This is a genomic window from Micromonospora globbae (genome assembly GCF_036184225.1).
Classification (GTDB): Bacteria; Actinomycetota; Actinomycetes; order Mycobacteriales; family Micromonosporaceae; genus Micromonospora; species Micromonospora globbae.
In genome coordinates this window covers 5,380,866-5,611,551 of sequence record NZ_CP108084.1, presented here as the reverse complement: position 1 = coordinate 5,611,551, position 230,686 = coordinate 5,380,866, and the positions used below count along the sequence as shown (strand labels likewise).

Genomic DNA, 230,686 nt, shown 5'->3' with positions numbered 1-230,686 from the left:
ATGCGGCGGGTCGCCCGCCGGGTGGTGGTGTTCACGCACGACACCAGCGACGCCGGATGGCTCCACCGCTTCTGGCTCACACGCGACTACCTCCCCGAGGTCGGTGACCTCCGGGTCGGCCGGCCGTCGCTGACCGACCTGGCCGGCGCGATCGGCGCCCGCGTGGAGCCGGTGCTCATCCCGTGGGACTGCGTGGACGGCTTCTTCGAGGCCCACTGGCGCCGGCCCGAGGCGTACCTGGACGAGAACGTCCGGCGCGGGGTGTCGGTCTGGTCCAGGGTCGGGGCGGACGCCGAGCAGCGGGCGGTACGCGACCTGCGTGACGACCTCGCCTCGGGCCGGTGGGCGGAACGCAACCGCGACCTCGTCGACCTCGACGCGGCGGAACTGGGCCTTCGCCTGCTCGTCGCCTGAACCCGGCACCGCAGGTCAAGGGGCGTTCGCGCCGCCCGTGGGGAGCGGAGGGTGTGGGATTCGAACCCACGAAGAGCTTGCGCCCTTACCGGTTTTCAAGACCAGCGCCATCGGCCACTAGGCGAACCCTCCCGGGCCGCGTTCCGAGAACGTACGCGGCCGTGCCTAGTCTGCCATGCCGGGCGGCCGGACGAGCGGGGGCGGCAGCGCCGGCGGGCGCGCGGCGGAGGCGTTTCCGACCCGACGCAGACCCACGGCCCCCGGGGTGGACGCCGGTCGGGTAAGACTGGACCATGCACGCGATCACCGTTCCGTCACCCGGTGGACCCGAGGCACTCGTCTGGGCCGAGGTGCCCGATCCCGAACCCGGCCCGGGCGAGGTGGTCGTGGACGTGCGGGCGAGCGCCGTCAACCGGGCGGACCTGCTGCAACGGCAGGGGCACTACCCGCCGCCGCCGGGTGCGCCCGCGTACCTCGGGTTGGAGTGCTCCGGTGTGATCAGTGCCGTCGGTCCGGACGTGACCGACTGGCGGGTGGGCCAGGAGGTCTGCGCGCTGCTGGCCGGCGGCGGGTACGCCGAGCGGGTGGCCGTTCCGGCCGGCCAGGTGCTGCCGGTGCCGGCCGGCGTCGACCTGGTCGACGCCGCGGCGCTGCCCGAGGTGGCCTGCACGGTCTGGTCCAACGTGGTGCGGCTGGCCGGGCTGCGTGCCGGCGAGACGCTGCTGGTGCACGGCGGCGGCAGCGGGATCGGCACGTTCGCGATCCAGCTCGGCGTGGCGCTCGGCGCCACCGTGCTGGTGACCGCCCGCGCGGCGAAGCACGAGCGTCTGCGCGAGCTGGGGGCCGCGCACACGATCGACTACGCCGGGCAGGACTTCGTCGAGGAGGTGCGCCGGGTCACCGACGGCCGGGGGGCGGACGTCGTCCTGGACATCATGGGCGCGAGCTACCTGCGGCAGAACGTGGCCGCGCTCGCGACCGGCGGACGGCTCATGGTCATCGGCCTCCAGGGCGGGCGCAAGGGCGAGCTGGACCTCAACGCCCTCATGGCCAAGCGGGCCACGATCGGGGCCACGACGCTGCGGGCCCGGCCGGCGGCGGAGAAGGCGGCGATCGTCCGGGGCGTACGCGACGAGGTGTGGCCGCTCGTCGAGGCCGGCCGGATCCGGCCGGTCGTGGACCGCCGGATGCCGATGGCGGAGGCCGCCGAGGCGCACCGGAGGGTGGAGAACAGCGACCACCTCGGCAAGGTGCTGCTCACGACGGGGTGACGCCGGCCTCCGGTTCCACGGCCTGCGCGGGCAGGACCAGCCGGGCGCCCGGCCCCTCGCCGGCCAGCCGGTCGCCGGGGTTGTAGAGGGCGCAGCGCTGCAACGACAGGCAGCCGCAGCCGATGCAGCTGTCCAGGTCGTCGCGGAGCTTGGTCATCAGCCGGATCCGCTCGTTGAGGCGTTCCCGCCAGACGCTCGACAGGCGGGCCCAGTCCGACGCGCTCGGGGTCCGGGACGCGGGCAGCGAGTCCAGCGCCGCCCGGATCTCCTCCAGCGAGATGCCGACCTGCTGCGAGATCCGGATGAACGCCACCCGGCGCAGCTCGGAGCGGGCGTACCGGCGCTGGTTGCCGCCGGTGCGCTCGGCGCGGATCAGACCGAGCCGCTCGTAGTAGCGCAGCGCGGAGGGTGCCACGCCGCTGCGGGCCGAGAGCTGACCGATTGTGAGGGACTCGTGCATCCTGTCGCCTTGAGTTGAAGTGCGCTTCAACTTGCAGGCTAGCGGCATGACCATGACAACTGCCAACACGCCCCGCCCGACGGGCGGGGCCACGCCCCCCGGACCGGCGCCGGCACTGCCGACCGTGCCCGGCCCGCCCGCCGTACCCGGCCCGGTCGCCGGGCCATTGGAGCGGCTGCGCGCCGGCCGGGAGTTCGGCGCCAACGTGTACTCGACGATCGACGTGCTCTGGGTGCTCTACGACCGGATCCTGCGGATCACGCCGGAGACGACCGACGACCCGGACCGGGACCGGTTCCTGCTCTCCAAGGGGCACGCGGTGGCCGGCTACTACGCCGTGCTCGCCGCGAAGGGCTTCATCCCGCCGGACTGGCTGGACGACCAGGGCGGGCCGGACAGCCGGCTCGGCGACCACCCCGACCGGACCCTGGTGCCCGGCGTGGAGATCGGTTCCGGATCGCTCGGCCACGGGCTCGGCCTCGGCGTCGGCACCGCGCTCGGGCTGCGCGCGCAGGGCCTGCTCACCCCCCGGGTGTACGTGCTGCTCGGCGACGCGGAACTGGACGAGGGCTCCAACCACGAGGCGATCGCGTACGCCGGGGCCACCGGCCTGGCCAGCCTGACCGCCGTGGTCGTCGACAACCACTCGGCCACCCACGGCTGGCCCGGCGGGGCGGCCACCCGGTTCACGGCGAACGGCTGGACCGCGGTGACCGTCGACGGGCGCGACCACGACGCCCTGCACCACGCCCTGACCGGGCACGACAACCACCGACCGCACGTCGTCGTCGCGGTCGTCGGAGGGGAGTGACCCGTGCGACAGACCTTCGTCGACACCATGACCGACCTGCTGGCCGAGGACCCCCGGACCGCCCTCGTGCTCGCCGACATCTCCGCGGCCGCCTTCACGCCGGCCGCCGCCCGGCATCCCGAGCGCGTCCTGAACGTCGGCATCCGGGAGCAGCTCATGATGGGCGTCGCGGGTGGGCTGGCGCTCACCGGGCTGCGGCCGGTCGTGCACAGCTACGCGCCCTTCCTCGTGGAGCGGGCGTACGAGCAGATCAAACTCGACCTGGACCACCAGGCCGTGAGCGCGGTGCTGGTGAGCGTCGGCGCCTCGTACGACCGGGCGGCCGCCGGCCGTACCCACCTCTCCCCGGCCGACGTCTCACTCATCGACACGCTGCACGGCTGGACCGTGCACGTACCCGGGCATCCCGGTGAGGTGTCGGCGCTGCTGCGCGACGCGGTGGCCGGGGACGGTTCGGCGTACCTGCGGCTCTCGATCCTGCACAACGACCGGCCGCACGGCACGGACGGCGCCCTCACCGTGGTCCGCGACGCCGGCCCGGGAGCGCCGCTGCTCGTGGCGGTCGGCCCGGTGCTCGACGCCGCCCTGGACGCGGTCGCCGACCTGGGCGTGACCGTGGCGTACACCAACCGGCCCCGGCCGTTCGACACGGCGGGTCTGCGGAAACTGGCGGGCACCGAGGTGATCCTGGTCGAGCCCTACCTGGCGGGTACGTCGAGCCGGGTCGTGTCGGACGCGCTGGCGGACCGCCCGCACCGGCTGCTGGCCCTCGGAGTGGGGCACGCCGACCTACGTCGGTACGGCTCCGCGGAGGACCACACCCGGTGGCACGGACTGGACGCGGCCGGCCTGCGCCGGTCGATCACCCGCTTCCTGGAGGCGGCGCTGCAACCGGCGCGCTGAGCGGCGGAACGACCTGGCGAGGGGCGGACCTCAGCGGTCCGCGTCGACCGGACGGCGGCGGGTGCGCTCCCGGCCGAGGATCCAGAGCGCCTCGACGCCGTCCCGCCAGGTGATCTTCTTGCCCTCCTCGCGCCCCCGGGCCCGGTAGCTGATCGGCACCTCGTAGGGGCGGATGCGCCGGCGCAGCAGCTTGCCGGTCACCTCGGCCTCCATGCCGAAGCCACGGGAGCGGATGTTCAGCGAGCGGTAGAGCGATACCGGCATCAGCTTGAAGCAGGTCTCAAGGTCGCCGATGTAGGAGTTGAACAGGATGTTCGCCGCCATCGTGACGCCCTTGTTGCCGATCACGTACCAGAAGCTGTACGCGCTGTGGCTGCCGAAGGTGCGGTTGCCGTAGACGACGGTGGCGCGGCCGTCGAGCACGGGGTCGAGGAGCTTCGGGATGTCCTGCGGGTCGTACTCGAGGTCGGCGTCGAGGATGACCATGTACTCACCCTCGGCGTTGTCGACGGCCGTCTTGATGGCCGCGCCCTTGCCCGCGTTCCGCTGGTGGGTGATGACGCGAACCCGCTGATCGTCGGTGCGGCCCAGGATCTCACCCGTGCCGTCCCGGCTGCCGTCGTCGACCACGACCAGCTCGATTTCACAGGGATAGTCGACCGCCAATGCCTGCTTGAGGGCATCCGCGATGCGCTCTTCCTCGTTGTAGACCGGCATAAGGATCGAGAGCTTCACGGAAATCTCCATGGTGGGACGACCTGTCGAGGCCTAGCGTAGCCTGGCTGGTCAGCGCAACGCCGCCCCCCATCATCGGACATCCGGCGTGGCGGACGAGACGGATGGTGTTTACTTCCCGCCATGTCGGCAGCCGGCTACCTGCTCACGGCGGCACCCGTCGTCGCCATGGCCCTGCTCGCCGCCGCGACACGGCCGATGGCGCGGACCGCGGCGCCTCGTCGACTCGCGACGGTCCGTGCCGCCCTGATCACGGGTGGTTACGCCGTACTCACGGTCGAGGTGCTCGGCGTCCTGCACGCGTTGACCCCCCTGACCGTGACCGCCGCCTGGCTGCTCTTCCTCGCGGCGGCCGGGGTGGCCGCCGGGTGGCGCCGACGCCGCGACGCCGTGCGGGGCGGGGAGGCCGTCGCCGCCGCGCCACAGCCGGCGTTGGTCGGTGCACCGGCCGGCCCGCCGGCGGCGCCGGGCACCGCTGAAGCCGGCCCGGCCGGGGTTCCGCCCGACGCCCGCCCGACCCGTGACGGCTGGCGGACCCGGCTGGCCGAGCGCTGGCGTACGGCCAGCCGGGGCGAACGGCTGCTCGCCGGCACGACGGCCGGGCTGCTCCTGGCGGAACTGGTCGTCGCGCTCCTCGCCGAGCCCAACAACTTCGACTCGCAGACCTACCACCTGCCCAAGGTCGAGCGCTGGGTAGCCCAGGCGGACCTCGACTTCTGGGCGACCGCCATCCACCGGCAGGTGACCATCCCGCCGGGCGCCGAGTACCTGCTGCTGCACCTGCGGCTGCTCACCGGCGGTGACCGGCTGCACAACCTGGTGCAGTGGGCTGCCGGCGTGGGCTGCCTGCTGGTGGCCGCCCGGATCGTCGCGCAGCTCGGCGGTGGCCGTCGGGCTCAGCTCCTGACCGCGTTCGTCCTGGCGACCACGCCCATGGTGGCGTTGCAGGCGACCAGCACCCAGACCGACCTGGTGGTCGCCGCCTGGGTCGGCTGCGCCGCGACGCTGGTGCTCGACGAGCTGCGGCGGCGTACCGGGCTGGGCACGCTGCTCGGGCTCGGGGCGGCCGCCGGGCTGACCGCCGTGACCAAGACCAACGGGCTCATCGCGGTCGGCCCGCTGCTGGTGCTCTGGGGACTGGCCCAGCTCCGGCTCGCCCGCGCCGGTTCCGCGACGGCAGACGGCAGCGACGCGGCGGGCGAGAGGGGTGCGGCCGGCGCGGGCGGCCCGGGCGGGGCAGACGGCCGGGGCGGCGCGCGCGGCGAACCCGGCGCGGGCGGGGCGGGGCCCCGGATCGCCCGGACGGTCGGCGGCGCGGTGCTGGTCGTGGTGGTGGCGGCGGCCGTGGTCGGTCCCTTCGTGGCGCGGGTCACGGCGGAGTTCGGGCATCCCCTCGGGCCACCCCGGCTGCGGGAGTCGATTCCCATGGAGCGGCACGACCCGCTGTCGGTCCTGGTCAACGCGGCCCGGATCGGGCACACCGCGTTCGACACCCCGTTCGCGCCGCTACGCCACGCCGCCGCCGAGGCGATCATCCAGGGCGCCGAGGCGATCGGCGTCGACCCGCAGGACCGGGAGATCACGTTCGGACGGGAGATCTTCCCGGAGCCGTCCTGGTACCCGGACGAGGACCGCGTGGCGTTCCCGCTCACCGGGGCGCTCGCGCTGCTGGGAACGGCTGTCGCGCTGGCCCGACCGCGGCGGCTCGCCCCGCCGGACGTGGGGGCGCTGCGGGCGTACGCGGCGCTCGTGGTGCTCGTCGTGGTGCTGCACACCGCGATGATCAAGTGGCAGCCGTGGGGCAACCGGCTGCTGCTGTACGTGCTGACGCTCGCCGTACCCCTGGCCGGGCTCTGGCTCGACGCGCTGTTCCGCCGCCGTGCGAGCACGCCCACGCTCGCCGTACCCGCCACACCGGTCGCGGGCCGGCGGTCGATCGCCGCGCTGGCGGCCACGGTCGTCCTGGCCACCTCCGCGCTGGCCGGCGTGCTCGCGGTGTCGTACGGCTTCCCGCGCCGGCTGGTCGGTGCGGGATCGGTCTTCACCGCGTCGGAGTGGGAGACCCGGTTCCTGCGCCGGCCACAGTGGGCCGACGAGTTCCGGTGGGCGGCCGCGGCGGTACGCGACAGCGGCGCCCGCCGGATCGGCCTCGTGGAGCAGAACGACAACTGGGAGTACCCCTGGTGGCTGCTCCTGCGCGACGCCGACGGGCGGCCACCGGAACTGCTGGCGCTCCGGTCGGTGCTTCCGGACCGGCCACCGGCCGAGCCGTCCTCGGTGGACGCCATCGTCTGCACCGGGCCCCGGACGGCGTGCGTCCGGCTCGTGCCGCCCGGCTGGCGGGTCGAGTACCGGACGTACGTCGGCTACGCCCTGCCTCCGCCCGGCTGATCCGTCCGGGCGGACCGTCCGGGCGGACCGTCCGGGGTGAGCGGGCCGATCAGGGGTGCCCGCCCGGGGGGCGGCGTCCGGATCGCCCGAAGGGCACCGTTCGGCAGTCCGCGCAAGGATTACGAGACGCATTCACATGTGCCGATCCGCACGTTACCGTCTGGTAACTCAATCGACATCCTGCGATTGAGCGGAAAGGAGTGCGTCGATGCCTGTCACCTCCGCCAGGCGCGAACGGACCACCCGGCGGCGCATCGCCGTCGCGGCCGTCGCCGCCGCTCTCGCCCTGCCGATGTTCGCCGGCCCGGCCGCCCCCGCCGTCGCCGCCGACCGGCCGGCCATCCAGCCCCTCCCGGCGAACCTCGAGGCCATCCGCGCCGCCGAGGCCACCGCCCTCTACGGCACACCGGACATCCGGCCCATCGAGCAGCGCCGCACGGCGCTCATCACCATGGGCGACAGCGAGATCTCGGGTGAGGGGGTGGGCAACTACGTCCCCGGCACCCACGAGCCCGGGAACTGGTGCGACCGCTCGTACGACCAGGCGGTGTTCCGCACCGGCATCGCCGCGGACGAGAGGTACAACATCGCCTGCTCGGGTGCCACCCCGTGGAACCTCATCCGGGGCGGGCCCACCCAGCACAACGAGCTGAACCAGGGCGACCACCTGGCGATCAAGGCGCGGAACACGCACATCAGGCTGATCTGGGTGGTGGTCGGCGCGAATGGTGACGGGACCATCCAGTTCGGCCCGGTGGCCACGGACTGCGCCCTGCGCCGCGTGCTGTTCCAGGGCCCGTGCTACCCCACCTACACCGACGAGTGGACGGTCCGCACGGACGGCAGCCGCCAGGCCGTCGAGGCGGCGCTCACGGACATCCGCAACACCATGACCGGCGCCGGCTACCTGCGCTCGGACTACGAGCTGGTGCTCATGTCGTACCCGAGCCCGGGCAGCCCCGACGTCGAGGACAACCCGGACTTCCCCGGCTGGTACGCGGGCGGCTGCCTGCTCTACCTGGCCGACGCCGCGTTCGCCCGGAACAAGGCGGTGCCGCTCTTCGAGTCGGCGCTGCGCGCGGCCGCCGCCAACACCGGCACCCGCTACCTGGACGCCAGCCGCCTCTTCCACGGCCACGAGGTCTGCACCGACAGCACGTCGGTACGCGGCCTCTACATCGAACTCGGCATCTGGGATGAGAACGCGGCCCGCCAGTCGTTCCACCCGAACTACCGCGGGCACGGCATGTTCGCCCAGTGCATCACCCAGTTCTGGAACTCGGGGCAGCAGCGGGCCACCTGCGTCGACCCGGCCAGCACGGGCACGGGCGTGCTCTACGACGGGCTGCTCGAGTTCCGCCAGCTGCGCAACCAGGCCACCGGCACCTGCCTGGACGGCAAGGGGTACGACTCGCGCAACGGCACGCCGCAGCAGTCGTACGGCTGCCACGGCGGACGCAACCAGGGCTTCTGGTACGACGCGACCCGGCAGTCGCTGCACTCCGAGCTCTCCCACGACCGCTGCCTCGACGTCGCCAACGGGTCACTGACCTCGGGGACGGCCGTGAACATCTACGACTGCCACGGCGGGGCGAACCAGAAGTTCGTGTTCGTGGGCAGCCAGATCAAGCCGGCCGGCAACAACAACCTCTGCCTGGCCTTCGACAACCCGCTACTCGGCACGCCGCGGCTGCGGCTGGCCACCTGCTCGACGAGCAGCCGCCAGAAGTGGTCCTTCGAGTCCCGCAACTTCCCGAACCCGGTCGGCTACGGCCACGACGACTTCATCGGCTCCCGGGTGTACTGACCCTGACCGCCCCTCCACCCCCGCGATCTTGCACTTTCCGCCCCGACAAAAGCCACACACCACCACGAACCAGGGGCACAAACTGCAAGATCGCGGGGAGTGGGCGGGGGCGCGCGGGCTCGGGGGGTTAGCGGACGGGGGTGGGGTGGGGGGACGTTTTGGGGCGGGCGGTTGCCGTGGGCTCACCGATGGTCGCGACGATCCGCTCCCGTGCGGCCCGCAGGCGGGTACGGAAGGCGTGGTTGAGCAGCGTGTCGAGCTGCCACACCTGCTTCGGGTGCCCGGTACGGATCAGGAACCGCTCGCGGACCCCGTCGATCGCCGTGGCGGCCAGCTCGACGGAGTGCGTACGCGGGTCGGGGCTCCACGTGACGTTGCTGAGTTCCCGCAGTTCGGTGTTGAGGTGCAGGCGGAGCCGGTGCAGCACCCGGGTCTGCTGGGTGACGACGAGTCGTCGGTGGGTGAGCAGGAGCAGGTACTCGCCGCCGACCGGACGGTCGGGACGGCTGCACCGGGTCACCAGGATGGTGGCGTCGCCCGAGCCGACGCAGCGGCGGAAGACGGGCATGTGCCGGCTGACGGTCTGCAGCGCCAGGCCGGCCTCGGCGGCGGCCGGAAGGAACGTTCGGGAGAAGACGTCCATGCTCTGCCCAACGACACGCGTGCGGCAGTGACATGGGTCACGCGCAATTTGCAGAAGTTCCACGGGCCACGGTCGCACCGCCTGTCCGACATCCGGCCCTGAGCCCGGTGGGACATGCGGGCGTGGGATTCCCGCTGTCGTGAGCCCGCTCAGACTTCGTCCGGCGTCAGCAATTCGGCGAGCCAGCCTGGCACCGCCTCGGCGTACTCGGCCCGGGCCGGGTCGGCCGTGTCGAGCGACCGACGCCAGGAGAGCGCCCGGCTCACCGTGGTGACGTTCACGGCCAGGCGGGCCGCCTCCACGAGCGTGGCCCTGTCGTACGCGTCCGTCCACGGCTCCAGGTAGGCGTCGCGCAGCCGGGTCAGGACGGGATCGCCCGGTTCCCGCTCGGACGCGTACCGGATCGAACGGAGGGTCACGAGCAGGGTGCCGAACGGGTGCGCCACCGACGCGTCGCCCCAGTCGAAGAAGCGGTAGCCGCCGGCGGGCGTGGCGAAGATGTTGCCGTCGTGCAGGTCGTCGTGCTGGATCGTGGCGGGGACACCGATCTCGGCGAGCCGCCGGCACCGGTCGGCGTACGCCGGCAGCTCGGCCCGCAGCCGGTCGTACGTCTCCGTGCTCAGTCCGCCGTCCGCGCCGATCCGCAGCGACTCCCAGTCGTCGAGCAGATCGGACAGCAACGCGGGCAGGCGCTCGGGCCGGTGGTCGGGGACACCGAGGGCGAGCAGCCCCTCGACCCGTTGCGCGACGGCGCGCTGGAGCGCGGCGTACGCGGTCAGTGCGTGCTCCCAGTGGTCCAGATCGGGCTGCCCGCCGACCAGCTCGCGCAGCGACGCGCCGCCGTCGGGCAGGAGCGACCAGCCCCGGGCGGCGTCCACGGCGATGGGCGCGAGCAGGTGGTCGGGCGCCAGCTCGGCCAGCACCGCGAGCAGCCCGGCCTCGTGAACGGTGCCCGGGTTGTTCGCCTTGAACCAGACGGGGCCGGCGTCGGTGGGCACCCGCCAGACGAGCGACCACGGCCGTACGCGCGCCTCGACCGGGCCGGTCACCCGCCGGCCGGCCGCAGCGAGCCTCCCGACGAGCCAGTCGCGGGCCTCGTCCTGTCGCTGCGCGTCGGCCCAGCCCCGCCGTCCGTCGGTGGTCACGGCACCGCAGGCTAGGCGGGGTCGCCGGCCCGGGGCCACCGGATTTGGCGGCCGGCGCACGATCCGGCCGGAGCAGCTTCGCGACCGGCACGCCGCCCGGCCGGAGCAGCTCGACGACGCGCGCGCCGCTCGGTCAGAGCAATTCGACGATCGTGGCGTTGGCCATGCCGCCGCCCTCGCACATGGTCTGGAGCCCGTAACGGATCCCGTTGTCCCGCATGTGCTGGAGCATCGTCGTCATGATCCGCGCTCCGGAGGCGCCGAGCGGGTGGCCGAGGGCGATCGCCCCGCCCCGCGGGTTGAGCCGCTCCGGGTCCGCCTCCGTCTCGGCCAGCCACGCCAGGGGTACCGGGGCGAACGCCTCGTTCACCTCGTACACCCCGATCTCCTCGATGCCCAGGCCCGCGCGGCGCAGCGCCTTCGCGGTGGCCGGGATCGGCGCGGTGAGCATGGTGACCGGGTCGTCGGCGGCGACGACCGCGGTGTGGATCCGGGCCAGCGGGCGCAGCCCGTGCCGGCTGGCCCACTCACTCGTCGTGACCGCGAGGGCGGCCGCGCCGTCGGAGATCTGGGACGCGGACCCGGCCGTCACCACGCCGTCCTCCCGGAACGGTGTGGCCAGCTCCCCCAGCTTCTCCAGCGAGGTGTCCCGGCGGATGCCCTCGTCGGCGGCGAACTTGCCGCCGTCGGCCAGCGCCACGGGGGCCAGCTCCGGGTCGAACGCGCCGGCGTCCTGCGCGGCGGCCGCCTTCTCGTGGCTGGCCAGGGCGAACTCGTCGAGCTGCGTACGCGAGAAGCGCCACCGCTGGGCGATCAGCTCGGCGCCGACGCCCTGGTTGAAGGGGAGCGGGGAGTCCTCGGCGACGCCCTCGACGCCGCGGTAGCGCTGCCGCACCGCGTCGCTGAACGGCGTTCCGCCGGCCACGCTGGAGCCCATCGGCACCCGGGTCATCGACTCGACCCCGCCGGCGACCACGAGGTCGGCCTGCCCGGAGAGCACCGTCGCGGCGGCGAAGTGCAGGGCCTGCTGGCTCGATCCGCACTGCCGGTCCAGGGTGGTGCCGGGCACCGACTCCGGCCAGCCGGCGGCCAGCACGCCGTTGCGGGCGATGTTCCACGACTGCTCCCCCACCTGGGAGACGCAGCCCCAGAACACGTCGTCGACCTGCGCGGGGTCGATGCCGGTGCGCTCGGCCAGCGCGCGCAGCACGTGGGCCGACAGGTCGACCGGGTGCACCCCGGCGAGGCTGCCCTTACGCCGCCCCACGGGGGTGCGTACGGCGCCGACGATAACCGCGTCACTCATGTCTACTCCCCGGTAACCTGGGCTGCCCCGATCCTACGTCCTCGACTGGCCGGATGCCCCACCCCGCGGCGCGCCGTCGGACGACACCACCGGCCCCCGTCCGCTGGCATGCTGGGCGGGTGGAGGAGACGTTCCCGGTACGGGAGTGGCGGGTGCCCGCGAACCTGCCCGCCGCGAAGATCGCCGGCGCGGTCCTGCTGGTCTCGCTCGGCCTGCTGTTCGCCGACGGCGACGTGGTCCGTCTGGCGCTCGCCTGCGTGGCGGCCGCCGCACTCGCCGTGTGGGGAGCCCGCGACCTGCTGGCACCCGTCCGCCTGGCGGCCGACGACGCGGGGGTCACCGTGATCCAGGGGTTCGCCGGGCGGCGGCACCTGCCCTGGCCGGCGGTCGAGGCGATCACCGTGGACCGCCGGTCCCGGCTGGGCCTCTCCACCGAGACCCTCGAGATCGATGCCGGGGACTCGCTGCACCTGTTCAGCCGGTACGACCTCGGCGCCGAGCCCGGGGAGGTGGCCCGGCTGCTGCGCGTGGCGCGGACGGCCGCCGTGCCGGAGTCGACGCGACCGCCGCGACGGCCGGACCACCCCTGAGCCGCGGGTCACCGGACCACCCCTGAGCCGCGGGTCAGCCGGCCGGGACCTCCGGATCGCGGCCCGGGTCTCAGCCCGCCAGGAGCTGGGCCGTCCGGAACAGGGCCAGCGCCAAAAGGATCAACACGATGATCGCGCCGCCCGCGAACTGCACCAGCGTGCGGCGGGAGCGGGGCGCGTACGCGAGCACGAGGGCCATCAGGCCGCCGACCACCAGGCCGCCCAGGTGCCCGGCGATCGAGATGCTCGGCACGGTGAACGTGAAGATCAGGTTGATGACGAGGATCGGCAGGATCGCCGAGGTGTCCCGCCCGAGCCGCCGCATGATGACGAAGATCCCGGCGAACAGACCGAAGACGGCCGTGGACGCGCCGGCGGTGGCCGCGTTCTGGGCGCTGAACAGGTAGGCCGCGACGTTCCCGCCGAAACCGGCGATCAGGTAGAGGGCCAGGAAGCGCAGCGGCCCGAGGGTGGCCTCCAACGACCGGCCGAGCACCCAGAGCGCCCACATGTTCAGCAGCAGGTGCAGGACGCCGTAGTGCAGGAACATCGCGGTGACGAGCCGGTACCACTCGCCGTCGGCGACGCCGCCCACCGTGCCGTCGGGGAAGACGGCGAGCCCGAGCACGGCGCCCCAGTCGGTCAGCGGCGTGCTGCCGCCGAGCAGTCCGCCGAAGCCGCGCCCGCCCACGGCCGCGTCACCGCCCCGGTCGGAGGCGATGGAGAGGAGCATCAGCAGGACGTTGACCGCGATCAGCGCCTTGGTGACGTAGCCGTGCCGGCCGGCGGCACCGCCCCCGAAGGCGGTACGCGCCGGCCGGACGCTACGGCGCCCCTCGTTGACGCACTCCGGGCACTGGTGGCCCACCGACGCCGCGCGCATGCAGTCCGGGCAGATCGGCCGGTCGCAGCGGGTGCACCGGACGTACGTCTCCCGGCCGGGGTGTCGGTAGCAGACCGGGGTGGTCGGCGGCGACTCGCTCACCGTGTCCACCCTCCGGAGCGCTCAGTCATGCGAGCAAAGGTACCTCGCGCGCGCCTCAGGCAGCGTTCCGCTCGATCTCGACCCGCTCGATGACGACGTCCTGCAGCGGACGGTCGCTCGGGCCGGTCGGGGTGTTGGCGATCGAGTCGACCACCTTCGCCGACTGCTCGTCGGCCACCTGCCCGAAGATCGTGTGCCGGTTGTTCAGGTGCGGCGTCGGGGCGACGGTGATGAAGAACTGCGAGCCGTTGGTGCCCGGCCCGGCGTTCGCCATCGCCAGCAGGTACGGCCGGTCGAAGCGCAGCTCCGGGTGGAACTCGTCGGCGAACTTGTAGCCGGGGCCGCCACGGCCGGTGCCGGTCGGGTCACCCATCTGGATCATGAAGCCGGCGATCACCCGGTGGGAGATGGTGCCGTCGTAGTACGGACCCTTGCCCGGCTGGCCGGTGCGCGGGTCGATGTATTCGCGCGTCCCCTCCGCCAGCTCGACGAAGTTGCGGACGGTCTTCGGGGCGTGGTTCGGGAAGAGCTCCAGCCGGATCGGCCCGGCGTTGGTGTGCAGGGTGGCGTAGATGGACTCGGCCACGGGTACTCCTCACTCGTTGGTCAGTTCCATGCGGATCCTCCCATGTGCCCGATCTGGCATCACGGAGGCATCCGAAGGTGGAGGATGACGGAGGAACAACTCCCAGGAGGTGGGACCGTGTTTGGAATGGGGCGGCGGAAGTCCCAGAGGCAACTCGCGAGGGCCGAGCTGAACCAGGGCATCAGTCACCTGATGCAGGCAGCCACGTACGCCGCCAAGGGCGCTGGCGCGACGGTCGGACCGCGCGTCCAGGCGGCCCGGGACCATGTCGGACCGACGGCGGCGAGACTGCGTGACCGCGCCGCGACCGGCTGGGGGACCACGCTCACCTCGCTCGCACCGCTCGCCGCGGCCGCCCGCGACGGCGCCGTGCAGGCGGGTTCGATGACCAGGAAGGCGAAGTCGAGGAACATGCGGATGACCGGGAAGAAGAAGCAGCCGCGCCGCCGCGGCCGGATGATGACGGGCCTGCTGGCCGCCGGCGCGATCGCCGGCGTGGCCGGGATGATGGCCGCGCGGCGCCGCCGGGAACAGCAGGAGTGGGCGGAGTACGACCCCACCCGCACGCTGGAGCCGATGCGGGACGAGGTCGACACGATCGAGGTGCAGACCCGGTCGACGCCGGCCGGCGCGAAGATGGCCGACGCGACGACCTCCCGTACGTCCGCTGTGGGCGGTGGCCCGACCGGGGCGGGCAGCTCGGCGGTGGCCGGTGGCGACAGCGCCTCCACCACCTCGACGGGCACCCGCGCGAAGGTCCAGCCGACCGACAAGGTTCCCTCGGTGGCCGACGGCGCCACGGACGTCTCCGGCCGGCCGGCGGACGACCTCACGAAGGCGATGGGCAAGGACACCGCCCGCACCAACGGGCGTCGCTGACCGCGGACGCGGTGGAGGAGCGCCGGCGAGGCGGGGGCATCCCGCTACGCCGGCGCCTCCGCGTCCGGGACGCCGGCGTGCGACGGGGCGCCGGCCGTGCGGGGCGGGGCGCCGGGTCGCCGCTCGCGGTCAGAGCCAGCCGTTGCGGCGGAACCAGCGGTACAGCATGTACGAGCAGGCCACCATGACGGCCCAGATGAACGGGTAGCTGTACTTCCACTCCAGCTCCGGCATGTACCGGAAGTTCATGCCGTAGATGCCGGCGATGGCCGTCCAGACCGCCGCGATGGCCGCCCACGCCGCGATCTTGCGCATGTCGTTGTTCTGGTCGACCGTGACCTGGGCGAGCCGCGCCTGGAGGATCGAGTTGAGCAGGTCGTCGTACGAGTTCACCTGCTCGACCGTGCGGCTGAGGTGGTCCTGCACGTCGCGGAAGTAGCGCCGGATCTCCTTCGGCACGTCCCGGTTGACGTCCGACGTCAGCCGCAGCAGGGGGCGTTGCAGCGGCACCACGGCCCGCTTGAACTCCACCAGCTCGCGCTTCATCTGGTAGATCTTCTGGATCCGGCCGCTGCCGTTCCGGTCGAACACCTGCGCCTCGAGCAGGTCCAGGTCGTCCTCGAGCTGGTCGGCGACCTCCAGGTAGAGGTCCACGACCCGGTCGGTGATGGCGTACGCGACGGCCCACGGCCCGTGGAGCAGCAGCTCCTGCTTGGTCTCCAGGTCGGCCCGGACCGGCGCGAGCCGGCACGCGTCGCCGTGCCGGACGCTGATGAGGAAGTTCGGGCCGATGAAGAGCATCACCTGCCCGGTCTCCACCACCTCGGACGACTCGGTCAGCTCGCCGTGTTCGCAGTACCGGGCCGTCCGCAGCACGAGGAAGCTGACGTCGCCGAACTGCTCCAGCTTCGGGCGCTGCGCCGCCTTCACCGCGTCCTCGACGGCCAGCTCGTGCAGCCCGTACGTGGCCGCGATGGCGGTCATCTGCTCCAGTTCCGGCTGGTGGAGCCCCAGCCAGACGAAGGCGTGCTCCTCCCGGCGGGCGGCGGCCAGCGCCTCGGCGTACGTCCAGTCGCCCGGCTGCCGCCTGCCGTCGACGTAGAGCGCGCAGTCGACCACCGCGTCCCGACCGGGGCGGGAGGGCTCGGGGACGCGCGGTGCGCCGTCGGTGCTCAGGATGCGTGTCATCGCCCGCACCGGAGCCGCCCAGGCTCGCGGTCGCGGCAGCCGCCCCCCGTTCGGCGAGGAGATCCGGCCTCGTTGCTCCCGATCCGTCATCGTGCCCCCTCTCCACGCTCCGCCGCCCGGCGAGTCGCGCCGGTCGGCCTCGATGGCCGGATTGCAGGGTACGCCCGATCGGTCCGTCACCGCCTGTGACGGCTCGGTACGTGAAGCGGGGCCGGGCGGGCCGGGTCGCATCGGGGGGTGAGGGGACGACGCGGCCCACCCGGCGCCCTGTGGGGGCGGGGGTTGTGCTGGTCACGCCACTTCCGACCGGGGCGACGAGGGTCGGGCCCGCTCGTTGCCGGCTCGACCGGCGACGAGGATCGGAGGACGCCCTCGGCTACACGTCGTGAGTGACGCTCGCAGCATTGTGGGCCCGCCGGCCGCCCGGGCGGGAGTCCCGGGGCGGCCGGCAACGCCATTCTGTCGGGAATCCGACAGAAACTCACCCGCGAACCGCTTCCACCGCTTCTGCGAGCCGGCGTACACCCTCGTCGATCCGGTCGGCGGTCACCGCGGAGAAGGCGAGCCGCAGGGCGTGCTGCCCGCCGTCGACCATGAAGTCGCTGCCCTTCACCACGGCCACGCCGCGCTCGGCCGCCGCCGGGGCGAGCCGGTCCACCAGGACGTCCTCGGGGAACTCCACCCAGAGGAAGTAGCCGCCGTCGGGCTCCACGAAGCGAACCTGCGGCAGGTGCCGGCGCAGCGACTCGGCCAGGACGCGGGCGCGCTCACCGAGCGCGGCCCGCACGGTCTCGATCGAGCGGTCGATCTCACCGGACACGCAGAACTGGTGCACGATCGCCTCGGAGACCATGCCCGGCGAGATGTAGAGGCTCGTCGCCTTCTTCGCGATGTCCGCGATCAGGTCGGCCGGCCCGACCAGGTAGCCGACCCGGACGCCGGGGCAGACCGTCTTCGTGAAGCTGGAGGCGTGGACCACGACGTCACGCGTGTCCAGCGAAAGCATCGACGGCAGCGGCTCGCCCCGGAACCGGATGTCCGCGTACGGGTCGTCCTCGAAGATCGTGAACTCGTACTCGGCGGCCAGGTCGAGCAGCTCCCGCCGCTTCTCCAGCGAGAGCGTCACACCGGCCGGGTTCTGGTAGTTCGGGATGATGTGCGCCAGCCGGGGGCGCACCCCCGACTCCAGCAGCTTGCGCAGCTCGGCGGTGTCCAGGCCGTCCGGCTGGATGGTGACGCCGTGCAACTCGCTGCCCATCCGCTTGAGGTTGAGCAGGGTCCGGTCGTACGTGGGCCGCTCCACCACCACCGCGTCGCCGGGGCGGACCAGGTGGTCGAAGAGGAAGGCGTCGGCCTGGAGCGAACCGTTCGTGATGAGCACCTGCTCCGGCGCCACCCCGTGCTTCTCGGCGATCCACCTGCGCAGGGGCGGGTAGCCGACGGAGGTGCCGTACGCCGTGACCCCGGCGGGGTCGGCGTCGAACGCGCGGACGGCGGCGGCCTTGAGCCCCTCGACATCGACGATGTCCAGCGAGGGCGCACCACGGGCGAAGGAGATCAGCTGCTCGGCGGTCATGGCTGTTGAGCGTACGGGCGGCCACCGGGCGTACGCCGACGGCACGGCGATGTCCGCATCCTGAGCCACCGGGTCGGGTGACCTCGGCCGAACCCGCGGTGCGGCAAGTCGGACCGGAAGGGCGAGCGGGTCGTGCTGCGCCCGCCGGCCGGCGCGTTCCGTGGGCCGGGCCTCGCCCCGGAGTGCCGTCCCCGGGCGCGCCGGTTGCGGTCAGGACGCCGGCACCATCCGGCTCGCCGCCCAGACCCGCATGATGTCCCGCACCGAGATGACGCCGGCCACCTCGCGGCCGTCGAGCACCACGAGGTGCCGGAACCCGCCCCGGGCCATGGCCGCGGCGGCCTCCTCCAGCGTCCAGTCCGGGCCGGCGTAGACGACGTCCCACGTCAGGTGGGCGCCCGTGCGCTCGACGTCGCAGTCCAGCCCCGCGCCGATGGCGTTGAGCACGTCCCGCTCGGTCATGATGCCGACGCCCTCGGAGTCCGGGTCGATCACCACCGCCGATCCGACCCCGCGGGCGGACATCATCCGGGCCGCCTGGCGGAGCGTGTGCTCCGGGCCGACCACGAGGACCTGGCTCGACATCGCTTCCCGTACCTGCATCACGCATCACCCCTGTGGGACGGTGGCATCCGGTACGGACATGGTGAGCCGTCGATGTTACGGGAACAAGACCGGCGTCGCCGACACGCCGTGCGGCTCGCTAGGGTCGGGGCGTGTCCACCGAGCCCCTGCGCTGCGCCGGCGCCCTCATCGTCGACGACGAGGGCCGCCTCTTCTTCCAACGCCGGTCCCCCGACCGGCGCCTCTTCCCCAACTGCTGGGACGTGGTCGGTGGCCACCTCGAACCCGGCGAGGACGTGGAGGCCGCGCTGCGGCGCGAGGTGACCGAGGAGACCGGCTGGACGCTCTCGCGGCTGCTCGCGCCCGTCGGCGAGTACCGCTACGTGGGCGACGACGGCCTGGAGCGCGTCGAGAGCGACTGGCTCGTGCAGGTCGAGGGCGACCTGGACCGGCCCCGGCTGGAGGCGGGCAAGCACACGGAGTACCGCTGGCTCGCCGAGGAGGATCTGGCCCTGCTCGACGAGCACCGGGACGTCAACGACGGCCTGATCCGCCGGATCGCGGAGGAGGCCTTCGCCGCCCTGCGTGCGGCAGGTCGGTGAACCACACCGTCGAGCTGGCGCCGCACCGGTTCGCCGGGCTGGTGGCCCCGGCGGTCGACCGGGCCTTCGACGCCGGCATGCGCGCCGGCCGGGAGCGGGGCGGCGCCGAGGTGAGCCAGCGGTACGGCGGGCCGGCGGCGACGGGCTTCCTGGTGGAGTTCCGCACCCGCCTGGCGGAGCCCGGTGGCGTGGTCGACGGCCCCGGGTTCGCGGCGGCCACCCGGTACCGGGACCCGGCCGAGTGCCGGCGGGCGCTGGACAAGCAGGTGGCGTACGGGATGCTGCACCGCCGGCCGGACGGCGGGGTGGCCGCCACCGAGCGGGGGCTCGCGTTCCTCGGCGAGCTGTGGCAGTTGCACGCCGAGGTGACCGCGGAGCTGTGGGCCGGGCACGAGCAGCGGGTGCTCCGGCTCGTCGAGGCGCTCGGGCGGATGCTCGCGTACGCGCTCGTGCTCGGGGCGGAGCAGCCCGGATCGGCGGGGGCGGCGTTCGCCGCGATGGCGCCGCCGTACGAGCCGGACGGCACACCGCCCGCGCTGCTGCTGCTCAACCGGCTCGGCACGCTCCGCTACCACCGGGACGACGCGTACGCCGCGGCCTGGGCCGCCGCCGGGCACACCACGCAGAGCGTGACGGCCCTGCCGCCCGGCCCGGAGCGGCTGGCCATCGAGCAGGAGACGGACCGCCGGGCGGCGGGCCCGTACACGGTGCTGACCGCCGACGAGCGGTTGACGATGCTCGCCGACCTCGCGGCGCTGCCGGGCTGAGCGGCGGGGGTGAACCCCGGTTGACCGGAGGCACCCGGGCCACCGGCGCTATCCTCCACCGGTGACCGGAGTCGTACGAGGGAGGATGCCGGCATGATCGGGATGGTGCTCGCGGCCGGGGCGGGACGCCGGCTGCGCCCGTACACCGACACCCTGCCCAAGGCGCTCGTGCCGGTGGACGGTGACGTCACCATCCTCGACATCGCGTTGCGGAACCTCGCCGAGGTCGGGCTCACCGACATCGTGATCGTCGTCGGCTACGCGGCCGACGCGGTGCGGGAGCGGCAGGCCGACCTGGAGAAGCGGTACGGCGTCAGGCTGACCCTCGTGCACAACGACAAGGCCGAGGAGTGGAACAACGCCTACTCGCTCTGGCTGGCCCGGGAGTACTTCGCCCAGGGCGTGCTCCTGGTCAACGGCGACACCGTGCACCCGGTGAGCGTGGAGAAGACCCTCCTGGCCGAGCGGGGGCCGGGCATCCTGCTGGCCGTGGACACCCTCAAGCCGCTCGCCGAGGAGGAGATGAAGACCACCTTCGACGCGGCCGGCCAGCTCACCCGGATCACGAAGATGATGGACCCCGGTGAGGCGTACGGGGAGTACATCGGCGCGACGCTCATCGAGCCGCAGGTGGCCGACGCCCTCGCCGACGCGCTGGAGACGACCTGGCGGCGCGACCCCAACCTCTACTACGAGGACGGCTACCAGGAGTTCGCCGACCGGGGCGGCGAGGTGCGGGCGGCGCCGATCGGCGACGTCTCCTGGGTGGAGGTCGACAACCACGCCGACCTGGCGCGGGCCCGGGAGATCGCGTGCCGCTACTAGCCCGGAGCGTCCTGACCCCGCTGCACATCGACGTGCGGCGGGGCGCGGTGGCCGACCTGGCGGCGATCCTGGCCGACGGGCGCATCTCCTCCGGGGGCGACGTCGCCGTGGTGGTCGGCCCCGGCCAGGGGGAGCGGATCGCCGAGTTGATCAAGCCCTCGCTCGGCTCGGCCGACGTGTTCACGGCCGCGGGCGGCACCCTGGAGGCCGCCGACGACCTGGGCGGAAAGCTGCGCGCCCGCTCGTACGACGCGGTGGTCGGCATCGGCGGCGGCAAGACCATCGACGTGGCCAAGTACGCGGCCACCCGTCGCGGCCTGCCGATGGTCTCGGTCGCCACGAGTCTGGCCAACGACGGGATCGCCTCCCCGGTGGCCAGCCTCATCACCGACGGGATCAAGGGCTCCTACGGGGTGCACATCCCGATCGCGGTGATCGTCGACCTGGACTTCGTGGAGAGCGGCTCGGAGCGGCACAACCGGGCCGGCATCGGCGACGTGGTGAGCAACATCAGCGCGCTGGCCGACTGGGAGCTGGCCCGGCAGGTGCGCGGCGAGCCGGTCGACGGGCTCGCCGCCTCGCTGGCCCGGATGGCCGCCGAGTCGGTGCTCAGCCACCCCGGCGACATGGGCGACGACGCCTTCGTGACGGTGCTCGCCGAGGCGCTGATCGCCAGCGGCCTGGCCATGGCCGTCTGCGGCACCAGCCGCCCGTCCAGCGGCGGCTGCCACGAGATCATGCACGCCGTCGACGCGCTGTTCCCCGGCACGGCGTCGCACGGCGAGCTGGCCGGCCTGGGCGCGCTCTTCTGCACCTTCCTGCGCGGCGACACGCAGCGACTCGGGCAGATGGCGTCCTGCCTGACCCGGCACCGCCTGCCGGTCACGCCGGCCGAGGTCGGGCTGACCGACGACCAGTTCGTCGACGCGGTGATCTTCGCCCCGCGTACCCGGCCGGACCGATACACCATCCTCGAACACCTGGCGATGTCGCCTTCCGACGTTCGGGCGCGGCTGGCAGACTACGCCGGTGCGATCCGCGACCACCTCGGCTGAGCCGTCCCGTCCCACCGTCGCCGACTTCCACCGCACGAACCGGGGCGGCGGCCTGTTCAGCGAATCGATCAGCCAATGGCTCGGCGCCGCGTTCGCGGTCGCCGCGCACCGCCTGGGGCTGCGCCCGACCGCTCTGACGATCACGAACCTCGTGCTGGGGCTCGCCACGTCGGTCACGGTGGTGGCGCTGGCCGGCCGGGTGGCCGACGGCGACGTCCCGGCCTGGGTGGTCGGGCTGCTCGCGCTGGTCGGCTGGCAGGTGGCGTACGCCCTGGACTGCGCGGACGGCCAGCTCGCCCGGGTGACCGGGCAGGGCAGCCCGGCGGGCGCCCGGGTCGACGTGCTCTGTGACGTGGCGGCCCAGATCGCCCTGGTGGCGGCGCTCGGCGCGACCGCCGTGGCGCAGCACCCGTCGACCCCGCCCTGGCTCGTGGCGGCGTTCGCCGGCACGTGGATGGTCAACCTGGTCACCTCGGTGATGCAGGCCGGCCCGAACGCGGCGAGCATGGTCACGTCGACCTCGCTGCCCGTACGCCTCGTGAAGCTGGTCCGCGACTACGGCGCGGTGATCTTCGTGGCCGCGCTGGTGCTGCTGCTCGCCCCCGCCCTGGCGCTCTGGGTCGTGGTGGCGTTCACCGTCGTCAACGGCGGCTTCCTGCTGGCGAGCATCGCGTTCAGCGCCCGCGCCTCCCTCCGCTGACCCGCACCGACCCGGCTCCCGCCGACTGGTGTGGGGCCGGTCAGGGCGTGGCCGGGGTCTTGGCGCGCATCAGGCCGGCGTACACGTCGACGAGCTGCCCGGTGACCACGTCGGGGTGGAAGGTCCGCTCGTAGCGGGCGCGGGCCGCCGCCGACAGCGTCGCGGCGCCCGCCCGCGCGAGCGGCAGGGCGGCGGCCAGGGCGGCCGGCTCCGGCGGCACCACCCAGCCCGCCTCGCCCGTCACCGCCCCCGTCGGCAGGGTGGCCCTCCCGTCGCCGGGTACGGCGGAGGCGACCCGCGCCGGGCCGGTGCCCGCGGGCTCCCGGGGAGTGTCGGCCCCGACCAGGTACGGGATGCCGCCGAGCGCCGTGCCGAGCACCGGGCGGCCGCTGGCCAGCGCCTCGATGATCACGGTGGGCAGCACGTCGTGCCACGTGGAGGTGGCCAGCACCACGGCGCTCGCCTCGAGGGCGGCGCGGACGCCGGCCCGGTCGAGCGGGCCGAGGAACGTGACGTCGCCGCGCTCCGCGGCGGCCGCCTCGGCCAGCGGACGCAGCTCGCCGTCGCCGGCGATCCGCAGCGGCCCGAGGGCGCCGTCGGGGTGCCGGCGCCAGGCGTCCAGCAGCAGGTCCAGGCCCTTCTCGGGGGAGAGCCGGCCGAGGAAGAGGAACCCGTCGCCCAGCGGGGCGGGCCGGCCCGGGTCCGGGATGCCGTTCGGCTTCACGACGATCCGCTCGTCGGGGATCCCGTAGTCCCGCAGGTGGTCGGCCACCGCCGAGGTGAGCGCCACGAACCGGTCCACCGAGCGCCAGGTCGGCCGGTGCACGGCCAGGGTGGTGGCCATGAGCGCGCTCTGGGCCCGGGAACCCCGGTAGCAGCGGTGCACGATGGCCGGCACGCCCAGCGCCCGTCCCCGGCAGTCCTGGCAGATCACCCCGTCCCGGAAGTAGAGCCCGGAGGAGCAGACCTGCCGGTAGTTGTGCACCGTCTGCACCACCGGCACGCCGTGCCGGTGTGCGGTGCGCACCACCCAGGGCGAGAGCAGGGGGTACGGGTTGTGCAGGTGCAGCACGTCCGGCCGGTGCTCCTCGATCAACCGGCTCAGCTGCTGCTGCGCCCGCGGCGCGTAGATGGGTGAGACGGGCAGCAGGGCCTTGGCCGTACGCGGCATCGTGGGGATCTCGTCCGAGCTGCGCAGGAACGGCAGCACCTCGACGCCGGCCGCGGTCAGCTGGGCGATCTCCGCGTCGACGATCGTGTTCTCCCCGGACGGCTGGGCTTCCCGGTACCGGTTGTGCGCCACCACGATTCTCACGGGAAAGAAGGCTACCGTTGGCTGATGCCCGAACTACCGGAGGTTGAGGCGCTCGCGGGCTACCTGCGCCAGCGGGCGGTGGGCCGTCGGGTCGACCGGCTGGAGGTCGCCGCGATCAGCGCCCTGAAGACGTACGACCCGCCGCCGAGCGCGGCGACGGGGCGATCGGTGGTGGACGCGCGCCGGCACGGCAAGTTCCTGGACGTGGTCCTCGACGGCGACCTGCACCTCGTGGTCCACCTGGCCCGGGCGGGCTGGCTGCACTACCGGGAGGCGTTCCCCGGCGGGGCGCCGCTGCGCCCCGGGAAGGGCCCGATCGCGCTGCGGGTACGCCTCGACGACGGCTCGGGCTTCGACCTCACCGAGGCCGGCACCCAGAAGAAGCTCGCCGCGTACCTGGTGACCGACCCGGCCACCGTGCCGGGGGTGGCCAAGCTCGGCCCCGACGCGCTGACGGCCGACCTGCCCACCTTCACCGAGCGGATACGCAGCCGGCGCGGCCAGGTGAAGGGGGTGCTCACCGACCAGGCGGTGCTGGCCGGGGTGGGCAACGCGTACTCCGACGAGATCCTCCACGCGGCCCGGCTCTCCCCGTTCGCGCTCACCGACCGGCTGACCGACGAGCAACTGGCCGCCCTCCACGCCGCCACCCGGCAGGTGCTCGGTGACGCCGTGACCCGGTCGCTCGGCCAGCGGGCGGCGGAGCTGAAGGCCGAGAAGCGCTCGGGCCTGCGGGTGCACGCCCGCACCGGGCTGCCCTGCCCGGTGTGCGGGGACACGGTCCGGGAGGTCTCGTTCGCCGACTCGAGCCTCCAGTACTGCCCGACCTGTCAGACCGGAGGCAAGCCGCTCGCTGACCGTCGGCTGTCCCGGCTCGTACGGTGAGTAACGACACTGCCGGTTACGGAGCGGAATCGGCCGGGGATGCGCCAGTGTCCCGCTCGGCGGTTCTACCAACGGGGTCATCCATCGGTATAGTGGCCCGGTCCCCGGCTTCTGATGAGCAGTGGAGCCGGCCAGATCCCGCCGGCACCACCGGGCGCGAAATGTCCTTCGGGTCCGGCGGCCGATCGGGCCCACGTGGGAGACTGGGACGGTGGGCGACCCGTGCCCCTCACGGCGAGTGAGCGGCGCGCGTCATGCGGGAGGACATGGGTGAGGTGACGGCAAGCCTCCAGCGCCCGGTAACCAACACAGGCCGGAGCAGACTCGTGCGGCACGTCGACAGCTTCGAGATCCAGCCGCCGACTCCGCCGTCGCACAACGGCGTACCCCGGTCGGCATGGGCCCGGGCTCGCCGGCGGGTCTCCCGCTGGCATCGTCCCTACACGGCCATCCTGCTGTTCCTCGACTTCGCGGCGGCCGTGTTCGCGAGCTTCACGGCGATCCACACCTTCGACCAGGCCCGCGCCGGCTTCTACAACGCCAAGAACGACCCCACCTGGTTCTTCACGGTGGCGTTCGTGCTGCTCCCGCTGGGCTGGGTGGTCATCCTCTGGGGCAACCGGGCGTACGACCGGCGCTACCTCGGGCTCGGCCCGGACGAGTTCAAGCGGGTGATCCGGGCCGGCGTCGCGGTCGCGGCGACGGTCTCCTTCCTGGCGTTCGCCACCAAGACCGACCTGTCCCGTTACACGGTCGGCACCGCGCTGCTCGGTGCGCTGCTGCTGATCCTGCTCGGCCGCATCCTCGCCCGCTTCGTGCTGCACGTGATCCGCCGCAACATCGGCCAGGGCGGCCACCGGATGGTGCTGGTCGGCACCCTGCCCGAGTGCCTGGAGGTCTACACGGCGGTCACCCGCAACCCCGCCGCCGGGCTGGTCCCGGTCGCCATCCACCTCACCGACGGCTACGCGGCGTCCCGCGGCATCCGGACGCCCGTGCCCGTGTACGCGGGGCGCGACGTGCTCGCCCTCGTGCGGGAGGTCGGCGGGGACACCATCGCGGTGTGCGGCTCGGCGAGCGCCGAACCGGGCGAGCTGCGCCGGCTGGCCTGGCAGCTGGAGGGCTCCGGCGTCGACCTGGTGGTGGCGCCGCAGCTCACCGACATCGCCGGTCCCCGGGTGCACATCCGCCCCATCGAGGGCCTGCCGCTGCTGCACGTCGAGGAGCCGACGCTGTCGGGTCCGGCGCTGCTGGCCAAGAACCTCATGGACCGGGTCGCCGCGGCCCTCGGGCTGCTGCTGCTGATCCCCGTGTTCGTGGCCATCGCGATCGCCATCAAGATCTCCGACCCCGGGCCGGTGTTCTTCCGCCAGCCGCGGGTGGGGCACGAGGGGCGCACGTTCCGGGTGTGGAAGTTCCGCACCATGTACGTCGACGCCGAGGAACGGCTGGCCAGCCTGGTCGACCAGAACGAGACCGACGGCATGCTGTTCAAGATCAAGCAGGATCCGCGGGTCTTCCCCGTGGGCCGCTTCCTGCGGGCCTCCTCGCTCGACGAGCTGCCGCAGCTGATCAACGTGCTGCGCGGGGAGATGTCGCTGGTCGGGCCCCGCCCGCTGCCGGCGGACGACGGCGACTTCCTCGGGGACGTGCGCCGGCGGCTGCTGGTGCGTCCCGGCATGACGGGGCTCTGGCAGGTCTCCGGCCGCTCCGACCTCTCCTGGGACGAGGCGGTCCGCCTGGACCTCTACTACGTCGACAACTGGTCCCTCGCGTACGACCTCAGCATCCTCTGGCGGACGGTCGGCGTGGTGCTCGCCCGCAAGGGCGCGTACTGACGGCGTCTGGCGCCGCCGCCCGCCAACCGCCAGGATTCCAGGCGTGGGTGGCAACCTCTCGGCGGTTCTCGGTGTCGTCTCCCTCGTCAGCGCGCTCGCCGCGGCCCTGTACGCGGTCGGCCGGCTACGCGCCCGCCGGGGCATCGCCACCGCCACCCAGCGGGCCACGTACGAGGTGCTGCACACCGCCGGGCTGGCCGCCGAGCCGCTGCGGGCGGGGCTGAGCGAGGCGGGCGCGGCGAAGGCCGTACGCCATCTGCGGGCCCTCGTGGGCGCGCCCGGCCTGGCGCTCACCGACCGGGAGAGGTTGCTCGCGCTCGACGGACGCGGCACCCACCACGGCGAGCAGCTGCTGGCCGCGGCCCAGCGGGCGGTGGCGGCCGGGCGCTCGACGGTGCTGGGCGAGTCGGAGCTGTGGTGCGACCGGGTCGACTGCCCGGTCCGGGGCGCGGTGGTCGCCCCGCTCACCGGTGCGGACGGGCGGGTGGCGGGCGCCCTGGTCGCGGTCGCCGACGGCCCGCCGGCGCCGGGTCTCGTGCAGGCGACGCTGGAGACCGCGCACTGGGCGGGCAACCAGCTCGCCCTGGCCGAGTTGGACTCGTCCCGCGAACGGCTGGCGCGCGCCGAGATCCGCGCCCTGCGGGCCCAGATCAGCCCCCACTTCATCTACAACGCGCTGACCGCGATCGGCTCGTTCGTGCGGACCGACCCGGAGCGGGCCCGCGAGCTGATCCTGGAGTTCGCCGAGTTCACCCGGTACTCGTTCCGGGCGCACGGCGAGTTCACGACGCTCGCCGAGGAGCTGCGGTCCATCGACCGCTACCTGACGATCGAACGCGCCCGGTTCGGTGACCGCCTCCAGGTGCGCCTGCAGATCGCCCCCGAGGTGCTGCCGGTGACGCTGCCGTTCCTCTGCCTCCAGCCGTTGGTCGAGAACGCGGTCCGCCACGGGTTGTCCCGCAAGCCGGGCACGGGCATGGTGAGCATCGAGGCGCGGGACGCCGGCGCCGAGTGCCACATCACGGTGGAGGACGACGGGGTGGGGATGGATCCGACGACGCTGACGGCCGGCATCGCGGAGCTGGCGCGCAGCGCCGGCGACCCGGGGGAGGACTCCGGGCAGCACGTCGGCCTCTCCAACGTCGACGAGCGGCTCCGGTCGGTCTTCGGGGACGGCTTCGGCCTGGTCGTGGAGACCGGGCTCGGCTCGGGCACGAAGGTGAGCATGCGGGTGCCGAAGTTCCATCCGGGCGTACGGGCGGGTTCGTGAACGAACGCAGCGGGCGACCGACGGGGGTGAACGCCGTGAACGCGTCCGGTTTCCTGAGGGTGCTGGCGGTCGACGACGAGCCGCCGGCGCTGGACGAGCTGGCGTACCACCTGCGGGCCGACCCGCGCGTGGCCCGGCTGCACACCGCCGGGGACGCCACCGAGGCGCTGCGGCTGCTCCGCGACGGCGACGTCGACGTGGTCTTCCTGGACATCCGGATGCCCGGCCTGGACGGGATGGAGCTGGCGCGGGTGCTGCGCCGGTTCGCCCGACCGCCGGCGATCGTGTTCGTGACGGCGTACGACGACGGCGCGGTCGACGCGTTCGACCTGGGCGCCACGGACTACGTGCGCAAGCCCGTCCGCGCCGACCGGCTCGCCGAGTCGCTGCGCCGGGTGATCGGCTCTCGGGTGGTGCCATCGCACCCGGCCGCGCTGGCCCGGGCCGAGGAGGATCCGACCATCCCCATCGAGCTGGCCGGCACCACCCGGATGCTGCCCCGCTCGGCGGTCCGCTGGGTCGAGGCGCAGGGCGACTACGCGCGGCTGCACACGGCGGACGGCTCGCACCTCGTCCGGGTCTCGCTGGCCACGCTGGCGGAACGCTGGGCGGACGCGGGCTTCGTCCGGATCCACCGGTCGTACCTCGTGCAGTTGAAGCTGATCGCCGAACTGCGGCTGGTCAACTCGGGCTACGTGGTGGTCATCGACGGCACGGAGCTGCCGGTGAGCCGGCGGCACACCCGGGAGCTGAAGGACAAGCTGGTGCGCGCCGCGAAACAGGACTGGAACCGGCGGGAATAGGAGCGCTTGGTCGTACGCTGTACGGTAGGCCGTACGATATCGAAGGAGCCGCCGTGACAGTGACCGACGCCCCGTACGATGCCGCGACCGAGTTCGACCGCCAGGTGGCGCGCCTGGTGGAGCTGGGCTACCCGAAGCTGGCCGGGATGACCGAGGACGACTTCCGGACCCTCGTCCACCCGCTGCGCGCCGTGGCCGTCACCGGCGCGGCCGGGCTCCCCGCCCCGACCGAGGCGCGGGTGCCGTTCCTGCTGGTCATCACCCGTGACCTCGTGCCGGTCGAGGACCGGCTCGCGCTCACCACGCTGGCGGGCAAGCGCAAGCAGGGCTTCCTCGACCGGCACTACGCCGAGGGCGACCTGGCCCGCTTCGACCCGATCAAGGAACTGGAGGTGCCCGAGGGGCCCGCGTACCTGCTCTTCGACGTCGACCGCGGTGAAGAGACCCTGAACCTCGCCCCGTCGGCCGCCATGGAGGTCATCACCGGTCAGGACCGGCTGCCGATCACCATCGACGAGGGGCTCGCCTTCGTCACGCTCCACCCCGAGGCGCTCGCGAAGAACAAGTGCTTCTCGCTGGTCGGCTCCCGCTGCGGCGACAAGCGGGTGCCGGCGCTCTGGATCAGCCAGGGCGCGCCGAAGCTCGGCTGGTGCTGGTACGGCAACCCGCACACCTGGCTCGGCTCGGCGTCCGCGCGCCCGGAGCGGATCGGCCTGAGCTGATCCCCACGGACCCCGTGGGCGCGCGTACGCGGGCGCGGGGGGTGGGCCGGTACCGTCGGCCCGCCCTCCGCCCGGCGTTTCCACCGGGTTATCCACAGGGGTGACGCGTTCTCCACAGGTTATTCACAACGCGCCCCACCGATCTCCACGCCGGCTCCCTACAGTCGTGACCCATGAGGGAACGCCGGATCCTGGTCGTCGAGGACGAGCGGACCATCGCCGACGCCGTCGCCGCCCGGCTCCGCGCCGAGGGATTCACCGTGGACGTCGCCGGGGACGGCCCCGGCGGCGTCGCCACGTTCGAGGCGCGGCAACCCGACCTCGTCGTCCTGGACGTGATGCTCCCCGGCTTCGACGGCCTGGAGGTGTGCCGGCGGATCCAGGCCGAACGGCCGGTGCCCGTGCTGATGCTCACCGCCCGCGACGACGAGACCGACCTGCTGGTGGGGCTCGCCGTCGGGGCGGACGACTACCTCACGAAGCCCTTCTCGATGCGCGAGCTGGCCGCCCGGGTGCACGTGCTGCTGCGCCGCGTGGAGCGGGCCGCCGGAAACACCGCCCCACCCACCCTGCGGCTCGGCGAGGTCGAGATCCGCCAGTCGGAGCGGCGCGTCCGTCGGGGCGACGCCGAGGTGCACCTGACGCCGACCGAGTTCGACCTGCTCGTGTACCTCGCCGGCCGGCCCCGGACCGTCCTGCCCCGGGAACGCCTCCTCGCCGAGGTCTGGGGCTGGGCCGAGGGCTCCGGCACCCGTACCGTCGACAGCCACGTCAAGGCCCTGCGCCGCAAGCTCGGCGCGGACCTGATCCGCACGGTCCACGGTGTCGGGTACGCGCTGGAGGTCCCGGCGTGACCAGTGGCACCCTGCGGGTGCGGGTGCGCCAGGCCCTGGATCTGCTACCCCGCCCGCTCGACCCGGTCCGTTCGATCAAGGTGAAGCTCGGCGTCCTGCTCGTCGCCTCGGGCGCCGCCGGGGTCGGCTACTTCTGGTACGGCATCGGCTGGCTCCCGCCCCGCACGGCGGCGACGGCCATCTGCCTCGCGCTGGTCACCTCGCAGGTGCTGGCGCACGGCATGACCTCACCGCTGCGGGAGATGACGGCCGCCGCCGGGGCGATGGCCCGGGGCGACTACACCCGGCGGGTCCGCGCCACCTCCCGGGACGAGGTCGGCCAGCTGGCCGATGCGTTCAACAAGATGGCCGAGGACCTGCACGCCGCCGACCAGCGCCGCCGCGAGCTGATAGCCAACGTCTCGCACGAGCTGCGTACGCCCATCACCGCGCTCCAGGGCGTGCTGGAGAACATGGTCGACGGCGTCGCCGAGCCGGAACCCGCCGCCCTGCGGGCCGCGCTCGCGCAGACCGAACGGCTCGGTCACCTCGTGGCCGACCTGCTCGACCTCTCGCGCCTGGACGCGGGCGTCGTGCCGCTGCGCCGCGTACGGATCGACGTGGCCGACTTCCTCGACGAGGTGGTCGAGAACGCCACGGCGACGGCCGCCGGCGCGGGCCGGGACGTCACCTTCCGTCCGCCCGACCTGCCGGAGCCGCTGAGCGTCCACGGCGACCCGTGGCGGTTGCACCAGCTCTTCGCGAACCTGCTGGACAACGCCGCCCGGCACAGCCCCGCCGGGGGCATCGTGCGGGTGTCCGCGGAGGCGGGTCCGGGCGAGATCCGCTTCGAGGTGAGCGACGAGGGTGAGGGCATCCCGCCGGCCGAGCGTTCCCGGGTCTTCGAACGGTTCACCCGCGGCGACCGGGCCGCCGGCGGCGGGACGGGGCTCGGCCTGGCGATCGCCCGGTGGGTGGTGGAGCTGCACGGCGGTCGCATCCAGGTGCTCGACCCCGCCACCGGCACCGGCTGCCGCATCCAGGTGTCGCTACCCGCCCCAGGAACGATCCGAGGAGAGGCCGCATGACCACCCCGCCCGACCCGACGCCGGCCGACAGGTCAGCGGGCGGGACCGACCCGTCCGGACCGACCGACGGTCCGCCGGCTCCGCCACCCCCGGGTCCGGTCCACGCCGGAGCGACCGCCGGCCCGGTCCACGCCGGAGCGACCGCCACCGGCCCGGTCCATGCCGGAGCGGTCACTGGGGGCCCGGTCCATGCCGGAGCCACCGCCACCGGCTCGTTCCATGCCGGGGTCATGGCCGCCGGCTCGTTCCATGCCGGGGTCACGGCCGCCGGCCCGGCTCCCGTCGCCCACCCACCGGCCTGGCCGGGCCGTCCCGGCTGGCCGCCGCTCGACCCGTACGGGCGGCCCGCGGCCTGGCCGCCCGCGCCGCCGGCACCGCCCTCGGCGCTGGCGCGCCGCTGGCCCGCTCTCGACCGCGCACCCCACCCGGTGCTGCTCGGCGCGGTCGGCGCCGCAGCCGCCGTCGCCGCCTCCACCGTTCCCCTCGACGGGCCGGGGCTGGGCTGGACGATCGCCACCCTGGCCGCCGTCGGCGCACTCGCCGCCACCGCCACGACCCGCGCCCGCACCGCCTCGGCCCCGGCCACGGCACCGCCCGGGCCGGCGGCGGATCCACGGCCGGCCGGGCCGGGCCGGAGCGGACCCACCACATTCACCGAACCGCTCCGGGAGGAGCGTCCGCCCGCTCCCGGACCGGCCACCACCGGACCCACCGACTCCGCCGCCGAGCCGCCAACCGCCGAGGCCGCCGCCGAGCGGCCGACCGCCGAGGCCGCCCAAGAGCCGCCGACCGCCGAGGCCGCCCAGGCGCTGCCATCCGCCGCTTCCGTCGAGGGCCCGCCACCGGCCGGCTCCACCGCGCCGGCTCCCGACCGGCGACCTCCGGGATCCACCCGGGACCAGCCGTCGGGCCCCGCGGTCCCGGCCGAGGACCGGCCGCCCGCCGGGCCGGCCGCGCTCGCGCGGGACCGGTCGCCCGGGGGCGACGAACCGGCAACGGAGCCCGATGAGGCGGCTGCCCGCCCCGGTGCCACGGGGGCACCGGGTCGGGCGGCCCGGCTGGTCTGGGCCGCCGCCACCGTCGCCCTGGTCGGCGTCGGGACGATGCGGGCCGCCGGTTGGCTCTTCGCCCTCTGCCTGCTCGCCGCGATCATGACCGGAACGCTCGCGCTCACCGGTGCCCGTACGCCGCTGGGGATGCTGCTGTCCGTGGTGTTCCCGCCCTCGGCGGCGCTCCGGGCGCTGCCGTGGGCGGCGCGGGGACTGCACCGTGCCCGCCCGGGCGGGATCGGCCGCGGGCTGGCTACCCTCGCCGTGTCGATCGCCCTGCTCGTGCTCTTCGGCCTGCTGTTCGCGTCCGCCGACGCCATCTTCGCCAGCCTGGTGGCGGACCTGCTGCCGGACGTCTCGCCGTCCGGGGTGGTCCCCTGGGTGCTGCGCTTCGCGCTCGCCGGCGCGGTGCTGCTCGGCGCCGCGTACCTGCTGGCCCGGCCCCCCGACCTGGACGTGCGCCCGGCACCGGCCCGGCCGGTCCGCCGGCTGGAGTGGGCGGCGCCCCTCGTCGTCCTCGACGCCCTGTTCGCCGCCTTCGTGCTCGTCCAGCTCACCGTGCTCTTCGGTGGCTCGGCGCACGTGCTGCGCACCGCCGGCCTCACCTACGCCGAGTACGCCCGCAGCGGCTTCTGGCAGTTGCTCGTGATCGCCGGGCTGACCCTGCTGGTGATCGCCGGGGCGGCCCGCTGGGCTCCCCGCGCCACCCGGGCCGACCGGCTGCTGATCCGTGCCCTGCTCGGCACGCTCACCCTGCTCAGCCTCGTCGTGGTGGCGTCCGCGCTCTACCGGATGCACGTGTACGCCGAGGCGTACGGCGCGACCCGGCTGCGGCTGGTGGTGGCCGCCGTCGAGATCTGGCTCGGGCTGCTCTTCGTGCTCGTCGGGGTCGCCACGGTCCGGTTGCGGGCACGGTGGCTGCCGCAGCTCGTGCTGGGCACCGCCGTGCTGGCGCTGCTCGGACTGGCCGCGGTCAACCCGGACCACCTGATCGCCGACCGCAACGTCGACCGGTACCGGCAGACCGGACGGCTCGACGTGCGCTACCTGGCCTCGCTCTCGGCCGACGCGGCACCGGCACTGGCCCGGCTCCCGGAGCCGCTGCGTTCCTGCGCGTTGCGGGACATCGCCGTCGAGCTCGACGAGGACGACCTCCGCTCGGCCAACCTGGGCCGGGCGCGGGCCCGGCGGCTGCTGGCCGACCAGCCGGTACGGCCACCGGACGCCTCGTGCCTGATCGTCCCCCGCTGGTGACCGCCGCACCCTTGACATTCCCATCGATCCGGCGAGACTGCCGGGGTGGCCGCCGACGATCACAGGCCGGTGCCCGGAGCCGCCGAGCGGCCCGGGGCGCCGGACCCGGCGCGTCCCGAGCACGGCGGGCGGCCGCCGGTGCCGCAGCCACGGGCACGGATCGTGCTGGCCGAGGTGTCGCGCCGCGAGGACCGGGCCGACCGTACGCGGACGGAACTGGCCCAGCAGACCCGCGTCGGTGAGGCGCTCGTCCGGGGGCTCGTCCGGGCGCAGCTCGCCCTGGCGCTGCGACTCTCACTCGTCGTGATGATCGCGCTCGGCGGGCTGCCCTGGCTGTTCGCCATCGCCCCCTCGGTCAGCGAGGTCACCGTCCTCGGGGTGAAGCTGCCCTGGCTGCTGCTCGGCGTGGTCAGCTTCCCGTTCCTCATCGGCGTCGGCTGGTCGTACGTGCGGCTGGCCGAGCGCAACGAGCAGGACTTCACCGACCTGGTCCAGCGGCCGGAGCGCTGAGGTGGGTAACGCCCTCGTCATCCCGGCCATCGTCGCGGTCACCCTGCTCACCGTCGGCATCGGCTTCTACGGCCTGCGGCTGGCCCGGACCACCTCGGACTTCCTCGTGGCCTCCCGGGTGGTCAGCCCCACCTGGAACGCGGCCGCGATCGGCGGGGAGTACCTGTCGGCCGCGTCGTTCCTCGGCATCGCCGGGCTGATCCTCAAGTACGGCGTCGACGTGCTCTGGTACCCGGTCGGTTTCGCCGCCGGCTACCTCGCGCTGCTGCTCTTCGTGGCCGCGCCGCTGCGCCGCTCCGGCGCGTTCACCCTGCCCGACTTCTGCGAGCTGCGGCTCGGCTCGCGGCGGCTGCGCATCCTGGCGACCGCATTCGTGATCTTCATCGGGTGGCTCTACCTGGTGCCGCAGTTGCAGGGCGCCGGGCTGACCCTCTCGACGGTCACCGGGTCGGCGTACCCGGTGGGCGCCGTGCTGGTGGCCGTGGTGGTCACGGCGAACGTGGCGCTGGGCGGTATGCGGGCCATCACGTTCGTCCAGGCGTTCCAGTACTGGCTGAAGCTCACCGCGCTCGCCGTACCGGCGGTCTTCCTGGCCCTCCAGTGGCAGGCCGACGCGCGTCCCGCCGTGACCCCGCCGGACGGGCCGATCTTCCGGACGGCGACCGCCGTCGTGGTCGAGCACCCCGCGACGCTCACCTTCCCCGACGGCGAGGTCCGTGAGGTACGCGCCGGGGAGACGCTGTCCTTCGCGCCGGGCGACCCGGTGCCGGAGGTGAGCGGGGTGGCCACCGACGCCTCCGACTGGCTGCTGCCGAGCACGGCCGGCGACGACGACCGGGGGCTGTTCGCCACGTACTCGCTGATCCTCGCCACGTTCCTCGGCACCATGGGGCTGCCGCACGTGCTCGTGCGCTTCTACACGAACCCGAACGGCGCGGCGGCCAGACGTACGACCCTCGTCGTGCTGGCGCTGGTCGGCGTCTTCTACCTCCTCCCCACCATCTACGGGGTGCTCGGCCGGATCTACACCCCGCAACTGCTCGTCACCGGCCAGACCGACGCGGTCGTGGTGCTGCTCCCGGAGGCGGCCCTCGGGAGCGGGACGACCGGCCGGCTGCTCGCCGCGCTCGTCGCGGCCGGGGCGTTCGCGGCGTTCCTCTCCACCTCGTCGGGCCTGCTCACCAGCGTGGCCGGGGTGATCTCGACGGACGTGCTCGGCCGCGGGTCGGTGCGCGGGTTCCGGCTGGCCACGGTGATCGCCGGAGCGGTGCCGGCGGTCCTCGCGCTGAACGTCTCCGGGCTGGACGTCTCGCAGGTGGTCGGGCTCGCCTTCGCCGTCGCCGCGTCCAGCTTCTGCCCGCTGCTCGTGCTCGGCATCTGGTGGCGCGGCCTGACGGACCTCGGCGCCGCGGCCGGCGTGCTGGTCGGCGGCGGGGCCGCCGTCGCGGCGGTGCTCGTGACCGTGGTCGGCCCGCCGCTCACCGGCTGGCCGGCGGTGCTGTTCGCACAGCCGGCCGCGTGGACGGTGCCGCTGGCCTTCACGGTGACCGTGCTGGTGTCGATCGCCTCCCGCCGCCGGGTGCCGGCCGACATCGGCGCCACGATGCTCCGCCTGCACGCGCCCGACGCGCTGCGTCTGTAGGGACGGGACCGGGGTCGAGCACGGCCCCTCATTACCCGGCGCGGCCGTACGTCTCGCGGATGACCGGGGGTCATCCTGGGGCCGGACCACAGTGCGGTGCCGGCCGGATACGGTCGGGTCCATGACTGGTGCGCATCCGGCGATGTCCCTTCGTGGCCTGGCCAAGGCGTTCGACGGCAAGGTCGCGGTGGCCGGCGTCGACCTGGACGTGCCGGCCGGCTCCTTCTACGGCCTGCTCGGGCCGAACGGCGCCGGCAAGACCACCACGCTGTCCATGGCGGTCGGGCTGCTCCGCCCGGACGCCGGCGTGGCGCGCGTGCTCGGCCACGACGTGTGGCGCGATCCGGTCCAGGCGAAGCGGCTGCTCGGTGTCATGCCCGACGGCGTACGCCTCTTCGACCGGCTCAACGGCGCCGAACTGCTGGCGTACAACGGCCTGCTGCGCGGCATGGACCCGGCCGTTGTCGACCAGCGGGCGGCCGAACTGCTCGACGTGCTGGCGCTCGGCGACGCCGGCCGCACCCTCGTGGTCGACTACTCCGCCGGCATGAAGAAGAAGATCGGTCTCGCCTGCGCGCTGCTGCACGGCCCGCGGCTGCTCGTGCTCGACGAGCCGTTCGAGGCGGTCGACCCGGTCTCCGCGGCGCTGATCCGGGACATCCTCCAGCGGTACGTGGGAAGTGGCGGGACCGTGGTCTTCTCCAGCCACGTCATGGAGGTCGTCGAGCGGCTCTGCTCGCACGTGGCGATCCTCGCCGAGGGTGCGATCAAGCGTGCCGGCACCATCGAGGAGGTACGCGGGAAGCGTTCGCTCGAAGAGGTCTTCGTCGAGGTGGTCGGCGGGCGGACGGCGACCGGCGAGGAGCTGGCGTGGCTGTCGAACTGACCGCGCCGGCCGCGCCGGCCCGACGGGTCTCGGCGCGGCACTTCGTCCGCCTGAAGCTGCGGGTGATGGGCAACAACTTCCGCGGCCAGGGCTGGCGGATCGCGCTCTTCGTGGTCGGTGTGGTCGTCGGGCTCTGGCTGGCCGCCACCGGTTTCTTCCTGTTCGCCGCTCCCGGCCTGGCCGACGAGGGCCGGTACGCCTCGATGGTCGCCGCGTTCGGCGGTGGGCTCATGGTGCTCGGCTGGCTGCTGCTGCCGCTGGTCTTCTTCGGCGTGGACGAGACCCTCGACCCGGCCCGCTTCGCCCTGCTGCCGCTGCCGCGCCGGACGCTGGTCACCGGGCTGCTCGCCGCCGCCGCGGTGAGCGTGCCGACGGTCGCGGTGCTGCTGGCGCTCTGCGGACTGGTGCTCACCGCCGCCGTTCTGGGCGGCTGGGTGGCGGCCGTCGTGGAGGTGGTCGGGATCCTCGCCGGTCTTCTGCTCTGCGTCGCCGCCGCCCGGGCGGTCACCAGCGCGTTCGCCTCCATGCTGCGCTCACGCCGGGTCCGTGACCTCGCGGCCGTGCTGCTCGCGGTCGCCGCCGCGCTGCTCGGCCCACTCCAGCTGATCGGCATCTCGGCGTTGCAGGAGACGGACTGGAGCCGGCTCACCGGGGTGGCCGAGGTGGTCGGCTGGACTCCGCTGGGCGCGCCGTGGACGGTCGGCATCGACGTGGCCGAGGGCCGGGCCTGGGCGGCTCCGGTCAAGCTGCTGATCACCGCTCTCACGCTGGTGGTGCTGCTGGTGTGGTGGTCCCGGTCGCTGGAGTCGGCGATGACCGGCGCGGCGAGCACCGGGCGGGCCCCGGCGAAGGCCGGCCCGACCGGCGGCGCCGTGGCCCAGCTCTTCCCGCGCGCGGCCGGCTGGGCGGCGCGGGACCGGTTCGGCGCGATGGTGGCCCGGGACGCCCGCTACTGGTGGCGGGACGCGCGGCGGCGGGCGAACCTGATCACCGTCGCGGTCGTCGGCCTCTTCGTGCCCGTCCTGGTCAACCTGGGCGGCGCGGGTTTCGCGATGGACGCGGAGCAGGGCTTCGCGCCGGCCGGGAGCGCGTCGTCGCCGCTGCTGGTCAGCCTCTCGATGGTCTTCGTGGGCGTGCTCGCCGCGGTGACGCTGGCCAACCAGTTCGGGTTCGACGGCAGCGCGTACGCGGCGCACGTCGTGGCCGCGGTGCCGGGGCAGCAGGAGCTGCGGGCACGGATGACGGCGTTCTCGATCTACGTGGTGCCGATGCTGGCGGTGGTCGCCGTGGTGATCGCCGTGGTGCTGGGTCGGCCCGCCTGGCTCGGGGTGATCGCCGGCAGCCTCATCGCCACGTACGGCGCCGGGCTCGCGGTGAACAGCTTCGTCTCCGTGCTCGGGGCGTACGCGCTGCCCGAGACGAGCAACCCGTTCGCGCTGAACACCGGCGCCGGGGTGGCCAAGAGCTTCCTCACCCTCCTGGCCATGCTCGGCACGGGCGCCGCCGCGGTGCCGATGGTGGTCGCCGCCGCCCTGCTCGGCGACATCTGGCTCTGGCTCGCCCTGCCGGTCGGCGTCGCGTACGGCGTGGGTGCCGCCCTGCTCGGCGCGTACCTGGCCGGGGACGTGCTGGACCGCCGCCAGCCGGAACTGCTGGCCGCCGTCACCCCGCGGCGCTGACGCGCGTCCGCCCAGGGGTGCGGATCGGTGCGCACCGGGCACCGTCCGGGCGGCATGATGTTTCACGTGAATCATCAGCCGGGCGCCGAGATCCACCACACCGACCCGTTCGCCGTGCCGGCCGGCCAGCGCTCCCCCGCGCGCCGGCTGCGGGGTCGGCTGGCGTCGCCCGTGACGCTCTGGACGGCGCCCGGCCCGGCCGGACTCACCGTGTCCTCGACGCTCGTCGCCGAGGGCGAGCCGGACCGCCTGCTCGGGCTCATCGACGCCGAGTCGGACCTGTGGGCGGCTGCCGAGTCCGCCGGCCGCTTCGCGGTGGCGCCGCTGACCCCGGCGCACCGCCGGCTCGCGGACCGGTTCGCGGGCCTGTTCCCGTCCCCCGGCGGGCTCTTCGCCACCGGGGAGTGGACCGACACGCCCTACGGCCCGGTGCCGGCCGACGCCGGCGGGTGGGCCGGTTGCCGCCTCGACACCGCCCGGGAGTACGGCTGGGCGCTGCTCGTCGAGGCGACGATCGAGACGGTCGAACTGGCCGAGGAGGCCGAGCCGCTGCTGCACCACCGGGGCCGCTACCGCGAGCTGAACTGATCACCACCGACCGCTCAACGGAGTGACCTGAGTCACTCGGCGCAGCCAACCCGCCGTTCGGCGCAACCGCCGACCGACGCCGATCTCGGCCTTCCCCGCCGGGGAGCGCGCTTTCTACCGTGCGCGCAAATCCCCGACGCCTGTGAAGGTGGTGATCCACAGATGTCCACGGACACACCCGCGCCGGCCGCGTCCACGCCGGACCGGTACCTCGCCGTACAACGGTCGGACGAGTTCGCCGGGTTGCGTCGCGCCCTGCGCGGCTTCGTCTTTCCGATGACCGTCGCGTTCTTCCTGTGGTACGCGCTCTACGTGATCCTGTCCGCGTACGCCCGGGACTTCATGGGCACGAAGCTCGTCGGCAACATCAACGTGGCCCTCGTGTTCGGGCTGCTCCAGTTCGTTTCCACGTTCCTCATCGCCTGGCTGTACTCCCGCCACGCCGAGCGGAAGATCGACCCGGTCGCCGACCGGATCCGCGCCGAGATCGGGGAGGTGACGCATGAGGACGGTCCTCGCGGCTGAGGCGGGCGACACCACCGCACGGAACCTCACCATCACGCTCTTCCTGATCTTCGTGGCGATCACGCTGGCCATCACGGTGTGGGCCAGCCGGCAGACGAAGACGGCCACCGACTTCTACGCGGGCGGCCGGTCGTTCTCCGGTTTCCAGAACGGCATGGCCATCGGCGGCGACTACATGTCGGCAGCGTCGTTCCTCGGCATCGCCGGCCTCATCGCCCTCTACGGCTACGACGGCTTCCTCTACTCGATCGGCTTCCTGGTCGCCTGGCTGGTGGCCCTGCTGCTCGTGGCCGAACTGCTGCGCAACTCGGGCCGGTACACGATGGCGGACGTGCTGGCGTTCCGGATGCGCCAGCGTCCGGTGCGTACGGCGGCGGCCGTCTCGACCATCACCGTGTCGATCTTCTACCTGCTGGCCCAGATGGTCGGCGCGGGCGCCCTGGTCGCGCTCCTGCTCGGCATCCGCCCCGGTACGACGTTCCTCGGCATGGACGCCGACGCCGCGAAGATCGCCACCATCATCCTGGTCGGCGCCCTGATGATCATCTACGTCACGGTCGGCGGCATGAAGGGCACGACCTACGTGCAGATCGTCAAGGCGTTCCTGCTCATGGGCGGCGCCGTGATCATGACGCTGCTCGTGCTGGCCAAGTACAAGTTCAACCTCTCCTCGCTGCTCGGGGACGCGGCGGCGTCCTCCGGCAAGGGCAGCAACTTCCTCGAACCCGGGTTGCGCTACGGCGTCGAGGTGGCCGGCAACGCGACGCAGACCTTCTACAACAAGATGGACCTGCTCTCGCTCGGCATCGCCCTGGTGCTCGGCACGGCCGGCCTGCCGCACATCCTGATCCGCTTCTACACCGTCCCGACCGCGAAGGCGGCCCGCAAGAGCGTGCTCTGGGCGATCGGCATCATCGGCACCTTCTACCTGCTCACCCTGGCGCTCGGCTTCGGCGCGGCGGCCCTGGTGGGCGGCGAGGCGATCACCGCACAGGACCGCGCCGGCAACACCGCGGCACCGCAACTGGCGCAGGTGCTCGGCGTGGACTTCCTCGGAGGCGACCTGGGCGGGGCCACCCTGCTCGCGGTCATCGCCGCGGTCGCGTTCGCCACCATCCTGGCCGTGGTCGCCGGCTTGACCCTTGCCTCGTCGTCGAGCCTCGCGCACGACTTCTACGCCAACGTCCTCAAGGACGGGACGGCCTCGGAGCGCCAGGAGGTGAACGTCGCGCGGATCTCGGCACTGGTGATCGGCGCGATCTCCATCGCGCTCTCGATCTTCGCGCAGAACCTGAACGTGGCGTTCCTGGTGGCGCTCGCGTTCGCGGTGGCCGCGTCGGGCAACCTGCCGGCGATCCTCTACAGCCTGTTCTGGAAGAGGTTCAACACCTCGGGCGCGGTCTGGGCCATCTACGGCGGCCTGCTCGCGGCCGTGGTCCTGGTGTTCTTCTCGCCGGTGGTCTCCGGCGCGCCGACCGCCATGTTCCCCGACCACGACTGGCAGTGGTTCCCGCTGTCGAACCCGGGTCTCATCTCGATCCCGTTCGGCTTCCTCTGCGGCTGGATCGGCACGGTCATCTCGAAGGAGCGTGACGAGGAGAAGTACGCGGAACTGGAGGTGCGCGCCCTCACCGGCGCCGGCGCCCACTAGGGCGACGGCGGGGCGGCACGGACCGTCCGACCCGAAGGTCCCCTCCGGCGCGGGAGGGGACCTTCGCGGCCGTGGTGACGGCCGGCGCGCCGCCCCGCCCCCGACCCGGACGACGGTGACGCTGGGTAGGCTGACCGGTATGAAGGTTGCTCCCCGCTTCGGCCAAGGTCACCGCGTCCTCGTCACGGGCGGCGCCGGCTTCGTGCCGTCACACCTGGTGGACGCCCTGATCGCGCGGGGCTGCTCCGTGGTCGCGCTGGACAACTTCGTCACCGGGTCGAAGGAGAACCTCGCGCACCTGCTGGACACCCCGACCTTCACCCTCGTCGAGGGCGACGTCTCCGACGGGCTGCCGCCGCACCCGGCGCTCGTCGAGCGGTTCGACGCGATCCTGCACATGGCCTCCCCGGCCAGCCCGACCGACTTCGAAAAGCTGCCCGTGGAGATCCTGCGGGTCGGCTCGGTGGCCACCCTGCACCTGCTGGACCGCGCGCTCGCCGACGGCGCCCGGTTCCTGATGGCCTCCACCTCCGAGGCGTACGGGGACCCGAAGGAGCACCCGCAGCGCGAGACCTACTGGGGCAACGTCAACCCGATCGGGATCCGCAGCGTCTACGACGAGGCCAAGCGGTTCTCCGAGGCGGCGACCATGGCGTACCACCGCAGCCGGGGCCTGGACGCCGCGATCGTCCGGATCTTCAACACGTACGGCCCGCGGATGCGGCCGGACGACGGACGCGCCATCCCCACCTTCATCTCCCAGGCGCTGCGCGGCGATCCGATCACCGTGCACGGCACCGGCGAGCAGACGCGCTCGATCTGCTACGTCGAGGATCTGGTCCGGGGCATCCTGCTGCTGCTCGACTCGACCGAGACCGGCCCGATCAACTGCGGGACGGAACACGAGATGAGCATGCGGCAGCTCGCCGAGACCATCGTGTCGCTCGCCGGCAGCACCTCCGAGGTGACGTACGTCACGCGCAGCGCGGACGACCCGGAGATGCGCCGCCCCGACCTGACGCTCGCCCGCGAACTCCTCGGCTACGAACCGGTCGTTGCGCCCGAGGATGGCCTCCGGCGCACCATCGACTACTTCCGCAGCCGGCTCTGACGGCCCCCGTCGCGGCTCTGACGGCTCCCGTCGCGGCTCTGGCGGCTCTCCGTCGCGGCACGCCCGTCGGAACCTGGGTGTCGCCTGAGGGCGACTCTGGCCGACGCTACGTACCCTGAGTTACATGTCAGCCACCTGGTCCGCCCCGCTCCCGCACCTGCACCGCAGCGCCGGGCGCGCATCGGTGCCCGGCACCGCGCGCGGCGTCTCCGGGCGCGCCCGGCCGTCGGACGCACGCTGGAACCCGTCGTACGACGAGGAGCCGCAGGGCGGCGGGCCGGGCGGCCCGGGCGGACCCGGCGGGCCGGGCGGTCCGCACGGGCCCGGTGGCGGCGACCGGCCCCGCCGGCGGGGCCCGCGGCCCCGGTGGGGGCGCATCGGCCTGGTGGCCGGGGTGGCGGTGCTGGTGCTCGCGCTGCTCGGCGGGCTCGGCGCCTGGCTCTACGTGCGCAACCTCGACGACGACCTGGCCCGCACCGACCCGTTCGCCGAGATCACCGAGGGCCGGCCGGCGAAGCCCGTGGAGGGTGCGCTCAACATCCTGCTGGTGGGCAGCGACTCCCGCGACCCGGACGCCCCGGTCGACCAGGCCGGCAAGTGGCGGGCCGACACGATCATCGTGATGCACATCCCGTCCGACCACCGGCAGGCCTACCTGGTCTCCATCCCGCGCGACCTGTACGTGCCGATCCCGGAGAGCGCGAACGCCGACTGCGGCTCGGGCCAACGGGCGAAGATCAACGCGGCGTTCGCGTTCGGCGGCCTGCCGCTCGCGGTACGCACCGTCGAGTGCTTCACCGACGTCCGGCTCGACCACGTGGTGGCCATCGACTTCGCCGGCTTCAAGCAGGTCACCGACGCGCTCGGCGGGGTGGACCTGAACGTCGAGCGGACCGTCACGTCGATCCACAAGCCGTACCGCACGTTCACCAAGGGCATGAACCACATGAACGGCGCGGAGGCGCTGGACTGGATCCGGCAGCGCAAGCAGTTCCCGGACGGCGACTTCGCGCGGATGCGGCACCAGCAGGAGTTCCTGCGCGCCCTGCTGGACAAGGCGGCGAGCACCGGCACGCTCAGCAACCCGAAGAAGCTGAACGCCTTCCTCCAGTCCGTGACCGATGCCGTCACCGTGGACAAGGACTTCTCGTTGGTCGACATGGCGGTGCAGTTCCGCAACCTGCGAGGTGAGAACCTGACGTTCGTGACCAGCCCGAACTCCGGCAGCGACATGGTCGACGGAGAGTCGGTGGTGGTTTCCGACCGGGAGAAGGCGCTGGCGATGTACCGCGCGATGTCGGCCGACACGATGGCCGACTGGGTGAAGGCCAACCAGCCGCAGAAGGGCACCGACGGCGGCTGAACGGTCACTCTCCGGGCGTGACGTCCCGGGCGGCGGTGAAGAAGTTTCCAGTTCGTGAAAGGCCGCCCATCACCGGTCGCCATCGATCCGGGCGATCGGTCAGAATGCCCGTGCCCCCGGGTGCACGGCTATTTGCCGCCTGACGAACTCGCCAGGATCGCAAAGTGTCCGTACAGTGATCCCGCCCCCTGACAACGCGAGCTGGAGCACGCATGCCGGTTCAGACCAGCCGTCGCCCTCCGTCGCTGGATGACCACCGATCGCCCATGGGCGGTGGCCCCACCATCCCCACCCAACCGCGGCGGGGTGCCGACGCGACCCCCCCGAGGAAGCGGCCGCGTCGCAAGGACCCGCTCTGGGCCCGGCTCACGGTGGTCTTCGGCGCGGTGCTGATGCTGACGAGCGGCGTCGCGATCGTCGGCAGCAAGGCGCTGATCAGCCAGGCGACCGGCAACATCGCCCAGCGGAACCTGCTGGGCGACGCGGGCAAGACCGACGCCGAGGGCGGCGCGAGCCTGGACGGCGCGATCGACATGCTGCTGCTCGGCGTGGACGCGCGGGAGCGGTGGGCGGCGGACGACGTCCGGTCGGACTCGATCATCGTCCTGCACATCCCGGCCAGCCACGACCAGGCGTACCTGATCTCCATCCCCCGCGACACCGAGGCGCACATCCCGCAGTGGGAGAAGGGCAACTGGGCGGGCGGCACCGAGAAGATCAACGCCGCGTTCCAGATCGGCGCCCGCAACGGTGGCGGCTGGGAGGGTGGCGCCCAGTTGATGGCGAGGACCATCAAGCAGCTCACCGGGGTCAGCTTCGACGGCGCCGCGATCATCAACTTCGGCGGCTTCAAGAACATCATCGAGGCCCTCGGCACCGTGCGGATCTGCGTGAAGCAGGAAGTCAAGTCGATCCACATGTCGTACGTCGACGGCAAGCCGATGTGGAACGCGGACGCCAAGAAGACCGGCAAGCCCATGACCCCGGTGGTGCACAAGAAGGGCTGCCAGGAGATGGAGGGCTGGGCCGCGCTCGACTACTCCCGTCAGCGCAAGACCCTCAAGAACGGCGACTACGACCGGCAGCAGAACCAGCAGCAGCTGATCAAGGCGATGGCCCGCAAGGCCACCGAGCAGGGCACGCTCACCAACCCCATCAAGATCCAGCAGCTCATCAAGGCCGCCGGCAAGGCGCTGGTCCTGGACACGAGCGGCGTGCCGATCGCGGACTTCATCTTCACCCTGCGCGGCATCACCGCGAACGAGCTCACCATGCTCAAGACGAACAACGGCACCTTCAACGGCAACGGCGCCGGCCGGGAGGTGCTCAGCGCCGAGACGCTGGAGATGTTCAAGGCGGTCAAGCAGGACAAGCTGGCCGAGTACGTCTTCTACCACCCCGAGGTCGTCTCCAACCGGCAGTGACCTCCATCCGGCGACCAGCGGCCGGCGCCGCGTGATCGGCCGCTGGGAAAGTCCGCGAACCGGGCCAGCCGGCACGGCGCCGCCCGTAGCCTGACGTGAGCAGCACTCACGTACTGGCGACGGGGAGGGGCCACGTCCAGGTCGGGCCAGGACGACGGGGAGCGGACCGGGGCGGACGCCGGGACCGTCCGGCCGCGTCGCGCCCGCTGGCCGCGCGTCCTGCTCGGGACGGGCCTCGCGCTGGTGCTGCTCGCCGGGCTCGCCGTGTTCGGGCTCCAGGCGCTGACCGACCGGTACGACCGCACCGTGCTCAAGGAGCAACTGCTCGCCCCGGACGCGCGCAACGCGCGGACCGACCTGTCCGGTCCGCTGAACTACCTGCTCATCGGCACCGATCGGCGGCCCGGGGACACCAACCCGGAGCAGCGCGCCGACACCATCCTCATCGTGCACGTGCCGGCCGGGCTACGGCAGGCGTACCTGGTCTCCATCCCCCGCGACCTGCTCGTCGCCATCCCGGCCGCCAACGGCTACGCCGGCGGCCAGGACAAGATCAACGCGGCGTACGAGCACGGCGGCGGCGGCGAGTCGGGCGCCCAACTGCTGTCGGCCACGCTGGCCCGGCTGACCGGGCTCCGCTTCGACGGCGCCGCGCTGGTCGACTTCTCCGGCATCCGGCAGGTGGTGGACCTGCTCGGCGGGGTACGCATGTGCGTCGACCGCGAGGTCCGGTCGATCCACACCAACCGCGTCTTCAGCCCCGGCTGCCGGCAGATGAACGGCGCCGAGGCGCTGGACTACGTCCGACAGCGCTACGACCTGCCCGGCGGCGACTACGACCGCCAACGCCACCAGCAGCAACTGCTCCGGGCGATGCTGGACCGCGCCGGCGAGACCCGGCTGCGGACGAACCCGGTCAAGCTCGACCAGGTGATCCGGGCGGTCGGCGACTCGCTGACCGTGGACACCAACGGGGTGGCCCTGGAGGACCTGCTCTTCGCCCTCCGCGGGCTGCCACCCGACGCCCTCAAGGGCGTGCAGGTGCCGTCGTATCCGCAGGTCATCGACGAGGTGTCGTACGTGGTGCTGGACAACGGCGGCAACGGGCTCTTCGACGCCGTCCGCGGCACCCGGATGCCGGACTGGGCGCAGGCGAACCCGCGCTGGGTCGTCCGGTTGTGACGGCGCCGACGGCCGGGTCCCCGGCGATCGGCACGACGAGGATCTAGGCTTGGTAGCCGTGTTCGGACCCCAGGTTCCCACCATGTCCGTGACCGAGGTCGCGGACGACACGTACCTGCTCGACGTGCGCGAGGACGACGAGTGGGCGGCCGGCCACGCGCCCGGCGCACACCACCTTCCGATGATGGAGCTGCCGGCCCGGCTGGCCGAGGTGCCCACCGACCGGGACGTCGCCGTCATCTGCCGCTCCGGCGGTCGCTCCGCCCAGGTCGTCGCCTACCTCGTGCGCAACGGCTGGGAGCAGGTGCGCAACGTCGAGGGCGGCATGGGTGAGTGGGCCGCCGCCGGGCGACCCGTGGTCGGCGAGGACGGGCAGCCCGGCCGGGTGCTCTAGGACGCCGCCATGGGCGACCAACCCCTGGTGTTCGCGCACCGCGGCGCCTCGTACGACCTCCCCGAGCACACCCTCGCGGCGTACCTGCGCGCCCTCGCGGAGGGAGCCGACGGGCTGGAGTGCGACGTCCGGCTGACCCGCGACGGGCATCTCGTCTGCGTGCACGACCGCCGGCTGGACCGCACCAGCAACGGGCGCGGCCTCGTGAGCGCCCGTACGCTCGCCGAACTGGAGATGCTCGACTTCGGCTCCTGGCACCCGGGGTGCGCCCCCGCGGACGGGGACGAACCGCCGGACGAGTCGCACACCCGGCTGCTCACCCTCGAACGCCTGCTCGACGCCGTGCTGGACGCCGGCCGGCCGGTCCGGCTGCTGGTCGAGACCAAGCACCCGTCCCGGTACGGCGCCGACGTCGAACGGCGCCTGGTCCGGATGCTGCGCCGGTACGGCCTGGCCGAGCCGCGACCGGACGACCCGGTCCAGGTGACCGTCATGTCGTTCTCCCCGCTGGCCGTGCGCCGGATCCGGGAACTGGCACCGACGCTGCCCACCGTGCTGCTGCTGGAGGTGCTGCCGCGCTGGCTGCGCCTGGGCCGGCTGCCCTTCGGCACCCGGATCGCCGGGCCGGGGATCGGTCTGGTCCGGGCCCGCCCGCAGCTGCTGCCGGCCCTGCGCGCGGCCGGCAACGAGGTGTACGTCTGGACGGTCAACGAACCGGAGGACCTCGACCTCGTCCTCACCGCCGGGATCGACGGGATCATCACCGACCGCCCCGCCCAGACGCTCGCCCGCCTCGGACGCTGACCCGGCGCGGGGTACGGGGCCGGTCGGGCGGCGTCCGCGGGACGCGCGGGGGTGCCCAAAATCCGGTCGGCGGGGCACACTTTCGGACATGCCGGAGCGCATCGACTTCGCCGCTCTCATCACCGGCCACACCGTGGTGATCGAAATGATCAACTCCGGTGACGCCGGGCTTCCCGTCCTCACCCAGCTGCTCCGGGTCGCCCAGCCGGCGCTCGGCGCGACCGCCATGGCGTTCGTCGAGTTCGGCCCCACCGGGGGTCGGGTGATCTCCGCGACCGGCGCGGCCGAGTGGACCCTCGGCCGGCCGTTCGCCCCCGACGATCCGGCCACCGTCTACCTGCTCAGCGGTCCCCGGGTACAGCAGGTCCGCCTCGACCAGCTCAACGGCAGGCTGTCCGGCGAACTGGTCGAACGGGGCCTGCGCCGGATGGTCGTCTCGCGCGCGGAGATCGGTGGGCACCCGGTCGGCAGCCTGCACGCCTTCTACTCGGACGGCGAGGACGAGCCGGACGCCGAGCAGCACGGCGTCGTCGCGTACCTCGCCTCCTGCATCGCCCACATGTACGGCGACCAGACCGGGTTGCCGGTGCACGGCGACGGCCCGGTCGTCGCGGCGCTCGCCGACGGGCTCGCCGTGGTCGACCGCGACGGTCGGGTGCGGCTGTGGAACCCGGCGGCGGCCCAGGTGACCGGTCAGGCCGCGGCCCAGGCGCTCAGCCGGCCGCTGCCGTTCCCCATCCCCCCTCCCGGGCAGGTGCTCGACCACCGGCTGCCCGACGGCCGCTGGCTGCGGATCACCTCCGGCGAGCTGCCCGGTCCCGGTTCCCTGCGGGTGGTGACCTTCCGGGACATCACCGACCAGCAGCGCCGCGACCACGAGCGGGACCTCTTCGTCGCGGTGACCAGCCACGAGCTGCGCACGCCGGTCACGGTGATCAAGGGGTACGCGGACACCCTTACCGACCACTGGGAGTCGCTGACCGACGCGGACCGGCGCCAGGCGGCCCGGATCATCGGCCAGCGGGCGAACGAGCTGGCCCGGCTGGTCGACCGACTGCTCTCCTCGGCGGCCGAGTCGGGCCCGGGGGACGAGCCACCGACCCCCTTCGACCTCGGCGACACCCTGCGCGCCGCCGTCGCCGACCTTCCGGCGGAACTGCGCCGCCGGGTCACCGTCGACCTGCCCGTCGACCTGCCCAAGGCCCTCGGTCACCGGCCGAGCCTGGCCACCGTGCTCACCGAGCTGGTCACCAACGCGGGCAAGTACTCGACGGCGGGCACACCCATCGAGGTCAGCGCCGGGTCGGACACGCAGATGGTGTCGTTCCGCGTGAGCGACCGGGGCATCGGCATCCGGCCTGAGCACGTCGAGCGGGCCTTCGACCGGTTCTGGCAGGGCGAGTCCGGTGACCGCCGGGGCTACCCGGGCGCCGGACTCGGTCTCTATCTCGTCCGCCGGATCGTTGAACAGCAGAATGGATGGGTATCCCTCCGTCCGAGGACCGGTGGCGGTACGGTCGCAGAGGTGCGGCTACCGCGCGGGTGACGGGCCGTGGTGGGGGCGTGAAGGGGCGACGGTGGCGACGGGAACGGGTGAACGAGCCTGGTGCGTGGTGGTTCCCCACCACGCCAGTGGAGCGCGGCTGGCTCGGCACCGGCTGGCCGCCGAACTGACCGATCTGGTGCCGCCGACCCTCCTCGCCGACCTGGTCGCGGTCCTGGCCGAGCTCGTGGGCAACGCCGTCCGGCACGCCCGCCCGCTGCCCGGCGGGGTGGTCCGGGTGGCGTGGCGGCTGAGCGGCCCGGCCGACGCGCCCCGCGTCCAGCTCCGGGTCACCGACGGCGGCGCCGCCGAGGAGCCGCGGATGCGGGCGCCCAGCCTCGACGCGGCCGACGGCCGGGGGCTGCACATCGTCGCCGGGCTGGCCGACCGGTGGGGCGTCGAGCGGGACGGGCTCGGGCAGAGCGTCTGGGCCGACTTCGAGCCCGCCGGGTCCGTCCGCCCCGATCTCGCCGTCGCCGGCTGACCCCGCGTGGCCCACGCCGAGCCGCCCGTCGCACCGGTGAAACGGGAGGCCCCCGCCCGGGTCCTCCCCACACACGTCGGCCCGGGCCTCTAGGCTGTCTCGCCGTGAGCAAGCGTCGAAAGAGCCAGCGGGCCGCCGAGACCACCCCCAAGCGGGAGAAGGTGCGCGACATCTTCGTCCCGCGCCCGTTCGAGGGGCTCGTCGACGAGCCCGAGTGGATCGCGTTGCGGGAACTCGTCCCGGCCGCGTCCGCGCCGCTGCGGCTCGCCCCCGCCCTCGTGGAGGAGTTCGGCGAGCGTCCGGTGACCCTCGCCACGGTGCTGCCGATGGCCGCCCCCGCCATGACGAAGCCGGACGGCCGCGTGCTCATCGGGCTCCAGCGGCACATCCAGTCCGGCGACGTCTCCCGGGATCTCGCCGAGGCGCTGCTCTGCGCGCTGCGGACCGAGCCGGGCAGCCCCGTCGCGGTGCCGCCGCTGCCCGGGCCCGGGCCCCGGCTGCAGGACGTCCTCGTCGACGGGCCGCTGGAGATCACCATGCACGACGGGTTCGAGTTCTGGCTCGACCCGGGCGCCACCGACGACCCGAACGTGCAGGCGTCCCTGGAGCGGGCGAACGCCGCCATCTACCCGACGGTGCGGCTCACCGCCGCGAAGGCCGCGTACTGGTGCCAGGTGCCGGAGAAGGCGCACGTGCGCTGGGTGCTCCCGGAGGACGAGGACACCGCGCTCGACGCGCTGGCCCGCCTCGGCGCCGCCGGCACCCTGACCTTGGGCGACGACACCCGCTTCGCCGGCATGTTCCGCGCGCACGGGCGCCTCGTGCCGGTGTGGGACCTGCCCGAGCACACGCCCGCCGGCGAGTGGGAGGCCCCGGTGGCCGAGTTCGCCAAGCGGTACGCCGAGGCGCTCGCCGACACCGCACCCCTGGACGCCGCCGCACGCCGCTCCCGCCAGGGCCTGCTAGGCCGCCAACTAACCCTGCGCTAATACGCCCCCTACCCCCCTCGCCCCCCGCGCCCCGGCCTCTTCCCGCGATCTTGCACTTTGGGCCCTCGGTTCGTGCCACTGTGTGGCTTTTGTCGGGGCACAAAGTGCAAGATCGCGGGGAAGAGGGGGTCAGAGCGGCTCGCGTACCAGGGGGCAGGACATGCAGCGGGGGCCGCCCCGGCCGGAGCCGAGTTCCGAGCCGGCGATCGGGATCACCTCGATGCCCGCCCGTTCCAGCTGCGCGTTGGTCTCGACGTTGCGCTCGTACCCCACGCAGAGCCGCGGCGCGATGGCGAGGGTGTTGTTGCCGTCGTCCCACTGCTCGCGCTCGGCGGTGACCGGGTCGAGGCCGGTGTCGATGACGCGGAGCTGGTCGAGGTCCATGGCGTCCGCGGCGGCCCGCAGGAAGGGGGCCGGCCCGTCCACCCGGGGGTCGCCGCCGTCCGCGCCGGCGATCACGGTGTACGCCGACAGCGTGTCGGCGACGTTCGGGTACATGAGGACGGCATCGACGTCGACCATCGTGCAGACCGTGTCCAGGTGCATGGTGGCCCGCTCCTGCGCGATCGGCACCACGAGGATGGTGTGCGCCAGCCCGGCGGCGAAGACCTGCCGCCCGAGCCGCTCGGCGCCGGCGGGCGTGGTCCGCTCGCCCACCCCCACCGCGATCACACCGGGCGCCAGCAGCAGGACGTCGCCGCCCTCCAGGTGCTCCAGTCCCGGGTGGTAGACGAACTCGGTGCCGGCGAAGCGCGGGTGGTGACGGTAGATGGCGTTGGTCAGCGTGCTCTCCCGCCGCCGCGCCTGCATGGCGAGGCTGGTGACACCGACCCGGTCCCGGATCCACAGTGACGAGTCCCGGGTGAAGAGCAGGTTGGGCAGCGGGTCGATGACGAAGTCGTGCCGGTCCATCAGCGTGTAGACGAGCCCGCCCGGGCGTTCCGGGCTGATCCGCAGCTCCTCGTGGGCGAGACCGGCGATGAGCACGTCGGCGAGCGCGGCCGGGTCGAGGTACGCGAGGTGGTCGGCGACCCGCGCGCGCAGCGTGTCCCCCAGCCGGGGCGAGCTGAGCACCTGCTCGGTCAGCTCGGCCCGGGCGTCGGCGACGCCCAGCGTCTCGGCGAGCAGGTCGGCCAGGTAGAGCACCTCCACCCCACGCTCGCGCAGCGCCGCGGCGAAGGCGTCGTGCTCCTCCTGCGCGCGTCCCACCCACGGGATGGCGTCGAAGAGGAGGGAGTCGTTGTTGCGAGGGGTCAGGCGGGCGAGTTCCGGGCCGGGACGGTGCAGGAGGACCGTCCCGAGCCGGCCGACTTCGCTGTCCACATAGTGGGTCACCCTGGCAGCGTAGGGCAGGGTTTGGCGGCATCCGGGAAAAGAAGTGTGGATGAATATGGCATTCATCCACAGTCACTCCGGCGCTCCACCTTGCCGACCACCCCGACTGGCAACGTAGGGTAGTGGGGACATAACTTCGAGGGACCTTTTGCCGGAGGTCGCGATGACTGTCTTCCCCGCCCGCCGAGCCGTACCGACCAGCCGCGGCCTGCCGCGTGTGGCGGTGCCACACCCCCGCGTGGAGTCGCCGGGGGCCCTCGAGCCGGTCCGTCCGACCCCTCTCGAGTGGGCCCGCCGTCGGCGGGCGGAGCGCGGCGCACGACGACTGGAGGCGGCCGGCGCGCGGGCCCTCGGCCAGCTCGACCACCTCGGGCCGGCGTGGCACGTCATCGAGTGGCCCCGCACCGACCCGGCCGACCTCCTTCTGGACCGGCCGCACGAGGAACGCGCCGGGTTCCTCGCCATCGGGCCGAGCGGTCTCTTCGCGGTCACCATCGTCGACCACGGCCGGGCCCGGGTGCTCGTGGCCGGCGACGTCGTCCAGATCAACGGCAAGCGCCCGCCGTACGTGACCGAGGCGCGCCGCGACGCCAAGCGGGCCAGCAAGGCGTTGTCGGACGCCGTGGGCCTGCCGATCCCGGTGACGCCGGTGCTGACGTTCGTCGGCTCCGGCGTCATCAGCGTCTACGGCCTGCCCAAGGACTGCCTCATGGCCACGCACCGGGAGCTGGACCGCCTGCTCGTCGCCGGCGGAAACCGGATCACCCCGGCGACCGCCGAGAAGCTGTCCCGGGTGGCACAGCATCCGAACACCTGGCTGAACGGCACCTACCGTCCGGCCGCCGACTACCGGTGGTACGAGGACGGCCGAACGGCCGCTGACAAGCCGGCCAACCGCCGGTAACGTCATCGGGGACGTCACGTGGGCCGGCCGCCGCCGGCGCCACAGGTCCGCGCCGTCGCCGGCCGTCCGGTCCGGTAGCCGCTCGCGCAGCGGTGGTCCGGCGGTCGCGGTGCGGTCGCCGACCGTCTGGACAACCGGCTAGCGTGGACAGTCCGTCGGTGTACATAGGAGGCTCGGTGGCCCACGTCGAACTCTCGCTCTCGGAAGTGTTCGTGCCGGCGGCGCGGGCCTCGACAGAGCCGGAGTTCGACAACGTGGGCCGCTGGTCCTCGACGGTGTCGGAGGCCGACGAGCCCTGCCTGCTCATCGATGCCGAGACCCGGGTGGTGGCGATCTCGGCCGCGGGGTGCGAGCTGCTCTGCCTCGGCGAGCCGCGGACGGTGATCGGGCTGCCCCTGCTCGACGGCGGGCTGCGCCTGCTCGACTTCACCGCCAACCGCGGCGAGCTGACCGAGCAGGAGATCGACAAGATCCCGCCCCTGCTGGCGCTCTCCTCCGGCCGGCTCGCCCGGGGCCTGCTCCGCGTACAGGCGGCGACCGAGGGAGCCCCGGACTCGACGGTGGACGCGATCTCCACACCGGTGCTCACCGACGGCGTCGTGGCCGGCTCGCTGACGTTCTTCTCCGGCGTCTGACCTGCGGCGATGTGTGGCGTTCGCCGCACGCGGCGAAGCCGGGAGGGGTCGGGCCGAGGCCGTAGGGTGCCCTCATGCTCGATATCGCGCTGCTGCCGGGGGAGTACGCCGTGTGCCGGATGGCCGCCGGCTCCGCCCTGCCGCCCGCGTTGTCGAGCGGGCTCGGCGCCGCCGACGTGGTGACGGTGAGCTGGACCGCTGACGGCATCTCGGTGATCTGTCCGATGGACCGGGCCCCCGAGCACGCCGTGGTGGAGACGGCGTGGCGCTGCCTGCGGGTGGCCGGCCCGGACGGCGTGGCCGTCACCGGCACCCTGGCCGCCCTGGTCGACCCGCTCACGGCGGCCCGCGTGAGCGCGGTGGCGTTCTCCACGTTCGACACCGACTACCTGCTGGTCCCGAGCGTACGGCTCGGCGAGGCGACCGCCGCGCTCGAGCGCGCCGGGCACCGCGTGCTCGGCTGACCTTCACCCGCGCTGCGGATCCTCCTACGATGGGCACGGCCACCCCCGGCCCACCGTCCCCGCCCCCTCAGGATCGGCCGTGCCGCCCACCCCGCCCCGCCGTACCGCGCTCCGCCGCTCCGCCGGCCGGCCGTCGACGCCGCCCGGCGCACACCCGACGCCGCCCGGTGCCCCGGGTGCGGCCGGCACGCCGCGGACGCCCCACCGGTGGCGCCGTCCGGCGGTGGCCGTCGTGGCCGCGCTGGCACTGGCCGGCTGCGGGGCCCCACCCGACCTTCGCCAGCCGGCGTCGGCCGCCTCACCGACCGCACCGCCGCCACCGACCTCGGTGCCCACCCCGGCGGTCCCGCCGGCCACCGGTCTCCCGTCGGGTTTCCCGGAGGCGTCGGCCACGCCGACCGACGCCGGTCTGGTGGCGACACCCTGCCGGAGCGGGCCGACCGGCGAGCGGATCGTCCGGCTGCTGCGTGGCCCCGCCGGGGTGCTCCCCGACGACGTCCGCGTCCAGGTCCGCACCGGGCCGCAGTGCGCCGCGGACTGGCAGTACACGGTGCTCCAGGTGACCGGCTACGAGGAACTCCTGGTGGTCACCCGGGGCCGGGCGACCGCCCCGGAGCTGGTGACGGCCGGCACCGACGTCTGCACCGCCGAGGTGCGGGTGCTCGCCCCGCCCGGCATCCGGACCTTGGCCTGCGACGGCGGCACGGTGGGCGTACCGGGTGCGTAGGCTGGTCGGCATGCCGGGTACGCCGCCGACGCGCTTCGTCTACCTCGGGCCCGAGGGCACCTTCGCCGAGCAGGCGCTGCGCACGATCCCCGCCGCCGAACGCGGCAGCCGTACGCCCGCCCGCAGCGTCGGGGAGGCGCTGGAGAACGTCCGGGCCGGCGACGCCGACGCGGCCCTGGTGCCGCTGGAGAACTCGATCGGCGGGGCGGTCGGGGTGACGCTGGACGAGTTGGCCGAGGGCGAGCCCCTGGTGATCACCCGCGAGGTGATCCTGCCCGTGGAGTTCGTGCTCGGCGCGCGGTCCGGCACCGAGCTGGCCGCGGTCCGTACGGTGGCCGCGCACCCGCAGGCGTCCACCCAGTGCCGGAACTGGCTCCGGGTCCACCTGCCCGACGCCGTCGTGGTCGACGTCCTCTCCAACGGCGCCGCCGCCGCGGGTGCCGCCGCCGGCGAGTACGACGCCGCCATCTGCGCGCCCATCGGCGCGACGCGGCACCGGCTGGCGGTGCTCGCCGACAAGATCGCCGACCATCCGGACGCGGTGACGCGGTTCGCGCTGCTCTCCCGTCCCGGCCCGCCCCCGCCACCGACCGGGGACGACGTGACCTCGCTGGCCGTCTACATCGCCCACGACCGGGTGGGCGCGCTGCTGGCGGTGCTCATGGAGCTGGCCGTACGCGGGGTCAACCTGACCCGCATCGAGTCCCGGCCCACGGGCGAGGCGCTGGGCCGCTACGTCTTCTTCCTCGACTGCACGGGGCACGTGGCGGACGTCCGGCTCGGCGAGGCGTTGCAGGGGCTGCGCCGGGTCTGCGCCGACGTACGCTTCCTCGGCTCGTACCCCCGCCACCGCTGGGCGGAGGCGGCGGGCGAGCGGCCCGTCCCGCCGCCGCCCGGCCTCTCGGACGCCGACTACGCCGACGCGGCGGCCTGGCTGGCCCGACTGCGTGCCGGCGAACTCAGCTGACCGCCGCCCGACCGCGACACACGACCGAGTGCCCCGACCGGGACGCACGACCACCCGACCGGGACGCACGACCACGTGGCCCGAGCGACGCCCACGCCCCCGAACCGGGACGCGGAGCTGAGCCGCCGGCGCCCGGGCCCGGCCGGCAGGCAGCCGGCCGAGGCGCCGGGGAGCGTTCAGCTCAGCAGGCCGCCGAGCAGGCCGCCCTGCTGCTCCTGCGCGCCGCTGCCCATGACCGGCGGCTCCTCCGACGGCTGCACCACCACGAACCCCTGCCCGGCGAAGCTCATGGTGAACGCCTCGCCGGTGCGCCGACCGAGCAGCGTGCCGAGGCCGAGCTGCTCGGCCCGGTGGTAGCCCGTCTGGAGGTTCGCCGACCAGCACACCGCCGCCTGCGGGTCGACGTACGTCGGCTGGTCGACGTTGAGCACGACCGGGGTGCCCTTCGTGGTGATCGCGATCCGGCCGTAGCCGGTGAACACGCAGTTGAACAGGCCGGACGAGGAGGCCATGCCAGCGCCGCCGACCATCTTGATGTCGTACTGGAGGGTGGAGTCGAAGGCCAGCACGCTGGAGCCGTTGATCGAGAGCGCGTCGCCCGGCTCCAGGTCGATGATGTGGACGTCCTTGGCCAGCTCGGCGAGGAAGACGTCGCCCTGACCGCTGACCCGCATGAGCGGCACGCCCTCGCCGGTGAGCTTCTGCTTGAGGAACTTGCCCAGGCCGCCGGAGCCCAGCGCCTGGAACTGCACGTTCCCCTGGTAGGCGACCATCGACCCGACCCGGGCCATCGCCTCGCCGTTGAGCTCGATCTTCAACATCTTGGAGTTCTGCAGCCGCATGCCGGGCTGCGCGGACTCCTGCTCCAGGTTCTCGGCCGAGAACAGCGAGCTGCGCATGGGTGCCTCCTGAGTCACGATGCCTGCCACGACGACGGTAGGTGACCGTGACAACGGTGGGCATCGGTCACGCGGCGTGGCCGCCGGCGCGGATCGGCGGCGTCGGGGCGGACGACCGGCGGGTCAGGCCCAGCCCAGCTCGTGCAGCCGCTCGTCGTCGATGCCGAAGTGGTGGGCGATCTCGTGCACCACGGTGATCGCGACCTCGTCGACGACGTCGTCCTCCGTGTCGCAGATGCGCAGGATGGGGTGGCGGTAGATGAAGATCCGGTCCGGCAACACCCCGGAGTAGTCCCAGCCCCGCTCGGTCAGGGCGTGCCCCTCATAGAGGCCGAGCAGGTCGTCCTCGCCCGGCGGCGGGTCGTCCTCGACGAGGATCACCACGTTGTTCATGAGGCCGAGCAGTTCCTCGGGCACCTCGTCGAGAGCGTCGGCGACCAGCTCCTCGAAGCGCTCGCGGCTCATCTCCATCGGCACCACGCCATTCTGCCCGACGCCGCCCGTACGCGGCCCCACCAAGATCCCTACCCGCCCACGGAGAGAGCGGCCGTCGCCCGGACGGGGGCCCTCTCCGTGAGCGTGCGGTCGACGGGGGTCAGGAGGCGAGGCGGGCGGTGAGGGTGATCTCGGCGCCCGGCGAGAGCAGGCGGGAGATCGGGCAGTTCGCCTTGGCCGCCTCGGCGAGCTTCTGGAACTCGCCCTCGTCGAGGCCCGGCACCTGCCCGACGGTCTCCAGGTCGATCCGGGTCACGCTGAACCCGGCGTCGGTCTTCTCGAAGTGGACCTTGGCGGTGGTCTCCACGGAGGTGGGCGTCGCACCAGCGTCGGCGAGCGCCTTCGAGAAGGCCATCGAGAAGCAGCCGGCGTGCGCGGCGCCGATCAGCTCCTCGGGGTTGGTGCCCTCCCCCTCCTCGAAGCGCGACTTGAACGAGTAGTTCCCCTCGAGCCCGCCCTTGCCGGTGCGGAGCGTGCCGGACCCCTCGGTGAGGTTGCCCTGCCAACGTGCGGAAGCGGTACGGATAGGCATGGTGCCGACGCTATCGGAAAGCGACACCACCTGCGACGGGCTCCCGCGACGCCCGCGCTGCGATCCCCGTCACCGCCGTCCCCTGTGCCATCATTCGACCAGGCCCGTGACCGGCGGAAGGATGGCGATGTCCCGAGAGCTTCCCATCCCGCGTCAGGACGACCGCTCCGACGGCACGGCCGTCATCGAGTGGGGCGAGGTCGAGTCCGGGGCGCCGGAGCGCCGGCATCCGCTCGCCGCGCTCGGCCGGGACGGGCTGCTGCCACCGCTGCTCGCGGGGCTGGGAGCGGTGGCCGGCGTCGGTTCGCTGTTCGGCGAGTGGGTGGTGATGACCCTGCCCGACAGTGGCCGCGACGACCAGCCGCTCGAGGTGCCCGCCGGGGTCGCCGAGATCGGCGGCCTCGGGATCGGCTACCTGGTGGGGCTGCTCGCCCTGGTCTGCGCCGTGGCTCTCGCGCTGCGGGGCACACCGGGTGTCCGGCCCAACGCCCGGGTCGCCGGATTCGCCCTGGCCGGGTCGCTGCTGGCGGTGCTCGCCGTCGCCGCGGTCCAACTGGACGACCCGGTGCGGCGCGGGATCCTCTACTCCCCCCAGGACGGCTTCCGCATCGAGTACGGCCGAGGCCTCGTGATGGCCTTCGTGGCCTGCGCGCTGCTCGGCGCGGCGCTGCGGCTCGCGCCGTACGCCGCCGTGCCGGACGGGACCGAGCCGTCCGGGCCCGTGCTCCCGCGGCGGCGCCGGGCGGTGCGGGAGGAGCCCGACGACGTGCCGCCGGCGCCGGCCGACCTGACCGTCCAGCCGACCGTGCCGTTCGCCCGCCCGGAACCGCCGATCTGAGTCCCGGCCGCCGCGCCGTCAGGGCGACGGACGCGGCGAGGCTCCGTGCCGGCCGCCCGGCCGCCGGTTCGCTCCTGGCTCACGGACCGGCCGCCAGCACGGCAACCGCCCCGCGGACCCGCCGCCGGCAGGGCTCCGCACTCACGGACCGACCCAGCGCACCTCGCCGTCGACCAGCGCGTCGGTGGCGCGCAGGCCGAGCCGCTCGGCCACCCGCGCCGACGCGCGGTGGTCGGGGTGCACGTGGGCGATCAGCGCGGCGATGCCGTGCCGGTCGAGCCAGCCGACCATGGCGGTGGCGGCCTCGGCGGCGTAGCCGCGGCCCTGCTGCGGCGCGACGACGACCCAGGCCAGCTCGGCCACCGTACGGGCGCCGTCGAGCCGGATCGTGGCCTGTACGGTGCCCACCGCGTCGCCGGTCTCCCGGTGCCGCACGATCCAGTTCAGCCAGCCCTCGGCGCCGTCCGGCGAGTGCCCGGCGGCCTGGCGGGCGTACCGGTACCGCAGTTCCTGAAGCGTTGCCGGCCGGCCGCCGATGAACTCGTGCAGGCGCTCGTCGCGCAGGAGCGGGGCCATCTCGTCCGCGTGCTCGACCCGCAGCGGCTCCAGCACGAGCCGCTCGGTCTCGATGGGCTCCGCCGCCGGCCAGTCGCGCACCACACCCCTCACCGTACGACGACGGGCCGGGCGGGAACGCCGACAACCAGGGTCCGCCGCGGGTTGGCATCCGATTCGCCTGGAAGCCATGGTTGTGACCGGTCGGGCGAGGTACGGTTGCTGCCCGCCGTCACTCCGGGTCGACGATCGACCACTGAAACGGCTGGTTGCGACGGCGGCGGGCGAAGGAGGAACGATGACCCGCCCGGGACTGCCCAAGCTGATCGCCACCGACCTCGACGGGACGCTCGTCCGCAGCGACGACACCGTGTCGGCGTACACCCACGAGGTGCTCGACCGGGTGCGGGCCGCCGGGATTCCGGTGGTGGGCGCCACCGGCCGCGGCCCCCGGCTGACCGAGCTGACCCGCAACGACATCCGCGCGGCCGACTTCCTGGTGATGGCCGGCGGCGGGCGCGTGGTCGACCAGAGCGATCCGGCCGGCCCGGTGGTGCTCCGGGACGAGCGGCTCCCCGCCGAGGTGCTCGCCCGGATCCTCGCCGACCTGGAGGCCGAGGTCGGCCCCCTGACCGTGATGGTGGAGGCGTCCGACGAGCACGACGCCCCGCTCTGGGGTGACCACGACCCGAGCTGGCCCTACCAGGACCGGTTCGAGCCGCGTACCCGGGCGGAGTGCCTCTCCAGCGACGTGATCAAGGCGTTCGCGCGCACGGCGGACCACCACGTCGACGAACTGCTCGACGTGGCCCGCCGGATCGTGCCGCCGGAGGTGGCCACGCTCACCCAGGCGGGGCTCGGGTTCGTGGAGATCTGCCCGCCCGGGGTCGACAAGGCCACCGGGCTGGCCGTCGTGGCGCAGACCCTCGGCGTCGACCCGGGCGACGTGCTGGTCTTCGGTGACATGCCGAACGACCTGCCGATGTTCGCGTGGGCGGGCTGGTCCCGGGTGGCCGTCTCCAACGCGCACCCGGCCGTGCGGGCGGCCGCCGACGAGGTGACCCTGCGCAACGACGACGACGGGGTGGCGGTCTACCTGGACCGACTACTCTCCCGGTGATGGGAGAGACACCTCGACTGGTCGCCACCGACATCGACGGGACGCTGCTCCGGGACGACCGGACCGTCAGCCCGCGCACCGCCGAGGTGCTGGCCCGGATCAGCGCGCGGGGCACGCCGGTCGTGCTGGTCACGGGACGCCCGATCCGCTGGATGAAGCTGGTGTACGAGCAGCTGGCCGAGCCGCTGCCCGCGATCTGCGCGAACGGCGCCGTCGTGTACGACCCGGTCGGTGACGAGGTGCTGCGGGCCGATCCGCTGGCCCCCGAGCTGCTCGCGGAGGTGGCGCGGCGGCTGCGGGCCGAGGTGCCCGGGGTGAGCTTCGCCGTCGAGGTGACCGACAGCCGGCAGATGCGGCACGAGGCGCACTACCCGATGCGCTGGGACGCCGACCACGACGCGATCCGCGCCGTGGAGTCGCCCGAGGAGCTGCTGGAGGCGCCCGCGGTGAAGCTGCTGGCCCGCGCCGGCGAACAGGACCCGGACGCGTTCGTGGAGCTGGTGGCGGCGGCCCTGGAAGGGCTGGCGGAGGCGACCCACTCGTCGTACTCGGGGCTCGTCGAGATCTCCGCGGCCGGGGTGACGAAGGCGGCGGGGCTGGCCTGGTACTGCGGGCGGCTCGGCATCGACGCGGCCGACGTGCTGGCCTTCGGCGACATGCCGAACGACGTGCCGATGCTCACCTGGGCCGGCCGGGCCGTCGCGGTGGCGAACGCGCACCGGGCCGTCCTGGAGATCGCGCACGAGGTCGCGCCCGCCAACGACGAGGACGGCGTGGCGGCCCACCTGGAGAAGGTCTTCGGCGTGGGGTGAGCGCCGGCCGGGGCGGGACGCCCACGGCCGGCGCGGTTCCCCGAGGGCCGCTACCCGGTCGGCCGCGCCGTCGCACGCGGCCGGCGGGATCAGAGGTACTGGCCGGTGCTGTGCCCCTCGCCGCCCTGCGACTGCCCCATGCCCGGCATCCCGGGCGCCATCCCGCCGGGGCCGCTGGGCAGCGCCCGTCCGGATCGCATCTGCTCGAGCTGCACCCGGGCGGCCATCTGCTGGGCGACCAGCGCCGCCTGGATGCCGTGGAAGAGACCCTCCAGCCAGCCGACCAGCTGGGCGTGCGCGATGCGCAGCTCGCTCTCGCTCGGCGCGCCCTCCTCGGTGAAGGGCAGCGAGATGCGCTCCAGTTCCTCGCGCAGCTCGGGGGCGAGACCCTCCTTGAGCTCGACGATCGACCGCTCGTGGATCTCCCGCATCCGGTGCCGGCTGGCGTCGTCCAGCGGTGCGGCCTTGACCTCCTCCAGCAACTGCTTGATCATGCTGCCGATCCGCATCACCTTCGCGGGCTGCTCGACGAGGCGGGTCGGGTCCTCCCCCTGCCCGTCGTCGGTCTGCACGGTGCCGACGGGCCGGCCGTCAGGGCCGACCACCACCACCGTGCCGGAGTGACCGGTGCCCTCGTGGCCCGGCTCGTCGTTCTGTCCAGCGGAGCGCGCTTCGGTCATGGGAACCATCTTTACCCAGCGCCCGGTCCCGACGCTCGCCGGGACCGACTCCCTCACCCCGGCGCCGTCCGGCGGTCGCGCTACCGTCACGCCATGTCCGCCGATCCGCGCGCCGTCCTGACCCGGCCCGCACCGGAGCCCGACCACACGGTGGCGTACGGCGACCATCCCGATCACGTCGCCGACCTCCGCGAGCCGGCCGTGAGCGAGCCGGGTGGGGACGGGCCGGCCCGCCCGCTCGTCGTCGTGGTGCACGGCGGCTTCTGGCGGTCCGAGTACGACCGGCGGCACACCGGCCCGATGGCCGCGGCCCTGGCCGCGCTCGGGTACCCCGTGGCGCAGGTGGAGTACCGGCGTACCGGGCAGCCGGGCGGCGGCTGGCCGAACACCCTCACCGACGTCCTCGCGGGCGTGACCGCACTGCCCCGGCTGGCCGCGTCGGCGATGCCGGGCCGGGTCCCCGACGCCCCACCGATCCTTCTCGGCCACTCGGCGGGCGGCCACCTCGCGCTCTACGTGGCCGCCACGGCCCCGGCGGCGGTCGGTGGCGTGCTCGCCCTCGCCCCGGTGGCCGACCTCGGGGAGGCGTACCGGCGGGACCTGGACTCCGGCGCGGTCGCGGCGCTGCTCGGCGGCGGCCCGGACGAGGTGCCGGACCGGTACGCGGCGGCCGATCCGCAGGCGTTGGTACCGATTCGGCCACGGACAGTAGTCGTCCACGGGGAGCGTGACCGGCAGGTGCCGGTGGCGATGAGCCGGGGATTCGTGGCGGCAGCCCGTGCCGCCGGTTCCGATATGACCCTCGTTGAGCTACAAGAATGCGAGCATTTCGGGCTAATCGACCCCGAGTCGGCCGCCTGGCCGGCCGTGGTGGACGCGTTGCGATCCCTGCACGAAGATCATCGGCGGATTGACGCAGCGTCGCGGAGCAGGTAGAACGCCGGAGGGGCGACCGGCCCCCACCCCTGTTGGAAGGACTCGGTGTCGCAGATGAACCGCAGACGGGCGCTCCAAATCCTGGCCGCGCTCGGTACCACCGGACTCCTCACGGCGTGCGGCGACGACGCCGCCGACGGCGGGTCGACCGACACCAAGAGCCCCATCAAGATCGGCCTGATCGCACCGCAGGCGGGCGGCCTCAAGGCCATCGGCGACGAGATCACCAACGGCTTCCAGCTCTTCCTCGACCTGCACGACCAGCGGCTCGGCGGGCACCCGGTCACGCTGCTCACCGCCGACGAGGGCGAGACCGTCAACTCCGGCAAGGCCGCGGTCGACAAGCTGCTGCAGCAGGGCGTCCTCGCCCTGACCGGCGTGGTCAACTCCGCCGTCATGCTCGGCATCCGCGACACCGTGGAGCAGGCCCGGGTGCCCCTCGTCGGCTCGAACGCGTCGCCGAGCACGCTCGCCAGCGTGGTCTACATCTGGCGTACGTCGTACGTGCTCGACGAGGCGGGGAAGGCGCTCGCGGGCTACCTCAAGGAGAAGCTCCGCCCCGACGACAAGCTGGCGATCATCGTCCCGGACAGCGTCGGCGGCGACGACGTGGTGCGCGGCTTCCGGCAGGAGTTCGGCGCCTCCGACCCCCGCATCGCGGGCGCGGTCATCAAGACCACCGCCGCCGCCAACCCCGGCAAGACGGCGTACGTGCAGGACATCCGGCGGGCGCTCAACCGCAAGCCCACCGCCGTGCTCTGCTTCTACACGGCCGAGGCCGGCGTCGAGTTCATCCGCCAGCTCCGCAACGAGGGCTACAAGGGACCGGTGTACGCACCCGGTTTCCTCACCGAGGGCACGGCGCTGGAGAACATGAAGGGCGACGCCGCCAACATCGAGACCGCCCTCAACTACTCGGCCGACCTCAGCAACACGGCGAACCGGGTGTTCGCCTCGGCGTACCGGAAGAAGCACAACACCTCGCCCACCACGTACGCCATGGCCTCCTACGACGCGGCGCAGGTGCTCGACCAGGCCATCGACCTGGCCGGCGAGAACCCGAACCCGCAGCAGGTCAACCTCGCTCTCGGCAAGCTCGGGCAGATCGACAGCCCGCGCGGCATCTGGCAGTTCAACCAGCCGCGTACGCCGCAGCAGAAGTGGTACCTGCGCCGGGTGCAGAACGACGGCCAGGTGCTGTCCAACGTCCTGATCACCGAGCTGGCCACGCTCGGCTGAGCCCGGAGGCACCGGGGCCGTCCCCCCGCGCGGGAGGACGGCCCCGGTGCGACGTGCCCGTCGCGGCGGTCAGTGCCGCAGCTCGGCGATGCAGCACTTCACGCTGCCGCCGCCCTTCTTCAGTTCGGTCAGCTCGACCGGGACCGGGTGGTAGCCCGCCGCCTCGAGCTTCTCGGCGAGCCCGACCGCCTCGCTGTTGAGCACCACGTTGCGGCCGTCGCTCACCAGGTTGAGCCCGAAGGCGATGGCATCGGCGTCGTCCGCGACCACGGCGTCCGGGAAGAGCTGCGCGAGGACCCGCTGGCTGGCCGTCGAGAACGCGCCCGGGAAGTAGACGATGTTGGCGTCGTCGACGGCGGCGAGCGCCACGTCGAGGTGGTAGAAGCGGGGGTCGACGAGCCGCAGCGACACCACGGGCCGACCGAGGGCCTCCTGCGCCTCGGCGTGCGCCGGAAGCTCCGTCCGGAACCCGTGGCCGGCGAGGATCAGCCCGCCGTGCGCCTCCGGGACGTACGCGAAGTCGCCCTCGCCCTCGTTGGTCTCGTTCGGCGCGATGAACCGCCAGCCCTGCGCCTCGTAGAACGCCCGGTGCGCGGCGGCCTCGGCGGCCCGCTGCTCGTGCTTGAACCGGGCGCCGTAGACGGTCCCGTCCACCACGAACGCGCCGTTGGCGGCGTACACCATGTCGGGCAGGCCCGGCTCGGGCGCGAGCAGGTGCACCTCGTGGCCGAGGCCCACGAGGGTCTCCCGCAGCCGGTCCCACTGCTTCACAGCCAGTTCGCGGTCGACCGGGGTGGTGAGGTCCATCCACGGGTTAATCGCGTACTCGACCGCGAAGTGCTCGGGGGAGCACATGAGATATGTCCGCTTTCGCGGCACTCGCTGGTGGTTCACGGTCACCAAGGGTAGGTATCCTCCAACTTTGGTAACAGCCACAACCATTGCTTCCCAGAGGCGGAACGTTGCAGATCGACGCCGTTGACCAGCGGATCATTGCGTTGCTCGTCGCCGACGCCCGGGCGTCGTATGCCGACATCGGCAACCGGGTGTCACTCTCCGCCCCGGCCGTCAAGCGACGGGTCGACCGGCTGCGCGCCGCGGGGGTCATCCGGGGGTTCACGGCCGTCGTCGACCCGGCCGCCGTCGGGTGGACCACCGAGGCCTTCGTCGAGCTGTTCTGCGCCGGCCGGACGACGCCCGCGCAGATCGGCGCGGCGGCCCGACGGCACCCCGAGGTGGTCGGCGCGTACACCGTCTCCGGGGAGGCCGACGCGCTGGTGCACCTGCGCGCCGCCGACATCGCCCACCTGGAGGCGGCGCTCGAACGGCTGCGGGCCGAGCCGTTCGTGACGTCCACCCGCAGCACCATCGTGCTGTCCCGGCTGGTCGAGTCACCCGGCGTCGGCCCCTCCGCCGGTTGATCCGGATCGTTCGCACCAGCCGGGAACCACGGCCCACGATGTCCCGTCGAACCGGCCATGACACGGGGAGTCCCGATCGCCGCGGTCGGCACGCTGGCCGCGCTCACGCTGCTCGCCGGCAGCGGCGTCCCGCCCACCGCCGGGGCGACCACGCCCACCACACCCACCGCACCCGCCGGTCCGATGCGGCTGGTCGCCTACGACTCCTGCGCCGAGGCGCTGGCCGACCTGCGCGCGGCCGCCGGCGCGGCGGTCGGGCCGTGGGGTCTCGGCGGGGACGAGATCGTCCCGGCCGTGGCGAAGGCGGGCGGCGGCGACCGGTACGCCGCGGAGTCCGCTCCGGAACACTCGACCACGAACGTCCACGAGATCGGGGCGGACGAGCCGGACCTGGTCAAGACCGACGGCCGCCGCATCGTGACGATCGGTGACGGCGTGCTGCGCGTTATCGACCCGGCGACCCGGCGCACGACCGGACGTCTCGATCTCGGGGCGGGCCCACTGCCCGACCGCCACCGGGAGCGCAACCTGCTGTTGCTCGGTGACCGGGCGTTGGTGCTCGGCGGGCCGGCCCGGGTGACGTTCCGGCCGGCCGACGACACGGCCACGGGCGGGGCCACCCTGCTCACCCTGGTGGACCTCGCGGCGGCGACGCCCACCGTGCTCGCCACCTACTCGATCGACGGTGTCCTGCTCGACGCCCGGCAGACCGGCGACACGGCCCGGGTCGTGGTCCGCTCCCATCCCCGGCTCGACTTCCCGTTCCGACGGGACGCCAGCGACGCCGAACGGATCGCCGCCAACCGGGCCGTGATCGCGGAGACCGGTCTGGACGCCTGGCTGCCCGCGTACGAGTGGACCGGCGGCGGGCAGCGGCACGCCGCCCGTGTGGGCTGCGACCGGCTGAGCCGTCCGGCCGACGCCACCGGCACCTCCCTGCTGACCGTGCTCAGTTTCGACCTCACGGCCGACCGGCTGGGCGACGGCGACCCGGTGAGCGTCGCGGCCGACGCCGACGTCGTGTACGGCACGGCGACGAGCCTCTGGCTGGCCGGTGACCGGACCGTGGAGCGGTCACGCCCGAGCTGGTGGGGCCGGCAGCGGTCGGAGGTGAGCACGGTCCTCCACCAGTTCGACACGGCCGGCCCCGGGCGCCCGCGCTACCTCGCCAGCGGGGCGGTGCCCGGATGGCTCGTCAACCAGTACGCGCTGTCCGAGTGGCGGGGTGACCTGCGCGTCGCGACGACCGTCGACGCCCGCGCGGGACGCCCAGGCTCCTCGGAGTCGGCGGTGTACGTGCTGCGCCGGCAGGGCGGCACGCTGGAGCGGGTCGGCGCCGTCACGGGCCTGGGCCGGGGCGAGCGGATCCACTCGGTGCGCTTCCTCGGCGGCACCGGCCACGTGGTGACCTTCCGCCAGACGGACCCGCTCTACACGCTGGACCTGACCGATCCGGCCGCGCCCCGGGTCACGGGCGAGCTGAAGATCACCGGCTACTCGGCCTACCTGCACCCGCTGCCGGACGGGCGGCTGCTCGGCGTGGGCCAGGAGGCCGACGCGCGGGGCCGGACGCAGGGCCTCCAGGTCTCCCTCTTCGACGTGCGCGACCCGACCCGACCGGCGCGGCTCGACCGGTACCACGTGCCCGGCGCCTGGTCGGCGGTGGAGTTCGATCCGCACGCCTTCCTGTACCACCCGGGGACCGGCCTGGTCGCGCTGCCCGTCGACGACGGCGTACGGCTCCTGCGGGTCACCGGCGACGGCATCAGCGAGATCGGACGGGTGACCCACCCGGACGGCAACGGGCGCGGCGTGGACCGGTCGTTGCTCGTCGGCGACACGCTGTGGACGGTCTCGGCAGCCGGTCTGCGCGCCAGCGACCCGCGTACGGGACGGAGCCTCGACTGGCTGCCCTCGACCTGAATCTCCCTCCCCCGGCGGGTGGGGCCCGGATTGTCGGGGATCCGGGCCCCACCCGCCCTTGACCTGAAGTCGGGTTCACGGTGTCGACTGGTCACCGGGAACCGGACGGAGCGGGCGGGGAGAGTGTCGTGCGAGCGGTGTGGTTGCGGGAGTTCGGCGGGCCGGAGGTGCTCGCGGTCGGTCCGGCGCCGGATCCGGTGCCCGGGCCGGGCCAGGTGCTCATCGACGTGGCGCACGTCAACATCACGTTCGTGGAGACGCAGTTCCGCGCCGGCCGGCCCGGTCCCTTCGGCGGCACACCGCCGCTGATCCCCGGCAACGGCGTGGGCGGCGTGATCGCCGCGGTCGGCGCCGGCGTCGACCCGGCCTCGATCGGCCGCCGCGTGGTGAGCGGCACCGGTGGCTCCGGCGCGTACGCCGAGCGGGTCGCCGTGGACGCCGCGCTGCCCATCGAGGTGCCCGACGGGCTGTCCCTCGACGCGGCGGTGGCGCTGCTCGCCGACGGGCGTACGGCCGCCATGCTCGTCGACACGGTCGACCTGCGGCCCGGCGAGCGGGTCCTCGTGGAGGCGGCCGCGGGCGGGGTGGGAAGCCTGCTGGTCCAGCTCGCCGCCGCCACGGGCGCGCGCGTCGTGGGGCTCGCCGGCGGGCGGCGCAAGGTGTCACTGCTGCCCGCGTTCGGCGCGGAGGTGGCGGTGGACTACCTCCGGCCCGACTGGGCCGACCAGGTCCGCGCCGCCACGGACGGGGTCGACGTCGTGTTCGACGGGGTGGGGGGCGAGGTCGGCCGGACCGCGTTCACGCTGCTCGGGCCGGGCGGCCGCATGGTCAGCTTCGGCCTGGCCAGCGGCGAGTGGGCCGGGGTGCCCGCCGAGGACGCCGCCGAGCGGGGCGTACGCCTGGTGCGGCCGGACGTGCCGCCGGCGCGGCTGCGGGCGTACGCCGAACGGGCGCTGGCGGAGGCCGCGGCCGGGCGGCTGCGGCCGGTGATCGGCCAGCGGTTCCCGCTGGAGCGGGCCGCCGACGCGCACGCGGCCATCGAGTCGCGGGCCACGGTGGGCAAGACGCTGCTGGACGTCCGCTGACGGGACCTCAGAGGTACATGCCGGTGCGGTGCTCCCCCTCGTCGCGGCGGACCGCCTTGTCGCCCTCGCCGAAGAACCGCTTGCCGCCGAACTCGCCGTGCAGCCGGTCGTCCAGCTCGTCGGCGAGGCCGGTCATCACCTGCACGGCCAGCATGAGGTGGGTGGGCTGGAAGTTCCTGCCGAACACCGGGATGGACGCCCACACCGTGTCGTCGGCGCAGTAGAGGCGGCCGATGGGCATCCGGTTGGTCAGCTCGGAGAGCTTCACGTAGAGCCGCTCGGTGGGCCGGACCTCGGTGAGCACCGGGGAGAAGACGTCGACCAGGGGCGGATTGTCCCGGACCCGGACGAACACCATGGCCGAGCCGGCCCGGATGTTGATGTCGCCGTCCGAGTCCACCTGGAGGCGGTCGGAGTCGGACTTCAGCATGGTGGAGACGACCGTCCGGACGCGCTCCTCCAGCGCCAGCACGTCGTTCTGCTCCGTCTGGGCGGCGACGGCCTCGACCAGCGCCTCGTCCAGGTCGGCCTCGGCCACGCGGCCCGGCCCGAACTCGCTGCGCGCCGTGCCCAGCGGCGCCCCCGGCAGTGGCTCCCCCTCCGCGTCGTGGATCAGGTAGACGAGGAACGCGGGGTGCGGGGCGCCGTAGACGTCGCGCAGCGTGCGGGAGAGCAGCGCGGCGATCCGGTTGGCGTCGGCCGTCGTGCCCTCCAGCCCGAAGTACTCGCCGGAGCCCTCGACGACACCGGGCGGCGACCAGCCGAGCGCGATCATGTCCGCCACCGCCATCCGGTCCAGCCGGTAGCCGTCCGGCAGGCTGGCGTTGCCGACCGCCCGCGCGGAGAGCCGGCCCTCCGCGCCCACGTCGACACCGATCGAGTAGACGGCGTCACCCGTTCCGGAGGCGGTGGGATCGAGGGTCAGCTCGACGTGCGCGCCCTCGGGGAGCGCCGGCAGCCGTTCGGCGAGCGACCGCGCGAACTCCTGCCACGCCTGGGTCACCTTCGCGCGCAGGTCGGCCGTGCTCGGCTCGTCGAGCAGGATCGACTCGGGGTGCTCCGCCTGCGCCGGGGTGCCCGGCTGCCCGGGTGCGGTGCCGGGCGGTTCACCGGGCGGCGTCGAGGGGTGGTCTGCCGTCATGATCGCCTCCGTCCGTCACGGTCACCCTACCCACGGGCCCCGCAGGCCGAATCAGGGCCGACCGTGATCGGACACCGGCCCCGCGGCGATGGGCCGCACCGGCGTTCGGGAACGACGAAACACCTGGTCGAGGCGGGTGCCGGGTGGGGCGTCGCGGGCGCCGGCGGCGCGTCGCGGGCATCCGCCATGCGTCGCGGGCGCGGGCGGAGCCGGAGGCTCGGCGGTGCCGGCGGGTCAGGAGGAGGCGTCGGCGCGGTCCGCGCCGAGTTCGACCGGCCAGCCGGCGGCCAACGCGCGCAGCCGCTCGGCCGCGTCGGCCGGGTCGGCCCCGCGCCCCACGGCCAGCCCGAGGAGGTACGCGGACACCGGCGCGCCCGGGCGCAGCACCTGGTGGGCGACGTCCTTCGCGAGGCCCAGCACGGCCGGCACCGGCACCTGGCCGGGATCGAGACCCAACTCGGCACAGGCCGCCGTGACCCAGTCGTCCATCACCGTCATCGTGCCCACTCCTCCGCCCGGCGTACGTCCTCGTCAGTGTCGCAGTCGAACCACGGTGGGGGGCCGTCACCGGCCCAGGCCACCTCGCGTACGGCGAGCCCGGCCAGCAGGGCACGGACCGGGGCCCCGGCGACGCTGCCACCCCGCTCCGCGGCGAGCCGGTCCAGCGCACCCCGCAGCGCCGGCACCCGCCACACCCCGCAGAGCATCTGCCGCCGGCCGTCGGCGTCGACGTAGCAGGCGCCGTCGGCCTCGACGCGCCCGCCCGCCGGGTCGGCCAGTGCGCGCAGCAGGAGCGCGACCGCGTCCCGGGTGAGCAGTGGCAGGTCGGCGGCGAGCAGGGCGACGACGGACGTGCCGGCATCGAGGAGCGCGAGCCCGGCCGCGGTGGCCGCCACCGGCCCGCCCCCGGGTGGCCGCTCGCGCGTCACCCGTACGCCGGCGGGCGGCGTGTCGGCCGGGCCGACCAGGATCCGCGGCGAGGCGTCGGCGATCGCGGACAGCACCCGGTCACGCATCGACCGGCCGCCGACCGGCAGCGCGGGCTTGTCCACCCCGCCCATCCGGCGGGCCGCGCCACCCGCGAGCACCACCGCCGCGTACGCCCCCACGCGGCCCACGGTAGCCGTGCGGGCGCCCGGCCGGGCGGTGCAGGATGGCGGGATGGGACGCGCAGCTGACCGACGGGGCGTACTCCGGATCGACCTCGACGCGGCGGACGGCCGCACCTCCGTCCGGCGGCCGGACACGCTCGCGGTGGAGGAGCCGCTGGAGATCAGGGTCGGGCCCGCGGGGCCGGGCCGGCGCAGGCCGCTCGCCGTGACCATGCGTACGCCGGGCGACGACCTCGACCTGGCGATCGGCTTCCTGATGACCGAGGGGCTGATCCGGTCGACCGACGACGTGCACACCGCCCAGTTGTGTGCCGGGGCGGAGACCCCCAACACGTACAACGTGGTGGACGTGGTGCTCGCGCCCGGCGTGCCGGAGCCGGCGACCGACTCGGCCCGCAACTTCTACACCACCAGCTCCTGCGGCGTGTGCGGCAAGGCGAGCATCGACGCCGTCCGGACCCGGTCGCTCTTCCCGGTCGCCGGCGACCCGGTCACCGTGCCGGCGAAGGTGCTGGCCGAGCTGCCGGACCGGCTGCGGGCCGCGCAGCGCGGCTTCGAGCGGACCGGCGGGCTGCACGCGGCGGGACTCTTCACGGCCGACGGGTCGCTGGTCGTGCTCCGCGAGGACGTGGGCCGGCACAACGCCGTCGACAAGGTGATCGGCTGGGCCGTGCGGGAGCGGCGGCTGCCGCTGGCCGGGCACGTGCTGATGGTCTCCGGCCGGGCGAGCTTCGAGCTGACCCAGAAGGCGTGGATGGCCGGGGTGCCGCTGCTCGCGGCCGTCTCCGCGCCGAGCACCCTCGCCACCGACCTGGCCGAGGAGGCCGGAATGACCCTGGTCGGCTTCCTGCGGGGTCGGACGATGAACGTCTACGCCGGGCCTCAGCGGGTGCTCGTGAGCTGACGCCGGCTCTCAAGAGGAGCGGCCGGTGATCCCGGCGGCGGCTGGCTTGTCCCGGGCCGGTGGATCCCGGAGCGCGGGAGGTTGATCCGGTGGCCGGTTGATCCCGGAGGCCGGTTGATTCCGGAGGCCCCGTTGATTCCGGAGCGAGGTCGGTTGGTCCCGCGGGTCGGCGGTCGACCGGCGGTGGCCGCGGCGGTCAGCGGTTGAGCAGGTTGATGTCGATCTCCCCGCTCAGCAGGCCGAGGCGGAACGCGGCGTCGCGGGCGATCAGGAAGCCGGCGATGCCGAGGACCCAGCCCAGCGCGCTGCCCGCCTTCTTCTCGATCCACGTGTTGAGCCGCCCGAGCAGCCGCTCGATGGGTGCGGGGAAGGCCAGCCGGGCGCCCAGCAGCAGCAGCGCGGGCACCACCATGACGACGCAGTAGCCGGCCAGCACGGCCACCACGACCGGACCGGAGAGGTCGGTCGTCGACAGGAGGGTCACCGCACCGAGGTACGGCAGCATGGTCGCCACCTCGGCCAGCGCGGCGAGCAGCGCCAGCCCGACCAGCCAGCGGGCCGAGGAGTCACCGGAGGTGACGCGGTCACGCCAGCGCAGCACACCCCCCGAGCGGCGCTGCCGCTTGCCGTCGTAGCGGAAGCTCAGCACGAAGAGCCCGACCCCGAGCGCGAGCTGCGCCCAGAGCACCGGCCGGTGGTCCAGCGCACCGCCCAGGGTGTCGGCCAGTCGCGTGCCACCCCAGACGAGCAGCAGCCCGACCCCGAGGTAGAAGCCGGCGATCGTGCCGAGGTAGGTCAGGATCCGTCCCACCCGGACCCGGCCCGGCGTGAGCAGCAGCCAGACCGGGATGAAGAGGGTACCGATGCTGGTGCTGTCGATCAGCGCCAGACCGGCGAGCGTCAGGAGCAGGCCGACGCTCATCGGATCGTCGTCGAGGGGAGAACGGGCACGTACCGATTCTCCGGGCCGTGTGACCCGGCCGAGTCGGCCACGGGAACGAACGGGTCGTACATCGTTCGACGGACCGGCCGCGGTCACCGGCGTGCCAGCGGTGGGGCACGCCACGGCGGGGCCTGCGCGCCCGTCCCGTCACCGGCGGGAGCCTCGCCGCCCGCGTCGCCGCACCACACCGGGCAGCCCGACCGCCGGCCAGCCGTCCAGGTCCGAGGGTGGTACGCCCCGGCGCAGCAGGTCGTCCAGGAGCACCGCCAGCGAGTAGTCCGGGTGCCGGGCCAACGCCCGTTCCAGTGCGACCGCGGCCAGCGCGCCCTGGCCCGCCCGCCAGGCGGCGAAGGCCAGCAGGCTCGCCGGGGCGGCGATCAGTTCCGGCTCGGCGCGGCGCAGCACGTCGCTCCAGAAGGCGATGTCGCCGTCGCGCCCGTCGGTGCGTTCCCAGGCGTGGTCGCGTACGGGAATCTGGGTCAGGAGCAGCGTCAACCAGGCCACCTCGTCGTCGCCGAGGCGTTCGCCCCGGCGGTGCCGGCGCAGCGCGTCGCGTACGGCGGCCACACCGGCGGCCCGTACGGAGCGCGCGCCCAGCAGATCCTCGGCGGGCGCCTCCTCGACGAGGCGCGTGAGCCGTCGTTCGGCCTTCGCGACGGCCTCGCGCATCGCCGCCCGGGCGGGACCGCTCACCGGCGCCACCTGTGCCGCGAGCGCGGCCCGGTCGGGGAGCGCGACCTGCCCGGCGAACACGGCCGACGCGGTGACCTGGCTGCTGCCTGGGTCGTACGGCCGGCCCTCCGGTGGGCAGCAACGGGCCTCGCCGCACAGGTACGACCACCAGCGGCCGTCGGTCACGCGCAGCGCGTCGAGCAGCACGAGCCCCTCCTCGTCGAGCGCGTCCCGGACCGCGTCCACGGCCGGCGTCACCCGGTGCGCGGGCCCGTAGCCGACCACGGTGGCGGCGTCCACGCGCTGCCGGCGGACCACGCCGACGAGATGCCGGGCCCGGTCCGCCGGGGCCTCGGCCGGATCGGGCAGGTCGGCGCGGGCGGCGAACACGACCCGCCGACCACGCATCGCCACGACGACCACGCTGTCGGCGGGATGGAAGCCGAGCAGGTACGGCACGGCGGCGAGCAGGTCGGCGGGAGAGCGTACGGCGAGGCGGTGAACGTCGGTCGAGGTCATGCGGGCAGCCTGCGACCGGGTGCCCCCGCCGCGCCGCCCCTGTGGACGACACACCCGTCATCCACAGTCACGCAGGGTATTCCCGCAGGTCAGTCGCGACCACGACCGCGTACGTGACGACAGGCCGGCCGCGCCGGGTTACCGTGCGCAGATGGACCTCGCGTACCTGCGGGCGCATCCGACCCAGCTGCCGACCTTCCTCACCCATCAACGGATCCGGGAGACGCCGGTCTCCGGCGGCGACATCTGCGCCGCCTCCCGGCTCACGCTCGACGACGGCCACTCGGTCTTCGCGAAGACCTGGCCCGAACGGGCCGCCCGCCCGGTGCCCGACGGCTTCTTCGCGGCCGAGGCCGCCGGACTGCGCTGGCTCCGCGAGGCGGACGCCGTGCCCGTGCCCGAGGTGATCGTCGCGCTGCCCGACCTGCTCGCCCTCGAATGGGTGCAACCCGGTGAGCCCGATCCGGCGGCGGCCGAGCGCCTCGGCCGGGAACTGGCCGCCCTCCACCGTGCCGGGGCGTCGGCCTTCGGCGCGCCCTGGTCGGGCTTCATCGGGGCGCTGCCGCAGGACAACACTCCCGACGAGGGCCCCTGGTCGCGGTGGTTCGCCGCGCGGCGGCTCACCCCGTACCTTCGGCGGTCCGTCGACAGCGGGGCGCTGACCCCGGCCGACGCGGCCCTGGTGGAGCAGGTCGTCGACCGGATCGGCGAGTTCGGTGGCGACGAACCCCCGGCGCGCGTCCACGGGGACCTGTGGCCCGGCAACGTGCTGTGGGGGGCCGACGACCGGGCCTGGCTGGTCGACCCCGCCGCGCACGGCGGGCACCGGGAGACCGACCTCGCGCAGCTCGCGCTGTTCGGCGGCGCGCCGCACCTGGACCGGATCCTCTCCGCGTACCAGGAGGTCTGGCCACTCGCCGACGGCTGGCGGGAACGTGTGCCGCTGCACCAGTTGCACCTGCTGCTCGTGCACACCGCGCTCTTCGGCGCCGCGTACCGGGACGCGGTCACGCGGGCCGCACGATCCGCCCTTGCCGGGCTCGATCGCGCTACGGTCGAGCGGTGAGCCTCGCCCATCCGCCCGGCGGCGCCCTCGTCGACCGGTACGGCAGGGTCGCGCGGGACCTGCGCGTCTCCCTGACCGACAAGTGCAACCTCCGGTGCACGTACTGCATGCCGGCGGAGGGGCTGCCCTGGCTGGCCGGGCCGGAGCTGCTCACCGACGACGAGATCGTGCGGCTGATCCGTGTCGCCGTGCAGCGGCTGGGCGTCACCGAGGTCCGGTTCACCGGCGGCGAGCCGCTCATCCGTCCCGGCCTGGTCCGCATCGTGACCGAGGTGGCCGCCCTCGACCCGCGCCCCACCATCTCGCTGACCACCAACGGCATCGGCCTCGACCGGCATGCCCCGGCGCTGCGCGCCGCCGGACTGGACCGGGTGAACGTCTCGCTGGACACCCTGGACCCGGCCCGGTTCACCGAGCTGACCCGCCGTCCCCGGCTCGACGCCGTCCTGGCCGGCCTGGCCGGTGCCGCGTCCGCCGGCCTCGCACCTGTGAAGGTCAACAGCGTGCTGATGCGCGGGATCAACGACGACGAGGCCCCGGCCCTGCTCCGCTTCGCCCTGGCGCACGGCTACGAGCTGCGGTTCATCGAGCAGATGCCGCTGGACGCGCAGCACGGCTGGGACCGGACGGTCATGGTGACCGCCGACGAGATCCTCGCGTCGCTGCGCCGCGAGTTCGACCTGCGTGCCGACCCCGCCGAGCGCGGGTCGGCGCCCGCGGAGACCTGGCTGGTCGACGGGGGACCGGCCCGGGTCGGGGTGATCGCGAGCGTGACCCGCCCGTTCTGCGGCGACTGCGACCGCACCCGGCTCACCGCCGACGGTCAGGTCCGCGCCTGCCTCTTCGCCACCGAGGAGTCCGACCTGCGGGGCGCGCTGCGCGCCGGGATGGACGACGACGAGCTGGCCGACCGGTGGCGGGCGGCCATGTGGGGCAAGCGGGCCGGCCACGGCATCGACGACCCGTCCTTCCTGCAACCTGCGCGGCCCATGTCCGCCATCGGAGGGTGACAGTGATCGACCCGACGCCACCGACCACGACGGCGACGCTCACCATCCGCTACTTCGCCGGGGCGCGCGCCGCCGCGGGCCGCAGCGAGGAGACCGTGCCGGCCGGACGATCCCTCGATGACATCGCCGCTGACCTGGCCGAATCCCACGGTGAGCGGCTCGCATCCGTGCTGAAGGTGGCGAGTTTCCTGGTGGACGGCGTGACCTGCCATGATCGCCACACACCGCTGCCGGCCGGGACGACGATCGACGTCCTGCCTCCCTTCGCCGGCGGCTGAGGGAGGGCACGTGCTGTCGGTGCTGGGGTTCGTGGGCGCTCTCGCCCTGATCACCGGCCTCATCCACCTGTACCTGTGGAAGCGGCTGGTCCGGGACACGACCCGGCCGGGGTTGTGGAGGCGGGTCGGCGGCGTCACCGCGTTGGTGCTCGCGCTGCTGGTACCCGCCACGCTGGCCGGCACCCGGGGCGGGCTGCACTGGCTGGCCTGGCCGGGCTACCTCTGGCTCGCGCTGATGTTCTACCTGCTCGTGCTGCTGGTGGTGCTCGAGGTGCCGATGCTGGTGGCCCGGCTGGTGCTGCGCCGCCGGGCGGTCACTGCCGAACCGACCGCCGCCGCCCCCGAGCCGGTGCTCGTGGGCGCCGCCGGCCCCGCCGACCCGCCGGCCGTCGACGCCGTGGCGCCCGACGACCACGACCCGTCGCGCCGGTTGCTGCTCGCCCGGGGGGCCGCCATCTTCGCCGGGCTCACGGCGGTCGGCGTCACCGGGTACGGCGTCCGCACCGCCCTCGGCCCGCCGCAACTGGACCGGGTGCGCATCCCGCTGGCCAAGCTGCCACGGAGCATGGACGGTCTGCGCATCGCCACCGTCTCGGACATCCACCTGGGGCCGCTGCTCGGCCGGGCACACACCGAACGGATCGTGGCCGCGATCAACCGGCTCGACGCCGACATCGTGGCGGTCGTCGGCGACCTGGTCGACGGCACGGTGGCGGAACTCGGCGAGGCGGCGTCCCCGCTGCGCGGCCTGCGCTCCCGCTACGGCAGCTTCTTCGTCACCGGCAACCACGAGTACTACTCCGGGGTCGAGGAGTGGGTACAGGAGGTGGACCGGCTGGGGCTGCGCGTACTCCAGAACAAGCGGGTGGAGATCGCCGCGCGCGGTGGCGTCCTGGACCTGGCGGGGGTGAACGACGTCTCCGGGCAGGGAACGGGCCTGGCCGCCGGCCCGGACTACGCCGCGGCGCTCGGCGACCGCGACCCGTCCCGCCCGGTGGTGCTCCTCGCGCACCAGCCGGTGGCCGCCGTGGAGGCCGCGAAGTACGGGGTGGACCTGCAACTGTCCGGGCACACCCACGGTGGCCAGATCGTGCCGTTCAACCTCGCGGTGCGGCTGGAGCAGCCCATCGTCTCCGGACTGGGCGAAGTGGACGGCACGAAGGTGTACGTCACGAACGGCGCTGGTTTCTGGGGCCCACCGGTCCGCGTAGGCGCCCCACCCCAGGTAACCCTGGTAGAACTCCGCGCCCCCTGATCCCACCGCTCGGTTGATCATGAAGTTATCGCCACGACACGCCGAGTGAACGGGCGATAACTTCATGATCACCGCCAGCCCCCGGGGGCGGGCGGGACCGCGCTCGTTTGGCGGTGGGCTCGGATTGCGCGGGTCACTCGTGTGCGTGGCGGCGGGCGGGGCCGGGGGCGCTCGTGGCAGGATGCGGCGTGCCTCCGTTCAGCGCCGTACCCCCCGGTGGCCGCCCGCCGTTCGTCGCGGACCTGCACATCCACTCGAAGTACTCCCGCGCCTGCAGCCGTGACCTCACCCTGCCGACCCTCGGTTGGTGGGCGCGGCGCAAGGGCGTCGGACTGCTCGGCACCGGTGACTTCACCCACCCCGCCTGGTACGACCACCTCCGCGAGACCCTGCGCCCGGCCGAGCCCGGCCTCTACCGGCTGAGCCCGGAGACGGAACGGGACACCGCGCGGCGGCTGCCACCCCGGCTGGCCGGCGGAGCCGACAGCGATCCCGTCCGGTTCCTGCTCAGCGTGGAGATCTCGACGATCTACAAGCGGGACGACCGGACCCGCAAGGTGCACCACTTGGTCTACCTGCCCGACCTGGACGCCGTGGCCCGGTTCAACGCCGCGCTCGGCCGCATCGGCAACCTCGGCTCGGACGGCCGCCCGATCCTCGGCCTCGACTCCCGGGACCTGCTGGAGATCACCCTCGACGCCAGCCCCGACGGCTACCTCGTGCCGGCGCACATCTGGACCCCGTGGTTCTCCGCGCTGGGCTCCAAGTCCGGCTTCGACGCGATCGCCGACTGCTACGCCGACCTGGCCGAGCACATCTTCGCCGTGGAGACCGGCCTCTCCTCCGACCCCGAGATGAACTGGCGGGTCGGCAGCCTGGACGCGTACCGGCTGGTGTCCAACTCGGACGCCCACTCGCCGGCGGCGCTGGCCCGGGAGGCCACCGTCTTCGCCACCGCACGCGACTACTTCGCCGTACGCGACGCGCTGCGCACCGGTGACGGCCTCGCCGGGACCATCGAGTTCTTCCCGGAGGAGGGCAAGTACCACGCCGACGGCCACCGGCTCTGCGGGGTCAACTGGGAGCCGGAACGGACCCGGGCGGCCGGCGGCCGCTGCCCCGAGTGCGGCAAGCCGCTCACGGTCGGCGTACTCAGCCGGGTCGAGGAGCTGGCCGACCGCCCGGCGGGGTACCGGCCGGAGCACCGCCCGGACGTGACCCACCTCGTGCCGCTCGCCGAGGTCCTCGGCGAGATCAACGGTGTGGGCGCCCGCTCGAAGAAGGTCGAGGGGAAGCTCGCCGACCTGCTCGCCGCGCTCGGCCCGGAGCTGGAGATCCTCACGAGCACGCCGCTCGACGAGATCTCCCGGGTCGGCGGCGAACTGCTCGCCGAGGGCATCGGCCGGCTCCGCCGCGGGGAGGTCCGCCGGGTGCCCGGTTACGACGGCGAGTACGGCGTGATCACCCTCTTCGACCCGGCCGAACTGCGCGGACGGGCCGCGGGGGCGCAGGCGGAGACGCTGTTCGACGTACCCGTGCCCGCGCAGCGCAAGCCCGCGGAGCCGGCGGCGAAGGCACGGGCCCGACGCCCCGCGGCGGCCCGGGCCGACTCGAAGCGGAAGGCGCCCGAGCCGCCCCCGCCACCGATCGCCCCGCCACCGTCACCGCACGAGCCGTTCGAGCCGATGCTCGCCGGCATGGAGGAGGTCGGCACCGGGCTGCTGGACCGGCTCGACGCGATGCAGCGGGTGGCCGCCTCCGCGCCCGGAGGCCCGCTGCTCATCGTGGCGGGGCCCGGCACCGGCAAGACGCGGACGCTGACCCACCGGATCGCCTACCTCTGCGCCGAGCTGAACGTCTTCCCCGAGCACTGTCTGGCGATCACCTTCACCCGCCGCGCCGCGGAGGAACTGCGTCAGCGGCTCGACGGGCTGCTCGGGCCGGTGGCCGAGGACATCACGGTCGGCACGTTCCACTCGCTCGGGTTGACCATCCTGCGGGAGAACGCGGACGCCGCCGGGCTTCCCGACGACTTCCGGATCGCCGACGACGCCGACCGGGCCGCGGCCCGCGCCGAGGCGGGCGACGACCCGACCGCCTACACGGCGCTGCTGCGCAAGCAGGGCCTCGTCGACCTGGACGAGCTGCTCACCCTGCCGGTGGCGCTGCTGCGGGCGGACCGGACGCTGGTCGAGCGCTACCGGGACCGCTGGCGGTGGATCTTCGTCGACGAGTACCAGGACGTCGACGCGGTGCAGTACGAGCTGCTGCGCCTGGTCAGCCCCCCGGACGGCAACCTCTGCGCGATCGGCGACCCGGACCAGGCCATCTACTCGTTCCGGGGCGCCGACGTCGGCTACTTCCTGCGCTTCTCCCAGGACTTCACCGACGCGCGCCTGGTGCGGCTGAACCGCAACTACCGCTCGTCGGCGCCGATCCTCGCGGCCGCCGTGCAGGCCATCGCGCCGTCGTCGCTGGTCCGCGGTCGCCGGCTCGACCCGGCCCGGCTGGACCCGGAGGCCCCGCTGGTCGGCCGCTACCCCGCGAGCTCCGTGGCCGACGAGGCAGACTTCGTCGTACGCACCATCGACGAGCTGGTGGGCGGCCTCTCCCACCGGTCTCTGGACTCGGGCCGGATCGACGGGCGGACCACCTCACTCTCGTTCGGCGACATCGCCGTGCTCTACCGCACCGACTCGCAGGCCGCGCCGATCGTGGACGCGCTGTCCCGGGCGAACATCCCCGTGCAGAAGCGTTCGCACGACCGGCTGCGGGACCGCCCCGGCGTGGCCGCCATCGCCCGCGAGCTGCGCCACGCGGGCGGGCTCGGCGGAGGGCTGGCCGCCCGGGTACGGCTCGCCGGCCAGGTGGTGGCGGAGCGCTTCGCCACCCCGACGCTGGACGGCTCCGGCTCGGGGGTACGCCCCGAGGACGTCCGGGTGGCGGTGGACCTGCTCACGCCGCTCGCCCGCCGCTGCGGCGACGACCTGGAACTCTTCCTGTCCCAACTGGCCACGGGCGCCGAGGTGGATGCGCTCGACCCGCGCGCCGAGGCGGTCACCCTGCTCACCCTGCACGCCGCCAAGGGACTCGAGTTCCCGGTGGTGTTCCTCGTCGGGGTCGAGGACGGGCTGCTGCCGCTGCGCTGGCCGGGCGCGACACCGGACGAGGACGCGATCGCCGAGGAGCGCCGGCTCTTCTTCGTCGGCCTGACCCGGGCACAGGACCGGCTCTACGTGAGCCACGCCGCCCGGCGTGTCCGGCAGGGGTCCGAACGCGAGTGCCGCCCGTCGCCCTTCCTCGACTCCATCGATCCGGGCCTGTTCGAGCGCTTCGGCGAGGCCGAACCGAGACGCCCCAAGGACCGCCAGCTCCGCCTCCTGTAGCCCCGCCCCCGCGCGTCCCATCCCCGCGATCTTGCACTTTCGGCCCCCGAGATAGGGCACTTGCCCTGTTTTGCCGGGGCACAAACTGCAAGATCGCCGAGGCAGGGGGTGGGTTGGGGTTGGGTTAGGCGAGCAGGGCTAGCCAGGTGGCGCAGAGGATGGCTGGGCCGAACGGCAGGGGGGTGTCGGGGCGTACCCGGTGCGTGGCGAGGAGGACGAGCGCCGTGACGCCGGCGAGCACGTGCGGCAGGGCCAGTCCCCACCCGAGGGCCGACCAACCCGCCCACCCGAGCGCCGGACCGAGTGCGGCGGCGAGCTTGACGTCGCCGAAGCCGAGTCGCGAGCGCGGCAGCACCGCCAGGGTCAGGTAGACGGCGAGGGAGACGGCGGTGCCGGCCGCCATCATGGGGAACCGTGCCGGCGTACCGGTCGCCAGCGCGACCACGCCCAGCCCGAGGACGCCACCGCCGGCCGCCGCGGCGACCAGCAGGTCGGGCAGCCGGAGGCAGATCAGATCCACCACGGCGAGCACCAGGCCGATCGCCGCGACGAGCAGGAACACGGGCAGCCCCGGATCGTCGCCCCGTGCGACCGCCAGCCCGGCGAACACGACCGCACCGGCGAGCGCAGGAACGGGCCAACGCGGGACGGCCGCCGGGCTCATCGGCAGACGGTGTGCGCCCGTGGGCAGCACGAAGCACCCGGCGAACCTGGGCGGGACGCCTGCCTGGCCAAGAGGGCCGTGCACGCCGGTGACCGCGACGAAGCGGCGCGCGAGCACCGGCGCGGCCGAGCCGGCGAGCACACCCAGGATGACCGAGCCGGCGACCACGCCGAGTGACGCGGTGGTCGGCAGGCCGGCGGTCACCGGCCGGACGTTACCGCCGCTCCCCGCTCGCCGTGGTCCCCGCACCTCCGGGTCGCGGTATCCCCGCCGTGGCCGGTCCCGCACCGTCGGAACGCCCGTCGCCCATACCGAGGTGGTGCGACGTGGCCGTTCCGGCGCCCCCGGAGCGCGCACTGTCGATGCCGGCGGAGCGCGCGCTGTCGGCGCCCGCGGAGCGCGCCGCGCCCGCCCGGCGAGGGCGTTCGGTGCTGACCACGAGGGCCACCCCGGCCACGATCACGCCGCCGCCGAGCAGCACCTGCCCGGTGACGGGCTCGGCGGCGAGCGCCGCCCCGAGCACCACCGCGACGGCCGGGTTCACGTAGGCGTACGTCGAGACGAGGGAGATCGGCGCGTGGTGCAGCAGCCAGACGTACGCGGTGAAGGCGACCAGCGAGCCGGCGACCATGAGGTAGACGAGCGCCAGCCACGACCGGCCGCTCACCTGGGCCGGATCGAAGCCGCGCAGCTCACCCCGTCCCACCGCGAGGAGGCCGAGTGCCACCCCGCCCGCGACCATCTCGTAGACGGTGGCGACGAACGGGTCCGCGGGCATGCGGATGCGCCCCGACAGGAACGAGCCGATCGACCACGAGACGGCCCCGACGACGACCGTGAGCGCCCCGGCCAGCGGTACGGCGTCCGCGCCACCGGTCGGGAGCACCAGCAGGACGAGCCCGGCGAAGCCGAGGGTGACGCCGGCGAACGTCCAGAAGCGGGGCCGGTCGCCGGTGACCGAGCGCAGCAGCACCACCAGCAGGGGCACGGTGGCGACCAGCAGCGCGGCGATCCCCGACGGCAGCGCCACACCGGGCGGACCGGACTCGGCGAGCACCACGAGTCCATTGCCGCCGGCCAGGAGCAGCAACCCGACCAGCGCGGCCGAAGCGAGCTGGCGCCGGTCCACCCGGAGGGCGCCCGGTCCCCGGCGTACGCGGAGGACGAGCGCGAGGACCGCCGCGGCGGCGACGAACCGCGCCGCGGCCGAGGCGAGCGGCGGCAGGGTCTCGACCGCGATCCGGATGCCCAGGTACGTCGAGCCCCAGAGCACGTAGACCACGATCAGCGCTGCCCAGACGAGACCCGGGCGGGTGGCGGGGGTGGGCGGGCCGGACCGGTCGGCGGTCCGGATCGCACCCGAGGGGTTCGAGCGCATCACCGGTCCACGCTACGGTGACGCCGGAGTCGCCGTCCCGCGATGGTGGCCGGCCTCTCACCACTGTCCAGGAGGATGTCGATGGGAAACTACGGATCACCGCGTGGTGACGCCCCGGATCCGTGGCGTGGGCAGCGGCCGGACGAGGCGTACGGGGCGGCGCCGGAGGGCTCCCGGTGGGCGGGCGCCCCGCAGGATGTTCCTCCGGGCGGGTACCGCGGCCCGGCCCATCCGGGGTACCGGGGCCACGACGAGCCCCGGTACGCCGATCCGGGACCGCGCTACGGGGAGCCCCGGTACGGCGGCTTCCACCCCGACGAGGGGGAACGCCAGGTCGCCCCCCAGCGGTATCCCGCCGATCCCCCGTCCCGGTCGGGCTACGACGAGGTCCCCGCGTGGGAGCCGGGTGCGGGCCAGTCGTCGTACGCCGCCGCCCCCGCGCCGCCCCCACGGCGTTCCCGCAGGCCGCTCGTCGTGGTGCTGGCGGTGACCGTGCTGCTCGTCCTGGCCGGCGGCGCGGCGGTCTACGTCCTCACCGACGGGGAGGAGACGCCGCCCGCGGCGGCACCGAGTGCCCCCGCGTCGAGCGAGCCGGCCGACCCGGACGTCCCCGAGGCGGCGGCGCCGCCGACGGCCGCCGCACCCGAGTCCTCCGCCGACCCGCGCTTCGTGAAGGTGGGCCAGTGTGTGCGCAACGAGGGCTCGGTCGGCGGGAAGCCGAAGCTGTTGATCAGCGACTGCGGCCCGAACACGTACGAGGTGCTGCGCCGTGTCGACGGCACCACCAGCGGTGAGCGGGACGCCGAGGCGAAGTGCGCCAAGGTCGAGGGGTACACGAACTGGTACTTCTTCGACAGCGAGCTGGACACCCTCGACTTCGTCCTCTGCCTCAAGCAGCGGTAGTCGGCCACGAGCCGGGGGCAGGAGCGGTGGCCGTCGTAGGTAAAACTAGGGCTGTCTAGCGTGGACGCTAGACAGCCCTAGTTTTGTGTCGAGGATTCCGACACGCGGTAGCCGCATCTATCCATGTCTAGCCCCGCAGCTAGACGGCCCGATACTGTGCGATGCGTGGATCCGGTCCGCAACCCGTACGCCCCGGGTGCCGGTCAGCGCCCGCCCGAACTCGCCGGGCGGGGGCGGGAGCTGGACGTCTTCGACATCGTGTTGGAACGCATCGCCCGCGGCCGGCCCGAGCGGAGCCTGATGCTGACCGGCCTACGCGGTGTCGGCAAGACCGTCCTGCTCAACACCCTGCGCTCGCAGGCGATCAACCGGCTCTGGGGCAGCGGCAAGATCGAGGCCCGGCCCGACCAGTCGCTGCGCCGCCCGATCGCCGCCGCCCTGCACATGGCCGTACGCGAACTCGCGCCCCGGCACCGCGCTCCCGACCGGATCGACGCCTTCCTCGGCGTCCTCAAGGCGTTCGCGCTGCGCGCCGCGCCCGCCGGCCGCGGTGGGGCCGCGCCGAAACTGCGTGACCGTTGGCAGCCCGGCATCGACGTGCCGGCCAGCAGCGGCCGGGCCGACTCGGGCGACATCGAGATCGACCTCGTGGAGCTGTTGACCGACGCCGCCGCCGTGGCCAGCGACGTGGGCACGGGCATCGCCATCTTCATCGACGAGATGCAGGATCTCGGCGCCGAGGACGTGTCGGCGCTCTGCGCCGCCTGCCACGAGCTGTCCCAGCTCGGCGCGCCGCTGATCGTGGTGGGCGCCGGCCTGCCGCACCTGCCGGCGGTGCTGAGCGCCGCGAAGTCGTACTCCGAGCGCCTCTTCCGCTACCAGCGGATCGACCGCCTCGACCGGATCGCCGCCGACCAGGCGCTCTGCGCCCCCGCCGAGCGTGAGGAGGTCGAGTACGAGCAGAAGGCGCTCGACCTGCTCTACGAGAAGTCCGGCGGCTACCCGTACTTCGTGCAGGCGTACGGGAAGGCGACCTGGGACCACGCGCCGCGCTCCCCGATCACGGCGGCGGACGTGCGGGTCGCCGCTCCGGAGGCCGAGGCCGAACTCGCCGTCGGCTTCTTCGGCTCCCGCTTCGAGCGCGCCACCCCGGCCGAGCGGGAGTACATGCGGGCCATGGCCACGCTCTCGCTCGTCGAGGCCGAGGCGGGCGGCGGCGCCCGGGACGACATGGACGCGGCCGTGCCCACCGCGGAGATCGCCCGCGCTCTCGGCCGGAAGCCGGCCAGCCTCTCCCCGGCCCGGGACGCCCTCATCAAGAAGGGCCTCATCTACTCGGGTGAACGGGGCACGGTGGCGTTCACCGTGCCGCACTTCGGCCGGTACCTGCGCACCCAGCCGGCCTGATCCGGCCACGCCGGCCCGGCCGGTCAGACCTTGGACCAGGGCGGCGGGAAGACGACCTCGCCCCTCGGCGGCGGGGCGGCGTCGCTGGTCGCCGGCGGCAGCACCAGCGCCTGCCAGGGCTCGCCCAGCCCGGACCAGGGGCTCGTCAGGCCCATCCGGTCGGCCCGGCCGAAGCCGAAGCGCCGATAGTAGGCGGGACTGCCGAGCACCACGACGAGGCGCTCACCCAGCTCGGTGGCGGCGTCGAGGGCCGCCTGCACCACGGCCGTGCCGTGCCCCACCCGCTGCCGGTGCGGCGCCACCGCCACCGGGCCGAGGGCCAGCGCCGGCGCCGCTCCCTGTTCGGATTTCACCCGTACGCGGGTCAGCAGCGCGTATCCGACCACCTCGCCGCCGTACTCGGCGACCATGGCGAGTTCGGGGATCCACGCGTCCGAGCCACGCAGCTCGTCGACCAGCACCACCTCGGGTGGGGTGGTCACGTCCGGGCGCGCGAAGGCGGCCGCGAGCACCCGCCGGACCGGGCCGGTGTCGGCCGGGTCCTCGGGTCGCAGCCGCAGCGTGGTCACGCGCGCGACGTTACCCGCCGGAGCCCGTCCATCCGCGACGGTCGCTCGATTCGGCGTGGCGTGACGTAAACACCCGCCGATACCGTTCGGTGGATACCGGGGTGGCCGGGGCCGCGACGGGGTATGACTGAGCCATGACACCCGTGCGCTCCCTCGCCCGCGCCATGCTGAGCGGCATCTTCGTGGTCAGCGGGTACCGCAACTTCATGAACCCGGGGCGGCTGGTGCCGGCCGCCAAACCGGTCACCGATCGGGTGACGCCTCTGATCGAGCGGGCCAACCCGCGCCTCCCGACCGACACCGAGACGTTGATCCGAGCCAATGCTGCGGTGCAGGTCGGCGCCGGATTGATGTTCGCCACCGGCAAGTTCGTCCGGCCGGCGGCGCTCCTGCTGGCCGGGACGCTCGTGCCGACGACGATCGCCGGGCATCCCTTCTGGAACAACGACGACCCCGCGGCCCGCAACAACAACCAGGTGCACTTCCTGAAGAACCTGGGGCTCCTCGGCGGACTCCTGCTCGCGGCCGTCGACACGCAGGGCAAGCCCGGGCTGCGCTGGCGTGCGGGGCACCGCGTGGACCACTCGCGACGGTCCATGAAGCGGGCCGTCCGCACGGCGCGCCGGGAGGCACGGCTCGCCGCCGCCCGCGCCACGAGCACCGCGCGCCGTTTCCCCGGCTGACCTGCGTCGATACCCCCCTCACGAGTTCCACCCCCCGCTCAACACCGCGAATCACCTGAACCGCCCGGTAGGCGTTAACGCGGTGGAAATGTCAAAAACATGTGTGGGATCGGACACGGTCGCATAACGCGGGAGGCATCAACGTGAGGCGCCGTTCTAGGCTCCGTGCGGGACCTGGACGGGTAGGACGAGCTTGGTACGGGGGTGGCCACGCCATGCCGGCGACCGTCGGGAGACGGGCGGACCGCCTCGCCACCGTCCGACGCGTGACGAGCGGGATCGATCGCAGGACGGTCGTACGGATCGGCGTCGTCGTGGCCGTCGCGTACGCCGCGTGGCTCGCCGTGAAGGCCTTCGGCCGCCCGTACACCTTCTTCGACATGAAGATCTACCACGGCGCCGTGGTGTGGTGGGCGACCGGACACGAGCTCTACGAGTTCGTCGCCCCCGACACCACCCTCGGGTTCACCTACCCGCCGTTCGCCGGCCTGGTGATGCTGCCGATGGCGCACCTGCCCGTGGAGGCCGCCGGCATGGTCAACGCGCTGGCCAGCCTCGGCGCCCTGGCCATCGTGCTCGCCGGCCTGCTCCGCCCGATCGTGGACCGGCTCGGCTGGCCCCTGTGGTTCACGGTCGCGCTCGCCGTGCCGCTCGCCGCCGCCATCGAACCGGGCCGGGAGACCCTCGGCTACGGCCAGGTCAACCTGCTGCTCTTCGCGCTGGTGATGGCCGACCTCATCGGCCTGCGCTGGCGCTCCCGCCGTGGCACGCACGTCTCCGACGAGGACGGCCCGCTGCTGCGCTTCGTCTACAGCGGCGCCTGGGCGGGCGCCGGCATCGGGCTGGCCACCGCCGTGAAGCTCACGCCGGCCCTCTTCATCGTCTACCTGATGATCACCCGGCAGTGGCGGGCGGCCACCACGGCGATCGCCACCACGATCGGGGTCACGATCGGCACCTTCGCGATCGTGGGCGCCGAGTCCCGCACGTACTTCGGCAGCGTGCTGTGGCAGACCGAGCGGGTCGGCGCGGCCGACATGACGCCGAACCAGTCCCTGGCCGGGCTGCTGGCCCGCCTCTACGACTCGATCGAGACGCCGGGCCTGCTCTGGTTCTCGTTCTCCGTGCTGATCCTCGCGCTCGGGTTGTCGCGCGCCTCCAACGCGCACGCCGACGGTGACGAGCTGACCGCGTTCACGCTGGTCGGGCTCACCGCCAACGTGATCAGCCCGATCTCCTGGACGCACCACCTCGTCTTCGTGGTGCCGGCGATCATCATCCTGGCCGACGCGGCCGTACGCCGCCGCGAGGCGAGCCGGGGGCTGGCGCACCGCGCCGGGCAGGCCGCCACCAACGGCGCGCTGCCCGGCGTGAACGGGCTGCGCCCTCCGATCTGGTACCCGACGCTGACCGGGCTACGCCACGGCGTCGCCGCCATCGGGCTCTACCTGCTCTTCCTTGTCTCGCCTATCTGGCCGTACGAGCACCAGCTGCCGGAGGTGTCCCACTACCAGGACGGCCTCTTCGGCGCGCTCATGGAGAACTCGCTGGCGGTGGCCCTCATCGTCCTGGTCGCCGCGCTGCCCTGGCGGCCGGGCGCCGAACCGGTCTTCTACACCGACCGGATGAGCCGGGTCGTCGTGGGCGCCCGCCGCTGACGGCCGCCGCCGGCGCGCCCCGTCAGGGGCAGTTGACCCACTCCTCGGTGCCGTCGGCGAAGACCTGCCGCTTCCAGATCGGCAGCCGCGCCTTCACCTCGTCGACGAGGCGGGCGCAGGCGGCGAACGCGGCGGCCCGGTGGGCGGTGCTCACCGCGGCGACCAGCGCCACGTCGCCGATGGCGAGGGGACCGATCCGGTGCGACACGGCGACGGCGTACACCTCGGGGTCGGCGGCGATCTCCGCGGCGACCTCCCGCAGGATGCGCTCGGCGCTCGGGTGTCCCTCGTACTCCAGGCTCGTCACGGCCCGGCCGTGGTCGTGGTCGCGGACCACGCCCTGGAAGGAGACCACGGCGCCGGCGCGCGGGTCGGCGACCGCCGCCTCGTGCGCGGCGAGGTCGAGCGGCTGGTCGGTGACCTCGCCGTACGCGAGGGTCGGTGCGGTCACGAGGCACGCTCCCCGGGCAGCAGCGGCAGGGGTACGACCGGCACGCGGGCACCCGGCTCGCCGGTGGTCCCCGGAGCGATCACCGCGAAGCCGTCCGCGCCGGCGAGCCCGCGCAGCATGGCCGAGCCGACGTGCCGCACCGGGTGGGCGCTGCCGGCGGCCCGGTCCAGCCGGACCAGCGCGAGATGGGTGTAGTCGCCGCGCCCGGGCACCGGCTCGGCCAGCGTGGCGTGCGGCAGCGCCGGCATCGGGCGGCCCTGGAGGCCGGCGAGCAGCGGCGCCACGAGGGAGACCAACGCGACGATGGCCGACTGCGGGTTGCCCGGCAGGCCGGCCACGAAACGGACCCGCCCGTCGGGCCCGGTCAGGCGGGCGAGCAGCATGGGGAAGCCCGGCCGGACGGCCACCGTGTTGACGACGTACTCGGCGCCCAGCTCGGCCAGCGCGGGGTGCAGGTGGTCGACCGGGCCGTGCATGGTGCCGCCGGTCGTGCACACGAGGTCGGCCCGCGCCAGCGCCGTGCGCAGCGCCGACACGTGGGCGGGAAGCGTGTCGGCCACCGGGCCCACCACGTCGGCGGGCGTGATCTCGCAGCCGTAGCGGCGCAGCCAGGACGGCAGCGCCGGGCCGAGCGCGTCGCGCACCCGGCCCGCGCCGGGCGGGCCGGCGGTCAGGAGTTCGTCGCCGAAGACCAGCAGCGCGGCGCGCGGCGCACGCCGGACCCGCAGCGTGTCGTGCCCGCAGGAGGCGGCCAGGCCGATCACCGCCGGGTCCACCGGCGTGCCGGCGGGAAGCAGCTCCTCACCGGCGTACGCCTCCTCGCCCGGCCTCCGCCACTCCGGCGTGCTGCGGGGCGTGCCGCTGACCAGGCCGTCCGGCGTCCGGTCGGACTCCTCGATCCGCAGCACCGCCGTGGCGCCGTCCGGCACCATCGCGCCGGTGGCGATCTCGACGGTCGTGCCGTCCTCCGTGAGCGGCGGCGGTGTGCCGCCGGCGAGCACCCGGCCGACGACCCGCCAGGGCCCGGAGCCGCGTACGGCCCAGCCGTCCACGCTGGACGTGGGGAAGGCCGGCAGATCGGTGCGCGTGGTCAGCGGCTCGGCGAGGGTCAGCCCGTCGGTCTCGACGAGCGGCCGTCCGGCCACCGGAAGCGCGGCGGCGAGACCGGCCGCGTACGCGTCGGAGCGCGCCTGTGCCCAGTCGGCCGGCGCGGATGCGGCGGTCCGCGCGGCCGCCGCTGCGGTTTCCGTGCTCACCGGACGAGCCTATCCGGAGGGCGGACACCGTGCCGGGCCAGTGACCACGCCGGACCTCCCCGGCGCGGGCGCCGGCCGAGGGTGCTGCCCGGCGCCCACCGGTCCACACGTCCCACTGCGTCGATCATGACGTTGTCGTCACGCGCATCGGCGTGTCGCGGCGACAACCTCATGATCACCGGGAGCCGGCGCCGTGGGGGCCGGGTTGGAGGCTCGTGGGGTGGTCGCCGCCGCGTAGCTGGTCGACGGCGTGCGTGAGGATCGGCCCGAGCACGGCCAGGCCGTCGCGGGCGCCGCCGGTCGAGCCGGGCAGGTTGACGACGAGCATCCGCCCGGCCACGCCGGCCAGCCCCCGGGAGAGCGCCGACGTGGGGACGCGGTCACGACTGTGGGCGCGGATCGCCTCCGCGATGCCGGGGATCTCGTAGTCGAGCAGTTCCCGGGTCACGTCGGGCGTCCGGTCGGACGGGGTGATCCCGGTGCCGCCGCTGGTCAGCACGACGTCGACCCCGTCGGCGAGGGCGGCCCGCAACGCCGTGCCCACGGGTTCGCCGTCGGGCACGACCACGGGCTCGTCGACCTCGCAGCCCAGCTCGCGCAGGCCGGCCACGAGCAGCGGGCCGCTCGTGTCGGCGTAGACCCCGGCGGCGGCCCGGTTGGACGCCACGATCACCCGTGCCCGGATCACGGCCGGTCCTCCGGACGGACCCACTCGCCGGTCTTGCCGCCCTCCTTGCGCAGCACGCGAACCGCCTCCACGGACGCCGCCGGGTCGACCGCCTTGACCATGTCGATCAGGGCGAGGCCGGCGACCGCGACAGCGGTCAGGGCCTCCATCTCGACGCCTGTCCGGTCGGCGGTGCGCACCGTCGCGGTGATCTCGACGGTGTCGACCGTGGGTTCGAGCTCCACGGTCACGCCGTGCAGCGCGATCGGGTGGCAGAGCGGGATCAGGTCGGGCGTGCGTTTCGCGCCCATGATGCCGGCGAGCCGCCCGACGGCCAGCGCGTCACCCTTCGGCAGGCCGTCGCGGCGCAGCAGCTCGACGACCTCGGCGGTGGTGCGCAGCCGGCCGGCGGCGACCGCCGACCGCCCGGTCGCGGCCTTGGCCGAGACGTCGACCATGCGTGCGGCGCCCGCGGCGTCGACGTGGCTGAGCTGCGCGGGGCCGGTCAGCTGCGCGGATTCGGTCACGGCCGCGAGCCTACCCTCCGGCGGGGACGGAACGGGGCCGCCAGGAGGCCCCGGGTGGGGAGGAGCGGCACCGGTGCGCACCGCGCGAAGGTGCTGTCCGCGCGGCCGCACGGCAGGCGCCGCCCCTCCCTCGTGACCCGCCGCTCAGTCGCTGGGGGGACCCGGGCGGCGGGCGTTTCGGCGACCCGGTTCTGAACGCACGCCAGAACCTCCCCCGTTCACCGAACGCGGCAGACCCTATCGACGCCGCCGATAAGAATTCGATAAGCCCGCCGCCGCAGGTCAGCGCGGATCCGGCGGCTCGGCGGCACCCGGTACGGGGGCCGGCTCGACCGCCACCGGTGCAGCGGCCACCTCGGCAAGGCAGCGCTCCACCTCGCGGCGTTCCGGCACACCCATCCACCGGAAGATGGCCAGCGCCCGCTCGCCGTGCCGGCGTGCCTCCACCGGGTCCGTACGCGCGAAGTGCGCCGCGAGCCCCGCCAGCGCGCGCCCCTGCTCGTACGGCGACCGGATCCGGGTGGCCAGTCGCAGCGCGGCCCGGTACCGCTCGGCGGCCTCGTCGTCCCGGCCGGCGGCCGCGAGCGTCCGCCCCAGCCCGTTCAACGCGGCCGCCTCGACGTGGCGTTCACCGGAGTCGGTCGCCAGGACGAGGGCGAGTTCGTGCTCCCGCTCCGCCTCGGCCAGCCGGCCGAGCGCCCGGTACGCGGCGCCCAGGTCGATGCGGACCTCCGCCTCGGCGTACCGGTGCCCGGTCCGGTCCCGCAGCGCCAGCGACGCCCGCAGCAACCGGATCGCCTGGTGGTGCCGGCCCAGACGCACCTTCACCCCGCCGATGTGGGCCAGGGCGTTCTGGATGTGGAAGTAGTCCCGGCCGATCCGGGCCCAGTGCAGGTGCAGGCGGTGGATCCGGAGAGCGTCCTCGTAGCGGCCGCACGCCGCGAGGGCCAGGCCGATGTTCGGCAGGCCGATGGTGATGTCGTGTCCACTGGCGCGCGAGTCCCGCAGGCTCTCCAGACCGACCACCACCGCCTCGTGGACGTCGCCGCGGAACAGGTAGACCACCAGGAGGTTGGCGCGGTAGCGGAACAGGTTCTGCCGGTCCCCGATGCGTTCGCAGATCGCGACGGCCCGACTCACGTGGGCGAGGGCCGCCGCGTAGTCGCCGGTCCGGACGTAGGCGGAGGCCATGTAGTTGTTCATGCAGGCGACGGCGGGCGCCTCGCCCGCGGCCTCGGCCGCCGCGAGCCCGTGCCGGTGGGTGAGGAGGATGTCGTCGAAGTACGCGCGCATGTAGCAGAACCGCCAGAGGACGCGCGCCAGACGCCAGGCGTGGGCGTGGTGGGCGCTCTCCCGGGCGCGGACGACGAGCGCGACCAGTTCCGCCCGTTCCCGCTCCAACCACTCCACCGGCGGGGTTCCGACCGCGTCGAGGAGGTCGGGACGGCGCGGGGGTGGCGGCGACACCTGCGCCCGGATGAAGTCGGGTTCGAGCAGCTCGGCCGACCGCAGCGACGCGTGCAGCACGAAGTCGAGCAGTTCGCGCAGGGCCGACCGTCGCTCCTCCGCCGGGTCGACGCGCGCCGACAGCTCCGACGAGTACTGCCGGAGCAGGTCGTGCATGCGGTAGCGGCCGGTCTCCACCTCGTCGACCAGGTGCCCGTCGACCAGTTCGTCGAGGGCCCGGTCGGCGGCGTCGAGCGACAGCCCGGCCAGCGCCGCCGCCATGGCGGCGGTGACCCGGTTCCCGGGATGCAGGCTGAACAGTCGGAACAGCCGCTTCGCGGCCGTGCTCAGCGGGTCGTAGGACGTCGCGAAGACACCGGCCAGCGAGCGGTCGGCCTCGGACAGCTGCCCGAGCGCGCTGGCGTCGTCACCGAGCAGCCGCGCGAAATGGGTGAGGCTCCAGCTGGGACGCCGGGTCAGCCGGGAACCGGCCAGCCGGATCGCCAGCGGCAGGTGGCCGCAGCGGCGGACGACCTCGCGGGCGGCGTCCGGCTCGGCGTCCACCCGGTCCCGGCCGGCGGTCCGCGCGAGCAGTGCGAGCCCTTCCTCGGTCGTCATGACCGGCAGGGACTCGGGTGGTCCCACGTCCAGGCCGGCGAGGCGTCGGCGCGAGGTCACGATGACCACCGTGCCCGGCAGCGTCGGGAGCAGCGGACGGACCTGCTCCCCACCGGCGGCGTTGTCGAGGACGACCACACAGCGGCGGCGAGCCAGTTCCCGTCGCCACAGCTCCACCCGGTCCGCCAGCTCCGCGGGGATCTGCGGATTGGGCACGCCGAGCTGCCGGAGCAGGGTGGCGAGCGCGGTGCTCGGGTCGATCGGCTTCTCGCCGCCGTGTCCGCGCAGGTCGATGAAGAGCGGGGCGTCCGGGTAGCGGTCGGCGAGCCGGCGGGCCACGTGCACGGCGAGCGTCGTCTTGCCGCTGCCGGCCATCCCGTCGATCACGTGCACGACGGACGCGGACGCCTCCACCCTCGCCGTCTCGGCGAGCAACCGCTCGATGGCACCGTCGCGGCCCACGAAGTCGGTGACCGGTCGCGGTAGCCAGCCGCCGCCTCCGACCCGCGCGCCCTCCGCCCGGGGCGCCCCGGCGTTGCCGCTCGTGGATCTGCGCTGCCGGGGTGCCGCGACGTCGGCGCGGGACGTCTCGTCCGCGTGGTCGATGGCGCGCCGCAGGAGCCGCAGTTCCGCGGCGGGCTCGATGCCGAGCTCACGGCGGAGCGCCGCACGCGCACTCTCGTACGCGGCGACCGCCCCCGCGCGGTCGCCGCGCTGGTGGAGCGCGCGCATGAGGAGCAGGTGGGCGGACTCCCGCAGCGGGTGGAGAGCGAGCAGCTCGCGGAGGACGGGCACGGCCCGTTCCTCCCGCCCCGTCCGTACCCACGCGTCGGCCAGCAGCTCCGTGGCCTGGAGCCGTTCGTCCTCGGCGGCGGCCGTCCGTGCGGCCAGCACGGGTCCGACCGGCACGCCGGCGAGCATCGGTCCCCGCCACCGTCCCACCGCCCGTTCCAGCACCTCCGCGGCCCGATCGAGCAGGCCCTCGTCGAACAGGGCGCGGGCCTGCCGGTACTCGGTCTCGAAACAGTGGATGTCGACCTGGTCCCGTTCGACGCGCAAGCGGTAGCCGTTCGCCTGGCGCACGAGAACGCCCGCGGCGGCGTCCACCGTCTCGAAGTTCCGCCGCAGATTGGCGGCGTACGTACGCACGTTCGGAACGGCGGACCGAGGGGGCTCCTCGGGCCACAGTTCATCCACGAGTTCGGCGACGGTCACGAGCTGTCCCGGATGCGTCGCGAGCATCGCAAGAACTGTGCGCTGTTTCGGCGTTCCCAGCTGCAGCGTGCCTGAGGAAAGTTGCACCACCAGGCCGCCCAGAACGTGAATCTCCACCGTTCCCTCTGCTTTGCCGGCAATTGGGTATTCACATGATCACGCCTCGGAGCATAGGGAAGGGAACGTCGCTCGGGGTGTCCGTACGCGCGACGCACAGTCTCCGACCTGCGCTCTTCCGTTCCATACAACTCGGCGGAGGACCGGATGAACCGTTCCGTGGATGAAGGTTCCGGCCACCTGCGGGACACTGTTGGAGCAACTCACTGTTAACGCGCGGCAACGCCCCCGATACAGCTTCTGATTTCGGAGAATGGGTTAGGCGCGCTCCGCTCAGGCTTGCGGACAGAACGTAACAGATCCGCCTTCGCTTGACTTATTCTGCGCATACCGACATAAATGCTTCCGTATCCGCCGCTATCTCTCCTACGCTCGCCGCAGAAAGCTTCCGGGGGACCCCGGCGATTCGCGAGGAGGACCTGCCATGCGCAGCACCGAGTGGACCTGAGCTCTTACCAGCCCGTGACACGCGGGGTACGCTGCCGGTCGTCGGATACTGACGGTCGGCAACGGATGAGGATGCGTGAGCCGGACGGCGGATGGTCACCAGGAAACCGACCGACGCCTACTGGTGTTGGTCGGAGTGCTGGTGGCCTCGGCCGCCGCCGTGGCGCTGAGCGCCGCGGTCGCCCTCCGGCACGACCCGCCGCGATCGGTTCGCGACGCCTCCACGATCTGCGCCCTCGCCCTGATGATCGCTCTCGGAGCCGTCGTCAAGGCGCCGCTGAGGATCCGGTCCACCACCTTCGCCATCGCCTGGGTGGAGACCGCGATCGTCCTCGGGCTCGCGATCGCGCCGGCGTCCTGGGTGATCCTCTCCACCGGAGTGGGCATCGCCTGCGCGTCGTTCCTGACCCGCCTGTCCGCCATCAAGACCGCATTCGGGATCGCGAAGCACACGCTCGTCGCAGGAGGCGCCACCGCCCTGATCCTGCTCCTCGGTGACCGCTGGCCACCGCGGGGGTTCCTGCAGATCGTCGTCGTCCTCGGCGCGGTGTACCTGGTCGCCGCGCTGCTGGACGACCTGCTCGCCATGCCGGTCATCGCCCTCGCGTCGGGCAACGGCATCGCCCGCCAGTTCCGCAGCAACCTCGACCTCCGGCTGATCGGGTTCGGCGCCCGCTTCGTCGTGGCCGTCTGCATCCTGCTCATCATCCGGGCGGACCCCCGGCTCCTGCTGGCCGTGCCTCCGCTCGTGCTCAGCCTGCACGTGGCGTACTCGGCCCGGATCAGGGGACGCGCCGAACAGGAAGCGTGGCAGCATCTCGCCCGCGCCACCGACGCGCTCAACGTCGTGGACCTGGACGACGTCCTCCGCACCGCGGTCACCCAGGCCGCCGAACTCTTCTCCGCCGACGAGGTGGAGATCGCGCTACGCGACGGCGGCCGGACGGTACGCGGCGACGCCGGCGGCGCCATCACGTACGACGGGTCGGGTGACGAGCCCACGACCGTCGACGGCACCGTGGTCCCCGCCGCGCTGGAAGGGCGCGACCGGACCGCCGATGTCGGCGTCCTGCGGCTGCGCTTCCGCGGCGTCGTGGAACTGTCCGAGCGGGAGCGGTACACGCTGCGCACGTTCGCCTCGGCGCTGTGCACCGCCGTCCGCAACGCCCAGGCGTACGCGGAGCTGGCCCGGGTCGCCGAGGAGCACGCCCACGCCGCCACGCACGACGCCCTGACCGGCCTGGCGAACCGGCGGCACCTCCTCGACGAGGGCGCCGCGCAGCTCGGCATCCGGCACGCCGAGGGCGTGACCGCGCTGGTCCTCATCGACCTCAACCACTTCAAGGAGGTCAACGACACGCTCGGGCACGCCGCCGGTGACCAGGTGCTCGTGCAGGTGGCCGAGCGGCTGCGCGGCGCCGCCCACGGCAACGACCTGGTGGCCCGGCTGGGCGGTGACGAGTTCGCCGTACTCCTGCGGGGCCTGCCCGCGCCCGCGGTCGCCGCGCACCGGGCGGAGAGCCTGCTCGCCGCGCTGCACGAGCCGTTCGACCTGGACGGCATGCGGATCAGCGTCGAGGCGAGCGGCGGCATCGCGGCCGCCCCGGCCAGCGGCGGGATGGCGGAACTGCTCCGCCGCGCCGACGTGGCCATGTACCAGGCCAAGCGTGCCGGCCAGCGCATCTCCACGTACGCGCCGACCCGGGACACCGCCGACCTCGGCCGGCTCACCCTCGGCGGGGACCTGCCACGCGCGGTCGCCGACCACGAGTTCACGGTGAACTTCCAGCCCATCGTCGACCTCGGCACCGGCCAGATCACCGGCGCCGAGGCGCTCGCCCGCTGGCACCACCCCACCCACGGGATCATCGACCCGCTGCGCTTCCTCGACGCCGTCGAGCGGTCCGGCCTGCTGCCGGCGTTCGCCGAGGCGATCCTCGACCAGGCGCTCATCGCCGCCACCACCTGGCGGGAGGCCGGCTTCGACGTACCCGTGGCCGTCAACGTCTCCCCGCGCAGCCTGCTCGACGCCCGCTTCCCCGGCTCCGTGCTCGCCCGGCTCCGCGCCCACGACCTGCCCCCGGACCGGCTGGTGCTCGAACTCACCGAGACCCTCACCCTCAGCCAGCTCGACGTCGTGGACCGGGTGCTCAGCCGGCTCCGCGACGAGGGCGTACGCCTCGCCCTCGACGACTTCGGCACCGGGTACTCGTCGCTGAGCCTGCTCTCCCGGATCCCCGTCCACGAGCTGAAGATCGACCGCAGCTTCGTGACCGCCATGGAGAGTTCCGCCGAGGCCGCCGCCGTCATCCGCTCCACCCTGGACCTCGGCCGCAGCCTCGACCTGACCGTCGTGGCCGAGGGGGTGGAGAGCGAGCCGCAGCGGCGGGCGCTCTGGGAGCAGGGCTGCGCCAGCGGCCAGGGACACCTGTTCGCCCGGCCGATGCCCGTCGGCACGCTCCTGGCGGCGCTGCACCGCGGCGCCGGCGGCAGCCCCGGCCTGCTGGCCGCCCCGCTGCACGATTCCGGCGCCGTCATCCGCCTCGCCCCCGGACGCCGCACCGCCGGTCGCGGCCGGGAGCAGCGCCCCCACCTCCCCGCCTGACCCGCACGCGTACCCAGGGCACGGCGGCCGTCTGACACACTTGCCCGCGTGACCGCCGCTGCCCCGACCGCCCGCCGCCGGGGCTGGCGGGCCCTCGACTCCGCCGCCGGCGGCCTCGCCCTCGACCTCGCCCTGTACGCCGGGTCCGCGGGCTTCGCCGCGCTCACCGCCGCCACCTCGACGCTGCTGCCGCACCGGGCGTGGGGCGGCACGGCGGCGATCGGCTACCTCGTCGCCGCGCTCGCCGCCACCGCGCAACTGCTCGTCCGCCGCCACGACCCGGGCTCGCCGCTCGTCTCGCTGCCGGCCCGCTGGGCGGTCACCCTCGTCACCTGGGTGACCACGGCGCTGCTGCCGCTCGTGCTCCAGAGCGTCGAACGGGCGGCCGGCCGCACCGACCGGGCACAGGAGGAGGTGCTCGTCGTCGAGCAGGCCGGCGCCCGGCTCGTCGACCACGGCACCCCGTACCTCGGCCACGACGCCATCGCCGCCCTGCCCGCCGACGAACGGCTGCTCGGCTACACCCCCTACCAGCCGGGCATGGCCCTCTTCGGGCTGCCCCGGGCGGCCGCCGACGGATGGTGGACCGACGCGCGGGTCTGGTTCGCGCTCGGCACCGCGCTGGCCCTCGCCCTCGCCGTCGCCGCCCTCCGCACCGACGCCACCGCCCCGCGCACCGACGCCACCGCCGACCGGCACCGGACGCCCGCCCTCCTCCGTGCCGTGCAGGCCGCCACCGTACTGCCGATCTGCGCCCTGACCCTGGCCACCGGCGGCGACGACCTTCCCGTCCTCGCGCTCTGCCTGCTGGCCCTCGCGCTCGCCGCCACCGGCCAGCCCGGCCGCGCCGGGGTGGCCGTCGGCCTCGCCGGCGCGCTCAAGCTCTTCGCCTGGCCGGTCGCCCTCGTCCTGATCATCTGGGGCGCCACCCGGCGGGCCGGCGTCCGCGTGGCCGCCGGCGCCGTCGGGCTGCCCGTGGCCGCCCTGCTGCCCGCCCTGCTGGTCGACCGGGACGCCCTGGTCGAGAACGTGCTCCGCTTCCCGCTCGGCCACGGGCTCGTCACCAGCCCGGCCCAGTCGCCCTTCCCCGGGCACCTCATCGCTACCGGGCTGCCCGGCGGCCGGCTGATCGCCGCCGGACTGCTCGTCGCGGCGGGCGCGGCCATCGCCGTCCGGCTCGCCCTCCGCCCGCCGCGCACCGCCGCCACCACCGCGCTGATCTGCGGGTACGGGCTGCTCGCCGCAATCGCGCTGATGCCCTCGACCCGCTTCGGGTACCTGCTCTACCCGCTCGCCCTGCTGGCCCTCGCCCCGGCCCTGCACGACCCCGAGCAAGCCGCCACGGATCCGGCTCTTTCCGGCAACTCGCGAGCGGTGGCGCGCGGCAGGGCGTAGACCTGAGGCATGACGACCTACCGCGACCGTGCCGACGCGGGCCGGATGCTCGCCGACCGGCTCACGGGACTGATCGGCGACCCGGACGTCATCGTTCTCGGCCTGGTGCGCGGCGGCGTACCGGTGGCCCAGGTGGTCGCCGAACGGCTGTCGGCACCGCTGGACGTCCTGGTCATCCGGAAGCTCGGCATGCCCTGGGCCCGCGAGGTCGCGTTCGGCGCACTGGGCCCCGGAGGGGTGCAGGTGCTCAACGAGCACGTGGCCAGCCGCCTCGACGCCGACGACATCGCCGACACCGTCCGTCGCGAGCAGGCGGAACTCGACCGCCGCGAACAGCTCTACCGGGCGGGACGGCCGCCGCTGGACCTGACCGGCCGCACCGCCGTCATCGTCGACGACGGCCTCGCCACCGGCGCCACCGCACGGGCCGCCGTCGAGGTCGCCCGCCGGCTCGGCGCGCGCCGGGTCGTGGTCGCGGTGCCCGTCGGCTCGCAGGAGGCGTACGAGATGCTGAGCGCCGAGGCGGACCAGGTGATCTGCGCGCAGCACCCGGTGGAGTTCATCGCGGTGAGCGCCTACTACGAGGACTTCCACGAGGTCACCGACGAGGAGGTCACGGACACGTTGACGGCGACGGCGTGACCCGACCGGGTACCGTCGGGTGATGAGCCTCACCTGTCCCAAGTGCCACGGAGAAATGCGCCAGTACGAACGCAGCGGCGTCGTCATCGACCAGTGCAGCGAGTGCCGGGGGATCTTCCTCGACCGCGGCGAGCTGGAGAAGCTGTTCGAGGCGGAGGCGAACTGGAACCGCCAGCAGGCCACCGCCGCCGCTCCCGCGGGTCAGCCCGCCCACCAGCCGGGCGGCTTCCCGCCGCCTCCGCCGCCCCCGGCGCCCGCCCCGCACCAGCCGGGCTACGGTGCCGTGCCGCCTCCGCCGCCGCCCGCGCACGGCTACCCGCCGGCACCGGCCTACGGGCACGGGCAGCACCACGGCTACCACGGCCACTACCGGCGGAAGAAGCACAAGAGCTTCCTCGACGAGTTCTTCGGCTGACCTTCGTCACCACGCCGACGGCCGGTCCGGCGCCCACCGGGCCGGCCGTCACGGCGTACGGTGACGGCGCGCGTCCGTCGGGTCCTGGCGTCCCGCCGTGCCGGCGGCCCCGCCGGGGCTCGGCGTCGCGCGCCGGGCCGGTCGTGTCCGGGCGTCGCGCCGTGCCCACGGGCCCCGTGCAGCGTCGGGGCGCGCGCGGGGTCGTGCCGCCGCGTCCGGGCCGTGCGAAGCTGCATCCCATGACCGCAGTCGCACAGCACGAGGCGATGGCCGAGGCGTACGAGGGCGTCACCGCCGCGGTCGCCGGCCTGACCGACGCCGACCTGCAACGACCGACCCGGTGCCGGGGCTGGCTCGTCTACGACCTGCTGTTCCACCTGCTCTGTGACGCGCAACGGGCCCTCGTGACGCTGGCGACCCCCGCCGCCGGCCCGGCCGATGTGGACGACGTCAGCTACTGGCGTGCCGAACCGACCGATGGCGACGGCGCCGCCCGGCACGCCCGCTGGGTCCGCCGGTCCGCCGCCGCCTTCGACAGCCCCTCCGGGGTCGTGCGGATCTGGTGCGACACGGCCCCGGCCGCCGTACGGGCGGCCACGGCGAGCGATCCCGGCGGCTTCGTGGCCACCCAGGGTCACGTGCTGCGGGTACCCGACTTCCTGGCCACCCTGACCACCGAGGCGGTCATCCACCATCTCGACCTCGTGGTGGACCTGCCCGACGCGCCGCGCCCCGGCCCGCTGGCCACCCGCGTCGCGACGGCCACCGTCGACGGCCTGCTCAGCGACGACGCCGTACGCCCGTCGGGCTGGGACGACCACGAGTTCCTGCTCAAGGCCGCCGGCCGGCTCCCGCTCACCGACCGGGACCGGCGGGAACTGGGCGAGGCGGCGGGCTGGTTCCCGCTGCTCGGCTGAGCCTCCTCGGCCGCCACCCGGCCGGTCGCCGTTCCGCCGTGGCGCTCAGACGACCGCCATGTCGACGAAGCGGGACAGGTGCAGCTGCGCGGCGACCGTGATGGTGTCGGTCGGGCCGTTCCGGTGCTTGGCGACGATGAAGTCCGCCTCCCCGGCGCGCGGGGACTCCTTGTCGTAGTAGTCGTCGCGGTGAAGGAGGATGACGACGTCGGCGTCCTGCTCGATCGAGTTGTGGGTGGCGATGCCGTTCGCGATGAAATTGTGTGTCCCGAGAACGGTGGCGTCGAAGACTTCCTGCTCGCCAAGCGATTCGATCGACACGATCTCGTCCCAGAAGATGTCGTTCGTCGCATGCAGCTCAAGATCGGCGTCATCGAGGACAGCTGCGATCTTGGCCAGCCTCGACCGACTCGGAGCGTGTTTCCACAGCGCGCTCCCGCAGAACTGGGTGTCGACGGCCGCCGCGAACTCGCGATGGCTCATGCGACGCTCTGCCAGAACCTCCCGGACCCTGGTCCACACCTCGCGTGGCACGGTGTCGACGTTGGGGTTGCTCTTCATGCCCTCGAGCGAGGCGAGGAGTTCCGTACAGTTCCTCGCCCGGTCCCCGTGCACTCCGACCTCCCGCAGGAACCGCAGCTGGTCGTCCCGCCCCGAAATGTCGAGCGTGTACTGCGTGCGGTGGTTGGCCGTGCACACGGTCTTGAGCCGGCCCGTGATGCCGTACCTCAACAGAAGCCGGGAGACATCCTCCAGCATCCGTCGGCTCGTGGACGAGTAGTAGATTCGCCCACCGCGCCCCGACTTGTTGACATGGACCGAACCATCGGTCGCCCACAGATGCCGCAGGAACAGCGTGATCTGCTCCTTCGGCAGAGCGAAGACGGGCGCCGGAACGAACTTCTCATGTGAGCGGAGACCGAAGAGCCCCAAGCCGTCCAACCACTCGGCGATCGGGTTTCGGCGACCCCGGGCGAGCCGATAGGGGGCGGGCAGCCGTAGCGTGACCACCCGCGCAGCCTCGTACTCGTCGCGTACCGCCGAAACTCCGAAGTGCTTGGCAGCCTCCGTCACCGCCATGAGGTTCGCTTCGTCGCGGCTGGCGTACCGGATCGGTTGTCGCCGTACGAAGGAACCATCGCCCAGCAGGTGCGCCAGCAGCACGACCTCCGGCGCCGCCCACGGCCGGACAGCCAGTGGGGGCGGCACGTGACGGGGTGTGGCGATCCTGGCACCGGGCGCAAGATCCCCCAGAGGCATCCAGCCGGCGAACGTGAGGAACGGGTGATTGGCCGTGGCGTCGATCCACTTGCCCGAGGCGAGCGTCATCCGGAAGACCTCGCGCCTACCGCTGGGGAAGGCATGGGTCATCGTGCGCGGGGTGTAACGCAGCCCCTCGTCCAGCGCCCACACCGGGACGTCCCTCGCTCCGCTGGCAAGTAGTTCACCGAGCGTCACCTCGGTGTTGTTGTCAGCACGCAGCACCCTCGTCTCCGCCGTAAGGCAGCCCGACTCACGCAGGTCAGACAATTGTGGCCGCTTGTCCGTACGCTGCTCGGGCCCGCGGTTCAGCTGGCTGACCGCGATCACCGGGCACTCGATCTCCTTGGCCAGCAGCTTGAGACCACGGGACAGGTCCGCGACCTCCTGCTGGCGGCTCTCGGTGCGCTTCGGCGAGGTCATCAGCTGGAGGTAGTCCACGACGACCAGCTTGAGGTCGTGCCGCTGCTTGAGCCGGCGCGCCTTCGCCCGGATCTCCATGAGGTTCATGCTCGGCGTGTCGTCGACGAAGAGCGGCGCCTCGCTGATCTCACCCATGCAGCGGGCCAGCTTCGTCCAGTCGTCGTCGGAGAGCTGCCCGCTGCGGAGTACGTGCAGCGGGACCCGCGCCTCGGCCGAGAGCAGACGCATGACGATCTCGACCTTGCTCATCTCCAGGGAGAAGATGGCGGAGGCCTGGTTGGCGCGGATCGCCGCGTTCCGCGCGAAGTCCATGCTCACCGTGCTGTTGTGGGTGGGGATCATCGCGCGACTGGCCAGGTAGAGGTGCTCGGGGTTGTCGACGGTGACGCACCGGACCGGCACGCTCGGCACCGGACGCACGTCGACGATGAACCGGGAGGCCGTTCGGACGTCAGACGTCGTTCGCCGGCGTGCACGGTGTGCGGCCCGCTTCCGCTCGAGGCGGAAGACAGGGTCCGGCGTGGAGAAGTTCAGCGTGTAGGCCGTGGACGACCTCGCCGTCCGCCCCCGCACCGGCTTCGTGGTGACCGTACAGCGGTAGCCGAGGCTGACCACCAGTTCGCGTACGTCGTTGGCAAGTCGCTCGGAGGTTGACGTGTACTGCAGGTTGCCGGTGGGCGCGACCGTTCCGTCGGTGTCCATCAACCCCGCGAGCAGCGCCCGGCGTTGAGCCTCGGACGCGCGTAGGTACACCGCGGGAATGTACTTCTCGTCGGCGACCCCAGCCTGGCGGAGCAGACCGACCAGCGAACCGTTGCGGGCGTGACACTCTGTGCACCGTCGTGTCGCCCGGTTCTCCCGCAACGCTCGCGTGGAGCGACCGCAGTCCACGCAGCGCCCGGCCGCCGACGGAGTGATCGGCTCGGGCGGCAGGATGGTGTAGACCATCGGCCCGCTGGGACGGACGGTGAAACCGTCCGCCTCCACGTACGCGACCAACTCCGGGTCAGCTGTGGTGAACCGGCTCGCGCCCGTGTGCCCGTCACCGAGCCAGACCCCGAGTGTGTACGGCGGCACCGGCAGGTCCCGCTCCGGCAGTTGCAGCGGTGCGCAGTTGCGGACAGCGTGGTTGAGCCGCCGGTCCGCGGTGTCGGTGCGCAGCGTGGCGGCGATCTCGGCGGTGGTGACGACGCCGTCGTGGCCAGCCCGGGTGCCCGCGCTCACGTGGTGCTCGGTCCGTTCGAGCACGGCGGCCAACAGCGGACGCTCGGGGTATCCGGGTGCCGTCCAGTTCCGCACCGTGCCGGAGCGGATGACCGGCCGGCTGATCCTGCCGATGGAGCCCACCCCTGTGGCGGCGGTGCGCAGGACGTGCCGGAACTCCGGACCGACCCGGTCGAGCGCCTGAGCGAACGTGATCGCCTGATCGCCGTCGGCGTCGAGCGCCGCGTCGTACGCCGCTCGGACCCTGGCCAGCTTCGACTCGGGCCAGTGACGTCGTGCCCTCCCTGGGCCCTGCCGTCGGCTCGCCCGCGTCGTCGTCTTCCAGAGGTGCTCCGCGTCCGCCACGATGACGGTGCCGTCCGAGAACTCGACCTCGTAGCACGGACGGTCGTACCTGACGTCGAATGCGTGTGTGACCGTCGTCGGAGTGCCGTCCGCCGCCAGCAGCTGGTCGCCGACCTTGACCTCTCCCATCGTGGTCCAGCCGTCGGGAGTCGGGAGAGGGGTGTCCAGCGCGAGCGCCTTCCCGAGACCCGGCCGGCCCGCCACGATCACCAGCTGCCCCGGGTGCAGACCGTTGAGCAGGCGGTCCAGGTCGGTGAAGCCGGTCGGCACACCGGTCATCACGCCGCCCTGTGCGCCCACCGCCTCGATCTCGTCGAGGGTCGGCTGGAGCATGTCGGCCAGGACGGCGAAGTCCTCGCTGACCCGGCGCTCGGTCACGTCGTAGACGGCCTGCTGGGCGAGGTCGACGATGTCGTCCACGTCGCGGCTGCCGCCGTTAGCCGTGCCGTAGCCGAGCTGCACGATCTTCGTGCCGGCCTCCACGAGCCGGCGGAGGATCGCGCGCTCGCTCACGATCCGCGCGTAGTACGCGGCGTTGGCCGCGGTCGGCACGCTGGCGATGAGGGTGTGCAGGTAGGGCGCGCCGCCGACGCGCGCCAGGTCGCCGGAGTCGGCGAGGGCGGCCGCCACCGTGATCGGGTCGGCGGGTTCGCCCCGGCCGTAGATCTCGAGGATGGCGTCGAAGATGGTGGCGTGCACCGGCCGGTAGAAGTCGTTGCTCTTGAGGATCTCGACGACGTCGGCGATGGCGTCCTTCGAGAGCAGCATGCCTCCGAGCACGCACTGCTCGGCGGCGATGTCCTGCGGTGGGGTGCGCTCGAACTGGCCGTCACGCTGCGCGGGCGCGGGCGGCTGCCCTCCGGCGCGCGGCTCCGCCCGCATGTCGTCGGTGACCGACACGGTCCCCCCTCCGATGCGTCGGATCCTCGCCCCCAGCTCTACCGTCCGGGTGCGACATTCGTGGTGACCGGACCGGTCGATCGGGGGTCATCGGCGGGCGGTCGGGGGCCCACCATACGAAACCCGAGTTCAGGGACTCAACATCGGCGGTGGACGAGCCTCGGGACAACCTGTGGACGCCGGTGCACAGGGATGTGCGCAGGGTGTGCACAGGCTGTGGACAACCACTGGGGAATTCGCGGGCACACCCGCTCTGAGCTGGGATAACGCGATCCCCAGGCTGTGGAGGGAAACTTTTCGGTGGGGTCGGCGCGTCCTTCGTCCCGTACTATCTCCAGCGAACGGCTACACCTGGACAGCGGATTGCGCCATCGGTTGAGAAGGGTCACGCTCCGGCCGTGAGTTACCGGGACTGGGGACGCGGGGAGGGTGGCCCGCGCGCACGTCGGTCGACCGCCTCGTGGAGCCCGCCCGATGCCGATCCGGTCGACCCCCAGGTTCCCGACGAGCCGCGGCGCGCGCCGGGCCGCTGGCGGTCGTGGGAGCGGGAGCAGGAGGAGCCCGTCGACGCCTACCTGCCGCGGTGGGCGCTGGAGTCCGGCGTCCGGCGCGCCGACGGCGGCGGGCGACACGCCGCGCCGGATGACGACGACGAGGTGGTCCGGCCCCGCTCGGGTGGTGGCCGGCGTGCCGTCGAGACGACCGGCGGTGGGGACGAGGCCCGCGCGACCGCCTGGCAGGAGCTGCCGGCCGCCGGCGGCCCGGGGTCGGACCACACCGGCGAGTGGACGTTCGACCGTCCACAGGAGCAGGGGTACGTGGGCAGCCGCCGTGCCGACCCGGTGGAGGACGAGCCGGTCTCCGGGTCGGTCGTCGTGCCCCGCCCTCGGCGGGCGTCCTCATCCCGTCCCCAGGTGATCTGGTCGGGAGTCGAGGAGTCGTCCGCCACCGACGAGCGGCCGGCCCGCCGGGAGCCCGAGCGACGCGCGCGACGCGCTCTCCGTCCCGTGGAGGAGTCCTGGTCCCGTCCGGCGGCCGACCCGTGGGACCGGGCGGCCCGACCCGCCGCGGAGGAAGCAGCTCCCGCGTACCCGCCGGCGGTCGACCCGTGGGACGCGTCCGGGGTGCACGCCTGGCCGGCGGCGGGCGGGACGGACCGGTGGGACGCCACCGGGGCCTGGGAGCAGCCGGACAACACCGGAAGCTGGGAGCGGCCCGACGACACGGGGGCCTGGGAGCGGTCCGACAGCACCGGCCAGTGGGAGCGGTACGCCGACGCCGGCCGGTGGGACCGGACGGAGCCGCCCCGGTCGCGGCGGGACCGGGCGGACGAGAGCCGGGACTGGGCCGGGCGGGACGAGGGCTTCTGGTCAGGCACGCGACTCGCGGGCGACGACCCGCGCTGGATGGACCCGCCCACGTCGGCGCCCCGCTCGCCCGCGATCACGTACGCGGCACCGCGCGGCAGGCCCGCCGGCTACGGGGCGGGCCGGCGCCCGGCGGATCCGATCGGCGCGCCTCGTGGCACGGGACGGCCGGCGGTCCGGCGACGGCTCGACACGCTGGACTCGGCCGCCTGGGCCCGGCGCCTGGAGGACGACCTGCTCGACCCGGATCCGGGTGGCCCGCTCCGGCCTCTGCTCTACACGGCAGCGTGCTACCTGATCCCCGCGGTCCTGATCTTCGCGTGGCTCCTGACGCTCGACGCGCGGCCTCCGGCTGGCTGCGTCACGGACATCACCGGGGGTGGTTGCGACTCGCCGCGGGCACACGCGCTGGGCTCCCTCGTCGCCGGCGCGCCCCGCTTCGCTCTGGCCCTGGCGAGCAGTCTCGTGGTGGCGGCGCTGCTGCGCCGGGTCGGGACGACCTGGCGCGCCACCACGATCGCGCTCGCCTCCGCGGTGGTGGGCGGTGGGCTGTCCACCGTGCTCATCAGCGTGGTGACCGGGCAACCGATCGGTTGATCGTTGCCGCGCCGGCCGTCACGGCGCGGGCCACCGTCGGGCTGAGGGCCCACCGGTCACCGGCACACCGCACCCGGGGCCGCTCGCCCCAGGTCGCGCCGCGCTGGGCGGTGAGCGGCGGTCGGCCGTACGCCCGCAGAGACGGCCAGGGCCCGCGCCGATCGCTCGGTGCGGGCCCTGGTCGGTGCGTGACGGGTCAGGCGGCGACGACGTTCAGGTTGAACGAGGCCGTCACCTCGGGGTGCAGCTTGATGCGCACCGGGTAGGCACCGGTCGACTTGATGTGACCGGGCAGCTCCAGCCGACGCCGGTCGAGGCTCGGGCCGCCGGCCGCCCGGACGGCGTCGACGATCTCGGCCGGGGTGACCGAGCCGAAGAGCCGACCACCGTCGCCGGCACGGGCCTTGAGGCTGACCTTCAGACCCTCGAGCTGGTCCTTCACCTCGTTGGCGTGGCCCAGGTCGCGGATCTCCCGGGCTGCGCGGGCCCGCTTGATCAGGCTGACCTGCTTCTCCGCACCCTTGGTCCAGGCGATCGCGAAGCCCTGCGGCAGCAGGTAGTTACGGCCGTAGCCGTCCTTCACCTCGACGATGTCGCCGGGGGCACCGAGGCCGGAAACCTCCTGGGTAAGGATGATCTTCATGTCGGCGCCTCCTCTCAGCGGGTCGTGGACGTGTACGGCAGGAGCGCCATCTCGCGGGCGTTCTTGACCGCACGGGCGATCTGCCGCTGCTGCTGCGAGGTCACGCCGGTCACCCGCCGAGCGCGGATCTTGCCGCGGTCGGAGATGAACTTGCGCAGCAGCGCGGTGTCCTTGTAGTCGATGTAGGTGATCCCGTCCTTGTCGAGCGGGTTCACCTTCTTCTTCGGCTTGCGAAGTGCCGCAGCCTTGGCCATTGCTCTTGCTCCTGGTTTGCGATCACGGGCGCTGGGCGCCATTAGAACGGGGGCTCGTCGTCGAAGTTTCCGCCGCCCGAACCGGAACGCGAGGGGGCGGGCGCGGCCGAGGCCCACGGGTCGTCGAAGTTGCCTCCGCCGCCCTGGCCACCACCGCCACCGAAGCCGCCGCCACCGCCGCCGGAGCGGGACATCTTCTGCACCTTCGCCGTGGCGTAGCGCAGCGACGGGCCGATCTCGTCGACCTCGAGCTCGATGACGGTGCGCTTCTCACCCTCGCGGGTCTCGTAGGACCGCTGCCGCAGCCGGCCGGACACGATCACCCGGGTGCCCCGCTGGAGGGACTCGGCGACGTGCTCGGCGGCCTGGCGCCAGACGGTGCACGAGAGGAACAGCGGCTCGCCGTCCTTCCACTCGCCGGACGCCCGATCCATGAAACGGGGCGTCGAGGCGACCCGGAACTTGGCGACCGCCGCGCCGGAGGGGGTGAACCGCAACTCGGGGTCATCGGTGAGGTTGCCGATGACCGTGATGGTGGTGTCTCCTGCCATGACCATCTCCTCGCGCACTCATCGTCTCGTCGTACAGGCTCCCAGAGCCGTACGACAGCGTCGATGAGGCTGATCCGGGCGAGCCGGGTCGGATGCGCCTCAGCGCATCTCCGGCCGGATGACCTTGGTGCGCAGCACCGACTCGTTGAGTCGCAGCTGACGGTCCAGCTCGGCCACCGCCTCCGGCGTCGCCTGGAGGTCGATGACGGCGTAGATGCCCTCGGCCTTCTTGTTGATCTCGTACGCGAGGCGCCGGCGGCCCCACACGTCGGTCTTCTCCACCGAGCCGCCCGCGGTCCGGATCACGTTCAGGTACGTGTCGAGCGACGGGGCGACGGTGCGCTCCTCGAGGCTGGGGTCGAGGATCACCATGACTTCGTAATGACGCAAGACGTGCTCACCTCCTGTGGGCTAAGCGGCCACGGTCCTTCCGTGGCAGGAGGTCGTGCGTCGTGGACCGCTCCAGGGTCGGGGGGACCCGCCCGGACGCGGACAACCGGGCCAGGATACCTGGTCGGGACGATCATGCCCGGGCCGGTGCACGCTGCGGCTGGTCGCGTGCACACCGACCCGGCCGGTGCGCTCCCAGTCCGGGCTCTACAGCGTCGTCGTCCCCGGCCCGCAGCCACGGCGCACCCCGGGAAACGCGGCGACGGGGGTCCGCGCCGGCCGTCAGGCTGGCAGCGGACCCCCGTCCACGAGGCCGCGGGGCGTCCCGTCCGCATTCCTTGGGTGGGACCTGGGGAGGAACGACCACACCGATGAGGTTGGACCGGAGACGCCCCGCGGAGCTTTATCGTGTTGTTACCTGACGATACAACTGCTGTCGTCACTTGTCGGTGGAAATGGCGCAAATTCCTGAGAATTTTGTGATCGCCCTGTTCGTACCGGGCCGGCCCTCGCCGCATCGGGCCACACGACGAGGGCGCCCGCGTCGGGGAATGACACCCGCCGCCCGGCCGGAGCCCCGACCGGCGCCGATGCCGACGAGCGGGCCAGGGACGACGTGCCTCCACTCCCCTCTCATCAACGACCGCCGACAGGTCGGGTGACGTTCGCGGCCACAACTCGCTCCCGTCGTCGTTCCGCGCGTCGGAGGCGCGACGTAGGCTCGCCTCCATGCGTATCGGAGCCCACGTCGATTCGACCGACCCGCTCGCGGAGGCGGCCGCTCGTGAAGCCGACGCCGTGCAGTTCTTCCTCTCCGACCCGCAGGGATGGAAGGCGCCAGCGCCCCGGGAGGACGCCGAGCGGCTGCGCGACGCCGAGACCGAGATCTATGTGCACGCGCCGTACGTCATCAACGTGGCGACCCTCAACAACCGGATCCGGATCCCGAGCCGCAAGCTCCTGCTGAGCCACGCCACGGCGGCCGCCACGGTGGGAGCGAAGGGGCTGATCGTCCACGGCGGGCACGTCAACGCCGGTGACGACCTGGCGGTGGGGTTCGACAACTGGCGCAAGACCTTCGCGTACGCGGCCGAGTCCGGCGGCTTCGCCGTCCCGGTCCTCATCGAGAACACGGCCGGCGGCGACAACGCCTGCGCGCGACGGCTGGACGCGCTCGCCCGGCTCTGGGACGCCGTGGGGGAGTTCGAGGTGGGCTTCTGCCTGGACACCTGCCACGCCCACGCCGGCGGTGAGGAACTGCTCGGCCTCGTCGACCGGGTCAAGGCGATCACCGGTCGCATCGACCTGGTGCACGCCAACAACTCCAAGGGGGCGTTCGGCTCCGGGCAGGACCGGCACGACAACCTCGGCGGCGGCACGATCGACCCCGAGCTGGTGGTGGCCGTGATCCGGGCGGCCGGCGCGCCGGTCATCGTGGAGACGCCGGGCGGCGCGACGGGTCAGGCCGCCGACATCGCCTTCCTTCGTGAGCAGCTCGGGACGGAGCGGCCGGCGGCATGACGACCGGACAGTCGGAGGCCGGAGGCGCGCCAGCCCCGGCCGGGAACAGCCAGGAACGCCGGGAGGGGGCCACGCCCCCCGCTGGCGGCGGGGCGGGCACCGCGGACGCGACGGTCGATGGGCCGCGCGCGAGCGACGCGACGGGCGACCGAGCCGCCGGACCCACGGCCGGGACGAGCGGCGCGGCTGGGACGAGCGGCGCGGCGACCGCGGTGACCGGGAAGGCCGCCGCTGCCGACAAGCCCGCCACCGACGGGCCGGACGCCGGCATACCCGCCCGGAACAACACGACCGCCGTCGGCGAGCCCGCCGAGGCCGGTGGAACGACCGCGGACCGCAACGCCGGCGAGAACGGTGGGACGAGCACGGACTCCACGGTCGCCGAGGCCGGTGGAACGACCGCGGCCCGCAAGCCCCACGACAGCGGCGAGACGACCCCGGGCCGCAAGCCCGACGTGATCGCTGGAACGAGCGCCGACGGCGAGGCCGCCCAGACCGACGGCAAGTCCGGCAGCACCGACGAGAGAACCGGCGACGACAAGGCCACCGAGACCGGCAAGACCACCGACGGCACGGTCGCCGACACCGACAAGACGGCCACCGACGGCAAGCCCGGCGGGACCGACGAGACCAGCACCGACGGGGAGGCCACGGCCGACCCCTGGGCCGCCTTCGGGCCCGCGCCGGAGCCCGTACCCGGTCGCGTACGGCGCGTCGGGCGGGCGGTCGGCCGGTCCCTCGTTCACGAGTGGACGCTCGCGGCGCTCGGCTCCCTCGCGCTCGCGGTGCTCATGACGTGGCCGACGCTGCGCTACCCGCGCTACACGCTGCCGCAGGACACCTGGGACCCGAGCCTGCAGTCCTGGCAGATGGCCTGGTCGGGGCACATCCTGCTGACCAACCCGGCCCAGCTGTGGCAGTCCAACTCGTTCTTCCCCGAGGCGTGGAGCTTCGCCTTCTCCGACACGCTGCTCGGCTACGCGCCGGCCGGCATGATCGGCACCGGTCCCGAGGCCGCCGTCCTCCGCTACAACATCATGTTCGTGCTGGCGCACGCGCTCGCCACGTTCGGGGCGTACGCGCTGGCACGGCAACTCGGCTCGGCACGGATGGGCGCGGCGGTGGCCGGGGTCGGTTACGCGTACGCGCCGTGGCTGCTGGCGCAGGCCGGGCACCTCCACGTGCTCTCCAACGGCGGCATCCCGCTGGCGCTCGCCATGCTGGCGCGGGGCCACGGCTGGTCGCTGCGGCACGGTTACCGGCCCGAGCGCCGGCACGACGGCTGGGTGTACGCCGGCTGGCTGGTGGCGGCCTGGCAGCTCAGCCTCGGCTTCGGGATCGGCCTGCCGTTCGCGTACTTCCTCGGCGCGGCCGTGCTCGTCGCGGCGGTCACCTGGTACGTCCGGCGCTGGTTCGGCGGCGTACGGCGGCCGTTCGGCGTCCGGCTGTTCATCGCCGACCTGGTGGGTGGCGCGCTCTTCGCCGGCGTGGGGCTGCTGATGGCCATCCCGTACTTCAGGGTGACCGAACTGCACCCGAACGCCGAGCGGTCGGTCGGCGACATCGCGCTCTTCTCGCCGCCCGCGTCCGGCTTCGTGACCGCACCGGCCGAGTCGCGGATCTGGGGCGGACTGCACGAGGGCGCCCGGGCGGCCCTGCCGTGGCACCCCGAGATGACCCTGCTGCCCGGCTTCGTGCTCTACGCCCTGGCCGCCGGCGGCCTCTTCTTCTCCGTGTGGAGGCTGCGGCACCGCCTCCTGCTGCTCGCCGGTGTGCTCGGCACGATGGTGCTGGCCATGGGCACCCGCTTCTTCGGCGGCACCTGGACGTACGTGCCCCTCTTCGAGCACCTGCCCGGCTGGAACGGCCTGCGCACCCCCGGCCGGCTCATGCTCTGGGTCACGCTGCTGCTCTGCCTGCTGGCGGCGGGCGCGGTCACCGCGCTCACCGACCGGGTGCACGACCTCGCCGCGCAGCGGATCCCGTCCTGGCCCGGCCCGTGGCTCCGGCTGGCCAGTGTGCTGCCGTTGCTCCTCGTGACGGCGGAGGGGCTGAACACCACACCCCACCCGGTCGCCCCGGCGCAGCCCGAGGCCATGCGCGTCGTCGACGGCCCGATGCTGGTCCTGCCGAGCAACCAGGGCCTCGACCAGCACGTCATGCTCTGGTCCACGACCCACTTCCAGGACGTGGTGAACGGCGGCAGCGGCTTCACTCCCCGGCAACTGGACGACGTCCGTCGGGTGACCCAGACGTTCCCCGACCAGGTCAGCGTGGACTACCTGCGCACGCTGGGCGTACGCAACGTGGTGCTGCTGCGCGACCAGATCGCGGGCACGCCGTGGGAGATGTCGGTGGACACGCCGGTGGACTCGCTCGGGATCACCCGGGAGGAGATCGGTTCGGCGGTCGTCTACCGGCTCTGGCCCGGCGACTCGTCGTCGGGTCCGCAGCCGACGCCGTCCGGCCAGCCGACCGATCTGCCGACGAGCCTGCCGACCGGCCTTCCGACCAGTCTCCCCAGCGGTCTGCCGACCGATCTGCCGAGCGGCCTTCCGAGTGGACTGCCGACCAGCCTCCCCAGCGGCCTGCCGAGCGGCCTGCCCACGAGCCTGCCGACGCAGGCCGCCGGCGCGCTCGGCTCAACCGAAGCGGCCGGCGCGCTCGGCTCAGCCGGTGGCCGGTAGCGACTCGGTCGGCACCGACTCGGCCGGCAGCGCCGAGCGCCGCCGCCACCGCTCCCACCACGGGGCGTCCGGCGCGCCGTCGAGCACGCCCCCGTCCGGGTCGTCGGCGTAGGTCGCCCGGACCGCGTCCCGCTCGGGGTGCAGGACGTCGCGCACGATCAGCCCGCAGAGCACGGCCACGGTGACCAGCCGCAGGGTGGCCGCGAGCACGAACACCCCCTCCGGGAAGACGGGCCGGCCCGTGGAGGCCCCGAGCAGTTCGCCGTAGAACGCGGCGAAGTAGCACACCTCGGCGGCCTGCCAGGCGAGGAAGGCTCCCCAGCGCGGGCGGGCGAGGACGGCGAGCGGCAGCAGCCAGAGCACGAACTGCTGGGACCACACCTTGCTGAAGATCAGGAAGGCCGCGACCACCAGGAACGCGAGCTGGGCGAGACGGGGTCGGCGCGGTGCCAGCAGGGCGAGCGCGGCCACGCCGAGGCACGCCAGCCCGAAGAGGGCGTACGAGAGCAGGTTGAGCGTCGGGATGTTGGCGTTCAGCCACTCGAACGGGCCCAACTGCCCGGGGTCGTTGCCCACCTTGCCGTCCAGGTAGCGGCCGATGTACCAGAGGGTGCCCCAGTCGATCGGGCGACTGCTGTTCAGCTCGAAGAAGCGGTCCCAGTTCTCCCGGTACGGCACGGCGGCCGGCAGGTTCACCAGGACCAGCGCCACCACGGCGGCGGCCACGGCGCTGAGCGCGGCACGCAGTCGGTTCGCCCGCAGGGCGAGCACCAGCAGCGGACCGAGCAGGAACAGCGGCCAGAGTTTCGCCGCGCCGGCCAGCCCGAGCAGGGCGCCGGCCAGCAGCGGCCGTCGCCTCGCCCAGGCCAGCAGGCCGAACGCCGCCAGGCCGATGGCGAGCAGGTCCCAGTTCACCGTGGCGGTGAGCAGCAGCGCCGGCGCCAGCGCGAAGAGCGCTGCGTCCCACGGCCTCCGGCGGCGCAGCGCGAGGATCACCGCGACGGTGGCCACCGCGAGCGCGCCGAGCACCAGCGCGTTCAGGTTGTAGAACCACATGCCCTGGTTGATTCCGGGGTCGTCGCGGCCGAGCGCGTGCACCGGCAGACCGAGCGCGCCCATGAAGTACCCGGTCAGCACCGGGTACTCGACCGGGTGGTCGCGGTAGGGCACCTTGCCCTCGTTCAACCCCTCGGCGTAGTAGAGGGCGAGCACGTCGGTGTAGCAGAACCGGGTGTACTGGACGTTGTTCTGCCAGGCGCCGTCCTGGCAGGGGGACTTCTGCACCCAGTGCAGGGCCAGGGTCAGGCAGACGAGGGCCAGCACGATCCTGGCCGCCGTCCAGAAACGCCGCTCCCGTCCGGCCGGGCGGTCCAGCGCCACGGCGTGGTCGCCGAGCGGGCCGCCGATCAGGCCGGACACTCCCCGGACGAACCCGTCGGAGCGGGACGGGTGGTCGGTGCTACCGGCGTCGCCGAGGTCGGGCGTCGACTGGGTGCTCATGAAGAGGCATCCTGCCGTACATCCCGGGTCCGCGTCCCGTCCCGGCGCGCGGAGGGCGGACGCGCCCCGCCGCGGACCGCTCCGGTACGGGTGCCGGAAACGCCGCTGGCGGCCGGACGGGTGGTCCGGCCGCCAGCGGCGGTGAGTGCGTCAGTTGCGGTAGTACGTCGGTGGTGTGCTCGGTAGCAGCCCACCGCCGATGCCGTCGGGCAGGTCCCGTCTGTTGGGCCCGCCGCCACCGTTGTCGCCGCCGCCGTTGTTCCCGCCGTTGTCGCCACCGCCGTTGTTCCCGCCGTTGTCGCCGTCGCGGGGGCAGAACGGGTTCAGCGGGTTCGGGCAACCCGGAGGCTGCTGCTGCTCCGGCGGAGGCGGCGGAGCCTCGCCGTTGCCGGAGTCCTTGTCGCCGATGTTCGCCGCGGGCGGGAAGGGCTCCTTCTCCTCGCCCTTGAGCGCCTCGTCCATGAAGCGTTCCCAGATCTCACCGGGCAGGTTGCTACCGCTGATCCGCGTGCCGTCCTTCATCTTCAGCGGCTTGCGTTCCTTGACGTTGCCGACCCAGACGGCGGTGGCGAGCTGCGGCGTGTAGCCGATCATCCAGGCGTCGCCGTTCTCCGGGCTGCCTTCCTTCTGCTCCCAGGTGCCGGTCTTGGAGGCCGCCGGCCGGCCACCGTCGAGCTCGTGGTGCACCCGACCCGGGTAGTCCTTCAGGACGGAGGTCACGTCGGCCACGACGTCCTTGTCGATCCGGCGCTGGGAGTTCAGCTTCTCGCTGCTGATCTTCTTCCACTTGCCGGTCGTCTCGTCCTGCTTCTCGACCGAGTAGAGGAAGTGCGCCTTGTTGTAGACGCCGCCGTTGGCGAACGTGGCGACACCGTTGGCGTGGTCCAGCACGGTGATCGGGTACTGGCCGTAGCCGACCACGTGGAAGAACGGGCCGTTCGGGTGGGCGACCTTCTCCGGCTCCTCCTTGGTCAGGTCGTAGGGCTTCTGCGGGTTGGTGTCGGTCCGCCAGATCGTGGTGACACCGGCGTCCCGGGCCATCTCGATGACCTTGTCCGGGCCAATGTCCTCGGTCACGTGGTAGAACGGCACGTTGAGCGACTGCAACGTGGATTCCCGCAGGGTGCAGCTGTTTCCGCACTTCGGGTTGTCGGTGCCGGCGTTGCTGACCTTGAACTCCGTGCCCTTCGGCGTGAATGCCCGGCCCTTCCAGCGGGACTCGAGCGACTTGCCGGCCTTGAGGGCCGCCGCCAGGGTGTAGATCTTGAAACTGGAGCCGGGCGAGTGACCGCCGAAGAGGTTCCCGGCGGAGTCGGTGTTCTTGCCGGCGTAGTCGATGCCCACGCCGGTGTCACCGCCGTAGTAGGCGAGCACGCGGCCGTTGGTCGGGTCGATGGCGACCACGGCGGCCATCAGGTTCGCCGGCTGACCCGCGAGCTCGGACCCCTTGGTCTTGCGCTGGGCGACCTCGAGCGCCGCCTTCTGGATCTTCGTGTCGATCGTGGTGCGGATCCGGTAGCCACCGGACATCAGCGCCTGCGAGCAGAGCGGCTTGGCGTCGGTGACCTGCGTCTCGTCGTCGACGCAGAGCCCCTTGTCCCGCATCTCCTGCCGGACGTAGTTGATGACGTTGCCGTACGGCGTGTTGACGCCGTAGTCGACGCCGACGCCGCCCTTCTTCGGGGCCCTGAGCGTCTTACTGGGGTACTCCGTGGGCGCCTGCGGCTTGCCCGGCGCGTTGAGCCACCCCTCCTGGATCATGCCGTTGATGACGTAGTCCCAGCGGGCCTTGGCGTCGGTGGGGTTGATGGCCGGGTCGTAGCCCTTGTGGGTGGCGGTCGGCTCGGGCTGCTTGATCAGTGCGGCGAGCACCGCGCCCTCGGCCGGGGTGACCTTGCTGATCGGCTTGCCGAAGTAGGTCTGCGCCGCCGCCTCGATGCCGTACGCGCCCCGCCCGAAGTAGATCACGTTGAGGTAGTGCTGCATGATCTGTGGCTTCGAGTACTGGTCGTTCAGCTTGGAGGCGAAGATCGCCTCCTTCACCTTCCGGGCGTACGTGTCGTCCTTCAGGTTGTCGAACGCGTTGCGCGCGTACTGCTGGGTGATCGTCGAGGCGCCCTGCTTGTCCCCGCCCGTGAAGTTGTTCCAGGCGGCGCGGGCGATGCCCTTGTAGTCCACACCGGAGTGCCGGTAGAAGTTGCGGTCCTCGGCGGCGGCCACCGCGTCCTGCACGTACTGCGGGATCTGGTTGATGGTGACCAGCGTGCGGTTCTCCTGGCCGACCTTCGCGATGATCGTCTTGCCGCTGAAGTCGTAGATCGTGGTCGCCTGCGGCGGGTTGATCTCCTCGGGGAGCACCACGTTCGTCGAGTAGTAGGTGAAGCCGACGACGCCGAGACCGGCGAGCATGATGAAGACCGCGAAGCTCGCGATGGCGATGTTCATCCGCTTGCGCTTCTTCGCCCGCGCGGCGGCGCCCGGGTCGTCGGGACCACGGCGGCCGCGTCGCGGGCCGGTCGGCCCACCGGGACCGCCCGGCCCTCCGGCGCCTCCCGGGCCACCGGAGACGGGAGAGACGCTCGCCCGGGCCACCGCGGCACGACCGCCGACGGAGGCCGAACCGACGCTCGCCCGACCGGCCGACGCGGAACCGACCGCGGCGGCGCCGACGGTGGCCCGACCCGCCGGGCCAGCCGGGGAGACCGGCACCGAAGCCCTACCGGCGCTCGCCCGGCCGGCCGCGCCGCCGGCGGCCGGGGAGACCGGCACCGAGGCCCGACCGGAACCGGCGCGCCCCACCGAGGCCGAACCGACCGACGCGGAGCCGGCGGGGGCCGCGCTCGCGGCTCCGCCCCGCGGCGTGACCGAGGCCCGCCCGCCCGAGGAGGCACCGCGGGGTGCCACCGAGGCGCGTCCGGCCGACGCCGAGCCCTCCTGGGCCGACCAGCCGTCGCCGCCGGGGCGGCGGTACGCGTCGTCCGCCGCCCGTCCGAGGTCACCACTCGGATTCGGGATCTGGGCCCGCCCACGCGAACTGGGATCGCCGTACGAGTTCATTCCTCACACCCTGCCGGTCGCGGTGGCGCGCCGTCGCGCGGCCACCGGGTTGCCGTGAGCTTCTTCACGCGTCAGGGCGGCACGTACGTGCCGCTCGCGTGACGTCACTTCCCGATCAATCGGGCCTTTCAGACCAATCACTCGTCGTCCGTCCTGGCGAGCCTGCGCCGCGCCGGGCCCGTCCGACGGGTCGGCCTCACCGTTGCGCCTCTCGCCTTCGCCGTACCGGGCCGGCGGCCTCGCCGCCCGCCACCTCGTGCTCCGGCCCGCCCTCGGCCAGCCCGTCCCGCCCGAGCAGGTACTGCTCGACGAGATGGTTCCAGTCACAGCCGAGGCACACCTCCACCACGAAGACCTGGAACTCACGTAGCGTCATCGCCAACACCGGCAACTCCGCCAGTGTCCGGGCCTGCCCGGCCGACTGCTTGAGTTCGTCCCCGTAAATGTAGTGGACGTGGATGAGGTTCTCGCTCCGACAGATCGGGCAGCGCTCGTCGGTCGGCTCACCGTGGAACCGAGCGGCGTTCTTCAGGTACGGCGACGCGTCGCAGACGTCGTACGTGCCGACCCGACCCGCCAGGAGCTCACGCAGCACCGCTCGCTTCCGGAGCGAGTAGTCGACGACCTGGCGCTGCGTACGCATGCGGAAGAGGGTACGCGGTCCGGCCCGACGAGGCGACCGGGGTGACTATCCGTAGTTGCCGGACCCCGAATTCGGGATTTGCCCTGATGGGGGTGAGCCGCTAACGTGCGATGTATCGGTCCGATACATCGCGGCGGTTATCGCTCCGCGCAGAGGGTAAGAGGTGGTGGCCCGTGCTCGAGCTCGCCATCCTCGGCCTGCTGCAGGAGTCTCCGATGCACGGCTACGAGCTGCGCAAGGAGTTGACCGCCAAGCTCGGTGCCATCCGAGCGGCGATCAGCTACGGCTCGCTCTACCCGACCCTGCGCCGGTTGCAGGCGGCGGGTTGGATCACCGAAGCTGCCGAGACACCTGCCACCGCCGAGGAGGTTCCCGCGCTGACCAGCCGACGTGGTCGGGTGGTCTACAAAATCACCGCGGAGGGCAAGGAACGCTTCGCCCAGCTCATCGCACAGGCGGGGCCCGAGACGTACGACGACACGGGCTTCGGCGTGCACTTCGCGTTCTTCGCCCGGACCGACCAGGCAACCCGACTGCGCATCCTGGAGGGTCGCCGCCGCAAGATCGAGGAGCGTCGCGAAGGGCTGCGCGACGTGCTGGCCCGGGCGGCCGAGCGCCTCGACGCGTACACCCTGGAACTGCAGCGCCACGGACTGGAAGCCTGTGAGCGCGAGGTCCGCTGGCTGGAGGAGCTCATCGCCAACGAGCGCTCCGGCCGAGCCCCGACGGTCCCGCAAACCGGGACAGCCGGCGGCCGACGAGAAGAGATCAGCCCGCCCCCGCCTGGAGAGTCCAGGAAAGAGCGGCCGTGATGAAGAAGAAGGAGGCAGACGCTATGGGCTCCGTCCGCGTCGCCATCGTCGGTGTGGGTAACTGCGCCTCGTCCCTCGTGCAGGGCGTCGAGTACTACCGGAACGCCGACCCGAACGATCGCGTCCCGGGTCTCATGCACGTCACCTTCGGCGACTACCACGTCTCCGACGTGCAGTTCGTCGCGGCGTTCGACGTGGACGCCAAGAAGGTGGGCATGGACCTCGCCGAGGCGATCGTCGCCAGCGAGAACAACACCATCAAGCTGTGCGACGTGCCGCCGACCGGCGTCACCGTGCAGCGCGGCCCGACCTTCGACGGTCTGGGCCAGTACTACCGGGAGATCATCGAGGAGTCGGACGTCGAGCCGGTCGACGTGGCGCAGGCGCTGCGCGACGCGCAGGTCGACGTGGTCGTCTCCTACCTGCCGGTGGGCTCCGAGGAGGCCGACAAGTTCTACGCCCAGGCGGCGATCGACGCCGGCTGCGCGTTCGTGAACGCCCTGCCGGTCTTCATCGCCTCCGACCCGGTGTGGGCCAAGAAGTTCACCGACGCGGGCCTGCCGATCGTCGGCGACGACATCAAGAGCCAGGTGGGCGCCACCATCGTGCACCGCGCGCTCGCGAAGCTGTTCGAGGACCGGGGCGTCGAGCTGCTGCGCACGTACCAGCTCAACTTCGGCGGCAACATGGACTTCATGAACATGCTGGAGCGCAACCGGCTCGTCTCGAAGAAGATCTCGAAGACCCAGTCGGTGACCTCCCAGATCCCGCACGAGATGGTCAAGAGCGACGTGCACATCGGCCCGTCGGACCACGTGCCGTGGCTGGACGACCGCAAGTGGGCGTACATCCGCCTGGAGGGCCGCTCGTTCGGCGACGCCCCGCTCAACGCCGAGCTGAAGCTCGAGGTGTGGGACTCCCCGAACTCGGCCGGTGTCATCATCGACGCCGTCCGCGCCGCGAAGATCGCGCTGGACCGGAAGATCGGTGGCCCGATCCTGTCGGCCTCGTCGTACTTCATGAAGTCCCCGCCGGTGCAGTACGCCGACCACGACGCGCACGCCGCCGTGGAGGCGTTCATCGCCGGCGAGGTCGAGCGCTGACGCGCTCACCGCGGCATCCGTCGAGGGCCGGGTCCGTGTGGACCCGGCCCTCGACGCGTCCCGGCCCCGGAGGGCGGTACGCACCACCGCGCCGTCACGCGAACGCGGCGGCACGCCGGTAGCCTGGCTGTCCATGCGAGCCGGCAACGGTGAATGGAGGCGCGAGCGTCACGGATCCGCCGCGGTCGCGCTCGCCGCGGCGGTGCTGCTGCCGGCCCTCGTCGCCTGCGCGCCACCGGACGCCCGCCCCGCGGCCGACGCCGCCGAGGAGCCGGCGGCCGCCACGACCGTGGCTCGTCCGCCCGTGCCGGAGGCGCGGTGCGCGGTGCCGGGGCCCGTGGTCGCCCGCCCGCCACACGAGCCCGCTCCCGCCCGCTCCACGCCGGCCGGGGCGACGCCGTCGCGATCCCCACTCGGTGAGGAGCAGCGGCGCGAGGAGATGCTGCGGCGGCAGCAGGCGGCCAACGACGCCTTCCGCCAGCGCGGCACCCTCGCCCCGGAGGCGGCCGAGGGCGCGCGGGCCTGCGCGGGCGAGGTGGCGCGCCACCTCAACCTGCTGACCGCCGGAGGCCGCAACGACGCCGACGAGGCGGCCGTGCGCCGGGTCGTCGAGGGAACCGGCCTGACCTCCGTCACCGTCCGCTCGCCGGGGCGGCTCGACAACGGTCCCGGCGACGGCCTGCTCTTCGCGGGATGGACCGGGCGCGCGTGCGTCTTCGGCAGCGTCCGGCAGGGCGAGGTCAGGGTCGAGATCGGTGCCCCGATCGCCGACGGCGGCTGCCTGCCCGCCCCGGACTGAGGAAGGCGCCGCCGCCGTCAGGACCAGGCGTGCTCCAGCGCGACCCGGGCCTCCAGCTCCAGCAGGTGCACCTTGCGGTCCAGGCCGCCGCCGAAGCCGACCAGTTTGCCGCCGGCGCCGACGATCCGGTGACAGGGCACGATCACGGGGACCGGGTTGCGGTTGCACGCCACCCCGACCGCCCGGGCGGCGCCCGGGTCGCCCACCAGGGACGCCACCTCGCCGTACGTGAGCGTCTCCCCGTACGGGATGCGCGTCATCTCCCGCCACACGGCGCGCTCGAAGTCCGAACCGCGCGGGATCCGCACCGGCACCGTGAAGCCGGTGAGCGCGCCCGCGAAGTAGCTCCGCAGCTCGGCCACGGCCTGCCGGCCGAGGTCGTCGACCGGTTCGTCGACGGCGTCGGCGACCCGGCCGAAGTGGGTGCCGCAGACGCTCGTGCCGTCGGTGGCCACGGAGAACTCCCCGATCGGGGAGTCGAGCACGGTCCAGCGCATCCGTTCATTGTCCGCGACCGGCCGACATTCCCACCCGCTCGGATCAGAGCAGGGTGATCCCGAGCAGCAGCGCCCCGACGACCAGGCAGGCGCCTCCGGCGACGGTCAGCCAGATGAGCTTGTTGGGCCGGGTGTCCTGCGGGCGCGCGACCGAGAGGAAGAAGCCCAGCGGCATCAGGATCGGCGCGGCCACCAGCAGCGACCGGATCAGCGTGCGGGTGCCGTCGGACGCGTCGGCCTGGTCGATGTAGGGCAGCACGGCGAGGGTGAACAGCACCAGCACGCCGGCGTGGGCGTGACCGGCCGTCCAGAGTCCGCGCCGCACGGGGTTGTCGAGGTAGCCGGCCCGACGCCGGGCGAGGTGGGTGAGCAGCGTGAGACCGCCGTACGCGACGGCCACCACGGTGATCAACAGGATGCCGGCGGTGGTCAGGGTTGCCGAGGACATGGGGACACCTCCGTCTTGTCGGTGTCAAGATTGGCCCCTCCGCAGCATCTTGTCAACGGAAAGATTGAGGATCGGGGCAAAGATCCGCGCCCGACCGGCGTCTGTGTAACGGAGGTGGACGGGTGGCTTCGGGAACCGACGGGGAGTTCACCGCTTTCGTCAACGAGCGGGGCGACGTCCTGCTGCGCGTCGCGTACGCCCTCGCCGGCAACCAGCACGGCGCGGAGGACCTGCTCCAGAACGCGCTGGCCAAGGCGTACGCCCGGTGGCCGCGGATCCGCGGCGACGCCGAGCCGTACGTGCGGCGGATCCTCTACCACGACCAGGTCTCCCGATGGCGGCGCCGGGCCCGCCGCCCGGAGGTGCCCGTCGCCGAACTGCCGGAACGCGCGGGACGCGACAGCGGTGACGACACCGACCTGCGGCTGCTGCTGCGGGAGGCGCTGTTGGCCCTCCCGCCCCGGCAACGCGCCGTCCTGACGCTGCGTTACCTGGAGGACCTGAGCCTCGAACAGACCGCCGCCCTGCTCGGCTGCCGGGTCGGCACGGTGGCGAGCAACGCCTCGAAGGCCCTGGCCCGGCTCCGGCAGCTCGTGCCCGCCCTCGACGACACCGTCACGGAGGTGAAGCGGTGACCAGCAGGTCCGAGGACGCGGTCCGGCAGGCCGTCCACGAGCTGGCGAACGAGGCCCGGCTGCCGTCCGATCTCGCCGGCGAGGCACTGCGGCGCGGCCGTACCCTCCGCCGCCGGCGGCGGGCCGCCGCGTCCGCCGGTGCCCTGGCCACTCTCGTCGTCCTGGCCGTGCCGTACGCCTGGCTCCGCGCCGACCCGCCGGCCGTCGTCGGCGGGGGCGCCCCCGGCCCGTCGACGTCCGCCACCGTCGGCCCGTCGGCGTCCACCGCCATCGGCCCGGAACCCGTTCCCTCGGCGGAGCCCGCGCCGGGTGACGACTGGGCCCGGCGGGTCCTCACCCTCCCCGGCGGCTGGGTTCTCGCGGGCGCCAGCTCGACCGGCACGCCGTCCTCGACGGCGTACGTCCTGGACCGCGACAGTGGCCGCTACCACGCGGTCGACCGGTACGAGGAGGTGTGGGCGCCGCCGAGCGGCCACGTCGCCGCGGTCGTCGACTACGAACGGCCGGGTGAGATCGGTCTCCTCGACCTGCGCACCGAGGCGGTCCGCTGGGTGTCCACCGGCCCGCACATCATGACGCCGCACTGGTCACCGGACGGGCGCCGGCTGGCACTCACCGTGCTCGACAAGGCGACCGGCAAGCTGGCGCTCGGTGTGCTCACCGCCGGGGGTAGCTACCGGGTCCACCCCGTCGACCAGAAGAAGTACTACTGCACCGACCGGTGCTTCTTCACCTGGGCGCGGGACGGCCGGAACGTGGTGCTGCAACAGACCGACCCCACGGCTCCCACCTCGGAGTCCCAGCCCCACGCCCGGCGCGGCGTCCAGCTCTTCTCGCCGGACGACGGCCGCCCGACCCGCTTCCTGCCCGTGCCCGGGGATCCCGCCGGCCCGTGGTCGTGGTCCCCGGACGGCCGGTTGGTGGTCGTGAAGGGACAGGACGGTCCCCGGATCGTCGACGTCGGCAACGGGAAGATCGTCGGCACGGCCCTCGCCGACGACGACGTGTGGCTCGAAAATGACCGGCTGCTCCACCGCGATCGGGCGACGAACGAGATGGTGCTTGTCGACGCCGAGGGTCGGGAGCTGGTACGACGGCCGTTGCCACCGGAGCTGGACACCCTCACGCTTACGATCGGGCCCGCCTGAGCCGCGGCACGACCTCCGTGCCATGAGGGCCGTGAGCGCCCGGTAAACGCGGACGCCCGCCGCGTCCCGACCTGAGGGCGGAGGGCGGCGGGCGTCGTGGACCGGTCAGAGCGTCGCGACAGTGAACTTCTGCGCGGTGCCGAGACCCAGCTCCGGGTCGAGCCAGTCGATGGTCTTGTCGGAGATCAGCGGGTTCGCCCCGGCGGTCACCGCCTGCCCGTCGACGTACGCCCGCAGGTAGATGGTGCCGTCCGGGTTGTACTCCACGAAGTCGAACACCTCCCACGGGCCGACCGCCGTGCTCCGGGCGATGAGCGGCTTGGTGCCCGAGCTCTCCGCGACCACCAGTTTGTTGTTGATCAGCGCGCGGATGGTGAAGAAGCCGCCCTCGGGGAGGAACTCCAGCTCGAACTTCTCCCACGCGCCGACGGTCGTGGCCCGAGCGATGAGCGGCTTCGTGCCGGAACTCTCCGCCGTCACGAACTTTCCGTTCACCTTCGCCTTGAGGCTGACCGTCGGGTTCGGTGCCTCGAAGTCGAACTTCTCCCACGCGCCGACGGTCGTGGCCCGAGCGATGAGCGGCTTCGTGCCCGAGCTCTCCGCCGTCACGAACTTGCCGTTCACCTTCGCCTTGAGGCTCACGCTGCCGTCCGTGCCGTGCGAGATCTGGAACTTCTCCCACTCACCGATGGCCGAGGCGCGGGCGATGAGCGGCTTCGTGCCCGAGCTCTCCGCGGTGACGAACTTGCCGTTCACCTTCGCCCGCAGGGCCACGTACCCGCTGCCGGCGTCGACGACGTCGTACTTCTCCCACGGCCCCACGGCGGTGCCGCGGGCGATCAGCGGCTTGGTGCCGGAGCTCTCCGCCGTCACCAGCTTTCCGTTGACCCGCGCGCGCAGACCGTAGGAGCTGCGGGCCGCGGGGGTCGTGCCGACCTGGAGGAACCGGTCGAGCGAGCGCTGCGTGTCGTGGACCGCGCCGGAGAGGCCGCGGGTCACGATCGTGTTGCGGACCTGCGCCGGGCTCCAGCCCGGGTTCGCGGCCAGCAGCAGCGCTGCGGCTCCCGCCACGTGCGGCGACGCCATCGAGGTGCCGTTCATCGTGGCGCTGCCGGTCGTGCCGCCGATGGCGGCGGACGTGATGCCGACCCCCGGGGCGAACGTGTCCAGGCAGGCGCCGTAGTTGGAGAACCAGGCGCGAGCGTCGATCTGGTCGGTGGCGCCGACCGTGATCGCCGCCGGCACCGACGCGGGGCTCACCAGGCAGGCGTCCTGCATGGCGTTCCCGGCGGCCACCGTGTAGGTGAGCCCGGTGGCGATCGACGCGGTGATCGCGTCGTTGACCGCCTGGTTGTTGTAGCCGAAGCCGAGGCTCATGTTCACCACGGCCGGCTTCACGGCGTTCGCCGTCACCCAGTTGATGCCGGCGAGGACCTCCTCGGTGGTGCCGGTGCCCGCGCAGTCCAGCACCCGGACGGCGACGAGCTTGACGTCCTTGGCGACGCCGTACGTCGTACCGCCCACGGTGCCCGCCACGTGCGTGCCGTGGCCGTCACAGTCGCTTGCGTCGGTGGACGGCTGGTCGGGCACGGCGTTGAACCCGTGGCTGGCCCGGCCGCCGAAGTCCTGGTGCGCGATGTTGATGCCGGTGTCGAGCACGTACGCCCGGACGTTGCTCGCGGAGGTGCTGGGGTACGTGTAGGAGCGGTTCAGCTTCGGCGACGCCTGGTCGATCCGGTCCAGCCCCCACGACGGCGGGTTGGTCTGGGTCCCGGTCGCCGACGCCTTCATGACGGGCTCCACATAGGCCACCCGCGCGTCCAGCTCGAGCCGCTTCACCTGTCCGGCGCTGGCCTCGACCGAGTATCCGCGCAGGCTGCTCGTGAAGACCTTGCGGACCTTTCCGCCGTTCTTCTCGGAGAGCGCGGTGGCGGCGGCCCGCGTCTCGCTCGGGGTCGCCTTGCCGTCCTTGAGGACGACGATGTAGCGACCGGGCACGACGTCACCGGGTGCAGCGCCACGCACAGGCGCCCGCGTCGGTGAAGCCGGTTCGGCCATCGCCGGGCCGCCGGACCCGGCGACGGCGATGGAGGTGGCGGAGGCGAGGAGTAGACTCGCCATCGCCGAATGGCGTACAACGCCACGACGTCTCACTGATGACTCCCCGTGGATGAGGCGACCGTCCCCTGTGGATGGACGGGACGGTCGGACGGCGCAGCCCGCCTGGAGGAAACCGGGAGGCTGAGGGTTGCCGATCCATGATGGGTGATGTCCGCGGGATCCGCGTCATACGTTCGGTCCGCACGTCCGGCGTGTCGCGAACCGGACGGCGCCACACCCGTGGCGAGCCGTCAGAGCCCCTGTTCCCGGGCCCAGCGCAGCAACTCGGCCTCGGCGGTCTCCCGGTCCAGCGGGCCGCGTTCCAGCCGCAGGTCCTTGAGGTACTTCCACGCCCGGCCCACCACCGGCCCCGGCGGCACGCCGAGCAGTTCCATGATGGCGTTGCCGTCGAGGTCGGGCCGGACGCGCGCCAGGTCCTCCTCGGCGGCGATCCGGGCGATCCGCTCCTCCAGCGCGTCGTAGTCCGCGGCGAGCTGCGCCGCCTTCCGCCGGTTGCGGGTGGTGCAGTCCGACCGGGTCAGCTTGTGCAGCCGGGGCAGCAGGTCACCGGCGTCGGTGACGTACCGCCGCACGGCCGAGTCGGTCCACTCGCCCCGGCCGTACCCGTAGAAGCGGAGGTGCAGCGCGACCAGCGCGGTGACCTTGCCGATGACGTCCTTCGGGTAGCGCAGCGCCTTCATCCGGGCCTTGGTCATCCGCGCGCCGACCACCTCGTGGTGGTGGAAGCTGACCCGGCCGTCCGGGCCGACCGCCTTCGTGGCCGGCTTGCCCACGTCGTGCATGAGCGCGGCCATCCGGAGGATGAAGTCGCAGCCGTCCTCCTCGTAGCCGATGGCGTTGCTGACCACCGTGAGCGTGTGCTCGTAGACGTCCTTGTGCTGGGCGTGCTCGTCGATCTCCAGCTTGAGCCCGGTCAGCTCGGGCAGGAACCGGTCGGCCAGGCCGGTGTCGACGAGCAGCCGCAGCCCGGTGACGGGGTCGGCGCCGCAGAGGAGCTTGGTGAACTCGTCCCGGATCCGCTCGGCGGTGATCCGGTCCAGGTCGGCGGCCATCGCGGTCATCGCGGTCCGCACGTCCGGGTGCACCGCGAAGCGCAGCTGGGCGGCGAACCGGGCGGCGCGGAGCATCCGCAGCGGGTCGTCGCGGAACGACTCCTGCGGCGCGGCGGGGGTGCGGATCACCCGGGCGGCGAGGTCCTCGAGCCCGCCGTGCGGGTCGGTGAACCGGTGGTCCGGCAGGCTCACCGCCATCGCGTTGATGGTGAAGTCGCGTCGCTTCAGGTCCTCGACGAGGCTGGTGCCGTACTCCACCACGGGGTTGCGGCTGACCTGGTCGTACGCCTCGGCGCGGAACGTGGTGATCTCCAGCCGCAGCCCGCCGCGCTGGGCGCCGATGGTGCCGAACTCACGGCCGGTCTCCCAGATCGCCTCCGCCCAGCCCTTGACGATGCGCAGCGTCTCGTCGGGGTGCGCGTCGGTGCAGAAGTCGAGATCCTCGCCGAGCCGGCCGAGCAGGGCGTCCCGCACCGAACCGCCCACGAGGTGCAACTCGTGACCGGCGCGGGCGAACCGACGGCCCAGCTCGTCGGCGACCGGGGAGACCCGGAGGAGTTCGGCGACGGCGTTGCGCTGCGCGGCGGTGAGTTCGCGGCGGTCGGCGGCGTGCGGTGCGGAGGCTTCGGACATGGGATCGCCAGACTATCGGGCCTGGTCCGGATCACCCGCGCCGGGCGTGGGTAACGCGCTCGCGTTGACTATCGTCTGTCACGTGCGGGCACGCGCCCGGCGAGGCATCCGGGGAGGCTGAAGATGAGCGGCGGGCTCTACCGCAGCGCGAACGCCGCACAGGGCGGTGGGCCGGGCGGGTACCCGGGGCGGCCGACCGACGACGGTGCCGTCTTCATCTCCGCCGAGCCGCTCAACCAGCCGTCGATGGAGTCGACGGCTCCGCCGCAGGAGCAGGTCGCCGAGGGCAGCGCGGCCACCAACAGCGCGGTGATGGCGATCGGCAGCCTCGTGAGCCGCGGCACGGGCTTCCTCCGCACGCTCGCGTTGACCGCCGCGCTCGGCGGGGCGCTGGTCGGCGACGCGTACACGACCGCGCAGATCCTGCCCGGGATGGTCTACGAGTTCCTGCTCGGCGGCATCCTCACGAGCGTGCTGATCCCGGTGCTCGTGCGCCGGCGCAAGGCCGACGCGGACGGCGGCCAGGCGTACGCCCAGCGACTGCTCACCCTGGCCGTGGTCACCCTCGCGGCGGCCGCGCTGGTCGCGGTGGTCGCCGCGCCGCTGCTGACCCAGCTGTACGCGAGCGACAACCGGGGCGAGGACTACCAGTCACTCGTCACCCACCTGTCGTACCTGATGCTGCCGATGATCTTCTTCACCGGCCTCAGCGCGCTGATCAGCGCGGTGCTCAACACCCGGGGGCACTTCGCCGCCCCCATGTGGGCGCCGATCCTGAACAACATCGTGGTGATCGCCACCGCCGGCCTCTACATCGCGATCTTCGGTGCCGAGATCGTCCGGCCGGAGGAGATGACCGCCGGCCGGATCGTGCTCATCAGCGGCGGCACCCTGCTCGGTGTCGCGATCCAGGCCGCCGGTCTGCTGCCGGCGCTGCGCAGGGTCGGTTTCCGGTGGAAGCTGCGCTTCGACTTCCGCGCGCTGGGACTGCGTGAGCTGGGGCGGCTCGGCGGGTGGATGTTCTGCTACGTCGCGGTCAGCCAGGTCGGCCTGATCGTGCTGTTCAATCTGCTCAACCGCGCGGGCGACGGTGACGCGGGCGCGCTGATCTACAACAACGTCTTCCTCCTGCTGATGATGGCGCACGGCATCATCGCCGTCTCGATCATCACGGCGCTGATGCCGCGGATGAGCGCGGCGGCGGCCGATGGCCGCTACGCCGACTTCGCCGCCGACCTGTCCCGGGGCACCCGGACCGTCTCGGCGGTGCTCGCCCCGATAGCCGTCTGCTACGCCGTGCTGGCCGGCCCGCTGGCGGTCGTGCTGTTCCGCTACGGCGCGTTCACCGACGAGAACGCCGCCGACACGTCGCTGGTGCTGCTGCTGGCCGCGCTCGCCCTGGTGCCGTTCGCGATCAGCCAGCTCTTCACGTTCGCCTTCTACGCGCTGCCCGACACGCGTACGCCCGCGCTGATCAACATCCCGGTCGTGGCGCTACGGATCGGCGTGCAAATCGTGCTCTTCGCCGCGTTCGCCGCCCACTTCGCCGCGGCCGGGATGATGGTCGGCAACGCGGTGTCCTACCTGGCGGCCGCCATCGCCTCGGCGTGGCTGCTGCGGCCCCGGGTCGGGCGGATCGGGCTCGGCGGCATCATGCGCACCATCGGCCGGGTCCTCGTCGCGGCCCTCGGGGCGGCGCTGGTCGGCCTCCTCGTGGTGGCCCTGCTGCCGGGCGACGACACGCCGAGCTGGGGTCAGGCTCTCGTCCAGCTCGTGATCGGCGGCGCCGCGATCGGCGGCACGTACCTCGGGCTCGCCACGCTGCTCCGGATCGGCGAGATCACCGAGGTGGTGGGCATGGTGCGCCGGCGGCTCGGCCGCTGACCGCGCCCGCCCGGCTCGGCGACGCATGGTGACGGTGGATCACCAGTCTGGGGATGAGCCTGTGGATAACTCCGCGATTCACCGGTCAGCTGCCGGATCGGCCTGTGGATAACCAGCCGTACGGCTGAGCGTGCCCGGCCGTACGGTGGGAACCCCGGCGGCGTGATCCGGGCGACCACGCCGGTTCGAGCCCCTCCGGCGGCCTCTTGCGGCGAACACGTAGATTTGGCTAGTACATGTGCCAGCAACGTGGTTGACAACAGTCGTAACCGGACGACTCGTCCGACCCCCGGCACCCCCGGCGGGTACGGCGGGAAGATGACATGTCGGGGAGGCGGGCAACCCGGGTAAGGTCGCTCTCGACGGGTTCGGCAGGCGCGGCGCCTCGCGTCGACACCGGTCGGCCGGTTCCTTCGAAGGCAGAGCGGGAAGCCACATGCCCAGCAGCGCGGGTCCATCGATCGACACGATCACCGAGGGAGGACGGGTGACCCAGGTCGGCGAGGGTCAGGACGCGGACGAGAGCGCTCCGCCGGTCATGACCTTCGGTGCTCCCACGGCCGGTGAGATCCTCGCCGAGCGGTACGAACTGGTCGAGCACATCAACAACGACAGCGCCGGGCGCCTGGTCTGGCGTGGCGTCGACGTCGTGCTGCGCCGTCCCGTCGCGGTCGTGCTGCGCTACCCGGGTGGCGACTCCGCCACCGAGATGCTCCAGGCCGCCGTCGCGGCCAGCCGGGTCATCCACCCCAACCTGGTCGGCGTCTACGACGCGATCGACGAGGGCGAGCGGGCCTACGTGGTGCGCGAGTGGGTCGACGGGCACTCCCTGCGCGAGCTGGTCACCGAGGAGCCCCTGGACCCGGCCCGGGCGACCGCGATCGGCGCCGCCGTGGCCAGCGCCCTCGCCGCCGTGCACGCCACCGGCATGGTGCACGGGAACGTGCACCCGGGCACCGTCATGATCTCCGATGACGGCCGGGTGGTGCTGGCCGACGCCCGCACCGACGGCGACGACAGCCAGGAGAGCGACATCCGGGCGGTCGGCGGGATCCTCTACTTCGCACTGACCGGCTACTGGCCGCACACCGAGGCCCCGCTGCGCGGCGCCACCGCCGGGCACGGGCGGGCGGCCATCCCCGACGCCGTCCGGGACGCCAACGGCGCCCTCGCCGCGCCCCGCCAGGTCCGCGCCGGTGTGCCGGCGTACCTGGACGACCTCACCATGGACCTGCTCGACGCGGAGATCAGCCCGCCGTCGTCCGACGTGCTCGCCGCCGAACTGGCCCGGCTCGACGTACCGGCCGAGGACCAGTTCCTCGACAACACCGGCCCGCTGCGTTTCACGGCCGAGACGGGCGACGAGCCCTCGCCCCTGGCCGCCGCGGGCGGCCGCAAGGTCGCCATCGGCATCGCCGGCCTGCTGGCGGTCGCGCTGGTCGGGCTGCTGATCGGCATCAGCGTGCTGGGCGACGGGAAGGACGACCCCCGCACCAACCCCGTGGCGGCGCCCACCTCCAGCGCGCCGGCCGGTGGCGACGGGGCGCCGGCGCCCACCGTGGGCCCGCTGCGGATCCAGGACATCCGCATCGTCGACCCCGACAGCAAGAAGCGCGACGAGCTGGACGGCGCCAAGAAGATCATCGACAAGAACGAGGACGAGGGCTGGCGGACCGACCGGTACCCGAACGACAAGTTCGGCGACCTCAAGCGCGGCATGGGTGTCTGGATCGACCTCGGCGCCCCGCACACCGTGAAGTCGTTGCAGGTCACGCTCTCGGGCACCGGCGCCAGCGCCGAACTGCTCACCGGCACGCAGAACTGGCCCTCCACCTCGTCGGGCGACAAGCAGCTGCTGGAGAACTACAAGACCCGGATCGGGCAGCCGTACGAGGACCACGACGGCGCCACGATGGCCTTCGCCGGCTTCAACCCCGACGCGCAGTACCGCTACCTGCTCTTCTGGGTGACCAAGCTGCCGGCCGACGACGACGGAGGCTACCGGCTCGGGGTCCAGGAGATCACGGTCCAGGGGTCGTGAGCCGTCCGCCGCGCTCCGGGCACCGCCTCCGCCGGACGTGGTGATGGACGAACGCGAGACCCGTACGGCGAGCGTGCCCCCGGCGGGCCCGCCCGCCCCGGCCGGGCCCGCCGATCCGGTCAGCGACCTCGCGCTGCTGCGCGCCCACGTCGCCGGTGACCGGGACGCCTTCGCCCAGCTCTTCCAGCGCCACCGCGACCGCCTGTGGGCGGTGGCGCTGCGCACCATGGGTGACCGCGAGGAAGCCGCCGACGCGCTCCAGGACGCCCTGCTCTCCGCCCACCGGGCCGCGGCCCGGTTCCGCGGCGACTCGGCGGTCACCACGTGGCTGCACCGGATCGTCGTGAACGCCTGCCTGGACCGGATCCGCCGCCGACAGGCACACCCCACCGTGCCGCTGCCGGACGGCGTACGCACCGACAGCGGGCCGGGCACCGGGGGCGTCGAGCCGGCCGCCCCCGCGTACGACCACGACACGGCGCTGGTCGTCCGGGAGGCGCTCGCCGCGCTTCCGGCGGAGCAGCGTGCCGCCCTCGTCCTCGTCGACGTGCAGGGCTACCCGGTCGCCGAGGTGGCCCGGATCCTCGGGGTGGCCGAGGGGACGGTGAAGAGCCGGTGCGCCCGCGGGCGGGCCCGGCTGGCGGTGATCCTGGGCCACCTGCGCCCCTCGGCGGGCCGCCCGGCGTCGTCGTCGCCGGCCGGGGACGTGCGGGCCGGGAGGGACCAGGTCGACGTGCCGCCGGTCACCCCGGGGAACCCACGCCCCACCGAGGGCGTCGGATCAGGGTCGGGGCGAACCCGGCGGGACGCCAACCAGGAGGACATGTGACGGTCGGGGGGTTCAGGGAGGTCGACCACGACCTGCTCGCCGACTTCCTCGGCGGGGCGCTCGACGGCACACCCGAGCAGGCGATGGTCGCCCGGCTGGTCGCCGAGGACGCGGCGTGGGCCGAGGCGTACGCCCGGCTGGCGCCCGCCGTGTCGGCCGTGCGGGCCGACCTGGCCCGCTGGGGCGAGCCGGTGGACGAGATCCCGCCGGCGGTCGCCGACCGGATCACCGCGGCCCTCGCCGCCCTGTCGGCCGACCGCCCCGACCCGGCGGTGCTCGACGCGGCCGCCGACGCGGACTCCGTCCCGGTCGACCCGGCCACCGACTCCCGGCCGGCCGGTGCCGACCCGGACGTCCCGCCCGCCGCGACCGACCCGGCGGGCACCGACGCGGCGCCGGACGGGGACGCGCCGGACGATGAGCCGGCCGGCGTCCGACTGGTACCCGCGCAGGGGCGCTCCCCGCGGCGGCCCGGCGTGGGGGCTCCGCGCTCGGAGCCGGGTGCGGCGACCGGCCCGGGCCGGCGGCGACGCTGGCGGCGCGTGGCGGGCCCGGTGGCGCTCGCCGCGGTCTCGCTGGCCGCCGTCGGGCTCGGCGTCAACCACCTCGCGCGCGGCACGGACGACGCCAGGACCGCCGACACGGCCCTGAACCATCCGGCCAGCGCCCCCGAGGCGGCCAGCGGCGCCGACCCGGTGCGGACGACGGGCCCGGCCATGCACAGCGGCACGGACTACACCCCGCAGTCGCTGGCCGCCCCGCTCGCGACCACCAAGGCGTACGGCGTTCCGTCGCCGCCCCGGATGGCCGGCGCCGAGGGCGGCCGGATCCCGGCGCCCGACGGCCGGGACCTGCTCGCGCGCCTCACCGACCAGGATGCGCTCCGGGCGTGCCTGCGGGCGATCGCGGCCGAGCACCCGGCCGGCCCGCTCGTGGCCGATCTGATCGACTACGCCGCCTTCCAGGGGGAGCAGGCCCTCGTCGTACGGTTCACCGACGGCACGGGGACCAGCTGGGCGTGGGTGAGCGGCCCCGAGTGCGGTGTGCCCGGGTCCGGCGCGGACACCCGCTACCGCACGCGGGTAGGGTGAAACGAGCGGTCACCGGGCGTTCGAGGGCTCGCGTGACGTGACCCACCGGACGCCCGGCTCGGGAATTCCCGGTTCGTACGATGACGTTTCGGAAGTAGCTGCCGGCACCTCCAGGCGTCGGCACCCGGATCGGCCTCGGTGTGCACGCCGCGGCCGGCACACACAACTCGGGAGACGGCAGTGGACGAGGTCCGCAACCTGATCATCATCGGCTCCGGGCCGGCCGGCTACACGGCGGCGGTCTATGCCGCGCGCGCGAACCTGAAGCCCCTCGTCATCGAGGGCGTCCAGTCCGGCGGCGCGCTGATGACGACGACCGAGGTGGAGAACTTCCCGGGCTTCGCCGACGGCATCCTCGGCCCCGAGCTGATGGACAACATGCGCAAGCAGGCCGAGCGGTTCGGCGCCGAGTTCCTGACCGACGACGTGACCCGGGTGGAGCTGGTGGACACCGGCGACGTCGGCTCCAACGCCGCCAGCACGGTCTGGGTCGGTGAGACCGCCTACCGGGCCCGCGCGGTCATCCTCGCCACCGGTTCCGCCTGGCGGCCGCTGGGCGTGCCGGGCGAGCAGGAGTACCTCGGCCACGGCGTCTCCTCCTGTGCGACCTGTGACGGCTTCTTCTTCCGCAACCAGCACATCGTCGTCGTGGGCGGTGGCGACTCGGCCATGGAGGAGGCGAGCTTCCTCACCCGCTTCGCGGACTCGGTCACCATCATCCACCGGCGCGACTCGTTCCGGGCCAGCAAGATCATGGCCGACCGGGCGCTGAACAACGACAAGATCAAGGTCGAGTGGAACACGGTGGTCGAGGAGATCCTCGGCTCCGACGGCAAGGTGTCCGGCGTACGCGTCCGCAACGTCCACACCGGCGAGACGAAGGTGCTGGACGTCACCGGCGTCTTCGTGGCGATCGGCCACGACCCGCGCAGCGAGCTGTTCCGGGGCCAGGTGGAGCTGGACGACGAGGGGTACGTGAAGGTGCAGGCGCCCAGCACGCGGACCAGCGTGCCCGGTGTCTTCGCGGCCGGCGACCTGGTAGACCACACCTACCGGCAGGCCATCACCGCCGCCGGTACGGGCTGCGCCGCCGCCCTCGACGCCGAGCGTTTCATCGCGACGCTGCAGGGCTGAACAACCAAACACACCCGGAGGAGGGGCCATAGTGGGAACAACCAAGGCGGTCACCGACGCGAGCTTCGCGACCGACGTGCTGAAGTCCGACAAGCCGGTGCTGGTCGACTTCTGGGCCGAGTGGTGCGGGCCGTGCCGCAAGGTGTCGCCCCTGCTGGAGGAGATCGCCGGCGAGATGGGTGACCGGGTCAGCATCGTCAAGCTCAACATCGACGAGAACCCGGAGACCGCCCGGACGTACCGGGTGATGTCCGTGCCGACCCTGACGGTGTTCAAGAACGGCGAGCCGGTGCAGTCGATCGCCGGCGCCAAGCCGAAGGGCGAACTCGTCAAGCTCATCGAGTCCGCTCTCTGAGCAGCACCGACGCAGCGACCCCGTACCCGGGCCGACCGGGTGCGGGGTCGCGTTTTTTCGTCGGCCGAGCCACCTCGCCGCCCCGGACCGCATAACCTCAAGCACGGGCCGCCCGGCCAGCCAGCATCCGCGCAGAGGGGGTCGTGCGTGCGTCCGATCCGTCCCGGTGACCGCGGACCCGCGGTGACGGAGATCCGTACCGTACTGGCCGGCCTCCACCTGCTCGCACCGACCGACGAGGGGCGGTCCGACGAGTTCGACGCCGCGACCGAGCGGGCCGTACGCGCCTTCCAGCAGTCACGCGGGCTCAGCGTCGACGGCCGGGTCGGCGCGGAGACCTGGCGGGCCCTGGAGGCGGCCCGGTGGCGCCTCGGCGCGCGCACCCTCTACCACGCGGTGCCCGAACCGCTCACCGGCGAGGACGTCCGCACGTTGCAGGAGCGCCTGCTGGAGATGGGGTACGACGTGGGCCGCGCCGACGCCATCTACGGCGTCCGGACGTCCCGCGCGGTGGCCCAGTTCCAGCGGGAGGTCGGGCTCACCCCCGACGGGGCGTGCGGACCGCACACCATGAACGCGCTGCGGCGGCTCGGGCGCAAGGTCGTCGGCGGCCGGCCCCAGTGGTTGCGCGAGTCGGACGCCATCCGCCAGTCCGGGCCGACCCTGGTCGGTCGTACGGTCGTCATCGACCCCGGGCACGGCGGCACCGACCCGGGCGTCGTGGTGCCGGACGGGCCGCTGCGCTGGACCGAGGCCGACCTGGTGCACGACCTGGCCAGCCGGCTGGAGGGGCGGCTCGCCGCGTCCGGGGTCCGGGTGCAGCTCACACGGGGCCCCGCCCCCGGGGAGTGCCTGCCCGACACCGACCGCGCCCAGCTGGCGAACGCGCTCGGCGCCGACGTGTTCATCTCGCTGCACACCGACGGGCACCAGAACCCGGCGGCCGACGGCGTGGCGACCTACCACTACGGCACCGACAACGGGGTGACGTCGGCGACCGGTGAACGTCTCGCCGGGCTCGTGCAGCGCGAGATCGTGGCGCGCACCGGGCTGCGGGACTGCGGCACCCACGCGAAGGCGTGGGACCTGCTCCGGCTGACCCGCATGCCGGCGGTCCGGGTCGAGGTCGGCTACCTCACCTCGCCGACGGACCGCGGCCGGCTGGTCGACCCGCGGTTCCGTGACCGCGTGGTCGAGGCGATCGTCGCCGCCGTGCAGCGGATGTACTTCCCGATCGAGCGGGACGTGCCGACCGGTTCGATCGACGTGAGCGAACTGCGGGCCGTGGTGGCCGCCGGCACCGTCGTGGACTGAGGCGCCCAGGCGCCGCCGGGACTCCGCCTCGGCTCGGCGGGGATCACCCGCCCTAGCTGGTGGAGCGGGTCGCCGGGGCGGGCCGCACGGGACGGAGCAGTGTCTCCGGGCTCATGGACCCGAGCAGCTTCTCCAGCGCGTACTCGACGTCGGACTTCCAACTCAGCGCCGTCCGCAGTTCGAGGCGCAGCCGGGGGAAGCGGGGATGTGGACGTACGGTCTTGAAACCGACGGAGAGGAAGAAATCGGCTGGTGCCACGCAGGCGCGGGAGGCGTCGTCCTGCGTGTCGCCGAACTTCGCGTCACCGAACGCCTCGATCGCCTTGATGCCCCGCTTCGTGAGGTCCCGCGCGACGCCCTGGACGAGCATCCGCCCCAGCCCGCCACCGGCGAACGCGGGCACCACGTTCGCCGTCATCAGCAGCGCCGCGTCCGCGGAGACGGGCGACGTGGGGAACGCCATCGAGCGGGGCACGTAGGCCGGCGGCGCGTACATGACGAAACCGGCCGGCATGCCGTCGACGTAGGCGAGCTTCCCGCAGGAGCCCCACTCCAGGAGCGTCTGGGAGACCCACGCCTCCTTCTCCAGACCGGGGTCCCCGGTCGCGCAGGCGCGGTCCGCCGAGACGGGGTCCAGTTCCCAGTAGACGCACTGCCGGCAGGGACGGGGCAGGTCCTCGAGGGTGTCCAGGGTCAGACTGACCAGACGTCGCGACATTGGCGCATCCCCAACACTAGGCTCGGCGGTGAAACCGGCACGGAACGACAGCGCCGCCTTCCTGCCCCCGACGAGCGATCGTACGCCGCAGTACGACCGTACGGGAGAGGACGCGCGAACGCCCACCGCCGCGGGTGACGTCCGGCATCTGGACGCGGCTCACAGCGACGCCCCGTGCCTGGTCGGCGCGGTCTAGGATCGAAAAACGGCGTCCCCCTTGCCGCCATGGTCGCCGGTGTCCGGGGTACGCCCGGGACGGAAGTCACCCCTCCAGCGATCGAGGTGATGTCATGACCGGCACGACACTCGACGACTACACCGACCGCTATGCCCGCCGTGTCCGCGGGATGACGGCCTCGGAGATCCGGGCCCTCTTCGCGGTGGCGAGCCGTCCGGAGGTCGTCTCGCTGGCCGGCGGCGCCCCCTACATCGCGGCGCTGCCGCTCGACGCGGTCGGCGAGATGCTCGGGCAGCTCGGCGCCGAGCACGGCGTGACCACCCTCCAGTACGGCATCGGCCAGGGCACCCTGGAACTGCGCGAGCGGATCTGCGAGGTGATGGCCCTCTCCGGGATCGACGCGTCCTGCGGCGCCTCACCCGACGACGTCGTGGTCACCGTGGGCGGGCAGCAGGCTCTCGACCTGGTGGCCCGGCTCTTCCTCGACCCGGGCGACGTGGTGCTCGCCGAGGGGCCGACCTACGTCGGCGCGCTCGGGGTGTTCCAGGCCGCCCAGGCCCAGGTGGTGCACGTACCGATGGACGACGACGGCCTGATCCCCGAGGCGCTCGAAGCGGCCATCGCCGACCTCGCCCGCGCCGGGAGGCGCGTCAAGTTCCTCTACACCATCCCGACCTACCAGAACCCGGCCGGCGTGACGCTGACCGAGGAGCGGCGGGAACGGGTGCTCGACATCTGCGAACGCGCCGGGCTGCTCGTCGTGGAGGACGACCCGTACGGCCAGTTGGGCTTCGAGGGCGAGGCGCCGGCACCGCTGCGGGCCCGCCGGCGGGACGGGGTCTTCTACCTCAGCACGTTCTCCAAGACCTTCGCCCCCGGGCTCCGGGTCGGGTGGATCCTGGCCCCGCACGCGGTCCGCGACAAGCTGGTCATCGCGAGCGAGGCCCAGATCCTCTGCCCGAGCGCGTACGCCCAGGCGGCCGTCGCCACCTACCTCGGCACCATGCCGTGGCGGGAACAGCTCAAGGTCTACCGGGAGATCTACCGGGAACGCCGGGACGCCCTGCTGGACGCGCTCGCCGACCTGATGCCGGAGGGCACCACCTGGACGCGACCCGGTGGCGGCCTCTTCGTCTGGGCGACCCTGCCGGACGGCCTCGACTCGAAGGCGATGATGCCGCGTGCCGTCGCCGCCCGGGTCGCGTACGTGCCGGGCACCGGCTTCTACGCCGACGGTTCCGGCACCGGGAACATGCGGCTGAACTTCAGCTTCCCGCCCCCGGACCGCATCCGGGAGGGCGTCCGCCGGCTCGCCGGGGTGATGGAGCAGGAGCTGGCGACGCGCCGCGTCTTCGGCGCGGTCCGCGGGGACGGCCCGCGTCGGGGCCGGGCCGGCTCGGACGCGCCGGGGCCGGCCTTGGCATGATGCCGGCATGGGTACGACCGCTGCCGACCGCCCCGAGGTGACCGCCCCGGGCAACATCGACGACCTGCACGTGCTGGTGCTCGCCGGCGGCCTCTCCTACGAGCGGGACGTCTCGCTGCGCTCCGGCCGCCGGGTGCTCGACGCGCTCCGGTCCGTCGGCATGGACGTCGAACTCCGCGACGCCGACATCGCGCTGCTGCCGGCGCTGGCCGCCGACCCGCCGGACGCCGTCGTCATCGCGCTACACGGTGCGACGGGCGAGGACGGCTCGCTGCGCGGGGTGCTCGACCTCTGCGACGTCCCGTACGTCGGCTGCGACGCACGGGCGTCCCGCCTGGCCTGGGACAAGCCGTCGGCGAAGGCCGTGCTCCGCGAGGCGGGCATCCCCACCCCGGACTGGGTGGCGCTGCCGCACGACCGCTTCTCCGAACTGGGCGCCGTGGCGGTGCTGGACCGGATCGTCGACCGGCTCGGCCTGCCGCTGATGATCAAGCCGGCGCAGGGCGGCTCGGGCCTGGGCGCCGCCGTGGTCCGGGACAGCGCGTCGCTCCCGGCCGCGATGGTCGGCTGTTTCGCGTACGGGTCGACGGCGCTCGTCGAGCGCTACGTCGCCGGCATGGACGTGGCGGTCTCCGTCATCGACATGGGCGACGGCCCCCAGGCGCTGCCCGCCGTGGAGATCGTCCCGCGCAACGGGGTGTACGACTACGCGGCCCGGTACACCGCCGGGCGGACGACGTGGCACACCCCCGCGAGGCTCGACGCCGATGCCGCGGCACGGGTCGCGGACGTGGCCCTGGCCGCGCACAACGCGCTCGGGCTGCGGGACCTGTCCCGCGTCGACATGATCGTCGACGCGGCGGGCCAGCCGCACGTGCTGGAGGTCAACGTCTCGCCGGGCATGACCGAGACGTCGCTGCTGCCGCTCGCCGTGTCGGCCGCGGGCCTGGACTTCGGGCGGGTGCTGAGCGCGCTGGTCGCCCGGGCCGCCGCCCGCCGGCCCTGACAGCCGCTGACGGCGCGCCGGAGCTGACAGCCACTGACGGCGCACCGGGACCGCTCGGGCGGGCAAGGGCGGCGCTGCGCGCTCCGCGTTCCGCGCTCCACCGTACCGTGCGGTCGTCAGCGTCCCATCCGGCGCGGCGCGGCGTCCGGGATGGCTCAGGCGCCGCCCGCCTGGCCGACGGCCGGCTTCGCCTCGTCGGGTGACGGGGGGCGTTGTCCGGGGATGGCCGGTGACTCGGCCGTTGTCGCGTCCGCGCTGCCGTCGGTGGCCGTACTCCCGCCGGAGGTCGTGCTGCCGGCCGTCGCGCTCCCGCCGATGCCCGCCGGACTCTCCTCGGCGGTCGGGTTCTCCTCGGCCGCCTCGATCACCGAGACCAAATCGCCCACCGGATCGTCCGTCTCGATCGTGGGCAGCGTCGAGGTGAAGCTGGACGGTGCCTGCCACTCGATCCGGGGTGGCTCCGCCAGCGGGCGGCCACCGAACTCCGCCAGCCAGGCGGCGACGAGCGCGAGGTTCTCTCGCCACTTCGCCTCGGGAATCGGCGGCAGGATCGAGTCCCACAGCGACAGGAACGTGCCCCGCAGTTGCAGCTGACCGTAGGGCCGCGCGAGGAACCACAGGTGCAGGTGCGCCGACCCGTCACCCCAGCGGTTCACGTGCACACGGGCCACCCCGTCGAGCGAGCGGATCGCGCGCTCCAGTCGTACCGTCATCACGCCGAGCTCCGCGGCGAGCAGGTTCGGGAGGTCGCCGAGGTCGAGGTGCGACCGGGACTCCAGGATGAGCACCATCGGGAGGCCCGTGGGACGGTCCATGGCGCGTACCCGCCACCGCTCGCCCACCCAGATGTACGCCTCGTCCGGCGCGCCGCAGGTGATGCACTCCCGATTGCCCTCTCCCTTGCGGGGCGGCTCGACCGGGACCGGGTCGTCGAGTTGCTTGACACGAAGATCGCCCTCGAAGGGGAACGAGGGCCACCGGGTGAAGTCCGGAACTGCGGGAGGGGTGTCGTGCACGAGGCTGACCCTAACCGAGTCCGGGACGGCTGTCCCTACCCCGAATCATCCGTTCTCGCCGGCCGGTGGGGCACTCTCGATCAGGTGCTCACGTCGATGTCCAGAGCCCCGGAAGGTCGCGAACACACGGCGTCATCCACAGGTCGACACCCGGTTCCACGCGGTGTTTCACGTGAAACGGTGGGTGCCTGTGGATAACCGGTGTGGATAACTCGGAGGGCTCCGGTTCGGCCTTGATCGCTGGCGCAACGCCGTGAGGACGTCGGCTTGGCGGTCCGCTTCGTCGTGGCGGGGATCGCCGCCAGGCATGGGAGTGGTCGGGGATGCGGAGCGGGTTGGGGGACGGTGCGAGGTGGTCGGAGGACGGCGCGGGGTCGGCCGGGGACGGTGCGGGCGTGGGGCGAAGCGCCCCGAGGCGACCGTCGCGGCGGGGGACGCGAGTCCTCGCGGCCGATCGAAACCCACGGGGGCCGACGCGGACGCCTCGACGGCGACCAGCCGTCGGCGCAACCGACTGGGTGCGGATGGAAACCGGTGCGGACTGAAGTTGGTGCGGAGGCGTTCGGCGCGGGGTGCCTCGGCGTCGACCGGCGTTCGGCGCGATCGACTGAGCGCGGAAGCGCCGGGCGCGGGTCCGCTCGGCGGGGACGGGACTGCAGGGGATCGCTATGGACGGTGGCCGTATGCGCCGCGGCGCCCCTGAGTCGGTGGCGGGGGTCGGATCGGGCGGCCAGATCGGGGCCAGATGGGGGCGCCAGATTGGGTGAGGCACGTGGGGTGAGCAAGATGCTGGGCAGAACGGCGGGCGGTCGGCGCGGGATAGACCGGGCAGAACGGCGGGCGGTCGGCGCGGGATAGACCGGGCAGATCGGCGGGCGGTCGGCGCGGGTAGACCGGGGCACGGGGAGATCGGCACAAGGTCGACCGGCGCTGGCGAGTTGTCCGTGAGGGGTTTCCGGTCAAGAGGCGGGCGATCCGCGACCGGCCTGCGGCGCGGTTTCACGTGAAACACGGCTGTTGGTCCCGGCGGTTCTGTGTGGCGCGGGATCGGGCTTCCCGAGCGCGTGGCGCAGCGGGCCATGGCATGGACCGACACGTCGTGGAAGGTGGAAAGGCATCGTCGCAATGTCGGGACGGCTGGGATCCCGACGAGCCCGGTGCGGGAACCCTGATCCGGCGGGAAGTCTCGTCTGGGTGGAGTAGCGGACCGCCGCCCGGCTTTGCGGCGAACGTCGCCGTACCACTGGCGGACGCGGTCGCCTTCCGATGGTCCGGCCCGCGGCCACGAACCCCCTCAAGGTCACCGCCACCGGCTCGCACCATCGGGCCCATCGTGGCGCCACGGAGTAGCGAAGCGGAATGGCTCCCCGGCGGGCCCAGACCAGGCGGGCCTCGTTGCGGGGTGGGCTCGATGCCAGGCGGGCTCGCGATGTCGGACGGGCTCCGTCCGAGGCGCGTTCCAACGAGCGGACCCCGGGGCGAGCGGCCCAGACCAAGCCGCCTCGGGCCGAGCGACGCTTGAGCGACGCTGAATCAAGCGGGCTCTGCCGGACGAGTCCCGGTCGAGCGTGCGCGAGCCAGGCGTCCCTCACGCGCCACGTGCACCGAGCTGGCTCTGGAGGTGACCCGTGCTCAGGCCGGGACGTGCGCTCGACCCCAGGCGTACCCGGCTCACGGCGTGCTCGAGCCAGGCGTGCTCGGGCCAGGCGTGCTCGGGCCAGACGTGCTCGGGCCTGCGCGGCCCGCGACGTCCGCTGTCCCATATCTGGGGCAGGTCGACAGCGCCGGCTCGCTGGCTCCACATGCGCTCGCGCCCTCAGATGCTCGCGCCCTGACGCCCGCCCGCCCTCACGCGCCCACGCGCCCAGGTGCTCACGCGGTCAGTCGCTCACGCGGTCATGTGCTTACGCGACCGAGGATCGTCCCACCGCTAACCACCCGCCAGGATGGAGGACGGCATGGCCGCCCCTCCGCGCAGCCCTGAACGGGCCCCTCCCGCCCCGATCGGGCTCGGCCATAGGAGACGCGAGGCGCGGCCCTGGAAGCCCGCTGCGCCACCCATCCGGCCGTTTCACGTGAAACGACAGGGCCGCGCGAGTGCTCCTCGGCACCTGCTCCACTTCGTGCCGGCATCGCGCGGCATCCAGCCCGCCGGCATACCGCCGCGGGACCGGCCACGCCGGGGGATACCGCGTCCCGGCGTGGCACCCCGCATCGAGTCGACAGCCCCGGCCCGGGGACACCCTCGGAAAGCCGATGGCCGCACGTCCCCCTGGGATGCGTGCGGCCATCGGATCGCGCGTCGCGCGGCGGAGCCTCGGCACCGGCAACCCGGCACCGGCACCGGCAACCCGGCAGCGGCAGCGGCAGGATCAGCCTTCGGTCGACTCCTGGCCGACCCCGATGATCCCGACGATCCGCTCCAGGTCGTCGACCGTCGCGAACTCGATCGTGATCTTGCCCTTGTTCCGGCCGATGTCCACCTTCACCCGCGTGTCGAAGCGGTCGGACAGCCGCTCGGCCAAATCATTGAGCGCCGGGGCGTGAGGCTTCGGCCGCCGCTTCGCGGCCGGCGACTTCGCCGGGCCGTCGCTGAGCGCCAGCGCCACGATCTCCTCGGTGGCGCGTACGGAGAGCCCTTCGGCGACGATGCGCAGCGCCAGTTGCTCCTGGGCCTCCGCGTCGTCGAGGCTCAGCAGCGCCCGGGCGTGCCCCGCGGACAGCACCCCGGCGGCGACCCGCCGCTGCACCTGAGCGGGGAGGTTCAGCAGCCGGATCGTGTTCGAGATCTGCGGCCGGCTGCGGCCGATCCGGCGCGCCAGTTCCTCGTGCGTGGCCCCGAACTCCTCCAGCAACTGCTGGTAGGCGGCCGCCTCTTCCAGCGGGTTGAGGTTCGCCCGGTGGATGTTCTCGAGCAGGGCGTCCCGGAGCATGGCGTCGTCCCGCGTGTCCCGGACGATCGCCGGGATGCGCTCCTTGCCGACCGCCTGCGCGGCCCGCCACCGGCGCTCGCCCATGACCAGCTCGTACTTCTCGCCATCGAGCTGGCGTACGACGATGGGCTGGAGGAAGCCGACCTCCTGGATCGAGATCTTCAGCTCCTCCAGCGCCTCCTCGTCGAAGACCTGCCGGGGCTGCTTCGGGTTCGGCACGATCGCGTCGACGGGAATCTCGGCGAACCGGGCTCCCGGAACCGGGCTCAGCGTCGAGTCGGGCTCGGGAGAGGGCGTTGCCGGGGCTGCGGCCGGCACGCCGCCCGTGGCGGCGACGGCCGCGGGCGTACCCGTGGGGTCAGCCGTGCCCGCGACGGCGCCGGCCGCCGGCCCGGTCGGAATGAGCGCCCCCAGGCCTCGACCCAGACCGCCCCGAGGACGGTTCTTCATTCCACGCCTCCCGACGACTCGTCCGCACTACGCATTCCGGCTCACCGGCTCCATGACGCCCCGCTCGGCGATCTCCTGGGCCGCCTCGAAGTAGCTCGTGGCCCCCCGCGATCCGGGATCGTAGGTCATCACCGACTGGCCGTAGCTCGGCGCCTCGGAGACGCGGACGTTGCGGGGGATGACGGCCCGGAGGACCTTGTCGCCGAAGTGGTTCCGCACGTCCTGCTCGACCGCGTCCGCCAGCCGCGTACGCCGGTCGTACATGGTGAGGAGGATGGTGGAGACCTCGAGCCGGGGGTTGAGGTGCTGCCGGACCAGGTTGATGTTGTTGATGAGCTGGTTCAGCCCCTCCAGCGCGTAGTACTCGCACTGGATGGGGATGAGCACCTCCTGCGCGGCTACCAGCGCGTTCACGGTGAGCAGGCCGAGCGAGGGCGGGCAGTCGATGAAGACGTAGTCGAAGTGCCCGGGGTAGGCGGCGATCGCCCGGGCGAGCCGGGACTCGCGGGCGACGACCGAGACGAGTTCGATCTCCGCGCCGGCCAGGTCGATGGTGGCCGGCACGCACCACAGGTTCGGGATGCCCTCGACGCCCTGGGCGACGTCCTCCAGCGGCACCCCGTTGATGAGGCAGTCGTAGACGTCCGGCACCCCGGTGTGGTGCGGCACGTTCAGCCCGGTCGAGGCGTTGCCCTGCGGGTCGAGGTCGACGACGAGCACCCGGTTGCCGTGCAGCGCGAGCGCCACGGCCAGGTTGACCGTGGTGGTCGTCTTCCCCACACCGCCCTTCTGGTTCGCGACGCACATGACCCGGGTCCGCTCCGGCCGAGGCATGGTCACCTCGCCACTCGGGTTCAGGATCTGCACGGCGCGCATCGCCTCCATTGCCAACGGTGGGTCATCGTCATCGGCCGTTTCACGTGAAACGAACGCGGGATCAACCTGGGCGGCCGCGTACGGCTCGACCGCGGCGACGGGGGCGTCGGACACCGCCGGGGCCGGAGCGGCGTCGCGTACCGCATCGGGGGTGGGCTGGTGCGGGAGCGCGGGCTCGAACCGCGCCGACGCGGCGATGTTGCGTCGCCCGGTCGACGAGCGGACCTCCGCAGGGGCGTTCGCCGGGCGACTCACCGCAGTGGGGTCGACGGGTCGGTCCGCCGAGGGTCCGCCGGGCGACCAGCCGGGGTAGTCGGTTTCACGTGAAACGTGCTCGCTGGCTGATCCCATCGCGCGTGGGTCGTCGTACCTGCCGTCGTCATGCACCTGTCATCCCTGCCCGCTTCGGATGGTCGGTCCGCACCCGTCAACTGGCCACGCCCGCGCACGCCTCCCGCGGTGCCTGCGGCCGGGGGAAGCGGCCGGAACCGTCACGTCGGTCGCCGCCCGCTCCACACTATCGACGCGCGGCCAGCCTACGGCGGACGGGCGCGGCGGGTCCACGTCGGGTTCTCATCCTTCCCTCCGCCCGCACGGATTCACAGGGGAACCACCGGTACAACGAGAGAGCCGCGATGCCCGGAATGGCGTTGGGGGTCGCGAAGCACCGCGATCGTCAACGCCGACGCGTACGACCACCCCGGGACTTCCGGCGCGCGGACGCACGTGCGGGAGCCACGACCCGTTCCCGGACGACCTCCACGACCGTGGTGGGTGGTTCGATGACGCCGACGCCGCACCGGTGCACGGTGGGCTCCCCGCCGCCGAGGTTCGCCACCGTGGCCGCGTGCTCGGCGATCTCGTCGGCCACCGAGGCGCCCTTGAGCGCGACGAGCCGCCCGTGCGGCACGGCGAGCGGTAGGCACCACGCGGCGAGGCGGTCCAGTGGGGCCACGGCACGGGCGGTAACGACGTCCCCCCGGAGCGGGCCGGAGTCGTCCGTCCCCGTTGCGGCCTCCTCGGCCCGGCCGCGGAACACGCGGACGGTCCCGGCAAGGCCGAGCCGGTCCACGGCCTCGACGAGGAACGAGGTGCGGCGGGCGAGCGGCTCGATGAGGGTGACGGCCAGGTCCGGGCGGGCGATGGCCAGCACCAGGCCGGGCAGGCCGGCGCCGGAGCCGACATCCAGCACCTCGGCCCCCTCCGGGATCCGCTCGGCCACCGCCGCACAGTTCAGCAGGTGCCGGTCCCAGATCCGGGGTGCCTCGCGGGGACCGATGAGGCCCCGCACCACGCCGTCGGTCGCCAGCAGTTCGGCGTACGCGGCGGCGAGGTCGATACGGTCACCGAACAGGGCGCGGGCCGCGCCGGCCAGCTCCGGCGGCAAGGTCGCGTCGGCCGGATCGGGAGCCGGAGTCCCGCCCGAGGCGGCCGGCGAACCGACCACCGGAGGACGCCCCGAGCGGCCGGCAGCCCGGTCGCCCGACGCCTCACGCCCCGAGCGGCCAACAGACCCGTCACCCGACGCCCCACGCCCCACGCGCCGTTCATCCGACGCCTCCGGCCCTTGCCGGTCAGCAGACGCCCCACGAGCCGACCGGTCAGCCGATGCCCCGCGAGCCGACCGGTCAGCCGACGCCTCACGCCCGGGCCGGACAGCCGACGGCCCGGGTGTGGTGCCACCCGGGCCGGTCGCGGCGCCGGCCGCGGTGTCGTCGTGGGTCACCCGGTCAGTCCACCGGCCGGACGACGACGCGCCGGTTCGGCTCGACACCCTCCGACTCGCTCTCCACCCCGGCGATCGCGTTGACCACGTCGTGCACGCACTTGCGCTCGAAGGCGGACATCGGCTCGAGCCGGACCGGTTCGCCGTACTCCTTCACCTTCTCCACGGCGTTGCGGGCCACGGCGGCGAGTTCCTTGCGGCGGGTGGCGCGGTAGCCGCCGACGTCGAGCAGCAGCCGGCTCGGCGAGCCGGTCTGCCGGAAGACGGCGAGCCGGGCGAGCTCCTGGAGCGCCTCCAGGGTGGCGCCGCGCTGGCCCACCAGGTTCTGAAGCCGGGCGCCGACGACCTCGACGACCGGACGGCCACCGGAGACCAGCTCGTCGATGTCGCCGTCGTAGTCGAGGATGTCGAGCAGCCCCTCCACGTAGTCGGCGGCGATCTCGCTCTGCCGGAAGAGGTCGTTCTCGGCCGGGGCCTTCTTCTCCCGGCCGCCCTCTTCGGCCTCCTCGGCCTCGAGTTCGGCGTCGGTGTCGTCGCTCGCCTCGATCGGCTCGGTCCCCTCCTCGTCCAGGGACTCGTCGGCGCGGGGGATGCTGGTGTCCGTCACGGTCTCATCTCCGTAGTCGCTCGGCCGGACCGTCGGGTCCGTTGGTCTCCCGGAGCCCCGGCGGGAGGTCGCCGGTGCCCGCGGGCACGTCTGTACGGGCAGTGTCGCCCGTGGCCGCGCCACGCGCGGGGTGTTCCGCCCGGCGCCGGCCGTACGGCGGCGGCACGGTGCGGAACGGGCCGCCGGCGGTCTCCCGCGGCGGCCCGTACCACCAACTAGCCACGCCGCTTGGCGGGGCGCCCCTTCTTCGGGTTCACGGGCTTGGCGCCCGGCTTCGGCGCGGCGACCTTCGGAGCGGTCGCCTTCGCCGGCGGCTGCGGGGCCGGCTTGCGCCCGAACAGGGCACCCGTCTTGGCCGGCTGCACCGGGTTCCGGGCCCCCGACGTGGCCTTGCTGGTGGCGGTGGCCGGCGGCGGGTACTTGCGGAGCACCCACTGCTGCTGGCCGAGGGTGAAGAGGTTGTTGGTGACCCAGTAGATGATCACACCGATCGGGAAGATCGCGCCGGAGATGAGCAGCGACAGCGGGATGCCGTAGAGCATCAGGCGCTGGATCATCCGCTGCTGCGGGTCCTCGGCCCATCCGGTCTTGAGGATCATCTGGCGGCTGGTGAGGTACGTGGTACCCATCATCACGAGGACCAGGACGCCCGCGATGATCTTGACGGTGGTGCCGTTGGCGCCGAGCCGGGCCAGCTCGTCGGCGGTGGAGCCGAACTTGCCGGCGATCGGCGCCGTGAAGAGCTTGGCGCTGGAGGCGCTGTCGAACTGCTCGACCGACCAGCCGTAGAGGGTCTTGGCCTGCTTGGCCGGGTCGAGCCGGCGGAGCACGTGGAAGAGGCCCAGGAAGACGGGGATCTGGAGGAACATCGGAAGGCAGCCCATGAGCGGGTTGGCCTTTTCCTTCCGGTAGAGCTCCATCATCTCCTTCTGGAGCGTCTCCCGGTCACCCTTGTGCTTCTCCTGAAGCTCCTTGACCTTCGGCTGCAGCGCCTGCATGGCGCGCTGCGACTTGATCTGCTTGACGAAGATCGGGAACAGGATCACCCGGACGGTGACCACCAGGAAGACGATGGCCAGGATCCAGGCGAAGTTCGTGCCGATCACGGCGTCGACCGGCACTCCGATGGCGTCCCAGGCCGAGTGCCAGGTCAGCAGGATCCACGAAATCGCGTAGTAGATCCAGTCGAGACTCAATTCGGAGCTCCAGTCACATCGGCACGGCGGCGACCGCCCGGCTCCGGCACCGGGTCATGTCCACCTGGGTGGAAGGGGTGGCAGCGCAGCAGCCGCCGGACCGCGAGGCCGGCTCCGCGGACCGCGCCGTGCCGGGCCACCGCCTCGAGGGCGTACGCACTGCACGACGGGTAGAACCGACAGCGGGCCGGCAGTGCCGGGCTTATCCACCGACGGTACGCGATGATGGGCCCGCTCAGCACACGGGCGGCCGCGCTGCTGGGCTGGGGGAAGGCGGGGCCGGTGCTCATCGGCGTCGCCCCCGGCCTGCCCGGGCCGCGGCGAGCGCCGCGTCCAGGTCGGCGCCGAGCCGCTGGTAGCTCGCGTCGGCGGCCGCCGGCAGGGCTCGGACGACCAGGGTACTGCCGGCCGGCAGCTGCCCCAGCCGCTCGCGGACGAGGTGCCGCAGCCGGCGACGGACCCGGTTACGGACCACGGCGGGCCCGACGGCCTTGGACACGACGAAGCCGGCGCGGGTCGGCGCGGAGGGCTGCTCCGCACCGGTGTCCCGCGCCGGCTCCGGCGATGTCGGTGTCGAGGACCCGGGGGCGGCGGGCAGTGTCAGGTGCACGACGACGGCCCCACGGCCGGCGCGTCGGCCACCCCGGACCGCTGCGGCGAAGTCGGTGCTGCGCCGCAGTCGCTGCGCGGCCGCCAGCACGACTGCCCCACGTCCCCCCGGACCTGCCCGCTCGGCCTCAGGCCGACAGGCGGGCGCGGCCCTTGGCGCGACGGGTCGAGAGGATGGCCCGCCCGGCCCGGGTGCGCATGCGCAGCCGGAAGCCGTGGGTCTTGGCGCGCCGGCGGTTGTTCGGCTGGTAGGTGCGCTTGCTCACGTCAGGCTCTCCGTTGTCGTACGCCCCAGGGCCCGTCCGGACCGGGGTCGTGTGGTGGTCCAGGCCACTGGACGGTGGCCTCCGATCGGCGCTGCCCGGCGACGCGGCCCGCCGGGGATGCCGGGGGGCGAGTGCGGACAGCAAGCACCCATCACCCTAGCAGAGGGCGTGAGAGCAGCCGCTCCAGCCTACGCAGGGGGGCAATGGCCGTCAAACAGTGCAGCCCGGGTCCAGCCGGACGCGCCGACGACCGGTGCGGCGGTTTTCACTCATGCCGACAACGGCCGGGCCGCGTCGGCGGTTGATGGCTCAGGGACAACGCTGTTACCGTGCCCGATTGCGGTCGGCGTCGGGGGGAGCCAGTCGTCGTCGACCGGCAGGAGTCGACCGGCAAGACCGGACAAGGTAGTGAATCGTTCGGCACGGTGTACCCGCTTCAGCGCCCGTTAGGCAGGGGGCAGGTCCCACCCGCGTCCGACGAACGGCCACAATCGGTCGGTACACAGGCTGTGGATAACTTGTGGACGACGACCGGTCGGCCGTTCGGGTGGTGGTGCGCCACCCGCGGGAACCCGGCGGGCCCGGGACGGCCGGCTGGCAGACAGCGGCGGCCGGGGAGCAGAGGCGAGGGGGTGGCACGACGGTGGCCGGTACGACCGACCTTGCCGCGGTGTGGACGGCGACGACGGACGAGCTCGCCGACGAGATCATCTCCGCGCAGCAACGGGCCTACCTCCGCCTGACCCGGCTGCGGGCCATCGTCGAGGACACCGCGCTGCTCTCCGTCCCGGACGCCTTCACCCGGGACGTGATCGAGTCGCGGCTGCGTCCGGCGATCACGGAGGCCCTCACGCGCCGGCTGGGCCGGCCGATCCAGGTGGCGGTCACCGTCCGGGTCGCCGAGGACCCGACGGGCCGACCCGCCGGAACCGTCTACCGGGCCGCACCCGAGCCGGGGCCGGCCGGCCCGGAGACCGACGCGCCCACCCTCCTCGACGAGCCGGCCGGGGCCGCCCGGCCGGAGCTGGCGATCCCCGAGCAGCCGCGCCCCGGCCGCGTGGCCGAGCCCGCGCCCTCGTTCGCCGACCCGCGCCGCCCGGAACTCGGCCACCCCGCCCCCGGGGACGCGCAGGAGACGCTCTTCAGCGCCGCCTTCGCCGAGCCGCCGCCGGCGCCCCGCCCGGCGCCCGAGCGGCGGGGCTTCGACGAGCAGGCCGCCCGCCTCGACCCGCCGGGTCCGGACGCCCGGCCGTTCGAGTCCCGCTACCGGGAGGACAGCGGGTCACCGCGCGACCAGCACGTGATCCGGGCGCTTCCGCGTGACGGCGGGACGGACAGCGGCCCCGGCCGCGGCGGCGCCGACCACCGGCCCGGTCTGCGGGACGAGCGCCGGCTGCCCGGCGCCGACACCGGCGGCAACCGGCTCAACCCCAAGTACATGTTCGAGACGTTCGTCATCGGCTCGTCCAACCGGTTCGCGCACGCCGCCGCGGTCGCCGTCGCCGAGTCGCCGGCGAAGGCGTACAACCCGCTGTTCATCTACGGCAGCTCCGGGCTGGGCAAGACCCACCTGCTGCACGCCATCGGCCACTACGCCACGACGCTCGGCAACGCCCGCTCGGTCCGGTACGTCTCGACCGAGGAGTTCACCAACGACTTCATCAACTCGCTGCGGGACGACAAGACCAGCGCGTTCCAGCGGCGCTACCGGGACGTGGACATCCTCCTGATCGACGACATCCAGTTCCTGGAGAACCGGGAGCGGACGCAGGAGGAGTTCTTCCACACGTTCAACACGCTGCACAACGCCAACAAGCAGATCGTCATCACCTCCGACCGCTCCCCGAAGCAGCTGGCGACCCTGGAGGACCGGCTGCGGACCCGGTTCGAGTGGGGCCTGCTCGCCGACATCCAGCCGCCCGACCTGGAGACCCGGATCGCGATCCTGCAGAAGAAGGCGGCGCAGGAGCGGCTCTTCGCGCCTCCGGACGTGCTGGAGTTCATCGCCTCGCGGGTGTCGAACTCGATCCGCGAACTCGAGGGCGCGCTGATCCGGGTGACGGCGTTCGCGAGCCTCACCCGGTCCACGGTCGAGCTGTCGCTGGCCGAGGAGGTGCTGAGGGACTTCATCCCGGACGGCGCCGGGCCGGAGATCACCGCCGACCAGATCATGGTCTCCACGGCCGACTACTTCGGGGTGAGCCTGGAGGACCTGCGCGGGCACTCCCGCTCCCGGGTCCTCGTCAACGCCCGCCAGGTCGCCATGTACCTGTGCCGGGAGCTGACCGACCTCTCGCTGCCGCGCATCGGGCAGGCGTTCGGCGGCCGGGACCACACCACCGTCATGCACGCCGACCGCAAGATCCGGCAGCAGATGGCCGAGCGGCGCTCGCTCTACAACCAGATCGCCGAGCTGACCAACCGGATCAAGCAGAACACCTGAGGCGTACGCCCGCACGCCCCGCGACCCGGCCGCTGCCGGGGCGCCTCTCCCCGGCCCCGCCCACGGCGGGGCCTTCTCGTTCTCCACACCTTGACCCTCGAGCCGGTCGAGCCTCCAGGATCGGACCGTGTCCATCCACCGCCCACGGTCGTTGTCCACATCCCGTTGTCCACCGTCGGTGGATAACTACGGTCCGTCCGCCCGCCATCACCCACAGGCTGTGGACAACTCCTGGGGACGGTGTGTGGACGGGTGGGGACAACGGGTCCGGTCATCCACCGACGGGGACCGGCCTGTGGGCGAGCTGTTGAAGGTTCTGGGGATGACGGCGAACGTGACGATCCGAACGGTCCACAGGCCTGGGGAGAAAGTCGGTGGATTTCCGGTGGACAACCGGTGGACGACGGTGGACAACGATGTGGGCGGAGCGGGCCTGTGGACCGGGACACGGGTTGACCCCCTGGTTCTCCACAGCGACCACACCGGTGGATAACCTGTCTCACCTGCGCAGACGCCGGTTCTCCACAGTTTGCACAGGTGCGATGAAGACGATGAGTTATCTCTTCTGAAAGAACAAAAACCAATCATCACCGTTGGACTTTCTGTGGATCGGGCCGGGCGCTGCCGCAGCAGCGGTGAGCGGCAGCGCCCGACACGGGGTCGGGCGCACAGCCGATGCCCCCGCGCCCTAAGGTGCGAGAGGTACCCGCACCGTCGGGCGGGTCGGCAGGCAGCGGTCGGCATGAGAGAGTTGTCGTCGACGTCGACGCGGAGGCATTGATGAAGTTCCGAGTGGAGCGCGACGCGCTCGCCGAGGCCGTGGCCTGGACCGCGAAGAGCCTGCCCAACCGGCCGTCCGTACCGGTGCTGGCCGGGGTCATGCTCCGGGTCACCGACGGCAACCTGCAGGTTTCCGGTTTCGACTACGAGGTCTCCAGCCAGGTGACCGTCGAGGTGCAGGGCGACGCGGACGGCGCGGCCCTCGTCTCCGGTCGCCTCCTCGCCGAGATCACCAAGGCGCTGCCGGCCAAGCCGGTGGACATCGCGGCCGTCGGCGCCCACCTCGAACTGGTCTGCGGCAGCGCCCGGTTCACGCTGCCCACCATGCCCGTGGAGGACTACCCCTCCCTGCCGGAGATGCCGGAGAGCGCCGGCACCGTCGACGCGGCGGCCTTCGCCACCGCCGTCGCCCAGGTGGCCGTCGCCGCCGGCCGCGACGAGACGCTGCCGATGATGACCGGCGTACGCATCGAGCTGTCCGGCAGCACCCTGGCCATGCTCGCCACCGACCGCTACCGGTTGGCACTGCGCGAGATCCAGTGGAACCCGGACGACCCCGACGTGAGCCTCAACGCCCTGGTGCCCGCGCGCACGCTGCACGACACCGCCAAGGCCCTGGGCCCGCTCGGCGGCGAGGTCACGCTGGCGCTCGCCGCGGGCGGCGCCGGCGAGGGCATGATCGGCCTCGCCGGCGGCACGCGGCGCACCACCAGCCGGCTGCTCGACGGCGCCAACTACCCGCCGGTGCGGTCGCTCTTCCCGGCCAGCCACAACGCTGAGGCCCGGGTGCCGGTCAGCACCCTGGTCGAGGTGGTCAAGCGCGTCGCGCTGGTCGCCGAGCGGACCACCCCGGTGCTCCTCAGCTTCAGCGCCGACGGGCTGGTCGTCGAGGCCGGCGGTTCCGAGGAGGCGCGGGCGAGCGAGGCCATGGAGGCCTCCTTCACCGGCGACCCGCTGACCATCGGCTTCAACCCGCAGTACCTGATCGACGGCCTCGCCAACCTGGGCGCGCAGACGGCGGTGCTCTCGTTCGTGGACGCCTTCAAGCCGGCGGTGATTTCTCCCGCGGGCGAGGATGGCGAGGTCGTGCCCGGGTACCGCTACCTCATCATGCCGATCCGCGTCTCCCGCTGATCGCGCCCGCACCACCCACGCACCGGAGGTAAGGACAGATGCAGCTCGGCCTGGTAGGACTCGGCCGGATGGGCGGCAACATGCGCGAGCGGTTGCGCGCCGCCGGCCACGAGGTGGTCGGTTTCGACCACAACGCGGAGCTGAGCGACGTCGCCTCCCTCGCGGAGCTGGCGGAGAAGCTCGAGTCGCCGCGCGCGGTCTGGGTGATGGTCCCGGCCGGGGTCACCGACGCGACCATCGACGAGCTCGCCGACGTGCTCGGCGAGGGCGACATCATCATCGACGGCGGCAACTCGCGGTTCAGCGACGACGCCCCCCGTGCCGAGCGGCTGAACGCGCGCGGCATCGGCTACATCGACGTCGGCGTCTCCGGCGGCGTCTGGGGCCGGCAGAACGGGTACGCGCTGATGGTCGGCGGCTCGGAGGAGCACGTCGCCCGGCTCATGCCGATCTTCGAGGCGCTCAAGCCGGAGGGCGAGTTCGGCTTCGTGCACGCCGGGCCGGTGGGCGCCGGGCACTACGCCAAGATGGTGCACAACGGCATCGAGTACGGCCTCATGCACGCCTACGCCGAGGGCTACGAGCTGCTGACCGCCTCCGAGCTGGTCACGAACGTGCCCGGCGTGTTCAAGTCGTGGCGCGAGGGCACCGTCGTCCGTTCGTGGCTGCTCGACCTGCTCGACCGCGCGCTCGACGAGGACCCGGACCTGTCCGAGCTGAGCGGCTACACCGAGGACACCGGCGAGGGCCGGTGGACGGTGGACGAGGCGGTCCGGCTCGCCGTGCCGCTGAACGTCATCACCGCCTCGCTCTTCGCCCGGTTCGCCTCCCGCCAGGACGACTCGCCCGCCATGAAGGCGGTGGCCGCGCTGCGCCAGCAGTTCGGTGGGCACGCCGTCCGCAAGCGCTGAGCGGTATCCACACCCTGTGTACGTCCGCCGGCTGGAACTGGTCGACTTCCGCTCGTACGAGCGGGTCGGCGTCGACCTCGAGCCGGGGGCGAACGTCCTGATCGGCGCGAACGGCGTCGGCAAGACCAACCTCGTCGAGGCGCTCGGCTACGTGGCGACCCTGGACAGCCACCGGGTCGCCACGGACGCCCCGCTCGTGCGGATGGGTGCCGGCTCGGCGGTGATCCGCTGCGCGATCGTGCACGAGGGCCGGGAACTGCTGGTCGAGCTGGAGATCGTCCCGGGGAAGGCGAACCGGGCGCGGCTCGGCCGCTCCCCGGCCCGCCGGGCCCGCGACGTGCTCGGCGCGCTCCGGCTCGTGCTCTTCGCCCCGGAGGACCTGGAACTCGTCCGGGGCGACCCCGCCGAACGCCGCCGCTACCTGGACGACCTGCTGGTCAGCCGGCAGCCCCGGTTCGCCGGGGTCCGGGCCGACTACGAGCGGGTGGTCAAGCAGCGCAACGCGCTGCTGCGGACCGCGTACCTGGCCCGCAAGACCGGCGGCACGCGCGGCGGGGACCTGTCGACGCTCGCCGTCTGGGACGCGCATCTCGCCCGGCACGGGGCCGACCTGCTCGCCGGCCGGCTGGAACTGGTGTCCGCGCTGGCGCCGCACGTGGCCAAGGCGTACGACGCCGTGGCGGCCGGGCGGGGCGCGGCGGGGATCGCGTACCGCCCGTCAGTGGAGCTGCCCGAGCCCACGACGGATCGGGAGGTGCTCGCGGGGGCGCTGACCGCCGCGCTGGCCGAGTCCCGGTCGGCGGAGGTCGAGCGGGGCACCACCCTCGTCGGCCCGCACCGGGACGAGCTGGCCCTCACCCTCGGCCCGCTGCCGGCCAAGGGGTACGCGAGCCACGGCGAGTCCTGGTCGTTCGCGCTCGCCCTGCGGCTGGCCGCGTACGACCTGCTCCGCGCCGACGGTATCGAGCCGGTGCTGGTCCTCGACGACGTGTTCGCCGAGCTGGACGCCGGGCGCCGCGAGCGGCTGGCCGAACTCGTCGGCGGGGCGAGTCAGCTCCTGGTCACCTGCGCGGTCGACGACGACGTGCCGGCGGCACTGCGGGGAGCACGCTACGAGGTGGGCGAGGGGACGGTGCGCCGTGTCGACTGAACCGGAGCGGACCGGTGCCGGTGGCGCCGGTACGGGTGACGCGAGCCGCGCCTCCTCGACCGGGCGTGGGGCTGCGCGTACGCCCGCCGGTGGCGGAACCGCCCGGGATGGCCGCCCTGCCGCGCGGGGCGAAACCGGCGGGGACGCCGCGGCCGACCCCGCGCGGGCCGGCGGTGACAGTGGTGAGGCCGTGCCGGACGGGGCCTCGGGGCCGCAACTGGCCCGGGCCGTGCTGGACGCCGCGAAGGCGCGACGGGAGGCGGCGGGACGGACCCGACGGCGTACCGGGACCGGCACGGGCGGCGGCGAGCGGCGCCTGCGCGGCTACTCCGGCCCGGGGCCGGACCCGCGCGACCCGCAGCCGCTCGGCGCGGTGCTGAACCGGCTCGTCAAGGCGCGCGGCTGGCAGCAGCCGGCGGCCGAGGCGACGGTCTTCGGCGCGTGGGAGCGCGTGGTCGGGCCGGAGGTGGCCCAGCACAGCCGCCCCGTGAAGCTGGAGAACGGCGAGTTGACCGTGGAGGCCCGCTCCACCGCCTGGGCGACCCAGTTGCGGCTGCTCGCGGGCTCGCTGCTCCAGCAGATCGCGCGGGAGGTCGGCCACAACGTGGTGCGCAAGCTGCACATCCACGGCCCGGCCGCGCCGTCGTGGTCGCGCGGGCCGCGCCGGGTCCGGGGCCGCGGCCCGCGGGACACCTACGGCTGACCGGCGGGGCGGACGCGGCAGTCAGCGGCGGCTGTCGCATGACCCGGTGCGTCAGCCGGGGTCTTGACGAGCGGCGGCAGGGTCGCCCGGGAGCGGCGGCGAATCAGGAGTCGCGCCGCGCCTCGCGGGCGGCCCGCTTGCGCTCCCGCTGCTCGCGGCTGTAGCGCTTGCGGTTCTCCAGGTCGCGCTTCCACCCCTCACGGGCCTCGGCCGAGCCCCCGTAGACCGCGCCCGGCACCCCCTCGGCGGGGCCCGCCAGGTACTTGTAGGCGAATCGCCAGAACCGGCCACCCTCGCCCGCGCTCCTGGTCTCCTTCGGGTCCTCGCTCATGCTGCTGACCTCCGCTCGGGAACCGCACGCCGATGTTTTGTGCCCCAATAGTTGGTGCACAAAACGTTGGTACGATAACACCGCCACGAAGGAGGTCGACAGGCATGCGTGAGCAGCTCGACGACGCGGACCCCCTGGCGCTGGAACAGCAGGTCTGCTTCGCGCTGTCGGTCGCGGCGCGCGGCGTCGTCGGGGTCTACCGGCCGTTGCTGGAGCCGATGGGCCTCACCCATCCGCAGTACCTGGTGATGCTCGCCCTGTGGCAGCACGCGCCGCTGTCGGTCCGCGACCTCAGTCGCCTGCTCCAGCTCGACCCGGGCACGCTCTCGCCGCTGCTCAAGCGCCTGGAGTCGAACGGCTACGTCCGCCGCGAGCGGGATCCCGCCGACGAGCGGAGCCTCGCCGTGACGCTCACCGAGAGCGGACGGGCGCTACGGGCCCGGGCGGAGGAGATCCCGCCGGCGATCGTCTCGCGGCTCGGCCTGCCGCTGGAAGAGCTGCGGCAGCTGCACGCCGCGCTCACCCGGGTCATCGCGGCGGCCAACCGGCCCGCAGCCGACCGGCCCGCGGACGAGGCGGGCCGCTGACGCGAGGCCGGTCAGGGGGCGCGGCGGCGTCTCGCGCGGCGCCGCGGCCCCCCTCCGCTACGGCTGGGTGGCCCGGCGGGGGGCCTCCGACTCGGCGTAGACGGCGAAGCCACGGTCGGCGCACCGCCGGTAGAACGCGGCCAGCACGCTCAGCTCGGCGCAGGTGAAGTCCCACTGCGGGGGTTCGCCCCGCTCGTCGCGCAGCGCGTCGAGCCGCCCGTCCAGCCAGCGGAGCTGCTGCTCGGCCAGGCGCCCGTCACCGAGCAGCCTGCGCAGCACGGCGCTGACGGACTCGAACGTCACCGCCTCGCCGTGCTCCCGGTGGCCGGCGACGAACCGCTCGATGCCGTCCGCGATCCAGGCGCAGCCGTCGGGGTCGATCACCGGGTCCTCGTCCTCGGCCGCGGCGTCCGTGGCGTAGAGCACACCGTCGAGGCCGAGCAGCAGGTCCACCAGTTCCGTGTACGCCGTGGCCCGCACCGTGCCGCTCTTCGCGATCAACTCGGCCAGCGCGGCTGTCGGCGCGGAGATCCGCGGCATGTCGACGATCTCGCCGAAGTCGACGAACTCGGCCGGCGCGACCGGATCGTAGAAGCGGCCGGTACGCGGCCAGTGCACCGCGACGTTGTCCAGCCCCATCTGGGGTCACCTCTTAAGAGCACGTGTGGGGGTCGATCGGGTAGATCGTCCGGTTCCGGTCTGGAAAGATCAAGAGCGGGTCCGGGACCGCCGCAAACGTACGGCACCGCCGGTCGGTCCGCGACCCCCCGACCCGCCCGACAGCGGGTGCACCCGTCGCGGGGCGCGGCACGGTGGTGAAGGCCTGGCGCGTAGGGGGAGTCGCGGACGCGGCGGTTCGGCCGGCTACGGAGTTCTCAGGCGCTTTGCGAGGGTGCCGAGTGGCGGTTCAGCCGCCGACGCACAGTAAGATTGACGCAGAGACGAAGACCCGGTGCGGAGCGACGGACACGGGCCCGGAGAAGGGCCCGCGATCATTGTCCACGTCGGGTCGAGCCGATCGCGATCCGCGGACATCCGCGGCGAACGGCGCGTACCGACCCGTGACCCGGATGTGCTCCGGTGCCGGTCCGCGCCGACGTCGCGTCCTGTCCGCCGAACCCGCGCCCGACGCGCCCCTGGCGGCGCGGACGGCGCGAGAAAGTGGCCGAGGGTGGCAGCGCAGGACAAGCAGCAGTACGGCGCAGAATCGATCACCGTTCTCGAAGGGTTGGAGGCCGTCCGGAAGCGGCCCGGTATGTACATCGGGTCGACCGGCGAGCGGGGTCTGCACCACCTCGTCTGGGAGGTCGTGGACAACGCCGTCGACGAGGCGCTGGCCGGCTACTGCGACACCATCGACGTGGTGCTCCTGGCCGACGGCGGCGTCCGGGTGACCGACAACGGTCGAGGCTTCCCCGTCGACCTGCACCCGAAGCTCAAGAAGCCGGGCGTCGAGGTGGCGCTGACCGTGCTGCACGCCGGCGGCAAGTTCGACGGCAAGGCGTACGCCGTCTCCGGCGGTCTGCACGGTGTCGGTGTCTCGGTCGTGAACGCGCTCTCCACGAAGATGTTCGTGGAGATCCACAAGGACGGCTTCGTGTGGCGGCAGAGCTACACGAACTCCAAGCCCAGCCCGCTGGAGAAGGGCGAGTCGACCGACCGCACCGGCTCGGCGGTCTCGTTCTGGCCCGACCCGGCCGTCTTCGAGACGGTCGACTTCGACTTCCAGACGATCTACCGCCGCCTCCAGGAGATGGCCTTCCTCAACCGCGGCCTCACCATCCACCTGCTCGACGAGCGCGCGCAGGACGAGGACGGCAAGCCGCGCGAGGTGACCTTCCTCTACAAGGGCGGTATCGCCGACTTCGTCCGGCACCTCAACGCCTCGAAGAACCCGATCCACCGCACGGTGGTCGAGTTCGGCGCCGAGGAGGAGGGCATGTCGGTCGAGATCGCCATGCAGTGGAACGAGTCGTACGGCGAGTCGGTCTACACCTTCGCCAACACGATCAACACGCACGAGGGCGGCACCCACGAGGAGGGCTTCCGGGCCGCGCTCACGAGCGTCGTCAACCGGTATGGCACCGACCGGAAGCTGCTCAAGAGCGACGAGAAGCTCTCCGGCGAGGACATCCGGGAGGGCCTCGCGGCGATCATCTCGGTGAAGCTCGCGAACCCGCAGTTCGAGGGCCAGACCAAGACCAAGCTCGGCAACACGCCGGTGAAGAGCTTCGTGCAGCGGGTCTGCAACGAGTGGCTGGTCGACTGGTTCGACCGGAACCCGGCCGAGGCGAAGATCATCATCCAGAAGGCGTCCCAGGCGGCCCGGGCCCGGATCGCCGCCCAGCAGGCCCGCAAGCTGGCCCGGCGCAAGTCGCTGCTGGAGTCCGGATCGATGCCGGGCAAGCTGGCCGACTGCCAGTCGACCGACCCGCGCGAGTCCGAGGTCTTCATCGTCGAGGGCGACTCGGCGGGCGGCTCGGCGAAGCAGGGGCGCGACCCGCGTACCCAGGCGATCCTGCCGATCCGCGGCAAGATCCTCAACGTGGAGAAGGCCCGGATCGACCGGGTGCTGAAGAACAACGAGGTCCAGGCGCTCATCACGGCGCTGGGCACCGGCATCCACGACGACTTCGACATCGAGAAGCTGCGCTACCACAAGATCGTGCTGATGGCCGACGCGGACGTCGACGGCCAGCACATCCAGACCCTGCTGCTCACCCTGCTCTTCCGCTTCATGCGACCGCTCGTGGAGCTGGGACACGTCTACCTGGCCGCCCCTCCGCTCTACAAGATCAAGTGGAACAAGAAGGGCGACGACGCCCAGTACGCGTACTCCGACCGGGAGCGCGACGGGCTGATCGCGCTGCGCCAGCAGCAGAAGCCGAACGCCAAGCCGGACGACATCCAGCGGTTCAAGGGCCTCGGCGAGATGAACTACCCCGAGCTGTGGGAGACCACGATGAACCCGGCGACGCGTACGCTGCGTCAGGTCACGCTCGACGACGCGGCGACCGCCGACGAGTTGTTCAGCGTGCTGATGGGTGAGGACGTCGAGGCGCGTCGGTCGTTCATCCAGCGCAACGCCAAGGACGTCCGGTTCCTGGACATCTGACGGTGACCGGCGGGCCGACCCGGCGTCCACCGGCCGGCCCGCCGGTCCACAGAGTTATCCACAACCTGGCCGATATCCACAGCCGTTATCCACAGCACGAAAACGACTCTGAGTCTGATAAGGGTAAACAGTGACCGATTCCCCCGAGTCCACACCGAACGAGCCTGAGGTCACCGAGGCCACCGGCGCCGTCGTCGCGCGCGACCGCATCGAACCGGTCGGGCTCGAGGTGGAGATGCAGCGCTCCTACCTCGACTACGCGATGAGCGTCATCGTCGGGCGTGCGCTGCCGGACGTCCGGGACGGGCTCAAGCCGGTCCACCGCAAGATCCTCTACGCGATGTTCGACTCCGGCTACCGGCCGGACCGCGGGTACGTGAAGTGCTCCCGGGTCGTCGGCGACGTCATGGGTCAGTTCCACCCCCACGGCGACTCGCCGATCTACGACGCGCTGGTCCGGATGGCGCAGCCGTGGTCGCTGCGCTACCCGCTGGTCGACGGCAACGGCAACTTCGGCTCGCCGGGCAACGACCCCGCCGCGGCCATGCGGTACACCGAGTGCAAGCTCGACCCGCTGGCCATGGAGATGATGCGGGACATCGACGAGGACACCGTCGACATGCAGGACAACTACGACGGTCGGGCCAAGGAGCCGACCATCCTGCCGTCCCGCATCCCGAACCTGCTCATCAACGGCTCCGAGGGCATCGCCGTCGGCATGGCCACCAAGATCCCGCCGCACAACCTGCGGGAGATCGGCGCGGCCGTGCAGTGGTGCCTGGAGCACCCGGACGAGGACGAGGCCACCACGCTCGAGGCGCTGCTGGGGATCGTCAAGGGTCCGGACTTCCCGACCCACGGCCTCATCGTCGGCACGGCGGGCATCCAGGACGCGTACCGGACGGGCCGCGGCTCCATCCGCATGCGCGCCGTCGTGGAGGTCGAGGAGGACAAGCGCGGCCGGCCCGCGCTGGTCGTCAGCGAGCTGCCCTACCAGGTCAACCCGGACAACCTCGCCGAGCGGATCGCCGAGCTGATCAAGGAGGGCAAGCTCGGCGGGATCGCGGACATCCGGGACGAGTCCTCCGGGCGTACGGGCATGCGGCTCGTGCTCGTGCTCAAGCGCGACGCGGTCGCCAAGGTGGTGCTGAACAACCTCTACAAGCACACCCAGCTCCAGGAGACGTTCGGCGCCAACATGCTGGCGCTGGTCGACGGCGTGCCGCGCACGCTCAACCTGGCGCAGTTCATCCGCTACTACGTGGACCACCAGGTGGAGGTCATCCGCCGGCGGACCGCGTACCGGCTGCGCAAGGCCGAGGAGCGGGCGCACATCCTGCGCGGTCTGGCCAAGGCGCTGGACGCCCTCGACGAGGTGATCGCCCTGATCCGGCGCTCGCCCACGGTCGAGGACGCCCGGCAGGGCCTCATCCGGCTCCTGGAGATCGACGAGATCCAGGCGACCGCGATCCTGGACATGCAGCTGCGCCGGCTCGCGGCGTTGGAGCGGCAGCGGATCCTCGACGACCTGGCCAAGCTGGAGCTGGAGATCGCCGACCTCAAGGACATCCTCGCCAAGCCGGAGCGGCAGCGGAGGATCGTCTCCGAGGAGCTCGGCGAGATCATCGCGAAGTGGGGCGACGACCGCCGGACGCAGATCGTGCCGTTCGACGGCGAGGTCTCCATGGAGGACCTCATCGCCCGCGAGGACGTGGTCGTCACGATCACCCGCACCGGGTACGCGAAGCGGACCAAGGTCGACCAGTACCGCTCGCAGCGCCGGGGCGGCAAGGGCGTGAGCGGCGCCAACCTGCGCCAGGACGACATCGTCAGCCACTTCTTCGTCTGCTCGACGCACGACTGGATCCTGTTCTTCACCAACAAGGGTCGGGTCTACCGGGCGAAGGCCTACGAGCTTCCGGAAGCCAGTAGGGTTGCCAGGGGTCAGCACGTGGCGAACCTGCTCGCCTTCCAACCGGACGAGCAGATCGCGCAGATCATCGAGATTCCGAACTACCAGGTCGCTCCCTACCTGGTACTGGCCACGAAGAACGGCCTGGTGAAGAAGACGCGGCTTGAGGAGTTCGACTCCAACCGGTCGGGCGGCATCATCGCGATCAACCTGCGCGATGAGGACGAGCTGGTCGGTGCCGCCCTGGTGGCGCCGGAGGACGACCTGCTGCTGGTCTCGAAGAACGCGCAGGCGATCCGATTCAACGCCTCCGACGAGGCGCTGCGGCCCATGGGCCGGGCCACGTCGGGCGTGATCGGCATGCGCTTCGCCGAGGACGACATGCTGCTGGCCATGGAGGTGGTCCGGCCGGGCATGGACGTCCTGGTCGCGACGAACGGGGGATATGCGAAACGTACCCCGATCGAGGAATACCCGGTCCAGGGCCGGGGAGGTAAAGGCGTGCTGACTGCGAAGATCACAGAGCGACGCGGTGGTCTGGTCGGTGCGGTGGTGATCGACCCGGACGACGAACTGTTCGCCATCACCAGCAACGGTGGTGTCATCCGGACTCCGGTGAAGCCTGTACGCCGTACGCGTGACCGGAACACAATGGGGGTCAAGCTCATGGACCTTCCGGACGGCGTGACTATCGTGGCGATTGCTCGCAATGCCGACGAGCCTGACGAACAGGACTAGTTGAATGACGGAGACACAGGCGAAGTCGGGGAACGCGGGGACCTCGGCCAACCCGGTCGACGAGGAGGCCGCAGGAGGCGGCGCACCAGCGACCGGCCGCGCGGCCGTGGGCCGTGCCACGGTCCCCGCCGACGCGCCTGCCCCGAAATTCACCCGGGCTCCCGGGATGGCCCCACCGCCGGACAAACCGACCGAGGACGCGGGCTCCGGCGACAAGACCGAGGCGGTGCCGACGGACGCCGCCGGAGGCGGTGCCGCGAAGGCCACCGCATCGGCCCGGCCGGGCGCGACCCAGCAGATCCCGGTACGCGCCGGCGTGTCCGCCGCCGCCACCGGCACACAGCCGCGGATCGGCGGTGCCGCGGCGCCGGACACCGCCCGCCCCAGCCCCGGTCCTGGCCGGGTGCCCAACGGCGGTGGCCTGCCACCGGGCATCGGCAACGCGGCCGCCGTCGGCGCCGCGCGCGTCGGTGAGGCGGTACGCGCCGCGCGTACCTCGGTCAGCTCGGCGGCCTCGCGCGGGCCGCGCCGGGCCCGGCTGAACCTCAAGCGGATCGACCCCTGGTCCGTGATGAAGTTCGCCTTCGCCGTGTCGGTGGTGCTCTTCATCGTGGTGGTCGTGGCCACGTCCGTGCTCTACCTCGCCCTGGACGCGATGGGCGTCTTCCAGAGCGTCAACGAGAGCCTCACCGACCTGGTCAACGCCGGCGGTGGGCAGGGCACCGAGGGCTTCCAGATCACCGCCAAGGGCGTGATCCTCAGCTCGGCCCTGATCGGTCTGGTCAACGTCGTCCTGTTCACGGCGCTGGCGACCCTCGGCGCGTTCGTCTACAACGTGTGCGCCGACCTGGTGGGCGGCATCGAGCTGACGCTCGCCGAGCGGGACTGAGACACCGGACGCCGGGGCGCCGTGGAAAGCGGTCGCCCCGGCGTTCCGTACTCGGGTAGGTTCGACCGCGACGGCGGCGCGCGAGGCCACCCCCGATTTGGGGCGGCGCGCGCTGATGGGTTAATGTTGGCCGTCGCAACGCGGGGCTATAGCTCAGTCGGTTAGAGCGCAGAGCTGATAACTCTGAGGTCGCTGGTTCGATTCCAGCTAGCCCCACCGCACGTCGTCCGACGGCAGCCGAGCGCGAGGGGTCGCCCCATGGTCAAGAAGCTTCTGATTCTGGTCGGCGTTGTCGGCGTGGCCGCCGTCGTGGCTAAGAAGATCAAGGCTTCCAACGACGAGCGTGCCCTCTGGCACGAGGCGACGACCGCGCCCGACCTGCGCTGACGTCCGGCGCGGCGGTCGACGACCGCGGCGCCGACCGCCCTCGGGGCCCTAGCTCAACTGGCAGAGCACTGCCTTTGCAAGGCAGGGGTTAGGGGTTCGAGTCCCCTGGGCTCCACCACATCATCCGGCCTGCTCACGGCCTCTCCTCCTCCTCCTCCTCCTCCTCCGTCGGCTCCCCGCCGGATTGAGGATCATCTTTGGTCGTCAGCGGATCGTCAGCAGACTGTCCGAAGACCCAGCGCACCGACTCGTGGAAATCGGCCGGCGTGTGCGTGTAGCGGTTGAGCGTGGTCGACGCCTGCTCGTGGCCCATCACCGCCTGGACGATGTTGACCGGGACGCCGCCGGACACCAACCAGGTCGCATAGCAGTGTCGCAGGTCGTGGAACCGTAGGCCGCCGGCTGCCTTGGTCGCTACGCAGTCGACCGCTTCCCGCTCGGTGGTGAACTCCGCCGACCACTCAGCGCCGCCGCGGTCGGGCCAGGTGGCCCGGAACTTGAACGGCCCGATCTCGGCGACCTGGCCGAGGAGCCCGGCACGGACGAGGGACGGCCGCCAGACCTGGCGGCGGAAATTGCTGCGCAACATCGACCCGCCCTCGTAGTTCGTGAAGACCCGGTTATCCGGACCATGCGCGACCAGCTCGCGATGGCATCGGAGCGCCTGTTCCAGGAACAGAGCCAGCGGCACAGTCCGCCGGCTCTTGGCCGACTTCGGGTAGGGCTTGTCGAACAAGTGACCGTCAACCTCGACCACGACACGCTCGACAGCCAGCGTCGACGCGTCCAGATCAACGCAACCCCACCGGAGGCCCAGGCACTCACCCCACCGCAAACCCGCTCCGGCAGCAGCGGCCACAAGCGCCCGGCGCCACTCAGGCACCGCCGGAAGGAGACGGTTAGTCAGGTCGGCCTGAGTGATGGTCTGGACCGCGCCAGCCCGCTTCCGCTGTGCCGGGAGACGGACACCCTCGCAGGGGTTGAACGCAATCAGCCGGCTCCGGACGGCCGAGGCCAGGATCGAGGAGAACAGGCCGAAGCACGACGCGACGGTGGCCGGGGCGACTTGCTTACCCAGTTGGGTCACCCACTCCTGCACGGCGAGGTGATCGATCTTCCCGAGCTGCCAGCCGCCCCAGTGCGGCAGCAGCCGGGACCGCAGGCGAGACGACCAGGCCGCAAGGGTGGTGGCCTCCACCGACCGGGACGACAACCAGCGATCCGCGTAGGCGCTGAACGTTGTTCGACCGGCCATCGGGTCGACGTAGGAGCCGCGAGACAACGACGTCTCAATCTCGGCAAGGAAGGCTGACGCCTCCCGCTTGGTACGGAAGGTCTTGGCCTTCTGCCGTCCGGCAGCATCACGCCAGTTGGCCCGGTAGGTGCCGGCAGGGGTCTTGACGATGTGTCCCATCAACGCCCCCGGCCGTGGTCGGTCCCGGTAGCGGCGGCGGGTTCGGTGGCGGCGTCAAGGCGGCCCTGTGCGGGCCGCACGCGCCGCCGCCTGGGCGCGCGCCGGCCGCTGCCGCTGTCGCTCTGCGGCCGTCACGCCGGATGCCCGGCGGCTGGCGCGGAAAGCGGGAAGCCCGGAGGACCGCCGCAGAACGACAGACCGTTGACCGGTGAGGTGGCCGGCAGCCGGCCGGGGCGCGGCGGTGCGACGGCCGCCGCGCCGTAGGGCGAGGCACCGCCGGCCGTGGTGGGGATGCGGCGCGGAGTGTGCGGGGCCGCCCCTCCAAGGTCAAGGGCGCTTCGCGTCGCTGCGCGACGGCCCTACGGGCCGCCCTTGACCCCGGAGCCCCTGCGACCCCTCGGGCCGGCGTTGCCGGCAGGCCAGGAACCTGCCCGGGTAAACGCGCCGCATCCCAACCACGGCCTCGTCGGCAGGGCGCGCCCTGCTCGTCCTAGCGGGCCGGAAGCGGTGGTCGTTAGCAGCGTGAGTCGTTATCCGCCGCAATTCTCGGTGGCGTTGTCGGCCAGCCACAGCACTCGCGACGCAAGGCGGTCGACGTCGTCGGAATACCGGGCGCTATCGTCTTCGTCTGCCGCGTTTACGTGAGCAAGCGACTGCCGGATTGCGGTCGCGAATGCCTCCGTGGCAAACCACGCCGGCAGATCCTTGATTTCACAATGTATACCCACAACATGGGAGAAGGCAATGATATCCCTTTCTTCAATCCATTGCGCCATTGCTAGGAGGGCGGAGGGCAGAATTTCAGGGCGCTGCCCGACCGCAGATGCGAGCTTGGTCCGAACCGCCTCGTCGCTTGTGATCGATGCCGTCCAGGAAAGAAGCTTGCGTGCGTGCGTCCGATTGGCCTTCCAAACATCCACATCTCGCCACGTTTGAGCGATAAGAATGTCGCCTGCGCGAGCGGCGGCTTTCGAGTCCAGCTCCGGCCGTCCAGCATCCCTAGCGACGAGCATCATATTCCGCAGGAGGGTGACAGCTACGGCGAGTGGCTGGCGAGCAGCCGCCTGGTCGATCAGCTCATCGAACGTTCGGTCGTCAGAGTTGCGTGCCACTCTAGCCGCCAGTCGCGCGGTTGCATCCAAGCCCGTGGCGAGCAGTGAAGGGATGTCTGGGAGCAGCACGACTCCCGCCGCCGCGTCCATCAGTTCGCGGCACAAGTCGGCGTCGTAAGCCCGGTGGTCGACTCGCGCCCAAGGGCGTGCCCGCTCAAGCAGTTCCTCGTGCTCCCTGACGGCGCGTTGTTCGGCCGTTTCTGCTGGCGGAGTTTCCGGCGCAGTGGGCGCTGGAGGCTCTGGTGCTTTTTCTCCACGCCATCTGGCCATGAGGGCTTGGGAGGCGCGCGACAACTCGGCAAGGGAGTTCGGCCATACGTCGTCATCCTCAAGAGGTGGGCGCCCTGGCCAGCGCCCAGCAGCAGTGATGACCTCTCGGATCGCCCGTTCAACCCAGCTGCACCACGGAGCTAGTCGTTGCTCTGCGGCTATCACGGCGTGAAGCTCGGCGACAGCTTGAGCTGCGATCGGCTCAAGTCTGGCCACTGCTTGAGCGAGGGCCTCCTCCAGGGCGACGCGCCGAGGCTCCGTTTCGACGAACGACGGCTCCACTACGAGGCGTTCTCCGTGCGCGTCGAACACCGGCATAGAACGGTTAACCTGCTCTCGCAGTTCACGCCACGCCAGCGCTGCACGTTCAGGCACACGTCGTTCGAGGCGGCCAGTCTCGATCAACAATCCTACCTGGCGGGCCACTGATAACACGATGTTCGCTCCGGCGGTTGCCCGGCCGATGCTGTGGTAGTCAAATGATTCTACGGCAACTTCAGCTGCCTCGGCGTCACTGAGCGGCCACGATTTGCCAAGCTGGAGATGCTCTTCGAGCTGAGCTCTCTTCCATTCGCGTAGCAGTTCAGCGGGAAAGTGCTCGGGCGTTGCGTCGATTTCGAACGCATGCTCCTCACAAAGTGGGATCAGGTTGTCTGGACTTCGATTGGACTCTTCGCTCATCTGCGGATCCCAGCGTGGACCGCCCTCGCTTCGTGCGTGGATGTGAGCGACTCGGCTGTTGAGTATCCACTCGCCCGTCTCATTATTTAACCGGTAGAGGGGCTTGGTGCAGGATGGCTCGCCGCACCGGAAGGCGGTGCCGTAGAGCTGCTTGATCGTCGCTGCCGTGGGTGGCCGATGCTCGACTGGCTTACGGCGGGCTGCGGACTGATCGGTCACAGGCGTCATGCGGCCCCTTCCTGTAGCAGTGCCTGTCGCAGCGACGGCACCCGACCGCGCCAAGGGGTCAACCAGTCGGGCAGCCGGCATGACCTCGACGGATGCCTTGTTGTTGACTGGGCGCCTCTAGAACATACAACTGGGGGTCGAAACGGCAACTCCGTTCTTGACATGATGAGGCCGCAGACCCTCTCGTCGGATTAGCACTTAAGGCCACGATGGATGCCGCGAGGCACCTGCCAAATCTGGTCCAAGTCGGACGGATCGGTGCAGATCGGCGAGCAGCAACCTATGAGCGCTTCGCGAACGCGGCATGGGCGGTGATGCTGCGTGATGGATCCATGCGGACTGTCGAGCAGTTCGCGAGGCCGAGGGCCAGTGGGCTGTTTTACCACCCGATGTTCGTGCGGTCCGTCGAAGCTGCCACATCCGTGCATGAGGAGTTGCTAGGTTCCTTGGGTGCCGTCCGGATCATGGCTCCCGCGTCCGTTGTCAGCTACGCGGAGGCGGCTGCCGACCGCATTGCTGACCTCGTAGGAACTCCTCTGCAAGGCAGGGGTTAGGGGTTCGAGTCCCCTGGGCTCCACCCAGCTCGTACCCGGGCTACGATCAGCCGTGGCGGATCTCAACCCTGACCCGGAGTAGTCGTAGCGCTGGAGGCCGCCTTTCCGCGTCACCTCCGCGCAGAGGTACAGAGCGCGTTGCGCGTGCTGCCGCCCGCGAAGCACAAGCCGGCGTGGCCCTTTCACGTGCTCGTAGCCGGCGAGCCTGTGGCGATCCCCTACCGCATCTACCCAGACGAACCGTCACCGGACGCGCAAGCAGCGCTGTCGCCAACCCAGCGCGCGATCGTCGACTGCCTGTACACCCGGCACCACGACGGCCGGGTGCGGCAGAACCATCTGGAACGGGTGGTCGGCCTTACCGAGCCCTGGGTGGCGCCATTCGTGGTGCAGCTGGTCGGCGAGTACGTCGACGAGATCCTGCTCGTCATTCAACGTGGTCTCGCCCCGTCGTTGGCTGTCCCTGACAACTGCGCAGGCAGGGTCTACGGGCGGTTCGCCGCCGAGAATCCGGCCTTCCTAGCGCTCATGAGCCAGCGAGTGGCGAGTTACTGGAGTTGCCACTACCGGCAGCGCTACCCCGCGCTGACCGACTACCCCGGTCACGTCCTCATCGCGGCTTTGCGGGCCGCGGCCCGCCGGTTCGGTACAGCAGTCAGCGGAGTGTCACCCGGGTCCTGACAACGATGTGTCACGCAGGTCCTGAGACCTGACAGCCGGCCGCCGGCGATGACGGGCTCCTGCCGGACGAGGAGATCCGCGAGGCAGCTTCAGCTAGCCGTGCCATTGCTCCGCGAGCAGTCCGTAGATCAGGGTGTCAGCCCACTCGCCTTTCAGCCAGTAGTCCTGGCGCAGGTGCGCTTCCTTGACCATGCCCACACGTTGGCACAGTCGCGCCGATGCCTCGTTCCGTGCATCGAGTCGCGCAATGACCCGGTGCATCCCGCAGTGCGCGAAGGCCACGCGGACGAGGGCGCGAACTGCCTCTGTGGCAAACCCGCGCCCGGATGCCGACGGATTGAAGATCCAGCCCATCTCACCCCGAGACAGCGTCTCGTCGGCCGGCCACAGAACAACATCGCCGACGACCTCGCCCTTGTGCTCAACCACCAGCGCCAGCGCGGAGTCGATACCGGTGACACCCAGACGGTGGACGCGCTTGGCCACCTGCTCGGCCGCGTGCTCACGCGACCACGGTTCCCACGGAACGTAGCGAGCAACGAGCGGGTCGCCGTAGTAGGCAAGCACGGCATCCACATCGTCCACTCGGTACTGTCGAAGAAGCAGTCGCTCGGTACGAATCGGCAGCACCAGCTCAGACATGTGGCCCCAGCACCTTCCTCTACTCATGAGGTGGTCGTCGACGGCCACCATACGGATTCGTGCCAACCACGTGCCGTTAAGCGGTACCCCGGACGGTCACCAGGGGCACGGTCGGTCGCGCCCTTTCTGCTCTGACCTGTTACGCCAGGCCCTGTCTCTCGGCTCACCGTCGGCGCATGATGGCGTACACGAGGCGGCTGGATGCGAACTCCGAGACCGTGACGAGTTCCCACCCGCTTCTTTCGAGCACCTCGGCGGCTGCGACGGCTTGCGTCACCCGGTCGGCGCCCACGCCGTGCGCGAGGACAGACAGCAGGCGATAGGGGTACGCCCGCAGATCCGCGCCGTGGGCGAGAACGGTTGCGGCGGTGACGGTGCGGGTGCGGGCGATCTGCTCGGGAGTTTCTGGAGCGGCCACAGCCCGAACGTAGCGTCCTCGCGGAGCAGCCCGAAGCTGGCAGCCAATGGGAGCAGCCCGAACCCGGCGGCCAACGCGGAGCAGCCGGAACCTGGCGGCCCGCGCGCGGGAGCGCAGCTGGTCGACCTCGCGGGGACAGTACGAACCGATCACGGACGGTATGGTCGGCTCGTGCGTGCCTGGATGAGGGTTGCCGGGGCGGTCGCCGGTCTCACGCTCGCCGCGGGAACGGCCGCCTGTACCGGGGCAGACGACGATCCGGTCGTGGCGCCGACCGGACCGGCGACGACGGCGGTTCCATCTGGCGGCGGCCCGACGCCCGCTGACGGCCCGCTCTACCACGCTGACGGGTTGGACCTGTGCGGGCGTACCGATCTGGCGGTGCTCGCGGACCTCGGGCTGACCGTGACCCGGACGGACCCGACGCCGCCGGCGGCCCGGCCCGGGGCGGCGTGCCTGTTCGAGATGCGGACGAGCAAGGGGTACGAGGCGAACCTGCGGGTGGAGGCGTCGACGCCCGGGACCGTGGAGGAGGCGCGCCGGTTGTATCGCGGCACCGGTCAGGCGACGACCATGCGGCGGATCGGTGCGGTCGACGGGGCGGGGGAGGAAGCCGAGGCGTTCGGCAAGCAGTCGGAGCCGGGGTTCAGGTACGCCGAGTACATGGTGCACTCCCGCACCGGCAACCTGGTGGTGAAGGTGTGGCTCGCCGTCGGCGGCGACTCCTATGTGCCCACCTCGACGCTGGCGGAGAAGTCCCTGGACATCCTGGCGGCGACCCGGTCAGCGGTCCCGACGGGTTGAGCGGTCAAGCCACGGTCAGCCGCGTACGGCTTCCGGCCACCGCCCTCCCGGCAGCTTCGAGTAGTCGCCGACCTGGGTGGCGATGTCCCGCACGTTGCCCAGCGCGTCGACGAAGCGCTGTCCGATCTTCAGGAGGGTGTCCAGCCCGGCCGTGACCAGGTCGCCGATCGACTCGGCGAGCGCGTCGACCGCCCAGAGCAGATCGACCAGGCTGGCGGCGTCGACGGCGGCCTGGGCGAGCTTTCCCGCCAGCGCCGTCACGATCTTGGCGAGTTCGACCACGTAGTCGACGTTCGCCTTGGCGATCTTGAACAGCCACTGGCTGATGAACTCGGCCTTCAGCACTGTCTCGTCCACCGCCGCCTTCTGCTTGGCCGCCTTGGCGTGGTAGGCGCTGGCCGCGTCGCCGCTCCACTTGGCCAGGTTCTCGTTCGCCGGTTCGGTGGTGACGAAGGAGAGGTCCGATACCGGGGTCTTCACATCGTTGACCCACCGGAAGCTGATGTTGATGAGCGAGAGGACCGGCAGTTGATGCTCCAGGGCGTGGTCGACGCGGTCGAGGACGTCGTCGAGCCTGTTGCGGACGTTGTCCAGGTGGTGCTTGACCCACCACAGGCCCGCGGGGCCCAGGAGCCATCGGTGCCCGTTGACCTGCTCGACGATCTCGTTGAACTTGTCGACGCACGTCTCGATGGCGGGCCGGATCTGGTCGAAGGCCTTGTTGAACGGTTCGCCGTACTCGAGGTCGGGGGTTCCTGGCTGCACTCGTCCGTCACCCCTCACACACTGTAGATCTCGTTGAGATCGAGGGAGATCATCTCGTCGGCGCGGTCGTATTCGTCGGCGATACGCCGCAGCGCGGCCCCGACCTGCTCGAACTCGGTGACCGCACCGCCGAGGACCGTGACCATGAAGGTGTGGAAGTCGCGGTACGCGATGGCGTGGATCGCCGTGTTGGCATCCCCGATGAAGAAGGCCGACGGGTCCAGCGTCAGCTCGGCCGCTGCTGTCTTGACCGCCGCGACCCGGTCCGACAGCTCGATCCACTTGCCGCCCTCGTCGCGGAGGGCATCGGTGATGACGACCAGTTCCTTCACGCCTGAGCCTTCCGCGGGTGGTGGGCGAGTTCGTAGGTGCGCAGGACCGTCAGGGCCTCGTACTGGAGCTGGCCGGCGTCCGACCTGGCGAGGAGGCCGGCGTCGCCCGTGACGGCGGCGATGGTGCCGCCGCGAAGATGCAGGGTGAGGCTGCCGTTCGGGCTGACGATGCGTCCCTCGGCCTCCGGACTCGCCGTCTGCGACAGTCGCGCGAGGTCCGCGTCGATGCGGTGGAGGGTCTCCCAGGTGCGCCGTAGCCACAGATGCTCGTCGGCCTCACGGGAGTCGGGCGCGTCCGGCTCCTGCGGTGCGGGCCGAGGCTCGTGCTCCTCCCGCAACGCCCGCAACGCCGCCGCTTCGAGCGTGGCCCGGACGACGGCGGTGTACGCCTCGAACAGCGCGTCGGGGAACCCGCCCGCGCCGAGCCGGGCGCGCCAGTCCTGCCTGACCGTGACGCTGTCGACCGTCCCCTCGGGTGCGCCCGCGTGGACGGTGACCGTGCCGGTACGGTCGCGGCCCGTGTAGCCGTCGGGCCCGGGCCCGGCCTCCGCCTCACGCATGGCGCGTTCGGCGCCGGCCCGCAACTCGGCGTCGCTGCCGAGGAAGTCAAGACTCGCCAAGGACAGGCGAACGTTCCGTCTGTTGTCCCGCATCCATCCCCCGACTGTCCCAGCCGCAACACGCTGTGGTCCGCCGACCAAGGCGATGCAGACCCACCGTACGGGAAGATTCACGACCCGTGGGGGCGGCCGGGAGCCGCCCCGGCTCGCGCTCTCGCCGCCGCGAGCTGGCGACGTCATGGCAGCCAGAGCGACGATGGAGCCCGGCCCTCGGCCACCGCGCGGGATGCCGCCCGGGCGGCATCCCGCGGGCGCCTATGCCGACTGGTCGGCCGACGTACGCGTGTAGGTGAGGAAGAGCGCGCCGCTGTCCAGGACGGTGTGGTCGGTGAGCTCCCAGCTGCGGGGGTCGAAGACCGCGCTCCGGCCGAACAGTGGGATGCCGGTGCCGATGGTCAGCGGTGCGAGCTTGACGATGAGCTGGTCGATCTCGGGATACAGGGCGCCGGCCAGTTCGCCGCCGCCGACGAGCCACAGATCCTTGCCGTCCTGCTGCTTGAGTTCGCGCACCTTCGCGACCGGGTCGCCGGACACGATCTCGACGGCCGGGTCCGGGCTCTCCGACAGGGTGCGGGAGAACACCAGGTGGCGCAGGTGGGGGTAGGCGTCGGTGACGCCGACCTTCAGACCGATGTCGTAGGAGTGGCGGCCCTCCAGGACCGTGTCGAAGCGGGTTCCGGCGGCGGTGATGCCCATGGCCTGCCGGGCCGGTCCCGGCAGGGTCTCGGGGTACTCGGCGATCAGGTGGCGCAGGTAGTCCTCGGGGAGCGGCCAGAAGCCGCCGGGGCCGGTGGGGTCGGCACCGTCGGGACCGGCGATGTGCCCGTCCAGCGTCGAGGCGATGTAGTACACGAGCTTGCGCATGAAGCGATTCCTAGCTGGCTGTGTGCGGAAGAGACCGACGCGGGCGGGCCGCCGGCCGAGCGACCAATGATCGCGTCGAGGTCCGGTTCAGGCAAGCCCGACTCGACCGGGTACCGCTTCGTCGATCCGCCACGTCACCGGACGGCAGGCGGAAGGATGGACATCATGGCGGCTGATCCGGAGAACGTCGCGGCGGACCCGGCGTACGCCGCCGCGCTGGACACGGCCGAGCGGCTGCTGGGCTTCCGCCTGGAACGCTTCCTCGGCCCGACTCCCGGTGAGCCCGACAACGCCGCGGACTTCAAGCGGATCGCGACGGTGCACGCGTTCGGCGACGTCTGGCCGCGTGGCGAGCACCTCGACACGCGGACGCGGGCCCTGGTGTCCGTGACGATCGCGGCGACCCTCGGCGTCCTGGAACCACTGCGGGGCCAGGTGCGCATCGCGCTGAACGCCGGCGCCACCAAGGAGGAGATCGTCGAAGTCTTCGTGCAGGTCGCGGCGTACGCCGGTGTGGCACGAGCGTTCGACGGCTACCAGATCGCCGCCCAGGTCTTCGAGGAGCGCGCGGCGGGCTGACGGGACACCGGACGGTCGACGCGGTCGCGTGTGGACCCACCCGCACGTCGGGGCGCAGGCGTCGTCGCGCATGGCCGGGGCGGCCCGGGGTAGGAGGAACGGCATCAACTCCCCCGGAAGTGAGGTGTGACGCCACATGCCGACCGCACGAGAGATCATGACGAGTGACGTGACCTGTGTCCGCGAGCAGGACGACCTCCTGACGGCCGCCAAGCAGATGGCCCAGCTCGGTGTGGGGTCGCTGCCGATCTGCGGTGACGACAACCGGCTCAAGGGCATGCTGACCGACCGCGACATCGTGGTGAAGGTGCTGGCCGAGGGCCGCGACCCCGGCAACGTCACGGCCGGCGAGCTGGCCCAGGGCGAGGCGGTGACCATCGGCGCGGACGACGACGCGGCCGAGATCCTGCGGACCATGGGGCAGCACAAGGTACGCCGGCTCCCGGTCATCGACGGGCACAGCCTGGTGGGCATCGTGGCCGTCGCGGACGTGGCCCGCTCCCTGCCGGAGCGCCCGGTCGGTGACCTCATCGAGGCCATCTCCGAGCGCGGCTGACCCGGCTCGCTCTCGACCGCCGCCGTCGGCCCTGTGGCCGCGGCGGCGGTCGTCGTACGTCGAGGAGCCGAGCGCTCCGGGCCTGCTCGGCCGGGCTCCGGGGCCGGGTCAGGTCGGTCGGGTGACGGTGGGCTCCGGGTCGGGTCAGGCCGGTCGGGTGACGGCGGGCTTCGCGAGGGCGGGCACGGTGAGGGGTACGGTCTCGCCGCGAGCGATGGTGCGCACCTGCTGGACGATGCCCCGCCGGCGCGCCTCCTCGACGAAGTGCGACAGCGGCGAGCGGAACACCCGGTAGTCGTCGTAGTGGACGGGCACCGTGAGCCGGGGGCGGATCAGCTCCACGAGGTCGGCGCCCTGCCGCGCGTCCATGGTGAGCAGGATGCCGGCGACCTTCGTGCCGCCGAGGTGGATGAGCATCGCGTCGATGTCCGGGTACCGCTCGGGGATCCGGGCGAGTTGCGGCCGGTTCAGGGTGTCGCCGGTGATGTAGAGGCGGAACGCGCGGGTGCCGCCGCGGACCAGGTCGATCATCGTGCCCATCACGTCGGGCATGAGCCGGTCGAGCACCCCCGGTCCGTGCTGGCCGGGAAGCGCGGTGAGCCGCAGGAACTCCCCGTCGCCGTGCAGCTCGTGGGACTGCCAGGTGGGCAGCCCCTCGGCCGCCCCGAAGCCCCAGCGGCGCAGCTTCCGCTCCGCGGCCGGGGTGGTCACGATCGGCAGCGTCCGGTCGAGTTCCCGGCGGGCCACCCGGTCGAAGTGGTCGCCGTGCAGGTGGGAGAGGACCACCGCGTCCAGCTCCGGCAGTTGGGCGATCCGCAGCGCCGGGTCCGTGCGCCGGCGGGACCACAGGCCCTTGCCGAGGTACGCGCGTTGCCCACGGTGCAGGAAGTTCGGATCGGTCAGCAGGGTGAACCCACCGATCCGGAGCACCGTGGTGGCGGTGCCGATGAACGTGACCTCGGGCTGCTCTGCCAACGTACCCACCTCCACCCCGGCCCGTACCCGGGAACGGGCCGGCCATGCCGATCCCGCTCACTCCGACGCCGAGCCGTCGCCGCCGGTGCCGTCGCGGCGGTCGCCGTCACCCCCGCCGGCCCCGTCGAGCGGGGGCAGCCGCTCGACCAGCCGGCTCAGCGCGCCGTTGGCGAACGTGGCCCCGACCGCGGACCCGGCCGCGATGCCCCAGCCGATCGGGCCGAGCGGCGTGCAGCCGAAGAAGTGGCTGAGCCCCGGCGTCTGCACGACGACGGCGAGCGCGCCGAGCGACGCCGCGGTGGAGGCGAGCACGGCCGGGCTGGTGCCCCCCGCGAGGACGGTCTGGCCCAGCTGCGTACCGACGAGCGACACGAGGGCCACCGTGCCGGCCCGGCGGCGTCGCCCGGTGTAGCGGGCCAGCGTCCAGCCGGCGGTGGCACCCAGCGTGGTGGCCGCCGCCCGCAGGCCGATCTCCCGGGTGAGCGTCTCGCCCAGCGACGTGTCCGGCCCCTCGCGCAGCAGGTCGTCGGCGTGGCCCATGGCGGGCGGGCGTACCGCGATGGCCATCGCCGGCACCAGGTCGGTGAGCAGGTTGACCAGCAGCAGTTGCCGTCCGTTGAGCGCGGACCGCCCGGTGGCCGCCGCGCTGAGCACACTGAACGCGATCTCGCCGAGGTTGCCGCCGACGAGGATGCTCAGCGCGTGGCGTACCGAGGACCACATGGCCCGCCCCTCGACGAGCGTGGCGATGATGGTCTCCAGCCGGTCGTCGGTGACCACCAGGTCGGCGGCGGCCCGGGCGGCCGGGGTGCCGCGCTGGCCGAGGGCGATGCCCACGTCGGCGAGGCGGATGGCGGGGGCGTCGTTGGCGCCGTCGCCGGTCATGGCGACCGTACGCCCGCACTTCTGCAACGCCTGGATGATCCGCACCTTGTGGGTGGGGGTGCAGCGGGCCACCACGTCGGTACGCGCCAGCCGCTCCGCCAGCGCCTCGTCGTCGAGCTGGTCGAGTTCGGCGCCGGTGGCGACGCGCTGTTCGTCGTGCTCGGTGATGGTGGCCGCGATCGCCTCGGCGGTCGCCGGATGATCCCCGGTGATCATGATGGTGTGGACGCCGGCCTGCCGGATCCGGCGTACGGCGGGTGCGGCGCTCTGCCGTACCCCGTCGGCCAGGGCCAGGAAGCCGACGAACGTCAGGTTGCGGATCTGGTCGTCGTCGACGTCCGCGTCGGCCACCCGGCACTCCGCGACGGCCAGGATGCGGTGCCCCGCGCCGGCCCGGTCGGCGAGCAGCCGGTGCAGGTCGGCGCGGCCGGCGTCGTCCAGCCGTTCCTCCCGCCCGTCGACCCGGCGGGACGCGCAGCGGGGGAGGACGGACTCCGGGGCGCCCTTGACGCTGAGCAGCAGTCCGCCGCCGCTCTCCCCGACGCTCGCGTGGTAGCCCCGCGACGGCTCGAACGGCAACCCGCCGACCAGCCGCCAGCCGGGTGCGCCGGCCTGCTCGGTCACGCCCGCCGCCGCGGCGCCCCGCCGGACCGCGCGGTCGGTCTGGTGGGTCAGCTCCTCCGGGTCGACGGCACCGGGGGTGGCCCGCAGTGCCGCGCCCAGGGTGAGCCGCAGCCGGTCGTCGAGCCGGTCGACCGGGGCGTACCGGCCGGCGTCCCCGTCGCCGACTCCGGCCAGCATCAACTGTCCTTCGGTGAGGGTGCCGGTCTTGTCGAAGCAGAGGACGTCCACCCGGCCGAGCGCCTCGATGGTGCGGGGGTTGCGGACCAGGGCGCCGTGCTCGGCCAGCCGCCGGGCGGCGGCCAACTGGGCGGCGCTGACCAGGAACGGCAACCCTTCCGGGACCGAGGCCACCGCCAGGTTCGCGGCGGTCGCGGCGGTCTGCGCGAGCGGTACGCCCCGGAGCAGCCCGGCTCCGGCCACCGCCACCGCCGAGCCGGCCGCCAGCGGGACGGCCGCCCGGGTGAGTGTGCCGAGCCGCGCCTCGACGCCGCTGGCCGGTGGCGCCTGCCGGGCCAGGGCGAGGCTGCGGCCGGCCTCGGTGTCGGCGCCGGTGGCGACCACCACGGCGGTGCCGTGCCCGGCGGCGACGGTCGTTCCCTCGTACACCATCGAGTGCCGGTCGGCGATGGCCGCCGCCACCACCGGCTGCGTGGTCTTGCCGACGGGGAGGGACTCGCCGGTCAGCGACGACTCGTCCGTCTCCAGACCGACGGCCTCGATGAGCCGGCAGTCGGCCGGTACGGAGTCGCCGGGCTCCAGCCGGATCACGTCGCCCGGCACCAGGTCGTCGGCGGCCACCACCCGGTCGGTGCCGTCGCGGCGCACCCGGGCCGTCACCGCCGAGCGGGACAGCAGCTGCGCGAGGGACCGCTCGGTGTTGCGCTGGTGCACGGCCCCGATCAGCGCGGACCCGCCGACGACCCCACCGACGAGGGCGGCGTCCACGAGCGAGCCGAAGGACGCGGACAGCACGGCGCCGGCCGCCAGCACGGGCGTGAGCGGGTTGGCGAGTTCGTCGACGAAGGCCCGGAGCAGACCGCCCGGACCGGGGCCCGCGCCGTGCGCGCCGGTGCGCCGCCGCCCCGCCTCGGCGCTCGTCAGTCCGTCGGGGCGGGTGCCCAGCCGGTCGAGGACGGTCTCGATCGGCATGAGGTGCCAGGCGGTGGCCGTCGGGGCGGGGGTGTCCGCCGGGCTCGGCAGCCGGCCGGCCCGCCACACGCCGTGACCGAAGGCCAGCGCCGCCGCGCCGTTGACGGCCGCCAGGCTCCGGCCGGGCAGGTGGACGGGCTGGGCGGTGAACGCACCCAGCGCGCCGAGGCCGGCGCCGGCCATGGCCACCCGGATGTTCTGCGCGGTCATCCGCCGGGCCGCCCCGGCGGCCTCGACGAGCAGGGCCGCCACGCGCAGGTCCGTGCCGACCAGCAGATGCGCTCCCCAGGGTGGCAGGTCGTCGGGGCCGTAGATCCCCAGACCGCAGTCCGAGGCGCCGAGGGCGGCCCGGTCCCCGGAGACCAGCATCACCACGGCGCCATCGCGTTGCAGTGTCCGCACCGACTCGGCCAGCCGGTCCCCGCCGGGCAGGACGGCGTCGGCGTAGCCGTACCGGTCCTCGTCGTCGCCGGCCACCACCAGCCGCAGGCCGGCGTGGCGCGCGGCGGTGGGTAGGCCGTCGACGCCGGGCGCCGGTTCGGGCTCGACCCGCAGCACGGCGGCCAGCCTGCCGCCCTCGGCGAGACCGAGGAGCCGGCCGCCGGCCGCGCGGAGCCGGGCGACGTCGGGCGTGTCGTCGGGGGCGTCGGCGTCCAGCCGGTCGAGCGGGCCGAGCCGCCAGCCGTCCGACTCCCGCAGCCGCTCCGGGTCCGCGGGGTCGAACAGCGCGAACGCCCGGCCCGCCACCTCCCCGGTGTCGGCGCCGGGCATGAGGGCCAGGTCGGCGAGCGTCCCGCGGTCCGAGCCGAGCACGGCGGCGTCGAGCACGAGCGTGTCGATCCGGTCGAGTTCGCGGAGCACCTCGCGATCCATGGCGATCACCCCGCGTCGGGCGAGGATCCGGCCCAGGTGGGCGGCGAACCCCTCGCGGCCGCTCCCGGGCGCCTTCGGCAGCGTCGAGAGCCCCAGCGCGGCGGCCCGCTTGCGTCCGACGACCGGGGTGGCGGCCGCTGCGGCCGCCGCGCCGGCGACGAGCATCCGGTTGACGTACCGCTCGACCGGCCCGTCCGGTTTCGGGCACGGTCGCTCCGCCGCCGGCCAGCGGGCGACGGCCCGTTCGGGGTCGCCGGTGAGCCGCGGCTCGGCCCGTTCCCACGTGGAGAGTTGGGCCCGCGCCTCGCCCCACTGCACGATCCGCTGGGCGCTGTCGAGCGCGATGCCCGCCCAGCCGCCGGTGAGGCCCTGCACCACCGCCTCGGCCAGGGGGAAGAGCACCTCCGTGCGGGGGTCGGCCCGCAGGCCCTTGCCGGCGAGGGCGTGCAGTCGCGGGTGCAGGTCCACGGCGGAGAGCAGGCCGGCCACCTCGGCGGGCACCGGAGTGAACGGCAGGATCCGGGTCGCCGCGGAGATGGTGAGGCCGAGCGCGTCCGAGGCGAGGGCGCCGAGGGTACGCGGGGTGCGGGGGCCCTCCTCGGGCGGATGCGGTGGCGGGATCTCCGGGTCCGGCTCGTACGGGCAGGCGCGTTCGGCGCGGGCGATCGTGGCGATGAGGTCACGGAGCTTCGGTCCCGGCGTGGAGACGGCCACCACGACCCGGCCGGACGGCGCGTTCACGCGGGCCCACTCGACCCCGGGGACGCTCTCCAGCGCCGCCTCCACCTGCCGGGCCAGCGCGTCGCCGCCGTCCTGGCAGACGCCGTGCACCTCGATGTGGTGGCGGCCGGGCCGGGACCACACACGCCGGCTGGTCAGGCCGACCATCCGCGCCAGCCGCGCCGCGGCGGAACCGGCGGTTCGGGAGGCGTCGCCGACCAGCCGCGGCACGCCGACCGGCGGAAGGAGCCGAGCGGCGGCGCGCGCGGCCGGGGTCATCGAGGCGTACGGCCGGACGGGTGCCGGCCCGACTCCCCTGCGCTGCTGCTCCTGACCTCCGTCATCTCGCCTCCCGCGCGTCGCGTCCGGCGCCCTGGCTTCCCGGCGTGCCGTCCGTTATGCCCTCCGACCGGCGGAATCTTGGACCGTCCGACCGTTCGTCCGCGCCGGCACCGGAGTTGCCGGTGAGAGAGGTGGGCCACTCGCCGGTTGACCTCAATCCGGGTTGAGGTCGCAGGCTGGGCGCATGCTGATCGATCTGCTGCGGGCGGGTGTCGCGTGACCGCCACGATGGCGCCGGCCGACCCGGTGCCGGGGCTTCTCTCGCCCCGGCTGCGCGCGATGACCGTGGGCAGCGTCGCGCTCATCTCGCTGCTCGCCTTCGAGGCGTTGGCCGTCGGTACGGCCATGCCGACGGTAGCCCGCAGCCTGGACGGGCTCGCCCTGTACGGGCTGGCCTTCGGCGGTGCGTTCGCCGCCGGCGTGCTCGCCATGGTGGTCTCCGGCATCTGGTGCGACGCCCGCGGGCCCGGTGCGCCGATGTGGCACGGGCTCGTCTGGTTCGTGGTCGGGCTCGTCGTCGCCGGCACCGCACCCGTGATGAGCGTGCTGGTCGTCGGCCGGGTGGTGCAGGGCTTCGGCTCGGGGCTGCTCTCCGTGGCGCTGTACGTGATCGTCGGCCAGGCGTACCCGGAGGTGCTGCACCGGCGGATCTTCGCGGCGTTCGCGGCCGCGTGGGTCGTACCGTCGCTGGTCGGACCCGCCCTGACCGGGCTGATCGTCGAGCACCTCGGCTGGCGGTGGGTCTTCCTCGCGGTGCCGGCGGTGGCCGTGCCGGCGGCGCTGTTCGTGCGCCCGGGCCTGCGGTCCGTCGCCGGTACGGCGGTGACCGGCCCGCCGGCGGGCGCGGCGGCGCGGATCGCGTGGGCGTGCGGGGCGGGGGTGAGCGCCGCACTGTTGCACATCGGGGGACAGCAGCGCGGCGCGTCCGCCGTGGTCGTCACGGCGCTCGCGATCGCCGGCCTGCTGCTCTGCGCGCCGCGCCTGCTGCCGGCGGGGTTCGTCCGCGCCGCCCGGGGGCTGCCCACCGTGATCGGCCTGCGTGGACTCGCCTCGGCGGCGTTCGTCGGCGCGGAGGTGGTCATCCCGCTCATGCTCTCGCGGGAGCGCGGTCTCTCACCGACGGCGGCCGGGCTGGTGCTCACCGTCGGGGCGGTGTCCTGGTCGGCGGGTTCCTGGATCCAGGGGAGGATCCCGGCGCCGGCCTCGCGGGCCACCCTGCCGCGCGCCGGGCTGGTCTGCATCACGGTCGGCATCGGGACGGTGGCGTTCACGGTGGCGCCCGGCACGCCGGTCCTCGTGGGCGTCCTCGGTTGGGCCGTCGCCGGGCTCGGCATGGGGCTGCTCTACCCGTCGCTGTCGGCGCTCACCCTCGAACTGTCCGGTCCCGGGGAGCAGGGGCGCAACAGCTCGTCGCTGCAACTGGGCGACTCGCTGAGCGCGGCGACCGTGCTGGCGCTCACCGGAGCCGTGCTCGCCGCGGGATCGGCGCCGGGCCCCGGCAGCTACCTCACCACCCTGACCGTCTCCGCGGCCCTGGCGCTGGTCGGCACGCTCCTGGCCACCCGCGTCTCGCCGCGGTGACGTGCTGCTCGACCAGGACGGCCTCGGCCTGATCATGAAGTTGTTGCCACTCGTTGTCTGATTTGTCGGCGACAACTTCATGATCACCGAGGTGGGCGGTCGGCGAACCGGCCCGGTACGGGGTGGCGGGCCGGGAGGATGGGCGGCGATGAGCTTCCTGACCATCCTGCCGCTGGCCGTGGTGATGGTCGCCGGGACGCAGTTCGTCGCGGCGGTGCTGCTGCCCTCGGCCGACCGTCCACGGGCCGCGCCGCTCGGGTACCTGGCCGGCGTGGGAGCGGTGGTCACCGCCGGGGTGACGGTCAGTTGGCTGGTCACCAGGGTGCTGCGCGGCTTCGCGGACCGGGCGGAGACCGACGTCGGCCGCCTGGAGAGCACCGCGCGGCGGATCGACTGGGCGGTGCTGGGACTGCTGGTCGTCCTCGCGCTGGTCGTCTACCTCCGGCGTCACGAGTCCGGCACGCCCCGGTGGATGAGCGCCCTCCGGCACGCCGGACCGGGGCGGGCGGCCCGGCTCGGCGTGGTGCTGGTCGCCACCTCGCCGACGGACGACCTCACGATGGCGGCGGTCGGTGCGAGCGTCGCCCGGCACGACCTGGCGTGGTGGCACCTGCTGCCGTTCATCGCCGTGACCCTCGGGCTGCTCGCCCTGCCGCTGGTCGCGCTGCTGCTGGCCGGCCGGCGGGCCATGGACACACTGCCCCGCATCCGCACCTGGTCCGACCGGCACGCCTGGGTCGTCAGCGAGGTCGTCATCGCGTTCTACGCGCTGGTGACCGTGCTCGACCTGCTGACCTGACCGGACCGGTCCGGGCCGCGGTGATCCGACGCACAGCCGGTCACGTCGCCACCGGCCGTGCCGTCCAGATCGTGGACAGCGGGCCGACGACACGAGGAGGACGAGATGAAGGTTCTGGTCACCGGGGCGACGGGACGTCTCGGTCGCGTGGTGGTGCCGCGGCTGCGGGAGGACGGGCACACCGTGCGGGCGACGAGCCGGCGTCCGCGTACCGACCCGGGCGTCGAGTGGGTGGCCGCCGACCTGGCGACCGGGGACGGGCTGGCCGACGCCGTGGACGGCGTCGACGGGATCCTGCACCTGGCGTCCGCGCCCAACCGCGGTACCCACGAGGTCGACGTGCTCGGCACACGCCGGCTCGTGGTCGCCGCCGGGCAGGCCGGGGTCCGGCACCTGGTGTACGTCTCGATCGTCGGCGTGGACCGGGTGCCCATCCCGTACTACCGGCACAAGCTCGCCGCCGAACAGGTGGTCGCGGCCGGGCCGGTGCCCTGGTCGGTGCTGCGGGCCACGCAGTTCCCGGAGTTCCTCGACGACCTTCTCCGGATGTCGAGCCGGTTCGGCCCGACCATCGGGGACCGCGCGATCCTCGCCCAGCCGGTCGACCCGGCGGAGGTCGCGGCGCGGCTCGTGGCCCGGCTCGCGGCCGGGCCGCTGCGGGGCATCGAGGAGTACGGCGGGCCGGAGGTGCTCCGCTTCGACGAGGCGGTACGCGCCTGGCGGGCCGCCCGGCACTCCCGGCGACCGCTGCTGCCCGTACGCCTGCCGGGGCGGCTCGGCCGTACGCTGCGCGACGGCGGGCTCGTCACCACGGCCCTGCCGAAGGGCACCCGCACCTGGGCCGACTACCTGGCCGACACGTACGGGGGAACCACCCGGAGATGAGAACGTGTCCCGTTCACGTTCGACCTAGCGTGACCGCATGTTCGCTGTCGTCACCACTGTGATCCTGTACTGCTTCGGTTTCGTCTTCCTCTACGGCGTGATCCGGCTCGCCGTCCGGCACGGCCTGGAGGACCTGGAGGTGCGCCGCGCCCAGGCCGCGCGGGCCGAGGAACTGGCGGTCCACCGGGACCGGACGTTCCTCAAGGAGAACGCCTTCCTCGCCGGGAGCTGAGCGGCCGGGAGCTGAGCGCCGGACGGCGGCGGGTGATCCTGCCGCCGTCCCGCGCGGCACGCGCTGGCCTCCGGCGGGGGAACGGGTGGGCGCGGCGGACGGGCGGGTGAAAGGATCGCATCCGTGATGGGGACGCTGAAGACCGAACCTGCCCGTACCCGCCCCGACCTGCTCGCCCCGCCGGTGGCCGCGGCGCTCGCCGAGTGGCCCGCCGACGCTCCGGTCGACGTGGACGACGTGCTCGTGGCGCCGATCGACGCCGACCTCGCCGACACCGCCGCCTTCTGCGCGGCGTACGAGGTGGGGCTGGACGTCTCGGCCAACTGCGTGGTGGTGGCCGGCAAGCGGGAGGGTGTGGTCCGCTACGCGGCCTGCGTCGTCCTCGCCACCACCCGGGCCGACGTGAACGGGGTGGCCCGGCGGGCGCTCGACGTGCGCAAGGCGAGCTTCGCGCCGATGGCGGACGCCGTGGAGCTGACCGGCATGGAGTACGGCGGGATCACGCCGATCGGCCTGCCGGCGCAGTGGCCGATCCTCGTGGACTCGCGGGTGGTCGCCACGCCGCACGTCATCATCGGCTCGGGCGTGCGCCACAGCAAGATCGCGCTGCCCGGCCCGGCCCTCGGGGCGCTGCCCGGCGCCCGGGTGGTCGAGGATCTGGCCCGCCCGGCCTGACCGTCCGGCCCGGACGCGGCGCACTCGTCGGCGTCGATGTGGTTGCACGTGAAACATCGCCGGTCGTGGTCGGCAGGCCGCCGACCGCGACCGGGATCAGCCGTTGGTCGACTCCAGCCGCTCGACCTCGGCTAGGGCGGCGAGCAGCGTCTGCGGCTCCTGGGCGCCGGTGACCGCGTACTTGCCGGCCAGCACGAAGGTCGGCACGCTGGTGACTCCGATGTCCCGGGCCTTGGCCAGCTCGGCGGCGAGTTCCTTCGTACCCTCGTCGGAGTCGAGGAACCGGCAGGCGTCGGCGGCGTCGAGCCCGACCTGCCCGGCGAGGGTGGCGAGCGCCTCCCGCGACCCCACGTCGATTCCGTCCACGAAGTGCGCCCGGTAGAGGGCCTCCACCATCTCGGCGGCGAGGCCGCGCTCGGTGGCGTACGCGACCAGCCGGTGGGCGTCGAAGGTGTTCGCCGCGACGGCCCGGTCGTAGTCGAGCCGGAGCCCGACGCCCGCGGCCACGTCGGTGACCCGGTCGACCATCTGCCGGGCGTTGGCCGTACCGCCGAACTTCGCGGCGAGCGACTCGACGACCGGCTGCGGCTCGGGCACCGGCGACGGGTCGAGCTGGAACGGCCGGTAGCGGACGGTCACGTCACCGTCGTACGACGCGAGGGCCTGCTCCAGGCGGTGCTTGCCGATGTAGCACCATGGGCACACCACGTCCGCGTAGATCTCGATCTCCATGACCGGTGGCAACTTCCCGCTCAGCCGAGTTGTTCCCGGACCTGGCGCTTGAGCCGGGCCAGGATCGCCGTGCCGCCGCGTACCCGCAGCGGGCTGATCGCCTGCGCCAGCCCCATCCGCTGGTAGAGGTCGTCCGGGACGGCGAGCACCTCGTCCGCGCTGGCGCCGGCCAGCCCCTCGGCGAGGATGCCGGCGAACGCCCGCGTGGTCGGCGCCTCGGGAGGGCAGTCGAAGGCGGTCTCCACCGTCTTCTCCGGCGTCACCCGGGCGCGCAGGAAGAACGCGGTCTGGCACTCCGGCACCTGCTCCATGCCCTCCCGCTCGCCCGGCGGGAGCGGGGGGATGACGTCGGCGTACTCGAGCAGCATCTCCAGCACCACGTCGCGGGGTGCGGCGGCGAACTCGTCGACGATCTCGGCCAACCTGGCCGGCATGGCAGACATGCGTTCGAGGCTACCCCCGTCGGGAGGCGGCCCCTCCTCTACCGGGAACGTCGAGGAGGGGCCGCTCCTCACACGGTCGGCGCCTGCTCGCTGATCTCGCTGAGGGCGGATCGTGGGTCGAGCTGCATGGCCAGGTCGCCGAGGGAGACGATCCCGACCAGCTTGCGGTCGTTGTCACAGACCAGCACCCGCCGGATCCCGCGTTCGCGCATCAGCGCCGCCGCCTCGGCGGCCGTCGCGTGCTGGTCGATCATCACGACCTCGCGGGTGATGATCGAGCCGATCGTGGTCGTGGCGGGGTTCACGCGTTCGGCCACCGCCCGCACCACGATGTCGCGGTCCGTGAGCATGCCCGCGAGGCTGGCGCCGTCGGTCACCACCACGTCGCCGATGTCGGCCTCCTTCATGACCGAGGCCGCCTCGTCCAGAGTGGTCTCCGCCGGCAGGTAGACGACCTGCCTGGTCATCACGTCGCTGACCCGGTATCCGGTCATGAGAGCCCCTCCACAAACGCGTTCGCCGATCCGGTTGCGGTACCCCGTCACGCCCCCGTTACACCAGGTGCCCGCGCGTCGCGCGCACCTCGTCGGCGAGTCGCTCGACCAGCCCGTCGAGGGGCACGTCGCTCCGTTCGCCGGTGGCCCGGTCGCGCAGCTCCACGTACCCCTCGGTGAGCCGGCGGCCGACCACGACGGCGCGCGGGACGCCGATCAGCTCGGCGTCGGTGAACTTCACCCCGGCGGAGACGCCGGCGCGGTCGTCGACGAGCACCCGCAGGCCCGCCGCGGCGAGGCGTCCGCCGAGGTCGAGCGCCGCCTCCACCTGCGGCCCCTTCCCGGCCGCCACGAGGTGTACGTCGAGGGGCGCGACCGACGCCGGCCAGACGAGTCCCCGGTCGTCGTGGTGCTGTTCGGCGATGGCCGCCACGAGCCGGGACACTCCGATGCCGTAGCAGCCCATGGTGGGCCGGACCGGTTTGCCCTCGGGGCCGAGCACGTCGACGGCGAACGCGTCGGTGAACCGGCGGCCGAGCTGGAAGATGTGCCCGATCTCGATGCCCCGCCGGATGGTCAGCTCGCCGGCCTCGCACGCCGGGCACCGGTCGCCGGGGCGCACCTCCGCGGCCTCGATCGCGCCGTCGGGGGTGAAGTCCCGGCCGCTGACCACGTTCGTGGCGTGCCGGCCCGGCTCGTTCGCCCCGGTCAACCAGGCCGAACCGGGCACCACGCGCGGGTCCACCAGGTAGCGGAGGCCGAGCTTGGCGAGGATCTGCGGGCCGATGTAGCCGCGGACCAGCTCCGGGTGCTCCGCCCAGTCCTCGAAGACGGTGACGGTGGCCGGGTGCAGCGCGGCCTCGACCCGCTTCAGGTCGACCTCCCGGTCGCCGGGCAGCCCGATCACGAGCAGCTCGGTCTCGTCCGCGCCGGGCCGGCGGACGGTCAGCAGGATGTTCTTCAGCGTGTCGGCGGCCGTCCAGTCGCTCCGGCCGGCGAGGCGGCGGGCGTTGGCCAGCTCCACGAGGCTCGCGATCGTGGGCGTCTCGGGAGTGTCGTGCACCTCGGCCGGCGGGTGCGCGTACGGGTCGCCGGCCGCCGGCGCGCGGGTGGTGACGGCCTCGGTGTTGGCCGCGTAGTCGCAGGCGGTGCAGCCCACGAACGTGTCCTCGCCGACCGGCGCGGCCGCCAGGAACTCCTCCGACGCCGAGCCGCCCATCGCACCGGACGTGGCCCGCACGATCGTGTAGTCCAGGCCGAGCCGGTCGAAGACCTTCGTGTAGGCGGCGCGGTGCCGGTCGTACGCGGCCTGGAGACCCGCCTCGTCCAGGTCGAACGAGTAGGCGTCCTTCATGAGGAACTCCCGCCCGCGCAGCAGGCCGGCGCGCGGCCGGGCCTCGTCCCGGAACTTGGTCTGGATCTGGAACAGCGTGACGGGGAAGTCCCGGTACGACGTGAAGACGTCCCCGACGAGCAGGGTCGCCAGCTCCTCGTGCGTGGGGGCGAGCAGGTGCTCGGCGCCCTTCCGGTCGGCGAGGGTGAAGATGTCGTCGCCGTACTCCGTCCACCGGCCGCTGGTCCGGTACGGCTCGGCCGGCAGCAGCGCCGGGAAGTGCACCTCCTGGTCGCCGATGGCCGTCATCTCGGCGCGGACCACCTCGGTGACCCGGTCCAGCACGAGCTTTCCCAGCGGCAGCCAGGCGTAGCCGCCCGGCGCGGCGCGGCGGACGTAGCCGGCGCGCAGCAGGAGCCGGTGGCTCGGCACCTCCGCGTCCGCCGGGTCCTCGCGCAGGGTCCGCAGCAGGAGGGTCGACATACGCAGCATTGCCGCAGCGTACGACCGGCGCCGCCGGCCCGGCGACGGGTTTCGCGAGCCCCAGCCCGCGTCGATCACGCGGTTGTGGTGCCGGACAGGGGCGACACCTGCGCTTGTCCTGCCCACCACGACCGCGTGATCGAGGGGATCAGGTCGGGCGCGGCGCGATCGGTCAGGGGCGCCGGGCGTGCGCGACGAAGGCGCGCCAGGCTCGCGGGGTGAAGGTGAGGACCGGACCGGTCGGGTCCTTGCTGTCCCGTACGCCGACGACCCCCGGCAGGTTGTCGGCCACCTCGACGCACTCGCCGTTGCCGCTGCGGGTGGACTTGCGCCAGACGGCGCCGGTCAGCTCCATGACGACACCACTTCCTTCATCAGCTCGACCGACTGCCGGTGGGGCAGCGCCTCGCTGCGGACGCTCTCCCACCTCGCGACCAGACTAGCCACGTCCTCATCCCTGTCGATCGTCGTGCCGCCGAGCTGGTTCTCCAGATGGGCGATCCAGCCGCCGTCCGCACCCCGGGCGAGGGTGAACGGGCCGGCGAGTCCCACGTGCGTGCTCACCTCGGCCGGGATGACGTGCACCCGGACGTGGGGGCGTTCGACGCACCGGATCAGGTGACCGACCTGCTGGGCCATGATGCCCCGGAAGCTCTCGTCGGCCCGGCGGAGCACGGCCTCCTCCACCACGGTGACGAGCTTGGGCGGTTGCGCGCGACCGAGGACGGCCTGCCGGTCCAACCGGACCGCCACCCGCCTCTCCACCTCGTCGTCGCTCAGCATGTCGTCGGCCCGGATCACCGCGCGGGCGTAGTTCTCCGTCTGGAGCAGACCGGGCACGAGCGTCGGGTGGTAGCACCAGAGCAGTTGGGCGTCGCGCTCGGCGTCCAGCCACGGTCGGAGCCAGCTCGGCTGCCCGTCGCGCTCGGCCATCCTGAGCAGCGACAGCAGAAGCCCGCCGGTGTTCAACACCTCGTCGGCACGCTTCAGGAAGAACCGGTCGAGCGGCCGCTGGCCCAGCTCGACGGCGGACACCTGGGAGCCGGAGAAGTGGACGAGCCTCCCGAACTCCTCCTGGCTCAGGCCGGCGTTCTGCCGTAGGCGCCGCAGTTGCGTCCGAATCAGCTCGGCGGTCGGCTCGCCCTCCACGCGTCCTCCACGATCTTCCCGGCGTCTCCACGGCACGTCCACGCGGTCGGGACGGTCCCCCCGACCCCGCCCCGGAGGGCGTCGATGCCTTCCGAGAGTAGTGGCGTCCTCACCAGACTGTCACGCGGTGGACCGCCTCCCGTCCGGTCCGCTTCCGGGGCCGCCCCGCACCTCCCCCCGTGCCGGGGCGGCCCCACACCCGAAGGAGGTCGAGATGCGCAACCCGCTCCGCTGGCTCCGGCGCCGCACCGCCGAGCCGCCACCACCGCCTGCCGCGCCGGAGAGCACCAACCTGCCGGGCTGGATGCGGGAGCCCACCCGCGTCATCCCCACGTCGCGCCCGGGCAGCCCGGGCCGGTTGACCCCGGCGCAGCAGTGGCGCGCCAACGGAGGGCGCTGGTGACCGGCGGCCGTGCCCGGACGGGACTCCCGGTGCCGCGCCTCGGTCCGTACGCCGACCGGCCGCGTCCCTATCCGCCGGGCCACCCGCCGCACGTGCCGATCCGACCGCTGTGGATGTGCCGGGCCTGCGGGCAGCCGTGGCCGTGTGCCGAGGCGCGGCTGCTGCTGCGGGTCGAGTACGACCAGAACCCCGTCGAGCTGGCCATCTACCTGTCCGGGCTCTACCACGAGGCGACGCACGACCTGTTCCGGCTCAACCCGCACGACGGTCCGACCCCGCGCGAGCTGTTCGAGCGGTTCGTGGCCTGGGGCCCGTACCGGAGGGGGATGGTCGAGCCGCCGGCGGTCGACCGGTGACGGTCCCGGCGCGTCGCACGGACCTCGTCCGGCTCCGCCGCCGCGGCGCGGTGGGACCTCTGCCACGTTCAGCCCGGCGGGCACCCCCGCCGCGGCCCGCGGTGGGACCTCTGCCACGTTCAGCCCGGCGGGCACCCCCGGCGCGGCCCGCGGTGCCAAACTGGTCGCCGCGGGCAACCAGGTGGAGTGAGGAGGCCGGGGTGCGCTGGCGCAGCTTCGTGGCGGTGGGCGACAGCTTCACCGAGGGCATGGACGACCCCTACCCGGACGGCACCTACCGGGGCTGGGCCGACCTGGTCGCGACCCGGCTCGCCGCCGAGGCCGGCCCGGACTTCCGCTACGCGAACCTCGCCATCCGCGGCCGGCTCTTCCCCAACATCGTGGCGAACCAGATCCCCGAGGCGCTCGCCATGAAGCCGGACCTGGTGAGCTTCGCGGCCGGCGGCAACGACGTGCTGCGCCGCACGTTCGACGGGGACGGGCTGGTCAGCCGCTTCGACGAGATCGTGGGACAGCTCCGGGCCAACGGCTCGGACGTACTGATCTTCCGGTTCGCGGACGTGATGGCCCGGCTCCCCGGGCAGCGGCTGGTCCGGCCCCGCGTCGAGCTGCTGAACCGGGCGGTCGGCGAGACCGCCGCGCGGCACGGCGCGATCCTCGTCGACCTGTACGCCGACGACACGTACCTGAACCCGCTGCTGTGGAGCACCGACCGGCTGCACCTCTCGCCGGCCGGGCACCGGCGGGTCGCCGCCCAGGTGCTCACCGCGCTCGGGGTCGGCTGCGACGAGGAGTGGCTCATGGTGCCCGCGCACCCGGAGCCCACGCCGTGGTTGGCCGCCCGTGCCGCCGACCTGCGGTGGGCCGGCCAGCACCTCGCACCCTGGATCAAGCGGCGGCTCACCGGCCGGTCGTCCGGCGACACCGTCACCGCCAAGCGCCCCTCGCTCAGCCCGATCTCCGACTGACGCACGGACTGCCTGCCCCGTCACGTTTGGGGGTCGGGGAAGGGCCGCCCGGCGTACCTTGGGGATCATGTCTGTGCCGAGCGATCCTGATCCCCGCCTCCAGGCGTACGCGGACCCGCAGCGCCTGGTCACCACCGACTGGCTGGCCGAGCACCTCGGCGACGAGGGCCTCGTCGTCGTCGAGTGCGACGAGGACGTGCTGCTGTACGACACCGGCCACATCCCGGGCGCCGTCAAGGTGGACTGGCACCTCGAACTCAACGACCAGGTGACCCGCGACTACCTGGACGCCAGGAGCTTCGCCGAGATGTGCGCCGCCAAGGGCATCGGCCGGGACGACACGGTCGTCTTCTACGGCGACAACTTCAACTGGTGGGCCGCGTACGCCCTCTGGGTCTTCTCCCTCTTCGGCCACCCCGACGTGCGGCTGCTCAATGGCGGCCGGCAGAAGTGGGTCGAGGAGGGACGCGAGCTGAGCCGCGAGAAGGTGAGCCGGCCGCGCGCCGAGTACCCGGTGCCGCAGCGGGACGACGCCCCGATCCGGGCCTTCCGCGAGCAGGTGATGGCGCACGTGGCGGCCGGCCGTCCGCTGGTCGACGTCCGCTCGCCCGGCGAGTACACCGGCGAGATGCTGCACATGCCCGACTACCCGCAGGAGGGCGCGCTGCGCGGCGGCCACATCCCGGGCGCGCTCAACAAGCCGTGGAAGTCGGCGGCGAACGACGACGGGACGTTCAAGTCCCCCGACGAGCTGCGGGCCATCTACGCCGACCAGCTCGGGCTGAGCCCGGACGACGACATCGTGGCGTACTGCCGCATCGGTGAGCGGTCCAGCCACACCTGGTTCGTGCTGCGGCACCTGCTCGGCTACCCGCAGGTGCGCAACTACGACGGCTCGTGGACCGAGTGGGGCAACCTGGTCCGCGCCCCCGTCGTGAAGGGCGACCAGCCCGGCGGCCTGAACCCCTGACGCCGGTGCGAGAAGGGGCCCCTTCCGGAGGGGCCCCTTTTCGACGTCCCGGACAGCTCACCCGCCGGCGAGCGCTCAGCCGGCGCGCTCACCCGGCGGTGAGCGCTCAGCCGGCGCGCTCAGCCCGGCGGTGAGCGCTCAGCCGGCGGCGAGCGAGACCAGGCCCTGGAGTTCGCGCAGGACGCCGGTGATCTCGCCGGTCTCCGGGTCCCAGCGCGCGAGGCCGGCGTCCGGGGCGAGCCGGAGCAGCACGGTGCCGCCGTCGCCCCAGCCCAGCACCTCGCAGCAGCCCTTCGTCCGATCTCGACCGAGGTCGAGGAGATGCGCCACGGCGCCGGTACGCGCGTCGAGCACGGCCACCCCCTCCGCGCCGTCGATCTCCCTGCTGGTGATCCACGCCGCCCGGGCCACCCGGTCACCGCGCAGCCAGCCCCGGCCGTAGAACTCGTTCACCCGGTACGACGCCGGCAGGTCGCCCTGGCCGACCCGCTGCTCGGTGCGGAGGGCGCCGTCCCCCGCCGACCGGCTGCGCAGCGTGAGACCGTCCCGCATCCCGCTCAGCTCGACGAGCGCCGCCCCCCGCCCGGCAGCCGGGTCCGGAGCGGACACGTCCCAGGCGGAGACGTCGATCCTCGCCGCCGCGCCCGAGGACCGGTCCACCGCGTACGTCCGGTCGTCGCCGCCGACCAGCACCCGGTCGCCGGCCCAGACCACCAGTTCGAGGTACCCGTCGAGCGGGACACGGCGTACGCCCGCGGTGGTCAGGTCGACCAGGACCAGCTCGCCGGTCTGCGCGAACGCGGCGGTCCGTCCGTCCGGGGAGAGCACACCGGGCTTGAGGGCGGGCGCCTCGTTGCCGCCCGCGTCCCGGGTGGGTTCGAGGTCCACCACGTCGAGCGAGCGGACCACGCCGTCGTCGCCCAGCACCCGGACCGGGCCGTCGGCCCGGTACTCGGCGTCGACCGGCTGGTAGAGCGCCAGCGCGCGCCGGACGGGTTCGCGCGAGAGCGGCGCGGTCGCCGGATCCGTGAGACGCGCCAGCGGGTCGGCCCGGAACGCCAGCGTGGCCGGCGGTCGCTGCACCGGCGGGGCGTGCGTGGGCGTGAGGTCGGTGACGCTCGGGTCGGCCACGATGGGCGGCGGTCCGACCGGGGGACGCAGGGCGAACACGGTGCCACCCCCGGCCAGCGCGACGGCGAGGGCCGCCGCGCCGACGGCCCGCCGGGTGTGCCGGACCCGCCGCGCCCGCTCCCAGGCGGTCCCCGCCGGGTGGCTCGGGCGTACGTCCTCGGCGGCGACCGTGAGCAGCCGCCGCAGCTCCTCTTCCCTCACTGCGTCACCTCCATCCCGCTGGCCAGCCCGTCGTCGCGGCCCAGCTCGGGGGCCAGTTCGCGGAGCCGGCGCAGCGCGGCGTGGCACTGGCTCTTCACGGTGCCGACGCTCACGCCGAGCACCTCGGCGGTGGCCGCCTCGGTCAGGTCCTCGTAGTACCGCAGCACCACGACCGCGCGTTGCCGCGGCGGCAGCCGGACCAGGGCCTCGCGCAACGCGAGCCGGAGCGCGTCGTCCCGGTCGGCGCCGGCCTGGTCCGGCGTCCGGGCGCTCAGCCACTCGCGGCGGCGCCGTCGCCACCACGAGACCGCGTCCCGATAGAGGATCGAGCGCACGTACGCGGCCGGGTCGCCCTCGCGCACGCTGGGCCAGCGCAGCGCGAGCTTGAGCAGCGCGTCCTGGAGGAGGTCCTCGGCCTGGTGCCGGTTGCCGCAGACCAGGTACGCGGCACGCAGCAGCCGGTGCTGGTGGCTCTCGACGAAGCTGACGTAGCCGTCCCGCCCGTCGTCTCCGGCCGCCCGTGCCATGGCGCCTCCCTCCGGCGGGTCGTCGCGCTCATCACTCAGACGCACGGGGGGCGGAAAAGGTTGGGGCGGGCAGCGGATCGGATTCCGGCTCCGGCCGGGCCCCGCGGAGCACCCGCCACGCCGCGACGGTGACCACCGCGAACGTGCCAGCGGCCGCCCCGGCCACGGGCACCGTCCCGTACGCCCCCGCGACCAGACCGGCGACCGCCGCCCCGATCGGTGCGGTGAGCAGCCCCACCATCCGCTGGGCGGCACCCACCCGCCCGAGCAGTGTCGCGGGCACCCGCTGCTGCCCGTACGCGGCCCACAGACTGTTCCACACCGACGTGCCGGCGGCGAAGACCGCCAGGGCGAGCCCGGCCGGCACAGCGTGTCGGGCCAGCGCGAACCCGGCCAGCGCGACGGTCTGCGCGGCGAGCACCGCGCGCAGCACGGGCAGCGTGCCGAACCGGGAGGCGAGGCGGCCGGCCACGAGCGCCCCGGCCAGACCGCCGACGATCGCCGTGGCCATGAAGAGGCCGTACCCGGCCGGAGGCACCCGCAGCACCTCCAGCGCGTGGAGCACGACGATCGCCATGAGCCCGCTGATCGCGAGGTTGCTCGCCGCGCTCAACAGGGTGACCCGCCACAGCGTGCGGTCCCCCCGCAACCACCGCACCCCAACCCAGAGCACCCCCGCGCCCGTCTCCCTCCCCGTCTCCCTCCCCGCGATCTTGCAGTTGTGGCCCTTGGTTCGTGGCTTTTCGTGGGGTTTGTCGGGGCGGAAAGTGCAAGATCGCGGGGACGGGGTGGGCGGGGTGAGGGCGAGCACCAGCGTGGCCGCGAGCGCGAACGTCACCGCGTCGAGGGCGAACGGGAGGGCGGGGGCCGCCGCGAACGCCGCACCGGCGACGGGCGCGCCGACGAGACCCCCGGCCACCGCCGTACCGGCCTGGAGCCGGCCGTTGGCCCGGGGCAGGGCGTCCGGCGGCACCACCGACGGCAGCAGCGCGAAGGAGGCGGCGTCGAAGAGGGTGCCGAGGGTGGCGAGCAGGAAGGCGACCAGCAGCAGCATCCCGAGGCCGGCCCGGTCCACGGCGACCGCCACGGCGAGCGCGGCCACCACGGCGGCGCGTACGCCGTCGACGAGCGCCATCGTCCGCCGGCGGTCCCAGCGGTCGGCGTACACGCCGCCGAGCAGGCCGAAGAGCAGCGGCGGCACCTGCGCGGCCACGGTGACCGCCGCGATCAGTCGGGGATCGCGGGTCAGGGTCGCGGCCAGCAGGGCCAGAGCGGGCGTACGCAGCGCGTCCCCGAAACGGGAGGAGACGGCGGCGGACCAGAGCAGGTGGTAGTCGCGGCCGAGCCGGGATGCGGGCATGGCGGTGACCCTGGAGGGTCGACCCGCTCGAGGGTCAAGCCGACGGGTGAACGGGGGACGCGCGGCGTCGGTGACGGTCGGTACGGTGAGCGCCGGCATCGGACCGGGGAGCACACAGGCGTGGACCACACCTTCCAGGTCGACCTTCGTGGCGTCGTCGACCTGCTCAGTCATCATCTCTACGGCAGCCCGCGGGTGTACGTCCGCGAGCTCCTGCAGAACGCGGTGGACGCGATCACCGCGCGCCGGGCGACCGACCCGGACGCACCGGCGCTGATCCGCATCGAACCGCCGGAGCTGACCGGCGACGGGACACTGCGGATCCACGACACAGGCATCGGCCTCACCGAGGCGCAGGTGCACGAGCTGCTGGCCACCATCGGCCGCAGCTCCAAGCGGGACGAGCTGGGCTTCTCCCGGCACGAGTTCCTCGGCCAGTTCGGCATCGGCCTGCTCTCCTGCTTCCTGGTCGCCGACGAGATCCGCGTACTCACCCGGCACGGCGACCAGCCGACCGTCCGCTGGACCGGCCACTCCGACGGCCGCTACACGGTCGAGCCCGCTCCGGCCGGGGCCGGGCGCAGCGAACCGGGCACCACGGTCACGCTGGTCCCGCGCCGGGACGCCGACCAGTGGTTCACCACGGCCACCGTCACCGACCTGGCGCGGCTGTTCGGCTCGCTGCTGCCGGTCACGGTGCGCGTCGGCGACGTGGTGACCACCGCCGGGCCACCGCCGTGGCCCACCACCGCGGGCGCGCCGGTCGACCGTCCGGGATTGATCCGGTACGCGCGGGAGACGCTCGGCTTCGACCCGTTCGACGTGCTGCCGCTGTCCGTGCCGGAGGCGGGGCTCACCGGCGTCGCGTTCATCCTTCCCGAGCCGGTGAACCCGGCGGCGCGGGCCGGCCACCGCGTCTACCTCAAGCGGATGCTGCTCACCGAGCACGCCGACGGCCTGCTGCCGGACTGGGCGTTCTTCGCGCACTGCGTGGTCGACGCCAGCGAGCTGCGGCCGACGGCGAGCCGCGAGGCGCTCTACGAGGACACGCTGCTCACGGCGACCCGGGAGGCGCTCGGCGAGCAGGTCCGCGGCTGGCTGGTCCGGTTGGCCCGGCACGACCCGCGCCGGCTCGCCGAGTTCCTCCAGGTGCACCACCTCGGCGTGAAGGCGTTGGCGCTGCACGACGACGAGATGCTCCGTTTGGTCGACGAGTGGTGGCCGATGGACACCAACGTCGGCACGCTCACGCTGGCCGAGTTCCGGCAGCGGCACGGCCTGATCCGGTACGCGGCCAGCCTCGACGAGTTCCGCCAGCTCGCCGCGGTCGCCGCCGCGCAGGACCTCGCCGTGGTCAACGGCGGCTACACGTACGACACCGAGCTGATCGAGCGGCTGCCCACGGTGGACCGGTCGGTGCTCATCGAGCGGCTGGAACCCAGCGACCTGACCACCCGCTTCGACAGCCTCGACCCGCAGGTCGAGCTGGCACTGCGGCCGTTCCTCGCGGCCGCGCAGAAGGCGCTGGAGCGGACCGGGTGCGAGGTGGTGATCCGGGCGTACGACCCGGTCTCCCTGCCCGCGCTCTACCTGGTGAGCCGCTCGGCGGCCTTCAACGACCAGCTCGCGGCCAGCCGGGACCGGGCCGACGAGCTGTGGGCCGGCGTGCTCGACGCGATCGCGGCGTCGGCCCCGCCGGACCGTCCGCAACTGGTGCTCAACCACCGCAACCCGCTGCTGCGCCGGGTCACCACGCTCACCGACCCGGAGCTGGTCGGGCTCGCCGTCGAGGCGCTGTACGGGCAGGCGCTGCTGCTCGGGCACCATCCGATCCGCGCGGCCGACGCCGCGCTGCTGAACAGTTCGTTCCTCGGCCTGCTCGGCCGGGCCGTACCGGGACGGGAGTGATTCGTGGGCACGACCGACGAGGACCTGTGGCGGGTGCTCCGCGAGGTCAGCAACATGCCGTACGGAGCGGGGCAGATCGCCGCGCTGGAGCAACTGCTCCGGCGGGTCGACGCCGCCGAGGACCGGGAGCTGGCCTTCGTGACCCGGATGCAGGGCACCACCGCGTACACCTACGGCGGTGAGCCGGCCAAGTCCTTCGTGACGTTCTCCTGGTGCGTCGCGGAGTTCGACCGCGATCCGCAGCCCTACCACGCCCGGTACGCGCGGCAGCTGCTCTGGCACTTCAAGTACATGGTCAACGGCCTGCTGAAGTTCCCGGAGGTGCCGCTGGACCGCACGTACGCGGTGCTCGACGACATGGAACGCCGCTACCGGGCCGGCGGGCACAGCCTCCAGGCGGTCCACAAGCACCGGTTCCGGGTGGCCGAGCACGTCGGGGACGCCGAGGCGGCCGACCACTGGTACCGGCTCTGGCAGACCACCCCGCGTGACGACCTCTCCGACTGCGCGGGCTGCGACCCGACGACCGAGGTGCAGTACCTCGCCGACACGGGCCGGTACGCCGAGGCGGCGGCCCTCGCCGAGCCGGTCCTCGCCGGCCGGCTCACCTGCACCGAGCAGCCGCAGGCCATCCTCACCGCGCTGCTCGTGCCGTACCTGCGCACGGGCCGGCACGACGACGCGCGCAACGCGCACCGGGAGGCGTACCGGCGGCTGCGCGGCAACCTCTCCGACCTGTGGGACATCGGCGACCACATCGAGTTCTGCACGCTGACCGGCAACGAGGCGCGGGCGCTGGAGCTGGTCGAGCGGCACCTGGACTGGCTCGACCGGGCGCCCTCGCCGGCGGCCGCCATGCACTTCGCGGCGGCCGCCGCGGCGGCGCTGCGCCAGGTGGACGGGGAGTTGCCCGTGCACCGGCGGGCCGCCGGCGACCGGCCGGCCGCCGACGTGCCGGCGGGACGGCTCGCCGACGAGCTGGCCGGGACGGCCACGGAGCTGGCGGCCCGGTTCGACGCCCGCAACGGCACCACCCGCCAGTCGGAGCTGGTCGCCGCCCGCCTCGCGGTGCGGCCGAGCGGCGAGCACCTGCCGCTCTCGGCGAGCCTGCGCCGCCGCCCGCCCCGCCCGCGCGCCACGGCGGACGGCGACGCCGTCGCGGTCGCCCCGGCCGGCGCGGTCGCGGACGGCCCGTCTCCCGGGACGCCTCCGGCGGGCCGGTACGCGGGCGGGTCAGCCCCGGGTGGCGCCGGTGTGGAGGTGCCGGACGACGCCGGCGCGGACGAGCTGCTGGACCTCGCCGAGGCGTGCTGGCACCGGCACGACCTCGCCGGATTCCGGTCCGCGCTCGCCGCGTACGACGGGCGGTTCGGCGCCACCGAGCAGGCCCCGGCCGCGGTGGCGCGGCGGCTGGAGCTGCGCGCGGCCGAGCTGAGCGACGCCGAGGAGTTCCCGGCGGCGATCGAGACGGCGCGGACGGCGGTGGCCGCCTACCGGGAGCTGGGCGACGAGGTCCGCGCCCAGGTGGTCGCCAGCCGGCTCGGGGTGCTGCTCACCATGACGGAGGAGGGCACCCACGAGGGGCTGGCCCTGGTCGAGGCGGCCGCCGAGGCGCTCGACCGGCTCGGGGACGAGCGGTTGCGGGCCGCCGCCCACGACCGGGTGGCGCTGGCGCTCATGCACGGCGAGCGCTGGGCGGAGGCGCTGGACGCGCTGGACCGGGTGCCGGCGGCCGGCGACCCGTACCTGGAACTCCGGATCGCGCTGCACCGCACCCACGTCCTCGAGGAGCTGGAACGCGCGGAGGAGTTCCGGGCCGCGGCCGAGCAGGCCCGCCGGCAGGCTCGCGAGCTGGGCGTCGGTGAGCTGCTCATGAGCGCCAGCCTGGCGTACGCCCGGGCGGTGGACGACCCGGCGGAGGCGGTGGCCGCCTGCGACGAGGCGCTGCGGGTGACGCCGCCGAAGGGGCTGATCCCGGCCCGGGTCACCCGTGCCCGAGCGCTCATGGCTGCCGGGCGTGCCGACGAGGCCGTGGACGACTTCGCCGAGGCGGTCACCCTCTGCGTGGAGCGGGGCGCCGAGGGCGACGCCCTGCTGCGCTGGGAACTGGCGAACGCCTACCGGGTCGCCGGCCGGCTGAGCGAGGCGGCGGAGGTCGCCGAGGAGGCGGTCATCGGGCTCGACAAGCTCGGCGCGCAGGTCCAGGCGGACCGCTGCCGGTACCTGCTCGCCGGCATCTACCAGGGGCTCGGCGAGATCGACCCGGCGCTGGCCCTGCTGGACCAGCTCGCGGAGAACCTCGACGGCCCGGACAACCTGCCGCACCGCGCGCACATGCTGGAGGAGGCGGGCGGGCTGCTCTACGACGCCGACCGGGACGCCCTCGCCGCCCAGCGGTTCGCGGCGGCGGCCGGCGCGTACGAGCTGGCCGGGCTGACCCTGGACGAGCTGCGCACCCGCCGCCGCGAGGCGTACGCCTGGATGTGGGCCGGGGACGGACCCGCCGCGCTGCGGACCGTGGAGGTGATGGACCGCCTCGCGGCGGCGGTCGGCGGGGACGGGGAGCCGGAACCCCCGGTGACGTACGAGCGGGCCCTGGCCGCCGAGGCGGCGGCCCGCGTGCTGGCCGGCGACGGCCGGGAGGCCGAGGCGCTGGACCGGCTGGCCGGTGTGCCCGAGCGGCTCCGGTCGATCGAGGCGTTCGGCGAGGCCGCCCAGGTGGAGATCTTCACGGGGGAGCTGCTGCTGCGGCTCGACCGGCCGGTCGACGCGGAGCGGGTGCTGCGGGACGTGCTCGGTGGGCTTCCCGCCGGTTCCCGCCCGTTGCAGCAGGCCGCCTGGCTGCTGGCGCGGGCGCTGGACGAACTCGGCCGCGCCGACGAGGCCGCCGCCCTGCGGGCGGAGCACGACCTCGACCACGACCACTGACGTGGAGCCGGGCCGGCCGCGCGCCGGCCGGCCCGGCCCGGACAGCGGCACCGGGCCCGCGTGCCCGAGCCCGTCCGCCGGTCGGCCCGCGCCGTTCGGGTGTGATCAATCGGCCGTCAACCGCCCCTCCACCTCGGCCGGCGTGCGGGTCTACGCTTGCCCGGTGACGGTGGAGCAGCAGGCACGAGGCACGGCGGGTGGTGCGGCGGGTCGCCGACGTTCACGCAAGGACGAGATCCTGGAGGTCGCGGTCGGCCTCTTCGCCGCCCGGGGCTACCACGGCGTCTCGATGGACGACATCGGCGCGGCGGCCGGGGTGACCGGCCCGGCGCTCTACCACCACTTCGCCGGCAAGGAGGCGATGCTGGCCGCCGCGCTCATCCCCGTGAGCGAGGGGCTGCTCGCCGGTGGCCGGGAACGCGCCGCCGCGCACCCCGCCGACCCGCGCGCCGCGCTGGAGTCGCTCATCGACTTCCACGTCGACTTCGCGCTGGCGAACCCGGCGGTGATCGCGCTGCACCTGCACGAACTGGACCGCCTCCCCGACGAGCCGCGCCGCCGGATCCGCCGGCTCCAGCGGCTCTACGTGGAGGAGTGGGTGAGCGTGCTCACCGCCCTGCACCCCGGCATGCCCGACGGCGAGGCCCGGGTGCTGGCGCACGCCGCCTTCGGCCTCATGAACTCCACCCCGTTCCTCGGCGGCGAGGTGGACCGCCGCCGCCGGGCCGAGCTGCTCCGGGGCGCGACCCTGGCCGCCCTCCTGGCCTGATCCGACCCGGGACTCGTCGGTCCCGTGCCTCCGGTCGGGGGCCCGGGACTCGTGCGAAGGCGGCCGGCATGGTTCCCTGAGATCCGTCCCAAATCCTGGACGCTGGGAGGAAACATGATCGAGTCGCTGCTGATCGCCAACCGGGGGGAGATCGCCCGCCGGATCATCCGTACCGCGAAGCGGCTCGGCATCCGCGCGATCGCGGTGCACTCGGAGGTCGACGCCGACCTGCCCTTCGTCACCGAGGCCGACGAGGCGGTCTGCGTCGGCCCGGCGAACCCCGCACAGAGCTACCGCAACGTCGAGGCGATCCTCGCCGCCGCCAAGTCCACCGGCGCGCAGGCGATCCACCCGGGCTACGGCTTCCTGTCGGAGAACGCCGAGTTCGCCCGTACCGTCGAGTCGAGCGGCCTGATCTGGGTCGGGCCCGGCGCCGACGCGATCGCCGCGATGGGCGACAAGATCAATGCCCGGAACCTCATGGCGGCGGCCGGCGTCCCGGTCGCGCCGGGCACCACCGAGCCGGCGGCCGACCTGGACGCGGCGGTCGCCGCGGCGGCCGAGATCGGCTACCCGGTGATGGTGAAGGCCGCCGCCGGCGGTGGCGGCATGGGCATGGGCGTGGCCACCGACGAGGCCGCGCTGCGCACCGAGTACGACAAGGTGCGGTCGTTCGCCGAGCGGATGTTCGGCGACGGCTCGGTGCTGATCGAGCGCTACTTCCCGCGGGTGCGGCACGTCGAGGTGCAGATCCTGGGCCTGGCCGACGGGCGCGTGGTGGCGCTCGGGGAGCGGGAGTGCTCGGTGCAGCGGCGCAACCAGAAGCTCGTCGAGGAGTCCCCGTCCCCGGCGGTCTCCCCGGAGCTGCGGGAACGGCTCCTGGCCGCCGGTGTGCGGGCCGGGGAGGCGGTGGGCTACCGCAACGCGGGCACCGTGGAGTGCCTGTTGGTCCCCCGTGAGCCGGACGCGAAGGGCGACGCCGCCGAGGAGTTCTTCTTCCTGGAGATGAACACCCGGCTCCAGGTCGAGCACCCCGTCACCGAACTGGTCTACGGACTGGACCTGGTCGAGGAGCAGCTGCGGGTGGCCTCCGGGCTCGCCCCGACGTTCGACCCGGACGCGCTCACCCCGCGGGGACACGCCATCGAGCTGCGGATCAACGCCGAGGACCCGAAGCGCTTCCTGCCCGGCCCGGGGGCGGTCACCACGTGGACCGAGCCGGTCGGCGAGGGCGTACGCGTCGACTCGGGGTACGTCGCCGGCAACACGGTCACCCCGTTCTACGACAGCCTCATGGCGAAGCTGATCGTCGACGGCAGGGACCGCGCGGAGGCGCTGGAGCGGGCCCGGGCGGCGGTCGCCGCGTTCGAGATCGCCGGCCCGAAGTGCAACCTGCCGTTCTTCGCCGAGCTGCTGGAGAACCCGGAGTTCCTTTCCGGCGACTACGACACGGCCATCGTGTCCCGCATGCGCTGACCCCCCGACCCGTCCCCCGTCCCCCGTCCCCCGTCCGCCCCCCCGCGCGCCGCCCCCCATTCGCCCCGGTGATCATGAAGTTATTGCCGCGACACGCCGACGCGGCGCGCAATAACTTCATGATCAAGGAGGTGGGGCGGGGGCGGCGGACGGGGTGACATGCTGGAGGACACGACCCAGCACTGCGTCACAGTGAGGTGACCCCTTATGACGAGCCTTCCGAACTCCGTGTCGATCCGGGAGGTCGGGCCCCGCGACGGGTTGCAGAACGAGGACCCGATCCCGACCGACGCCAAGGTGCGTCTGCTCGACGCGCTCTCCCGCACCGGCGTGAAGCGCATCGAGGCGGTGTCCTTCGTGCACCCGAAGGCGATCCCGCAGATGGCCGACGCGGACGAGGTGTGGCGGCAGGCCAGCCAGGTCGACGGGGTGCGCTACTCGGCGCTGGTGCCGAACACCCGCGGCGCGCAGCGGGCCCTGGCCGCCGGTTTCACCGAGATCGAGGTGGTCGTGTCGGCCAGCGACACGCACAACCGGCGTAACGTCAACCGCTCGACCGACGAGTCGCTCGACGACATCGCCGAGCTCGTCGACCTGCTGCACGGCGCGGGCGCACGGGTCGAGGTGATCGTGGCGACCAGCTTCGGCTGCCCGTACGAGGGGGACATCGACCCGCAGCGGGTGGCCGGCATCGTGGACCGGGTCGTCCGCGACGGCGCCGACCGGGTCGCGTTCGGTGACACCACCGGCATGGGCACTCCGCGCCGGGTCCGCGAGCTGTTGACGGCCGTACGCGACCGCAACGCGCACATCCCGGTGCTGCTGCACTTCCACAACACCCGTGGCACCGCCCTGGCGAACCTGCTCACCGCGCTGGAGCTGGGGGTGACGGAGTTCGACGCCAGCGTGGGCGGCCTGGGCGGCTGCCCGTACGCGCCGGGGGCGAGCGGCAACCTCGCCACCGAGGAGGCGGTGCACATGCTGCACGACATGGGCATCGACACCGGCATCGACCTGGACGCCCTGATCGAGGTCGCCGAGCTGGCCGAGCGCCTGGTCGGGCGGCAGCTCCCGTCCGGGGTGCTCCGCGCCGGCCCGCGCACCCGCCTGGCCCGTTAGGACCGGCCCATCCGCGCACCCGCCTGGCCCGTCAGGGCGGGCCCTCGCTCTCCGTGGAGCGGTGATGCAGGGGCCCTGGTGACACCGCGACGGAAGGGTCGGCACCGGTCCCCGGAGGGGCCGGCACCGGCCCGACGGGAGGGGCCGGCGTCGGCCGGCCCCTCCCAGTGCGGGATGCGGGTCAGCCGACCGTCGCGGGTGCGGCCGGCCAGCTGTCGCGGAAGACCGCGCCTCCGGTGTCGCCGCTGGTGCGCTCGGCGCTGCGGGTGCCGGCGAAGAGGTTGCTGACCCGGTTCGCCTCGGTCGTGCTCGGGTACGGGTTCGTGCAGCTGGTGCCGGCGCTGCCGCCGGACATGAGGATCGCGCAGTTGCCGTTGTAGTTGTCGGGCAGGCCGAGGATGTGCCCGATCTCGTGGGTCATGATGCGCAGCGGGCTGTACTGCTGGGCCTGCTGGGTGTCGATGTAGACGCGGCCGTTGCCGAGGCTCGTGCGGACGGCGTACGACCCGCCGCCGGTGATCTGGTAGATCCGGAGGTTCGAGCCGCAGTTCGGCGACAGCGTCAGGTTCGTGGTGGCGTTGTTCCAGATCGTGGCCGCCTGGTTGGCGATGCTCGCGAAGCTCGGCGCCTGGCTGGTGTTGTAGCAGATGGTCATGGCGGCGGCCGCGGGCGAGGGGTTGGCGACCGTGACGCCGAGGGTGGCGCCCGCCGTCGCGACGAACGCGACCGCGGCCCGGCTGATCCGTGAGTTCATGGCTCACTCCCATCGGAGAGGTTCGGGGTGCCAGGAGCCTAGCCACAGAAATAGGCACACATCAATATCTGACGAGAGATCGGCCGAGAGATCGGCCGGGAGACCCGGCGAGAGGTTGCCCGGGAGATCGGCGAGAGGTCGCCCGGGAGATCGCCGGGAGATCGGCCGGGTGGCCCGACGTCGCACCGATGCGATAACCTAACGATCGTTCAGGTCGGTACGGTGAGGGAGTCGGCGTGACGCTCGACGGTGAGGCACTGGAGCAGCTGCGCAAGCGGGCCAAGGCCGGCGGGGCGGACAAGTACCACGCGGCCAACGCGGCCAAGGGCAAGCTCTTCGCGCGCGAGCGGGTTGCGCTCCTCGTCGACGAGGGGAGCTTCGTCGAGGACGGGCTCTACGCCAACGCGATGGCCGAGGGGCTTCCCGCTGACGGCGTGGTCACCGGCACCGCCACCATCGACGGCCGGCCCGTCTGCCTCATGGCGAACGACTCCACCGTCAAGGCCGGAAGCTGGGGCGCCCGCACCGTCGAGAAGATCATCCGGATCATCGAGCGGGCGTACACGACCGGCGTGCCGATGGTCTACCTCGTCGACTCGGCGGGCGCCCGCATCACCGACCAGGTCGACCTCTTCCCGGGCCGGCGCGGCGCCGGGAAGATCTTCTGGAACCAGGTCCGCGCCTCCGGCTCCATCCCGCAGGTCTGCGCGCTCTTCGGCCCGAGCGCGGCCGGCGGGGCGTACATCCCGGCGTTCTGCGACGTGGTGGCCATGGTCGACGGCAACGCGAGCATGTACCTGGGCTCCGACCGGATGGTCGAGATGGTCACCGGCGAGAAGACCACGCTGGAGGCGATGGGCGGGGCCAAGGTTCACTGCGCCGAGTCCGGCGTCGGGCACTTCCTCTGCAAGAGCGAGGCCGAGGCGCTCGACGTGGTGAAGCGCTACCTGTCGTACCTGCCCTCGAACTGGACGCAGACGCCGCCGGCCGCGCCGGCCGTCGAAGCGCCGGAGAAGGCCGACCTGGCCGCGCTCGTGCCGGCCAGCGAGCGGCAGGCGTTCGACATGCGGCGGTACGTGAAGGGCCTCCTCGACGAGGGCTCCTTCTTCGAGATCCAGGCCCTGTGGGCCAAGGAGCTGACCATCGGCTTCGGCCGGCTGAACGGCGAGGTCGTCGGCGTGGTCGGCAACAACTCGATGTTCAAGGGCGGTGTGCTCTTCGTCGACTCGGCCGACAAGGCGACCCGCTTCGTCCAGCTCTGCGACGCCTTCAACGTGCCGCTGCTCTTCCTGTCCGACGTCCCGGGCTTCATGGTCGGCACGGCCGTGGAGAAGCAGGGGATCATCCGCCACGGCGCCAAGATGATCACTGCGATCTCGGAGGCGACCGTACCGAAGATCTGCGTGGTGGTCCGTAAGGCGTACGGCGCGGGCCTCTACGCGATGGCCGGCCCGGGCTTCGAGCCGGACGCCACCATCGCGCTGCCCACCGCCAAGATCGCCGTGATGGGCGCCGAGGCGGCGGTCAACGCCGTCTACGCCAACAAGATCGCCGCGATCGAGGACGAGGCCGAGCGCGCCGCCTTCGTGGCCGCCAGGCGCGAGGAGTACGAGCGCGACATCGACATCGTCCGGCTCGCCAGCGAGCTGGTGGTGGACGCGATCGTCGAGCCGCACGAGCTGCGGCCCGAGCTGATCCGCCGGTTCGCCGCGGCTCGCGGCAAGGACCGCCACTTCTCCCGGCGCCGGCACGGCGTCACCCCGGTCTGACCGACCGACCCGCGTCCCGCGCCGGCGTCACGAGCGCCCGGCCGCCCGTCGTACAGGAGGAACCATGGACTTCCGGCTCACCGAGGAGCAAGAGGCGCTGCGGGAGAGCGTGCGGGACTTCGCGCGCGAGGTCGTCGCGCCGGTCATCGCCGAGCACTACGAGAAGCACACCTTCCCGTACGACGTGATCCGGCAGATGGGCAAGATGGGTCTCTTCGGGCTCCCCTTCCCGGAGGAGTACGGCGGGATGGGCGGTGACTACTTCGCGCTCTGCCTCGCCCTGGAGGAGCTGGCCCGGGTCGACTCCAGCGTGGCCATCACGCTGGAGGCCGCGATCTCCCTCGGCGCGATGCCGATCTACCGGTTCGGCACCGAGGAGCAGAAGGCCCGGTGGCTGCCGAAGCTGGTGAGCGGCGAGGCCCTCGCCGGCTTCGGGCTCACCGAGCCGGGCACCGGTTCGGACGCGGGCGGCACCCAGACCCGGGCCGTGCTGGACGGCGACGAGTGGGTGATCAACGGCTCGAAGGCGTTCATCACGAACTCCGGCACGGACATCACGGCGCTGGTCACGGTCACGGCGGTGACCGGCACCCGGCCGGACGGCTCGAAGGAGCTGTCGACCATCATCGTCCCGTCGGGCACGCCCGGCTTCACCGTGGCTCCCGGCTACTCGAAGGTCGGCTGGACGGCGTCCGACACGCACGAGCTGACGTTCGACGACTGCCGGGTCCCGGCCGACAACCTGCTCGGCGAGCGGGGCCGGGGCTTCGCCCAGTTCCTGCGCATCCTCGACGAGGGACGCATCGCCATCGCGGCGCTCGCCGTCGGCCTCGCGCAGGGCTGCGTGGACGAGTCGCTGAAGTACGCCCGGGAGCGGCACGCCTTCGGCCAGCCCATCGGCAACTACCAGGCCATCCAGTTCAAGATCGCCGACATGGAGATGCGGGCCCACACCGCCCGGCTGGCCTACTACGACGCGGCGGCCCGGATGCTCGCGGGCGAGCCGTTCAAGCGGCAGGCGGCCATGGCCAAGCTCCACGCCAGCACCATCGCCGTGGACAACGCCCGGGAGGCCACGCAGATCCACGGCGGGTACGGCTTCATGAACGAGTACCCGGTGGCCCGGTTCTGGCGTGACTCGAAGATCCTGGAGATCGGTGAGGGCACCAGCGAGGTGCAGCGGATGATCATCGCTCGCGACCTGGGCCTCTGAGCGGACGTACGCCCGCCGCGTCGCGCCGGCTGTCGGATATCAGCACCGGCGCGTCGGCCAGTTGACGCTCGACTGCCGAAGGTCGGACCTGGTCCGTAGTCTTCCACCCCGTGACTCCGGCCCATGATCGCTCGTCCGGCCCGGACGGTCGTACCGCCCTGCCGGAACTGCTGCGCGGGCACCGGCTGGCCGCCGGACTCACCCAGGCCGAGCTGGCGACCCGGGCCGGCGTGGGTGTCCGCACGGTGCGTGACCTGGAGCGCGGCCGGTCCTCGCGGCCGCAGCGGACCACCGTCGAGCTGCTCGCCGGGGCGTTGGGCCTGGCCGGCGCGGCCCGGTCGGTCTTCCTCGCGGCGGCGCGCGGCGCCTCCGTGGTCGAGCCGCACATCCCGGTGCTCAGCACGGGCGACGGAGTGGGCGAGGGTGGCCCGCCGGTGACGCTCCCGCCGCCGGTCGAGCTGATCGGGCGGGACCGGGACGTCACCGCGCTGGTCGACCTGCTCACCGACGAACTCGGTCCCCGGCTGGTGAGCCTCGTGGGGCTGGCCGGCGTGGGCAAGACCGCGCTCGCCCTGGCGGTGGGGCACGCCGTGTCCGGCAGCCACCCCGGCGGCGTCGCCGGGGTCCTGGTCGGCGCGGGTACGGACACACCCGACGTCCTCGCCACCTCGGTGGCCGTCCTCGGCGCGGCCCGGCTGCCGGAACTCGCCAGCCGGCTCGCGGGTCGGCCGGCGCTGCTCGTGGTGGACGCCGCGGAGCGGGCACCCGGTCCGGTGGCCGAGGCGCTGCACCGCCTCGCCGTCGCCGTGCCGTCGTTGCGGGTACTGGTCACCGGGCGGCATCCGGTCGGCCTCGCCGGGGAGCGGGTCTGGCCCGTCACTCCGCTCGACGTGCCGCCCCCGGAGGCCGAGGCGGCCGGGCCCGCGGCGCTCGCGGCATGGCCCGCGGTCGCGCTCTTCGTCGCCCGCCTCGGCCAGGTACGCCGGGAGCAGCCCGCCCCCGCCGAGCTGCCCGCCGTCGCGACGCTGGTCCGCCGGCTGGGGGGCCTCCCGCTCGCCATCGAGCTGATGGCCGCGCGCGGCCGGATCCTCGATCCCACCGAGCTGCTCGACCGGTACGGCGACCGGGTCCTCGATCTCGCCACGGGAGGAGACGGCACGTCGGGGTGGGACGGGCCGGGCGGAGCCGAGGACCCCCGCCAGACGGTGGCCGTCACCCTCCGCGACGCGGTGGCGGTCAGCTACCGGATGCTCGCCCCGGAGGAGCGCACCGCCCTGCGCCGGCTCGCCGCGTTCGGCAACCGGTGGTCGGTCGACCTGGCCGAGGAGATGCTCGCCGACGAGGCGGACCCGGACGGCACGGTGGCGATCGACCCGGTCCCCGTGCTGGACCGGCTCGCCGAGTTCGGCCTGCTGAGCGTCCGGGGCGCCGGTTCGTTCCGGTTCCGTCTGCTGGACGCGGTCCGTGACTTCGCCTGGGAACAGGCCGCGGGTGCCGGCGAGCTTCCCCGGATCCGGCGCCGGCACGCCGAGGTCATCACCGGGCTGGTCGCCCGGACCGCTCCCGGTCTCGTCGGGCCCCACCTCACCGACGCCATGCGCCGGCTCGACCAGGTGAGCAGCGACATCAGTTCGGCCCTGTCGTACGCCGCCACCGACGATCCGGTGACCGCGCTCCGCCTGGCGTCCAACCTGGCCCGTTGGTGGCGGTTCCGGGGCCGCGACGTGTCGGGGCGGCAGTGGCTGCGCCGGTTGCTGGCCGACCCGCGTACGACCGGGGCCGACCCGGTGCTGCGGGCCTGGGCGGGGATCGGCGCGGCCCGGCTCGCCGCCGAGCACGGCGCGGGCGCCGAGGAGCTGCCCACGGCGCGGGAGGCGCTCGCGGGGTTCCGCCGGGCGGGTGACGTGGCCGGTGAGCTGGCGGCGCGGAACGTCCTCGGCGCGCTCCTGGTGGGGGTGGGGAGCATCGGCGAGGCGCGGAAGCAGGACGAGGCGGCGCTCCGGCTCGCCGTCCGGCACGGCCGCACCCGGGACATGGCCGTGGCACAGAACCGGCTCGCCTGGCACGAGATCCGGCTCGCCGACCTGCGTGCGGCCCGGCGCCGGCTCGCCGCCGTGGACCGGCTCGCCGCCGAGTGCGGGGAGCAGCGGTTACGGGTGCTGGCCCGGGCGAACCTGGCCGAGGTCGCCCGGTTGGAGGGCCGCTACGGCGACGCCGTCGACCAGGGCCGGCGTGCGGCGGCGGCGCTCGCCGAGCTGGGCGATCCGTGGCACCGCCGCCGGGTGCTCGGCCGGGTGGGGCTGGCCCTCGCCCAGGACGGCCGGGAGGACGAGGCGGCCGAGGTGCTGGCCGAGCTGCGGGCCTGCACCCTGCTGCGGCTGCGGGTGCAGTCGGTGCCGCCGGCCGGATGGCCCCGAGGCCGCCCGGACCCTCCGGTGCCCCGCCAGCGGTCGGGCGGCACGACCCGCGACGCGGAGACGTGGCGGTGGCCGCATCCGGAGGCGGGGATCTGCGCCCTGATCGAGGGGAACCTCGCGCTGCACCGCGGCGACCGGGAGTTGGCGGCGGAGTGGTTCGCGGCGGCCGCCGACGCGGGCGTCGAAGGTCAGGATCGCCGGGACGCGGTGGAGGCGCTGGTCGGGCTGGCCGCCAGCACGTCCGATCCGGCCGTGCTGGCGCGGCTGGAGCGGGCCTGCCGGGACGAGGGGATCCGGCTGCTGCCGCACGAGGAGGATCTGCTGTATGCGCTGGTGGCCCGTGGCGGACGGGCGTCCGGCGGCGGGAACTGAGCCACGCGACCCCTCGGCGGGGCCCGGGCGGGGCCGGGGAGCGCGGGCGAATAGCCCCCTCGTTGCTAACCCCTCGCTGTTCGCCCGCGCCGTCACCCCCCGGTGAATCCCCGCTGGGGCGAACAGTAGCCAGGGCCGGCAAGCCGGTTGGTCCGTTTTTGCAGTGGGTGTCCGGTCGAGCCGGCAGTTCTGCCGGTCTTTCTGCCGGTCGTCCGGTGCCGCGGGGTACCGGCGGTCCGCCCGCTCCACTCGCGGGCGGACCGCCGGTCGGCTGACCGGGGGCGATGCTCGCCGGTCAGGTCAGCCGCAGTGCTCGAACGGGCTGTCGTACTGGGCTCCGCCGGTCGACCCACCCCACTTGACGCACTTGCCGCCGGCCGCCGCCCGGACCGGTCCGGCGTAGTAGGAGTACGAGCCGCTGTCGGTGCGGCGTGTGGAGCCCTGCACCTCCAGGTACGCCGCCACCTGCGTGGCGGTGCCCAGCGAGGTGGCCTTCATGGTGACCACGCAGTTGTTCGCGTTGCTGCCGTTGTAGAGCAGGTAGACCCGGCCGCGGAGGGCGCCGCCGGTGACGGCCAGCGGCCGGGAGTTGATGACCTTGTATCCGCTGCCGTACGCCTCGACCGGCGTGTACGGGTTGCGCAGCGCCCCCTCGACCCGCAGCAACAGGTTCGGGGAGCCGGTGCCGGGGCTCGTCACCACACCGGAGGTGGCGCCGGCCACCAGCCGGTCCCGCACCTGGGCCGGCGTGAACGTCCGGTTCTCCGCGAGGATCAGCGCGGCCGCCCCGGTCACGTGCGGCGCGGCCATCGAGGTGCCGCTCATCGTGGCGCTCGCCGTGTCGCTGGCCCTGCCCGCCGAGACGATGGCGTCCCCGGGTGCGAACAGGTCCAGGCAGGTGCCGTAGTTGGAGAACGAGGCGCGCGCGTCGGCGCTCGTGGTGGCGCCGACCGTGATCGCCGCCGGTACCCGGGCCGGCGACTGGGTGCAGGCGTCGGCGGTCGCGTTGCCCGCGGACACGACGTACGTCACCCCCGAGGCGATCGACCGGGCCACGGCGTCGTCCACGCTGGTGCTGCCGCTGCGGAAGCCGATGCTCATGTTCGCCACGGCCGGCTTGACCGCGTTCGCGGTGACCCAGTCCACCCCGGCGATCGTGTCGGCCGCCGTGGTGGTGTTGTCACACTTGAGCACCCGTACCGACACCAGCCGCACGCCCTTGGCGACCCCGTACGAGGTGCCGCCGACCGTGCCCGCGACGTGCGTGCCGTGCCCGTGGCAGTCGGTCCCGGTGCCGTCGACGGCGTCGAAGCCGCTGCTCGCCCGGCCACCGAAGTCGCGGTGGGTGGTCCGGATGCCGCTGTCGATGACGTACGCGTGGACCGCGGTGGCCGTGTTCGGATAGGTGTAGAGGCCGTCCACCGGGCGGGTCGGCTCGTCGATCCGGTCCAGCCCCCACGACGGGGGAGCCGACTGCGTCCCGCCGGTCCCGGACGCCCACTGGTTCTGCTCGACGTACGCCACGGACGGGTCGGCGGCCAGCCGTCGGGCCGCCGACTCGGACAGCCGCGCCTCGAACCCGGTCAGCCCGGCCGCGTACACCCGGCCCACGGTCCCGGCGTGCCCGCGCGCCAGCGTCTGCGCTCTCTCGGCGACCACGCGCCGGCGGTCGCCGAGGCCGGCCCTCGCGGTGGCCGCGGTGTCCTTGAGCACCACGATGTAGCTGCCCGGCACCGCGTCGGGGGTGCCGGCCAGGCGGATCTCGCCGGTGGCCGGAGTCGCACCGGCCGGTGCCGCGGTGGCCGGTCCGCCGACGGCCGTGACGGCCGCCGTGGCGGCGAGCAGCCCGATGGCCTGCCAACGCCGGCTGGTGATCGGTGGAAGTCCCATTTTCCCCGTTTCCTGTCGATGCTGTCGCATCCGTCACCGGCGTCCCGCCGGGGACGGATCGCGGGAAACGGCCGGGCAGCCACAGTGGACTGTCCGGCTGTGGGAGTCGATCTTGCCGAACGTCGGGCGATCCGTCCACCGGATACCTGATCGTCATTCGGGAGGACGGGCAGTGCAGGGGAGTGCGAACGGCACCAGACAGGACAGCCGGCGCGCCCGGTCAGGCCGAGGTGCTCACCTCGTCGTCGGTGGGTGTCGCCGTGCTGCTGCCGGCGGTCGCGCACGGATGCACGGCGTCCCGGATCCGGCGGAGGGCGTCGAGCAGTGTCGCCAGCGACTCGGGGTCGAGCTGGCCTGTGAACCACTCCTCGATGATGCGCAGGTGCCCGGGGAGCACCTCCTTGAGGCGCTGCATGCCGGCGGCCGTGACCACGGCGAACGAGCTGCGTCGATCGGTGGCGCAGGCCCGCCGGGCGAGCAGCCCGTCGCGTTCCATGCGGTCCACGACCCGGGTCACACCGCTTGTCGACAGGGAGGTCTGCGCCGCGAGATCGGTCATCCGGAGCTGGTTGTTGGGCGAGCGGGCAAGCCTGGTCAGCACCTCGAACTCGACCGCGGAGAGGCCGTGCTCCTCGAACTGGGCGGCGAACCGGGCCGTCAGCCCGGCGTGCACCTCGTAGAAGAGGCCGATGGCGGTGATCCGGGGATCGTCCAACTCGTTCTTCACGGCTTCATCGTACCAGTACTTGACACGGGGAATATTGCTCTCGCTATAGTTGCTGAGGCAGCCGTTGGGCTACTAAACCATTCCCTGGAGGAAAGCCATGACCAGCAGCACCGAGGCCGTCACCCGCGAGTGGGAGGGTCTCACGATCCCGACTCCCGGCACCTACGTGCTGGACGCGGCTCACAAGCGCGTCGGGTTCGTCGCGCGCCACATGATGGTGTCCAAGGTACGCGGCGAGTTCACCGACGCCGCCGCCACCATCACCGTCGCGGAGGACCCCATGCAGTCCTCGGTCACCGCGACCATCCAGGCCGCCAGCATCCAGACCGGCCAGGCCGACCGTGACGGGCACCTGCGCAGCGGCGACTTCCTGGACGTGGAGAAGTTCCCGACGCTGGAGTTCCGGAGCACCGGGGTGAAGTCGCGCGACGGCAACGAGTTCGTCCTGACCGGCGAGCTGACCATCAAGGACGTCACCCGCCCGGTCGAGCTGGAGGTCGACTTCGAGGGCGTCGGCCGGAGCCCCTTCGGGCAGGACATCTTCGGATTCTCCGCGAAGACCGAGATCGACCGCGAGGAGTTCGGCCTGACCTGGAACGTCGCCCTGGAGAGCGGTGGCGTGCTGGTCGGCAAGAAGGTCAAGATCGAGATCGAGGGCGAGGCCATCCGTCAGGCCTGACCTGTCCCGCACGTCCGGGGCCCGCGCCGAGTCCGGCGCGGGCCCCGTGCCGTCTTCGCGTGCGAATCGTCACGGCCTTTTGCCCGCCGGCGGCGGGGCGGGAGCGACCCGACGGGGTAGAGATGCCCGGGAGCGCACGTCGCGGCAGGCCGCGGGCGGTCCCGATGGACGGACTATCGGAATCGGCCTCTGGTTTTCGCGAGGTGTGCGCACTTAACGTAATGGGCTGACAACGCGCACGGGGAGGCCACGGCCCCGGATGCGCCTTATGCCGGGAGGGCACATGGGCAGGGACGTCTCGCAGGGCGCCTTCTCCCGGGAGGACCGGGTCCGCTACCGGCAGAAGGTCCGGCGGTGCCTCGACGTCTTCGCGCTGATGCTGGACGACTTCGGCTTCGACGCCGACCGGCCGATGACCGGCCTGGAGATCGAGCTCAACCTGATCGACTCGACGGCCGAGCCGGCGATGCGGAACGAGAAGATCCTCGCCGACATCGCCGATCCGCTCTTCCAGACCGAGCTGGGCCAGTTCAACCTCGAACTGAACGCGCCGCCGCGGCTCATCGAGGGCGTGGGTTTCGCCGACTACGAGCGCGACCTCTGCGGCAGCCTCGCCCGGGCGGACGAGCGGGCCGCCCGGTCGGACGCGAAGATCCTGCTCGTCGGCATCCTGCCCACCCTCACGGAGCGGCACCTCGTGGCGGACAACCTGTCCACGAACGAGCGCTACCGCGTGCTCAACGACCAGATCGTGGGCGCCCGGGGCGAGGACATCGAGCTGGACATCCGTGGTGTCGAGCGGCTGCGTACCCACACCGACTCGATCGCGCCCGAGGCGGCCTGCACCAGCCTCCAGTTCCACCTCCAGGTCGCGCCGGACAGCTTCGCCGACTACTGGAACGCGTCCCAGGCCATCGCGGCGGCGCAGGTGGCGATCGGCGCGAACTCGCCCTACCTGTACGGCCGGCAGCTCTGGGCGGAGACGCGCATCGCGCTGTTCGAGCAGGCCACCGACACCCGCCCCGACGAACTCAAGGCGCAGGGCGTACGCCCCCGGGTGTGGTTCGGCGAGCGGTGGATCACCTCGATCTTCGACCTGTTCGAGGAGAACGTCCGGTACTTCCCCCCGCTGCTGCCGATCTGCGAGGACGAGGACCCGGTGGAGGTGCTGCACGCCGGCGGGGTGCCCCAGCTCGGCGAGCTGCGGCTGCACAACGGCACGGTCTACCGCTGGAACCGCCCGGTGTACGACATCATGGACGGCCGTCCGCACCTGCGCGTGGAGAACCGGGTGTTGCCGGCCGGGCCCACGGTCGTGGATATGCTGGCCAACGCGGCCTTCTACTTCGGTCTGACCCGCGCGCTCGCCGAGGCCGACCGGCCGATCTGGAGCCAGCTCACCTTCAGCTCCGCGGAGGAGAACTTCCACGCGGCCGCGCGCCGGGGCATGGAGGCCGTCCTGCACTGGCCCCGGCTCGGTGACGTGCCGGTGACCGAGCTCGTGCTCGACGTGCTGCTGCCGAAGGCCGCCGTCGGGCTGGACCGGTTCGGGGTCGCCCCGGCGGAACGGGACCGGTTGCTCGGCGTCATCGAGCAGCGCTGCCGCACCGGCCGCAACGGCGCGGCCTGGCAGGCCGAGACCGTCTGGGCCGCGGAACGGCACCGGGGCATGGACCGCGACGCGGCCCTGCACCACATGGTGCAGCGCTACGCCGAACACCAGCGCACCAACGAGCCGGTGCACACCTGGCCCGTCGACTAGATCAGGTGGCGAGCGCCGGAGCGCCCGGGGCCGCGGCCGTCGCGGGCGCCCCGCAACCGTCCGTCGCGGGCGCACCGACACCGTCCGTCGCGGCCGCTCCCAGGCCGTCCGTCGCGGTGGCCCTCGGTCAGCTCGTGCGTCGCGGTGACCGGCTCCGGCGAGGGCTCGTCGGCGCCTGGGTCTCCGTGGCCGGCGCGGCGGCGGTCTCCGCGCCCGCGAGCCGGTCCGCCTCCCCCGTGCGCGGCGCCGGCACGCGCGGCGCCGCGGGCTCTCGCGTGGATCCGTCGGTGGCGGCCGTCGTACCGGCCTTCGCCCCGGCTGCCCGGCCGGCCGGCGCCGCCTCCACGTCCGCGACCGGGGTTGGCGCCGCGGCTCCCCCGATAGCCGCCGGCGGCACGGATTCGCCGACCACGCCCGGTGCCGTCGTCGCGCCCGCGGCGTCCGGTCGGCCCTCGTCGCCCTCCAGTGCGGGGGCGGGCCGGTCGGACGGGCTCGGGACGCTGCCGCCGGCGCTCCGCGCCGCCGCGCGCCGCTCGGCACGCTGGGCGAGCGCCGCCACCAGCACCGAGCCGCCGATACCGACGATCACCGCGTACGGGGCGATCAGGTGGGCCGACACCTGCTCGGGGCTGATCGCCGACAGCCGCGGCACCGCGAGGAGGTACGCGACCGCCACGAGCAGCGGGCCGGCCGCGCCGGAGGCCGCCGCGCCGATGCGCTGCTCGGCCGACCGGGCGCCCCGCCGCACGGCGAGCAGTCCGATCACCAGTGCCGAGCCGAGCGACAGCAACGCACCCGGCCAGTAGAGGTAGTCGCGGATCCAGAACTCGGGGCGGTCCGAGCTGATCTGCCAGATGCCGAGCTGGGCGCTGGTCAGACCGCGGCCGGCGAGGACCCCGTCGACCACCGCGACGACGGCGAGCAGCCAGAGCCAGGCCACCGTCGCGATCACGTTGGTCGCGGCGGCGCGGGAGCGCAGCGCCCAGAGCGCGGCCAGCACACCCGTCAGGACGCCGATCGCCGCGTACGCGGCCGCCACCCGCTGCGGGGTGCCGGTGTCCGGTGCGGCCGCGACCCGCGCCGGCACCGCGATCAGCAGCACGGTGATCAGACCGCCCAGACCGGCGGCCACGGCGAGGCCGACCCGCCCGAGGCGGTCGCCGCGGTGCCGGACCGGCGGCGTCGCGGCACTGTCGGCGGTGGGCGTCCCGCTGTCGGCCGGCGCGTCGGGCGGACCGCTGACGGCCGCGGACGGGTCGCTGGCAGCGGGCGCGCCGCTGTCGGCCGCTGGAGCGTCCGGCGGGGCGTCGGGTCGGCCGGGCCGTGGCCCCGCCGTCGCGGCGGCGAGGGCGCGCTCGTGCAGGCGGTACGCGCAGACGGCGCCCAGCACCGTCGACGTGGCGGCGATCCAGGTGGCCCAGATGAGGCCGGCGACCCAGGCCGCCGGGCCGGCACCGGCGTCGGCCGGCGCCCAGTTGATGATGCCCAGCCCGTAGCCGAAGCCCAGTTGGGCGGCACCGGTGCCGGCAGCAACGCCGACCGCGGTCGCGATCGATCCTCCCCAGCCGCGTCTGGCCATGCGGGGCAGCGTAACGTCCCGTCGTCGGCGCGGCGAGCCGTCGATGCCCGGCGGGACGGCGGCGGGTGGCGCAGGCGGCTTGGCGGTGACCGGTACGGTCGCCGGGGACTGAGGCGGTGGCATGACGGACGGGAACACGAGCGGACACGTCGCGGGAAGCGGTGGCGGACCGGGCCGGCTGGGCCTGGTGCTGGGTGGCGGGCTGGTCACCGTGCTGCTCGCCGCGATCGGGGCGACCGGGGGTTGGCTGCTGGCCGGCGAGGAGGACGTGCCGCCGGAGACACCGGTGGCCGCGACGAGCACCACCGGGGGTCCCAGCGTCCCGCCCACCCGGCGGCCGACGGCCACCCGCACCACACCGTCGGCGCCGCGCACCTCGGCGTCGTCCGCCTCCGGCCTGACCGTTCCTCCCGTGATCGGCACGGACTTCGTCGAGGCCCGGGACGAGCTGCGCGACCGGCGGCTGGGCTGGCGGTTGGTGTTCGGCACCGGCACGGGCCGCACGGTGGAGCGGACGGAACCCGAGGTGGGCACGGCGATCCGGCGCGGGTCGACGGTGACCCTCTACGTGACCGGTCCGGCGCCGACCACCGACGTGCCGGACGTCGTCGACGACGACTGCGACGAGGCCGCCGACGAGCTGGGCGAGAAGGGCCTCTACCCGCAGTACCCGAGCGGGAAGCGCGGCACGGTGCTCCGGCAGGAGCCGGCCGGCGGGAGCACCGCGCGGTGGAACGACCAGGTGCGGATCTGGTGCGGCACCGAGGAGGACGCCAGCCCGTCGGTCGCACCGACGTCCTGACGGACCGGGCGGTCCCGCCACGACGCCACGCCCTGGGCGTACGGGTCTCGCCACGACCGGACCCGCGCGCCGGGTCCGGCACGTCGATGCGGGCCGATGGTGACACGGACCGTTAGGTTGGCGGTGAGAGGCCGACCCTCGGCCGGCACGGTGGCGTCGACCAGCACCGACCCCCGACCCGCCCGCCCGGCTCGGGAAAGGACGTGCGATGAGCGACGACCGCCAGGAGCCGCCCGCCGGGGGCCACGAGGGCGACGAGACCCGACCCCTGCCGCGTCCGGGTGACGAGGGCGACGAGACGCGACCGATGCCGCGCCCGGGCGAGGAGCCCGACGACCGGACCCGACGTCTGCCCGGTCCGGCCGAGCCGTCCGGGCCCGCGGACGCCACGGCCCCACTGCCACCGGAACGGCCCTGGTCCGGCCGCGCCGAGGTGCGGCCGCGGACGGCGGAGTACCGCGAGCCGACCGCCGAGTGGTACGCGGAGGACCAGGGCGGCCGGCGCTGGTGGTCGCCGATCCTCTGGGGGATCCTGGTGCTGCTCCTGCTCGCCCTGCTCGGTGTCGCGTTGTGGCTGGTGAGCAACGCCGAGGACGAGCAGCCCGGCCCGGAGCCGACCCCGTCCGCCCCGCTGACGACCTCGGCGCCGACGAGTGCCGCCCCGACGTCGGCCGAGCCGACCACCTCGCCGCCGACCAGTGCCCCGCCGACCACCGAGGCGGCGGGCGTACCCGTGCCGCCGCTGGCCGGCCTGCCGTTGGAGACCGCCGAGGCGCTGCTGGACCGGGTCGGGTTGAGCTACCGCGTGGAGTACCGCCCGTCGTCGCTGCCGCCGGGCCTCGTGATCGACACCGAACCCGAGTCGGGCGAACTGATCGACGAGGACGACGAGATCCTGCTCCTGGTCTCCGAGCCCACCCCGTCGGAGTCCCCGAGCCCGTCCCCGTCGAGCCCCACGGCGACGCCGACGTCCTGAGCAGGGGCACCGGCTGCCGGCCGGAACGTGGGTCGTCGAGGACAGACGTGCCGTCCCGGCGTGCCGACCCGCAGAGGTCACCGGCGCGCCGACCCGAAGGCCGTCACCACATCCGGCGATCCGAAGGGCCGTCACCACATCCGGCGTCTCGTGCCCACCAGGCCCAGTCCGGCCAGCGAGATCGTCAGCCCGAGGACGCCGGACCAGAAGAGCGACCGGCGGATGTCCGACGGCGAGTGGGGGCCGGCAGCCTCCGCCTCACCGGCCAGCGCGCCCGCGCCGGAGCCGGTTGCCAGGCCGTCCTGGCCCGGCGTGGCCCCGACGTTCGGGTCGCCGGACGGGTCGTCCGCGCCGGGCGTGCCGTTCCAGCCGGGTTCGTCCTCGGGATCCGGCGAGGCGCTCTCACCGATCACGGTGATCTCGGGGGCCGGCACCGGTTCGGGCAGTTGGGTGGAGGAGAGAGCCGGGTCCCGGATCACGACGACGAGGGTCATCGCGGCGCCGAAGAGCGCCAGGAGTCCGAATGCGTAGGCGATACGGGAGCGGTGGTGCCGCCGCGCGGCGGGCTGATCGAGCATGGCCATCCCAGGTTCGGGGCCCTGGAACGCGCGGGGTGGAACTGCCGGGGTGGGCGTGCTCTGATTCTAAAGGCGAGACACGCCCACGAACGGCGGTTTGGCGGCGGTCAGCCGACCCGGACCGGCGTACGGGCGACCGGCCGCCGCTGCCGTACGGTGTGCGGCCGCGGCTGCGGCTGCGGGGCGGACCGCAACTGGCGCAGCCCCTGCCGCTGGACGAAGATCGAGCGCCGGTTGACCGCGTCCCCCGCCGCGTTCAACTCGTAGCCGTCGAGCCAGAGCCAACCGTCGTAGGTCGGCCAGTCGAGCACCCGGATCACCCGGAACATGATGGGCCGGAGGAACTGGACACTCGCCGCGCGAGTCACGTGCAGTACGTCACCAGAGCGGGGAAGCACATGGGCTCCTGGGGAGGATTGGCCGGCAATTGCCGGCGAGTCTCGTCGGGGGGACTTTCTCCGGCGCGCCAGGTCGTGCCTCGCGTACCGGTCGTGGAGCGGGTGGTGGTGGTCGGGCCGTACCCGCTGGTGGCGTGCCGCCACCCGACCATCACCCGGCTGCTCCGGGCGCCGCACCCACCGCCGCAGTCAGCTGACGTGCAGCGACGGGGTCATCTACCCGGTGCAGGTCTGGTTGCCGCGGACCGGGCCCCCGCCGTCCGGCGGCCCGCCCCGGCCGTGTTGATCACGATCAGGGACGGGACGGAGACGGTGAGTAACCCGCGTCATACCGACAGAGTGCACCAGTGGCGTCCTTCATGCAAGTTGCACGTCGACTTTTGCCGATACGTGAGTGCGTCGCGCAAATCGACGCTTGAAGCCGTCGGTGTCGGGACGGCACACTGAGGGCCGGTTTCGCCCGCCGCGGCCGGTCGACGACCGGCACCATCCCTGCCGCGAACGTCCGCCCACCGAGCGTCGCGTCATGGCGGGCGGCGACCACGAACGCGTCGACCGGAGGTAGGCGGGTGAGGGCGAGCAGCCACCATTCCCAGGCGACATCCCCGCACGCGTGGAGTGGACCGGTTCGGCGGGTGATGCCGTGAGCGAGCGGCGCAGCCCGACGATCCGGCGCCGGCGCCTCGGCGCGGAACTGCGGCGTCAGCGCGAGGCGGCCGGCATCACCATCGAGGCGGTGGCGGAGCAGCTGGAGTGCTCGGCGTCGAAGATCTCCCGGATCGAGACGGGCCACACGACGGCCACGCCGCGCGACGTGCGGGACATGCTCCGCATCTACGGCGTGGTCGGCGCGGAGAGCGACGAACTGGTCCAGATCGCCCGGGAGGCTCGCCAGAAGGGCTGGTGGCACCCGTACAGCACGGTGCTGGTCGGTGCGTACGTCGGGCTGGAGGCCGCGGCCAGCTCGATCCGGGCGTACGAACAGCAGGTGGTGCCCGGGCTCCTGGAGACCGAGGAGTACGCGAGCGCGATGATCCGTGCCGCCCGGCCGGACTTCACGCCGGACCAGGTCGCACAACGTGTCCGTGTCCGCCTCGGTCGACAGTCGTTGCTGACTCAGGATGATCCGGTCGATCTGTGGGTGGTGCTCGATGAGGCGGTGGTGAGCCGTCCGGTGGGCGGGGACGAGGTGATGCGGAACCAGCTGCGACGGCTGGTCGAGGTCGCCGAACTGCCGAACGTGACGTTGCAGATCCTGCCCTTCGAGGTGGGGGCGCACGCCGGCATGGACGGCACCTTCACGATCCTCAGCTTCCCCGAGCCCGGTGATCCGGATGTCGTGTACGCGGAGAACGCCACGGGTGGGCTCTTCCTCGAGAAGAGCGACGAACTGCAGAAGTACAGCTTCATCTTCGATCACATCCGAGCGGCGGCCATTCGTCCAGAGGAATCCATCGCACACATCGCGAAACTGGCAGAGGAGCCGTTGTGGAAATGGCGACCAAGGGGTTCTCCGTGGACCTGACGCAGGCCACGTGGTTCAAGAGCTCGAAGAGCGGGCCGAACTGTGACAACTGCGTGGAGGTGGCGTACGTGACCGGAGCGGTCGGCGTCCGGGACTCGAAGGACCGGTCCGGGCCGGCCCTGGTCTTCGCCCCGGCTGACTGGCGGGCCTTCGTCGCCGGCACCCGGGACGGCGCGTTGGGTCCGGCCTGACATACCCGGTGGGCCCCCGACCCGGTAGCCCCGGGCGGGGGCCCCGCCACGCCCGACCCCGGTCCCGCGACACGCGGGCGGGTCCCGGCCACGCCACGCCCGGCCCGGCCTGCGCTCGTGCGCTGCCGGCCGGCGAGGATCCGTCGGAAATCCCGTCGCCACATGCGCTCCGCCTCGTTGTACCCGTCGGTACGACGCCGGTCGACAACCGGCCACGGGGATCGGTAACCGAGCGAGGCAGGCGAGACGGATGACGACGATCGGTTCAGAGAACCTCACCAACGGGCCGGGGAAGCCGGAGCGGTTCGGCGGCAAGTACCGCGGCGCGCGGAGGGACACCGTCCTCACCGAGGTGGTCTCGAACGACGCGGAGGTCGCCGGGCGGGAGGCGCCGGCGCCCGAGCAGTCCGGCCCGCTCACCCTGCCGTCGCTGGACCCGAACCCGCTCACCGAGCCGTCCTTCCCGACGACCGGCTGGTCCCCGGAGCCCGGTGAATCGCTCGTCGACCACCCGCTGCTGCGGGGACTGCTCATGGAGCTGCCGCCGAAGGGCAGCGTGCCCCCTCCCGGCTGGCTGGACCGCTGGTTCGAGGCGACCCGCGCCATCCTCGAACTGCTATACGTGCAGGGGACGAGCCGCTCGCGCTGAGGGCGGTTGCGGCTGGCGGGCCCGCTCGGCGAGCCGGTTGTGCCGCAGGGCGTGCCGGATCCCGACGGCCAGGACCGCGAGCGCGCCCACGGTGATCGCCGGGCCGGTGACGTCCGGCGCGGCGAGTCGGTCGTTCCCACTCGCGGCGACCAGCGCCGGCACCGTCAGCAGGGTGGTCACCTGCAACGGCAGGGCGATCAACGGGTGCGCCGCGGCGGCCCGCAGACCGTGCGGCGCGGGCGTACCGGGCGCGGTGGCGAACGCGCCGGCGCCGGCCCGCAGCCGGTGCACCCGGCGTACGGTGCAGGCGGCGACCACGAGCGCGGCGAGGGCCACGGCGTCGAGGGTGCCGGCGGCCCGGTCGACCGGCGTGCGTCCGGGGCTCATGAGGCCGGCGACCAGGACGGCCGCGGTCGACGCGAGACCGGCGAGGGTCAGGGCGAGGAGCCACCCGGCGCGCCGGCGCAGGACACCGGCGTGGTCCAGCCGCGGCAGCCCGTCCGCGACGAGGCCGGCGGCCAGCCACACCGCGGTGATCGGCAGCAGGACGGCGAGATGGCTCTCCATGTGGGACAGTCTTGCCCGCCAGGGCGGCCGGCGAATCCGGGCGCGTCCCCCGTTCGTCCCGGACGCGGTCCCCGTAGGGGCATCCTGTCGCGTTATGAAAGATTCGACATGTTTCTCTGCGTCACCATGCCGATCTACTCTCTGCTAGATCGGTAGCCGTCGATCCGAGCGCGACCCGTGTCGGGCGGCTGCCGGTCGGAGGGAGGTAGAGATGGCTCTTGCCCACAGGTCCGTGCTCGTCGGGGTGGCCACGCTGACCATGCTGGCCGCCGCCACACCCGCGCTGGCCGCCGAACCGACCGGGGTGATCCGGGCGGCGGGTGGGGACACCGCGGTGGCCGACAGCTACATCGTCGTCTTCAAGGACACGGCGGTCAGCCGGAACACGGTCGCCGACAACGCCCGCCGCCTGGTCGGCCGGCACGGCGGCTCGGTGGCCCGCACCTACGGCGCGGCGCTGCGCGGCTTCGAGGTCCGCGTGGACGCGAAGGCCGCCGCGCGGATCGCCGCGGACCCCGCCGTGGCGTACGTCGAGCAGAACCACACCGTCTCGATCGCCGGCACCCAGACCAACCCGCCGTCGTGGGGCCTCGACCGCATCGACCAGCGGAACCTGCCGCTGAACAGCTCCTACACCTACCCGAACACGGCGTCGAACGTGCGCGCCTACATCATCGACACCGGCATCCGGTTCACGCACAACGACTTCGGCGGCCGGGCCGTGTCCGGCTACGACGCGATCGACGGCGGCTCCGCCGACGACTGCAACGGCCACGGCACGCACGTCGCCGGCACGGTGGGCGGCTCGGCGTACGGGGTGGCCAAGGGCGTGCAGCTCGTCGGCGTCCGGGTGCTCAACTGCCAGGGCAGCGGCACCAACGCCCAGGTGGTGGCCGGCATCGACTGGGTGACCGCGAACGCCGTCAAGCCGGCGGTGGCGAACATGAGCCTCGGCGGCTCGGCCAACAGCGCCATCGACACGGCGGTCACCAACTCGATCAACTCCGGCATCACGTACGCGGTCGCGGCCGGCAACGGCGACATCTTCGGCAACCGGCAGAACGCCTGCAACTACTCGCCCGCCCGGGTGGGCCCGGCGATCACCGTGGGCGCGACCCAGAGCAACGACGCCGCCGCGAGCTTCTCCAACTACGGCACCTGCGTCGACATCCTGGCGCCGGGCGTGGACATCACCTCCGCCTGGTACACGAGCAACACGGCGACGAACACCATCAGCGGCACCTCCATGGCCTCGCCGCACGTCGCCGGTGCCGCGGCCCTCGTCCTGTCGGCCAACCCGACGTGGACTCCGCAGCAGGTGCGCGACAACCTCGTCGACAACGCGACGCCGAACGTGGTGAGCAACGTGGGTACCGGCACCCCGAACCGGCTGCTCTACGTCGTGAACGGGGACACCCCGCCGCCGACCAACGACTTCTCCGTCTCGGTGTCGCCCACCTCGGGCTCCACCGCGCCGGGCGGGTCCGTGACGGCGACCGTCGGCACGGCCACCACGAGCGGCTCCGCCCAGTCGGTCAGCCTCTCCGCGAGCGGGCTGCCGAGCGGGGCCACGGCGTCGTTCAGCCCGTCGACGGTGACCTCGGGCGGCTCGTCCACCCTCACGATCGCCACCTCGGCGAGCACGCCGCCCGGCACCTACACGGTCACCGTGACCGGCACGGGCACGGCCGGCAGCCGTACGGCCACGTACACGCTGACCGTGACCGGAACCGGGGGCGGCTGCTCCGGCACGAACGGCACCGACGTGGCGATCCCGGACACCGGCGCCACCGTGTCCAGCCCCATCGTGATCTCCGGGTGCGGCCGCAACGCGTCGGCGAGTTCCCAGATCGCCGTGAACATCGTGCACACCTACCGCGGCGACCTGGTCATCGACCTGGTGGCCCCGGACGGTTCGTCGTACCGCCTGAAGAACAGCAGCATCTTCGACGGCGCCGACAACGTGAACACGACCTACACGGCCAACCTGTCGAGCGAGGCGGCGAACGGCACCTGGCAGCTGCGGGTGCGCGACGTCTACTCGGGTGACAGCGGCTACATCAACACCTGGACGCTGACCCTCTGACCAGGGACGGACGAGGGCCCCTCCCGGTCGGGAGGGGCCCTCGCACGTGCGTCAGACCGCGAAGGTCGCGGGGCGCTCGGTGGCCGGCGCCGGCGGGGTCGCCTTCCAGAGCCCCACCTTCTGCGCGAGCAGCCGGCTCAGGAAGGCCGGGTTGAGGATCACGTACCGGCGCCAGAGCCGCCTGGGCTCCAGGCCGAGACGCCAGAACCACTCGAGGCCGGCCCGCTGCATCCACGCCGGGGGCTTACGGAGCAGCCCGGCGTGGTAGTCGAAGGCCGCGCCGACGGCCATCAGCGGCATGTCGAGCAGCGGCCGCATGGCGTACGCGAAGACCTCCTGGCGGGGGCAGCCGAGCCCGACCAGCACGAGCCGGGCGCCGCTGGAACGGATGCGGTCGGCGATCTCGGCGTCCTCGCCCGGCTGCACGGGGCGGAACTTGGACGGTTCCACACCGGCGATCTTGAGCGCCGGGAACATCCGTTCCAGCGCCGGGATCAGCCGCGCCAGCGTCTGCTCGGTCGAGCCGTACAGGTAGACCGGCAGACCCTCGTCCGCGCAGCGGGAGAGCACGTGCAGGGTCAGCGTGGGGCCGTAGACCCGGTCGGTGAGGCCGGCGTGGTGCAGCAGGTTGAGTGCCCACCGGACCGGCTGCCCGTCGGGCGTCACCACGTCGAACGCGTTGAGCCGGGCGTTGTGCGCCCGGTCGAGCACGCCGGTCATCACCCCGTGCACGGCCAGCGCGGTCAGCGCCAGCGGGCGGCGCTCCTGGGCGGCCGCCACCACCTGCTCGGTCGCCTCGGCGTACGTGGTGGCGTCGACCAGGACGCCGAGCACGTTCCGTTTGCGCTGCGGGCTCATGCCGCCGGCACCCACTTCTCCACGTTGGCCTCGTAGATCTCGCGCATGATCATGGGTACGTCGTAGATCTGCTTCCACTCCGGGTAGTCGGCCTGGAACGCCTCATTCGACCCGATCCACCACCTGTGGTCACCGACCCGGTTCTCCTCGACGTACTCCGAGATCATCTCGTGGCCGGTGATCCGCTCGGCCTCGGCGAACGCCTCCCGCATGGAGATGTTGGAGTGCCGCCCGCCGCCCAGGTTGTAGACCGCGGCCGGGCGCGGGTTGCGGAAGAACGCCTCGAACGCGGCCACCACGTCGGAGCTGTGGATGGCGTCCCGGACCTGCTTGCCCTGGTACCCGTAGATCCGGTACTTGCGGCGCTCCATGTTGGCCCGCATGACGTAGCCGAGGAAGCCGTGCAGTTCGGTGGCCGAGTGGGCCGGCCCGGTGAGCGTGCCGCCCCGGAAGCAGGCCGTACGCATGCCGAAGTAGCGGCCGTACTCCTGGACCATCACGTCCGCCGCGACCTTCGAGGCCCCGAAGATCGAGTGCAGGCTGGAGTCGATCGACATGTCCTCGCGGATGCCCTGCTCGTACGGGTGCCCCGGCTCGATCTCCCAGCGGGTCTCCAGTTCCACGAAGGGGAGGCTGTTGGGCCGGTCGCCGTAGACCTTGTTGGTCGAGCAGTGGATGACCGGCGCCTCGATGCAGTGCTCGCGGACGTTCTGGAGGACGTTGAGCGTGCCGCCGGCGTTGACGTCGAAGTCGGTGTACGGGTCACGGACGGCCCAGTCGTGCGACGGCTGGGCCGCGGTGTGGATCACCACGGCGATGTCCGAGCCGTACCGGCGGAAGACCGCCGCCAGGGCGTCGCGGTCCCGGATGTCGATGGTGTGGTGTGTGTAGGACGACCCCAGCTCCGTGACGAGGCGCTGGACGTTCCACGCGGTCGACGCCTCCGCCCCGAAGAACCGCTGCCGCATGTCGTTGTCGATGCCGACCACGTCGAGGCCGAGGCCGGCGAAGTGCCGCACCGCCTCGGAGCCGATCAGACCGCCCGATCCGGTCACCAACGCGACACTCACACGCCACTCCTGGTTTATGGGAGGCAGAAACCATCGGAGCATAGCGTGACGGGCGACATGCCCCGGTACGCAGCGAGGGCCCCGCTTCCGCGGAGCCCTCGTCTGGTGGTGGGGAAGGGGGGAGTTGAACCCCCACGCCCTTTCGGGCACACGGACCTGAACCGTGCGCGTCTGCCATTCCGCCACTTCCCCGTGGCACGACCAGATCACTGTAATCCGTGTCGACCTCGCCGTCTGCGGCGGGGCCCGGCACATATTACGCTGTCCCGGTCATCGCCACGAGCGGTTACCGTTCGTGGCGGACGAAAGAGTAGCACGACGACAGCGGCCCGTCCGAACGGGCCGGGAGCAGGCGGCCGAGCGGCGTGTGAGCTGCGCGCGCGCCGGCCGGATACCATCATGTCCTCGGGACCCGAGGAGGAGCCGGTGAGCGTGCTGCAACGCTTCGAGAAGCGTCTGGAAGGCCTGGTCGAGGGGGCCTTCGCCAAGGTCTTCAAAGGGGTGGTCCACCCCGTGGAGATCCTCAACGCCATGCAGCGGGAGGCAGAGGCGCACAAGGCCATCCTGGCCGGTGGACGCACTCTGGTGCCCAACCGCTACGTGATCGATCTCTCGCCGTACGACCACAGTCGGCTGGCGCCCTACGCCGCCGCGCTGGCCCAGGAGCTGGCCCAGTCGCAGGCGGAGTTCATCGGCGAGCAGGCCTGGACGGTCTACGGCGACGTGATCGTCGAGATCGAGCGTGGCGAGGGCCTGGACACCGGCATGTTCCGGGTGACCGCCGAGGTCTACACCGGCGGCGACGTCGCCCCGGTCCCGGGCCCCGGCTACGACGCCGGCCCGCCCGCCTACCCGGCGTACGACCAGGGTGGCGGCTACGGCCCTCCGCCCGGCCACGGCGGCGCGCGCAACGTGCGGCTGGTCTCCGGCGACGGGCGCACCTACCCGCTGCAGATGGGTTCGACCGTCATCGGCCGGGGTGACCAGGCGAACCTCCGGCTGCCGGACGTCGGCATCTCCCGGCGACACGCCCGGCTGGACTTCGACGGCGGTCAGGTCGTGCTGACCGACCTCGGCTCGACCAACGGCACGATGGTCAACGGCCAGCGGGTCTCCGCGGTCGCCCTCAACCCGGGCGACATGATCCAGCTCGGGACCACCACCCTGACCTTCCGCGTGGACGGCTGATCCGCCTTGCCGGAACTCGTCATCACCGTCGCCCGGTTCGGGTTCCTGATCCTGCTGTGGATCTTCGTGTTCACGGTGGTCGGCGTCATCCGTCGGGACCTGTTCGCGGGTGCCCGGTCGGGCCGGCTGGTCGCCGCACCCCGGACCCTCGGCGCCGCGACCGGGCCGGCGGCGAAGCCGGCCAAGGTCAAGCGGGGCAGGGCGGCGCACCAACTGGTGGTGACCGCCGGTCAACTGGCCGGCACCCGGATCACGCTCGGTGAGGCACAGATCACCATCGGTCGCGCGGAGGACTCCACCCTCGTCATCACCGACGACTACGCGTCGGCGCGGCACGCCCGCCTCGTGCCGCGTGACGGGCAGTGGTTCGTCGAGGACCTCGGTTCGACTAACGGCACCTATCTGGATCGCGCTAAGGTCAGCGGACCAACCCCCGTCCCCCTCGGCGTGCCGATCCGGATCGGCCGCACTTCCCTCGAATTACGGCCATGACTCTGACCCTGCGCTACGCGGCCCACAGCGACCGCGGTCTGATCCGAGACGGTAACCAGGACTCCGTCTACGCCGGGCCGCGGCTACTCGCGGTCGCCGACGGCATGGGCGGCATGGCCGCCGGTGACGTCGCCAGCAACATCGTCATCGGTGCCATGGCGCCACTGGACGAGGACGTCCCGGGTGACGCCCTCGTCGACGCGCTGCGCTCGGCCGTGGGCGCCGCCAACCAGCAGCTCCGCGACACCGTGGACGCGAACCCCCAGCTGGAGGGCATGGGCACCACGCTGACCGCGACCCTCTTCTCGGGCAGCAAGCTCGGCATGGTGCACATCGGCGACTCGCGGGCGTACCTGCTGCGCAACGGCGAGTTCACGCAGATCACCAAGGACGACACCTACGTCCAGATGCTCGTCGACGAGGGCCGGATCAGCGCCGAGGAGGCGAGCAGCCACCCGCAGCGGTCGCTGCTGACCCGCGCGCTCGACGGCCGGGACATCGACCCGGAGTACTCGGTGCGCCAGGTGCTGCCCGGCGACCGCTACCTGATCTGCAGCGACGGGCTCTCCGGTGTGGTGAGCGCCGACACGATCGCCGAGACCATGCGGGAGTACGCCGACCCGCAGCAGTGCGTCGAGCGGCTCGTCCAGCTCGCGCTCCGCGGCGGAGGCCCGGACAACATCACCGTCATCATCGCCGACGCCACCGACGAGGACATCGTCGAGGCGACGCCGATCGTCGGAGGGGCCGCCGCGCGTGACCGTGGCATGGCCACCTCGGCGGACACCTCCACCCCGGCCGCCCGCGCGTCCGCGCTCTCCGCCCCCCGGTCCGCCACTCCCGAGGAGGAGCCGGCCGGCGACGACGACGAGCCGGAGCGGCGCCGGCACCGCCCGGTGCGCGCCGCCGCCATGACGCTCGCGCTGCTGGTGATCCTCGGCGGCGGGCTCTTCGCGGGGTGGAGCTACACCCAGCGGCAGTACTACGTCGGCGCCACCGAGGACGGCCAGGTGGCCGTGTTCCGCGGGATACAGGGTCAGATCGCCGGCCTGGACCTCTCCACCGTGCACTCCCGGAGCCCCGCGGACCTGAACGACCTGACCCTGGCCGCGCAGGAGCAGGTCAAGCAGGGCATCCCGGCCAAGAGCGAGCCGGACGCCGAGCGCCGGCTGGCGGAGCTGACCAGCGACAGCCCGACGAACCCGAACCTGAAGCCCCTCTGCCCGCCGAGCCTGCCCGCGACGACCGGCTCGCCGAGCCCCGCCCCCACGTCCGCCCTGGCCTCGCCCACCCCGAGCGGCAGCGCCGCCGCCGGCACGCCGACGGGCAGCCCGAGCGCCGCCGTCAGCTCCAGCCCGAGCGCCATCGGCAGCGCCGTGGCCGGGACGGCGCCCTCCAGCCCCGACGCCACGCCCTCCGACACGGTTCCGCCGGTGCTCGACCCGGCCAACTGCCGGTCGCCCGAGTGAGCACCGGCCCGACCCAGAGGACCAGTTTGTGACCGCAGCGGCCACACCGGCAGCCTCGCCCGCCACCACGGGCGAGCAGCCGGGCGTACGCCTGGCCCGGTCCCGGCGCAACGCCGAGCTGTCCCTGCTGCTGCTCGCCATGGTGCTGGTGGCCGCGTACGGGGCGACCGTCGAGGCGAACATGCTCGACACGGTCACCCCGGACTTCTGGGTGCCCGCCGCCGCGCTCGGCGCGGTCTTCCTCGGCCTGCACCTGGTCATCCGCTTCCTCGCCCCGTTCGCCGACCCGGCGCTGCTGCCGGCGGTGGCGCTGCTCAACGGCCTGGGTGTGGGGTTCCTGCGCCGGATCGACCTCGGCGAGGCGCTCCCGCCCGAGCGGGAGACGCTGGCCGTCTTCGCCGGTCAGGGAGGCCGCCAGCTCGCCTGGACGCTGGTGTCCGTGATCCTCGCGGCCGCACTGCTGGTGATCATGCGCGACCACCGGTCCGTCTCCCGGTACGCGTACACCCTGGGTCTCGCCGGCATCGTGCTGGTGATGATCCCGGCGGTGCTGCCGGGCCGGTTCTCCGAGATCAACGGCGCCAAGCTGTGGATCAAGTTCGGCGAGAGCTTCTCGATCCAGCCCGGTGAGTTCGCCAAGCTGGCCCTGCTGGTCTTCTTCGCCTACTACCTGGTCCGCAAGCGCGAGGTGCTCTCGCTGGCCAGCCGGCGGTTCCTCGGCATCGACTTCCCCCGGGGCCGCGACCTCGGCCCGGTGGTCGTCGTCTGGTTGATCAGCCTCCTGGTCCTGATCTTCGAGAAGGACCTCGGCACCTCGCTGCTGTACTTCGGCATGTTCGTGGTGACGCTCTACATCGCCACCGAACGGGTCAGTTGGCTGCTCATCGGTCTCGTGCTGTTCTTCGGCGGCGCGTACCTCGCCTACTTCCTCGGCTCCACGGTCGGCGGGCCGTTCGCGAACTTCTACCTCCGCGCCGAGATCTGGCTGGACCCCTTCGCCGACCCCCACGACAAGGGCTACCAGCTGGTACAGGGGCTGCTCGCGCTCGGCACCGGCGGCCTGTTCGGGGCCGGCCCGGGCGGCGGCCAGCCGGGTCTGCTCCCCGAGGTGCGCAACGACTTCATCTTCGCGGGCATCGGCGAGGAGATCGGGCTGTTCGGCCTCTCCGCGCTGCTGGTCGTCTACCTGCTCATCGTCGAGCGCGGGCTCCGGGCGGCGCTGGCGGTCCGCGACTCGTTCGGCAAGCTGCTGGCCGGTGGTCTGGCGTTCACCCTCGGGCTCCAGGTCTTCGTGATCGTCGGCGGGATCAGCAAGCTCATCCCGCTGACCGGCCAGACCACCCCGTTCCTCTCCGCCGGTGGCTCGTCGCTGATGGCCAACTGGTTGCTCATCGCCGTCCTGCTCCGGGTCTCCGACGGCGCGCGCCGTCCGGTGACGGCGGGCGGCGGCAAGGCCGCCCGGCCCTCCGCCGGCCCGCCCGAGCAGCTGCACGGTGCCCCCACGGAGGTGATCAGGCCGTGAACGCACCGCTGCGCCGTGTCGGCGTCGTCGTCATGATCCTCTTCGGGTTGCTCTTCGCGAACCTGAACTGGATCCAGGCCTACAAGGCCGACGAGTACCGCAACAGCGACTACAACGGCCGCGTCCAGGTGGCCGAGTACGAGCGCAAGCGCGGCAACATCGAGGCCGGCGGGCGGGCCCTGGCCACCAGCAAGGAGACCACCGGCGAGCTGAAGTACCTGCGCACGTACCCGGACGGGGCGAAGTACGCGCACGTCCTCGGCTACAAGCCGGTCAACCTCGCGGCCACCGGCATCGAGCGGATCGAGAACGACTTCCTGGCCGGCACCAGCGACCAGCTGATCGGTGACCGGATCAAGGACATGTTCACCGGTGACCAGACCGGCGGCGGCAACGTGCTGCTCACGCTGTCGAACAAGGCCCAGGACGCGGCGTACGACGGGCTGCGGAACAACGACCTGGGCGTGAAGCGGGGAGCGGCGGTCGCCATCGACCCGCGTACCGGCGCGCTGCAGGCGCTCGTCTCCATGCCCAGCTTCGACCCGAACCCGCTGGTCAGCCACGACTCGAAGAAGGCCCAGGCGGCGTACAACGAGCTGGAGCAGGATGCGAACGGCCCGTTGAAGAACCGGGCGCTGACGGAGACGCTGCCGCCCGGCTCCACCTTCAAGGTCGTGGTGGCCGCGGCGGCCCTGGAGAACGGCATCACCAAGGACACCGAGATCCCGGCCGGCTCCAGCTACACCCCGCCGACCTCGGGCACGCCCATCCGCAACGCGGCGGCGAGCATCTGCCCGGAGGCGCAGGTCACGCTCATGGAGGCCGTCACCGAGTCCTGCAACACCGGCTTCGCGAAGCTCGGCGTCCGGCTTGGCGCCGACGCGATCAAGGAGAAGGCCCGGCAGTTCGGTTTCGAGCAGGACGACCTGA

General features: G+C 73.1%; 207 protein-coding genes, 4 tRNA genes and 3 pseudogenes (2 of these 214 only partly in view). 129 read left to right on the top strand and 85 right to left on the bottom strand.

Going from position 1 to position 230,686, the window contains the following annotated elements; translation table 11 throughout:
- A pseudogene (locus OG994_RS25425) lies at positions 1-414 on the top strand (class I SAM-dependent methyltransferase); its annotated part reaches 324 nt to the left of the window's first position; the annotation flags it as partial.
- Positions 415-459: 45 nt separating this feature from the next.
- Here OG994_RS25425 and OG994_RS25420 read toward each other — a convergent pair.
- Positions 460-546: transfer RNA gene (locus OG994_RS25420), tRNA-Ser, on the bottom strand.
- 161 nt (positions 547-707) lie between these two features.
- Between OG994_RS25420 and OG994_RS25415 the strand changes: the two genes are divergently transcribed.
- On the top strand, positions 708-1,685 hold the full coding sequence (locus OG994_RS25415; RefSeq protein WP_328851190.1) for an NAD(P)H-quinone oxidoreductase: 978 nt from the start codon (positions 708-710) through the stop codon (positions 1,683-1,685).
- Here the strand turns inward: OG994_RS25415 and soxR are convergent.
- Complete coding sequence (soxR, locus tag OG994_RS25410) at positions 1,672-2,145, bottom strand: redox-sensitive transcriptional activator SoxR (protein WP_120331431.1); 474 nt, start codon at positions 2,143-2,145, stop codon at positions 1,672-1,674. The two genes, OG994_RS25415 and soxR, sit on opposite strands and share 14 nt — an antisense overlap.
- Before the next feature lie 19 nt (positions 2,146-2,164).
- Here soxR and OG994_RS25405 point away from each other — a divergent pair, with 19 nt between their 5' ends.
- Entirely contained in the window at positions 2,165-2,956 is a 792-nt protein-coding gene (locus tag OG994_RS25405; RefSeq protein WP_328851189.1) for a transketolase, read from the top strand.
- Positions 2,957-2,959: 3 nt separating this feature from the next.
- On the top strand, positions 2,960-3,859 hold the full coding sequence (locus tag OG994_RS25400; protein ID WP_328851188.1) for a transketolase family protein: 900 nt from the start codon (positions 2,960-2,962) through the stop codon (positions 3,857-3,859).
- 30 nt (positions 3,860-3,889) lie between these two features.
- Here the strand turns inward: OG994_RS25400 and OG994_RS25395 are convergent, their stop codons facing one another.
- Entirely contained in the window at positions 3,890-4,594 is a 705-nt protein-coding gene (locus OG994_RS25395) for a glycosyltransferase family 2 protein (protein WP_328851187.1), read from the bottom strand.
- A 123-nt stretch (positions 4,595-4,717) separates the two neighbouring features.
- Here OG994_RS25395 and OG994_RS25390 point away from each other — a divergent pair, with 123 nt between their 5' ends.
- Positions 4,718-6,985: a hypothetical protein gene (locus OG994_RS25390; protein ID WP_328851186.1), complete on the top strand. Its 2,268-nt coding sequence runs from the start codon at positions 4,718-4,720 to the stop codon at positions 6,983-6,985.
- A 208-nt stretch (positions 6,986-7,193) separates the two neighbouring features.
- On the top strand, positions 7,194-8,792 hold the full coding sequence (locus tag OG994_RS25385) for a ricin-type beta-trefoil lectin domain protein (RefSeq protein WP_328851185.1): 1,599 nt from the start codon (positions 7,194-7,196) through the stop codon (positions 8,790-8,792).
- A gap of 127 nt (positions 8,793-8,919) precedes the next feature.
- Here the strand turns inward: OG994_RS25385 and OG994_RS25380 are convergent, their stop codons facing one another.
- The 3 genes from OG994_RS25380 to OG994_RS25370 form a co-directional block, all read right to left on the bottom strand.
- A complete protein-coding gene (locus OG994_RS25380) occupies positions 8,920-9,435 on the bottom strand; it encodes a hypothetical protein (RefSeq protein ID WP_328851184.1) in 516 nt (171 codons plus the stop codon).
- Between the two features lie 149 nt (positions 9,436-9,584).
- Positions 9,585-10,580, bottom strand: a complete 996-nt coding sequence (locus OG994_RS25375; RefSeq protein ID WP_328851183.1) for a phosphotransferase — start codon at positions 10,578-10,580, stop codon at positions 9,585-9,587.
- A gap of 133 nt (positions 10,581-10,713) precedes the next feature.
- A complete protein-coding gene (locus OG994_RS25370) occupies positions 10,714-11,886 on the bottom strand; it encodes a thiolase family protein (RefSeq protein ID WP_328851182.1) in 1,173 nt (390 codons plus the stop codon).
- A gap of 119 nt (positions 11,887-12,005) precedes the next feature.
- Here OG994_RS25370 and OG994_RS25365 point away from each other — a divergent pair, with 119 nt between their 5' ends.
- A complete protein-coding gene (locus OG994_RS25365; protein WP_328851181.1) occupies positions 12,006-12,476 on the top strand; it encodes a PH domain-containing protein in 471 nt (156 codons plus the stop codon).
- A gap of 70 nt (positions 12,477-12,546) precedes the next feature.
- Here the strand turns inward: OG994_RS25365 and OG994_RS25360 are convergent, their stop codons facing one another.
- Positions 12,547-13,461 carry a rhomboid family intramembrane serine protease gene (locus tag OG994_RS25360; RefSeq protein WP_120331452.1) on the bottom strand — a complete coding sequence of 305 codons (915 nt, stop codon included), beginning with the start codon at positions 13,459-13,461 and terminating at the stop codon, positions 12,547-12,549.
- Positions 13,462-13,516: 55 nt separating this feature from the next.
- Entirely contained in the window at positions 13,517-14,047 is a 531-nt protein-coding gene (locus OG994_RS25355; RefSeq protein WP_120331421.1) for a peptidylprolyl isomerase, read from the bottom strand.
- 84 nt (positions 14,048-14,131) lie between these two features.
- On the opposite strand from OG994_RS25355, the gene OG994_RS25350 reads away from it, so the two are divergent.
- Entirely contained in the window at positions 14,132-14,926 is a 795-nt protein-coding gene (locus OG994_RS25350) for a hypothetical protein (RefSeq protein ID WP_328851180.1), read from the top strand.
- A 129-nt stretch (positions 14,927-15,055) separates the two neighbouring features.
- Here the strand turns inward: OG994_RS25350 and corA are convergent, their stop codons facing one another.
- From corA to OG994_RS25335, 3 genes are all read right to left on the bottom strand, one after another.
- Positions 15,056-16,204, bottom strand: a complete 1,149-nt coding sequence (corA, locus tag OG994_RS25345) for a magnesium/cobalt transporter CorA (RefSeq protein ID WP_120331419.1) — start codon at positions 16,202-16,204, stop codon at positions 15,056-15,058.
- A gap of 391 nt (positions 16,205-16,595) precedes the next feature.
- A complete protein-coding gene (locus OG994_RS25340) occupies positions 16,596-17,690 on the bottom strand; it encodes an aminotransferase-like domain-containing protein (protein ID WP_120331418.1) in 1,095 nt (364 codons plus the stop codon).
- Between the two features lie 210 nt (positions 17,691-17,900).
- Positions 17,901-18,293 carry a CBS domain-containing protein gene (locus OG994_RS25335; RefSeq protein ID WP_328851179.1) on the bottom strand — a complete coding sequence of 131 codons (393 nt, stop codon included), beginning with the start codon at positions 18,291-18,293 and terminating at the stop codon, positions 17,901-17,903.
- A 113-nt stretch (positions 18,294-18,406) separates the two neighbouring features.
- Between OG994_RS25335 and OG994_RS25330 the strand changes: the two genes are divergently transcribed.
- The 5 genes from OG994_RS25330 (at position 18,407) to OG994_RS25310 (ending at position 22,203) form a co-directional block, all read left to right on the top strand.
- Positions 18,407-18,856 carry an NUDIX domain-containing protein gene (locus OG994_RS25330; RefSeq protein WP_120331416.1) on the top strand — a complete coding sequence of 150 codons (450 nt, stop codon included), beginning with the start codon at positions 18,407-18,409 and terminating at the stop codon, positions 18,854-18,856.
- Entirely contained in the window at positions 18,853-19,623 is a 771-nt protein-coding gene (locus OG994_RS25325) for a hypothetical protein (RefSeq protein ID WP_328851178.1), read from the top strand. The genes OG994_RS25330 and OG994_RS25325 overlap by 4 nt, the downstream gene beginning before the upstream one ends.
- 93 nt (positions 19,624-19,716) lie before the next feature.
- A complete protein-coding gene (locus OG994_RS25320; protein ID WP_328851177.1) occupies positions 19,717-20,448 on the top strand; it encodes a phosphocholine cytidylyltransferase family protein in 732 nt (243 codons plus the stop codon).
- Positions 20,436-21,503 (top strand): iron-containing alcohol dehydrogenase family protein, encoded by a 1,068-nt coding sequence (locus OG994_RS25315; RefSeq protein ID WP_120331413.1) that lies wholly within the window; start codon positions 20,436-20,438, stop codon positions 21,501-21,503. The genes OG994_RS25320 and OG994_RS25315 overlap by 13 nt, the downstream gene beginning before the upstream one ends.
- Positions 21,478-22,203 (top strand): CDP-alcohol phosphatidyltransferase family protein, encoded by a 726-nt coding sequence (locus OG994_RS25310; RefSeq protein ID WP_328851176.1) that lies wholly within the window; start codon positions 21,478-21,480, stop codon positions 22,201-22,203. The genes OG994_RS25315 and OG994_RS25310 overlap by 26 nt, the downstream gene beginning before the upstream one ends.
- Before the next feature lie 40 nt (positions 22,204-22,243).
- Here OG994_RS25310 and OG994_RS25305 read toward each other — a convergent pair whose 3' ends face one another.
- Positions 22,244-23,518 (bottom strand): glycosyltransferase, encoded by a 1,275-nt coding sequence (locus tag OG994_RS25305; protein ID WP_328851175.1) that lies wholly within the window; start codon positions 23,516-23,518, stop codon positions 22,244-22,246.
- Between the two features lie 24 nt (positions 23,519-23,542).
- Here OG994_RS25305 and OG994_RS25300 point away from each other — a divergent pair, with 24 nt between their 5' ends.
- From OG994_RS25300 to OG994_RS25185, 24 genes and pseudogenes are all read left to right on the top strand, one after another.
- Complete coding sequence (locus OG994_RS25300; protein ID WP_328851174.1) at positions 23,543-24,403, top strand: Fpg/Nei family DNA glycosylase; 861 nt, start codon at positions 23,543-23,545, stop codon at positions 24,401-24,403.
- Positions 24,404-24,669: 266 nt separating this feature from the next.
- Entirely contained in the window at positions 24,670-26,241 is a 1,572-nt protein-coding gene (locus OG994_RS25295) for a sugar transferase (RefSeq protein WP_120331409.1), read from the top strand.
- 43 nt (positions 26,242-26,284) lie between these two features.
- Entirely contained in the window at positions 26,285-27,511 is a 1,227-nt protein-coding gene (locus OG994_RS25290) for a sensor histidine kinase (protein ID WP_328851173.1), read from the top strand.
- 35 nt (positions 27,512-27,546) lie between these two features.
- Entirely contained in the window at positions 27,547-28,314 is a 768-nt protein-coding gene (locus OG994_RS25285; RefSeq protein ID WP_120331451.1) for a LytR/AlgR family response regulator transcription factor, read from the top strand.
- Positions 28,315-28,367: 53 nt separating this feature from the next.
- Positions 28,368-29,036 (top strand): DUF5701 family protein, encoded by a 669-nt coding sequence (locus OG994_RS25280; protein ID WP_240033183.1) that lies wholly within the window; start codon positions 28,368-28,370, stop codon positions 29,034-29,036.
- A 173-nt stretch (positions 29,037-29,209) separates the two neighbouring features.
- A complete protein-coding gene (locus OG994_RS25275; RefSeq protein ID WP_120331406.1) occupies positions 29,210-29,890 on the top strand; it encodes a response regulator transcription factor in 681 nt (226 codons plus the stop codon).
- A complete protein-coding gene (locus tag OG994_RS25270; RefSeq protein ID WP_328851172.1) occupies positions 29,887-30,957 on the top strand; it encodes a HAMP domain-containing sensor histidine kinase in 1,071 nt (356 codons plus the stop codon). The genes OG994_RS25275 and OG994_RS25270 overlap by 4 nt, the downstream gene beginning before the upstream one ends.
- Before the next feature lie 230 nt (positions 30,958-31,187).
- Positions 31,188-33,260 carry a DUF4153 domain-containing protein gene (locus OG994_RS25265; protein WP_328851171.1) on the top strand — a complete coding sequence of 691 codons (2,073 nt, stop codon included), beginning with the start codon at positions 31,188-31,190 and terminating at the stop codon, positions 33,258-33,260.
- 138 nt (positions 33,261-33,398) lie between these two features.
- Entirely contained in the window at positions 33,399-33,770 is a 372-nt protein-coding gene (locus OG994_RS25260) for a DUF485 domain-containing protein (RefSeq protein ID WP_120331448.1), read from the top strand.
- 1 nt (position 33,771) lies between these two features.
- Positions 33,772-35,412 carry a sodium/solute symporter gene (locus tag OG994_RS25255; RefSeq protein ID WP_120331405.1) on the top strand — a complete coding sequence of 547 codons (1,641 nt, stop codon included), beginning with the start codon at positions 33,772-33,774 and terminating at the stop codon, positions 35,410-35,412.
- Positions 35,413-35,533: 121 nt separating this feature from the next.
- Entirely contained in the window at positions 35,534-36,298 is a 765-nt protein-coding gene (locus OG994_RS25250; RefSeq protein WP_328851170.1) for an ABC transporter ATP-binding protein, read from the top strand.
- On the top strand, positions 36,283-37,977 hold the full coding sequence (locus OG994_RS25245; protein WP_328851169.1) for an ABC transporter permease: 1,695 nt from the start codon (positions 36,283-36,285) through the stop codon (positions 37,975-37,977). The genes OG994_RS25250 and OG994_RS25245 overlap by 16 nt, the downstream gene beginning before the upstream one ends.
- Before the next feature lie 51 nt (positions 37,978-38,028).
- Positions 38,029-38,565 (top strand): annotated as a pseudogene (locus OG994_RS25240) (flavin reductase family protein); the annotation flags it as partial.
- Positions 38,566-38,727: 162 nt separating this feature from the next.
- Entirely contained in the window at positions 38,728-39,090 is a 363-nt protein-coding gene (locus OG994_RS25235; RefSeq protein ID WP_120331402.1) for a DUF485 domain-containing protein, read from the top strand.
- Positions 39,068-40,741, top strand: a complete 1,674-nt coding sequence (locus OG994_RS25230) for a solute symporter family protein (RefSeq protein ID WP_120331401.1) — start codon at positions 39,068-39,070, stop codon at positions 40,739-40,741. The genes OG994_RS25235 and OG994_RS25230 overlap by 23 nt, the downstream gene beginning before the upstream one ends.
- A gap of 139 nt (positions 40,742-40,880) precedes the next feature.
- A complete protein-coding gene (locus OG994_RS25225; protein WP_120331400.1) occupies positions 40,881-41,852 on the top strand; it encodes an NAD-dependent epimerase/dehydratase family protein in 972 nt (323 codons plus the stop codon).
- A 124-nt stretch (positions 41,853-41,976) separates the two neighbouring features.
- Complete coding sequence (locus tag OG994_RS25220; RefSeq protein ID WP_328851168.1) at positions 41,977-43,215, top strand: LCP family protein; 1,239 nt, start codon at positions 41,977-41,979, stop codon at positions 43,213-43,215.
- Between the two features lie 212 nt (positions 43,216-43,427).
- A complete protein-coding gene (locus OG994_RS25215) occupies positions 43,428-44,639 on the top strand; it encodes an LCP family protein (RefSeq protein WP_120331398.1) in 1,212 nt (403 codons plus the stop codon).
- A 243-nt stretch (positions 44,640-44,882) separates the two neighbouring features.
- Complete coding sequence (locus OG994_RS25210; protein WP_192902286.1) at positions 44,883-45,821, top strand: LCP family protein; 939 nt, start codon at positions 44,883-44,885, stop codon at positions 45,819-45,821.
- A 58-nt stretch (positions 45,822-45,879) separates the two neighbouring features.
- Entirely contained in the window at positions 45,880-46,215 is a 336-nt protein-coding gene (locus OG994_RS25205) for a rhodanese-like domain-containing protein (RefSeq protein WP_120331397.1), read from the top strand.
- Positions 46,216-46,224: 9 nt separating this feature from the next.
- Positions 46,225-47,019 (top strand): glycerophosphodiester phosphodiesterase, encoded by a 795-nt coding sequence (locus OG994_RS25200; RefSeq protein ID WP_328851167.1) that lies wholly within the window; start codon positions 46,225-46,227, stop codon positions 47,017-47,019.
- An 88-nt stretch (positions 47,020-47,107) separates the two neighbouring features.
- On the top strand, positions 47,108-48,565 hold the full coding sequence (locus tag OG994_RS25195; RefSeq protein ID WP_328851166.1) for a sensor histidine kinase: 1,458 nt from the start codon (positions 47,108-47,110) through the stop codon (positions 48,563-48,565).
- Positions 48,566-48,629: 64 nt separating this feature from the next.
- Complete coding sequence (locus tag OG994_RS25190; protein ID WP_240033181.1) at positions 48,630-49,046, top strand: ATP-binding protein; 417 nt, start codon at positions 48,630-48,632, stop codon at positions 49,044-49,046.
- A gap of 104 nt (positions 49,047-49,150) precedes the next feature.
- Positions 49,151-50,035, top strand: a complete 885-nt coding sequence (locus tag OG994_RS25185; RefSeq protein ID WP_328851165.1) for a DUF5926 family protein — start codon at positions 49,151-49,153, stop codon at positions 50,033-50,035.
- Positions 50,036-50,164: 129 nt separating this feature from the next.
- Here the strand turns inward: OG994_RS25185 and OG994_RS25180 are convergent, their stop codons facing one another.
- Entirely contained in the window at positions 50,165-51,370 is a 1,206-nt protein-coding gene (locus OG994_RS25180; RefSeq protein ID WP_120331392.1) for an arginine deiminase, read from the bottom strand.
- Between the two features lie 163 nt (positions 51,371-51,533).
- Here OG994_RS25180 and OG994_RS25175 point away from each other — a divergent pair, with 163 nt between their 5' ends.
- The 5 genes from OG994_RS25175 (at position 51,534) to pheA (ending at position 55,067) form a co-directional block, all read left to right on the top strand.
- The gene (locus OG994_RS25175; protein ID WP_328851164.1) at positions 51,534-52,274 is read left to right on the top strand and encodes a hypothetical protein; all 741 of its coding nucleotides are present in this window, start codon (positions 51,534-51,536) and stop codon (positions 52,272-52,274) included.
- Between the two features lie 176 nt (positions 52,275-52,450).
- A complete protein-coding gene (locus tag OG994_RS25170) occupies positions 52,451-52,909 on the top strand; it encodes a hypothetical protein (RefSeq protein WP_120331390.1) in 459 nt (152 codons plus the stop codon).
- A gap of 74 nt (positions 52,910-52,983) precedes the next feature.
- On the top strand, positions 52,984-53,373 hold the full coding sequence (locus tag OG994_RS25165) for an ACT domain-containing protein (RefSeq protein ID WP_120331389.1): 390 nt from the start codon (positions 52,984-52,986) through the stop codon (positions 53,371-53,373).
- 223 nt (positions 53,374-53,596) lie between these two features.
- On the top strand, positions 53,597-54,100 hold the full coding sequence (locus tag OG994_RS25160; protein WP_328853791.1) for a hypothetical protein: 504 nt from the start codon (positions 53,597-53,599) through the stop codon (positions 54,098-54,100).
- Between the two features lie 10 nt (positions 54,101-54,110).
- Positions 54,111-55,067 (top strand): prephenate dehydratase, encoded by a 957-nt coding sequence (gene pheA, locus OG994_RS25155; protein ID WP_120331444.1) that lies wholly within the window; start codon positions 54,111-54,113, stop codon positions 55,065-55,067.
- Positions 55,068-55,243: 176 nt separating this feature from the next.
- On the opposite strand, the gene OG994_RS25150 is transcribed toward pheA, so the two are convergent.
- The 3 genes from OG994_RS25150 to OG994_RS25140 all read right to left on the bottom strand — a co-directional run bounded on the left by OG994_RS25150 (position 55,244) and on the right by OG994_RS25140 (position 56,993).
- Positions 55,244-55,966: an AIM24 family protein gene (locus OG994_RS25150; RefSeq protein ID WP_120331388.1), complete on the bottom strand. Its 723-nt coding sequence runs from the start codon at positions 55,964-55,966 to the stop codon at positions 55,244-55,246.
- Positions 55,967-56,089: 123 nt separating this feature from the next.
- Positions 56,090-56,437, bottom strand: a complete 348-nt coding sequence (locus OG994_RS25145) for a metallopeptidase family protein (RefSeq protein WP_120331387.1) — start codon at positions 56,435-56,437, stop codon at positions 56,090-56,092.
- Positions 56,438-56,561: 124 nt separating this feature from the next.
- Positions 56,562-56,993: an OsmC family protein gene (locus OG994_RS25140; protein ID WP_328851163.1), complete on the bottom strand. Its 432-nt coding sequence runs from the start codon at positions 56,991-56,993 to the stop codon at positions 56,562-56,564.
- 127 nt (positions 56,994-57,120) lie between these two features.
- Between OG994_RS25140 and OG994_RS25135 the strand changes: the two genes are divergently transcribed.
- Positions 57,121-57,831: a hypothetical protein gene (locus OG994_RS25135; RefSeq protein ID WP_120331385.1), complete on the top strand. Its 711-nt coding sequence runs from the start codon at positions 57,121-57,123 to the stop codon at positions 57,829-57,831.
- Positions 57,832-57,972: 141 nt separating this feature from the next.
- Here the strand turns inward: OG994_RS25135 and OG994_RS25130 are convergent, their stop codons facing one another.
- A complete protein-coding gene (locus OG994_RS25130; protein ID WP_328851162.1) occupies positions 57,973-58,491 on the bottom strand; it encodes a GNAT family N-acetyltransferase in 519 nt (172 codons plus the stop codon).
- Between the two features lie 193 nt (positions 58,492-58,684).
- Between OG994_RS25130 and OG994_RS25125 the strand changes: the two genes are divergently transcribed.
- The gene (locus OG994_RS25125; protein WP_328851161.1) at positions 58,685-59,506 is read left to right on the top strand and encodes an HAD family hydrolase; all 822 of its coding nucleotides are present in this window, start codon (positions 58,685-58,687) and stop codon (positions 59,504-59,506) included.
- A complete protein-coding gene (locus OG994_RS25120) occupies positions 59,506-60,318 on the top strand; it encodes an HAD family hydrolase (RefSeq protein WP_120331383.1) in 813 nt (270 codons plus the stop codon). Before OG994_RS25125 ends, OG994_RS25120 begins: the two co-directional genes overlap by 1 nt.
- 89 nt (positions 60,319-60,407) lie before the next feature.
- Here OG994_RS25120 and OG994_RS25115 read toward each other — a convergent pair whose 3' ends face one another.
- Positions 60,408-61,007, bottom strand: coding sequence for a bacterial proteasome activator family protein (locus OG994_RS25115; protein WP_120331382.1), 600 nt, complete (start codon positions 61,005-61,007; stop codon positions 60,408-60,410).
- A gap of 84 nt (positions 61,008-61,091) precedes the next feature.
- On the opposite strand from OG994_RS25115, the gene OG994_RS25110 reads away from it, so the two are divergent.
- Positions 61,092-61,934, top strand: coding sequence for an alpha/beta hydrolase family protein (locus tag OG994_RS25110; RefSeq protein ID WP_328851160.1), 843 nt, complete (start codon positions 61,092-61,094; stop codon positions 61,932-61,934).
- Between the two features lie 45 nt (positions 61,935-61,979).
- Entirely contained in the window at positions 61,980-63,173 is a 1,194-nt protein-coding gene (locus OG994_RS25105; RefSeq protein WP_328851159.1) for an ABC transporter substrate-binding protein, read from the top strand.
- A 69-nt stretch (positions 63,174-63,242) separates the two neighbouring features.
- On the opposite strand, the gene ddaH is transcribed toward OG994_RS25105, so the two are convergent.
- On the bottom strand, positions 63,243-64,076 hold the full coding sequence (gene ddaH / locus OG994_RS25100) for a dimethylargininase (RefSeq protein ID WP_338042008.1): 834 nt from the start codon (positions 64,074-64,076) through the stop codon (positions 63,243-63,245).
- A gap of 59 nt (positions 64,077-64,135) precedes the next feature.
- Between ddaH and OG994_RS25095 the strand changes: the two genes are divergently transcribed.
- The 3 genes from OG994_RS25095 to OG994_RS25085 all read left to right on the top strand — a co-directional run bounded on the left by OG994_RS25095 (position 64,136) and on the right by OG994_RS25085 (position 67,602).
- A complete protein-coding gene (locus tag OG994_RS25095; RefSeq protein ID WP_120331378.1) occupies positions 64,136-64,594 on the top strand; it encodes an Lrp/AsnC family transcriptional regulator in 459 nt (152 codons plus the stop codon).
- 57 nt (positions 64,595-64,651) lie between these two features.
- Positions 64,652-66,517: a beta-propeller domain-containing protein gene (locus OG994_RS25090; RefSeq protein ID WP_328851158.1), complete on the top strand. Its 1,866-nt coding sequence runs from the start codon at positions 64,652-64,654 to the stop codon at positions 66,515-66,517.
- A gap of 128 nt (positions 66,518-66,645) precedes the next feature.
- Positions 66,646-67,602, top strand: a complete 957-nt coding sequence (locus OG994_RS25085) for a zinc-binding dehydrogenase (protein WP_120331376.1) — start codon at positions 66,646-66,648, stop codon at positions 67,600-67,602.
- A gap of 7 nt (positions 67,603-67,609) precedes the next feature.
- Here the strand turns inward: OG994_RS25085 and OG994_RS25080 are convergent, their stop codons facing one another.
- The 3 genes from OG994_RS25080 to mobA form a co-directional block, all read right to left on the bottom strand.
- A complete protein-coding gene (locus tag OG994_RS25080; RefSeq protein ID WP_120331375.1) occupies positions 67,610-68,743 on the bottom strand; it encodes a T3SS (YopN, CesT) and YbjN peptide-binding chaperone 1 in 1,134 nt (377 codons plus the stop codon).
- Positions 68,744-68,977: 234 nt separating this feature from the next.
- Entirely contained in the window at positions 68,978-69,241 is a 264-nt protein-coding gene (locus OG994_RS25075) for a DUF6457 domain-containing protein (protein WP_328851157.1), read from the bottom strand.
- Positions 69,238-69,852: a molybdenum cofactor guanylyltransferase gene (gene mobA / locus OG994_RS25070; RefSeq protein ID WP_328851156.1), complete on the bottom strand. Its 615-nt coding sequence runs from the start codon at positions 69,850-69,852 to the stop codon at positions 69,238-69,240. Before mobA ends, OG994_RS25075 begins: the two co-directional genes overlap by 4 nt.
- A 52-nt stretch (positions 69,853-69,904) precedes the next feature.
- Between mobA and fdhD the strand changes: the two genes are divergently transcribed.
- Positions 69,905-70,759 carry a formate dehydrogenase accessory sulfurtransferase FdhD gene (gene fdhD, locus OG994_RS25065; protein ID WP_328851155.1) on the top strand — a complete coding sequence of 285 codons (855 nt, stop codon included), beginning with the start codon at positions 69,905-69,907 and terminating at the stop codon, positions 70,757-70,759.
- Positions 70,760-70,955: 196 nt separating this feature from the next.
- On the opposite strand, the gene OG994_RS25060 is transcribed toward fdhD, so the two are convergent.
- Together OG994_RS25060 and OG994_RS25055 are read right to left on the bottom strand one after the other, a co-directional pair.
- A complete protein-coding gene (locus OG994_RS25060; protein ID WP_120331372.1) occupies positions 70,956-71,681 on the bottom strand; it encodes a GAP family protein in 726 nt (241 codons plus the stop codon).
- 168 nt (positions 71,682-71,849) lie between these two features.
- A complete protein-coding gene (locus tag OG994_RS25055) occupies positions 71,850-72,893 on the bottom strand; it encodes a DUF4192 domain-containing protein (protein ID WP_328851154.1) in 1,044 nt (347 codons plus the stop codon).
- 151 nt (positions 72,894-73,044) lie between these two features.
- Between OG994_RS25055 and OG994_RS25050 the strand changes: the two genes are divergently transcribed.
- From OG994_RS25050 to OG994_RS25030, 5 genes are all read left to right on the top strand, one after another.
- Positions 73,045-73,959: a fructosamine kinase family protein gene (locus OG994_RS25050; RefSeq protein ID WP_328851153.1), complete on the top strand. Its 915-nt coding sequence runs from the start codon at positions 73,045-73,047 to the stop codon at positions 73,957-73,959.
- Positions 73,956-74,969, top strand: coding sequence for a GTP 3',8-cyclase MoaA (moaA, locus tag OG994_RS25045; protein ID WP_328851152.1), 1,014 nt, complete (start codon positions 73,956-73,958; stop codon positions 74,967-74,969). The genes OG994_RS25050 and moaA overlap by 4 nt, the downstream gene beginning before the upstream one ends.
- 2 nt (positions 74,970-74,971) lie before the next feature.
- A complete protein-coding gene (locus tag OG994_RS25040; RefSeq protein ID WP_240033180.1) occupies positions 74,972-75,247 on the top strand; it encodes a MoaD/ThiS family protein in 276 nt (91 codons plus the stop codon).
- Positions 75,248-75,257: 10 nt separating this feature from the next.
- Positions 75,258-76,502 (top strand): metallophosphoesterase, encoded by a 1,245-nt coding sequence (locus OG994_RS25035; protein ID WP_328851151.1) that lies wholly within the window; start codon positions 75,258-75,260, stop codon positions 76,500-76,502.
- Positions 76,503-76,690: 188 nt separating this feature from the next.
- Entirely contained in the window at positions 76,691-79,888 is a 3,198-nt protein-coding gene (locus tag OG994_RS25030) for a UvrD-helicase domain-containing protein (protein ID WP_328851150.1), read from the top strand.
- Positions 79,889-80,012: 124 nt separating this feature from the next.
- On the opposite strand, the gene OG994_RS25025 is transcribed toward OG994_RS25030, so the two are convergent.
- A complete protein-coding gene (locus OG994_RS25025; RefSeq protein ID WP_328851149.1) occupies positions 80,013-80,756 on the bottom strand; it encodes an A24 family peptidase in 744 nt (247 codons plus the stop codon).
- A 10-nt stretch (positions 80,757-80,766) separates the two neighbouring features.
- Positions 80,767-81,930: an EamA family transporter gene (locus OG994_RS25020; RefSeq protein ID WP_328853790.1), complete on the bottom strand. Its 1,164-nt coding sequence runs from the start codon at positions 81,928-81,930 to the stop codon at positions 80,767-80,769.
- Positions 81,931-82,563: 633 nt separating this feature from the next.
- Between OG994_RS25020 and OG994_RS31625 the strand changes: the two are divergent.
- A pseudogene (locus tag OG994_RS31625) lies at positions 82,564-82,833 on the top strand (LppU/SCO3897 family protein); the annotation flags it as partial.
- Positions 82,834-82,998: 165 nt separating this feature from the next.
- The gene (locus OG994_RS25010; protein WP_120328356.1) at positions 82,999-84,240 is read left to right on the top strand and encodes an ATP-binding protein; all 1,242 of its coding nucleotides are present in this window, start codon (positions 82,999-83,001) and stop codon (positions 84,238-84,240) included.
- A 23-nt stretch (positions 84,241-84,263) separates the two neighbouring features.
- On the opposite strand, the gene OG994_RS25005 is transcribed toward OG994_RS25010, so the two are convergent.
- Positions 84,264-84,809, bottom strand: coding sequence for a GNAT family N-acetyltransferase (locus tag OG994_RS25005; protein ID WP_120328355.1), 546 nt, complete (start codon positions 84,807-84,809; stop codon positions 84,264-84,266).
- A 134-nt stretch (positions 84,810-84,943) separates the two neighbouring features.
- Here OG994_RS25005 and OG994_RS25000 point away from each other — a divergent pair, with 134 nt between their 5' ends.
- Both OG994_RS25000 and OG994_RS24995 read left to right on the top strand, forming a co-directional pair.
- Positions 84,944-85,492 carry a DoxX family protein gene (locus OG994_RS25000; protein ID WP_120328354.1) on the top strand — a complete coding sequence of 183 codons (549 nt, stop codon included), beginning with the start codon at positions 84,944-84,946 and terminating at the stop codon, positions 85,490-85,492.
- A gap of 215 nt (positions 85,493-85,707) precedes the next feature.
- Positions 85,708-87,150, top strand: coding sequence for a glycosyltransferase 87 family protein (locus OG994_RS24995; protein WP_120328353.1), 1,443 nt, complete (start codon positions 85,708-85,710; stop codon positions 87,148-87,150).
- A 22-nt stretch (positions 87,151-87,172) separates the two neighbouring features.
- On the opposite strand, the gene OG994_RS24990 is transcribed toward OG994_RS24995, so the two are convergent.
- From OG994_RS24990 to OG994_RS24970, 5 genes are all read right to left on the bottom strand, one after another.
- Entirely contained in the window at positions 87,173-87,601 is a 429-nt protein-coding gene (locus tag OG994_RS24990; RefSeq protein WP_120328352.1) for a molybdenum cofactor biosynthesis protein MoaE, read from the bottom strand.
- Entirely contained in the window at positions 87,598-88,857 is a 1,260-nt protein-coding gene (locus OG994_RS24985) for a molybdopterin molybdotransferase MoeA (protein WP_328851148.1), read from the bottom strand. Before OG994_RS24985 ends, OG994_RS24990 begins: the two co-directional genes overlap by 4 nt.
- Positions 88,858-89,032: 175 nt before the next feature.
- Complete coding sequence (locus tag OG994_RS24980) at positions 89,033-89,545, bottom strand: MogA/MoaB family molybdenum cofactor biosynthesis protein (protein WP_328851147.1); 513 nt, start codon at positions 89,543-89,545, stop codon at positions 89,033-89,035.
- Positions 89,542-90,033 carry a cyclic pyranopterin monophosphate synthase MoaC gene (gene moaC, locus OG994_RS24975; RefSeq protein WP_328853789.1) on the bottom strand — a complete coding sequence of 164 codons (492 nt, stop codon included), beginning with the start codon at positions 90,031-90,033 and terminating at the stop codon, positions 89,542-89,544. The genes OG994_RS24980 and moaC overlap by 4 nt, the downstream gene beginning before the upstream one ends.
- Positions 90,034-90,333: 300 nt before the next feature.
- Positions 90,334-93,417, bottom strand: coding sequence for an AfsR/SARP family transcriptional regulator (locus OG994_RS24970; RefSeq protein ID WP_328853788.1), 3,084 nt, complete (start codon positions 93,415-93,417; stop codon positions 90,334-90,336).
- 553 nt (positions 93,418-93,970) lie between these two features.
- On the opposite strand from OG994_RS24970, the gene OG994_RS24965 reads away from it, so the two are divergent.
- The 5 genes from OG994_RS24965 to OG994_RS24945 all read left to right on the top strand — a co-directional run bounded on the left by OG994_RS24965 (position 93,971) and on the right by OG994_RS24945 (position 99,868).
- Positions 93,971-96,499 (top strand): putative bifunctional diguanylate cyclase/phosphodiesterase, encoded by a 2,529-nt coding sequence (locus OG994_RS24965; RefSeq protein ID WP_396843773.1) that lies wholly within the window; start codon positions 93,971-93,973, stop codon positions 96,497-96,499.
- Positions 96,500-96,547: 48 nt separating this feature from the next.
- A complete protein-coding gene (locus tag OG994_RS24960) occupies positions 96,548-97,894 on the top strand; it encodes a glycosyltransferase family 87 protein (RefSeq protein ID WP_328851146.1) in 1,347 nt (448 codons plus the stop codon).
- 9 nt (positions 97,895-97,903) lie between these two features.
- Complete coding sequence (locus OG994_RS24955; protein ID WP_328851145.1) at positions 97,904-98,536, top strand: phosphoribosyltransferase; 633 nt, start codon at positions 97,904-97,906, stop codon at positions 98,534-98,536.
- 19 nt (positions 98,537-98,555) lie between these two features.
- Complete coding sequence (locus OG994_RS24950; protein WP_328851144.1) at positions 98,556-98,951, top strand: TFIIB-type zinc ribbon-containing protein; 396 nt, start codon at positions 98,556-98,558, stop codon at positions 98,949-98,951.
- A gap of 239 nt (positions 98,952-99,190) precedes the next feature.
- Positions 99,191-99,868 (top strand): maleylpyruvate isomerase N-terminal domain-containing protein, encoded by a 678-nt coding sequence (locus OG994_RS24945; protein ID WP_328851143.1) that lies wholly within the window; start codon positions 99,191-99,193, stop codon positions 99,866-99,868.
- Positions 99,869-99,913: 45 nt separating this feature from the next.
- Here OG994_RS24945 and OG994_RS24940 read toward each other — a convergent pair whose 3' ends face one another.
- Positions 99,914-103,888, bottom strand: coding sequence for a replicative DNA helicase (locus OG994_RS24940; protein ID WP_396843843.1), 3,975 nt, complete (start codon positions 103,886-103,888; stop codon positions 99,914-99,916).
- A gap of 530 nt (positions 103,889-104,418) precedes the next feature.
- Here OG994_RS24940 and OG994_RS24935 point away from each other — a divergent pair.
- Entirely contained in the window at positions 104,419-105,984 is a 1,566-nt protein-coding gene (locus OG994_RS24935; RefSeq protein ID WP_328851142.1) for a hypothetical protein, read from the top strand.
- A gap of 196 nt (positions 105,985-106,180) precedes the next feature.
- On the opposite strand, the gene rplI is transcribed toward OG994_RS24935, so the two are convergent.
- From rplI to rpsF, 4 genes are all read right to left on the bottom strand, one after another.
- On the bottom strand, positions 106,181-106,627 hold the full coding sequence (gene rplI / locus OG994_RS24930) for a 50S ribosomal protein L9 (RefSeq protein ID WP_120328343.1): 447 nt from the start codon (positions 106,625-106,627) through the stop codon (positions 106,181-106,183).
- A gap of 14 nt (positions 106,628-106,641) precedes the next feature.
- The gene (gene rpsR / locus OG994_RS24925) at positions 106,642-106,881 is read right to left on the bottom strand and encodes a 30S ribosomal protein S18 (RefSeq protein ID WP_120328342.1); all 240 of its coding nucleotides are present in this window, start codon (positions 106,879-106,881) and stop codon (positions 106,642-106,644) included.
- 41 nt (positions 106,882-106,922) lie between these two features.
- A complete protein-coding gene (locus OG994_RS24920; protein WP_192902119.1) occupies positions 106,923-107,450 on the bottom strand; it encodes a single-stranded DNA-binding protein in 528 nt (175 codons plus the stop codon).
- Between the two features lie 81 nt (positions 107,451-107,531).
- The gene (gene rpsF / locus OG994_RS24915; RefSeq protein ID WP_120328341.1) at positions 107,532-107,822 is read right to left on the bottom strand and encodes a 30S ribosomal protein S6; all 291 of its coding nucleotides are present in this window, start codon (positions 107,820-107,822) and stop codon (positions 107,532-107,534) included.
- 729 nt (positions 107,823-108,551) lie between these two features.
- Between rpsF and OG994_RS24910 the strand changes: the two genes are divergently transcribed.
- Both OG994_RS24910 and OG994_RS24905 read left to right on the top strand, forming a co-directional pair.
- Positions 108,552-109,343 carry a deoxyribonuclease IV gene (locus OG994_RS24910; RefSeq protein WP_120328340.1) on the top strand — a complete coding sequence of 264 codons (792 nt, stop codon included), beginning with the start codon at positions 108,552-108,554 and terminating at the stop codon, positions 109,341-109,343.
- 269 nt (positions 109,344-109,612) lie between these two features.
- Positions 109,613-112,030 carry a hypothetical protein gene (locus OG994_RS24905; RefSeq protein WP_407942618.1) on the top strand — a complete coding sequence of 806 codons (2,418 nt, stop codon included), beginning with the start codon at positions 109,613-109,615 and terminating at the stop codon, positions 112,028-112,030.
- On the opposite strand, the gene OG994_RS24900 is transcribed toward OG994_RS24905, so the two are convergent.
- Both OG994_RS24900 and OG994_RS24895 read right to left on the bottom strand, forming a co-directional pair.
- Positions 112,013-113,530: a glycosyltransferase family 87 protein gene (locus OG994_RS24900; protein WP_120328339.1), complete on the bottom strand. Its 1,518-nt coding sequence runs from the start codon at positions 113,528-113,530 to the stop codon at positions 112,013-112,015. The genes OG994_RS24905 and OG994_RS24900 overlap by 18 nt on opposite strands.
- A 150-nt stretch (positions 113,531-113,680) precedes the next feature.
- A complete protein-coding gene (locus OG994_RS24895) occupies positions 113,681-115,975 on the bottom strand; it encodes a transglycosylase domain-containing protein (RefSeq protein WP_407942546.1) in 2,295 nt (764 codons plus the stop codon).
- A 226-nt stretch (positions 115,976-116,201) separates the two neighbouring features.
- Between OG994_RS24895 and OG994_RS31620 the strand changes: the two genes are divergently transcribed.
- On the top strand, positions 116,202-116,645 hold the full coding sequence (locus OG994_RS31620) for a hypothetical protein (RefSeq protein ID WP_396843769.1): 444 nt from the start codon (positions 116,202-116,204) through the stop codon (positions 116,643-116,645).
- A gap of 138 nt (positions 116,646-116,783) precedes the next feature.
- On the opposite strand, the gene OG994_RS24890 is transcribed toward OG994_RS31620, so the two are convergent.
- The gene (locus OG994_RS24890; RefSeq protein ID WP_120328337.1) at positions 116,784-117,230 is read right to left on the bottom strand and encodes a DUF5318 domain-containing protein; all 447 of its coding nucleotides are present in this window, start codon (positions 117,228-117,230) and stop codon (positions 116,784-116,786) included.
- A gap of 173 nt (positions 117,231-117,403) precedes the next feature.
- Between OG994_RS24890 and OG994_RS24885 the strand changes: the two genes are divergently transcribed.
- From OG994_RS24885 to OG994_RS24875, 3 genes are all read left to right on the top strand, one after another.
- Complete coding sequence (locus OG994_RS24885; protein WP_120328336.1) at positions 117,404-118,042, top strand: PadR family transcriptional regulator; 639 nt, start codon at positions 117,404-117,406, stop codon at positions 118,040-118,042.
- 23 nt (positions 118,043-118,065) lie between these two features.
- Positions 118,066-119,145, top strand: a complete 1,080-nt coding sequence (locus OG994_RS24880; protein WP_120328335.1) for an inositol-3-phosphate synthase — start codon at positions 118,066-118,068, stop codon at positions 119,143-119,145.
- Between the two features lie 133 nt (positions 119,146-119,278).
- On the top strand, positions 119,279-119,944 hold the full coding sequence (locus tag OG994_RS24875; protein ID WP_328851139.1) for a hypothetical protein: 666 nt from the start codon (positions 119,279-119,281) through the stop codon (positions 119,942-119,944).
- Positions 119,945-119,961: 17 nt separating this feature from the next.
- Here the strand turns inward: OG994_RS24875 and OG994_RS24870 are convergent, their stop codons facing one another.
- A complete protein-coding gene (locus OG994_RS24870) occupies positions 119,962-120,441 on the bottom strand; it encodes a methylated-DNA--[protein]-cysteine S-methyltransferase (RefSeq protein ID WP_120328333.1) in 480 nt (159 codons plus the stop codon).
- Positions 120,442-120,484: 43 nt separating this feature from the next.
- Positions 120,485-120,889 (bottom strand): hypothetical protein, encoded by a 405-nt coding sequence (locus OG994_RS24865; protein ID WP_120328332.1) that lies wholly within the window; start codon positions 120,887-120,889, stop codon positions 120,485-120,487.
- Between the two features lie 122 nt (positions 120,890-121,011).
- Between OG994_RS24865 and OG994_RS24860 the strand changes: the two genes are divergently transcribed.
- Complete coding sequence (locus OG994_RS24860; RefSeq protein WP_120328331.1) at positions 121,012-121,524, top strand: SigE family RNA polymerase sigma factor; 513 nt, start codon at positions 121,012-121,014, stop codon at positions 121,522-121,524.
- Complete coding sequence (locus OG994_RS24855; RefSeq protein WP_328851138.1) at positions 121,521-122,672, top strand: hypothetical protein; 1,152 nt, start codon at positions 121,521-121,523, stop codon at positions 122,670-122,672. The genes OG994_RS24860 and OG994_RS24855 overlap by 4 nt, the downstream gene beginning before the upstream one ends.
- Before the next feature lie 105 nt (positions 122,673-122,777).
- Here OG994_RS24855 and OG994_RS24850 read toward each other — a convergent pair whose 3' ends face one another.
- On the bottom strand, positions 122,778-124,670 hold the full coding sequence (locus OG994_RS24850; protein WP_328851137.1) for a S8 family serine peptidase: 1,893 nt from the start codon (positions 124,668-124,670) through the stop codon (positions 122,778-122,780).
- A 353-nt stretch (positions 124,671-125,023) separates the two neighbouring features.
- Entirely contained in the window at positions 125,024-126,478 is a 1,455-nt protein-coding gene (locus OG994_RS24845; protein ID WP_328851136.1) for a CCA tRNA nucleotidyltransferase, read from the bottom strand.
- Positions 126,479-126,601: 123 nt separating this feature from the next.
- Here OG994_RS24845 and murJ point away from each other — a divergent pair, with 123 nt between their 5' ends.
- The 7 genes from murJ to OG994_RS24810 all read left to right on the top strand — a co-directional run bounded on the left by murJ (position 126,602) and on the right by OG994_RS24810 (position 135,126).
- The gene (gene murJ, locus OG994_RS24840) at positions 126,602-128,362 is read left to right on the top strand and encodes a murein biosynthesis integral membrane protein MurJ (protein WP_328851135.1); all 1,761 of its coding nucleotides are present in this window, start codon (positions 126,602-126,604) and stop codon (positions 128,360-128,362) included.
- 436 nt (positions 128,363-128,798) lie between these two features.
- Entirely contained in the window at positions 128,799-130,403 is a 1,605-nt protein-coding gene (locus OG994_RS24835; protein WP_120328325.1) for a protein kinase family protein, read from the top strand.
- Between the two features lie 43 nt (positions 130,404-130,446).
- A complete protein-coding gene (gene sigM, locus OG994_RS24830; RefSeq protein ID WP_120328324.1) occupies positions 130,447-131,232 on the top strand; it encodes an RNA polymerase sigma factor SigM in 786 nt (261 codons plus the stop codon).
- Complete coding sequence (locus OG994_RS24825; RefSeq protein ID WP_120328323.1) at positions 131,229-132,323, top strand: serine/threonine-protein kinase; 1,095 nt, start codon at positions 131,229-131,231, stop codon at positions 132,321-132,323. Before sigM ends, OG994_RS24825 begins: the two co-directional genes overlap by 4 nt.
- 180 nt (positions 132,324-132,503) lie before the next feature.
- Positions 132,504-133,457 (top strand): thioredoxin-disulfide reductase, encoded by a 954-nt coding sequence (gene trxB / locus OG994_RS24820; RefSeq protein WP_120328322.1) that lies wholly within the window; start codon positions 132,504-132,506, stop codon positions 133,455-133,457.
- Positions 133,458-133,488: 31 nt separating this feature from the next.
- Complete coding sequence (gene trxA / locus OG994_RS24815) at positions 133,489-133,812, top strand: thioredoxin (protein WP_120328321.1); 324 nt, start codon at positions 133,489-133,491, stop codon at positions 133,810-133,812.
- A 147-nt stretch (positions 133,813-133,959) separates the two neighbouring features.
- A complete protein-coding gene (locus tag OG994_RS24810; protein ID WP_120328320.1) occupies positions 133,960-135,126 on the top strand; it encodes an N-acetylmuramoyl-L-alanine amidase in 1,167 nt (388 codons plus the stop codon).
- 52 nt (positions 135,127-135,178) lie between these two features.
- Here the strand turns inward: OG994_RS24810 and OG994_RS24805 are convergent, their stop codons facing one another.
- Positions 135,179-135,844 (bottom strand): GNAT family N-acetyltransferase, encoded by a 666-nt coding sequence (locus OG994_RS24805; protein ID WP_120328319.1) that lies wholly within the window; start codon positions 135,842-135,844, stop codon positions 135,179-135,181.
- A gap of 290 nt (positions 135,845-136,134) precedes the next feature.
- Between OG994_RS24805 and OG994_RS24800 the strand changes: the two genes are divergently transcribed.
- Both OG994_RS24800 and OG994_RS24795 read left to right on the top strand, forming a co-directional pair.
- Positions 136,135-137,448, top strand: a complete 1,314-nt coding sequence (locus tag OG994_RS24800; protein WP_120328318.1) for an aminotransferase-like domain-containing protein — start codon at positions 136,135-136,137, stop codon at positions 137,446-137,448.
- A 7-nt stretch (positions 137,449-137,455) separates the two neighbouring features.
- Entirely contained in the window at positions 137,456-138,454 is a 999-nt protein-coding gene (locus OG994_RS24795) for a D-alanine--D-alanine ligase family protein (protein ID WP_328851134.1), read from the top strand.
- A 155-nt stretch (positions 138,455-138,609) separates the two neighbouring features.
- Here the strand turns inward: OG994_RS24795 and OG994_RS24790 are convergent, their stop codons facing one another.
- The 9 genes from OG994_RS24790 to rpmH form a co-directional block, all read right to left on the bottom strand.
- On the bottom strand, positions 138,610-139,470 hold the full coding sequence (locus OG994_RS24790) for a hypothetical protein (RefSeq protein ID WP_328851133.1): 861 nt from the start codon (positions 139,468-139,470) through the stop codon (positions 138,610-138,612).
- 2,372 nt (positions 139,471-141,842) lie between these two features.
- Positions 141,843-142,853 (bottom strand): ParB/RepB/Spo0J family partition protein, encoded by a 1,011-nt coding sequence (locus OG994_RS24785; RefSeq protein ID WP_120328316.1) that lies wholly within the window; start codon positions 142,851-142,853, stop codon positions 141,843-141,845.
- Between the two features lie 27 nt (positions 142,854-142,880).
- Positions 142,881-144,116, bottom strand: coding sequence for a ParA family protein (locus OG994_RS24780; RefSeq protein WP_120328315.1), 1,236 nt, complete (start codon positions 144,114-144,116; stop codon positions 142,881-142,883).
- Positions 144,117-144,405: 289 nt separating this feature from the next.
- Complete coding sequence (gene rsmG, locus OG994_RS24775) at positions 144,406-145,176, bottom strand: 16S rRNA (guanine(527)-N(7))-methyltransferase RsmG (RefSeq protein ID WP_407942545.1); 771 nt, start codon at positions 145,174-145,176, stop codon at positions 144,406-144,408.
- Positions 145,177-145,459: 283 nt separating this feature from the next.
- Entirely contained in the window at positions 145,460-146,062 is a 603-nt protein-coding gene (locus tag OG994_RS24770; protein WP_328851132.1) for a Jag family protein, read from the bottom strand.
- Between the two features lie 215 nt (positions 146,063-146,277).
- Positions 146,278-147,258, bottom strand: a complete 981-nt coding sequence (gene yidC / locus OG994_RS24765) for a membrane protein insertase YidC (RefSeq protein WP_328851131.1) — start codon at positions 147,256-147,258, stop codon at positions 146,278-146,280.
- Positions 147,255-147,548 (bottom strand): membrane protein insertion efficiency factor YidD, encoded by a 294-nt coding sequence (gene yidD, locus OG994_RS24760; protein WP_120328312.1) that lies wholly within the window; start codon positions 147,546-147,548, stop codon positions 147,255-147,257. The genes yidC and yidD overlap by 4 nt, the downstream gene beginning before the upstream one ends.
- Positions 147,545-147,958 carry a ribonuclease P protein component gene (rnpA, locus tag OG994_RS24755; protein WP_120328311.1) on the bottom strand — a complete coding sequence of 138 codons (414 nt, stop codon included), beginning with the start codon at positions 147,956-147,958 and terminating at the stop codon, positions 147,545-147,547. The genes yidD and rnpA overlap by 4 nt, the downstream gene beginning before the upstream one ends.
- 37 nt (positions 147,959-147,995) lie before the next feature.
- Positions 147,996-148,133 carry a 50S ribosomal protein L34 gene (gene rpmH, locus OG994_RS24750; RefSeq protein WP_007073824.1) on the bottom strand — a complete coding sequence of 46 codons (138 nt, stop codon included), beginning with the start codon at positions 148,131-148,133 and terminating at the stop codon, positions 147,996-147,998.
- A gap of 643 nt (positions 148,134-148,776) precedes the next feature.
- Here rpmH and dnaA point away from each other — a divergent pair.
- From dnaA to OG994_RS24725, 5 genes are all read left to right on the top strand, one after another.
- Positions 148,777-150,576 carry a chromosomal replication initiator protein DnaA gene (gene dnaA, locus OG994_RS24745; RefSeq protein WP_328851130.1) on the top strand — a complete coding sequence of 600 codons (1,800 nt, stop codon included), beginning with the start codon at positions 148,777-148,779 and terminating at the stop codon, positions 150,574-150,576.
- A gap of 780 nt (positions 150,577-151,356) precedes the next feature.
- Entirely contained in the window at positions 151,357-152,490 is a 1,134-nt protein-coding gene (gene dnaN / locus OG994_RS24740) for a DNA polymerase III subunit beta (protein ID WP_120328310.1), read from the top strand.
- A gap of 38 nt (positions 152,491-152,528) precedes the next feature.
- Positions 152,529-153,401 carry a phosphogluconate dehydrogenase (NAD(+)-dependent, decarboxylating) gene (gnd, locus tag OG994_RS24735; protein WP_120328309.1) on the top strand — a complete coding sequence of 291 codons (873 nt, stop codon included), beginning with the start codon at positions 152,529-152,531 and terminating at the stop codon, positions 153,399-153,401.
- Positions 153,402-153,417: 16 nt separating this feature from the next.
- Positions 153,418-154,551: a DNA replication/repair protein RecF gene (gene recF / locus OG994_RS24730; protein ID WP_328851129.1), complete on the top strand. Its 1,134-nt coding sequence runs from the start codon at positions 153,418-153,420 to the stop codon at positions 154,549-154,551.
- Between the two features lie 190 nt (positions 154,552-154,741).
- Positions 154,742-155,254, top strand: coding sequence for a DUF721 domain-containing protein (locus OG994_RS24725; protein ID WP_120328307.1), 513 nt, complete (start codon positions 154,742-154,744; stop codon positions 155,252-155,254).
- Between the two features lie 103 nt (positions 155,255-155,357).
- Here OG994_RS24725 and OG994_RS24720 read toward each other — a convergent pair whose 3' ends face one another.
- Positions 155,358-155,585 (bottom strand): hypothetical protein, encoded by a 228-nt coding sequence (locus OG994_RS24720; protein WP_120328306.1) that lies wholly within the window; start codon positions 155,583-155,585, stop codon positions 155,358-155,360.
- 104 nt (positions 155,586-155,689) lie between these two features.
- On the opposite strand from OG994_RS24720, the gene OG994_RS24715 reads away from it, so the two are divergent.
- Entirely contained in the window at positions 155,690-156,172 is a 483-nt protein-coding gene (locus tag OG994_RS24715) for a MarR family winged helix-turn-helix transcriptional regulator (protein ID WP_120328305.1), read from the top strand.
- 57 nt (positions 156,173-156,229) lie between these two features.
- Here the strand turns inward: OG994_RS24715 and OG994_RS24710 are convergent, their stop codons facing one another.
- A complete protein-coding gene (locus OG994_RS24710; RefSeq protein WP_120328304.1) occupies positions 156,230-156,811 on the bottom strand; it encodes a hypothetical protein in 582 nt (193 codons plus the stop codon).
- A gap of 532 nt (positions 156,812-157,343) precedes the next feature.
- On the opposite strand from OG994_RS24710, the gene gyrB reads away from it, so the two are divergent.
- From gyrB to OG994_RS24680, 6 genes are all read left to right on the top strand, one after another.
- Entirely contained in the window at positions 157,344-159,287 is a 1,944-nt protein-coding gene (gene gyrB, locus OG994_RS24705) for a DNA topoisomerase (ATP-hydrolyzing) subunit B (protein WP_120328303.1), read from the top strand.
- Between the two features lie 130 nt (positions 159,288-159,417).
- Positions 159,418-161,937: a DNA gyrase subunit A gene (gene gyrA / locus OG994_RS24700; protein ID WP_120328302.1), complete on the top strand. Its 2,520-nt coding sequence runs from the start codon at positions 159,418-159,420 to the stop codon at positions 161,935-161,937.
- A 4-nt stretch (positions 161,938-161,941) separates the two neighbouring features.
- A complete protein-coding gene (locus OG994_RS24695; protein ID WP_120328301.1) occupies positions 161,942-162,826 on the top strand; it encodes a DUF3566 domain-containing protein in 885 nt (294 codons plus the stop codon).
- Positions 162,827-162,968: 142 nt separating this feature from the next.
- A tRNA-Ile gene (locus tag OG994_RS24690) sits at positions 162,969-163,042 on the top strand.
- A gap of 42 nt (positions 163,043-163,084) precedes the next feature.
- On the top strand, positions 163,085-163,213 hold the full coding sequence (locus OG994_RS24685; RefSeq protein WP_240032904.1) for a DLW-39 family protein: 129 nt from the start codon (positions 163,085-163,087) through the stop codon (positions 163,211-163,213).
- A gap of 42 nt (positions 163,214-163,255) precedes the next feature.
- Positions 163,256-163,331, top strand: a tRNA-Ala gene (locus tag OG994_RS24680).
- A 15-nt stretch (positions 163,332-163,346) separates the two neighbouring features.
- On the opposite strand, the gene OG994_RS24675 is transcribed toward OG994_RS24680, so the two are convergent.
- Both OG994_RS24675 and OG994_RS24670 read right to left on the bottom strand, forming a co-directional pair.
- Positions 163,347-164,627, bottom strand: coding sequence for a tyrosine-type recombinase/integrase (locus tag OG994_RS24675; RefSeq protein WP_328851128.1), 1,281 nt, complete (start codon positions 164,625-164,627; stop codon positions 163,347-163,349).
- 530 nt (positions 164,628-165,157) lie between these two features.
- Positions 165,158-166,690 carry a hypothetical protein gene (locus OG994_RS24670; RefSeq protein ID WP_328851127.1) on the bottom strand — a complete coding sequence of 511 codons (1,533 nt, stop codon included), beginning with the start codon at positions 166,688-166,690 and terminating at the stop codon, positions 165,158-165,160.
- A gap of 920 nt (positions 166,691-167,610) precedes the next feature.
- Between OG994_RS24670 and OG994_RS24665 the strand changes: the two genes are divergently transcribed.
- On the top strand, positions 167,611-168,153 hold the full coding sequence (locus tag OG994_RS24665) for a hypothetical protein (RefSeq protein ID WP_328851126.1): 543 nt from the start codon (positions 167,611-167,613) through the stop codon (positions 168,151-168,153).
- Positions 168,154-168,246: 93 nt separating this feature from the next.
- Here the strand turns inward: OG994_RS24665 and OG994_RS24660 are convergent, their stop codons facing one another.
- Positions 168,247-168,795, bottom strand: a complete 549-nt coding sequence (locus tag OG994_RS24660; protein ID WP_328851125.1) for a GNAT family N-acetyltransferase — start codon at positions 168,793-168,795, stop codon at positions 168,247-168,249.
- 163 nt (positions 168,796-168,958) lie between these two features.
- Complete coding sequence (locus OG994_RS24655) at positions 168,959-169,213, bottom strand: transcriptional regulator (protein WP_120328298.1); 255 nt, start codon at positions 169,211-169,213, stop codon at positions 168,959-168,961.
- 351 nt (positions 169,214-169,564) lie between these two features.
- Here OG994_RS24655 and OG994_RS24650 point away from each other — a divergent pair, with 351 nt between their 5' ends.
- Entirely contained in the window at positions 169,565-170,017 is a 453-nt protein-coding gene (locus tag OG994_RS24650; RefSeq protein WP_328851124.1) for a hypothetical protein, read from the top strand.
- A gap of 15 nt (positions 170,018-170,032) precedes the next feature.
- Here the strand turns inward: OG994_RS24650 and OG994_RS24645 are convergent, their stop codons facing one another.
- From OG994_RS24645 to OG994_RS24630, 4 genes are all read right to left on the bottom strand, one after another.
- Positions 170,033-170,782: a hypothetical protein gene (locus tag OG994_RS24645; RefSeq protein WP_328851123.1), complete on the bottom strand. Its 750-nt coding sequence runs from the start codon at positions 170,780-170,782 to the stop codon at positions 170,033-170,035.
- 14 nt (positions 170,783-170,796) lie between these two features.
- Positions 170,797-171,114 carry a hypothetical protein gene (locus OG994_RS24640; protein WP_328851122.1) on the bottom strand — a complete coding sequence of 106 codons (318 nt, stop codon included), beginning with the start codon at positions 171,112-171,114 and terminating at the stop codon, positions 170,797-170,799.
- Positions 171,111-171,734, bottom strand: a complete 624-nt coding sequence (locus OG994_RS24635; RefSeq protein ID WP_328851121.1) for a hypothetical protein — start codon at positions 171,732-171,734, stop codon at positions 171,111-171,113. Before OG994_RS24635 ends, OG994_RS24640 begins: the two co-directional genes overlap by 4 nt.
- A 255-nt stretch (positions 171,735-171,989) precedes the next feature.
- On the bottom strand, positions 171,990-172,598 hold the full coding sequence (locus tag OG994_RS24630; protein ID WP_328851120.1) for a dihydrofolate reductase family protein: 609 nt from the start codon (positions 172,596-172,598) through the stop codon (positions 171,990-171,992).
- A gap of 165 nt (positions 172,599-172,763) precedes the next feature.
- Here OG994_RS24630 and OG994_RS24625 point away from each other — a divergent pair, with 165 nt between their 5' ends.
- Positions 172,764-173,177 carry a carboxymuconolactone decarboxylase family protein gene (locus OG994_RS24625; protein WP_120328388.1) on the top strand — a complete coding sequence of 138 codons (414 nt, stop codon included), beginning with the start codon at positions 172,764-172,766 and terminating at the stop codon, positions 173,175-173,177.
- 136 nt (positions 173,178-173,313) lie between these two features.
- A complete protein-coding gene (locus OG994_RS24620) occupies positions 173,314-173,733 on the top strand; it encodes a CBS domain-containing protein (RefSeq protein WP_120328293.1) in 420 nt (139 codons plus the stop codon).
- A 144-nt stretch (positions 173,734-173,877) separates the two neighbouring features.
- Here the strand turns inward: OG994_RS24620 and OG994_RS24615 are convergent, their stop codons facing one another.
- Positions 173,878-174,708: an MBL fold metallo-hydrolase gene (locus tag OG994_RS24615; RefSeq protein ID WP_328851119.1), complete on the bottom strand. Its 831-nt coding sequence runs from the start codon at positions 174,706-174,708 to the stop codon at positions 173,878-173,880.
- A 57-nt stretch (positions 174,709-174,765) separates the two neighbouring features.
- Entirely contained in the window at positions 174,766-179,238 is a 4,473-nt protein-coding gene (locus OG994_RS24610) for a cation-translocating P-type ATPase (RefSeq protein ID WP_328851118.1), read from the bottom strand.
- Positions 179,239-179,517: 279 nt separating this feature from the next.
- Between OG994_RS24610 and OG994_RS24605 the strand changes: the two genes are divergently transcribed.
- The 5 genes from OG994_RS24605 to OG994_RS24585 all read left to right on the top strand — a co-directional run bounded on the left by OG994_RS24605 (position 179,518) and on the right by OG994_RS24585 (position 183,473).
- Positions 179,518-180,882 (top strand): MFS transporter, encoded by a 1,365-nt coding sequence (locus OG994_RS24605; protein ID WP_328851117.1) that lies wholly within the window; start codon positions 179,518-179,520, stop codon positions 180,880-180,882.
- Positions 180,883-181,030: 148 nt separating this feature from the next.
- Complete coding sequence (locus tag OG994_RS24600) at positions 181,031-181,681, top strand: GAP family protein (RefSeq protein WP_328851116.1); 651 nt, start codon at positions 181,031-181,033, stop codon at positions 181,679-181,681.
- Between the two features lie 105 nt (positions 181,682-181,786).
- Positions 181,787-182,566 carry an SDR family oxidoreductase gene (locus tag OG994_RS24595; protein ID WP_328851115.1) on the top strand — a complete coding sequence of 260 codons (780 nt, stop codon included), beginning with the start codon at positions 181,787-181,789 and terminating at the stop codon, positions 182,564-182,566.
- A 37-nt stretch (positions 182,567-182,603) separates the two neighbouring features.
- Complete coding sequence (locus tag OG994_RS24590; protein WP_120328289.1) at positions 182,604-182,798, top strand: hypothetical protein; 195 nt, start codon at positions 182,604-182,606, stop codon at positions 182,796-182,798.
- Between the two features lie 126 nt (positions 182,799-182,924).
- The gene (locus OG994_RS24585; RefSeq protein WP_120328288.1) at positions 182,925-183,473 is read left to right on the top strand and encodes a YbaK/EbsC family protein; all 549 of its coding nucleotides are present in this window, start codon (positions 182,925-182,927) and stop codon (positions 183,471-183,473) included.
- A gap of 96 nt (positions 183,474-183,569) precedes the next feature.
- On the opposite strand, the gene OG994_RS24580 is transcribed toward OG994_RS24585, so the two are convergent.
- From OG994_RS24580 to OG994_RS24555, 6 genes are all read right to left on the bottom strand, one after another.
- Positions 183,570-184,205 carry a DsbA family oxidoreductase gene (locus OG994_RS24580; protein ID WP_328851114.1) on the bottom strand — a complete coding sequence of 212 codons (636 nt, stop codon included), beginning with the start codon at positions 184,203-184,205 and terminating at the stop codon, positions 183,570-183,572.
- Between the two features lie 20 nt (positions 184,206-184,225).
- Positions 184,226-184,648: a SufE family protein gene (locus OG994_RS24575; RefSeq protein ID WP_120328286.1), complete on the bottom strand. Its 423-nt coding sequence runs from the start codon at positions 184,646-184,648 to the stop codon at positions 184,226-184,228.
- Between the two features lie 68 nt (positions 184,649-184,716).
- A complete protein-coding gene (locus OG994_RS24570; RefSeq protein WP_120328285.1) occupies positions 184,717-185,142 on the bottom strand; it encodes a CBS domain-containing protein in 426 nt (141 codons plus the stop codon).
- Between the two features lie 58 nt (positions 185,143-185,200).
- The gene (locus OG994_RS24565) at positions 185,201-186,967 is read right to left on the bottom strand and encodes a proline--tRNA ligase (RefSeq protein WP_328851113.1); all 1,767 of its coding nucleotides are present in this window, start codon (positions 186,965-186,967) and stop codon (positions 185,201-185,203) included.
- Between the two features lie 163 nt (positions 186,968-187,130).
- Complete coding sequence (locus OG994_RS24560) at positions 187,131-187,313, bottom strand: DUF397 domain-containing protein (protein ID WP_328851112.1); 183 nt, start codon at positions 187,311-187,313, stop codon at positions 187,131-187,133.
- Positions 187,304-188,107 (bottom strand): helix-turn-helix domain-containing protein, encoded by an 804-nt coding sequence (locus tag OG994_RS24555; protein ID WP_328851111.1) that lies wholly within the window; start codon positions 188,105-188,107, stop codon positions 187,304-187,306. Before OG994_RS24555 ends, OG994_RS24560 begins: the two co-directional genes overlap by 10 nt.
- 214 nt (positions 188,108-188,321) lie before the next feature.
- On the opposite strand from OG994_RS24555, the gene OG994_RS24550 reads away from it, so the two are divergent.
- The 4 genes from OG994_RS24550 to OG994_RS24535 all read left to right on the top strand — a co-directional run bounded on the left by OG994_RS24550 (position 188,322) and on the right by OG994_RS24535 (position 190,804).
- Positions 188,322-188,510 carry a hypothetical protein gene (locus OG994_RS24550; RefSeq protein WP_120328281.1) on the top strand — a complete coding sequence of 63 codons (189 nt, stop codon included), beginning with the start codon at positions 188,322-188,324 and terminating at the stop codon, positions 188,508-188,510.
- Positions 188,507-188,866 (top strand): hypothetical protein, encoded by a 360-nt coding sequence (locus OG994_RS24545; protein ID WP_328851110.1) that lies wholly within the window; start codon positions 188,507-188,509, stop codon positions 188,864-188,866. The genes OG994_RS24550 and OG994_RS24545 overlap by 4 nt, the downstream gene beginning before the upstream one ends.
- 200 nt (positions 188,867-189,066) lie before the next feature.
- Positions 189,067-189,834, top strand: a complete 768-nt coding sequence (locus OG994_RS24540) for an SGNH/GDSL hydrolase family protein (RefSeq protein ID WP_328851109.1) — start codon at positions 189,067-189,069, stop codon at positions 189,832-189,834.
- A 67-nt stretch (positions 189,835-189,901) separates the two neighbouring features.
- On the top strand, positions 189,902-190,804 hold the full coding sequence (locus tag OG994_RS24535) for a sulfurtransferase (RefSeq protein ID WP_120328278.1): 903 nt from the start codon (positions 189,902-189,904) through the stop codon (positions 190,802-190,804).
- Positions 190,805-190,942: 138 nt separating this feature from the next.
- On the opposite strand, the gene OG994_RS24530 is transcribed toward OG994_RS24535, so the two are convergent.
- From OG994_RS24530 to OG994_RS24520, 3 genes are read right to left on the bottom strand one after another with little or no spacing between them, the layout of a single operon-like run.
- A complete protein-coding gene (locus tag OG994_RS24530; RefSeq protein ID WP_328851108.1) occupies positions 190,943-192,136 on the bottom strand; it encodes a hypothetical protein in 1,194 nt (397 codons plus the stop codon).
- Positions 192,133-192,663, bottom strand: a complete 531-nt coding sequence (locus tag OG994_RS24525) for a SigE family RNA polymerase sigma factor (RefSeq protein ID WP_120328276.1) — start codon at positions 192,661-192,663, stop codon at positions 192,133-192,135. The genes OG994_RS24530 and OG994_RS24525 overlap by 4 nt, the downstream gene beginning before the upstream one ends.
- A 31-nt stretch (positions 192,664-192,694) precedes the next feature.
- A complete protein-coding gene (locus OG994_RS24520) occupies positions 192,695-194,023 on the bottom strand; it encodes an MFS transporter (RefSeq protein WP_328851107.1) in 1,329 nt (442 codons plus the stop codon).
- A 120-nt stretch (positions 194,024-194,143) separates the two neighbouring features.
- Here OG994_RS24520 and OG994_RS24515 point away from each other — a divergent pair, with 120 nt between their 5' ends.
- The 5 genes from OG994_RS24515 (at position 194,144) to OG994_RS24495 (ending at position 202,223) form a co-directional block, all read left to right on the top strand.
- Positions 194,144-195,931 (top strand): HSP90 family protein, encoded by a 1,788-nt coding sequence (locus OG994_RS24515; protein ID WP_120328274.1) that lies wholly within the window; start codon positions 194,144-194,146, stop codon positions 195,929-195,931.
- A 54-nt stretch (positions 195,932-195,985) separates the two neighbouring features.
- Positions 195,986-198,859, top strand: a complete 2,874-nt coding sequence (locus tag OG994_RS24510) for a hypothetical protein (protein WP_407942617.1) — start codon at positions 195,986-195,988, stop codon at positions 198,857-198,859.
- A 163-nt stretch (positions 198,860-199,022) separates the two neighbouring features.
- A complete protein-coding gene (locus OG994_RS24505) occupies positions 199,023-199,628 on the top strand; it encodes a TetR/AcrR family transcriptional regulator (RefSeq protein WP_120328383.1) in 606 nt (201 codons plus the stop codon).
- Between the two features lie 114 nt (positions 199,629-199,742).
- On the top strand, positions 199,743-201,104 hold the full coding sequence (locus OG994_RS24500; RefSeq protein WP_328851105.1) for an acetyl-CoA carboxylase biotin carboxylase subunit: 1,362 nt from the start codon (positions 199,743-199,745) through the stop codon (positions 201,102-201,104).
- A 207-nt stretch (positions 201,105-201,311) separates the two neighbouring features.
- Positions 201,312-202,223, top strand: coding sequence for a hydroxymethylglutaryl-CoA lyase (locus tag OG994_RS24495; protein ID WP_328851104.1), 912 nt, complete (start codon positions 201,312-201,314; stop codon positions 202,221-202,223).
- A gap of 181 nt (positions 202,224-202,404) precedes the next feature.
- On the opposite strand, the gene OG994_RS24490 is transcribed toward OG994_RS24495, so the two are convergent.
- Positions 202,405-202,977 carry a snapalysin family zinc-dependent metalloprotease gene (locus tag OG994_RS24490; RefSeq protein WP_328851103.1) on the bottom strand — a complete coding sequence of 191 codons (573 nt, stop codon included), beginning with the start codon at positions 202,975-202,977 and terminating at the stop codon, positions 202,405-202,407.
- 236 nt (positions 202,978-203,213) lie between these two features.
- On the opposite strand from OG994_RS24490, the gene OG994_RS24485 reads away from it, so the two are divergent.
- The 3 genes from OG994_RS24485 to OG994_RS24475 all read left to right on the top strand — a co-directional run bounded on the left by OG994_RS24485 (position 203,214) and on the right by OG994_RS24475 (position 208,748).
- Positions 203,214-204,746 (top strand): acyl-CoA carboxylase subunit beta, encoded by a 1,533-nt coding sequence (locus OG994_RS24485; RefSeq protein ID WP_328851102.1) that lies wholly within the window; start codon positions 203,214-203,216, stop codon positions 204,744-204,746.
- 64 nt (positions 204,747-204,810) lie between these two features.
- Entirely contained in the window at positions 204,811-205,959 is a 1,149-nt protein-coding gene (locus tag OG994_RS24480) for an acyl-CoA dehydrogenase family protein (protein WP_120328269.1), read from the top strand.
- Positions 205,960-206,069: 110 nt separating this feature from the next.
- Entirely contained in the window at positions 206,070-208,748 is a 2,679-nt protein-coding gene (locus tag OG994_RS24475) for an ATP-binding protein (protein ID WP_328851101.1), read from the top strand.
- Positions 208,749-209,048: 300 nt separating this feature from the next.
- Here the strand turns inward: OG994_RS24475 and OG994_RS24470 are convergent, their stop codons facing one another.
- Positions 209,049-210,638, bottom strand: coding sequence for a S8 family peptidase (locus OG994_RS24470; protein WP_328851100.1), 1,590 nt, complete (start codon positions 210,636-210,638; stop codon positions 209,049-209,051).
- Between the two features lie 220 nt (positions 210,639-210,858).
- Positions 210,859-211,365 carry a MarR family winged helix-turn-helix transcriptional regulator gene (locus tag OG994_RS24465; RefSeq protein ID WP_120328266.1) on the bottom strand — a complete coding sequence of 169 codons (507 nt, stop codon included), beginning with the start codon at positions 211,363-211,365 and terminating at the stop codon, positions 210,859-210,861.
- A 97-nt stretch (positions 211,366-211,462) separates the two neighbouring features.
- Here OG994_RS24465 and OG994_RS24460 point away from each other — a divergent pair, with 97 nt between their 5' ends.
- Both OG994_RS24460 and OG994_RS24455 read left to right on the top strand, forming a co-directional pair.
- Entirely contained in the window at positions 211,463-212,044 is a 582-nt protein-coding gene (locus tag OG994_RS24460) for a YceI family protein (RefSeq protein WP_120328265.1), read from the top strand.
- A gap of 283 nt (positions 212,045-212,327) precedes the next feature.
- The gene (locus OG994_RS24455) at positions 212,328-213,806 is read left to right on the top strand and encodes a glutamate--cysteine ligase (protein WP_120328264.1); all 1,479 of its coding nucleotides are present in this window, start codon (positions 212,328-212,330) and stop codon (positions 213,804-213,806) included.
- A 127-nt stretch (positions 213,807-213,933) separates the two neighbouring features.
- Here the strand turns inward: OG994_RS24455 and OG994_RS24450 are convergent, their stop codons facing one another.
- Complete coding sequence (locus OG994_RS24450; protein WP_328851099.1) at positions 213,934-215,385, bottom strand: hypothetical protein; 1,452 nt, start codon at positions 215,383-215,385, stop codon at positions 213,934-213,936.
- 121 nt (positions 215,386-215,506) lie between these two features.
- Between OG994_RS24450 and OG994_RS24445 the strand changes: the two genes are divergently transcribed.
- Both OG994_RS24445 and OG994_RS24440 read left to right on the top strand, forming a co-directional pair.
- Positions 215,507-216,187, top strand: a complete 681-nt coding sequence (locus OG994_RS24445; protein ID WP_328851098.1) for a PASTA domain-containing protein — start codon at positions 215,507-215,509, stop codon at positions 216,185-216,187.
- 208 nt (positions 216,188-216,395) lie between these two features.
- Positions 216,396-217,163: a PASTA domain-containing protein gene (locus OG994_RS24440; protein WP_328851097.1), complete on the top strand. Its 768-nt coding sequence runs from the start codon at positions 216,396-216,398 to the stop codon at positions 217,161-217,163.
- A gap of 131 nt (positions 217,164-217,294) precedes the next feature.
- Here OG994_RS24440 and OG994_RS24435 read toward each other — a convergent pair whose 3' ends face one another.
- Positions 217,295-217,747, bottom strand: a complete 453-nt coding sequence (locus OG994_RS24435) for a hypothetical protein (protein ID WP_328851096.1) — start codon at positions 217,745-217,747, stop codon at positions 217,295-217,297.
- 101 nt (positions 217,748-217,848) lie between these two features.
- Positions 217,849-218,139, bottom strand: coding sequence for a hypothetical protein (locus OG994_RS24430; RefSeq protein WP_120328259.1), 291 nt, complete (start codon positions 218,137-218,139; stop codon positions 217,849-217,851).
- A gap of 643 nt (positions 218,140-218,782) precedes the next feature.
- Between OG994_RS24430 and OG994_RS24425 the strand changes: the two genes are divergently transcribed.
- The 3 genes from OG994_RS24425 to OG994_RS24415 all read left to right on the top strand — a co-directional run bounded on the left by OG994_RS24425 (position 218,783) and on the right by OG994_RS24415 (position 220,504).
- Complete coding sequence (locus OG994_RS24425) at positions 218,783-219,664, top strand: helix-turn-helix domain-containing protein (RefSeq protein ID WP_120328258.1); 882 nt, start codon at positions 218,783-218,785, stop codon at positions 219,662-219,664.
- Complete coding sequence (locus OG994_RS24420) at positions 219,634-219,855, top strand: DUF397 domain-containing protein (protein WP_120328257.1); 222 nt, start codon at positions 219,634-219,636, stop codon at positions 219,853-219,855. The genes OG994_RS24425 and OG994_RS24420 overlap by 31 nt, the downstream gene beginning before the upstream one ends.
- Positions 219,856-220,105: 250 nt before the next feature.
- A complete protein-coding gene (locus OG994_RS24415; protein ID WP_120328256.1) occupies positions 220,106-220,504 on the top strand; it encodes a hypothetical protein in 399 nt (132 codons plus the stop codon).
- Here the strand turns inward: OG994_RS24415 and OG994_RS24410 are convergent.
- Complete coding sequence (locus OG994_RS24410) at positions 220,472-221,071, bottom strand: hypothetical protein (RefSeq protein ID WP_328851095.1); 600 nt, start codon at positions 221,069-221,071, stop codon at positions 220,472-220,474. The genes OG994_RS24415 and OG994_RS24410 overlap by 33 nt on opposite strands.
- Positions 221,072-221,282: 211 nt before the next feature.
- On the opposite strand from OG994_RS24410, the gene OG994_RS24405 reads away from it, so the two are divergent.
- On the top strand, positions 221,283-223,157 hold the full coding sequence (locus OG994_RS24405; protein WP_120328254.1) for a S8 family peptidase: 1,875 nt from the start codon (positions 221,283-221,285) through the stop codon (positions 223,155-223,157).
- Positions 223,158-223,208: 51 nt separating this feature from the next.
- Here OG994_RS24405 and OG994_RS24400 read toward each other — a convergent pair whose 3' ends face one another.
- The 3 genes from OG994_RS24400 to OG994_RS24390 form a co-directional block, all read right to left on the bottom strand.
- Complete coding sequence (locus OG994_RS24400) at positions 223,209-224,015, bottom strand: WecB/TagA/CpsF family glycosyltransferase (RefSeq protein WP_328851094.1); 807 nt, start codon at positions 224,013-224,015, stop codon at positions 223,209-223,211.
- Positions 224,012-225,127, bottom strand: coding sequence for an NAD-dependent epimerase/dehydratase family protein (locus OG994_RS24395; protein ID WP_328851093.1), 1,116 nt, complete (start codon positions 225,125-225,127; stop codon positions 224,012-224,014). Before OG994_RS24395 ends, OG994_RS24400 begins: the two co-directional genes overlap by 4 nt.
- Positions 225,128-225,191: 64 nt before the next feature.
- Positions 225,192-225,277: transfer RNA gene (locus OG994_RS24390), tRNA-Leu, on the bottom strand.
- Positions 225,278-225,484: 207 nt separating this feature from the next.
- Here OG994_RS24390 and OG994_RS24385 point away from each other — a divergent pair.
- The 5 genes in view from OG994_RS24385 to OG994_RS24365 are tightly spaced (at most 28 nt apart) and all read left to right on the top strand, a layout consistent with a single transcriptional unit that may run on beyond the window.
- Positions 225,485-226,273, top strand: a complete 789-nt coding sequence (locus tag OG994_RS24385; RefSeq protein WP_120328252.1) for an FhaA domain-containing protein — start codon at positions 225,485-225,487, stop codon at positions 226,271-226,273.
- Between the two features lie 6 nt (positions 226,274-226,279).
- Positions 226,280-226,765, top strand: a complete 486-nt coding sequence (locus OG994_RS24380) for an FHA domain-containing protein FhaB/FipA (RefSeq protein WP_328851092.1) — start codon at positions 226,280-226,282, stop codon at positions 226,763-226,765.
- A complete protein-coding gene (locus OG994_RS24375) occupies positions 226,762-228,234 on the top strand; it encodes a protein phosphatase 2C domain-containing protein (protein ID WP_328851091.1) in 1,473 nt (490 codons plus the stop codon). The genes OG994_RS24380 and OG994_RS24375 overlap by 4 nt, the downstream gene beginning before the upstream one ends.
- Positions 228,235-228,262: 28 nt before the next feature.
- Complete coding sequence (locus OG994_RS24370; protein ID WP_120328249.1) at positions 228,263-229,756, top strand: FtsW/RodA/SpoVE family cell cycle protein; 1,494 nt, start codon at positions 228,263-228,265, stop codon at positions 229,754-229,756.
- Positions 229,753-230,686 carry the 5' portion of a peptidoglycan D,D-transpeptidase FtsI family protein gene (locus OG994_RS24365; RefSeq protein WP_328851090.1) on the top strand. The gene runs 572 nt beyond the window's last position, so the window shows 934 of its 1,506 coding nt (coding positions 1-934); its start codon is at positions 229,753-229,755; its stop codon lies off the right edge, out of view. The genes OG994_RS24370 and OG994_RS24365 overlap by 4 nt, the downstream gene beginning before the upstream one ends.

Coding starts and splice junctions, on each gene's coding strand:
- OG994_RS24495 (WP_328851104.1), top strand. CDS start 201,312: ATGACGAGCCTTCCGAACTCCGTGTCGATCCGGGAGGTCGGGCCCCGC.
- OG994_RS24890 (WP_120328337.1), bottom strand. CDS start 117,230: ATGCGTACGCAGCGCCAGGTCGTCGACTACTCGCTCCGGAAGCGAGCG.
- OG994_RS24900 (WP_120328339.1), bottom strand. CDS start 113,530: ATGAGCACCCAGTCGACGCCCGACCTCGGCGACGCCGGTAGCACCGAC.
- OG994_RS25225 (WP_120331400.1), top strand. CDS start 40,881: ATGAAGGTTGCTCCCCGCTTCGGCCAAGGTCACCGCGTCCTCGTCACG.
- OG994_RS24940 (WP_396843843.1), bottom strand. CDS start 103,888: ATGCTGCTCTCGAAGGACGCCATCGCCGACGTCGTCGAGATCCTCAAG.
- OG994_RS24835 (WP_120328325.1), top strand. CDS start 128,799: ATGCCCAGCAGCGCGGGTCCATCGATCGACACGATCACCGAGGGAGGA.
- OG994_RS24865 (WP_120328332.1), bottom strand. CDS start 120,889: ATGTCCTCGGCAACCCTGACCACCGCCGGCATCCTGTTGATCACCGTG.
- OG994_RS24715 (WP_120328305.1), top strand. CDS start 155,690: ATGCGTGAGCAGCTCGACGACGCGGACCCCCTGGCGCTGGAACAGCAG.
- OG994_RS25125 (WP_328851161.1), top strand. CDS start 58,685: ATGACCCGCCCGGGACTGCCCAAGCTGATCGCCACCGACCTCGACGGG.
- OG994_RS25175 (WP_328851164.1), top strand. CDS start 51,534: ATGACTGTCTTCCCCGCCCGCCGAGCCGTACCGACCAGCCGCGGCCTG.
- OG994_RS25380 (WP_328851184.1), bottom strand. CDS start 9,435: ATGGACGTCTTCTCCCGAACGTTCCTTCCGGCCGCCGCCGAGGCCGGC.
- OG994_RS24660 (WP_328851125.1), bottom strand. CDS start 168,795: ATGTCTGAGCTGGTGCTGCCGATTCGTACCGAGCGACTGCTTCTTCGA.
- OG994_RS24895 (WP_407942546.1), bottom strand. CDS start 115,975: ATGAACATCGCCATCGCGAGCTTCGCGGTCTTCATCATGCTCGCCGGT.
- OG994_RS25295 (WP_120331409.1), top strand. CDS start 24,670: ATGGGTGAGGTGACGGCAAGCCTCCAGCGCCCGGTAACCAACACAGGC.
- OG994_RS24575 (WP_120328286.1), bottom strand. CDS start 184,648: ATGTCTGCCATGCCGGCCAGGTTGGCCGAGATCGTCGACGAGTTCGCC.
- OG994_RS25150 (WP_120331388.1), bottom strand. CDS start 55,966: ATGCGCAGCTCGCTGTTCTCGGCCGAGAACCTGGAGCAGGAGTCCGCG.
- OG994_RS24620 (WP_120328293.1), top strand. CDS start 173,314: ATGCCGACCGCACGAGAGATCATGACGAGTGACGTGACCTGTGTCCGC.
- OG994_RS24455 (WP_120328264.1), top strand. CDS start 212,328: ATGGGCAGGGACGTCTCGCAGGGCGCCTTCTCCCGGGAGGACCGGGTC.
- OG994_RS24400 (WP_328851094.1), bottom strand. CDS start 224,015: ATGAGCCCGCAGCGCAAACGGAACGTGCTCGGCGTCCTGGTCGACGCC.
- OG994_RS24490 (WP_328851103.1), bottom strand. CDS start 202,977: ATGAACTCACGGATCAGCCGGGCCGCGGTCGCGTTCGTCGCGACGGCG.
- OG994_RS24510 (WP_407942617.1), top strand. CDS start 195,986: ATGCCGTACGGAGCGGGGCAGATCGCCGCGCTGGAGCAACTGCTCCGG.
- OG994_RS24795 (WP_328851134.1), top strand. CDS start 137,456: ATGGGTACGACCGCTGCCGACCGCCCCGAGGTGACCGCCCCGGGCAAC.
- OG994_RS25195 (WP_328851166.1), top strand. CDS start 47,108: ATGCCGGAGCGCATCGACTTCGCCGCTCTCATCACCGGCCACACCGTG.
- yidD (WP_120328312.1), bottom strand. CDS start 147,548: ATGAGCACCGGCCCCGCCTTCCCCCAGCCCAGCAGCGCGGCCGCCCGT.
- OG994_RS24410 (WP_328851095.1), bottom strand. CDS start 221,071: ATGGAGAGCCATCTCGCCGTCCTGCTGCCGATCACCGCGGTGTGGCTG.
- sigM (WP_120328324.1), top strand. CDS start 130,447: ATGGACGAACGCGAGACCCGTACGGCGAGCGTGCCCCCGGCGGGCCCG.
- OG994_RS25265 (WP_328851171.1), top strand. CDS start 31,188: ATGGCCGCCGGCTCGTTCCATGCCGGGGTCACGGCCGCCGGCCCGGCT.
- OG994_RS24845 (WP_328851136.1), bottom strand. CDS start 126,478: ATGTCCGAAGCCTCCGCACCGCACGCCGCCGACCGCCGCGAACTCACC.
- OG994_RS24405 (WP_120328254.1), top strand. CDS start 221,283: ATGGCTCTTGCCCACAGGTCCGTGCTCGTCGGGGTGGCCACGCTGACC.
- OG994_RS25050 (WP_328851153.1), top strand. CDS start 73,045: ATGGACCTCGCGTACCTGCGGGCGCATCCGACCCAGCTGCCGACCTTC.
- OG994_RS25320 (WP_328851177.1), top strand. CDS start 19,717: ATGATCGGGATGGTGCTCGCGGCCGGGGCGGGACGCCGGCTGCGCCCG.
- OG994_RS24550 (WP_120328281.1), top strand. CDS start 188,322: ATGCGCAACCCGCTCCGCTGGCTCCGGCGCCGCACCGCCGAGCCGCCA.
- OG994_RS25055 (WP_328851154.1), bottom strand. CDS start 72,893: ATGACCTCGACCGACGTTCACCGCCTCGCCGTACGCTCTCCCGCCGAC.
- OG994_RS24560 (WP_328851112.1), bottom strand. CDS start 187,313: ATGGAGCTGACCGGCGCCGTCTGGCGCAAGTCCACCCGCAGCGGCAAC.
- rplI (WP_120328343.1), bottom strand. CDS start 106,627: ATGAAGATCATCCTTACCCAGGAGGTTTCCGGCCTCGGTGCCCCCGGC.
- OG994_RS24630 (WP_328851120.1), bottom strand. CDS start 172,598: ATGCGCAAGCTCGTGTACTACATCGCCTCGACGCTGGACGGGCACATC.
- gnd (WP_120328309.1), top strand. CDS start 152,529: ATGCAGCTCGGCCTGGTAGGACTCGGCCGGATGGGCGGCAACATGCGC.
- OG994_RS24460 (WP_120328265.1), top strand. CDS start 211,463: ATGACCAGCAGCACCGAGGCCGTCACCCGCGAGTGGGAGGGTCTCACG.
- OG994_RS24500 (WP_328851105.1), top strand. CDS start 199,743: ATGATCGAGTCGCTGCTGATCGCCAACCGGGGGGAGATCGCCCGCCGG.
- OG994_RS24580 (WP_328851114.1), bottom strand. CDS start 184,205: ATGGAGATCGAGATCTACGCGGACGTGGTGTGCCCATGGTGCTACATC.
- OG994_RS24610 (WP_328851118.1), bottom strand. CDS start 179,238: ATGACCCCGGCCGCGCGCGCCGCCGCTCGGCTCCTTCCGCCGGTCGGC.
- dnaN (WP_120328310.1), top strand. CDS start 151,357: ATGAAGTTCCGAGTGGAGCGCGACGCGCTCGCCGAGGCCGTGGCCTGG.
- OG994_RS24880 (WP_120328335.1), top strand. CDS start 118,066: ATGGGCTCCGTCCGCGTCGCCATCGTCGGTGTGGGTAACTGCGCCTCG.
- OG994_RS24625 (WP_120328388.1), top strand. CDS start 172,764: ATGGCGGCTGATCCGGAGAACGTCGCGGCGGACCCGGCGTACGCCGCC.
- OG994_RS24590 (WP_120328289.1), top strand. CDS start 182,604: ATGTTCGCTGTCGTCACCACTGTGATCCTGTACTGCTTCGGTTTCGTC.
- OG994_RS25275 (WP_120331406.1), top strand. CDS start 29,210: ATGAGGGAACGCCGGATCCTGGTCGTCGAGGACGAGCGGACCATCGCC.
- OG994_RS24945 (WP_328851143.1), top strand. CDS start 99,191: ATGACCGCAGTCGCACAGCACGAGGCGATGGCCGAGGCGTACGAGGGC.
- OG994_RS24670 (WP_328851127.1), bottom strand. CDS start 166,690: ATGAGCGAAGAGTCCAATCGAAGTCCAGACAACCTGATCCCACTTTGT.
- OG994_RS25370 (WP_328851182.1), bottom strand. CDS start 11,886: ATGAGTGACGCGGTTATCGTCGGCGCCGTACGCACCCCCGTGGGGCGG.
- OG994_RS25060 (WP_120331372.1), bottom strand. CDS start 71,681: ATGAGCGTCGGCCTGCTCCTGACGCTCGCCGGTCTGGCGCTGATCGAC.
- OG994_RS24800 (WP_120328318.1), top strand. CDS start 136,135: ATGACCGGCACGACACTCGACGACTACACCGACCGCTATGCCCGCCGT.
- OG994_RS25115 (WP_120331382.1), bottom strand. CDS start 61,007: ATGGTTCCCATGACCGAAGCGCGCTCCGCTGGACAGAACGACGAGCCG.
- OG994_RS25250 (WP_328851170.1), top strand. CDS start 35,534: ATGACTGGTGCGCATCCGGCGATGTCCCTTCGTGGCCTGGCCAAGGCG.
- OG994_RS25220 (WP_328851168.1), top strand. CDS start 41,977: ATGTCAGCCACCTGGTCCGCCCCGCTCCCGCACCTGCACCGCAGCGCC.
- OG994_RS24535 (WP_120328278.1), top strand. CDS start 189,902: ATGTCTGTGCCGAGCGATCCTGATCCCCGCCTCCAGGCGTACGCGGAC.
- OG994_RS24995 (WP_120328353.1), top strand. CDS start 85,708: ATGCCGGCGACCGTCGGGAGACGGGCGGACCGCCTCGCCACCGTCCGA.
- OG994_RS24445 (WP_328851098.1), top strand. CDS start 215,507: ATGACGGACGGGAACACGAGCGGACACGTCGCGGGAAGCGGTGGCGGA.
- OG994_RS25215 (WP_120331398.1), top strand. CDS start 43,428: ATGCCGGTTCAGACCAGCCGTCGCCCTCCGTCGCTGGATGACCACCGA.
- OG994_RS24570 (WP_120328285.1), bottom strand. CDS start 185,142: ATGACCGGATACCGGGTCAGCGACGTGATGACCAGGCAGGTCGTCTAC.
- OG994_RS24415 (WP_120328256.1), top strand. CDS start 220,106: ATGACGACGATCGGTTCAGAGAACCTCACCAACGGGCCGGGGAAGCCG.
- OG994_RS24675 (WP_328851128.1), bottom strand. CDS start 164,627: ATGGGACACATCGTCAAGACCCCTGCCGGCACCTACCGGGCCAACTGG.
- OG994_RS24685 (WP_240032904.1), top strand. CDS start 163,085: ATGGTCAAGAAGCTTCTGATTCTGGTCGGCGTTGTCGGCGTGGCCGCC.
- corA (WP_120331419.1), bottom strand. CDS start 16,204: ATGACGGATCGGGAGCAACGAGGCCGGATCTCCTCGCCGAACGGGGGG.
- OG994_RS25390 (WP_328851186.1), top strand. CDS start 4,718: ATGTCGGCAGCCGGCTACCTGCTCACGGCGGCACCCGTCGTCGCCATG.
- OG994_RS24395 (WP_328851093.1), bottom strand. CDS start 225,127: ATGCTCCGATGGTTTCTGCCTCCCATAAACCAGGAGTGGCGTGTGAGT.
- OG994_RS25200 (WP_328851167.1), top strand. CDS start 46,225: ATGGGCGACCAACCCCTGGTGTTCGCGCACCGCGGCGCCTCGTACGAC.
- OG994_RS25415 (WP_328851190.1), top strand. CDS start 708: ATGCACGCGATCACCGTTCCGTCACCCGGTGGACCCGAGGCACTCGTC.
- pheA (WP_120331444.1), top strand. CDS start 54,111: ATGCCGGGTACGCCGCCGACGCGCTTCGTCTACCTCGGGCCCGAGGGC.
- OG994_RS24785 (WP_120328316.1), bottom strand. CDS start 142,853: ATGAAGAACCGTCCTCGGGGCGGTCTGGGTCGAGGCCTGGGGGCGCTC.
- OG994_RS24480 (WP_120328269.1), top strand. CDS start 204,811: ATGGACTTCCGGCTCACCGAGGAGCAAGAGGCGCTGCGGGAGAGCGTG.
- OG994_RS24565 (WP_328851113.1), bottom strand. CDS start 186,967: ATGCTGCGTATGTCGACCCTCCTGCTGCGGACCCTGCGCGAGGACCCG.
- OG994_RS25075 (WP_328851157.1), bottom strand. CDS start 69,241: ATGACGGTGATGGACGACTGGGTCACGGCGGCCTGTGCCGAGTTGGGT.
- OG994_RS24585 (WP_120328288.1), top strand. CDS start 182,925: ATGGGGACGCTGAAGACCGAACCTGCCCGTACCCGCCCCGACCTGCTC.
- OG994_RS25230 (WP_120331401.1), top strand. CDS start 39,068: ATGAGGACGGTCCTCGCGGCTGAGGCGGGCGACACCACCGCACGGAAC.
- OG994_RS25000 (WP_120328354.1), top strand. CDS start 84,944: ATGACACCCGTGCGCTCCCTCGCCCGCGCCATGCTGAGCGGCATCTTC.
- murJ (WP_328851135.1), top strand. CDS start 126,602: ATGAGCGGCGGGCTCTACCGCAGCGCGAACGCCGCACAGGGCGGTGGG.
- OG994_RS24720 (WP_120328306.1), bottom strand. CDS start 155,585: ATGAGCGAGGACCCGAAGGAGACCAGGAGCGCGGGCGAGGGTGGCCGG.
- OG994_RS24600 (WP_328851116.1), top strand. CDS start 181,031: ATGAGCTTCCTGACCATCCTGCCGCTGGCCGTGGTGATGGTCGCCGGG.
- OG994_RS25165 (WP_120331389.1), top strand. CDS start 52,984: ATGCTCGATATCGCGCTGCTGCCGGGGGAGTACGCCGTGTGCCGGATG.
- OG994_RS24870 (WP_120328333.1), bottom strand. CDS start 120,441: ATGCGCTGGACCGTGCTCGACTCCCCGATCGGGGAGTTCTCCGTGGCC.
- OG994_RS24875 (WP_328851139.1), top strand. CDS start 119,279: ATGCGAGCCGGCAACGGTGAATGGAGGCGCGAGCGTCACGGATCCGCC.
- OG994_RS25020 (WP_328853790.1), bottom strand. CDS start 81,930: ATGCGCTCGAACCCCTCGGGTGCGATCCGGACCGCCGACCGGTCCGGC.
- OG994_RS25135 (WP_120331385.1), top strand. CDS start 57,121: ATGTCCCGAGAGCTTCCCATCCCGCGTCAGGACGACCGCTCCGACGGC.
- OG994_RS24440 (WP_328851097.1), top strand. CDS start 216,396: ATGAGCGACGACCGCCAGGAGCCGCCCGCCGGGGGCCACGAGGGCGAC.
- OG994_RS24525 (WP_120328276.1), bottom strand. CDS start 192,663: ATGGCACGGGCGGCCGGAGACGACGGGCGGGACGGCTACGTCAGCTTC.
- OG994_RS24375 (WP_328851091.1), top strand. CDS start 226,762: ATGACTCTGACCCTGCGCTACGCGGCCCACAGCGACCGCGGTCTGATC.
- OG994_RS24420 (WP_120328257.1), top strand. CDS start 219,634: ATGGCGACCAAGGGGTTCTCCGTGGACCTGACGCAGGCCACGTGGTTC.
- OG994_RS25385 (WP_328851185.1), top strand. CDS start 7,194: ATGCCTGTCACCTCCGCCAGGCGCGAACGGACCACCCGGCGGCGCATC.
- OG994_RS25080 (WP_120331375.1), bottom strand. CDS start 68,743: ATGACGGCAGACCACCCCTCGACGCCGCCCGGTGAACCGCCCGGCACC.
- OG994_RS25235 (WP_120331402.1), top strand. CDS start 38,728: ATGTCCACGGACACACCCGCGCCGGCCGCGTCCACGCCGGACCGGTAC.
- OG994_RS25090 (WP_328851158.1), top strand. CDS start 64,652: ATGACACGGGGAGTCCCGATCGCCGCGGTCGGCACGCTGGCCGCGCTC.
- OG994_RS24520 (WP_328851107.1), bottom strand. CDS start 194,023: ATGCCCGCATCCCGGCTCGGCCGCGACTACCACCTGCTCTGGTCCGCC.
- OG994_RS25350 (WP_328851180.1), top strand. CDS start 14,132: ATGACGGAGGAACAACTCCCAGGAGGTGGGACCGTGTTTGGAATGGGG.
- OG994_RS25300 (WP_328851174.1), top strand. CDS start 23,543: ATGCCCGAACTACCGGAGGTTGAGGCGCTCGCGGGCTACCTGCGCCAG.
- OG994_RS24955 (WP_328851145.1), top strand. CDS start 97,904: ATGACGACCTACCGCGACCGTGCCGACGCGGGCCGGATGCTCGCCGAC.
- OG994_RS24435 (WP_328851096.1), bottom strand. CDS start 217,747: ATGGCCATGCTCGATCAGCCCGCCGCGCGGCGGCACCACCGCTCCCGT.
- OG994_RS25140 (WP_328851163.1), bottom strand. CDS start 56,993: ATGCCTATCCGTACCGCTTCCGCACGTTGGCAGGGCAACCTCACCGAG.
- OG994_RS24710 (WP_120328304.1), bottom strand. CDS start 156,811: ATGGGGCTGGACAACGTCGCGGTGCACTGGCCGCGTACCGGCCGCTTC.
- OG994_RS24805 (WP_120328319.1), bottom strand. CDS start 135,844: ATGTCGCGACGTCTGGTCAGTCTGACCCTGGACACCCTCGAGGACCTG.
- OG994_RS25335 (WP_328851179.1), bottom strand. CDS start 18,293: ATGCAGGTACGGGAAGCGATGTCGAGCCAGGTCCTCGTGGTCGGCCCG.
- OG994_RS24695 (WP_120328301.1), top strand. CDS start 161,942: ATGACGGAGACACAGGCGAAGTCGGGGAACGCGGGGACCTCGGCCAAC.
- OG994_RS25110 (WP_328851160.1), top strand. CDS start 61,092: ATGTCCGCCGATCCGCGCGCCGTCCTGACCCGGCCCGCACCGGAGCCC.
- OG994_RS24910 (WP_120328340.1), top strand. CDS start 108,552: ATGCGTATCGGAGCCCACGTCGATTCGACCGACCCGCTCGCGGAGGCG.
- OG994_RS25340 (WP_120331418.1), bottom strand. CDS start 17,690: ATGACCGCCGAGCAGCTGATCTCCTTCGCCCGTGGTGCGCCCTCGCTG.
- OG994_RS25145 (WP_120331387.1), bottom strand. CDS start 56,437: ATGGAGATGAGCCGCGAGCGCTTCGAGGAGCTGGTCGCCGACGCTCTC.
- OG994_RS24450 (WP_328851099.1), bottom strand. CDS start 215,385: ATGGCCAGACGCGGCTGGGGAGGATCGATCGCGACCGCGGTCGGCGTT.
- rpsR (WP_120328342.1), bottom strand. CDS start 106,881: ATGGCCAAGGCTGCGGCACTTCGCAAGCCGAAGAAGAAGGTGAACCCG.
- OG994_RS24595 (WP_328851115.1), top strand. CDS start 181,787: ATGAAGGTTCTGGTCACCGGGGCGACGGGACGTCTCGGTCGCGTGGTG.
- OG994_RS24470 (WP_328851100.1), bottom strand. CDS start 210,638: ATGGGACTTCCACCGATCACCAGCCGGCGTTGGCAGGCCATCGGGCTG.
- OG994_RS25120 (WP_120331383.1), top strand. CDS start 59,506: ATGGGAGAGACACCTCGACTGGTCGCCACCGACATCGACGGGACGCTG.
- fdhD (WP_328851155.1), top strand. CDS start 69,905: ATGGGACGCGCAGCTGACCGACGGGGCGTACTCCGGATCGACCTCGAC.
- soxR (WP_120331431.1), bottom strand. CDS start 2,145: ATGCACGAGTCCCTCACAATCGGTCAGCTCTCGGCCCGCAGCGGCGTG.
- OG994_RS24385 (WP_120328252.1), top strand. CDS start 225,485: ATGTCCTCGGGACCCGAGGAGGAGCCGGTGAGCGTGCTGCAACGCTTC.